This window comes from Luteibacter aegosomaticola, from assembly GCF_023078475.1.
GTDB classification, from domain to species: Bacteria; Pseudomonadota; Gammaproteobacteria; order Xanthomonadales; family Rhodanobacteraceae; genus Luteibacter; species Luteibacter aegosomaticola.
This window is the reverse complement of record NZ_CP095741.1, coordinates 4,372,501-4,595,777: the sequence shown is the minus strand read 5'-3', so window position 1 is coordinate 4,595,777 and position 223,277 is coordinate 4,372,501. Positions and strand designations below refer to the sequence as shown.

The window sequence follows — 223,277 nt, the reverse complement described above, 5'->3', positions numbered from 1 at the left end:
CATCACGTACTTCGGCCGCCTGCAAGGCATGCCGGAAGCAGACATCGCACGCCGCCGCGAGACGCTGATCGATGCCCTGGAAATGCGCGATATCGCTACGCGGCGCACCGAGGGCTTTTCACAGGGCCAGCGAGTGAAGACGGCGATCGCTCGCGCGCTGATCCACGACCCGCGCAACGTGCTGCTCGATGAGCCTACCAATGGCCTGGACGTGATGGCCACGCGCGCCATGCGTCGCTTCATGCGTGAGCTGAGGGCGGAAGGGCGCTGCGTGCTCTTCTCCAGCCACATCATGCAGGAGGTGGCTGCCTTGTGCGATCGCATCGTGGTCATCGCGCACGGCACCGTGGTCGCGGATGACACGCCAGCGGCTCTGCTGGAGCGTACCAGCGAATCGAGCCTCGAGGATGCCTTCGTGAAGATCATCGGCACCGACGAGGGCCTCGCCGCATGAACGCGTTTACCGCCGTCTACTGGAAGGAAGTGCGCGAGAACCTGCGCGATCGCCGCACGCTCGTCAATGCGCTGCTGACGGGCCCGCTGCTTGGGCCGGTGCTGTTCATCATGCTGATGAACGTCATGGTGAACCGCGAGCTGGCCCGTGCCGACCAGCCCATCCACGTGCCGGTCATCGGCGCGGAGCTGGCGCCTAACTTCATGAATGCGCTGCGCGGTGCGGGCATCGATGCCGATCCTGCCGTCAACGATCCTGAGCGGGCCGTGCACGACATGCGAGCCGATGTGGTGATCCGTATCGCGCCCGACTACGTGAAGGCCTGGAACAAGGGACAGTCGGTGCAGGTCGAGGTGATCTACGACTCCTCGCGCCGCGATGCGAATACCACCGTGGCGCGGGTGCGCGGGGTGGTCGAGAACTTCGCCCGGCGCGAAGGTGCCATGCGCCTGATCGCTCGCGGACTTTCGCCGTCGACGGCGTGGCCCGTGACCGTCGCCGATCGTGACCAGGCCACCTCGCAGTCGCGTTCCGCGCTGATGTTCTCGTTCCTGCCCTACTTCTTCGTGCTTACCGTTTTCATGGGCGGCATGTACCTCGCCATTGACCTGACCGCGGGCGAGCGCGAACGGCAGTCGCTGGAGCCGTTGTTCGTGAACCCGGTGGCTCGCTGGAAGATCCTCGCCGGGAAGCTGGCGGCGATCTGCACGTTCTCGCTCATCAGCCTGCTGCTGAGCGTGGCCGCATTCTCCACGGCGCCGCTGTTCATCCCGACGGAGAAACTGGGCATCGTGCTGGATCTGGGCTTCCGCTTCGGCTCGCAGGTGGTGCTGGTCATGCTGCCACTTATCGTTCTGCTGGCCGCCTTGCAGTCGCTCGTCTCGGCATTCGCCAAGAGCTACCGTGAAGCGCAGACGTACCTGTCGATCCTGATGCTCATCCCGATCCTGCCCAGTGCATTGCTGTCGGTGATCCCGGTGAAGCCCGAGGCATGGATGTATGCGGTGCCGCTGCTCGGACAGAACCTCGGCATCGTGCAGTTGCTGCGTGGCGATGGGATGACCGGGCAGGAGCTGGGGCTATGCCTTGCCGGTGGTTTCGCGGCGGCCGCCGTGGCGGTGTGGGCGACGGCCATGCTCTATCGCTCCGAGCGCCTCGCCATCTCAGCGTAGGAGCCCACCCTGTGGGCGACATCTTTCGCTATAACGCTACAGGCCCTGCTGCTCTTTCGCGAAAGATGTCGCCCACAGGGTGGGCTCCTACCGCGGGGCCGTGTGGGCGACGACGGGTTAGCGCCAGGTAACGTCCACGCCCACCAGGAACGTCCGCCCGGGTGCCGGCTCGAAATAGCGCCCGTTGCCGTCGTTGACGATGACCGAACCGATGACGTGGCGGTTCGCGAGGTTATCCACGCGGCCGAACGTGTTGACGCGCCAGGGGCCGTTATCGAACACGTAGCCGCCCGACAGGCCGAACAACGCGTAGCCCGGAGCCACGGCCGTGCCAAGGTCATTGGCGGTGGTCGCGCCCATGGCGTTCATATCGATGCCGGCTTGCACGCCGGTCTCCTGCCCGTACTTCAGCGCGGCATAGCCCATGGAGCGCGGGACGCCCGGAATGCGCGTGCCAGCATTCACCGGCGTATCGGGTGCGGCGCAGCCCGCCGAGACGCAGGTAAGGAACGGTGAGCGGAAGCTGGCCTGGAGATGCGTGTAGGACGCGATGAGATGCAGGTCGTCGGCAAGCGTGCCGTCGAACGAGGCCTCGATGCCCTGGCGGCGGGAGCGGGCGATGTTCTGGTACGTCGTACGGCCGCCCACATTGGTGGCCACGGCCAGCTCGTTATCGCTATCCGCACGGAACAATGCAACGCCCGCCTTGATCCGGTCGGTAGGCTGCAGCTTGATGCCGACTTCGGAATTGCGAGACTTCGATGGCTGCAGGTCGAACGCGAGGCCCGCGCCACCATCCGCGCGGTAGCCGATCTCCGAGAACGTCGGCGTTTCGAAGCCGCGCCCCCAGTTGGCGTAGACATGTGCCCACGAAGCCGCACGCCACAGCACGCCGAATACCGGCGTGGTGGCCGAATAGCGCTGCGAACCGCTGTCGTCTGGGTTGCCTGGCACGATGTAGCGGTCGTCCGAGTTGAAGTGCACGTTGCTATGACGCACGCCACCCATCAGCGTCCACGCATCGGCCACGCGCCACGTCGCCTGGGCGTACTGGTCGAAATCGAACACGCGGTCGATCTCGTCGCGGCGCAGGTCGCCGCGCACGCCGAGCTCGGAGCCGACGAAGTTGTTGTAGCCCTGGCGATGCTGGTGCTGGTTGTCGTACGCGACACCGGCCGCTAGCTCGAAGGGTCGGCCAAGCACTTCATCGCGCCAGGTCCAGCGGGCATCGCCGCCGCCGTAAGCATTGCCGAGATCGACCACGCCGCCGGAATTGCCGGGTTGCGCCTTCTGCGTCGCCACCGGGATGGAGAGGTACTGCGTCACCGTGCGCTGGCCGTAGTAGGTCATGACGCGCAGGCTGTTCGCATCGTCGATGCGCTGGTCGTAAATCAGGCCGGCCTGCTGCTGGTCGGCGGACTTACGCGTGTTGTACGTGTCGGCGACGCTGGCAACCTGACGCGGATCGGCATGGAACTGCGCCTTGGTCAGGCCCAGCGGATCCTGCGCGCCCGGGATATCCACGGCGTTGAGGACCAGGGTGAGCTTGCGGTCGTCGTCGATCTTCCAGCCGATCTTGGCGTTACCCGACTCGCGCCGTGCGGCGCTGTGGTCGCGATAGCCGCTGGTGCGGAAGTGGCTGAGGTCGACGTTGTAATCGACCGGACCTTCGACGCCGCGCGCATTCACCGACGAACGGAACACCCCATTGCTGCCGCCAGCGACGCCGAAGCGCACCTCGGGTGTCTCGGTGCCATCGGCGGTGAACAGCTGGATCACGCCACCGGACGCGTTGCCGTACAGCGCCGAAAACGGCCCGCGCAGCACTTCCACGCGTTCGGCCGAATCGAGGTTGAAGTGGGTTACCTGGCCCTGGCCATCGGGCATCGTGGCGGGGATGCCGTCGGTATAGAGACGGATGCCGCGGATACCGAACGTGGAACGCGCACCGAAACCGCGGATCGAGATCTGGGTGTCCTGCGCGTAGTTCTGCCGGTCACGCGCGGTGACGCCCGGAATGGACTGGAGCCGCTCGGACAGGTTCACGTCCAGCGTGCCGTCCGGTGGCGTCGCCACGGAATCGATCGCCGCGGGGATGTCGTACGGCGTCTGCTCGGTGCGGGTGGCGGTCACGACCACCGGGGTGAGCGGCTGGGCTTGCTGAGCGGCAGCGGTGCCGGACAGCGCAAAAAGGATGGCGCCCGTGAGGAGACGGGTCTTGGGGGGATACATGGGGATCTTCCCTGTGGGGAAACCCCATGATGCTGATCCTGCGTGACGGTGATCGCAAGGCACACGTGGTCGCAGGGGCGCCGTGCTAGCCTTCCCGGCCTGTCCCCCACGGTGGTCGTTGCCATGAAGAAGCTCCTCCTCGCAGGTCTAGTTGGTCTCTCCCTCCCGGCCGCCGCCATGGCGATGGACGCGGACCAGCCGGCCCAGGCGACCCCGCCGGCCAGCGCCAGCCAGGCCTCCGCAGCCCAGCTCGATGCCGCCATCGCCGGCAAGTGGCGCGATCCGAAGAACACGGCCCGCGATCAGTACCGCCATCCCAAGGAGATGCTGAGCTTCTTCGGCATCCGCCCCGACATGACCGTGATCGAGATCTGGCCTTCGGGCGGCTGGTTCACCGAGATCCTGGGGCCGTACCTCAACGCGCATGGCCACTACATCGGTGCCGTGCCGCCGGGCTCGAAGAGCAAGACGGCGCTCGAGAACAAGTTCAAGTTCGGTCCGCAGCAGTACTCGGCTGCCAAGCTGATCGAATTCGACAACAAGAAGCCGGTGCTCGGCCCGGATGGCTCGGCCGACATGGTCCTGACCTTCCGCAACGTGCATAACTGGGCGGCCGATGGCAGCGCCGAGACGATGTTCAAGGCCTTCTTCAAGGTGCTGAAGCCGGGCGGCGTGCTGGGCGTGGAAGATCACCGCGCGGACAAGGGCAAGACCCTCGACCAGGTGGTGAATACCGGCTACCTGCCGACCGAGTACGTGGTCAAGCTCGCGACCGATGCAGGCTTCAAGCTGGATGGCCAGAGCGAAGTGAACGCGAACCCGAAGGACAACCACGACCACCCGAAGGGCGTCTGGACCCTGCCGCCGACGTACGAACTGGGTGAGCAGGACAAGGCGAAGTACACGGCCATCGGTGAATCCGACCGCATGACCCTGCGTTTCGTGAAGCCCGCGAAGTAAGGTGCTGGTCGCCCTGAACAAACCCTTCGGGGTGCTCTGCCAGTTCACCGACGAAGCCGGCCGGCGCACGCTGGCCGACTTCGTACCGCAGAAAGGCGTCTACGCCGCTGGGCGCCTGGACCACGATAGCGAAGGACTGCTGCTGCTTACCGACGACGGCAAGCTGCAGCACCGCCTTGCCGATCCAAAGCACAAGCAGCCGAAGACGTACGTGGTGATGGTCGAAGGCACGCCGACTGAAGAAGCGCTGGAAAAGCTGCGCCGTGGCGTCGTGTTGAATGATGGGCCCACGTTGCCGGCACGCGCCGAACTGATCGACGAACCCGAGTGGCTGTGGCCGCGCGATCCGCCCGTGCGTTTTCGCAAGACGGTGCCGGATGCGTGGTTAAGGATTACCTTGAAAGAAGGCCGGAACCGCCAGGTGCGGCGCATGACGGCTGCCGTGGGCTTGCCGACACTGCGGCTGATTCGCGAGGCGGTTGGCGAGTATCGATTGGACGGCCTCGCTTCGGGCGAGACGCGCGTCCTTGAATCCGATCGCGCACAAGCGCGCTCCCACAAGGAGCCGCCCGGCAATCCAGGCCGACGACGCTAAACGTAGGAGCCCACCCTGTGGGCGACATCTTTCGCGATAACGCTACAGCCCTGATGTGCTTCCGCGAACGGCGTCGCTCACAGGGTGAGCTCCTACAGGGGGCTCGATGGCCCATGTAGGAGCGTGCTTGCACGCGATCCGCCGTCAGGCGGCTCTTACCACTCGGCGACCGACCCATCCGCATGGCGCCACAGCGGATTGCGCCAGTCCTGGACCTCGCGGCTGCGCTCGATGATCAGCTCTTCGTTCACATCGATACCGAGGCCCGGGCCGGTGAACGGCTGGGCGTAGCCGCCGTCGTCGAGCTTGAGCGCGTCCTTGTTGCGGACGTAGTCGAGCACCTCGCCGCCCTTGTTGTAGTGGATGCCCATGCTCTGTTCCTGCAGCGTGGCGTTCCAGCTGACGAAGTCGACGTGCAGGCACGCGGCCAGGGCGATTGGGCCCAGCGGGCAGTGCGGCGCGAGTGCCACGTCGTAGGCTTCAGCCATCGCCGCGATCTTCACGCACTCGGTGATGCCACCCGCATGCGAAAGATCCGGCTGCAGGATCGAAATACCACCACGCTCCAGCACCGCCTTGAACTCGAAGCGCGAATACATGCGCTCGCCCGCAGCAATCGGGATGGACGTGGCCGCGGCAATACGCGGGTAGTACTCGGCCTGCTCGGCCAGCACCGGCTCTTCGATGAAGAGGGGACGGTACGGTTCCAGTTCCTTCACCAGCACCTTGGCCATCGGCGCGGAAACGCGGCCGTGGAAATCGAGGCCAAACTCGATGCTGTTGCCGAAGGCTTCGCGGATCTCGGCGACCTTGGCCACCGCCGCATCGATGTGCTTGCTCGAGGCGATGATGCTCATCTCCTCGCAACCGTTCATCTTGAACGTATCGAAGCCGTGGGCCAGGCGTTCTTTCATCTGCGCGATGATGTCGGCCGGACGATCGCCGCCGACCCAGCAGTAGGTCTTCATGCGATCGCGGACGCGGCCACCGAGCAACTCGTAGACCGGTGCGTTGAGCACCTTGCCCTTGATATCCCATAGCGCCTGGTCGATGCCGGCCATGGCGCTCATGAAGACGGCGCCACCGCGATAGAAGCCGCCGCGATACATCTGCTGCCAGATGTCGTTGATCCGCGACGGATCCTTACCGATCACCATCTCGGAGAGTTCGTGCACCGCCGCTTCCACCGTGCGTGCACGGCCTTCGACGACGGGCTCGCCCCAGCCGACCACGCCTTCGTCGGTTTCCATTTTGAGGAACATCCAGCGGGGTGCGACGCGGTACGTGGTGATCTTGGTGACTTTCATGCTTTGGCCGGTTAGACGGATCGGTAGGCTTTGACGAAGGCTTCTGCCCGCTCGCGAGTACGCGACACCGGTTGGCCCGGCTTGTACAGATCGCCGCCGAGCCCCGCGCCGATACAACCCGCGTCGAGGAATTGTCCTACATTTTCCGGCGTCACGCCGCCCACCGCCAAAACGGGAATATCCGGGGGTAAAACGGCACGAATGGCCTTGATGTACGAGGGGCCGTAAACGCTGGCCGGGAACAGCTTCAGCGACTGGGCGCCGGCTTTCAGGGCGGTGAACGCCTCGCTCGGGGTGGTGAAGCCGATCGAGGTGTACATGCCCCGGGCCCGGCCCTGGCGGATCACCTCAGGGTCGGTATTGGGGGTGACCAGCAGGGTGCCGCCCAGGTCGGCGACGCGGTCCACGTCTTCCGGGGTGAGCACGGTGCCAGCCCCGACCAGGGCGCGGTCGCCCGCGGCTTCCACGGCCAGGGGGATGCTGCGCTGCCAGTCCGGCGAGTTCAGTGGTACTTCGATGGCATCGAAACCGGATTCGATCAGCGCCTCGACGTGGGCGACGACCTCATCGGGGGTGATGCCGCGGAGGATGGCGATAAGGGGGAGGGCAGTCGGCCAGGCCATGGGGTTACTCGTGGTAGAGCTGCGAACGACCGCCATCGATGCGGATGTCGGCGGCGTTGATATAGCGGGCTTCGTCGGAGGCGAGGAACAGCGCCGTATAGGCGATCTCCTCCGGCTCGCCGATCCGCTTGTTGGGCAGGATCTCGGTCTGCTTGCGGCGCTCGGCGACGGGATCCGCCGCGGCGGCAAAACCGGCCTCGGCGATGGCGGTGAGCACCAGGCCGGGCGAGATCGAGTTCACGCGGATGTTCTTCGCGGCGTACTCCAGGCCCAGGGCCTTGGTGAGGCCGATCAGGCCGTGCTTCGCCACCGGGTAGGGGAAGCAGTGCGGGATGATCTTGTGGCCGTGCACCGACGCGATATTGATGATGCTGCCATGACCCACCTTGAGCATGCCGGGCAGCACGGCCTTCGCGCAGTTCCACGCACCCTTGAGGTCGACCTCGAAGCAGCGGGTCCATTCCTCGTCGGTGAGCGAGAGCGGCTCGTTGAACACGTTGATACCGGCGTTGTTCACCAGTACGTCCGGTGCGCCGAAGCGTTCGGTGGCCGCATCGACCATGCGCTGGATCGCGGCGGGATCGGTGACGTCGGCCTGGAACAGCATGGCGTGCTCGGTGTTGAGCTCCTCAAGCGTCTTGCGCGCCTGGGCGTTGTCCTCAAGCACGTTGAGCACGACCGAGGCACCGTGGGCGGCAAACAGCTTCGCCGTGGCCGCGCCGATGCCCTGGGTGGCGCCGGTGACGATGGCGACCTTGCCCGCGAGGCGCGGCAGCGGGGTGGTACGCGGATCGGGTTTCACAGCGGTGCTCATGCAGCTACCTCTTGTCCGTAACGAGCTTCGGGGAGGCCGTGGCCGCGCGGCGGCGTGCCGATGAAGATGGCGCCGTTGCGCGGCTCCTCTTTCACGATGGCCTCGTCCAGGTACTTGGAAGCGGAGGTGATCACCATGCGATCCAGCGCGGGGCCGGCGAAGGTGACGCAGCTCGGCTGGCGGGCGGGCAGTTCGATGGTGGTGTCGATGCGCCCATCCGGGGTGTAACGCACCACGCGCGAGGCGCCCCATTCGGCGTTCCACAGGAAGCCATCGGCGTCGATGGTGGAACCATCTGGCTCCATGCCCTTGCGCAGCTCGGTGAACACACGGATCCGGTCCACTTCACCGCTGGCCGCGTCGTAATCGCAAGCCATGATCTGCGCGGTGGGCGAGTCCGTGAAATACATCGTGCCGCCGTCAGGGCTGAAGCAGATGCTGTTGGTGATCGCGGCCTTAGGCAGCGCCAGGCGGCTCAGCTGGCCGTCGTAGGTATAGCGCCAGAAGGAGGCGACCTTCTCCGGGCCGGCTTCATTGAGCGTGCCGAAGATGAGGTTGCCGCCACGGTCGCAGCGGCCATCGTTGGCGCGCGTGCCGAGAATCTCCGGCTCGATATCCTCGAGCACCCGCAGGGAGCCGTCGCGCGTGTCGTAGCGGGCGATCTGCTTCTCCATCGCGAGCAGCAGCACGCCCTTCTCGTGGGTGAGGGCGAAGCAGCACACGCGTGCCGGGAGCTTCGCCTCGCTCACATGGCCCGTGGCCGGGTCATAAGCGTACATGTGCGAGGTGGCGATGTCGGTCCAGCGCACCACGTTGGCGAGATCGTCCCAGATCACCCCTTCGGCATGCGCCTGGCGGTGTTCGGAGAGCGGTTTGAACGAGTCGGTCATTAGCGGGATTGCCTGCGGTTCTTGAGCTGGTCCACCAGCACGGCAATCAGCAGGATCGTGCCGCGGACGACGTACTGGTAGAAGGCGTCGATATTCAAAAGGCTCATGGCATTCTGCACAGTGCCCATGATGAGAACGCCAACGAGCACGCCGCTGATGGTCGCACGGCCGCCCATGAGGGAGACGCTACCCAGCACACACGCGGAGATCACATCCAGCTCGAAACCCTCGCCCGCGTTGGGCTGGCCGCTGGTCATGCGCGAGGCCAGGATGATGCCGGCAAGGGCTGCCACGGCGCCCTGGATCAGGAAGATGGCGATGCGCACGCGGTCCACGGAGACGCCTGCCAGTCGCGCGGCATCGGGGTTACCACCGATGGCGAGGGTGTTGCGGCCGTAGATGGTCTTGTTCAGCAGCACGCCGAACACCGCGAAGCAGGCCACGGTGATCCACACGGGCACTGGCAGGCCGAATAGTTCGAGCGCGCCGAGGGTGAAGAAGGCTTCGCTGGTGACGCCGACCGCCTGGCCCTGCGAGGTGATGAAGGCCAGACCGCGGACGATCTCCATGGTGGCCAGCGTGGTGATCAGCGCGTTGATCTTGAGCTTGGCGATGACCACGCCGTTGAAAGCACCGATGGCGGCGCCGGCGACGAGGCTGGCGGCGATGCCGAGCGTAACGCTGCCCGTGGCGTTCGCCACGATGGCACAGAGCACGCCGGAGAACGCCACCACCGAGCCGACCGACAGGTCGAAGTCGCGCGAGGCCAGGCAGAACATCATGGTGCAGGCCACCATGCCGATCTGTGACACGGAGAGCGCGAGGCCAACGATGTTGTCCCAGCTGAAGAAGTACTGCACCGTGAAGCTGAGCACGGCGAACAGCACGATGAAGATCAGGATCAGGCTGTAATCGTCCACGATCTGCCAGAGCAGGGCGCGGCGGCGGTCAGCCTGCGTCTCGCGGGCAGCCCCGATGGCGGCGGCGTTGGTCTCGGTCATGGCTTCAAGCATTCCTTAATGGGGTGGCGCTGGCGCCTTCGGGCAGCGCGGCGGCAAGGACGTTCTCCTCGCTCGCTTCGCCACGGTTGAACTGGGCGGTGATCCGCCCGCGGCACATGGTGATGACCCGGTCGGAGACGCCCAGGACCTCGGGCAGCTCGCTGGAGATCATCACCACGGCGACGCCGCGGCCGGCCAGTTCGTAGAGCACGTTGTAGATTTCGTTCTTCGCACCGACATCGATGCCGCGGGTGGGTTCGTCGACGATCAGCACGCGCAGGTCTTTCTCTGCCAGCCAGCGCGAGAGCACGGCTTTCTGCTGGTTGCCGCCCGAGAGCAGGCGGATTTCCTGGCGGCGGTTCGGGGTGCGGATGCGCAGGCGTTCGATGAAGGTATCCGCGATGCGGGCTTCGTTGCGATCGTTGACGAACAGCCCGGCCGTGAGGTGGTTACGGCGCGTGCTGATGTTGATGTTTTCGGCTACCGAGCGCACGCCGATGATGCCTTCTTCCTTGCGATCCTCCGGGCAGAACACGAGGCCCTTGCGGATCGCATCGCGAATGGTCGAGCCCTTGACCGGCTGGCCATCGACGCTCACCTCGCCACCCAGGCGACGGTCGGCACCGTAAATGACCCGCATCACTTCCGAACGGCCGGCACCGACGAGGCCGAAGAAGCCGACGATCTCGCCGGCGCGCACGTCGAAGCTGATGGGCTGCGGCACGGCGCGGCCGCTCACACCGTTCACAGCAAGACGCACCTTGCCGTGTTCGCGCGGCTTGTAGCCGAAGATGTCACCGATGTCGCGGCCGACCATGCGCTGCACGAGCGTGTCGCGGCTCACGCCTTCCAGCGTGTCGAAATCGGCGACCTTGCGGCCATCGCGGAAAATTGTCGCGGCATCGCACAGCTCGAAGATTTCATCGAGGCGATGCGAAATGTAGATCATGGCCTTGCCCTGCGCGCGCAGGTCGTTGACCAGGCGGAACAGCACTTCGGTCTCGCGATGGGATAGCGAACTGGTGGGCTCATCGAGGGCGAGGATCTTCGCGTCGCGGAGGATCGCTTTCACGATCTCCACCATCTGACGTTGGCCGATGGAGAGCGACTTCAGGCGGGCGCGCGGGTCGAGATCCACGCCGAGCGCATCCAGCCGCTCGCGCACCCAGGCCAGCGCCTTGCGCCGGTCGACCATGCCGAAACGCGTGGGCAGCCGGCCGAGCAGCAGGTTCTCCATGACGGAGAGTTCGGGTACGTACTGCAGCTCCTGGTGGATGACCGCGACGCCGGCGCCGATGGCGTCGGCGGCGCTGCGGAACTGCATCACCTGGCCATCGATGGCGACTTCGCCCTCGTCGGGGATGTACTCCCCGCCGAGGATCTTCATCATCGTGGACTTGCCCGCCCCGTTCTCGCCGAGCAGGCCGTGCACGCTACCGGCGCGCACGCTGAAGCCCACGTCGCCGAGCGCGCGCACGCCGGGGAAGGTCTTTCCGATATGCCGGAATTCCAGGCGTGGCGCGGTCGTCGCCATCATCATCAGAGCCCCATTTCCTTGCGCACTTCAGCCGCATTGGCCTTGGTGATCAGGCGGCCGGTGGTGAGGGTGAGCGGCGGCGGGGCCTTGTCGGTCTTGATCCACTCGTACATGTCGATCGAGGTCTCGTAGCCGTGGCGCTTCGGGCTGATCAACACGCTGCCGAAGAAGCCGGTGGCATCGGCCTTGGCGAACTCGTTGAGGGCCGACTTGCTGCCACCGATGCCGACGCCAATCATGTTGTCGGCGCGGAAACCACGGCCTTCAGCGGCGCGCACGGCGCCGAGCACGGCTTCATCGTTCAGGCCGAACGCGATCCAGTGCTTGTACTTCGGGTTCTGCGTGATCGCGATGTTGGCCGCATTGAAGGCGTTCTCGGTATCGGTCTTCGCCTGCGGGGCGTTGACGATGTTCGCCTTCGGGAAGCCTGCCGCGGTGAGGGCGGCGACGGCACCGTCGGCGCGATCCTTGGCGGTCGGGAGCTGGTCGTAGGAGATGCGCAGCGCGCCGGTTTCTTCCGGCTTCCAGCCGCGCTTCTTGATTTCGTCGGCAATGGCCTGGCCCACCTGCTCGCCGATCTTGCTGGCGGAGATGCCCATGTGCGGTACGGATTCAATCGGCTTGCCCGAGCCATCGACCAGGCGGTCGTCGACCGTCATGAGCTTGAGGTGGTTCATCTTCGCCTTGGCGACGATGGACGGGCCGAGCTTCACGTCGGGCGTACAGATGACAAAGCCCTGGGCGTGCTGCGACTTGAGGTTATCGATGGCGGTAAGCACCTGGCCGCCATCCGGCGCGCCGATCTTGACCAGGGTGAAGCCCTTTTCCTTAGCCGCCTGTTCGGCGTACTTCCACTCATCCTGGAACCAGGGTTCCTCGGGCTGCTTCACGACGAAGCCGATCTTGACCGGATCATCGGCGGCGAACGCTGGGCTGGCAGCAAAGGCCAGGGCCAGCGCAAGGGCTTTGAAACCCAGGGCGATCTTCATCTTCATGCGTTCCCTCCTCGAGTGTTTCGCTGATTAGCCGAGCAAGCCGCGGCGGCGGGCGATGGTGATCGCACCGTATCCGGCCAGGTCGCGTTGCTCGTCGTCGCCCAGCACCGTGACGGTGCCGGAAAAGAAATCGTCGCCTTCCACCAGGCGCGCGATGGCTTCGCGCAGGATGGGCTTGCCGCTCACCACGAAGCGCGTGCCCGGGCTCATCCGTATGGCGCTGGAGTTCTTCAGGGTGAGCAGGTCGGAGCCGAGCACCGCCCCCAGAAGGAAGTTGGCGCGCGCGTTCGCGTCGTACACCGCAAACTGGTCAAGGATGCGCACGCTGAAACACGCGCGGCCCAGGCCGATCTTGCGCGCGGACGCGGCGCCAGCCAGCAGCATCTCCGTATCAATCTTCTTCGCGAAACCTTCCTTGAGCGAGCCCGCCAGGATGGTGTCGTGCGAGATGACGTGCAGGAGTTCGCCGGCCAGCGTCGTGACGCAGCCTTCGATCCGCTGCTGGGCATCAATGCTTACGAACTTCGAATGCGAACCCGGCAAGACGATGACGGTGGGCTCGCTAAGGTTGAGGCGTTCGACGAGGGCGAAGGATTCGGTCTCCTCGCCGCGCATCATGTCCATGGCTTCGCAGTTATGCAGGCCGATGTGGTCCACCGCGTTGCGCACGCCAGGCACGAACCAGATGGGCTGGTGCCAGACGGTTTCCACGAGCGATTCGCGCATGGCTTTCGCCAGGTCATCGATGCCGGCGGCGGCAGGTACGTGCGGGATCTCGCACAGGCCGACGTTGGACGTGATCATTCCCGATGCCAGGACGCGGCTGATCTCGCTCTTGTCGAGGTCCGCCTCGGCGAGCGCAGTGGCGATCGTGTCGCGCACGGCTTCTTCGAGTTTGCGCGTATTGCCGGTGATGGCTGTATCGCGGACGCCGACCTGGGTGGCGGCTTGTCCGACGGGCTGGCCATCCCGCCACGCGGTGACGCGTGTGTTGGTGGTGCCGGTGTCGATGGTAAGGGTGTTCATCGAAGATCCGTTCGCTAGGCCACCCGGATTCTTGGCGGCGCCGGCCGGGGCAGGCAAACTAGAAATTCTTCGGGCTTACCCCAAATTTTTCTTGATGACTTCGCGATGAAGCGTTCGCTCCCCCTCAACGCCGTGCGTGTGTTCGAGCTTGCGGCGCAGCATTTGAGCTTTACCAAGGCCGGCGAGGAACTCTCGCTGACGGCCGCTGCGGTCAGTGCGCAAGTCAAATTGTTGGAGGCCTACCTCGGCACGCCTTTGTTTGTGCGAAGCAACAATAAGCTCGCACTCACGGCGGCGGGTGCGAATTATTTCCCGCGCATCCGGGATGCTTTTCGTGCGCTGCAACACGCCACGGACCAGGTGATGGGTGAGCGGAGCGCCTCGTTGAGGGTCGCCGTGCCGCCCACCTTCGGTACGAAGTGGCTCGTTCCGAGGCTATTTCGCTTCTTCACGAAGCATCCCGATATCGCGGTCGAGGTGGTCACGGATGGTGGCGATGCCGGATGGGATCTGGCGATCGATGACCGGATCGGTGAAGGGATGGAGTTGCTGGTGACCAGCGGGTACACCCCGGTCTGCGCGCCCCGCGTGGCCGAGGGCATCCGTGAGCCAGCCGACCTGTTCCAGCAGTTATTGCTCCACGAGCGCCCCGGCCGCCGGGCGGTGGCCATCGCCAGCTGGGATCAGTGGTTCGAGCAGGTGGGCGTGGAGCCCGGTGCGATCTCACGTGAGATGGGCTTCGGCGACGGCACCATGATGTTGCAGGCGGCCATCGAAGGGCAGGGCGTGGCCCTCGCACAGGACCTGTTGGTGGCTTACGACCTGGCGGCAGGGCGCCTGGCCGCACCGGTGCCCCTGGAGGTGCCGCTGCGCCACAGCTACTACGTAGCCGTTTCGCGCGAGGCCGCTTCAAGGGAAGAGACGGCCCTGTTCCGCGCGTGGCTCATGATGGAGCTGGCGAGCTAGGTGAGCTCGGCTGATTCATAGGGTTCGCGGACGCTCCGGCACCCGCGTGAACCTGTGTGGGGCGCACGGGCTGGCCGGCGGCGCTCTGCCGGCATCGGAAGCGAATCGAGCTCCTCGAGGCTGCAGGTTGAGATTCCTGCCCTTGTGGCGCCGGCCATGACGCTGCGATCGTTGCTGACGACGAGGTCGCACTGGTGGGCACGCCCGATCGCAATGATCTGGCGGTCTACCTTAATCTTCTGCCATGGCGCGTCCACGCCATCTCGCTTATCGCCCAGACTCCGGGCGGCACAGTCGAGGAGATGGAGCTCAACGGCGGACATGTAGTCGAACGCGCCCACGATGACCCACGGCTTCTCAATGATTGCGTTGATCGCGATGAGATCCGGCACCTTCGCCTGAACGAGATACTCCGCGACGGCGGGTGCCGGAATGACGATGCTTGAACGCATGGCCACGAGCCGATTTACAAAGCGCTGCGCGCGTTGTTTCAGATCTAGGTTCTTCCTGTTGCCCAGCCATGCGATGAGAAAATTGGCATCGACGAGAACAGATGTGCCGTTCATTCACAGCCCCTAATGTCTTTCCAGACGGCGATGGGGTCATCGAGGGCGTTCCAACCTTCGGCAGCTACGGAGGTGAGCAGATCGAGGGAATCAGCGAGGCTACTGTTCATGTCGAGGGCGATGAACGAGCGCACTTCACACTCGCCGTAGCACGGAAGCCAGCCGTCTTCGGTCCGCTCCCAATAGCCTTCGACCTGCATGCTGAGCATGCCTTCGTTGACGTGCCTTGTGATGTCGTGTGCAAGCGCGGGCTCACGCACACGCAGCTTCATGTCGCGGTGGCGGTAGTCGCGAACGTAAAGATACGAGCTGTCGCCAGTTTCATCCCGCTCGGTTATGAAGCCACGGACTTCGCTTTTCAGGCGAACGGGCGGCATGTACTCCGAAGCGCAGGTGCTTGGTGCAAGGTGGGCGGCCATGGTTCCTCCGTGTGCACGGGGATCGTGCTGGGGGAATTCTGGGCGCTTACGCAAGGTGCGCGCTGTAGGGGCTGGCGTGAATCCGTGTGGGCTTGGGCTGACGTGCGTGTAGGAATACGCGCGCGCCGCTACAGCCTACGGAGCTCAGTGCTCATCGTTGCGAAGGCGCGAGCTGAGGTTCTTCTGGCGGCGGTCGTGGTGCTCATGGGTTTCGCAGGCACGTTCGGCTTTCTTGCGTCGCCACCACACGATGCCGACGACGATCACGGCGGCGAGGAGCGCGAACCACAGGCCGGCCTGGCCGCGCCGGATCCACATGGCCAGCCAGGTGTGGTTATGGGCACCCAGGTAGCCCAGGTACACCCAGAGCGGCACGCTGATGGCGGCGGCCATGCCGTCGAGCAGCAGGAAGCGGAGGAAGCCCACGCGGTGGGTGGCGCCGGCGGTGATGAAGACGGCGGTGCGCATGCCGGGCAGGAAGCGGGCCACGAACATGAGCCGGTTGCCGTACTTCTCGAACTTTTCCTGGACCTTGGCGTAGCGCTCGGGGGTGAGCAGGCGGGCGACGAAGCGCCAGCGCATGATCCGGCCACCGAAGTGGCGTCCCAGCAGGAACATGGTCGAATCGCCCATCAGCACGCCGGCCATGCCCACGCCCACCATGGTGTGGACGTCGCCGTAGCCGAGGCCGGTGATGATGCCGCCGGCCACGAGGGTGATGTCTTCAGGCAGGGGCAGGCCCGCGCCGCACAGAATCAGGGCGAGGAAGACGGCGATGTAGCCGTTCCGCCCGAAGACGTCGACGAGGCTATTGAGCAGTTCCATCAGGCTTGGGCACGTCCGGTGAGGGCCGGGTCCTTCGGGGTACGAAGACCGGATGATCCCATGGATCGCAGGAGATCGCAGGTGCGGCGCATCATTCGGCTGGCGCCTTGCCCTGGGCGGCATGGTCCGCCAGGAGAACGCGAAGCTCGGCCTTCTCGGTGTCATCAAGGCTGCCGATGCGAGCGCTCAGGTCCTTGCGGCGCTCCGTGACGGCCTGGCGGTACATGCCCGCCAGCGCTCCCATGAATTCCTCGCGTTGCATATCCGCCTCGCCGATCACTTCGGCCTGCATCAGCTTCTGCAGGGAGGCGTATTCGGGGCGATCAAGAAAGTACTCAACCAGCACGGCAGGGCGGATATCCGGCCGGGAACGGATCACGTCGATCAGTTCAGCCAGCAGGTTCACGCCCGGGCGGTCGAGGCGCAGGAACGGGTAGGGCGGCTCGAGCTCAAGTGCCAGCGCGGGCTGGGCCAGCAACAAGGTGATTGCGCTGCGGACGAGGCTGCGCTGGGGGCCGCCCTGGGCGGGCCGGGCCGGGCGGGTAGGCGCCGCCTCGGGCTCGAAGGTGGCCCCGGCGCCGGTGCGTCGCTTCAACTCGTCCGCCATGAGATCGCGGAACGCGCCATCGGGCAGCTTCGCAATCAGCGGCCGGGCGCGCTCCGCCAGGCGGGCGCGGCCATCCAGCCGGGTGGTATCGACGTCGCGGGCCATTTCCTCGAAGAAGTATTCGGAGAGGGGCATCGATTCCTTCATCCGCTTCTCAAAGCCCTCCTTGCCCTCCTTGCGCACCAGGGTGTCCGGGTCCTCGCCATCGGGGAGGAACAGGAAGTGCGCCTGGCGGCCATCGCGCATGCGCGGCAGGATCGATTCCACCGCGCGCCAGGCGGCCTGGCGGCCGGCGCGGTCGCCGTCGAAGCAGAAATAGACATCGGGCGCGGCGCGGAACAGGACTTCAGCATGGTCCGGCGTGGTCGCCGTGCCCAGGGTTGCCACCGCGATAGGCAGGCCGGCCTGGTGCAGGGCGATGACATCCATATAGCCCTCGACCACCATGATGCGGCTAACCGTCTGGTTGGCCTGCTTCACCTGCCACAGGGCAAAGAGCTCGCGGCCCTTGTGGAAGAGGGGCGTTTCCGGGGAGTTGAGGTACTTCGGGCCCTGGTCGGAGGACAGGACGCGGCCGCCGAACGCGATGACGCGGCCGCGCCGGTCCAGGATCGGGAACATGACCCGCTCGCGGAAGCGGTCGTAGCGGTTGCCACGCTCGTTGCTGGCGACCATGCCCGCATCGTTGAGCAGCTTGCGGCGGTTGTCCGTGGTGCCGAGGGCCTTGAGGACGCCATCGAAGCCCGCCGGGGCCCAGCCGATGCGGAACCGCTTAAGGGTCTCTTCGTCCAGGCCGCGCTTGTCGACGTAGGCCTTGGCCTCGTCGCTCTGGCCTAGCTCCCGCTGGTAGAAGCTCGTGGCCTCGTCCAGCAGGGTGTACAGGTCGCTGCGGTCTTCCCGTGGCTTATCGTCGCGGCCGCCCTCGTAAGGCACCTTCATGCCTACGGACTGAGCCAGTTCCTCGATCGCGTCGGGGAATTCCAGCCGGTCGTAGTCCATCAGGAACTTGATGGCGCTGCCGTGGGCGCCACAGCCGAAGCAGTGGAAGAACTGCTTGGCCGGGCTCACGTAGAACGACGGCGAGCGCTCGTTATGGAACGGGCAGCACGCCGTCCACTCCCGGCCGGCCTTCTTCAGCGGCACGCGGCGTTCGATCACGTCGACGATGTCGACGCGAGTCAGGAGCTCGTCGATGAAGTTGTCGGGGATTCGGCCGCGCATCAGTCGCCTAGGATGCCACGCAACCGTTTCCGGGAGGAGCTTGACGAATCGATCAGAACGCCATTTTGAAGACGCCGACGACGGCCAGGATGGCGATGATGAACAGGATCAGGAAGATGGCGAAACAGACCTTGGCGATCGTGCCGGCGATGCCGGAGACCTTGGTGAAGCCAAGGGCGCCCGTGACCAGGGCGATGATGCCAAAGATGATGGCGTACTTAAGCATGGCGTTCCCCTCCAGAAAGAGCCGGAGGACGCTCCCCCTGCCGCGGCGGGAAGGATGCGGCGACCCATGTGGGCCGATTGTGAAGCCAACCGGTATCCGGTAGGAGCCCACCCTGTGGGCGACATCTTTCGCCCCACCGCCACAGGCCCTGTAGCGTTGTCGCGAACGGCGTCGCCCACAAGGTGGGCTCCTACGGGAGTTACATCAGCTTGGCTTTGACCTTGCCTGCCACAGCGCCCATGTCGGCGCGGCCGGCGGCCTTTTCCTTCACCAGGGCGACGACCTTGCCCATGTCGCGGGCCGAGCTGGCGCCGGATTCGGCCACGGCGGCGTCGATGAGGGCATCGAGCTCGGCGTCGGTCAGCTTGGTCGGGAGGTAGGCGTCGATGACGGTCATTTCGTAGCGCTCGACCGCAGCCAGATCCTCGCGGCCGGCCTTCTCGAACTGGTCGAGGGAGTCGCGGCGCTGCTTCTGCATCTTCTCGAGGACGGCCAGGACCTGGGCGTCGTCGAGTTCGATCCGTTCATCGACTTCACGCTGCTTGATCTGGGCCTGGACCAGGCGGATCACCGCCAGGCGGTCCTTCTCGCCGCCCTTCATGGCGGCCTTCATGTCGTCAGTGATCTTTGCCTTGAGGCTCATCGCTATTTCTCCAGAACGACGAAAAGCCGGCTCCACCTTTCGGCGGAGCCGGCTCGGGATTTCCGCCTGATTGCGGCGGCAGCGGGCGAACGCGCCAGCCGCGGGTCCAACACCGGCCCTACACAGGCCGGGTGGCAATCAGTACATGCGGGTCCGGCGCGTCGTGTCGCGAGACAGACGGCGCAGGTGGCGCTTCACAGCAGCAGCGCGCTTACGCTTACGCTCCTGGGTCGGCTTTTCGTAAAATTCGCGCTTGCGCGTTTCGGCCAGCACGCCAGCCTTTTCGCACGTACGCTTGAAGCGGCGGAGGGCAAGCTCAAACGGCTCATTCTCGCGGACTTTAACGCTCGGCATGGAAACTCCACTTGTTTAAACTGACCCGTCTATCCGGGTGAGCCGTGGATTATAACGTGATCGAAATGCAAATTTCAAAGCCTGTGTTAGGTGTCGAGACCTCCTGCGATGAAACCGGCGTGGCCCTGCTGCGCTGGGACCCGGAAAATCCGGGCCGCGGGCTGCTTTCCCACGCCCTTTTCAGCCAGATCGCCCTGCATGCCGAGTACGGCGGCGTGGTGCCGGAGCTGGCCAGCCGCGACCATGTCCGCAAGCTGCTTCCCCTTGTGCGCCAAGCCCTGAAGGACGCCGGACTCACCCCGGCCGACCTCGGCGGGGTGGCCTACACGGCCGGCCCGGGCCTCGTTGGCGCCCTTCTGGTCGGTGCCTCGGCCGCCCGCGCCATGGCCTGGGCCCTCGGCGTGCCGGCCATCGGCGTCCACCATATGGAAGGGCATCTGCTGGCGCCTCTTCTGGAAGAGGACCCGCCGGAACCGCCGTTCGTGGCCCTGCTGGTCTCCGGCGGCCACTCCATGCTGGTGGAGGTGAAGGCGATCGGTGAGTACCAGATCCTGGGCGATACCCTGGACGACGCTGCGGGCGAGGCCTTCGACAAGACCGCCAAGCTTATGGGCCTGCCGTACCCCGGTGGCCCGGCGCTGGCGAAGCTGGCGGAGCAGGGCGAGCCGGGCAAGTACCGCTTCTCCCGTCCCATGGTGGACAGACCGGGGCTCGATTTCAGCTTCTCCGGCCTGAAGACCCAGGTGCTCCTGGCCTGGCAGGCCTCAGATAAATCGGAGCAGACCCGGGCCGATATCGCCCGTGGCTTCGAAGAGGCGATCGTGGACACCCTGGCCATCAAATGTCGCCGGGCGCTGCAGGCCACCGGGACGAAGCGGCTGGTGATCGCCGGCGGCGTGGGCGCCAACAAGCGACTGCGTACCCAACTGGCCGAAGCCGGCGCCGCCGATGGCTTCCGCGTGTACTTCCCCCGCCTGCAGTTCTGCACCGACAACGGCGCCATGATCGCCCTGGCGGGCGCCATTCGCCTTGCGGCGGGCCAACAGCAGGACGAAACCATCCAGGTCTTCCCGCGCTGGAGCCTCGAAACCCTGCCCCCCGCAGCCTGACGGCCCCGCCGCTCGAAACCCTGTCCCCGCGGCCGTAGGAGCCCACCTTGTGGGCGACATCTTTCGCCGTACCGCCGCAGGCCCTGTGGCTCTTCCGCGAAAGATGTCGCCCACAGGGTGGGCTCCTACGAGGCGCAAGATGTCGCCCACAGGGTGGGCTCCTACGAGGCGCAAGATGTCGCCCACAGGGTGGGCTTCTACGATGTTCGTGGTGCCATCGGGTAACCTGTAGGGCCCTTCTTCACTTTTCGGGCCCCATGGACATCGTCTTCATCGAGGACCTGCGCATTGACGCGGTCATCGGCATCTACGACTGGGAACGCCGGATCCGGCAGACCCTTTCGTTCGACCTGGAGATGGCGTTCGATAACCGCCGCCCCGCGGCGACCGACGACATCAACGACACCCTGAACTACAAGTCGATTTCCAAGCGGCTGCAGGCGTATGTGGAATCCTCCAGCTTCGGCCTGGTCGAGACGCTCGCCGAGCGCTGCGCCGAGATCGTGCGTGAGGAATTCGGCGTGTCGTGGGTGCGCCTGAAACTCTCCAAGCCGGGTGCCGTACGTGGTGCCCGTGCCGTCGGCGTGCGCATCGAGCGCGGCACGCGGCCCGAATGATGCGTTACCCGGAGCTGTAACCCCCATGGACGACATGTTCACCATCATCGAGTTGAAGCGCGCAGGCGCCATCGCCGGCCTCTTCGTGGTGGCCTGGCTGGTGGGTTTGCTGGGCCGCGTGTTCCTGCACCGCGTGGTGCGCGTGGCGACACGGCATACCGCGTGGCGCTGGGACGATGCCCTCTATGAATTCGGCGCCTTCCGCTGGCTCGCGCGCATGTTGCCCGCCATCGTCGTGTACTACGGCATCGCGCTGTTCCTCGAGGTAAAGGACCAGGACAGCCTCGCCGGTTTCATTCGCGATGTCGCCGTGTGCTGGATGATCGTCTGCGTCATCGCCGCGATCGGCCGCTCGCTGATCGCGTTCGAATCGCTTTACAGCGCGACCCCGGCCGGCAAACGCTCCATCAAGGGCGTGGTGCAGCTGTTGCAACTGGTCCTGTGGATCGTGGCCGTGGTGATCGTCATTACGCGCCTTACCCATCAGAACGTGGCGTTGCTGCTGTCCGGCATCGGTGCCATGTCCGCCGTGTTGTTGTTGGTGTTCAAGGACACGATCCTCGGCTTCGTCGCCGGTATCCAGCTCAGCACCAACGACATGCTGCGCGTGGGTGACTGGATCACCATGTCCTCCGCAGGCGTGGATGGCGATGTCATCGATATCACCCTGCACACGGTGAAGGTGCGCAACTTCGATCGCACGATCGTTACCGTGCCGACGTGGCGCCTGATTTCCGACTCGTTCCAGAACTGGCGCGGCATGTCCGATTCGGGCGGTCGCCGAATTAAGCGCGAATTGTTCGTTGATGCGGCGTGCGTGCGCTTTCTTGAAGACGGCGAGCTCGAGCGGTTTGCGAAGATCCACCTGCTCGCTGCTTACCTGAAACAGAAGCGCGAGGATATCCAGCGCTGGAACGATGCGCTGGGCGAACCAGGCAAGCTACCGGCGAACCGTCGCCGCCAGACGAACATCGGTGCTTTCCGTGCCTATGCCGATGCCTATATCAAGGCGCATCCGGATGTGCACGATGCGATGACCCGCATGGTTCGCATGCGTGACCCCGGCCCGCAGGGCATTCCGCTCGAGGTCTATTGCTTCACCAACACCGTCGTGTGGCTGGAATACGAGCGGATCCAGGCCGACATCTTCGACCACCTCATCGCCATCCTCCCCGAGTTCGGCCTGCGTCCGTTCCAGCAGCCTTCGGGCGGCGATGTGCGCGAGGCGATCGGGGCGTTGCATGGCATCCCTGCACTGGAGGACTGAATGGGCCGTGCTTACCTGAGCCTCGGTTCGAATATCGACGCACCGCGCTGGCTGGCGGCGGCCGTGGCGGAATTGCGCGCCCGCTTTGGCGCGCTGGATATCTCGCCGGTGTACCGCAGCGCCGCCGTCGGCTTTGATGGCCCGGACTTCTTCAACCTTGCCGTGGCGCTGGATAGCGACCTCGGCCCGGAAGCGTTGAACGAGTGGCTCCACGCGTTGGAAGACCGCCACGGCCGCGTCCGTGGCGGCGACCGCTACGCCAACCGTACCCTGGACGTGGATATCGTCCTGTACGACGACCTGGTGATGAGCGGCGCAGGCAACCTCAAGCTCCCCCGTAGCGAACTCCGCCACGCCTTCGTGCTGAAGCCGATGGCCGACATCGCCCCCGACGTCCGCAACCCGGTCACCGGCCAGACCATGGCCGCCCTGTGGGCCGCCTTCCCCCAAGACAAAGAACCCCTCACCGCAGAGCCGATGCCCCTGTAGGAGCGCGCCTTGCGCGCGACATCTTTCGCCTCAACACAGCAGGTCCCGGGCTCTTACGCCAAACCCATCGCGCGCAACCGCGCTCCTGGAGGGGCGGTTCCGTTAGCCAGGACGGAACCGCCCCGCGGTGGCATTTGCCCCGCCCGGGGTGCTAAAACACCGCCACCGTTGCACACCAAGGGGTTCCAAAGGACATGGGCAAGTTCGCACGCAGTTGGGCGCTGATGAAATCGAGCGCCAACATCCTCCGCCAGGACAAGGAGCTGATGCTCTTTCCGCTCTTTGCGGGCTTGGCGTCGCTCGTGGTCATCGCCTCGTTCGCCTGGCCGGTGATCTCGCTGCTCCACGGCCACCGCACCGGCCTGGAAGATGGCGGCCGGCACGTCTCGCCGGTGTTCCTCGCCGTCTCGTTCCTGTTTTACTTCATCCAGTACGGTGTGGTGATCTTCTTCAACACCGCACTGGCATCCGCCGCCTTCATTCGCCTTGATGGCGGTAATCCCACGCTCAACGATGGCCTCAGCGCCGCGTGGAGCAAGCTGCCCGCGATCATCGGCTACGCGCTCATCTCGGCCACGGTCGGCATGATCCTGCGCGCCATCCAGGAGCGCGCCGGCTTCATCGGTCGCATCGTGGCCGGCCTGCTTGGCGTGGGCTGGACGGTCGCCACCTTCCTCGTCGTGCCGGTGCTCGCCGCGCAAAACGTCGGGCCGGTGGAAGCGGTGAAGGACAGCGCTTCGCTCGTGAAGCGCACCTGGGGCGAGAACATCATTGGTAACGCCGGCATCGGCGTCGTCGGCGGTCTTCTCACCTTTTGCGTCATGATCGTCAGCGCCATGCTTATCTTCGGCGCGTTCAGCACGGGCTCCGTTGCGTTGACGGTTGCCGTCGGCGTCGTCGCGGTCATCGCCATCGTGGCCTTGGGGCTCTTCCAGAACGCCATGCACGGCGTCTATGCCGCCGCCCTGTATCGCTACGCGCAATATGGTGACCCGGGCCAGGGCTTCGATCGCGCCCTGCTGGAAAGTGCGTTCCGCCAGAAGAAGTAACCGAAAAGGCCCGGCAATCGCCGGGCCTTTTTTATTGCGCTGTCGCCTGCTCTTTTTTGGCAGCGGTCGCGCCCTCGACAAGCACGTATTCACCTTTCGCGCCCCAATGCGGCGTCTTCTGGTCCAGCTTGAGGCAGGGGCGGCCACCGCATGAGGCGAGGCCGGCTCGTGCATAGGCCTCGATCGTTGCAGCGCCTATCTCGGCCTGCGCCGCTCGCGTGCGGGCGGCGTCATAAGCCTGGCTTTCGTGATGCAGCAACATGCCTCCTCCCGCGACAAGAAGAAGGACGGCACCCGCGATGCTCGCATAAGAAATCCAGACAAGCCTGCGTGTTTCCCGGGCGACCGCGCCAAGGCTGTTTTCAAGGTGGCGTGTCGTCTGCTGAAGGGACGACGACACCTCCAGGATGGATCGCGAATGCAGTTCAATCGACTCGGCGAGCGCGCTATCCACGGCGGCCCGGGCTGAAATGCCGACCTGGCGGACCGTCTCCCCGACCAGTTGGCCGACATTGCCCTGGAACGTGTAGGCCGTGTCGTTCAGGAGCTGCCCGGCATCGTGCTGCTCCTTGATCGCCGCGGTGGTCTGTTGCTTCAGCGTTTCCGCCAGGAGTGCCAGGCGCTTCGTTGTTTCAAAAAGCGGAGCGAGATCGGTATCCATTTTTCCCTTCGCATTTCATTTTTTGTGAGGCGGTCCACGCATGGATCAGGATAAGGCCTTGTCCCGGCGGGAGATACCTCGTAGTTTCTACGATCGGCAAGGAGATCGCCTGGAGGGTAAGTGCCTTGAGACCATACGCCTTGATCGTGGCTTTAGTGATGATGTCTTCCGGTTGCAATGGAGCAGAAATGAAACCTTCGTACCCAAGGAAAGCGGTTGATCCCGTTTCGGTCAAGCCGGCCGGATCGAATGAAGTATCGCTCCGGTACCACGTCTATCCCGAATCGAGTTACTACTCGGGTGGCGTCGATTACACGGTTGATGCCGGTGTACTGAAAGTCGTTATCGGCCGTTGCAAGGTCGGTAGTACGTGCGAATCGATGGCTAAAACCAATATTCCCCTGGATGACGAGTGGCAGGCGCAGGTGACGCTGCCGTACCACGGCGAGAAGATCGTCGTGGTGCACGCCGATGGCGACGAGCAGGTCTACCCGTAACCTCATTCAAGGAGAACGAGATGCCAGGACCTACTGGAGATGACAAGGTCGTACTGGGTATCCACACCAACGCGGAACCCAATACGAACGCGTGGAGCGTGGATACCGAGGGCCACGCGTGGATCTCGGTGACGCGCAACGGGACAACCCAGGCGTATGGCTTGTGGCCTAACGACCATCCGCGTTTCGCCAACGAAGCACAGCACCCCGAGACCAATATTCGGCAGGGTATCGAAAACCGGTTTCCCGCTACCGAAAGCCGGTACTACCAGCTCGATCAAAAGCAGGTAGCCGAACTCGACAAAGCCCTCGGCGAAAAGGTGACGTGGGGCTATCTCAACAATTGCTCGAACTGGGCGACGAATACGACGGAACGAGTCACCGGCGAGCATATCCACGCCCGTGACAATTACGGTATCCGTACACCCGGTGATCTGGCCAACGGCATCAAGGCGCTCGAGAAAGAGCACGCCACGGCGGTGAACCAGCCGACCCGTCACGTAGCAGAACCTTCCAGTTCGTTCGGTGGCAGGAACCCGCAACCGGCAGAGCAGGGCGCTGCGGCACCCGTGAAAACCGGTGATCCGGTCATGGATGCGTTGCTTGCCAATCCGGGTAATGCGGCGGCGGTCGATCAGGCGGGCAAACAGCTGGCGCAATCACCGGAGGGCCGGGCTTTCGCGGCTGAAGGCCAGCAACAACATGCGGCGCAGCAAGCGGCCCAGAAGCAGGCTGATCCTGGCCAGCAGCAGCAACAGCAGAATCAGCAGGCCCAGCAGCCAACCCAGCAGGGTCCTGCGCATCACCTGACGCGATGAAACGGGCGGGCGCCCTGGATCAGATATTCAACGCCCGCCCACCATCCACACGGACCACTTGTCCGGTCCGCCTGGCCTAGCGTGGATTGACCGGGAGGTACTGCCCCTTGTCGCCGGCCTTGGTGCCCTTGATGTCGACGTTGGCACAAAGCTGCCCGCCACAAAGCGTGACATCCGCCTTGTTGTACGCCTTAAGCAGCTCGGCGGAGAGCTGGTTCTGCTTGATCACATCCATGTAATGCGACGATAGCCATATGGCTGCGACGAGCAACAACGCGACGGCGCCACCCACTACGCCCACCACCTTCCACACCAGATGCCGATGGAGCTTCTCCATTCGCGTCATCTGGTCGGCGACCAGGCGGGTGGCCTCCATCGCTGAGCTCGAGGCATTCTGGAGGCGAAGCTCGTACTCGCCCACGGGGCGGTCGATACCTTCGCGGACGCGGTCGATGATCTGCAGCGGGATCTCGCGAAGGACGCCATCGGCCGAGCGCTGCACCGCCGTGGGTACGTGGCTGGTCAGGCCTTCCAACGCCTGCCATGTCTGATCCAGCCGCCGCTCGATCATCGAGCAACGCCGTTCGAACTGTTCCATCAAGAGCGCAGTGCTGCTGACCAGCGTCAGGATTTCCTTCTCTTCCATCGGTGTTCCTTTGTCAGCGGGTCATGCGCGGGCCGTGGGCCTGCTGCTGGGTCTGTTGCTGTTGTTGTTCGTTCTGTTGCTGATGAACCTGCGCGGCGCGTTGCTGCTCCGCGTGCTGTTCGATCTGGTTGGCCTGTTGCACGGCGTTCTGTTGCAACTGCTGGCCCGGCTGCATCTCGGCGAAAGCCTGCGTGTCCTGGCGGAATTTATTCCAGTCGCCATTGCGGGCGGCCTCGAGCATCTCGGTGATGCGGTCCTGCGTGGGGTTTGTAGGCAGGCCTTGTTTCATCGACGGCGCATGGATGCCGTTCGAGCGGGCAGCCTCGTTGAGTTCATCCCTGATGTTGCCGGTGGCCCTGGATTCGTGGCCGAACAAGGTCTCGTGCTTCCACGCGCCATCGGGACCGCGCTTATATTCATTGCCGTCCGAGGCCTCCAGAACATTCCTGGGCGCGTTGGCCGCCGCCACGGCCGCCGCTTCGGGCTTGCCGAAGCGCTCCCAGCCGTATTCCCGGTGCGCCTCGAGATAGCGTTCTGCAATCGCTAAAGGGCGATTGGCTCGGTTCTCTTCCGCGATCCTGGCGGAGGACTGGTCGAGCTCCTGCGTCCGCTGAGGAGAGGCAACGTCGGTCCGAGTCATCGGCAGGCCGTGTTCCATGTAGCCCGTTGTCACCTCACGGCGCCACGCCAGGGTGTTCGGATCGCGCTGCCATTTGGCTTCGCGAAGGCTCGGCGCATCCGTCGGCTTCGCTTCCACGGAGTAAGGATTGCGAGGTGTCGGCGGGTGGGCGAGGGCGAGCTGGACCTGGACGCCGGAGGCTTTGTAGTTGAGTTCGTTGGCGGTTTCGGGTGGCGCGGTGATGGTTTCTGTTTTGTACGCGGGCGCGCTGTAGCCGTGCCCCGGCACCGTGGGACCATTCGGATCGAGACGGGTCTCGCTGCGGGTCCAGCCGCGGTCGGGATTGGCTGGATCCATTTGCCAGCTTTGGCCCCGGCTGTCGTTCTGATGATATGTGCGGTAGTCGTCCACCTTGTTTGCGATCTTCTCGCCGGCGACCGCGCCCGCTATTGCTCCCACAGTGCCAGCCACAAGGGCACCGGGGCCAGTCTCCGCACCCGCAAGCGCAGCGGCCTGAGCACCCGCTACGGCACCGCCCCAACCGCCCAGATTCCTACCGGCAAAATGCACAACCTCGGACGTAGCACCGACCTGATTACCCGAGCGCTGGAGATTTGTCACACTGCGAGCGGTCACTGTCGCATCGAGTACGATAGCTGCTCTTCCAGCGACGTCCGTAGCGTGCAGCAGTCCACCGGATGGTGCGCGTCGCGTGAGAACGTCCCGGGAGAAGTCCGCATCCATCCCGGCGGCCTCAGGCGTAAGTGCCAACGCACCGCCCGAGCGAAGCGCCAACGTCCTGGTTTGCACGAGAGCCTGCCCATGCTCCACGGGTGTCCGATAGCTGACATCACCGACCGTGCGCGCATGGATTCGCGACCACTTGTCCGCCGTCGAGGTCATCTCCTCGATGGTCTGTCGAGCGAAGATCTCCCGCGGCTGGCCGAAGACGGTGTTGTTTGTTCCGTTGAAGCCGTAGGACAGGTCAACGCGACTTCGGAGGTGCCCCGTCGTTATAAGGCGATTCGAGTGGAGTGACGCCGCGCCCGCCATTTCGGCCTCGAGTGCGGAAAAGGTAACGGCCGACTTTCTGGCCGCCTCCAGCCCATCTCCTTCGGCGCCCGCAAGATGCTGACCATTGAAGGAGACGCGCGCCGCCTGACGAATGACGGGTAGTTCATGATTGGAGAAGCCTCGCCCCTCTGGTGCGCCGTCCACGAACCCGACGATCGGGCGTCCACTCAGGGCCGCCTGTCGGGCGAATTCAGGGCTGCCTGCGTTCCAAAGCATGTCGCTCACAGCATCTATCGGCTGTCCTCGCGGCCTGAAGCCTTCGCGGCTCAGCTCTACTGCAAGCTTATCGGCAACCAGTGCGAGCTCAGGACGCTTCCCTGCCTCGTTTGCGAATTGCCCCCACGAAGTATCGCCAATAAGCCCGGCCTGACCCCCGGACTCAGCGATGTATCGCCTCGCATTCTCATAGTTGGATATCCCGTGACCATCTTTGCCAGAGTACGCTACGTACGTGTTCCCATCTGGCAGCTTGGGCGGATGCACAGTTAGCTTGTCGTCAAGATAATCGGCGAAACTCGTCGTGGGTGTTGGCCCGGATCCTGGAGCTTCGAGATACCGAACAATTCGGTCGATCTCGGCCCGGTTGAGCGGCCGATCTTCGACGACATTCCATGCTCCTAACAATGTCGTTCGGAACGCTTCGGCATGAGAACTTCTCATGTTGTGTGATCCGGACGCGGATAGTCGGACTTCGAGAAGCGATGGCCGAGGACCAGGTAGCTCTCGAATGGGGCAGGGGCGGTCAGTTCTTCAGCCTGGGTAGAAAGTCCAAGTGCCTCGGCCTTCCCCGGGCTTAAGACGACAAACGTTTGCTGGTCATACAGCGTCTTTCCTCGACGGAGCATGTCGATGAGAGCGGACGCGAACGATCGCAGGAAGACCTCATCGCCAACGATGTAGCCCGAGGCAGCCTTTAGCGATAGGAGATGGGACACGTCATGGTCAGACTCCAGTGGGACTACGGTGTATAGGTCCCGCCCGATCTGAAAGTCGGATCCGCGAAGTCCGAAGTGATCGGACGTTTTCCCAGCCTCACAAAGAAACTGCGCCTCGAAATCCGTTGGACCATCTAAGGCCTCAAGACGAAACATCTTGCAATGGATGGGTGGTTCAAGCTTGCTCATTGGTACTGCTCGATTTGGTTGGCGTTGCCGGCGTCGTAAGGGATGTGCTTGCCGAAAAGAATCGACGCGGGGTGAAAGTCCTGGAGTTTGTCCGGATCCATGACGACTACGTCTCCGCCGAATCCCGCTGTGGAACGAAGGGCGACCGCATATCGAGCATCTATCCGGGCAACGGGGGTCCTTCGTGCGTGTGGGCGGACTTGAAAATCCGCTGATCGATAACCTTATCTTGGTCGAACGGTGAAGGAGCGGACTGATCGAAAGCTTGTGGGACGGTGACGAGGGTCCCTTTGGCCTCTCCACTAACTACAACGAACACCTTTTTTTCGAAGATTGCGCCGTCGCGTTCAAGCATGTCGAGGATTGAAGATGCGAAAGCGCGAAGGAATGCTTCATCATCCACTGCAAATCCGGCGGCAGATCTGAATCCGAGAATGCGGTGAGCTTGCGTCGTCGTATCGATGGCAACAACGGTATACAGACTGCTGTTTATCTGGAAATCTGAACCTCGGAGGCCGAAGTGCTCGGATGCAACGCCTGCGTGGCACGAAAACTGAAGATGAAAGTCTGTCGGGCCTTCAAGCGCCTCAAGCCGGAACAGGTTGCATTCTAGGGTGGGGTTTGGAATGGCCATTCCAGCTCCTTGGCTAGTTGCAATCATGGAAAGAGCAGCCTTTCGTGACGCTTCATTAATGGCGGGCGGCAGTGGTTGATCGATGTCGTTGATCACGATGCGATCTCATCAAGATAGGGTTGGGCAAGGACCCCGAGGGCATTTATGGCGAAACCCTGCTGTATATCCATGGGCCAGGTTCTGGAGATCTCCAGGTCGCGGCTGATGCTATCCGTCGCCGCAACCACTACAAGCTCTAAATTCGTGTAGATGGCCGTCGCTTTGCCGTATGTCTGAACCATACCCTCGGCGAGATACAGAGGCATCTCCTTTAGCGAAATGTCTGGAGCGAGGTGCGTGGCACACTCCATTGCCGATTCGAAGATCTTGTTTTGGTGAAAGATGAACGTCCATCTGACGCTTCTGTCTCGATGGATTTGAATGCGGCCATCGCATGAGAACCCATGGCGCCTGGAGCCCTTCCTTGCCCTGAACTCGAAACTTGCGTCGTCGGAGTCATCAGAGACAACAACACGGGGGCGGAAGATCTCAACGTCCCGTTCGATGTCAACCGACGTCAATGGTCGAGCTTCGAAATACATGCCTACTCCCTGGTAGCCCGAAGGCGCACATCCTATTCAAGAGCCAGTCGCCCCAATGAGGCCCAGCCGCGTGCCGCTACGATAGCCCACCGTCAGGGCCGTAGATACGCGAAAATTCTGAAAAATGCGGGAATCTCTAAGTTGTGACCGGCATCACGCCGCTCAGATATTCAACGCCCGCCCACCATCCACACGGACCACTTGTCCGGTCGTGTAGTGTGCATCCAGCATGAGCCAGCGGACGGCTTCCGCGACATCTTCCGGCTCGCCCTTTCGGGCGAGCGGCGTCTTGGCGATCAGCGCATCCGCCGCTTCCTCAGGCTTGCCTGATTCCGGCCAGAGAATGGCGCCTGGCGCGACGGCATTTACCCGCACTTCGGGTGCAAGCTCCTTGGCGAGCGATTGCGTGAGCATCGTGAGCGCCGCCTTTGCCATGACATACACCGTATGCCCGGCGAGCGGCCGCTCGGCGTAGATATCGACGATGTTGACGATCGCGCCTTTGCTCTCGCGTAGCGCGGGTGCCGCGGCTTGAGAAAGAAAGAAGGGTGCGCGCGCATTGGCGGCGAACAGGTCGTCCCACTGGGCCTGCGTCGTTTCACCGATGGGCGTGGGATAGAACGCCGACGCGTTATTCACGAGTCCGTTGAGCCGGCCGAAGACGGCGAGTACATCGCCGACGAGGTTCTCGGGTGTGGCGGGTTTCTCAAGTGCACCTGAGAAGAGCGCCACGCTGTCCGGCCGCTGTGCGTTGAGTTCCGCGGCGAGCGCTTCGGCGTCGTCGGCGGAGCTGCGGTAGTGAAGCGCGATGCTGCAGCCGGCGGCGTGCAGGCGGCGGCAGATAACGGCGCCGACGCGGCGGGCGCCGCCTGTGACGAGGATGACCGGTGGCGGGTTCATGGCTGGCTCCCTGGCTGGTGCGCGGGCAGCTTGCCGGAAAGCGGGGCGCGCGTCACGTTGTGGTTTTTTGAGTCGCTTTTTTGGTGGTGGGGCGGCGGGCTACTTTCTTCGCCGTTTTCTTTGTGGCCGATTTGGTGGTGGCCGCCTTTTTTGTTGCTGTTTTTCTTGGGGCGGGTTTTTGGGTGGTGGCGCGCTTGCGGGGGGCGGCCTTCTTCACCGCTTTGTTGGCCGGCGCTTTGGGCGCCGGATCGCGCGCGAGACGCGCTCCTACAGGGCGTGCGGTGGTATCCGCGGCCGCGTGGGTGCCAGAGGCATCTGCTTTTGGGCCGGAGGTTTTGGCGGGAGCATCGGTGGCCGCACCCTTGGATTTCTTCGCCGGCTTTTCGGGCGTGTCGTCGCCGTCGTCGACGCCATCGTCGATATGGACATCGCCGCTGAAGAGTTCGATGGCGGTTTTGGCGACCTGGCCGGTGTCGTAGTACGCGTAGGCGCCGACGCCGAGTGCGCCGACCACGGGTAGCCAGCGGGAGATGCCCTTGCCGACCGCGCGCTTGGTGACGCTGACGCCGATGCGGCCGGCGAGGCGTTGCAGCACGCTGGTGGCGGTGGTGCGGAAGACGAGGCGGTCGCCGACGCGGATGGCGATGTCGCGGAAGGCCTGGGCGGCGGTGTGGCGGAACAGGCACCACAGCATCTGCTCGCGGCCGAGCTTGGCAGTCTTGCCGTAGGCGGCGGCGATGTCGCTGACCAGCTGGCCCTGGATGCGCCAGATGGCGACCAGCTCCGGCAGGACGGTGAGCCAGCCGAGCGGGCCCGGGGGCAGGGCGAGGGAGCCGGCGGTGAGGGCGGCCTTGTTGGCGGCCGAGCTCGCCATCCGGCGGCATTCTTCCTCGACGCTGGCCTTGGCGGCCTTCGGCACTTCGCTTTCGGGGATGCGGCTGACGAACTCCAGGATCGCCTTGGCGACCGGGCTCTCGCCCCGGTCGATGCCCGAGGTCGGCACGATCTCTTTGGAAGGGGAGGCGGGGTCACGCTTCGCCATCGTCAACTCCTGTGTAAGGTGGGAGAAGGGTGAAGGGTGGATCGTGAAGGTGCCGCAAGCGTTGGCCGCTCCTCCGTGGGTGCGTGCTTGCGTGCGATGCACGGTTGCCGCGAGTCCCCGATCGCGCGCAAGCGCGCTCCTACAGGTGAGGTCGGACCCCTGCCCCGAAAGCTTGGGGAAAGGAACGGCCTTGAGACTGATGAAACGTTATAACATTTACGGCCCACGTCCCCCATGAAGCCTGTTCGCCTCGCCCTTGCCATTGCCCTGGCCCTTTCGGCCGCCCCCGCCTTCGCTGATGATGCGGCTCCCCCGCAAAAAGCTACGAATCTCAGCGAGGTGGATGTCACCGCCAAGCTCGACGAGGCGCGCAACAGCCTTTCGCCGGATACCGGCAGCAGCCAGTACGTCATGGATCGCCAGACGATCCAGGCGCTCCCGCTGGGCGATTCCACCCCACTGAACCAGGTGATCCTGCAGGCGCCGGGCGTGGTGCAGGACAGCTACGGCCAGCTGCATGTGCGCGGTGACCACGCGAACCTGCAGTACCGCGTGAATGGCGTGGTGATCCCGGAAAGTATCGGCGGCTTCGGCCAGACGCTCGACGCGCGCATGATCGAGAACGTGAAGCTGCTGACCGGCGCGCTGCCGGCGCAGTACGGCGATCGCACCGCGGCCGTGGTGGATATCACCACCCGCAGCCAGAAGCAGGATGGGATCGGCGGCAGCGTCGGCGTCACCGGCGGCCAGTTCGGTACGTTGAACCCGAACGCCACGTTGTTCGGCCGCGAAGGCAAGTGGAGCTTCTTCCTCACGGCCAACTATCTCGAGAACGATGTCGGTATCGAAAACCCGACCTCGAGCCGCAAGGCGATCCACGACCACACCAACCAGGTGAAGACCTTTGGTGACCTGTCGTACCTGATCAACGACGACACCCGCCTGAGCTTCATGTTCGGCGCGACGAACAACCGCTTCGAGATCCCGAATAACCCGGGCCAGGATCCGCAGTTCGGTTACCTCGACGTGACCAACTTCGACTCCGCGCAGCTCAACGAGCGCCAGCAGGAAAAGACGCGCTTCGGCGTGCTGAGCCTGCAGGGCAAGCTGGGTGAGACCGCGTACCAGGTGTCGGCCGGCCAGCGTTACAGCGGCCTCGATTTCACCCCGGATGACATCGGCGACCTGATGTTCAACGGCGTGGCTTCCGACGTGCGCCGTTCCAACCGCGCCGACACGCTGCAGGCGGATTTCTCCACGCCGCTGGGTGATAGCCATACGCTGCGTTACGGCATCTACGGTTCGTTCGAGCGCGCCAATGCGACGAACAACTCGCTGGTGTTCCCGACGGATGACGACGGCAACCAGGCATCGACCACGCCGCTGAACATCCTCGACACCAGCCGCATCCTCGCCCGCACCTACGCGGCGTACCTGCAGGACGAGTGGAGCATCGGTTCGCAGTGGACCGTGAACTACGGCCTGCGTGCCGACAAGTTCAACGCGTTCAAGCCGGAAAGCCAGCTGAGCCCGCGCCTGGGCGTGGTGTACCAGCCGACCGACAGCACGACGATCCACGCGGGTTACTCGCGCTACTTCACGCCGCCGGCGACGGAATCGATCACGCCGACGTCGATCGCGAAGTTTAACAACACGACCAATGCGCTGCCGGACAACGGCAACGACCTGCCGCTGGCCGAGCGCTCGAGCTACTACGATGTGGGTATCTCGCAGAAGTTCGGCGATGCGTGGACGGTGGGCCTCGATAGCTACCGCCGCAACGTGCAGCGCCTGCAGGATGAAGGCCAGTTCGGCGCGGCCGTGGTCTACTCCACGTTCAACTACGACCAGGGCAAGATCAAGGGCGACGAGCTGACCGTGAACTACGACGGTGGCGCGCTCACGGCGTACTTCAACTTCTCGTACAACCGCGCGGTCGGCAAGCGCGTGATCACCAGTCAGTACAACTTCAGCCCGGATGACCTGGCGTACATCTACGACCATTACATCCACCTTGACCACGACCAGAAGTACACCTCGTCGGGCGGCATCAGCTACGCCTTCAACGAGGGCACGAAGGTGGGTGCGGATTACCTGTTCGGCTCGGGCCTGCGTAGCGACGGTATCGTCCCGAACGGTGACCATCTGCCGGCGTACTTCCAGCTCAACCTGAGCGTGTCGCAGGATCTGCACCTGACCCCGATCGGCACGACCCATGCGCAGCTGGCCCTGGTCAACGCGCTGGATCGCACGTACGAGATCCGCGACGGTTCGGGTATCGGCGTGGGCGCCCCGCAGTTCGGTCCCCGCCGCGGCGTGTTCCTGTCCCTCCAGCAGGATTTCTAAGCGCTTACGCGGGCATACCCGATAGAGCTCCAGGCGTGCGCGGCGGCACGCCTGGGGCGTCGGGCGGCGAGACGACTTGCCCATCGATAATGTGCACATGCCGTTGAGCGCGCGCCGCTAGCGACGCATCGTGGGTCACCATGATGATGGTTGCGCCTTCCTTGTGAATATCGCCGAGCAGGCCCATCACGCTGTGTGCCATGTCGGTATCGAGGTTGCCAGTCGGCTCATCCGCAAGGATGAGCCGTGGTGATCCTGCCAGGGCCCGCGCTATCGCCACGCGCTGTTGCTGTCCGCCGGACAGCTGCGACGGAAAATGGCGTTTGCGCGATGACAGACCCACACGCTCCAAGGCGTTTTCGATCCGTGCCGCGCGCTCCGGAGCCTTCATGCCGCGATAGCGGAGCGGCACATCGATGTTATCGAACACGCAAAGGTCGGGGATCAGGTTGAACGCCTGGAAAATGAAACCGACTTTCTCGTTGCGAATGACCGAGCGCGCATCATCGTCGAGATCGCGCACGTTAATCCCGTCAATGACGTAATCGCCGCTTGTGAAAGACTCGAGCAGGCCGGCAACCGTAAGGAACGTACTCTTCCCCGACCCGGACGGCCCCGTGACGGCGACAAACTCGCCTTCGGCAACGTCGATGTCGAATGCGCGAAGCGCTGTCGTTTCCACCGATGCCGTCCGATAGACCTTGCCTAAATTGTGCATCCTGAGCATATCGCGAGCCTCCGGTAATCGCCTTGCATACATAACGCAAAGCGCTTGTCGGTGCCATGACGCTCGTATCTGTTGCCGTTTATGTGTGAGCGCATCCGCATTTCCTTGTAGGTGATAACCTACACATAAGTGGCGTTGAACTGCACCACCAAGCATATTCAATGGGTTGCGATACCTTCAGCGGCCCCGCGCGTCAACGAATGTTTGATGACAACGAAAACACACGGTTGACAGCTTCAATCGGCGAGGCGTATTTCTCTAAGCTCGGGTGATGGATGCCGTCGCGGTGGGGAGAACGCCACGATGCTTTTGCCCAGGGACAGGGAGATCACGTGTTCGCCTATTATCTCGCGCTCGCGATTCGTAGCTTTCGCCGCAACATCGGCATGACTGTGCTCATGGTGCTCACCGTCGCCTTCGGGGTGGCTGCTTCCATGACGACGTACGCCGTGTTTCGCGCCGTATCCGGTGATCCGATACCCTGGAAGTCGGGCTCCCTGTTCGTGCCGCAACTCGATACGTGGGGCCCGGACCAGCGCGGTGCCCGCACTGAGCCACCGGTAGCTCTGGACTACCGCACTGCGACCGACCTGCTCAGGGATGCCCGTGGCGACGCCCAGGCGGCTATGTACAAGATCTCGCCCGCGGTGTCTTCAGCGACCGCAGGCACGCATCCCGCCAATGTCGATGGCCACGCGGTGTCTTCGGATTTCTTCGGCATGTTCGATGTGCCCTTTCAGGACGGAGCCGGTTGGAGCCGCGAGGACGATGCGCGGCATGCCAACGTGGCCGTCATAAGTGCACGGCTTGCTGGCAAGCTCTTCCGTGGGGAGAGCGCGATAGGCCGGGAAATCGGCATGGACGGGCGGTCTTATCGCGTCGTCGGCGTTACGCGGCCGTGGAATCCCCAGCCGCGATTTTACGATGTGGTGAATACCGGGGGATTCTCGACGGCAAGCGAGGATATCTTCGTCCCCTTCGCCACCGCGATCGATGCCGGAATAATGAATACCGGCAACACCGATTGCGTGAAAAGCCCCGAAGACTCCGGGATCCGCGGCCTCGTCGGTTCGAACTGTGCGTGGTTGAGCTACATGGTGCTACTGACCGACCACGCGCGTGAGGATGCCTATCGGCAATACCTCCAGGGATATGCCGCGCAGCTGCAGGCGAGCGGCGCAATCGCATGGCAACCCGCGGTGCGCCTGCAGGATCTTCCCCACTGGCTCGATGCGCGCCATGTCGTTCCACCGGATACCGGCGTTTCGTTGCTTGTCGCCATGGGCCTGCTCCTGGTTTGCCTGGTGAATACGGCAGGCCTTCTGTTGGCCAAGTTCCAGCGGCGTGGCGCGGAGATCGGCGTCCGTCGCGCGATAGGCGCCTCACGCAAGGATATCTACGCGCAGTTCCTTATCGAATCGGGCATGGTGGGTGCCGCGGGTGGGATCGCCGGGCTGTTGCTCACGTTCGCTGGCGTGGCGTGTGTGCACGCTTTGCTCCCGCCGGAGATAGCGTCACTGGCACGTTTCGATGGCAGCCTGCTCCTTGCCACGATCGTTCTGGCCATCGTGTCCACGGTCGCCGCAGGTGCCTATCCGACCTTCCGGGCGACCCTCGTCCAGCCCACCCTTCAGTTGAAGTCGACATGAAGAATCCTTCCGTGCACCCGCTTATTTCGGCGCTCGCGAAGCACAAGGCCGGCGTCGTCCTGATCGTGCTGCAGGTGGCGATCACGCTGGCGATCGTGTGCAATGCCGTCTTCATCATCGGCACGCGCATGGATCGGGTAACGCGCCCCACGGGCATCGCGGAGGACGATCTGTTCGTGGTGACCCAACAGTGGTCGGGTGTCGATACGAGCAAGGCGGATGCGATCAATGTGCTGGATGCCATGCAGCGCGAAGATCTCGCGGCTATCCGCGGGTTACCCGATGTGCTCTCCGCGACGCCGATGAATTCCCTCCCGTTGATGAACTCCGCGGCGTGGAACGGCGGCCTGGGCCTGGCCCCATCGCAACCCGAGCCGTCGGCGCGCGTCAGTTACTACTTCACCGATGAGACGGCCCTGGCGACGCTAGGCATCCAGCTCAGTGCGGGCAGGCAGTTTGCCGCGCCGGACGTGGGGCACGTCGCCATGGGCGATCCCGCGACGCCGCCGGCCATCATCGTGACGGATGCCGTGGCCGGCAAACTCTTCCCAGCCGGGGATGCGCTTGGTAAGCCCGTGTACCTCGACGGTGCAGGGGCGCCTAGCACCATCGTGGGGGTGATTCCGCGCTTGCAGACACCGGGAACCAACGAATTCAGTTCCAGCTTCGCCTATAACGCGATACTGGTACCTTCACGCATCAATGCGACCTTCTCCCGGTATGTCATAAGGGCACGCCCCGGCAGGCTCGCCGCGGCATTGCACGCCGTACCCGACACGCTGTACCACACGAACGCCGCGCGTGTCATCGCGGATGACGGCATCCAGACGTTCCACGATATACGCCAGCAGGCTTATCGAGCCGATGTCGGCATGGCGGCGCTGATGGGAGGTGTATCGCTCATCCTCCTCGTGGTGACCGCTACAGGCATTTTTGCGCTCACCAGTTTCTGGGTCGAACAGCGCAAACGCCAGATAGGGATCCGCCGTGCGCTTGGGGCGCGGCGACGTGACATCCTGCGCTATTTCCAGATCGAGAACCTGCTGATCGTCTCCGCAGGCGCGACGCTTGGTCTTGTGATGGCGGTGGCGTTGAACATGGCACTGATCGCGCGTTACGAAATGGCACGCCTGCCTATCTCGTATGCGTTGCTCGGGTTGGTTGTCGTCGTCGTACTTAGCCAGGTTTCAACGTGGGTTCCTGCGCGCAAGGCATCGCGCGTCGATCCCGCGATAGCCATCAGGGACGCCTGATGGCGCGCGCCCGAGGGCGCGCAGGGGAAAACGAAAGAGTATCCACCTCGCGCCACTAGCAGCGGCGCGCCCACGGTAGCCAGCGTTGATTCCAGCGACATGGGAGGTTGTGATGGTTTCGAGTACCGATATTCTGGCCAGGTCCCCACTGGACCGCATTCCGATCAGGTTGATTGATGGTAGTTCGGTGCCGTCGAAGGCCAGCCTGTCGTTCAAGCCGTCGCGCTTTAACGTGCAGGCCACGACCAGCGAAGGATGGCTCCTGCTTTGGAATACCTACAGCGGATCGATGAATGCCTTTCGTCCCGAGCAACACGACGCGGTACGGGACCTGATCAGCCAGAAGACCACGGCGAGCGACGCATCGAAGATCGCGCGTTACCTGGCTGAACGCGGCTTCCTCGTTCCTGCGGCGGCTGACGAACTCAGGCGTGTGCAGATGGCGTTCGGTTCGGACATCCACAGAACGGACAGGCTTGAGTTCATTCTCCTCGCCTCGGAGGATTGCAACTTCCGCTGTACGTACTGTTACGAAGATTTCCGCCGCGGCACGATGCAGCCCGACGTGCGGGAAGGTATCAAGAACCTGGTGAGGTCGCGCCTGGGTTCCCTGCGGGAACTAAGCGTTTCATGGTTTGGTGGCGAGCCCCTCTACGGCATGGATGCGATAGACGACCTCGGGCCCTTCTTTGCCGAAGTGGCTGCCGAAGCGGGCCTGCGTTACGACACCCACATGACGACCAATGGCTATCTTCTTACCGAAGAGGTGGCCGACAAGTTGCTCGCCTGGAAGATCAATGACTTCCAGATCACCCTCGACGGGCTGCCTGATGACCACGATCGTCATCGTGGCGGCCGCGATGGCAGCGGCACGTTCCAGGTGATCTTCGATAACCTGTGCACCCTGGCGGCGCGGAATGACCATTTCACTGTCGTGATCCGGGTCAACTTTGACCAGCAGAATGCGCCGGGTCTCGAGCGCTTCCTGCTGATGCTTGAGGAGCGGTTCGCCCACGATGACCGCTTCATCCTTGCATTCCATGCGGTCGGCCAGTGGGGCGGTGCCAATGACGCGAACCTGGCGGTATGCGGTACGGATGAATCGTACGCGGTGCGCAAAAAGCTGACGGCCGCCGCGCGGAAGCTTGGGCTCCACGTCACGGGAGGGTGGCGGCCAGGGCTCGGCGCCGGTGAGGAGGTGTGCTATGCCGCGCGTCCCTACAACTTCATCGTGGGCGCCCACGGTGACCTTATGAAGTGCACGATCGACCTGGACAAGGCCGATCACAACATGGTCGGGAAGATCCGGCCGGATGGCACGCTTGATCTCGATACCGACAAGATGGCCCTATGGACGGAGCCAGCGTTCGAGCGCGATACCGGCTGCCAGGGCTGCCACATGCTCGCGGCTTGCCAGGGCGTGCACTGTCCGAAGATCCGCATTGATTCCGGCGAGCGACCGTGCCCGGGTATCCGGAGGACGGCGAAGCAGGAAATGGTCGCTTTCTTCGAAGCCTCCCGGCCAGCCGTGGCGGGTAGTGATGGGCCGCAAGCGGCGGCCGTTGCGGAGCTCGTACCGTGAGCGCGTCTTCGCTCAGCGCGTGGTTAGGTTCGGATGCCATCGAGCCGGAGGCTATGAAGCAGCGGCTGGAGGCGTTGTCTGACGAGGAGCTCTGCCACTACGGGCTTCGCGCCTATCGGATGAACCTCCTGGCGCTCCTGGGCGGTAGGCGAAGCACGGCGGAAATCATGCGTCTTGCGCGCGAGGCGGCATTGAGCAAACTTTGGCTCGGCTGGCTGTACCACCATCACACGCTGCCCAGGCTGACATCAGAGGCGCGGCCGCCGGCCGTCACTGGCCTCCCTTTGCAGACCATCCGCGATATGCAGGCTGCGGGTCGCGGGATCGTGGTCGTTACCTTTCACCTTGGCCACATGCGGCAGCTACCTTCCGACCTCGCTCACGCAGGGATAGAGGTGCTGGTGCCCCTTGCCGCGGATGCCTTCGGCAACTACGAGTCCGCGCGCCAGGCCAACCCCGAAGCCGCGCTTTGGAAGCACTTCAGGCACGTATGCGTGGAGGTGCGGGGCGGAGCCCTGGTGCTGGCGCGTGGCCTTGCGCGTGGGGCTTGCGTGGTTTCCACGATCGATGGAAACACGGGCATTGATGGGCCGCGCGGCAGTGATCGCCGGCAAGCGGTTGGCATGCTCGATACCGACGTAAAGGTGAAGAATGGCCTGATCGCGATGGCAGCTCGTTTCGGGGCGGCTATCCTCCCGGTGGTTGCCGTCACGCGTGATGGCAGGCCCACCTGCCAGTGCCTGCCCTTGCTTGATCCCGGTCGCCCCCTGCAGGGCGATGCCGCCGCTGCCTTCGTGCAGGCGACCACAGCACATGTATACGCCTGGTTTGGCGAAGTTCTTCTCGAGTCTGCTGGGGAGTGGTGCGGCGGCGACCTCTTTCACCAGTGGCGCCTGCCGCGCCGGCAGCCCGAGCGCCCGGCGGTCGACGTGGAGGACGACCTGGTCCATGCCCTCGGCCGAGGAGACGGCTTGGCCCTCGATGCATCGCGCGTGATGGAACTGCCGGGTAATGGAGAACGGATCCTCGTCGATGTGCAGTCCACACGCTGCTACCGATTCGCCCAGGACGACGATGCCTTCATGGAGCAGATCACTGGCCCCGTGGGCATCGACCAGGCATGGCTTGATGGATGTGATGGCGCACGACGCGAAAAGGCCTTGAAGCTTCTGCGCATGCTCGCCAGCCGCCATGCCGTCATTCCCGTCCGGTCGGGTGCCCTGGCCTGATCGGCCTTGAACATGGGAATTGCCACCTGTCGATGTACCGGGTGGTGGTCGTTGCTTGTCGAGTACATCACGCGCGCGGCGGGGGAGGCCTGCTGCGTTGAATGCTCAACCAACAGAGGAAACGTATCGTGTCCAACACCATCGAGACGAAGGAAGAATCGTTGCTCATCGACGAGTTCGAAATCATCGAGCTGGAAGACCGCCTTGAGCTCTCCGATCGTTGTAACGGCCGTTGCAACGGCAAGAGCAGCTCGCCGTCCGCGTAATTCCATTCACTGACAAGGAGATCACCATGAGCAACAACATCGAAGCAAAGGACGAGACCCTGTTGATCGACGAGTTCGAAATCATCGAACTGGAGGATCGTCTCGAACTGGCGGACCGCTGCAACGGCCGCTGTGATAAGAGCAAGGCGCAGTAAAGCGCGCCTGCTTGCCGAACGTGCCCCGCCGGTGCGAGCTGGCGGGGCACCCGGGTACGCCATGACATGAGCGATGCGATGACACTTATCGTCAACCCCCTGCTCGAGGTATCGGATTTCGATTCCGATGCCAGCCGGCCGATGAAGTTGTGCGTGCTGCCCCGCGCAGACGGGGAGGGTGATGTACGCTTTGCGGTCCCCGCCGACTACCTGGCATTGGCCGGTAGTTTCGACGGCGAACGGACCATCGTCGAGGCGATCGACGTGTACCGCGCGCAGCAGGATACGCCGCGCGACGTGGAATGGTTGCGTAAACTCATTGAGCAATCGCTGCTGCCCAGCGGCATTCTTGTTGGCCCTGGCCAGGATCCTGCAAGGGCGGCGACCAGTGCCCAATCGACCCGATCCTTCCTGCATATCAAGTTGCCCATCATCAAGGCTTCGGTGGTCGCGCCCGTGGCGCGCCGGCTCTCATTCCTGTTTCGCGGGCAGGCCATGCTCGCCGGCCTGCTGATGTTCGTCGCCATGCACGTCTATGTGTATGCATTCCTCCTCAAGGGTAGCCAGTTCGATTTCAACCAGCTCGACATCACCAGCATCCTGCTGTTGATGCTCATCTCGACACTCGCCACGCTATGCCATGAGTTCGGCCACGCCAGCGCCGCGTCGCATTTCGGCTGTCGCGACATGACCATAGGTTGGGGGGTTTACCTCGTCTACACGGTACTGTGGACCAATGTCTCCGATGCGTGGAAGCTGCCCCGGCGTCAACGCGCCATCATTGATATCGGCGGCGTCTACTTCGAATCGTTTTTCCTGGCCGCGCTGGTGGCGGCTTACCTCGCGACCCACCATCCGCTGTTCCTGTTCGGGTTCGTCTTCGTCGATCTTTCCATCGCGAATACCTTCAATCCGTTCCTACGCATGGATGGCTACTGGCTCGTCAGTGACCTGTTCGGGATCGTCAACCTGCGCAAGCAGCAGGAAGCGTGGTGGCAGGAGCTGGCAGCCCGGGTGCGTGGTGCGCGTGGGCCGACGCGTACGACATTGAGCCGCCGTGCGCGTTGGGTGCTTTCCCTGTACACGGTGGCTGGCACCCTGTTCATCGCGTTCGTGCTCAAGACCATGTTCCAGGTGGTCGTGCTTAACGTGTTGCGCAACCTGCCGGCATTCGTTGACGAGCATGTGCGCGTGATCAGTACGACGCCATCGGCCCTCAATGTGGCCCATGCCTTCCTCGAGACAGGTTGGCGATTGCTGGTCATCGTCGGTGCCACCATGACCTTCTGGAATATCGGAAGGGGCCTGCTGAGGGCCTTGCGCCGGCTCACCGCTCCTCAGGACATGCCGGGTAGGGTGGCTTGAGATGACGCTGGATGCGCTGGGCGCCGCCGCGCCATCAGAACCCACCGAACCGACGCCCCGGCTGATCGTTCAGGCGCGCGGCCTGATGATCGAAGCCCAGGGCGAGCTACACGTGCTGATCGTGGATACGACGTCAGGGCGGCGTGCCCGCATTGGCCGCGGTGCTTACCAGTTGCTATGCCGTTTCGCCGAGCCCACCACCCTGGAGGCCGGCACCACGGGCGATGCCGATGGCAGGTGGGCGCGGGGCGTGCGGGCTTTGCTCGAGCGTGGGCTCCTTGTGGATGCCGCGAATCCCCCCGTACATGCCGTGGCGCCACGACGGGCCGTGCCGCTGCGCTTCTGCCATGCACCGGCCGCAGCTCCCGGCGATGAGCCGGATATCACCGTGCTGGGCGTCCCGTACGACCTCGGCGGCACGGGTAACCACCGTGATGCCCCCTCTCTGATACGGACGAAGTCGCAAGACTATGTGTATCTGGTGGATTTCGATTCGCGGTTGCCATTGGGTTGGCATGACGGAGCGGCAGGGCATCGGATCATGGCTGGAGTAAGCCTGTGCGACGCGGGCGACGTGCCCGTGCATTTCGGCGAAGAACAAGCGGAGACGATGGACCGCATTGGCGCGGCGCTTGCGACCCTGCCTGGAGTGGCCTCGCTTCCCGTCATCCTTGGTGGCGATGCCACATCCACATACGCCGCCGCGCGGCACGCGGCGCTGTCGGGGCCACTGAGCGTCGTACGTATCGCAGCCCATCCCGCGGGAGTGGTTCCGGATGACGAACTGGTATGTGTCGAGAACCTCGATCGCCAGCTCGCACGCCTTGGCGGGGTGCGTAGGGTACAGACCCTGCAGGGCCTGCCCGCGCGCGGAGCACTTCCCAGCGGCAACGTCTTCCTGGCACTCGACCTCGGTGCCCTGGATCTTGCCGTACCCCGACAAGGCCGGGGACTAACCATCGACGAGACAGACGCGTTGGTGGCGGCCGTTGCGGTATCCGGCCGGCTCGTGGGGATGAACGTCACGGGGCTGGACATGGACCGCCCCGAGGCTCCCCTCGCAGCGGTTGCCGCATGCCACGTGATCCTGCGTGCCATGCACCGCGCGGTGGCCTCGCGGAGGCGCGCATGAGCGCAGCGACCCTCTTTGGCTGGCCCATCCACGGGGAAGCCTTGTCCAGGAGCGATAGCTTTCGCGTGCTCGGCGTGCCGTCGGATCACGGCAACGGCGTTTCCCGCGGCGCCGCACTCGCGCCTGCCGCCATCCGTCGTGCATCGCACGGCCTGGCCACCCGGCGGCAGGTGGGCTGCGATGGTGGAGACGTCCTCGTCCCCGCCGGCCTCTCCGTGGGCAGCCTGGTCGAACGCGTTTACGAGGCTGTCACCGGTTGCCTCGATGACGGACACCGTCCGTTGTTGATCGGCGGCGATCATTCCCTGACCTTCGCACCCATCGACGCCCTGCAGCAGCGGCACCCGATGGGCGTGGTGTGGTTCGATGCGCACACCGATTTCAGCCCTTGGCAGGGCACGCGCGGGCACAGCCACAAGCAGGTCCTGCGCCGCGTGGAAGCACTGCCTGGCGTGCAACGCATCGTGCAGGTGGGCTACCGCGGCTTTACCGCGGACGACGAGACCTGCCTCGGGAGCAAAGCGCACGTGATCCCGGCCGTCGAAGCGGCGACGATGCACCTGCCCGCTTTGCTGCGGCTCATGGATGCCCAGCTGCCGTGGTACGTATCGGTAGACATCGATGTCGTCGAACCGTTCGAGGCGCCGGGTACCAGCGCGCCGGTGCCTGGTGGCCTCACGCCTGCACGCCTCATTGAACTTGTCACGGCGATCGCCCGGCACCGAAGGGTTTGCGGAGCGGACGTCGTCGAGGTTAACCCCCGTTTGGATGTGGGCGGCATGACATCGGCCATCGCCGCAACCGTGCTCCACGCCGTGGCGGACACCGCCGAACACTCATCCGCCCGCGCCTAACGAAGGAAGCACGGCCATGGAAGCGAAAGAGATCCCTGTTTGTTCCGCTGCCACGTTCCAGGAACTGATCGAGCGGGATTTCACCGTTCTGGCCTCTACGCCTTTCATCATCAAAGGTTATGTAGAACAGTGGCCGGCCTGGACGCGCTGGCGTGACCACGGGCTGTTGCGCGAGCGTTTTGGTCACCTTCCCGTCACCGCCGGAGCGCCGCAGTTCACGACGCACCGAGATACCCGGATGTGCCAGGTGCGCACCGATTTCGCGACCTATCTGGACTACGTCGCCGACCCCGCCGCTATCGATGAGCTTTTTGCCGGGCGTTGGACGCGCGGTGATTCAACCCTGCTGAAAGAGCTCGGCTTGCCGCTCTACTGTGGCAACCTCCAGCTTGTCCGGCATGCGCGTGACGCCGTGTTCGATGAGATCTCGCCTTCGGTTCCACCCGGCCTGGGCTGCCTGAATGATGAGATCCCTTACTACTATCAGTCAGGCAACCACGTGTGGCTCTACGTCAGCCTGCGTGGCGCGTTGACGCCCCTGCACCAGGATAACAACGCGGTCATCGCGTACCTTGGCCAGCTGCAGGGTGAGAAGGAGGCGATCCTTTATTCGCCCACCGACAGGGCGCATTTTTACTCTGCTGGGGTTGGTTACCTGGACCCGCTCAACCCGGACGACGTCGATTTTCCCACCTGGCGAAAGGCCACGCCCTGGCGAGGGCGCCTGGGGCCGGGCGACCTGTTGATATGGGGGCCGAACTGGGCACACCACGTGGTGACGCTATCCGACTCGATCACGGTAAGCCACGACATGGTTAGCATGCTCAACCTGGCCGAGTACGCCGGATCGGCAGACTGGCGCGGCGAATTGGGTCATTTCGCGCGAAAGCACGCCGACCTCGTGCGTGCGCGCACCCAGGATAAACGACTCCACGCACTGCTTGATGATGGCGAGCTGGATGACATCGGCCAGAGCCTGATGGCGGTTGTACTCGCCAACGCCCTCAAGGGCGACCTGTCGGCGCGTTCGCGCGCGACGAAGCAGGCATTGCTGGATGCCCTCGACGCACAGGCGGTGGCGTGAGTGAGCAGTAGCGCGAACAGTGCACCCCCTGGGCACGCCGACGTGGATGCCGGGGACTACCTCGTCCTTGCACCGGGGTTCGTGGTGGAGTCGCTTGACGACAGGCAGGTTACGATCTGCCTGCAAGGCGTAGGCACGCGCCTGCGCCTACCCAAAGCGTTGCACGCCGCACTCATGCGGTTCATGCGGCCCTCCCTGCTGGCTGCCGTGGCGGAGCCGCTGGGCTCGGCCGCCTGGCGTGCCCTGGACCAACTGCGTGCACGCGGCTTTCTGGTTCCACCGGGGACACCGCCTGTCGCGCGATTGCTGACAGACCCGCCAGTCCGGCTGTTCGACGGCCCCGCCGCGAAGCTCGTCGCCAGCGAAGCGGATATCGTTGTCGTCGGGTTTCCCTGGGATTTTGGCGATCCCGCCGCCGCGGGCGCGAGACGCGGGCCGCTGGCCCTGCGCGAGACATCCCTGCAGTTGCTTTACAGCGTGGACCCCATCACCGGGCGCGCGGCGGGCTGGTTCGATGCCGATGAACGCCGTCCGATCCTGCAAGGCGTCGCGATCGCCGATGCCGGCGATGTGCTTGTCCGCCATGGCGAGCCGGCCAGGCATGTGTTCGAGCGTGGGCGCGAGGCGTGGCGCATCCTGACCAGCGGCGGTGCCACGGGCATCGTGCTGGGCGGCGATAGCAGCGCCGCTTTCGTCCCCATCAGCGCGTGCGCAGGGCCTGGCGAGGTCGATGTCATACGCGTGTGCACGGGTGGCGGCAAGACCGCGCAAGGCGATGCGCTGCCAACGGCCAACACGCTCGCTTCGCATGCACTTGCCCTGTCCGGTGTACGGCATTACTACGACCTCGTACCAGCGGGGCGACCCGAACAACGGCCATGGCCCGGCGCAGGCCGGTATCGCCAGGTGACGCCCCAGGGTGGTGACGCTTCGTGGCTGGATGAGGCGGATGTGCCGGTTCACCTTGGCATCGACATGGCGGCGCTGGCATCGGCGACATCGACGGGTTTCGATTATCGGACAGTGCGCGCCATCGTAACCAGTGTTGCCCGCAACCGGCGGGTCATCTCGATCGATGTGTGCGGCTTGAATCCGGCGCACCCGTGCTGGGGCGCGCTCGCGATGACCGCGCTCCACCTCCTTGTCGCGGCGGTATCAGCTGCCAGGGGTTCTTCATGACGATCCCGCCCTCGCATCCAACGACGCTCTTTGGCTGGCCGCGAGACGCGCGCCAGGGAGGGGGCGCGGCGGTTGCCGTCGTAGGCGTACCATCCGACTACGGCAACGCGTACGTATCGGGTGGCCGCCAGGGGCCGGCCGCTATACGTGGCGCCAGCCTCGGCCTGGACGTGCCGATGGATGCCGGCACCGACCATGGCGATATCGTCGTCGACGATGGCGTGGACTGGCCAGGCATCGTGGCGCGAACGCAGGATGCCGTTCTCACGCGTCATCTCGCCGGGGATATTCCGCTGGTCATCGGCGGCGACCACGCCGTGTCTTATGGTGCGATCGCGGCCATCGCCTCGCGCACACCGATCGACATCGTGTGGTTCGACGCGCATACCGATTTTTGCCCGTGGGACGTCGGACTTCCGCACAACCACAAGCAGGTACTTCGCCGCGTAGCGACAGTACCCGGGGTGGATCGGATCCTCGTCGTGGGGCATCGGGGCATGACGTACTTCGACGAGTCCACCCAGGATCCGCGTCTGGACGTCGTCCCGGTGGACGGTGGCATTGCGGGCCTCCCGCACGCGTGGTTGCGGCCGGGCGCGCCTGTCTATGTGTCGGTCGACATCGATGCGCTCGATCCCAACATCGCTCCCGGCACGGGCCACCCGGTTCCCGGCGGCCTGACGATCGCCGATGTGGTGGGGTGCATCCAGGTTATCGCCGCGCAGCGGCAGATCGTGGGGTTCGACCTGACCGAGGTGAACCCCCTGCTTGATCACGATGGCATGACCGCGCGTGCGGCTGCCACCATCCTCGCCCACGTCACCGTGCTCGTTGCCGCGCAGGCGCGCGCCGGTGGCGATCCGTTTTTGCACCGTTGCCAGGGAGCTTACGCATGAAGGCCCGTGCCATTCCCGTGATCGACGTCGCTGAGTTTGCCCGGTTGTATCGCGAAAACCCGAGGGTTCTCCATGACAGCCCGTGGATCATCAGTGGCTACATACAAGACTGGCCGAGCTACGCGGCGTGGCAGGACCTCGGCGTGTTGAGGGAACGTTTTGGCCACATAGGCGCGTTCGCGAAAGCACCCAACTTCGTCACGCATCGTAGCGCCAGTCTTGTGAGCGTCGAGACCGATTTCGCCCGTTACCTCGATTACATCGAGCAGCCGGACCGCGCCAGGGAGCTCTACGAAGGGCGCTGGCTCGAGGGATCGTACGAGGCCTTCGCTGCGCAGGACCTTCCCTTGTACTGCGGCACTTTGCGCTTCGTACACCGCGCAGACGATCCGACCTTCGCGGAAGTATTTCCGCTCGTCCCTGCACCGCTGCAACCGGTTAACCATGCGCTTCCCTATTACTACTCGCTGTTCAACCACCTGTGGCTGCTGGTAAGCCTGCCCGGCGCATTGACGCCGCTGCATGTGGATAACAACGGCACCATCGCCATGATCGCCCAGCTACGAGGGCGCAAGCGTGCGACGCTCTATGCCCCTCGTGACCTGGCGCATGTCTACCAGGCAGGTATCGGTTTCATGGATCCAGAGGCGCCCGACGACACTGAATTTCCGACGTGGCGAGAGGCCACCCCCTGGCATGCCGAGCTCTTGCCGGGGCAGGTGCTCTACGTAGGGACGGAATGGGCCCACCATGTACGCACACTCGAGACATCGGTCTCGGTCAGCTTCGATTTCGTCGACGAGAGCAACCTTGCGGACTACGCCATATCCCCGGACTGGGCAACCGTGCTCGGCCAGCGAGTGAAGGCCCGCCCCGACACGTTCCTGCAGAAGCTTTCGAGCCACCTTCGGAGCACGGATATCGCGACGCTACCCCCGGTGGAACTCGGGCGGAAAGTCATGCGGGCGGTACTCGCATCGTCGCTGGCGACGGATGGTGATGGTCAGCTAGCGGCCGTCCGCGCATCGTATCTTCGCCATCTCGATGACCTGGCCATGCGGGGGGCAGCATGATCGAGCAAACTGTTTTGCTTGTAGCGGGCGCGGAACCAGTGAAAGTACCGGCGACACGCCGGCTGATTGTCATCAAGCCTTCAGGCGCCGCGCCGACCGTCGAGGCCGAGGGCGATATGGAAGCCATCCACGCCGATGAGATGACGCTTGGCGGTGTACTGGCGGCCCTCGACCAGGCCGGTGTGCGCCAACTGATCACCCGCGTGGCCTGCATGGATGAGCAATATGTGCTGCTGGCGGCGAAGATCCGCGAAGCGCTAGGGTTGCCGGGGCAATCATTCATGAGCGCGCGCGCGTTCCGCAACAAGCTGTTCATGAAGGAATATCTTCGTACGGCAGGGACGTTCAAGCTGCCCGCTTTCTGGTCGCCCCTTCAGCGGCGTGCACAGGAGGAAGTGTTTTCCCCGGACGGGATCGTGTCCATCGTTCGCAAGCCGTTGTTGGGCTCGGGTGGTATCGAGGTACGTATCTTCCCGGATATCGCAAGCGTTGACGCGGTCGCACAGGATGAAATGCTTGAGGCATTCATCGACCTTCCGATGCTTCACGTCGACGGATTGGTCGTGGATGGCGAGGTCAGCTTCTTCGCTGTATCGCGCTACCTCAATTTCTGCCTCTCGTTTACCGAGTTCACCTACGTTGGTAGTGAGTTCTCCCATGACGCGGCGCTCAACCGGCGCGTGGAAGCGGCAATGCGCGAAGTATTCCGTTTGCTGCCCGCATTCCAGGACGGCGCCTTCCATCTGGAGATGTTTTATTCCGAGACCGAACTCTATTTCTGCGAGATAGCCAGCCGTCCTGGCGGCATCGGCATCGTGGCGGCCATCGAGGCGGCCTACGGGATCAACCTGTACCAGGCTTCTTACGCGGCGCAATGCGGCGCGGCACCGGCCCCTCCCGCGATCCGACTCGCGGAGACCTCGTGGCTGCTTGTGCCCCATGGGGTCCCGCTGTCAGTGGACCAGGCCTATATCCGTACGCTTCCGTGGATCGTCGAGTGCTTTGTCGATGATGCTGGCGAACGAAGCCAGAGTAGCCATTGCGCGGACGGCCAGTTCAAGGCGGTGTTGCGTGGTGACACGCTTTCCCAGGTTGCCGAGAGACGCGAAGCCCTGCTTGCAGCCATTGGATATTCCCACCAGACGGAGCGGATGACGCATGAATACAGCTATCAGTGATCGCCCCAGGCTTCTCGCGGCATCAGGTCGGTCGCTTGGTGAGATCGACGACGATACGGTCTGGAGTGACCTTGCGCGGCATGGTGCCGTGCTCTTTCGGGGGTTCGGAGTCGACGCGGACGCATTCCATGCCTACGCGTCCCGCTTCAGCCGTGGCTTCCTGCTCTCACCCTTCGGTGACAGGAAGCCTGCCAGCGACCGCAACGAGCTGCAGACCGTCACCGTTGGCCAGGCCGCCCTCGATCTGCACTTCGAGTACGGAAACAGCCCGTTGCGGCCCGACCTTCTCTGGTTCTACTGCCGCCGCGCCCCGCGCGAGGGCACCGGCGGGGAAACGTTGGTAGCCGATGGTGCGGCCATTCTTGAAAAGCTGTCGCCCGAAGCGCGTGCCATCCTGGCGCGGCGTCGCATCCGCTTCCGCAACTACGTTCCGCCGGAAGCGTTCGATGCGATCCTCACGGGAAATTCCGTGGTGCATGCGTTGCTCGGTGGCGACGTGGAGCCTGCCCTGGCTAGCCGCGGCGTCAGTATCACGGAGCGTAGCGATCGCCGTGTCGTCTTTGAGTTCGCCGTGGAGGCCCTGACCCCCGTGCACGACTCGGGGCAGCAGGCGGTTAGCCAGAACGTGTTCACCCAAGCCTATAAGCGCCCCGATCATGAGGACGCCGAAGGATCCTTCAGTACCCAGGTGACCTGGGAGGACGGCAGCGAGATTGATGCGGGCTTGTTAGATGAGCTTCGGTTGGCCGCCCGGTCCATCACGCGTGGCATACGTTGGCAAACCGGCGATTTCGTTCTGATCGACAACTACCGTGTGCTGCATGGCAGGAACCAGACCAGCGACCCGGAGCGCGATCTGGTGATGCTCTGCTCGTTCAGCACACGCTTCGATGCGGGGGCGGCGCCCATAGCCTGACGAGTGGCCGGGTCGGGGGGCTGGTATCCTAGGCGGCATGAACGATCGCCTCCCCGAACCCGGCGCCGACGAGCGCGCGCACTCCGACCACCTCACCGGTCTCCTCCGCGAAGAGATCGCTGCGCACGGCCCCATGCCGTTCTCGCGCTTCATGGAGCGCTGCCTGTACACGCCGGGGCTCGGCTATTACAGCGCCGGCAAGGCCAAGTTCGGTGCGAAAGGTGATTTCGTCACGGCTCCCGAACTGGGCACCCTGTTCGCCCGCTGCGTGGTCCGCGCCTTCGAACCCGTGCTTGCCTCGCTCGGCCCGGATGCCGATTTCCTCGAGATCGGCGGCGGCAGCGGCGCCTTCGCTGAAGTAGCCCTGCGTGCCCTCGATGCGGCCGGCAAGTTGCCGCGCCGCTACATGATCCTCGAACCGAGCGCCGACCTGCGCGACCGTCAGCGCACGCGCCTGCACGCGAACCTGCCGCCCGAGGTGGCGCAGCGTGCGGTGTGGCTCGATGCACCGCTGGAAGAGCCGTGGGATGGCGTGCTCTTCGCCAACGAAGTGATCGATGCGCTCCCGACCACGCGCTTCACCACGCGCGATGGCGAGGTGTACGAGGAATACGTGGTGCTGGATGGCGACGGGCGCTTCATGCGCACCGACCGTCCGGCCGATGTGCTGGTGAATGGCGCCGTCCGTCACCTCGAGCGCGACCTGGGCCGCGAGTTCGAAGCCGGCTACCGCACCGAGGTGCTGCCGCAGCTGCCGTACTGGATCCAGGCGGTGGCGGGCACCCTGCGCAAGGGCGCCATGATCTTCGCGGATTACGGCTACGTGCGTAGCGAGTTCTACATGCCCGAGCGCACCGACGGCACGCTGCGCGCCTTCTATCGCCACCGCGCGCATGGCGACGCGTTCTTCCTGCCGGGCCTGCAGGACCTCACCGCCTCGGTGGACTTCACCGCACTGGCGGAAGCGGGCAACAGCGCAGGGTTCGGCGTGGCGGCATACATGCCGCAGGCGCAGTTCCTCATCGCTGCCGGCATGCAGGAGTTCTTTGAAGAAGACTACCTGGCCCTTACCGACGAAGCCGCCCGTTACCGCCTGGCGCAGGAAGTGAAGAAGCTCACACTGCCCGACCAGATGGGCGAGCGCTTCCAGGTAATGATGTTCGCGAAGGAAATCGACGAGGCCGCGCTGCCCGAAGGCGTGATGTCCGCCGACCAGGGCGCCCGTCTCTAAACGAACGCCTTTGTAGGAGCGCGCTCCTACAGGGGCTTCGAAACGCTGGCGATGGCTGCGGCTTGCGCTTTTTTCATCGCCTCGCCAATGGCGGGGCCTTGCAGGCCCTGGTCGGTGAAGGGTTTTGACGTGATCGCCGCCGCGGCCTCGCGGCAGGCGCGCAGGTAGTCCGCCTGCGGGTAGGCATCGTGTTCGTGGTGCAGGCGGCCGCGCTTGTCGGCGAGGCAGGCGAGCAGGAAGGTCTCCAGCCGCTCCGGGCGGCGTAGCGCGCCCAGGGCTTCGAGCAGGCGCAGCACCGTCGTCGGCTTCAGCTCGAAGGCCTGGTGCGCATTGAGGTGGTGCCTGCACACCATTTCCGCCATGAAGGCGTAGTCCGAAGGCACCTTGAGGCGCGCTGACATTGCCTGCACCGGTTCGATGCCGCGCTGCTCGTGCATGATGTGCCGTGGCAAGACATCTGCCGGCGTGAGGGCCTTGCCGAGGTCGTGGGTGAGGGCGCAGTAGCCGACCAGCGCATCGCCTGGCGCGATCGTCGCCGCGGCGCGCAGCACCATTTCAATATGGATGCCGGTATCCACCTCGGGATGGAATTCGGCCCGCTGCGGTACGCCATACAGCGCATCCACTTCGGGGAACAGCACGCGCAACGCGCCGCAGTCGCGCAGTACGCGAACGAACACATCTGGCATCGGCTCGGCGAGCGCCTTGCGCGTTTCCGCCCAGACACGTTCGGGTACCAGATGATCCACTTCCCCTTCTTCGACCATGCGCTGCATGAGCGCCATGGTTTCATCGGCCACGCGGAAGCCGAGCGGCGCGTAACGTGCGGCGAAGCGTGCGACGCGCAATACGCGCACCGGATCTTCCACGAACGCAGAAGAGACATGCCGAAGCAGACGCGCCTCGATATCCGCCACACCGCCGTACGGATCGACCAGCCGTCCATCGTCGTGCTGCGCGATGGCATTGATGGTGAGGTCGCGCCGTTCCAGATCCTGCTCGACCGTGACGGTCGGTTCCGCGTGGAAGGCGAACCCGTGGTAGCCGCGGCCGGTTTTCCGTTCGGTGCGGGCCAGCGCGTATTCCTCCTTGCTATCGCCGTGGAGGAATACCGGGAAATCCTTGCCGACCGCGCGGTAACCCTTCGCCAGCATCTGCTCCGGCGTGGCGCCTACGACCACCCAGTCGCGATCGACGACCGGGCGGCCGAGCAGTTGGTCACGGACAGCGCCGCCGACGAGGTAGATCTCCATGGGTGCCTTGCGTTCGTGGAATCAGGGGCGACGGCGGCTGCGGGCCTCATCGAGGCGGCGCTGGCGTGCCGGCGGGCCCAGCAGGCGTGGGAGCCATGCCGAGAGCGATTGGGGCACGATACCGAGCCGGGCGAGGCCGTCAACCGTGCCGACGGAATCCGTGCGAAGGGTGAGGAAGTTATCCGGGGTGAACGGCTTTCCGGGGGCGAACTGGGCCACCGCGGCCTGCAGCCGGCCCAGCGCATCGGGCATGGGCAGGATGGCGCGCCGCCGCCCCCGCGTGTCGCGGATCGCGCGCACCAGGTCCACCAGTCGCCACACCTCCGGCCCGTACAGCTCGAAGGTCTGCAGCAGCGACTCGGCAGGATTGGCGACGCAACGTGCGATCGCCTCGACCACATCGCCCACGTAGACCGGCGTGATCTTCGCGTTGGGGCGAGGCAACGGCATGGCCGGCGCGACGCGGAGCAGCGTGTCGAAACGTGTGACCAGGCCATCGCCCGGGCCGAACAGCGTGCTCGGTTCGTACAGGGTCCAGTCGAGCGTGGAGCCCTTCACCAGCGCTTCCGCTTGGCCCCGAGTGCGCAGGTACTTCGATGCGCCCTGGCCGGCCTTCAGCGAGCTCATCTGGTGCAGGCGATGCACACTGGTGTCCCGGCATGCCTCGATGACCGAGCGCGTCAGCTGCACGTGCACGCGGTCGAACGTATTGCGGCCGCCCTCGTTCAATATCCCGACGAGGTTGATCACCGCATCGGCGCCAGCGAAGTGCTTGCGCAGTGCGGCCGGGTCGTGGACGTCGGCCGACAGCAGGGTCACGTTACGGCCCATGCTCGCGTGGCGGTGTGCCTGGCGATTGCGCGTGAGCAGGCGTATGTCATGGCCATCAGCGGCCAGGCGCGGCACCAGCGCCGTACCGACGAACCCGGTGCCGCCAAGCATCACGATGCGCTGGGGATTCATGGCGGCTGCCTCCTGTGGGTTATGGCTGGGAATCCTTCGGATCCTGTGCCGCTGGTGCCGACGAGGCGGCGGCTGGTGCGGGCTCAAGCGCCGCCGGTGCGCTCTGCGGCGCGGGCTTCGCGATCGCAGGCGCCGGGCAGGTCACCTGCTTACGCACGGCGCCCGGCGACGGGAGCGCGTAGGACGAGCCGATGCGCGTCATCCGCGAGCTAAGCGGCAGGGCATTGCCGTTGAGGCGCCAGTCGTAGATCACCGCGAACGCCATCACCCGCGCCACGTACTCGCGGGTTTCCTTGAACGGGATGCTGGCGACGAAAAGATCGGGATCCAGCGTGCCGCGCGCTTCCACCCATTGGTCGACCTTGTACGGGCCGGCGTTGTAGGCCGCGCTGGCAAGCCACGGGGCGCCATTGAAGCGCTGCGCCATCTCCGCGAGGTAGCGCGTGCCCAGCACGATGTTGGTGGATGGGTCGTACAGGCTCTCGCCGCCTGCCCAACTGAGGCCGTTGTGTTTTGCCACGTTGGCAGCCGTGCCAGGCAGCAGCTGCATGAGGCCACGTGCATCGGCGCCGGAGCGCGCATCGCTCATCCACGCACTCTCCGCGCGGATGATCGCGTAGGCCCACGGGGCTTCGATGCCGGCCTGCGAGGCCTGCTCGACCACGCCATCCTGGCGCGCGAGCGGGAAACGCTGCTCGTAGAGGCGCAGGGCATCGCCCGACGAAAGGGTGAACACCGCGCGGTCGTACCAGCCCTTGCGGAAGGCGAGGTCGGCGGCGAGGCGCTGCGTGTCGGCATCGCGCCCGTTGAGCGTGGCCGTCCATTCGCGGCGCGCCAGCTTCTGCAGGCCGACGGCGTAGAGTTCGAACGCGCGATCGAGACCGGGCTCGGCGAGCAGTTGTGCCTCACGCGCATCGTCGGTCGCCATGCTCGACGGGCAGATGGCATACGAGGTGTTGAGCTTGTCGGCGGCGAGGAAGCCGAAGTACGTGGCTTCCTGCGACACAGGGCGCAGCAACGCGGCGGCTTCACTCTGGCGACCCAGGTGCGCGAGGACCACGGCGCGGAAGTAGCGCCACTCGCCGTCGTCCTTCTGCGCGGTGCCGAGGGCATCCAGTGCGGCGAGCGCGGCCGTCCAGTCCTGTCGTGCGAGGGCCACGCGTACACGCCACTCGCGGGTCGCGTCGGTCTGCGCGCCCGGCGGCAGCGCAGCGAGGCGATCCAGCGCGGTCTCGTCGAAATCCGTGGCATGGAACAGGGCGATCGCATTGAGGATCGCGCCGCGCTGCTGCTCGGTGAGCGCAAAGCGCGAACCAAGCTGCGACCACGCGCTATCGGCGGCGGCGGACTGCTTGCGGGCGAGCCGCTGCAGCGCCAGCGTCACGGCCTGCCGGTTACGCGGCGAATCGGGCCAGGTCGCGGCATCGCGTGCCGCGTTGGCGGGGTCGTTCAGGGCCTGGCCCAGGTGCTGCCCAGCCTCCGTATCGGAAGGCGAGAGCCACGCGGCCAGCGATGCGACGGTGCCACCTTTGCCTGCGTTGGCGGCCACATCGATGCGCGCCCAGAGGCGGTCGTTGGTCAGCAGGCCCTGGTCATGGGCCGCGGCGATCACCGGATCGCAGCTGTTCGGCAGGCTGGCCTTGCGCCACAGGTCGGCCATGTCGGTTTCGAACACCAGCTTCTCGCCGCGTGCGAGCTTGGCCTGCAGGTTGAAGCAGGTCAGCGAGTCGCCCAGGCCCGGCTGGTACATGGCGGTGAATGACGCCCAGTCCTTGCGCCGTGCCAGTTCCCCCAGGAAATCGCGGCGCAGGTCGGCGGCGGGGATCATCCCCGGGTAGCGGCGCAGGTAATCCTGCACGCGGATGCTATCCAGCGTGCGCAGGTCGTGTTCCAGCGCGGCCTGCTCGATGTACGGGTAGATCGAGTACTTCTCCAGACCGGTGGCCTGGGCGCGCCATGCATCGCCACCCTGTTGCGCGGCGGTGGCATAGGCCTGCCTGAACTGCGTGCGCTGGGCCTCGGTGCCCTCGGCAAGGGCACCATGGGTCGCGCCAAGGGTGCAGGCGGCGAGGACAAGGCCGGCCAGGCGGCGGAACGCGTGGGCCATCGGGATTCCTTCACGTAGACGTCCCCATCATTGTAAGGGAAGGACGTGCGCAAGCCGGATGAACGGATGAACGCGCCCACCATCGCGTGGAAGCGCCCCGGCGGCTAAGCTTGCGGGGTTTTCCCGCGCTCATCTGGAACGGCATGCCGCCCCAAACCGCCCTAGCGCGATTCGCGCGCCCGCTCGCCTGGATCGTCCTTATCGCCGCCGCCGTGTTCGGCGCCGGCTACTGGTACCTCCTGGGCCGCCCCGTGGCCTTGCCGGATTCACCTACGGCAAAGATCGCGTGCGTGTCCTATGCGCCGTTCCGCCTCAAGGGCGAGACGCCGTTCGATGTGCACGCCTTTATCCCGCCCGAGCGCATCGAAGCCGACCTGCAGGCGCTTTCCCAGCGCTTCGATTGCGTGCGCACGTATTCGATGGGCCAGGGACTGGGCGCGGTGCCGGATATCGCCGGCCGCTACGGCATGAAGGTGCTGATGGGCATCTGGCTGGGCCGCGACCCGGTCGCGAACGAGCGCGAAATCGAACTGGGTATCGCCGCGGCCAAGCGCGACCACGCCAGCCTGCGGGGCATCGTCGTGGGTAACGAGGTGATGCTGCGTGGAGAACTTTCTGAAAAAGCGCTCGCCGCCTACATCCAGCGCGTGAACGATGCCACCGACGTACCGGTGACCTACGCCGACGTCTGGGAATTCTGGGAGAGGCACCCGGCGCTGGCGAAGGCCACGGATTACCTCACCATCCACATCCTGCCGTACTGGGAAGATGAGCCGGTCGCGCCCGAAAAGGCGGTTCGCCACGTGGCTGATGTGTACCAGCACATGAAGGCGCAGTTTCCCGGCAAGCAGATCATGATCGGCGAGACCGGCTGGCCCAGCCAGGGCCGCACGCGCCGCGATGCCAGCGCTAGCCTGGTCAACGAAGCCCGTTACATCCGCGAGTTCCTCAACTACGCGGCAACGGTCGACATGCCGTACAACGTGATCGAAGCGTTCGACCAGCCGTGGAAGCGTGATCTCGAAGGCACCGTCGGTGGCTATTGGGGCATCTTCGATGTGGACGCGAAGCCCAAGTTCGCGATGACGGGCCCGATCGTCGAAGAGCCGCGCTGGACATGGGCCCTCGCCGCAGGTGGCGTGGGCACGCTGCTGTTCCTCGCCGTCGGCGCCGTGCGCCGCCGCTGGCATGGTGCGCCCGGCTGGTTCGCCCTGGCGCTTGCCGGGTTTGCCTCGGGCACGGCGTTGGCTGCACACGCGCGGCTGCTGTTGTTCTCGTGCCGCAACACGCTGGAGTGGGGCACGGGAATCGTGATTGGCGCCATCGCGCTGTTCACCGCGTTGTCGCTGGCGCGCGCGGTGGCTTCGCGACTGGCGTCACCGGTGAACCCTGCGGCGGTCGCGCCGCGCCCGGCGGAGCGCCGCCGCCTCGGTATCACTTACTCGGATGCGTTCACGCCCCAGCGCTTCTTCTGGATGTTCGTGCTGGCGCTCTACGCCATCCTCATGGTGTTCAACGGCCGCTACCGCGATTTCCCGATCGGCCTGTTCGCGCTGCCGTGCATCGGGTTCTTCCTGCTCTCGCTGCTGCGTACGCGCGAAGACGTGCTGATGCCGCTCGTCGAGGAGCGTCTGCTGGCCATCCTCATCGCTGGGTTGGGCGTAGCGGTGGTCGTGCAGGAGCTCGGCGCGAATCTCGTGTCGTGGGGCTGGATGGTGCTGGGCTTTGCGCTGGCGTTGCCGGTGCTGAGCGCGTGGCGGCGGGCATCCCGCAGGTAGGAGCCCACCCTGTGGGCGACGCCGTTCGTACAAACGCCACAGGGTCTTGTCGGTTCACCGCGAAAAGATGTCGCCCACAGGGTGGGCTCCTACGGTGATCAGGCGGTGATCGGCGAGACGTCTTGTTGCCGGTCGTACTGCACGCGGACCAGGCGGAGCACGCCGATCAGCAACGCGAGCGCACCGCCTTCATAGCAATACAGCTGCAGCGCGAGCACGCCGATGCACGCCGCGAGCGTGGCGATGCCGACGCTACGCCAGAACAGCGCCACCAGGGCCGCCACGATGGCCGCATACCCATAGCCGTACGAGAGGAAGCCCTGCACGACCAGCTCGCGGGTGCTGCACCACCAGAGTTTCGTGCTGCCTTCGCAGGCGTGCTGCATGTGCTGCGGCTCGATGAACTGGAAGCGCAGCAGCGCGGCCGCGACGGCGGCGATGACGATGATGGCCCAGGGCAGGGCGGCGCGCAGGCTCGGTTTCATGGAGCGGTTTACCTCTAAGGCGTCGCGCCGGCCGCGCTGGCCAGGCTATGCGGGAGCCGGATTTCGGCGGCGAGCGGCAGATGATCGGAGAACGCACGGGGCAATGTCCACGTGCGGTCGAGCTGGATATCGGCCGAGGTCAGGATGTGGTCCAGCGCGCGCCGCGGCTTCCAGCTGGGGAAGGTGGGCGTCAGGATCTTCGGCGGCTGCAGCGAGGTCTTGTCGAACAGCAGGCGCATTTCCGGGCTGGACGGCTCGGTGTTCAGATCGCCCATGAGCACGGCGTGCGGGTAGGGCGCGAGCAGCTCCGCGATGAAGGCGAGCTGGCCCAGGCGGGCGGCCGCGCCGAGCGAAAGGTGCGCGATGACCACGACGAGGCCTTCCGTGCCATGCCCAAAGCGCACGAACAGCGCGCCACGGCCCTTGATCCGGCCCGGTAGCGGGTAGTCGATGACTTCGGTGGGCTCGATGCGGCTGAGCAGGCCGTTGGCCGAATGCGCGACGCGCACCATCGGCCGGTTCGGCTGGTGGCTCCAGAAGGGCATGCCGGCCGCTTCCGCGATGTAGCGGGTCTGGTTGAGGAAGCCCGAGCGCAGGCTGCCCGCGTCGGCTTCCTGCAGGCCCACCACGTCGAATTCGTGCAGCAATTCGGCCAGCGAATCGAGATTCGCGAGTTTCGAGGGGCCCGGCAGCACGGCGTTGACGCTGCGGGTGAAGTAGTCGCTGTACCGCTGCACGCTGGCGCCGGCGAGGATGTTGCAGCTCAGGAGGCGCAGGGTGCGCTCGGCAGCGGGCGTTGCGTTGGGGGCGCGGTTCATGGGGATAGGGGGCTACTCATGCGGCCACAGGGGCCAGAGGATGCCCCCCGCCGCGTGAACGGGGGGCATCCGTCGGGGGCAGCTTACTTGCCGCCGTTGAGTTCGCGATTGACCAGGAACTTCGCCGTTGCGTTCAGCTCGTCGAAGGTCTTGATCTGGTTGCTGCGGTATTTACCGTTCACCACGATCGTCGGGGTGCCGTCGATGCCCCAGCCCTGGAACAGCTTCACATCGGCCAGGATCTGGTTCTTCACCTCGTCGCTCTTGGCAGCAGCCACGAACTTGGCTGCGTCGACCGCGTAGTGCTGGTGATACCAGTCGCCCAGCTCTTCGATGGTGGCCAGCGGGTAATGGTCGGTATGGATCGCCTTGAACAGCGCGGCGTGCGCTTCCGGCGAAACATTGAGCTTCTTGGCGGCGTAGTAGGCCTGCGCGTACGGCAGCCACGCGTCGTTGAACGCGGCCGGCACGGCGTGGAAGGTCACGCCTTTCGGCAGTTCCTTCTGCAGCTGTTCCACGTACGGTTCGTAGTGGGCGCAATGGATGCAGCCGTACGAGAACACCTCGACCACTTCCACCTTGTCCTTCGGCGCGTAGCGGCCGGGGGTGGTGGTGGCTACATATTCCTGGCCCTCGGTGGGCGTGGTGGCGGCGGCTGCCGTGGCGGCCGCCGCCGGCTCGCCGGCAGGTGCGCCGCTGCCATTGCCGCCGGCCGAGCAGGCCGTGGCCATGGCGAGGCCGAGGAACAGGAAGGGAAGACGCTTGATCATCGAAATCTCCGTATTGAGGAACGCGGGTTACTTGCCCGCGGCCTCCTTGCTGATGAGCCACTGGACGAGTTCCACCGACTGGGCGTAACCGCCGGCGCTGTTCGGGGTGAGGCGGTACTTGCCGTTCACCACGATGGTCGGCGTGCTATCGACCTCGTAGGCGCGAATCAGTTCATCGGCGCGCTTCATCTTGGTGTTGATGGTGAAGGAGTTGGCGGTGGCGGCGAATTCGTCGGCCTTCACACCGAACTTGGCGTAGAACTTGGCGACGTCGTTGATCGTCGGCCAGGCCGATTCCGGCTTGGGCTTGTTGGTCTGCTGGTCGATGATGCCCAGCTCGCCGCTCTTGAAGACGGCGTCGAACATTGCATCGTGGCTCTTCTTGTCCACGCCGAAGGCCTGCGCGGTGAGGTAGGCGCGCTGCAGCAGCGGCCAGTTCTCATCCGGGCGGAACGAAGCGGGGGTGTAGGTCATGACCGTGCCGCGGGGCAGGGCCTTGGCCAGGTCGTCGACCACGCCGTGGTACTGGAAGCAGGCCGGGCAGCCGTAGGAGAACACCTCGGTGACCTCGATCTTGCCCGGGCTGCTGGTCGGCTGGGCCGGATCGATGCGGAAGTAATGCTTGCCTTCGACCCACTTGCCTTCATCGACGAAGGGCTTCGGGGCGGGGCGGGTGTCATTGGCGTCGTCGGCCGGGGCCGCAGCCGGTGCTGCCGCTGTCGCGTCGGTGGCGGCGGGCGTGGCAGCTGCCGTGCCCGAAGCCGCCGGGGTCGCAGGCGCGGTGGCCGGTGCGGTCGCTGCGGGCGCCGGGGCCGGCGTGGCAGCCGGGGTGGCGTCGTTGTTACCACCGCCGCAGGCGGCAAGGCCGATCAGGGCGGCGCAGAGCAGGGGAAGGCGCAGTCGCATCGTGGGTCCTTTTCTTGCGTTCTTAAAAAAGCGAACGGGCCCGAAGGCCCGTTCGATTCCGTCAACTTTAACGCCTTCACGGGCCCGCGGGTGCGGCCTGCGTCGGTTCGTTACTGTGCAGGCCCTCGATGTAGCTGGCCACTGCGGCGATGTCCTTGTCATCGAGCTTCTGCGCGATGGGCATCATGATCTTCGTATGCGGATCGGTCGAGGGCTCGGTCGATGCCTTCCAGGCCTTGAGCCGTGCCTCAACATACTGGCTGTGCTGGCTGGTGAGGCGCGGGTAGTGGGCGCCCGGGTTACCGGCGCCCGACGGGCCGTGGCAAGCCATGCACGCCGGGATGCCGCGGGCCGTGTCGCCCTGGCGGTAGAGGGTCTCGCCCTGCTCGACGAGGGCCTGGTCGGCCACGCCCGGGAGCGGCTTCTGGGTCGCGAAGTAGGCGCCGATGTCGTGCATGTCCTGCTCGGACAGCGAGCTGGCGAAGCCCAGCATGATCGGATTCACGCGCTTGCCCGATTTGAACTCTTCCAGCTGCGCGGCGATGTATTGCTCGCTCTGGCCGGCCAGCCGCGGGTACTGCGCATCGGTGGAGTTGCCATCGATGCCGTGGCAGGCACCGCAGGCGGCAGCCTTGCCCTGGCCCGCCGTGGCTTCGCCCGGCTTGGCCGTGCCGGCGGGGGATGCGTTGGCGGCCACCGTCGGGGTCTCGGCCTTGGGCATGCCGGGCGTAGCGGTATCGGTCGCGGGGTTGGCCCCGGCCTTCGCGGTGGAGGCGGCGGGTGCGGGCGCGGCGGTAGCCGGCTTGGCAGGAGTAGCGGTCTGAGCGGCCACGGTGCTCATAACGAGCATCGCGGTAATGGCAGCGGCGGCGTGCCGAAACGTCATGGGTTTCTCCACAAAGGGTTACTTCCGGACCGGGCGCGTTCCCCCCGCGCCTCATTCAAACGATTATGAATGGCTGGTTGAGATTCGGTCAAACCGGCCGTCGCGGGCGGCGTGGCGCCACATCGCATACACTGCCGGGCCTCCGTTTTCGCTGCCCCATGGGCAAGCCAGGTCCCATGACGTCGAATATCCTCAATGGCGCGCGCTTCAACCTTGCCGCCAACGAAATTACCCAGCTGCCGTATGACACGGGCGCCGAAGTGGCATTCGCAGGCCGTTCGAACGCCGGCAAGTCCAGTGCGCTGAACGCCCTGACGGGTCACAACGCCCTGGCCCGCACCTCGAAGACGCCGGGCCGCACCCAGCTCATGGTGGTGTTCGACCTGCCGCCGCTAAAGCGCGAAGGCGAAGAGCCGCTGACGGCACGCCTGGTCGACCTGCCGGGTTACGGCTATGCCAAGGTGCCCGATGCCATGCGCGCGCACTGGCGCCGCGAGATCGATGCTTACCTGAAGATGCGCCGCAGCCTGCGCGGCATCGTGCTTATCGTGGATATCCGCCATGAGCTGAAGGATTTCGACCGCACCATGATCGAGTTCTGCGCCGATACCGACCTGCCGTGCCACGTGCTGATGACCAAGGCCGACAAGGTCTCGCGTGGTGAGGGTTCCAAGGCGCTGGAGGCGTTGCGCAAGCAGTTCCGCGAGAACAAGGTCCCGGGCACGGTGCAGATGTTCTCGTCGCTCGCGAAGACCGGCGTGGATGAGGCGCGGGCCCGCGTCATCGAGCTGCTGCACACGCCGCGCGCGCACGAGCTCTAACCGCGTAGGAGCCCACCCTGTGGGCGACAGCTTTTCGCGAGGGTATTCAAGGTATTCGAAGCTTTCTGAAGCCCTGTGGCGTTTTCGCGAACGGCGTCGCCCACAGGGTGGGCTCCTACGCGATCTGGTTAGCCCAGGGTTTTCATGAAGGCTGCGCAGAGCGCTTCCATGCCGCGCTTGTCCTCGTCGTCGAAGCGGCCGACCAGCGGGCTATCCACGTCCCACACGCCGAACAGGCTGCCATCGGCGCGGAACAGCGGCACGACCACTTCCGAGTTGGAGGCCGCATCGCAGGCGATGTGGCCGTCGAAGGCGTGCACGTCGTGCACGAGCTGGGTCTGGCCCGTCTGCGCGGCCGTGCCACACACGCCACGGCCGAGCGCGATGCGGATGCAGGCCGGCTTGCCCTGGAACGGGCCGACGACCAGTTCATCGCCATCGAACAGATAGAACCCGGCCCAGTTCAGGTCGGGCAGCACGTCGTACACCAGCGCCGCGAAATTGGCGGCATTGGCGATCATATTGGGCTCGCCGTGCATGAGGCCCCCGGCCTGCTCCACCAGGTCGGCGTAGAGGGTGGCCTTGTCGTCGGTGGCGATGGCGCGGGCTTCGTACATGGCAGGTCCTGCATTCAACGGGGGATCGAAGCCGTGTATGGTGCCACGTCCCCGCTTCCGCAAGGCTGCCATCCCATGCCGCGACACCTCTTCGTGGCCGGTACCGACACCGGCATCGGCAAGACCCATGGCGCCCAGGCGCTGGTCCACGCCTTCCGCCAGGCCGGGGAGAGGGTGGCCGGCATGAAGCCCGTCGCCAGCGGCTCGGGCCGCACCCGGGAGGGCCTGCGCAACCAGGATGCCCTGGACCTGCAGGCCGCCAGCAACCCGCCTCCGCCGTACGCGCTGGTGAATCCGCTGGCCCTGGAGGAGGCGGTGTCGCCCCATCTGGCGGCCGCCCGCGAGGGCGTGGCGATGGGCTGGGAACCCCTCGATGCGGCGTTCGCTACCCTCGGCCAGGATTACGACCGGGTGGTGGTGGAGGGCGTCGGCGGCTGGATGGTCCCGCTTTCCGAGACGATGTCCGCCGAGCAGATCCCGCAGCGCTGGGACCTCCCGGTGGTGATGGTGGTCGGCATTCGCCTGGGCTGCATCAGCCATGCTCGCCTGACCGCGCGGGCGATCCAAGCTGACGGCTGCCGCCTCGCCGGGTGGATCGCCAACCTCGTCGAACCGGACATGCTGCTGCGCGACGAGAACGTCGAGACCCTGCGCCGTCTGCTCCCAGCTCCGTGCCTGGGGGTGCTGCCGTTCCGCGTTGGGCCGGCCGACGCCGCCATGTTGTTGGACCTTTCACCGCTGGGCTGACGGGCTCTTCACGGCGCCGGACTTAAACGGATACCCATGACGACGTACTTTCTTTCGGTAAAAGACATGGCGAAGGCGAAGGGTCCGGACCCGGAGCTCTCCTTCGAAGGCATTGGCCCGGAAAAGCTGGCGGCGGATATCGCCGACGCGATGCGCAGCGACAGCCTGTTCCAGCGCTGGCGCGCCAAACAGCCCGAACCGGACGAGGTGGATCCCAGCCTGGGTGCCACCGATCCCGGCGCCACGGCCACGGGCGAGCTCTCCGCCGGCGACCGCCACGACGTGAAGCTCACCACCAGCCTGCCCATGCGCCTGGTGAAGCACCGCCTCAACCTGCTCATCGGCAACAGCTGGGAACTGCGCGACACCCAATAGCCCCCCGTAGGAGCCCACCCTGTGGGCGACGCCGTTCGCGAAAGAGCAACAGGATCTGTGGCGTGTTCGCGAAAGATGTCGCCCACAGGGTGGGCTCCTACCGTGCATCGCAACAATCTTTCCGGGACCTGTGGCGGTTGTCCCCGGTGTGCCGCCACCGCTAGAGTCCTCGCTTTCGAACACGCCAGGGGACCGCCTGTCCATGAAGGTACGCACGCTCGTGATCGCCACCTCGATCGCCCTCACCACTGCCTGCTCGCAGTCCAACGACGCCGACAAGGCCGCCGCCCCGGCCCCCGCCAGCACCGCGCCCGCACCTGCGGCCGCCGGTACCGCCGCTGCCGCCCCTGTCGCCCACGAGAACCCGCTGCTCACCGCGAGTACGCTGCCGTTCCAGGCGCCGCCGTTCGACAAGATCACCGATGCCGATTTCCAGCCAGCGATCGAAGAAGGCATGAAGCAGGAGCTGGCCGAAGTCGACGCCATCGCCAATTCGGCCGATGAACCGACCTTCGACAACACCGTTGTCGCCCTCGAAAAGTCCGGCGTGCTGCTCACCCGCGCGCAGATGGTCTTTGGCGCGCTCACCGGCGCGAACACCAACGACACCCTGCAGAAGGTGGAAGAGGACGAAGCGCCGAAGCTCGCCGAGCACAGCGACGCCATCTACCTCAACGACAAGCTCTTCAAGCGCATCGAGACGCTCTACAACAAGCGCGATTCGCTGAACCTCGATCCCGAGTCGAAGCGCCTGCTCGAAGTGAAGTATCAGGATTTCGTGCACGCCGGCGCCAAGCTCTCCGAAGCGGACAAGACCCGCCTGAAGGAGATCAACAAGGAAGAATCGACGCTCAGCACGCAGTTCACCAACAAGCTGCTCGCTGCGACGAAGGCCGCCGCGCTGGTGGTCGACGACAAGGCCGCGCTCGATGGCCTGTCGGATGCCGACATCGCTGCCGCGGCGGATGCCGCGAAGGGTCGTGGCCTGGAAGGCAAGTACGTCTTCCCGCTGCAGAACACCACGCAGCAGCCAGAGCTGCAGCCGATGAACGATCGCGCCACGCGCGAGAAGCTGTTCAAGGCATCGTGGGAACGCGCCGAGCATAACGACGCCAACGACACGCGTGACACCGCCGCGCGCATCGCGCAGCTGCGCGCCGAGCGCGCCAAGCTGCTGGGCTTCAAGAACTACGCTGCGTGGAAGCTCGACGACCAGATGGCGAAGACGCCGGAAGCCGCCGAAAAGTTCATGGAGCGCCTGGTGCCGGCCGCCGTCGCGCGCGCCAAGTCCGAGTCGAAGGACATCCAGGATGTGATCGACCAGGAGAAGGGTGGCTTCCAGGTACAGGCCTGGGATTGGGACCACTACGCCGAGAAGGTGCGCAAGGCGAAGTACGACCTGGACGAGTCGCAGGTCCGCCCGTACTTCGAGCTGGATAACGTGCTGCAGAATGGCGTGTTCTATGCCGCCAACCAGCTCTACGGCATCACCTTCAAGGAGCGCAAGGATATCCCGGTGTACCAGCCGGATGTCCGCGTGTTCGAAGTGTTCGACAAGGACGGCACCTCGCTGGCGCTGTTCTATTGCGACTACTTCAAGCGTGATAACAAGAACGGCGGCGCCTGGATGGACAATCTGGTGGGCCAGTCCCACCTGATGGGCACCAAGCCGGTCGTGTTCAACGTGGCCAACTTCACCAAGCCGGTGGCGGGCCAGCCGGCGCTGCTGTCGTGGGATGACGTGACCACCATGTTCCACGAGTTCGGCCACGCGCTGCATGGCATGTTCTCGAACGCGAAGTACCCGTCGCTGTCGGGTGCGAACACCGCACGCGACTTCGTCGAGTTCCCGTCGCAGTTCAACGAGCAGTGGGCATCGGATCCGAAGGTGTTCGCCAACTTCGCCAAGAACTATAAGACTGGCGAGCCGATGCCGGCCGAGCTGGTCGCGAAGATCAAGAAGGCGTCGAGCTTCAACCAGGGCTATGCGATGAGCGAGCTCATCTCAGCCGCACTGCTCGACATGCAGTGGCACATGCTGCCGGCCGACGCGCCGAAGCAGGACGTGGACAAGTTCGAAGCCGACGCGCTGAAGAAGGTGGGCTTCACCCTGCCGCAGGTGCCGCCGCGCTACCGCTCCAGCTACTTCCAGCACATCTGGGGTAACGGCTACGCTGCGGGTTACTACGCGTACCTGTGGACCCAGATGCTCGATTCCGACGCGTTCGAGTGGTTCAAGGAGCACGGCGGCCTGACCCGCGAAAACGGTCAGATCTTCCGCGACAAGATCCTTTCGCGCGGCAACACCGAAGAGCTCGGCAAGCTCTACCGCGATTTCCGCGGCAAGGAGCCGAGCATCGAGCCGATGCTTAAGGATCGTGGCCTGAAGTAAGCCCCCGAGAAGGGCCCCGAAAGGGGCCCTTTTTCATTGCGCGTAATCCCCTCAAGGCTCAAGGGTGATGCGCTCGATACACAGTGTGCCACCGCGCCACACGATGCCCTGCAACTCATTGAGCTGCGTGGCCTCGTAAGGCAGGTCGGTCCAGAAGCCCTTGTCATCGGGCATGCGCATCTCTAGCTGCTTGCCGTAGGTGGCGTGCCAGGCTTCCTTGAAGGTGCCGTGCGTCAGGAAGCCGACATGGGCATCGGCGCCAAGGCTGCCGACGCCGAGGCGGACGGATACCTTGCCGTAAGCGTGGCGAAACAGGATCAGGCAATCGTTCTCACGGCCTTTGATGCCCGTGAGGAACTGATGCCTGCCGTCTGCGGTGCTGCTGATGACGAGGCCTGTTTTTCCGGTGAAGATCACCAGTTCCTCGAACGTTTCAGCCGAACCGGCTGGAATGTTGTGGAAGGCAGCCCGTGCGAAATCCACCGTGACCGCATGCGGGCCCAGCCGTCGCGGCTCGATGTGATCAAGCATCTCGGGATGATCGGCGAGAAGCCGGGGGCATGGTTTCGGCAGGGTCCTGCACGAAACGGAAGGGAAACCAACTTTCAGGGATGCGTGCGCGGTACCGGGCGACATCATGTCGCTGTCCTCCAGCTAGGGTGGACGCCGGGTACCGGCCGGCGAGGTTGTTCTTACAGACTCGACCGGCCGGTGCGCGACTGCAATATAACTTTCGTTGTAGTCCTCGCATCGGCCAGAAACGAGCATCCTCCCGGAGAAACGTGAGCATGCCTTCGCGCGTGCCAGATCGGCCTATCGATTTACGCGATTGCCATGGATGAAAACAAAGTAAGCCGCGCCCCCGATGGGCGCGGCCTGTGGCTGGTTCCGCTGGTGAGGCGTTACTCACCGATCGTCAGCAACGAAGCTTTACCACTCGTTGCCATGTCGTCCTGATGCGGAGCAACGCAATGTTCTGGTTAGCTCTCGTATTGGATCCCGGTAAGTGTGAGTGCTGCGGGTTGCTTCCCAAAAATGACAACGATCACGGGACTGGGCGTGAAACCAGGCCCCATGGACTCTTTGGTTACCGGAATATTCGCTGACTCCCCTCCGGGAATGACAAACTCCACTAGTGTCATGCTGCCGCCATTGACGACCGAAATAGTGACGGCATACCGGTCGTTATTCTTATAGGTAAAAACGGCTCCCTTTACAGGGAAGCCAAAGTTAAAAATCACCCCGCCGTCTTCCTGGCAGATAAGGAGTACGGCTGGGGACCCACCGTCTTCGCCAATGATCGCGGTTGTGTTCGCGGCTTGCGTCGCGATTTTTGGCGATGCATCGTCGAGAAAGCCTCCATTGAAGAATGCGTGACCGATGGGAAGCTTGCTGAAGTCGACCTTCTTGAATCCGGGCAATGTGGCCGACTTGTGCCCGTGAGGCGCGGGCGTAGCGAGGTGGCAAAGGCTGGCGTTTAGCATGGCGTGACTCCTTTCAGCGTGATGAAAGTTATTTTTTGTCGCGTGCTGGCGACGGCACAAAAATAACTGTTCACCGATCGCTCCGCTTCTGGACGCAAACAAGGCGAATTCCCTGGAGATCAGACACTGAGCCTCATTCCTGCTGTATTTGCTTATCGATTGAGCGATTGTCCCACCAGTCCTTCAGTTTCCGGTAGGCAAAAAACCGCGCATCCAGAGGGTCGTCAGCAACGTAGCGTTGCCATCCGCCACCGCGGTGCTGATCGTGATCGTCCGCGGTACTGGGCGAGAACATGTCATTGTCGTCCAGCATGGATGAACGCCGAGGTCCCCCCCGCGAAGCAATTAGGTGGCTGGATCAGCCCGTCGTGTGCTTCCTATACCGTATATAAAGCCGCCTTATAAAGTACAGCACGTGTCCGCTGAATCCCTTGTTCTGCGCATGAAGCATTTATTGTTCTTGTCGTAATGCGTCTTCAACTGGTTGTCCCGCGGATCGATCATCTCCCGCAGCGAAGCAACGCCCACCTGACTCAGCGTGTGGCTGTGGCTCAGGTGCTCAGATAGATCGCCCCAGCTTTCTTCCCATTTGTGGTTGAGATGCACGATGAAGTTTACGCGGCGATGCCATCGCTCGCTGATAGAACGGACCGAACAGCATGTCGTCGAAGCCGGCAAGCTCGCCCAGTCACGCCAGTAAGGCCGGCGTCTGGGTGACCTGATCGAGGCCGGCATAAGCCGGGCCGATCCTGTGCGTGGGCGAAAAAAAACCGCGCCCCCGAAGGAGCGCGGTTGGGTGCCATCCCGAAGGGCGATTACTCGCCGATCGTCAGCAACGAAGCGTTACCGCCCGCCGCCGTGGTGTTGATCGTGAGCGTGCGCTCACCCGCGAAGCGGAGCAGGTAGTGCGGGCCGCCGGCCTTGGGGCCGGTGCCGCTGAGGCCTTCGCCGCCAAACGGCTGCACGCCGACCACCGCACCGATCTGGTTGCGGTTGACGTAGCAGTTGCCGACCTTCGCGCGCGACGAGATGTACTCGATCGTGTCGTCGATACGGCTGTGAATGCCGAGGGTGAGGCCGAAGCCGGTGGCGTTGATCTGCTCGACCACCTTGGCCAGGTCGGAACCCTTCCAGCGGATGACGTGCAGCACCGGGCCGAAGATTTCGCGGGTCAGCGTTTCGAGCGACGGGATTTCGTAGGCGCGCGGCGCGAAGAACGTGCCGTTGACCGTGCCTTCCGGCAGCACGACTTCACCGATCTTCTTCGCTTCACGATCCATGCGTGCAGCATGGTCGACGAGGATCTGGCGGGCGTCTTCGTCGATCACCGGACCGACGTCGGTCGAGAGCAGGCCGGGGTCGCCGACCTTCAGCTCGGCCATGGCGCCGGCGAGCATGCCGATCACCTTGTCGGCGATGTCTTCCTGCACGAACAGGATGCGCGCGGCGGAGCAACGCTGGCCGGCCGACTGGAACGCCGAGTTGATCACGTCCTTCACGATCTGCTCGGGCAGCGCCGAGGAGTCGGCGATCATCGCGTTCTGGCCGCCGGTCTCGGCGATCAGTGCGGCAATCGGAGCGTTACGGGCGGCGAGGGCGCGGTTGATTGCCCAGGCGGTGTCGGTCGAGCCGGTGAAGGCCACGCCAGCCACGCGCGGGTCGCGGGTGAGGGCGGCACCGACGGTCGCGCCGTCGCCCGGCAGGAACTGCAGCACATCCGCCGGCACGCCGGCAGCGTGCAGCAGCTTCACCGCGGCGTAGCCGATGAGCGAGGTCTGCTCGGCCGGCTTGGCGATCACGGCGTTACCGGCGGCAAGGGCAGCAGCGACCTGACCCAGGAAGATGGCCAGCGGGAAGTTCCACGGGCTGATGCAGACGAACACGCCGCGGCCGTTGAGGAACAGCTGGTTGCTCTCGCCGGTGGGACCCGGGAGCTGTTCCGGCTGGCCGAACAGGCGGCGGGCCATCGTGGCGTAGTAGCGCAGGAAGTCGGCCGCTTCGCGGATTTCCGCGATGGCGTCAGGCAGGCTCTTGCCGGCTTCACGTACGCACATGGCGATGAACTCGGCGCGGTTGTGCTCGAGCTGCTCAGCGGCGTGCTCGAGGATCGCGGCGCGGCTGGCGGCCGGCAGGCGGTCCCAGCCCGGCTGGGCGGCGACACCGGCGCGCAGCGCCTGGTCCACGAGGCCTTCCGAGGCGTTTTCGACGGTGCCGATGATGCGGCGGCGATCCGACGGGTCGGTCACTTCGACCTTGCTGCCACCGGTGGCGCCACCGGCGACGAGCGGCGCGGCCGTCCACGGGCCCGAGTGGCGGTTGACGGCGTCGGCGAGCTCGTTGAGCTCGTTGTCGTTTGCGAAGTTCATGCCCATGGAGTTCTTCCGGAGTTCGCCGTACAGATTGACCGGCAGGGGAATGCGGGGGTGGGGGATGGAGGCGAAGGCGCGCACGGTTTCGCACGGGTCGGCGACGAGGTCGCGGACCGGCACGGATTCATCCACCACACGATTGACGAAGCTGGTGTTGGCGCCGTTCTCGAGCAGGCGGCGGACCAGGTAGGGCAGCAGGTCTTCATGCGTACCGACGGGGGCGTAGACGCGGCAGGGGACGTTGAGCTTGTCCTTGCCGATCACTTCCGCGTACAGGTCGGCGCCCATGCCGTGCAGGCGCTGGTTCTCGTACGGACGGCCCTTGGCGATATGGTTGATCGCCGCGATGGTGTGCGCGTTATGCGTCGCGAACTGCGGGTAGACCAGGTCGCTACCGGCATTGAACAGACGGTGCGCGCAGGCGAGGTAGCTGACGTCGGTGTTCGGCTTACGCGTGTAGACCGGGTAGCCGCTCAGGCCGTTTTCCTGCGAACGCTTGATCTCGGCATCCCAGTAGGCGCCCTTCACCAGACGCACGAACCAGCGGCGGCCGGTGGCGCGGGCCTTTTCGACCACCCAGTCGATCACGAACGGTGCGCGCTTCTGGTAGGCCTGGATCACGATGCCGAGGCCGTTCCAGCCTTCCAGCGACGGGTGCGCGAAGACATCGCCGATGATGTCGAGCGAAAGCTCGAGGCGATCGGTTTCTTCCGCATCCACCGAGAGGGCGATGCCGTTCTTGTAGGCCAGCTGCGAGAGCTCGAGCAGCTTGGCGCCCAGCTCCACGCGGGCGCGGGCACGGTTGCCCACTTCGTAGCGCGGGTGCAGGGCCGAGAGCTTCACCGAGATCGACGGCGCTTCGACGTTGCTCTTGAACGGGCCGCGGGCACCGAGCGCGTTGATCGCGTCGCGGTAATCCTGCTGGTAACGCTCGGCTGTAGCCTGGGTGAGCGCCGATTCGCCGAGCATGTCGTACGAATAGCGGTACACCGAGTGTTCCTTCTCCTCGGAGCGGTCCAGGGCTTCCTTGATCGTGCGTCCCATCACGAACTGGTGGCCCATGATCCGCATGGCCTGGCGCACGGCGAGGCGCACGACCGGCTCACCCGCGCGGCCGACGAGGCGGCGCAGGGCGGAGGTGAAGTCGTGGCGGGTTTCTTCCGCCAGGTTCACGAGGTGGCCGGTGAGCATCAGGCCCCAGGTGGAGGCGTTGACGAACACGGACTCGCTCTGGCCCAGGTGCTTCTTCCAGTCGGCATCGCCCAGCTTGTCGCGGATGAGCTTGTCGGCCGTGGCCTTGTCAGGGATGCGGAGCAGGGCTTCGGCCACGCACATGAGCAGCACGCCTTCCTCGGAGGAGAGGTCGTACTGGCGCATGAAGGACTCGACGGCGCTCTGGTCCTTGGCGCGGGCGCGCACACGGGTGACCAGGCCGGCGGCCACGTCGATGACGTGCTCACGCTCGGTGGGCGGAAGGGTGGCCTGGGCCAGGAGGTCGTTGACGGCCTCCGTTTCGTCGCGCAGCCAGGCGGCTGTGATGCGCGCGCGCGCCGGCTCGGCACCGGCGGGGAGTTCGGGACTGAGGATGGACGGATTCACGGGGACGGGTGGGGTTGGGGAAGACCGCCTATTGTAGGGGAGGCCGGGCCACCGTGCGTGTTGCTGTGCGGCAGGTGCCCGGCATCCTCCTGTGCCCGTAAATGCCCCGGCCTAGTGGCTCATGGCGGGGGTGTGGGCGGCCTGCTGTTGTGTCTGGGCTTTTGCCTGGCTTTCCTGCTGGCTTTGCTGGAACTGCTGCATGGCCTGAGGCCACTGGGCCGCGCTCTGCTCCATGGGCGTGTTGGCGGTGGCGGTGGGCACGCTGGTCCGCTGGTCGAAAAGGTGGTCGGTACGTCCTGGGGGCGTCTGGACCGCCCAAAGGGTTTCCCCGCCCTTGCCCAGGGCGACCTGGTCGATGCGGTTCAGGCCGTCGGCCCGGGCCTGGACCGTCAGGGCGGAGGCGACCTGGTCGCTGTGCTGGTCGGGCGTACGGCCCATGCTGCGGTCGAGCTGGTGAACCTTCTCACGGGTTTGCAGGTAGAACGCGTGGTCCGGATGGTTCGGGTCATCCAGCCGCGCTGGCGGCAGGGGTGCCGCCGGCACCGGCTTCGCCGACTCGGGAGCCGGGGCGGCATGGGTCTGCCGTTGCGTCGCGTTGAGCTCGTCGCGCACGTTGCCTTCGGCTGCGTTGCGCCCGTAGAGCATGCCGGGCGTGCTCCACTGGCCATCGGCGGCTTGGGTGTAAGCGTGACCGTCGGAGGCGCGCACCGTCCGCTCGGCCTCCTTCAAGGTCTTGCTCACCGTATCGGGCATGGGGCCGAGCTTGTCCCACCCGCGCTCTTGATACATCGCCTGGTAGGCCGCGGCCACGCCCTGCGGTGAATGCATCCGGTTTTGCGCGATCGTCTGCTCGGCCGCCTTGTCGAGTTCTGTGGCGCGGGATGGTGAGGCCGTTTCGGTTTGCCGGATCACCGCACGATCAACGACATCGGTGACGACCTCGCGCGTCCACGCGTGCGTTCGCGGATCGCGCGACCAGGGCTCGGCCTGCACGCGCGCGGGATCCTGCGCGCTGGCAGGCTGTTTGTAGGGATCGGGCAACTCCCCGGGCTGCGCCATGCGTAGCTCGGTCGCCCGCCCCGAGGCCTGGTAATCGAGCCGGTTCTGCAACGCCGCTTCGGCAATCGGCGGCTTGACGTTCGGCAGCGGCGGAAGATCGGACACCCAGCCCTGCTCGGGCTTCTCCGGGTCATAGCGCCAGGGCAGGCCTTGTGGATCGCGTTGGTGGTAAATCCGATAGTTGTCGACCGCATCGGCGATCTTGTCACCACCGATACCACCGGCGATCGCACCCACCGTACCGGTCACGAACGCACCGGGGCCGGTCTCGATGCCGGCCGCCGCGCCGATGCCACCAACGACCACCGCGCCGGTAGCCATGCCCAGCGTGCGCGTGCCGAAGTGCAGCACGCCCGACTGGGCGCCTGTCACGTTTTCCTGTTGCAGCAAGTCACGCGCCTGGAGGCTCGTATGCGCGGCGTCGTAGGCCATGGTGGCGACGCCAGCAGCACCGAGTCCTTTCATAGCCAGCCCACGCGCCGCCGTGTTGTAGCCCCGCTCGGCGTGCACGGCGTTTTCGGTGAGGCTTTTGACGACGTGGAGGCTTTCGCGTTCTTGCAGCAGCGGGGCGCGCGCGTCGGCGGGGACCTTGGTGTGTTCCGGCAGGTTCTTGGCGAGGTCGTCATGCCAGCTGAGCTGCTGGCGATACTGGTCGCGAACCTCGCGGGTGTGCCGCAAACTGGTCAGCGGCTGCTCGCGCGCTTCGGTCAGCGCGTCGCCCGCACGGCGTGCATCGGTGCGGCTGTCGTAGAGTTCCTGGCCCTGGCGGTTGAAGATACGGATGGGGGCATCGGTCTGTGCCTGAACCTTATCGAGGCTTGAAGGAAGTCCGCGGTAGACGTGCTCGCGTACTTCCGCAGGTACATAGCGGCCAAAGCCATTGCGATCGAGTCCTTGCGTGAAGCGACTATCGACGCCCGCCTCGCTCTGCAGACGATGCGTGGCCACAGCACGAATCTCTACCTCGTAGCCGTTTGCTTGCAGGTTCCGAATCATGCCAACGGCGGCATCGCCGTTGCCGAGCGTGGTGTCGATAATTAGGTTTTTCTTTTGGGAGATTGCGGCGTCGCGCAACTCTGACGCCCACTGGCTCGCATCGGGGTGAGTCTGAGTCGGCCAGGTGTACGGATGCTCAGCCCTGAAACGCGTGGCTCCGGGATGGTAGTCTCGCAGCTCATCGGGATCCACCTTGACGACATCGCGGCGAAGATCAGTTGTAGCCTGACTTGCAAGGCCGCCCTTACCAGCACCTGGCTGACCCGCAAGGATGATCGCCTTGGGCTGCACATGCGACGTAGCTTCCGGGATTCCGCTTCTGGGAACAATTCGCTCAGCAAAAATGCGTTCGTGCGTGATTGGATCGAGCTGGTGTCCTTCGTCCCTGATGTGGCTGCTCATCGCAGGGCCCCCCGGTTCTCCTCGAAGTATCTCTCGATCTCTCTAAGATCTTTCATCCCATGTCCGCTGGACCTCGCGTACCCGGTTGCGCTCTCTCTTCTTTCCGCCTGTGCGATGGCAGCTGCATCTCCAGTCGCGATGGCTGCGCGGAGTCTGTCTTGTGCATCACAAAAGAATCCCGAAAGACCATCTTCGAGCGCCCAAATTGCAACTTCGAAAGGTGGCTCCGAATGAACTGGCTTCAACACGACATCATTTAATGCGAGTTGCAGCTTCTCCAGGAGATCCGGGTAATCACCAAGGTACTCTTTTATGAGTTGCGGAATAGGCGGCGGAGGAAGGGGGCTAAGCGGCCACATGCAGCTGTCCTTGTCTGAGGTTGTTTTCGGATCGTACCTGTTCTGCAGGATCGCTGCCGTGAGCTAGCATGCGCAACGCTTGTAGCTAGCTCACCCGGCGCGACGCGACGGTGCTACTCATCACAGCACTTGCCGATTTTCCTCAAAATATTGCCTGAGCTCTCTGAGATCCCGCATCCCGTAGCCGCTTGATCCCGCATACCCTACCGCGATCTCTTTCTTTTCGGCCCGGGTAATCGCCATGGCGTCGCCAGCATCTCTGGCTGCATGGAGCTCGGCTTGCGCATCGATATAGAAGGTTTCGAGACTGTCTTTTAGCGCCCAGATCGCGACTTCAAACGGGGGCGTGGCCAGTGATGGCTTGAGCACAACGTCATTCAGACCTTGCTGAAGCCGTTCAAGAAGATCTGGATATTCGTCCAGATACTCTTTTATCCGTTGAGGAAGAGGCGGCTGGGGGAGAGGGCTAAGAGGCCACATGCAGCTGTCCTTGGCTGATGTTGATGTCGGATCGTACTTGTACTGACTGTCACGCTCGGATGATTGCCTTGGGCTGCACTTGCATTTTCGCAATGAGTGCCTCGTCCACTGGCGCGACCTGCTCTGCAATACCATGCGCACGCGTGATGGGATCGAGGTGGCCTTCGTCGCCGTTCATCGGGCTGCTCGTCGCAGTGCCCTTCGGTTCTCCTCGAAGTACTGATGAAGGTCGTCGAGATCTTGCATCCCGTAAGCACTGGATCTGGCAAGACTCGCGGCCTTCCGTTTCTTCTCGGCTTGCGCGGCGGCCAGCGCATCGCCAGCGGCCTCAGCTTTGCGGAGTTCACCCTGCGCGTCGCCCATGATGCCCCCAAGGCCGTCCTTAAGCGTCCAGATCGCAACTTCGAACGGGGGTATCGAAAGCGCCGGCTTGAGTACGACGTTGTTTAAAGCGAGCTGCAACTCTTCGAGCAAGTCAGGGTAGTCGCTCAAGTGTTCTGTGACGCCCTGCGGCATGGGCGGCGGGGGGAGGTGGTTCAGCGGCCACATACAGATGTCCTTGTCCGAAGTTGCTCTCGGATCGTATCTGTTTCGCGTAGCTCCGGGTCGTTACCCGAGAATTTCATGATGCGTTGCGGCATGAGTAGGGGTGAGGTGGCGTAGCGGCCGCTTACAGCCCCCGCCACGCCGGGTGCCCCATGCCCTGTCATTGGGGCCCCTATTGCCCGTGGGCGGCCCACCTGCGACATCGCGCCCCTTCCCAACCTTGCTGCATAGGTGCCTCCGCCCTATCATCGGTCTGTTCCAGGCACGCCGGATTTCCATGTTCGTGCTTCGACCGACCGTCGCGGGTCACCCGCGCGTGGTATGGCTTAAGCCTAACCGCGCCTTGGACCAGCGCGGCCTGAGTCGGCTGATCATCGGGCTTTCGGCGTTGGCCCTGGCGACCGCGGCGTTTGGCGCGTGGCAGGGGAACGTCTTCGCCCCCCTGTTTGCGCTGATCGAGGCGTTCGTCGTGGGGTTCGCGCTTGGCGCGGCCTGGCGGGCCGGCGACAGGGGTGAACGCATTGCCATTGGCCCGGATACGCTGGAGGTGCGGCACCTGCCGGGTCGACGGGTGTCTCGTTTCCAGACATATTGGGTACGCATCGGGCTGGCACCGGGGGATGGTCGCCAGCGGCTCTTGATTACATCGCACGGTAACGAGCTCGAAATCGGCGCCTTCCTTGGGGAAGAGGAGAGGGCCGAGGTGAAAGGGAAACTCATGGTGCTGCTGTCCGAAGCAAGGGATCAGCCGCGCAGGTAGGTTCAACAAAGGTGCAAACATGACATCTGGCGGCATCGGACGACGATTGGTTTCGGCGTGGACGGCAGGCGTGGTACTAGCCCTTTCGGGCGGGGCGGCAATGGCCAACCCGGAACCCGACCAGCTCAACATGACCAAGGGTGCCGCGGAATGGTCCCCTTATGGCATGCACATGGTGGCGCTGTGGGTCTGCGTCGTCATCGGCATCGTGGTGTTTGGCGCCATGTTCGTGGCGATGTTCCGCTTCCGTAAATCGCGCGGCGCCGTCGCCGAGAAATGGACCCACAGCACCAAGCTCGAGATCGTCTGGACGGTCATCCCCGTCATCATCCTGATCTTCCTGGCCAAGCTCGCCACGGGCGGCCTCACCACGTTCGCCGACACCACGAACTCGGAAATGACCATCAAGGTCACCGGGTACCAGTGGAAGTGGCGCTACGACTACGTGGAATACAAGGGCAAGCCGGTCGACCGCGTGGGCTTCATGTCCAAGCTGGAAGAAAGCTCCGACCGCACCCGCCAGCTCCGCTCCAACCTCGACCCGGAGAAGATCCAGGTCGACGGTTACAAGACCTACCTGCTCGACGTCGACAAGCCGCTCGTCGTCCCGGTAGGCGTCAAGATCCGCTTCATCATCGTCGGCGGCGACGTCATCCACTCGTGGTGGGTGCCGGCGCTGGGCTGGAAGATGGACGCGATCCCGGGTATCGCCAACGCGGCGTGGACGAAGCTCAAGGAGCCTGGCGTGTATCGCGGCCAGTGCGCCGAGCTTTGCGGCCAGGACCACGGCTTCATGCCCATCGTGGTGAAGGCCGTGCCCAAGGCTGAATTCGAACAGTGGCTGGCCACCCAGCAGGACGAGGCGAAGGTGCAGCAGGCTGCGCAGACCGCCCAGGCCAATCCCGCCACGGCCCCGCAGGGCTGATCCCGTACAAGTCTTAGGTAGAGGTGCAAGGCCCATGGCGAACGCAGCCACCCACGACCACCACGATCATCATGATCACCACGCGCCGCAGGGATTCTTCCAGCGCTGGGTGATGTCCACGAACCACAAGGATATCGGCACCCTTTACCTGGTGTTCGCCCTGCTGATGTTCTTCATCGGCGGCGCCTTCGCGATGGTGATCCGCGCGGAGCTGTTCAAGCCGGGCATGCAGCTCGTGCAGCCGTATTTCTTCAATGAAATGACGACGATGCACGCGCTGGTCATGATCTTCGGCGCCATCATGCCCTCGTTCGTGGGCCTGGCGAACTGGATGATCCCGCTCATGGTCGGCGCGCCGGACATGGCCCTGCCGCGCATGAACAACCTCTCGTTCTGGATCATGCCGTTCGCGTTCCTGCTGCTGCTCAGCACGCTGTTCATGCCGGGCGGTGGTCCTGCCGGTGGCTGGACGATGTACCCGCCGCTTTCACTGCAGGGCGAATCGATCGCCTACGTGGTGTTCGCGGTGCATCTGATGGGTATCAGCTCGATCATGGGCGCGATCAACATCATCGCCACCATTCTCAACATGCGCGCCCCGGGCATGGATCTGCTGAAGATGCCGGTGTTCGTGTGGAGCTGGCTGATCACGGCGTTCCTGCTGATCGCGGTGATGCCGGTGCTGGCGGGCGCGGTGACGATGCTGCTCACCGACAAGTACTTCCACACCAACTTCTTCAATGCCGCCGGCGGCGGCGACCCGGTGCTCTACCAGCACATCTTCTGGTTCTTCGGGCACCCCGAGGTGTACATCATGATCCTGCCGGCGTTCGGGATCATCTCGGAGATCATCCCCACCTTCGCCCGCAAGCCGATCTTCGGCTACAAGGCCATGGTGTTCGCGATTGCTTCCATCGCGTTCCTCTCGTTCATCGTCTGGGCCCACCACATGTTCGCCGTGGGCCTGCCGATGGGTGCGGAGATCTTCTTCATGTACGCCACCATGCTCATCGCCGTGCCGACGGGCGTGAAGGTGTTCAACTGGGTAAGCACGATGTGGGGCGGCTCGATGACGTTCGAGACGCCGATGCTGTTCTCCATCGCGTTCGTCATCCTGTTCACCATCGGCGGCTTCTCCGGCCTGATGCTGGCGCTGGCCCCGGCCGACTTCCAGTACCACGATACCTATTTCGTGGTGGCGCACTTCCACTACGTGCTGGTGACCGGTGCGGCATTCTCGATCATGGCAGCCGCGTACTACTGGCTGCCGAAGTGGTCGGGCCACATGTATAGCGAGACGTGGGGCAAGATCCATTTCTGGTCCAGCGTCATCTCGGTGAACGTGCTCTTCTTCCCGCAGCACTTCCTGGGGCTGGCCGGCATGCCGCGCCGTATTCCCGATTACAACGTGGCCTTCGCCAACTTCAACATGATCAGCTCGATCGGCGGCTTCTGGTTCGGCGCCTCGCAGCTGATCTTCCTGGGCGTGATCGTGCACTGCGTGTGGTTCTCGAAGAAGAAAGCCGCAGACCGCTCTTGGGAAGGCGCGAAGGGCCTGGAGTGGACGGTGCCGTCGCCGGCTCCGCACCACACCTTCGACGTGCCGCCGGTCATCCATGACGATGAGCTGGCCCACGGCAACACGGATCACTGATGATGAATGCCATGGTCGACAACGGCACTGATGAGCGGCGCAAGCGCGCCCGCCGCACCGCGTGGATCGCGGGCTGCGTGGCGCTCGGCATCTTCGTCCTGTCGATCGTGCAGATGTTGAAGCTGTAACGGCCAACAAGCGACTTCCACGGGAAACCAGCATGGGTCACCAGCAACAAGACGCTTATTTCGTACCGAGCAAGAGCCAGTGGCCCATCGTGGCCGCGGTCTCGATGTTCGTCACCGTGTTCGGTGCCGCGCACTGGTTGAATGCGGAGCCGGGGGATTCCGGCTTCGGCAAGATCGTGTTCATGGTCGGCGTGCTGATGATCTTCGGCATGTTCTTCGGCTGGTTCCGCTCGGTCATCCACGAATCGATGGCCGGCAGCTACAACAGCCAGGTGGACCGATCGTTCCGCATGGGCATGATGTGGTTCATCTTCTCCGAGGTGATGTTCTTCGGGGCGTTCTTCGGCGCGCTGTTCTACGCTCGCATCTTCTCCGTGCCCTGGCTCGGCGGTGAAGGCCACGGTGTGCTGACCCACCAGTTCGTGTGGGATAACTACAGCGCAGCCTGGGGTGCATCGGGCGGCGGTGGCCCGGACAAGATCGGTGGCAACTTCCACACCATCGCGGCCTGGGGCCTGCCCCTGCTGAATACGTTGATCCTGCTCTCGTCGGGCGTGACCATCACCATTGCGCACCATGCGCTAAAGGCGGGTCACCGCAAGGCGTTGCTCATCGGCCTCGGCTTCACCGTGCTGCTGGGCGCGACCTTCCTGTTCTGCCAGGCGCACGAATACGCCGAAGCGTACGAACACTTCAACCTGACCCTGGGCAGCGGCGTCTACGGCGCCACGTTCTTCATGCTCACCGGCTTCCACGGCATGCACGTGACCCTGGGCACGATCATGCTGGCGATCATCTGGATCCGCTGCGCCAAGGGCCACTTCACGAAGGACGACCACTTCGGCTTCGAGGCCGTGGCGTGGTACTGGCACTTCGTCGACGTGGTCTGGCTGGCGTTGTTCCTGTTTGTCTATGTGCTCTGAGATGCTGAAACCCGCCGCGAGGCGGGTTTCTTTTATCCACGCGTGCCTTGCAGTCGGCATGGCTTTCGCATTGAACGCCGCTCATGCGGCCACCGTGCCGGTCGTCGTTGCAGATGGTGCGCTTGCCGAGCTACGCGCAGCACGTGGCGCGGGGGTTGCCGATGAATGCGCCGCCGCCCTGCATGACAGCGCGAGCGATATCGACGCCTTCGTGGGCCACGATGAACTTCTCGACGTGGCGATGGGCGTGGGCTTCACGTCCACCTATCCCGTGGCGTTACGCCACGACTCCGATGGCACGGTGCTGCGCCTCAACGATGGTGAGCGCACGCATGAGCGTTGGATAACGGCGGGCGAGGAGAAGGCCATCCGGGCGGCTCTGGCGGCCGTCGTCAGTGGCGAGCGCCGTGTCGTGCACGAAGGCATCATGGATGGCTCGTGCCAGCTGTTCATGTCGGGCGCGCGCGCGGATGCTTCGTGCGGGCGAGGATGCGGTGATCGACCATGGTGCGGATGCGATGGCTTTCTATGAGCGTCTTCTCGATCAGATCGTGCAGTCGGCGCCTCCGCACGCGAGCGGCGGGTCCTGATCCCGTGCGCTGACGCGTCGATCTAGCGCAGCGCATTTCCTACACATCGTCGTGGGCTTGGGCGACTGTGGCTCAACCCGCGCATCGGCGACCCTTTCCTGCCCGGCACATCGTGTGTCGCCAGGAGGGCTTGCCATGAACCAAACCATTGTCATGAGAGGTACGTCATTGACACATATGCGTCAATGGCGTATCTTCCCGCCATGATCTTCGTCGAGACGCCGCTGTTCACGCGGCGGGTTCGTGAGCTCCTCGACGATGACCAATACATCCGGCTTCAACACGCGCTTGCCGCCTACCCCGACGCAGGCGACCTCATCGAAGGTACCGGTGGGCTTCGCAAGGTACGGGTGGGTGCGAGTGGCCGCGGCAAACGCGGCGGCGCACGGGTCATCTACTATTACTTCGCGCAGCGGGCACGCATCGCCATGCTCCTGATTTATGCAAAGAACGAGCGAGATGATCTCAGCCCCGATCAACGCGCCACATTGCGAAAAATCGTCGAACACTGGAACCAACCACCATGACTACCTTTTTCGATGAACTGCTCGAAAGCGTCCAGCACATGGACGAAATTCACCGCGGCAAGCGCGCGCCCTCGCGTGAGTTCCGTGTGGATCCGGCCACCATCAAGGCCATTCGTGAGTCCACCGGGCTGTCGCAGCCCAATTTCGCCAAGGTGCTCGATGTGGATGTCGGCACCTTGCGCAACTGGGAGCAGGGGCGCCGGGAGCCGACGGGCCCGGCCCGGGCGTTGTTGCGGGCTATCCGCAACGATCCCCAGCACGTGATGGCCGCCCTGGTGGGGTGAGCTCGCCACAGACGGCAAGGGCATGGGACCGATTGCCGCACTTTGCCGCACCGCGCCTTGGTCGGCTGGGGGGCCGCGTTAGAATTGGCCTACGTCGTGCGGGTGTAGCCACCCCATGAAGATGCCCAGCGCCACCATGGCGATGAGCAACAGGGAGAGGCCGATACGGCGGGTGAGCGCCCAGACAGTGCGCTTGCTCTGGCCCTTGTCGGTCATCATGAAAAACAGCGCCTGGCCCAGGTTGAACAACACCACCAGGAGCAGGACCACCAGCGCGTACTTGTAGATGGTTTCCACGTGACCGTTCCGCTTCATTGCGACAATCCGAGTATAGCGGTGCGCACGCGGGGCTTTGCATGAGCTTTCTGCGCCGCCCGACGTGGTTCGCTGTCGCACTTACCGTGGCGGGCGTGCTCGTTTTCGTGCGCCTGGGTGTGTGGCAGCTGGACAGGGCGGCCGAGAAGGATGAACTGCTGCGGCGCTACGCCGCAGCCAGCGAGGCGCCGCTCGAGGATTTCGCCGGCGTGGCCGCCCAGCCCCCGGCCGAGCGCTACCCAAGGGTCGCCGTGACGGGGGCCTTCCTGCCTGGCCATCGCTACATCCTGGATGACCAGACCCGGGCCGGACAGGCCGGCGTCCACGTCTACGCCCCGTTCCAGCCCAACGGCGACAACCATGCCGTGCTGGTCGATCTCGGCTTCCTGCCGCGTGAGGCCGGTGCGCAGCCGCGCCTGCCGCCGGTGCCCGTCGCACCGATGACGGTGCATGGTCTTTACGTTCCGCCCCCGGGCGTTGGCGTTCGGCTGGGTGGCGACCGCCTGCCGGCGCAGAAGGGCGAGGACAAATCCGTGGTGTATGTGGACGTGGGCGAGATCGCCGCCGACCTGCACCACTCGCTGTATCCTCGCGTGCTTCTGCTCGATGCCGATCCGGCGACGATCTACGCGCGCGAGTGGACTCCGGCGGTGATGCCGCCAGCACGCCATCGCGCGTATGCCTTCCAGTGGTTCACCTTTGCGCTTGCCGCGGTGGTGATCTTCATCCTCCTTCATCGCAACAAGCGGCAGCGCCCGCGTAACGAGGCCCCATGAGCGAATCGCAAGCCACGCCCGCCCGCTCGGGCCGCCTGAAGCTGGTGCTGATCATGCTGGTGTTTCTCGCGCCCATCGTGGCGGCGGGCATCCTCACGCTCACCGGCTGGCAGCCGCAGGGCAAGGGCAATGGCCAGCCGATCCTGCCGCAGCGCTCGTTCGAGGGCGTGCAGGTGGATGTGGCGGGCAAGCCCTGGGCCTGGCGCGATAGCGAGCCGCGGCTCACGCTGGTCGTGCTGCCGGGGCCGAGCTGTGCTTCCGAATGCGTGAAGACCCTGGGCCTCGTGCGCAATGCCCGGATTGTCCTGAATCGCAATGCCGATCGCCTGCGCCTGCTGTATCTCGGCGTGGCGCCGGCTGGCGCGGATGCGCAGGCCGTCATGCCGGATTACACGATTGGCTCGGCGCCTGCCGATACGTTCGCCCCGTTCCGTCCGACCACCCCCGACAGCGTCGCGCTGGTGCTGGTCGAGTCCAACGCCACCGCACTTGCGTGGTACCCGGCGGGATTTGACCCGAACGGCCTGCGCAAGGATCTGCAGAAGGTGATCCGCTGATGTCTCCCCGCGCCGTGAAAGCCCTGCGCACCCTGGCCCTGCTGGCCGCGATTTTCGCGTTCTGCGTGGTGATGTTTGGCGCGTTCGTGCGCCTTTCGAACGCCGGCCTTTCGTGCCCGGACTGGCCCACCTGCTACGGCAAGGTGACCTGGCCGGGCCACGCGAACGATATTGCCCAGGCCAACCAGGCGTTCCCCGATCGCCCGTACGAAGACCACAAGGCCTGGCGTGAACAGGTACACCGCTTCCTCGCGGGTAGCCTCGGTGTGATGGTGCTGGCCATCGCGCTGATTGCCGCATGGCGCCGCAAGATGGCCGTCGTGGCCGTCATCGTGGCAGCTGTGTTCGCGGCCGTCGGCGTCGTGCTGTACATGCGTGGCGCGTACGTGGTGTCGTCGATACTGTCGGCGCTGGCCATTGCGCTGCCGCTCATCGCCGCCGCCGTGCTTGATCGTCCGGGTGCGTGGCGCGTCGGCGTCGCGGCTCTGGCCGTCATCATCTTCCAGGCCATGCTCGGCATGTGGACGGTGACCCTGCTGGTGAAGCCCATCGTGGTCACGGGCCATCTGCTGGGCGGCCTCGCCACCTTCGCGCTGCTCGCCTGGGCCGCGCTGCGCTGGTGGGGTGTGGGCGCGCGCGATGAGCGCTTCGCCGCCCTGCGGACGCCGGTCGCCATCGGTATCGTGGTGCTGGTGTGCCAGATCACCCTGGGCGGCTGGACCAGCACGAACTACGCGGCGCTCGCCTGCGGCACCGATTTCCCGAAGTGCCTGGGCCAGTGGTGGCCGCAGACCGATTTCCACGAGGCTTTCATCCTGTGGCGCGGCATTGGCGTGAACTACGAAGGCGGCGTGCTGGATATGGCCGCGCGTAGCGCGATCCAGATGGCCCACCGCATCGGTGCAGGTATCACCTTCCTTTACCTCGCTTGGCTTTCGCACAAGCTCGCCCGCGCCGGCCTGCGCAAGATCGGCATCGGCATCGCCGTGGTGCTGGTCGCCCAGGTGCTGCTCGGTGTCGGTAACGTGCACCTTGGCCTGCCGCTGCCGATGGCGACGGCGCACAATGGCGTGGCCGCGCTGTTGCTCTTTACCCTGCTCGCGGCGTTGGCCAGCACGCAACGCCTGCCGTCGGAGACGCCGTGACCAAGTTCAAGCAATACCTGGAACTGACCAAGCCGCGCGTCGTCGCGCTGCTGGTGTTCTGCGCGGTCATCGGCATGTTCCTGGCCGTGGATTCGGATGGGAACCGCGTGCTGCCCACCTGGCATGCTGGCATCTTTGGCACGCTGGGTATCTGGCTGGCGTCGGCTTCGGCGGCGGCGTTCAACCACCTGATCGATCAGCGCATCGACAAGATCATGGCGCGCACCTCGCACCGGCCGCTCGCCACAGGCGAGCTCACGCCGATGAAGGTGTTCGTGTTCGCGATGACGCTGGGCATCCTGTCGATGCTGGTGCTGGTGTTCCTCGTGAACATGCTCACCGCGGTGCTCACGTTCTTCTCGCTGATCGGCTACGCGGTGATCTACACCGCTTACCTGAAGCGTGCCACGCCGCAGAACATCGTGATCGGCGGTATCGCTGGCGCAGCGCCGCCCGTGCTGGGCTGGACGGCCGTCACGGGTTCGCTGCACCCGTACGCGCTGCAGCTGCTGCTCATCATCTTCGTGTGGACGCCGCCGCATTTCTGGGCGCTGGCGATCTTCCGCGTGGATGACTACTCGCGCGCCCAGGTGCCGATGCTGCCGGTGACCCATGGCGTGAAGTTCACCCGCTGGCACATCTTCTTCTACACCGTGCTGCTGTTCCTGGTGACGCTGCTGCCGTTCCTCACTGGCATGAACGGCCTCATCTACCTGTTCGGCGCCGTGGTGCTGGGCATCGGGTTCCTCTGGTACGCCGTGCGGCTGTTCACGTCCACCGACGACTTCTTCCCGATGAAGATGTTCAACTACTCCATCATCTACCTGATGGTGCTGTTCGCCTTCCTGCTGGCCGACCACTGGCTGGTGGAACCGATGGTGCACCTGCCGGTACGGTTCGACCCGATCGTCTGATCGGCGCCTCGCGATCCACAACATGGTAGGAGCCCACCCTGTGGGCGACGCCGTTCGCGAAAGACCCGCAGGGCCTGCGCGGCGGGGCGAAAGATGTCGCCCACAGGGTGGGCTCCTACAAGGGTTTCGTGGGTTTGCCGGACCAGTAGCCGGCGAGTAACGAGCCTGAAAGGTTGTGCCACACCGAGAACAGCGCCCCGGGCAGCGCGGCGAGGGGCGAGAAGTACAGCTTGCCGAGTGTCGCGGCCAGGCCGGAGTTCTGCATGCCGACTTCGATAGCCAGCGTGCGGCAGGTGCTTTCGTCGAAGCGGAACAGCTTGCCGCCCCAATAACCGCTGGCCAGGCCGATGGCGTTGTGCAGCACCACGGCGGCGAAGGTGACGAGGCCCACCGTGGCGATCGAAGCCTGGCTGCCGGCCACGACGATGCCGATCAGGATCAGCACGCACAGCATCGAGAAGAGCGGCAGGCCGGGTTCAATGCGCCGGACGAGCGAGCCCAGCGTGTGGTGGATGATGAGGCCCAGCCCGATCGGCAGCGCCACCAATTCCACGATGCTCACGAGCATGCCAAGCGTATCGGGCTTGATGCTGGTGTCGACGTAGAGGCTTGTCAGCAGCGGCGTGGCGACCACGCCTACGAGTGCCGAGACGGACGACAGCGTTACCGACAGCGCAACGTCACCCTTGGCCAGGTAGATGATCACGTTGGAAGCGGTGCCGCTCGCTACGCTTCCCACGAGCACCATGCCAGCCGCGAGGTCAGGCGGCATGCGGAACGCCTTCGCCAACAGCCACGCCGCCAGCGGCATCACGAGGTAGTGCAGGAACGTGCCGGCTAACACAGGCGCGGGACGCAGCAGTACGCGACGGAAATCACCAACACTCAACGTGACGCCCATGCCGAACATCACCAGCATCAGCAGCTGGCTGATCCATGGTGCGGCGGGCAGGAACACACCGGGCCGCGCATAGGCCAGCAGCGAGACGAGGACCGCCCACAGCGGGAACAGGCGCGTGATGTGCTTCAGCATCTCAGAACGCCGCGTGGACCCAGTTCGCCACCGCGTCCGGATGTTCCATGTGCAGGTGGTGGCCACCATCCATATGGGTGACGCGGATGTTGTCCACGCAATCGATGCGGACCTGGAGCCCGTCCGGTTCGAGATACGGCGGGTGGGGGTTGGCGAGCAGCAACGACGTCGGCGCGGCCAGCCCGAGCAACAGGGCCATCACCTGCGTTTCCGCCAGGCGCACAGCGGTGGGGCGCGAGAGGCGCGGATCGCTGCGCCAGCTGAAACCACCTTCCACGGCGTTGAGGCCACGCTCGACGATGTGCCGGCCGAGTGCTGGCGCGAGGCCGCTCGCGAGCGCACGTGCGTCCGCAGCGGATTCGATACTGGGGAAGACCCGCAGCGGGCGGTTGCCCGTGGTCTTTAGTGCCATGGCCTCGCGGAAACGATCGAGCGTGCGCGAGCCATCGTCACCGAGCGGGCCAAGACCTTCGATGAGAGCGAGGGCACGCACGCGTTCCGGCGCCGCCACCGCCAGCATCGTGGTCACGCCTGCACCCAGCGAATGCCCGAGCAGATGGAACCGGGGCAGGGCGAGTGCATCCGCCGCGGCAAGGACGGCCCGCACGTAGTCCACGTGCTGGTAGATGGTGGATTCGGGCAGGTGATCCGAATGCCCGTGGCCAGGCAGGTCCAGGGCGATCACATGGAACCGGTCGGCGAGTTTCGGTGCGAGCAACGCGAAGCTCGCCGCGTTATCGAGCCAGCCGTGCACCATAAGCAACGGCGCCGCATCCGGCTCACCCCATGCGAGACCGCCCAGCTCCATGCCGGGGATCGAAACCTTCAGCTCACGCACCGGCGCCTGCCTTTCGCGCGCGTTCGCGGGCGGCGGCCAGTTTCACCGCCTCGGCGGCGGGATCGTACGCAGGGTCGAATTCCGGCCAGCCCTGGGTGTGCTTCAGGACGAGATCGGCGAGCGCGGCCACGTGGTCGGGGGCGCTATTGAGGCAGGGGATGTAGTTCAGCGTCTCGCCGCCCGCTTCGCGGAAGAAATCGGCGTTCTGCATGGCGATCTCTTCCAGTGTCTCGAGGCAGTCGACGGCGAAGCCTGGGCTGATCACGTCGATGCGCTTGATACCCTTCGCGCCCAGCGCTTTCACCGTCTCATCGGTGTACGGGTGCAGCCAGCGTTCGCGCCCCACGCGAGACTGGAAGCTGAAAAGGGCTTCTTCCTCGGACAGGCCCAGCGCTTCGCGCAGCAGGCGCGCGGTGGCATGGCAATGGCAGTAATACGGATCGCCGGCCCGGGTGTAGCGCTCGGGGATGCCGTGGAAGCTCATCAGCAGCTTCTCGCCACGGCCGTTCGCTTCCCAGTGAGCCCGCACACTGGCGGCGAGGGCGGCGATATAGGCCGGATCGTCGTGGTAATCGTTGACCTGGCGCAGCTCGGGCGGCCAGCGCAGGCCCTTCACCGTATCGGCCACGGCGTCGAAGACGCTGCCGGTGCTGGTGCCGGAGTACTGGGGATAGAGCGGGAGCACCAGCAGACGGCGTACGCCTTCGCGTTGCAGCTTCGCCACGGTGTCGGCCACCGATGGCTTGCCGTAGCGCATGGCCAGCGCGACGGTGACCGGACCTGGCCGACGCCGGGCGAGCTCAGCGCCCAGCGATGCCGCCAGCGCCTCGCTGCCCACCCGCAGCGGCGAGCCCTCGGTGGTCCAGATCCGCTGGTAGGCATGGGCCGAGCGCTTGGGGCGGATTCTCAGGATCACGCCGTGCAGGATCAGCTTCCAGAGCAGGCGCGGGTACTCGATGACGCGCGGATCACCAAGGAATTCGGCGAGATACGGCCGGACGGCCGCCGCCGTGGGCGCGTCAGGTGTACCAAGGTTAACCAGGAGCACCGCTGCCTTCGCAGGAAGGTCATGGGAATGCTCGTTCAGGCCGGTATAGTTCGGGGTACCTGGCATCGGATTCGGTGTTCGCGGGGACCCATGCAGTCTGCCATACGCTGGTGCCTGCCTCCCGGAACACAGTGTCACGGATCCTGCCTAAAGCGTTCAAAAGGAGCCACCGATGACCCCACGCGTTTCCCTGCTTGCCCTCGGCCTTGCCGCACTGCTGCCCTCCATGGCTGCCCAGGCCGCCGATCCCCCGCGCAAGCAGGCCAGCGAGGCCGTGCGCGTCCTTGATGAAATGATGAATGACGCACCGGACAAGTCGATCCCGGGCGACCTGCTTAAGAATGCCTGCGCCGTGGCCATCATTCCGGGCATGGTCAAGGGCGGTTTCGTCTTCTCCGGCGCCAAGGGCGAGGGCGTGATCGCCGAGCGCCGCGACTGCACCGGCGAGTGGTCGAACCCCAACTTCATCTCCACGGCCGCCGCCGGCGTGGGCTTCCAGGCCGGCATCCAGTCGATCGACGTCATCCTGGTGTTCCGTACCCACAAGGGCGTCGACCAGATCATCGATGGCCAGTTCACCATGGGCGCCAGTGCCTCCGCGGCCGCTGGCCCGGTCGGCCGCTCGGCCATGGCTGCCACCAATGGCAAGATGAACGCGGAGATCTACACCTATTCCCGCGCCAAGGGCCTGTTTGCCGGTATCTCCCTCGATGGTTCCCGCATCAGCATCGATGATGATTCCAACGAGGAGATTTACGGCCCCGGCATCACGGCCCGCCGCATCTTCGAGGGCGGTGTGACGAATGTACCAAGCGAGGTGGTCTCATTCCGGGATAAACTTGAGGAGTACACTCAGAAGTGAGTCCCTCCCGGGCGGCGCCTGAACCAGGTGCCGCTCCCGTCCCAAACGGTGCCCCAGGGGGTGCCCCGAGGTTTCCATGAGCATTACCCATATCGTCCTCCTGCTGCTCGTCGTCGTGCTGATCTTTGGCACGAAGAAGCTGCGTAACATCGGCTCGGACCTGGGTGGCGCCATGCGCGACTTCAAGAAAGGCATGGATGGCGGCGACGAGGAAGAGCAGCGCCGCCGCGACGCCGAGAAGCTGCGCGCCGATAACACGGCCTCCTCCCAGGAAAATGTCCGGCGCGATAGCACCGAGACCCACGACCGCAACCCGTAAGCGGCGTTTCGCGCCATGATCGAGATCAGCTTCGGCAAACTGCTGCTGCTCGCGCTGGTGGCGCTTATCGTCATCGGCCCCGAGCGGCTGCCCCATGCCGCCCGCACGGCAGGCGCGCTGCTGCGCCGCGTGCGCAATGGCTGGGATAGCGTGAAATCCGAGGTGGAGCGCGAGATCCAGGCGGAAGAGATCAAGCGCACACTGCGCGAGACCGCCGAGAGCGCCCGCGCCGCCCAGGACGATGTGCAGAAGAACTTCCGCGATGCGGGCCAGGGCGTCAGCGGGGCGTTCCGCGATACCGAGGCCCAGGTACGCGATGCGTATAGCGAGGCCCAGTCCGCCCATGCGGGCCGCCGCGAGCCCGACCCGGAGCGCGACATGCTCCCGCTGAACCCGGGCGAGGCGCCCGGCCGGAACGAACCGCATGACCGCACCTGATCCATCGGCCGAAGACGAGCTCGAACAAGGCCTGTTCTCCCATCTAGTCGAACTCCGCAGCCGCCTCATGCGGGCCATCGTGGTCCTGCTGGTGGTGCTCCTCGCACTGGTACCGCTCGCCAACCACCTCTACGCGGAACTGGCCCGGCCCCTCGTCGAGAAGATGCCCAACGGCGCGCACCTCATCGCCACCGAGGTCGCCAGCCCGTTCGTCACCCCGCTGAAGCTCGCGTTCTTCGTGGCGCTGTTCATCAGCATGCCCATGATCCTGTACCAGCTGTGGGCGTTCATCAGCCCGGGCCTGTACCGGCATGAAAAGCGCCTGGCGCGGCCGCTGCTGGTGGCCTCGCTGGTGCTGTTCTATGCCGGGTGTGCCTTCGCGTACTTCGTGGTGATGCCGGCTGCCTTCAAATTCCTCAACGCCGTCACCCCCGATGGCGTGGAGATGATGACGGACATCACGCACTACCTCGATTTCGTCACCCTGATGTTCTTCGCCTTCGGCCTCTGCTTCGAGGTGCCGGTGGCCGTGGTCATCCTGGCCGCCATCGGCGTGGTCGATGCCGAGAAGCTCAGCAAGGGCCGTGGCTACGCCATCGTCGGCGCCTTTGCCATTTCCGCGTTCATCACACCGCCCGATCTGCTTTCCATGGTGATGCTCGCTGTGCCAATGTGCCTGCTCTACGAGCTGGGCCTGCTGGCGGTACGTTTCCTGCTGAAGGCCCCCGAACGGGAGTAAGTCATGGCCGGGAGTCGCGGCTGGCTGGCGGTAAAAGGTAAGGCCGGCGAGGCGGTACTCGCCGAACTGGACCTTGTCCGCACCGGCGAGACGGCCTCCCATGCCCAGCGCGGCCTCTTTATCGCGCTGCCCAGCGGCTGGTTCGTCGTCATCACCCGGTTTGGCTCCCCGTTGCTGACGGAAGATTCCCTGCTGCCCCTGTCGCGGGGCTGCACGGTGGTCGGCGTCCAATGGGACGAAAGCGAGATCAGCGTGGCCACGGCCTACGTGGACGGCAAACCAGCCTGGCATGTCGAGCACAACGGCGAAAGCGGCGTGCGCGTCCTCGTGACCAGCGGCGAACTGCCGCCCTCGTTCGATATCCTGCACGCCCGCTTCGAGACCGAGCAGGATGCGGCGGATATCACCGGCGAAGACGTCGATTGCTTCCACGCGCTGCCCGTCGAGCTGGCCGAAACCGTCACCGGGTTCGAGTACGAGCTGGGCGCCGGTGCCTATGGCGTAACGGCGTTTGAAGCATGGAAAGTCGGCCAGGAAGCCATTCCCCGCGCCGCATCCCGTCGGCTGCGCCGCCGCATGGCACGCTCCGCCCGCCCCTGGTGGAAATTTTGGTAGGAGCCCACCCTGTGGGCGACGCCGTTCGCGGTAACGCCACAGGGTCTGTGGCTCTTTCGCGAAAGATGTCGCCCACAGGGTGGGCTCCTACAGGGGTAGCGGGGTTTAGCGGTGGTTGAGTGCGAGGCCTTTCAGCACGTTCAGCGCCTGGGAGAGGGCGTAATCCTCGATCGCGAGCTTGCCGTCATCGTCGTTGGCGGTCTTCGCCTCGGTCGATGCTTTCTCGTTCGCGAGATGGTTCGGCAGGTCGGCTTCTGACCCGATCAGTGACGGCGCGGTATCGCTCTTGTTCACCGCGAGATCGGCGAGCGCGATATCCGGCTTGATGCCCTCGGCCTGGATCGAGGTGCCGTTCGGCGTGTAGTAGCGCGCCGTCGTGATCTTCACCGCGCTGTCCTGGTCGAGCGGCAACACCGTCTGCACGACGCCCTTGCCGAACGTACGGCGGCCCATGATCAGCGCGCGGTGGTTATCCTTCAGCGCGCCCGAGACGATTTCCGCCGCTGAGGCCGTGCCGTTATCGGCCAGGATCACCATGGGCGCGCCGTTGAGCAAATCGCCCGGGTGCGCGTCGAAATGCAGGTTCGCATCCGGCAGGCGGCCCTTGGTGGTCACGATGGTGCCGGAATCGAGGAAGGCATCGGCTACGCCCACCGCCGTGGTCAGCAGGCCACCCGGGTTGGAGCGCAGGTCGAGCACCGCGCCACGCGGCGCGCCGTTCTTCTTGATGTAATCGCCGAGCTTCTTCTCCAGGTCGGTCGCCGTATCTTCCTGGAACTGGCTCAGGCGGATGTAGACATAGCCCGGGTCGAGCTGGCGCACCTTCACCGAGGTGACATTGATGCGCTCACGGGTGAGCGGCATGTCGATCGGCTTGTCGGATTTCTCGTGCAGGATGGTGAGGACTACCTTCGAACCCGGGTCGCCGCGCAGCTTTTTGAACGCGTCGTCGATGTTTTCCTGGTCGACGACCATGCCGTCCACTTTCAGGATGGTGTCGCCTGGCTTGATGCCCGCACGGGATGCCGGTGTGTCGTCGATCGGCGACACGATCTTCAGCAGCCCATCGACCTGGAGCACCTCGATACCAAGGCCGCCGTACTGGCCGGTCGTGTCCTCGTCGAGTTCGTCCAGGCCTTCCTTGTCCAGGTACTCGCTGTGCGGATCGAGGTTCTGCAGCATGCCGCTGATGGCGGCCTTCATGATCTTCTTGTTGTCGAGCTTCTCGACGTACGCCTGCTGGATGATGTGGTACACCCGCGTGAAATTGCGGATGTCTTCCAGATCGACGGTATCATCGGCCTTGGCCGACACGGCGGCCGCCGTGGTGCTGGACGCGGCGGGCGCGTCGGGCTGCTTCACCGGCGCTTTCTTCTCCTGCGCCTGGGCGGGGAGCGCCAGCGCACCGGCGAGGGCCAGTGCAAGAGCGATGCGAAGGGGGTGCTGGCGCATGCCTTTCTCCGTGGTCAATGCTTTTTCGCTAGCCAGCCGCGCGCATCAATGGGTTTGCCACCCTGGCGCAGCTCGAAATACGCGCCGTTGTCGCCGGCCGGCGCCGCGGCGGTGCCGACGGCTTCGCCGGCCTCCACCATGTCGCCCACGCCGTGCAGCAGCGTTTCGTTGTTGCCGTACATGCTCATGAAGCCGTTGCCGTGGTTCACGATGATCATCATGCCGTAGCCGCGCAGGAAGTTGGCGAAGACCACGCGCCCGCGTGCCACCGCCTTCACCTCGCTGCCGCGCGGCGCCACGATGATCACGCCGTTGCCGAAGGCGTGGACCGGACCGTTGGCGGGCCAGGGCAGGTTGCCGCGCAGGTTGCCCAGCGCCGGGCCTGCCGGTACGCCCTTGGGCGCAGGCGCCGGTTCGGCCGCCTTCGCGGCATCGTCGATCACCTTCTGCAGCTTCGCCACCAGGGCGTTCATGTCTTGCTCGTTCTGCTTCAGGGCACCCATGCGCTGGGCCTGGTCCTTGTATTTCGCATCGGCCTGGGCCACCAGCTTCTGCTGCTCCGTACGCTGGCGTTCCAGGTCGCCGGCGCGCTTTTCGCGCTCGGCCTTCGTGGCCGCCAGCTTCTCCTGCTCGGCGGTAATCGCGTTTTCGACATCCTGCAGGCGGGAAAGATCCGCGAGCAGGCCCTTGATCCGCTCGAGCCGGTTTTCCTGGAAGTAGCGCGAGTAGGCGAGGGCGCGTGAAATCCGGTTGATGTCCTCGTCGCCGAGCAGCAACTGGAGGTCCGAGCCCCGGCCCAGGGTGTACGTCGCCCGGAGCAGGTCGCCCAGCGCGCCCTTGTGCTTCTCCAGCTCGGCCTGCATGCCGGCCCGCTGCTGGTTCAGCTGGTCCAGGTCGTGCTGGCGCTGGGCCAGCTCGCCATCGGTATTCCGGACGGCCTTGGCGGCCGCAGAGACTTCCTCGGCCTTTTTCGCCAGGCTGGCATTGGCGCTATCCCGGGTGTTGGCGGTATCCCGCTGATCCTTCGTGAGCGATTCGATCTGCTCGCGGACCCCCTGCAGCTTCTGCCGGGCCTCGTCCTGCTCCGCGCGCGCCTTGCCATCCTGGGCCGCATGGGCGGGCAGGGCGGGAATGAGGCTGGCGGCGGCAAGGGCTAGGATGAGGGCGTGAAGACGGAGGTATGGGCGCATCGCCCGATTATGACCCATCCCGATACCCCTCCGCCGTGACCGGGCGCCTGTAGGAGCGCGCTTGCGCGCGATCCGCCGGGCGACCGGACCCGCCCCGTGTAGGAGCGCGCTTGCGCGCGATTTCCCGGACGTCCGGGCCTGGGCGGGGAAGCCGCTCCGCCCTGCCGCTGATCGCGCGCAAGCGCGCTCCTACGGGGTCTGGTGGGGCATGAGACGTGAGGTTTTCGTTCGGACGTCCAAACGCCTTTGACGCAACGCGGCAAATGTGTGTACCTTCGGAGTCATGCCCTTCGCGTGCATGTGATGGTCGGCCGGTTCTCGGTCGCGGGGCCATGTGCACGCTTCTGTAGTCCCAGCACAACCGTATGCCACAGGAGGCGTTAGGTGAAGCAAGGCACACCGCGCCTATACGACGAGGCGTTTGAACACGATAGCTGCGGCTTCGGTATCGTCGCGCAGATCGATGGCCACGCGAGCGCGAAGCTCGTAAACACCGCTTTTGAAGCACTCGCGAAGCTTTCCCACCGCGGTGGCGTCAATGCCGACGGTATCAGCGGCGACGGTTGCGGCGTGCTTATCCGCCGCCCGGTCGAATGGCTGCGCGCGCTCGCGGGCGAGGCGGGTATCACCGTTTCCACGCAGTTCGCCGCCGGCGTCGTGTTCCTCGATAACGATACGCAAGCTCATGCGGTAGTTACACTTGAAACCGAACTTGCCGCCGCCGGGCTGCGCGTTGCCGGCTGGCGCGACGTCGCCGTCGACAAGAGTGCGTGCGGCCCGCTCGCCGCTTCGTCCATGCCCGTCGTGCGCCAGGTGTTCGTGGATGCGCCGGGCGACATGCCGCCGGCGAAGTTCGAAGCCGCCCTGTTCCGTGCGCGTCGCCGCGCCGAGCAGGCGTTGAAGGACGACAAACAGTTCTATGTGGTGTCGCTCTCCGGCGAAGTGGTGGGCTACAAGGCCATGGCCGCACCGGGCCACCTGCGCGATGTGTATCCCGACCTGAAGCATCCGGCGCTCGTCGCCGATGCGGTCGTCTTCCATCAGCGCTTCTCGACCAATACGTCGCCGAAGTGGCGCCTCGCCCAGCCCTTCCGTTTCCTCGCCCATAACGGTGAGATCAACACCATCCGCGCGAACCGGCGCTGGATGCAGGCGCGCGGCACGGTCATGCGTTCGGAGCACGTCGATCTTTCCGACATCGGCCCGCTGGTCACCCAGAACGGTTCCGATTCCGAGAGCCTGGATAACGCGCTCGAAGTGCTGCTCATGGGCGGCATGGATCTGCTCACCGCCATGCGCGTGCTCGTGCCGCCGGCGTACAGCGCCCGCGAGGATATCGACGAAGACCTCGCCGCGTTCTACGAGTATTACGCGCTGCACAGCGAACCGTGGGATGGCCCCGCCGGCCTCGTCATGTGCGATGGCCGTTACGCCGCCTGCACGCTCGACCGCAACGGCCTGCGCCCGGCGCGCTGGGCGCTGTCCGACGATAACCACCTCATCGTTGCGTCCGAAGCGGGCCTGTGGGATGTCCCGTCCTCGCGCATCGTCGCGAAGGGCCGCCTCGCCCCGGGCGAAATGATCGCGGTGGATTTCCGCGAGCACCGCCTGCTGCGCGATGCCGATATCGATGCGATCAATCGCGCACGCGCGCCGTTCCGCGAATGGCTGCGCGATGGCGTCACCTATCTCGAATCCGACCTGATCGATCCGAGCCTGGCCGCCGAGCCGCTGCCCGCCGAAGAACTGCGCCGCTACCAGAAGCTGTACGGTCTTTCCCGCGAGGAAAGCGAGTCGGTGCTGAAGATCATCGCCGAGACCGAAGCGGAAGCCACCGGTTCGATGGGCGACGACACGCCGATGGCCGTGCTCTCGCGCCAGGTGCGTCCGCTGTTCGATCGCTTCCGCCAGGCCTTCGCCCAGGTCACCAATCCGCCGATCGATCCGCTGCGCGAGCGGCTCGTCATGTCGCTGGTCACGCAGATCGGCCAGGAGCGGAACGTCTTCGACCTGGGCCCGGAAAACGCGAAGCAGATCCTGCTGAACTCGCCGATCCTCTCGCAGCGCAAGTTGCGCCAGATCCTGGCGACACCGGAATACGCGAATACGCCGCGCTTCGACCTGATGTACGGCGCGGACGAAACGCTCGAACAGGCCATCACGCGCATCTGCGACGACGTCGAAGCCGCCGTGCGCGGTGGCGTGGCCGTGGTGTTCCTCAGCGACCGCTACCCGCGCCGCGACCTGCTGCCGATCCATTCGCTGCTGGCGACTGGCGCCGTGCACGCACGCCTCGTCGAGACGGGCCTGCGATGTCAGTGCAACATCATGGTCGAGACGGCCACGCCGCGTGACCCGCACCAGTTCGCCTGCCTGATCGGCTTCGGCGCTACCGCGATTTATCCCTGGCTCGCCTACCAGAGCCTGTTCGACATGGGCCGCAGCGGCCACCTGCGCAAGGGCGAAGGCGCCCCGCGCGAGATCGGCCGCAACTACCGCCGCGGCATCCGCAAGGGCCTGCTGAAGATCCTGTCGAAGATGGGCATCTCCACCGTCGCCGGTTATCGTGGCGCCCAGCTTTTCGAAATCGTCGGCTTGTCGAAGGATGTGGTCGACCTGTGCTTCCCCGGTACGCCCTCGCGCGTGGGTGGCAGCACCTTCGCCGACCTGGAGCAGGAACAGCGCCTGCTGGCGGCGGAAGCGTGGGACGAAGCGCAGTCGCTGCGCGCCGGTGGCCTCTACAAGTACGTCCACGGTGGCGAATACCACATGTACAACCCCGACGTGATCGCCAGCCTGCAGGTGGCGGTGCGTACGGGTGACTGGAAGGATTACGAGAAGTACGCGCACTACGTGGATTCGCGGCCCGCTTCGGCGCTGCGCGATCTGCTCGTGCCGCGCGAAGGTACTGCCATTCCGCTGGATGAGGTGGAGCCGGCCGAAGACATCCTGAAGCGCTTTGACTCCGCGGGCATGTCGCTGGGCGCGTTGTCGCCGGAAGCGCACGAAGCCCTCGCTATCGCGATGAACCGCCTCGGCGCGCGCAGCAACTCCGGTGAAGGCGGTGAGGATCCCTCGCGCTACGGCACCGATCGCCAGTCGAAGATCAAGCAGGTGGCCTCGGGCCGCTTTGGCGTCACGCCGGCGTATCTCGTCAACGCCGAAGTGTTGCAGATCAAGATCGCCCAGGGCGCCAAGCCGGGCGAGGGCGGCCAGCTGCCGGGCCATAAGGTGGATGCGACCATCGCCCGCCTGCGTTATGCCAAGCCGGGTATCGGTCTTATCTCGCCGCCGCCGCACCACGATATCTATTCGATCGAAGACCTCGCCCAGCTGATCCACGACCTCAAGGAAGTGAACCCGCAGGCACTGGTTTCGGTGAAGCTCGTCTCGCACGCCGGCGTCGGTACGGTGGCCGCGGGTGTGGTGAAGGCGGGCGCCGATCTCATCACGGTGTCTGGCCACGATGGCGGTACGGGCGCGAGCCCGCTCACCTCGATCAAGTACGCCGGTACGCCGTGGGAGCTGGGCCTGGCGGAAACGCAGCAGACCCTGCGCCTGAACGACCTGCGTGGCCGCGTGCGCCTGCAGACCGATGGTGGCCTCAAGACCGGCCTCGACGTGATCAAGGCAGCGATGCTTGGCGCGGAAAGCTTCGGCTTCGGCACCGGCCCCATGGTCGCGCTGGGCTGCAAGTACCTGCGCATCTGCCACCTCAACAACTGCGCCACCGGCGTGGCGACGCAGCACCCGGTGTTGCGCCAGAAGCACTTCATCGGCCTGCCCGATATGGTGATGAACTACTTCCGCTTCATCGCGGAAGACGTGCGTCGCCACCTCGCACGTCTGGGCGTGCGTTCGCTCGCCGAGCTCATCGGCCAGTCCGGCCGCCTCGAGCAGCAGGGCGGCATCACCGCCGTGCAGGAGCGTCTCGATCTCTCCGCGCTCATCGCCGAAGACGGCATGGGCCAGAAGGTGGATTTCGCCTGCACACTCGCGCGCAATCCGATGCGTGATCCGGCGGCGCTGGCGTCGCGCATCTCCGCCGATGTCCGCCAGCTGGTGAACGATGGCCACGGCGGTACCTTCAGCTATCCCATCGTCAACACCGACCGCGCCATCGGCGCGCGCCTGTCGGGCGACATTGCCCGCCGCTGGGGCGATGCCGGTATGGCTGAACGTCCCATCCACCTGCATCTCGCCGGTGCGGCGGGACAGAGCCTGGGCGCGTGGAATGCGCCGGGCCTGCACATTGACCTGGTCGGTGAAGCGAACGACGGCGTGGGCAAGGGCATGGCCGGTGGCCGCCTGATCATTCGCCCGCCGGCAGATTCGCCGTTCAAGAGCCAGGATGCGTCGATCATCGGCAACACCTGCCTGTACGGCGCGACGGGTGGCGAGCTGTTTGCCGCGGGCCAGGCCGGCGAGCGTTTCGCCGTGCGTAACTCGGGCGCGCTCGCCGTGGTCGAAGGCGCGGGTGACCACTGCTGCGAATACATGACCGGCGGCGTCGTCGCCGTGCTCGGCCGTACCGGCCTGAACTTCGGCGCGGGTATGACCGGTGGCTTCGCCTACGTGCTCGATACCGAGCGCAACTTCGTCGATTGCTACAACCACGAACTCGTCGACATCGTGCGTATCTCGCACGAGGGCATGGAACATTACATGCAGCACCTCCGCCAGCTCATCGCCCGCCACGCCGAACTCACCGGCAGCGCCTGGGGCCGCCAGGTCCTTGGCGATTTCCGCGGCATGCTGCAGCGGTTCTGGCTGGTGAAACCGAAGGCAGCGAGTCTGGATGCCCTGGCCGAAGAACTGCGGAGTGCGGCATGAGCGCGAAGGATTTCCGTTTCCTCGAGATTCCGCGGCAGACCCCGCGTACCGTGCCCGTTGCGGTGCGCGTGCTCGGCTATGGCGAGATTTCCGGCGACTTCGCGTCGGATGAAGCCTCGTCGCAGTCGGGCCGTTGCATCGATTGCGGCAACCCGTACTGCGAACACGCCTGCCCGGTCCACAACTACATCCCGAACTGGCTGAAGCTGGTCCAGGACGGCCGCCTCTTCGAGGCCGCCACCCTGATGCACGAAACCAACCCGCTGCCGGAGATCTGCGGCCGCGTGTGCCCGCAGGATCGCCTGTGCGAAGGTGCGTGCACGCTCGAGCAGGGCGAGTTCGGCGCGGTCACGATTGGTAGCGTCGAGCGTTGGGTGACCGACGAAGCGTTCCGCCAGGGCTGGCGCCCGGATCTTTCGCGCGTGAAGGAAACCGGCGCGCGCGTTGCGATCGTTGGCGCGGGTCCTGCGGGCATGGCCTGTGCGGATCGCCTGCGTCGCGCGGGTATTGCCGCGGATGTCTTCGACAAGCAGCATGAAATCGGTGGTCTCCTGACCTTCGGCATTCCCCCGTTCAAGCTCGACAAGAACATCGTCCGCACGCGCCGCAGCGTGCTGGAAGGCATGGGCGTGCGTTTCCACCTCGGTGTGGAGATCGGCCGCGATATCGAATTCGATGAACTGCTCAACGATTACGATGCCGTGTTCGTTGGCACGGGCGCTTACACCTACGTCGATGGCCAGCTCGAAGGCCGCGAACTGGGTGGCGTGCACGATGCGCTGCCATTCCTCATTGCCAACACCGACCGCTTGCTGCGCGAGCAGGCGCCCGCGCCGGAATACGATCTGGCCGGCAAGCATGTCGTCGTGCTGGGTGGCGGCGATACCGGTATGGACTGCAACCGCACGGCGATCCGCCTGGGCGCCGCATCGGTCACCTGCGTATACCGTCGCGATGAACCCAGCATGCCGGGCTCGCGTCGCGAAGTGGGTTACAGCCGCGAAGAAGGCGTGCGCTTCCTGTTCCAGCGCCAGCCGGTGACGCTCGTGGGCGAGAACGGCAAGGTGAAGGCCGTGCGTGTCGTCGAGACGCAGCTGGTCGACGACGGCGATGGCCGGCCGCGTCCGCGCAATGTCGAAGGTAGCGAAACCGACCTGCGCGCGGATGTGGTGATCCAGGCCTTCGGCTTCCAGCCGAGCCCGCCCGACTGGTGCGACGCGTTCGGCATCGCGCGCGACCGCAGCGGCCGCATCATCACTGGCGCCGAAGGCAACCTGCCGCACCAGACCAGCCATGCGAAGATTTTTGCGGGTGGCGATAACGTGCGCGGCGCCGATCTCGTGGTGCGCGCGGTCTACGACGGCCGCGAAGCCGCCGCCTCGATCGTCCGCATGCTGGCCAGCAAGAAAGCGAACGCCACCGTCGCCGCCTGACCGACACCGCCCTTGTAGGAGCGCACTTGTGCGCGACATCTTTCGCGAAAGAGCCACAGGCCCTGCGGCGGTGAGGCGAAAGATGCCGTTTGTAGGAGCGCACTTGTGCGCGACATCTTTCGCGAAAGAACCACAGGGCCTGCGGCGGTGAGGCGAAAGATGTCGCGCGCAAGCGCGCTCCTACAAAAGCCTGCGCACCCGTCGTACAAGGCTGCGCGTTCGCCATACAAAGGCCTGCACACCCGCCTGGAGGAAAAGGCGCACAATAGGTGCATGCCCTCCACGGCGGTTTATCCCCTATGTGCCTGATCGCTTTCGCATGGCGCGCCCATCCGCGCTGGCGCCTTGTCCTGCTCGGCAACCGCGATGAATTCCATACCCGCCCCACGGCGCCGCTAGCGCACTGGGACGAAGCGCCGCAAATCGCGGCAGGCCGCGACCTCGAAGCCGGTGGTACCTGGGCGGGCGTCGCGCCGCATGGGCGCAGCAGCATCATCACCAACGTGCGTGACCTGAAGGCAGACCACGGCGGCATGTCGCGTGGCTTGCTGGTCGCTGATTACCTCGGCTCCAATCTTCCTGCGCCGGTGCATGCGCAAGAACTTATCGCCACGGCGAAGGACTATCGTCCGTTCAATTTACTGACGTTCGACCACGAGAGCGCGTACTACCTCGGTAACCATCCCGATGCGCGCTACCAGCCCGTGAGCGATGGCGTGCACGGTTTATCGAATGCCGACTTCAATGCGCCGTGGCCGAAGACCCGCGCGCTCGTCCATCGGCTCGAGGCATGGGTAGAAGAAGGGCGTGACGATACGGAATCCCTGTTCCGCATGCTCTCTGACCAGGGCCGCTGGCCCGACGACCTCCTGCCTGACACGGGCATCGGCATCGAGCGCGAGCGCTTCCTCTCCAGCGCCTTCATCGTCGGCGAGAACTACGGCACCCGCGCCAGCACGGTGATCCTCATCGGCCACGACGACGCCACCACCATCATCGAACGTCGCTTCGGCCCCAACGGCGTCCCCGAAGGCGAAACCCGCCTCGACCTGGCCCCCTGACCGATCCTTAGCGTGGCGGCAAAAGTCTTTCACCCGGGCAGCGGTTGATCCAAGCCGCCCGTACCCCGACGATGGTGGAATCCACTTTCCCACCGGGAGTCACCCATGAACATCGACCTTTCCAAGCGCAGCGCCATCGTCACGGGTTCCACCGCCGGCATCGGCCTTGCCATCGCCCAGGGCCTGGCCGGCGCGGGCGCCAGCGTGGTCGTTACCGGCCGTACCCAGGCCCGTGTCGACGCCGCCATCGCCGAGATCAAGAAGGCCGTACCGAACGCGAAGCTCTCCGGCGTGGCCGCCGACCTCGGCACGGCCGAAGGCGCCGCCGCCCTGATCAAGGCCGTGCCGAGCACGGACATCCTCGTGAACAACCTAGGCATCTTCGAGCCGAAGGGCTTCTTTGACATCACCGACGAGGAATGGAGCCGCTTCTTCGAAGTGAACGTGAACTCGGGCGTGCGCCTGTCGCGCCATTACGCCAAGGGCATGGCTGACCGCGGCTGGGGCCGCGTGCAGTTCATCTCCAGCGAATCGGCCCTGCAGATCCCGGCCGAGATGGTCCACTACGGCATGACCAAGACCGCCCAGCTCGCCGTCTCGCGCGGCCTGGCCGAGACCCTTACCGGCACCGGCGTCACCGTGAACTCCGTGCTCCCCGGCCCGACCCTGTCGGAAGGCGTGGGTGAGTTCTTCGGCAAGATCGCCAAGGACCAGGGCAAGTCGCTGGCTGAAGTCGAGAAGGACTTCATCAGCACCCACCGCCCGACCTCGCTGATCGAGCGTCTGCTCACGGTCGAAGAAGTCGCCAACATGTCGGTGTACCTCGCCTCCGAACAGGCCAGCGGCACCACCGGCGCAGCGGTACGCGTCGACGGCGGCGTCGCCCGCCAGGTCGTCTAACAGCGCAGCCCTTGTAGGAGCGCGCTTGCGCGCGATCGGATGCTTGCCGCAAGCCCCATCGCGCGCAAGCGCGCTCCTACAGATTTTCAGTCGACATCGCCGTCGACGTAGTACCAGCGGCCGTCTTCGCGCACGAAGCGGCTCACCTCATGCATCTTCTTCGCGCTGCCGCCGCCATAGCGCAGGCGGGCGATGAATTCGACCACGGCCGTGTCAGGCGTGGGGTTCTCGTGGCGCTTCACGGTAAGCCCTAGCCACGTAGGTGCCGGCGACTGGTTCGCCAGGTCGAGTGACGGCGGCCGCATCGACGGATGCCACGAGGCCAGCAGGTAGTCCTCAAGCCCCATCACGTACGCGCTATACCGCGAACGCATCAGCGCCTCAGCCGTGGGTGCCGGTTCGCCCGCATGCCAGCGGCCGCAGCACGCGGCGTAAGGCTTGCCGGTGCCGCAAGGGCAGGCCGTATCGGGAGTGGCCATGGCCGTGTCCTCTGGAAATCGGAAGGCGCCCATCCTAACGGGTCGTTGGCCGAATGCCGCCGCGCGTCAGGCGACCTGACCCGACACGATCAGCGCCGAAAGGTCATAGCCCATCGTGATGGCCGTGGCCTTCAGCCGCTCGAACGTCGCCTGGTCGAGCTGCGGTGTGCGGGAAAGGATCCACAGGTACTTCCGCCCCGGCTGGCCGACCATGGACCACTGGTAGTCGTCGTCGAGGGCGATCACCCAGTAATCAGCCCAGACGGGCGGCAGCCAGCGGAGCCAGGGCGGGACGAAGGTGACTTCGAGCTTGCCCCGGGCGAAGGCCTCAGGCCGCCGGGCGACGCCCTGGCTGGCGATCTCGCCGCCGTCGGTGCCGCAGCGGTTCTCCACGGTTACCGTGCCGTCGATCTGGGGCGCGTAGTGGGCGGTGACGTTCCCCGTGCACTTGCGCTGGAAGTACATGGGCAGGCGGGCGATCTCATGCCACGTGCCGGCATAGCGCTCCAGGTCGAGATCGGCCACGGCGGTGACGGGGGTGAGGGCGATGCCCGGGCTGGCCATGGCCCAATTCAGGGCCCCTAGAAGGTCGCGCATGGCGGGATTCCGTTAAAGCGAACGCACTACGATGCCGATGACGGGTGAATCCTCAGTAAATTGCGCCACCGGAACCGCTCCATGGACCCAGACGACACCCCAGCCAAACGCCCGCTCTTCACGCGGCTGCGCGAGCGATTGGTGTCGCCGGGAGCCGCCCATGTGGACCTGGAGGCCGGCATGATCGTGGCCACGCCGGGCGTTTTCCGGATGCGCGAGGTGCCGCTGGCCCGGGTGAGCCGGGTCGAGGCGGGCAACCGCGACACGGATACGTGGGACACGGTGTACCTAAGCTTCCACGTCGATGGCGAGGAGATCCTGGTGCTGTCCGAAGAGGACAAGGGCTTTGGCGAGCTGATCCGTGACCTGCGTGAGGTCTTCCCGGGCATTGAAGGCTGGGAATCGGCCGTGCCGTCGGTGAAGTTCCAGCTGACCTCGGTGGACCTGTGGCGCCGTGAGGTGCCTGAAGAGCCCGTGGCTGAAGACCCCGGGGCTGCCGAAGCCCCCGAGCCGCCCGAACCTCTGTAGGAGCGCGCTTGCCTCACCCTTGCCGCCTGCCGGCGGATCGCGTGCGAGCACGCTCCTACAGGAGCACGGCTATGGCTTGGCTGTTTGGGGCGAGGGTGATGGTCGTGGCATCGAAGACGGAATCGCCAGCGGCGATGGGCTGGCCATCGGCCGAGCCGCTTCCCTCGGCGACGTAGGCGACCTTCACGCCGTCGAAGACGCCGGGGCCCTGCAGCACTTCAAGGCGTGCCCGGGAAACACCCCGCCGCACCATCAGGTTGAAATCGCGCGTGGCGCCACCGGCGAGGCGCACATCGACCTTCGCCTCCCCCGGAAACGCGAACGGCGCCAGCGGCGTCGTCAGGCCGTGCTCGCGCTCACCATCGAGCCGCATGGTGAACCCGGCGCCTTCGAGCAGCACGATGGTCCGGTCGATATCGGGAAATACCGAGAACGGCGATGCGGTATCGACATCAGCGATGCTCACGCGCCACGCGAACGTCTCCATCGATGCACCCGGCGGCTCCACTGCCAGCTCTCGCGTGATGCCAAGGCCGTTCTTCCACGGCACGGCCTTCAGTTCATCGAAACGGACGATCTTCATGCGACGCGCTCGATCTCACGGGCAAAGGGCGGGAGCGCGCGCAGCATGCCGGTGCCGTAGCGCTTGGTGATGACGCGGCGATCAAGCAGCACGATGCGGCCGGTGTCGGTTTCGGTACGGATCAAACGACCGCAGTACTGGGTGAGAATGCGCGTGGCATCCGGCACGCTCACTTCGATAAACGGATTGCGGCCCCGCGATTCCAGCCACTCGGCGTAGGTCGCGCCGACGGGATCGGTGGGTACCGCAAACGGCAACTGCGTGACGACCACTGTTTCGCAAAGCTTACCCGGCAGGTCGAGGCCTTCGCCGAACGACGCCAGGCCGAAGATCGTGCTGCCCTTGCCGGCTTCGATATCCGCACAGTGCTCGGCAATCAGTTGCGCTTTCGCCAGCGAACCCTGCGCGCGAACGCGGCGCACGTGATCGATAGGCAACACCTGCAGTACGCGATCCAGCTTCGCACGCGACGTGAACAACACGAGGTTGCCCGCATCCCAGTCCAGGTTTTTCGCCAGCCAGCTCGCGACTTCGCGCGCGTGGCCTTCGCGATCATCCGGCAAGGTGTTGAACGCAGGCACCTCGAGCTTTGCCTGACGCTCCAGGTCGAACGGGGAGGGCAGGCTGATCGTCACCGCTTCATTCGGCAGGCCGACGGAATCCGCGAAGCCGCGGAAGTTGCCGCCCGCAGACAACGTCGCGGAGGTCATCACCACGGCGGAGGCGTTATCCCAAAGCACGTTGCGCAGCAGGCCGCCCGCGGAAACCGCCGACGCATGGCAGATCAGCTGCTGATCCGAACCCATGCTTACCCAGCGGGCAAGCGGCGGTCCGTTCTCGCGATCCTCGGTGGACCACGCGTACCAGGTGCGCACCTGCCGGTCGAGCCGTTCCAGCGCCATGCCCAGTTCGCGCGAAAGCGCTTCCTGCGTGGGGCCGCCCGCTTCCATCTCCACGACGGTGCGGCGCACGGTGCGCAACCAACGCTGTACGTCGCGCGTTACCGTGTGCAGGTGCGATGCATGGATCACCCAGTTCTCAGGCAACTGCCCGAGCGACGCGCGGAACACGGGTTCCAGCTCGCTGGACGACGGTGTCCACGAAAGACGAATCTCGCGCTCGATCTCTTCCAGCGCGTTCGACATTTCCAGCATCTTCTCGTCGCCGGTTTCCAGCGAGAGATTGCCGATGCTTTCCTTATCGGTGAGCGAATACGCGGCATGCACCTGGTTCTGCAGGCGGCCGATGCGGCGCACGGCGCTCGCAAGGTGCACGTCGGCCGCACCACGATCAATGGCCTTCGAGGGCACGTGGTGCGCCTCGTCGAAGATGTACAGGGTCTCTTCCGGCTTCGGCAGGATCACGCCGCCGAAGGTGTCTTCATCTCGCGGCATGGTCAGGTCGGCCAGGACCAGATCCTGGTTCGCCACCACGATATCGGCCTCGCCAATGGCGCGGCGCGCGAGGAAGAACGGGCATACGGCGAAGGCGTTGCACTTGCGGCCGGTGCAGCCACCCGCGCTCGTGGTGATCATGCCGCGGACGAGATCCGAGAGCGGTTCCGGGCTCGTATCGATATCGCCGTTCCACTCACGCGCTTCGAACGCCTTGCCGAGCTTCTCGATGGCCTTGGTGTCGCGTTCCGCCGGTGGCCGTGACCACAGGGCCACGTCCGCATCGAAATCGAAGCCGCCCTGGGCACTCGGTTCAGACCCGGCCATGCGCAGGTTGCGTGGGCACAGGTAGCGCGCACGGCCCTTGGCCAGCGCCACCTTCGCCTCGACGCCGCAGAGCTTCATGTACTGGGGGATATCGCGCTGGACGAGCTGCTCCTGCAGCGCCACCGTGGCCGTCGCGATCACCAGCTTCTTCTTCTGGGAACGGGCCACTTCGAGGCCACCAATCAGGTAGGCCATGGACTTACCGGTACCGGTGGGTGCTTCGATCACGGCCGCGCCCGCCGGCTCGGCCAGCGCCTTGGCGACCTCGGCGATCATCTTCAGCTGCGAGGGACGCCCGCGGAACCCCGCAAGGCCGTCCTTCAGGCGCGCATAGGCGGCGCGGATCGCGGCTTTGGTATCTTCGGTGAGCATAGCCCACCAAGGTTACCCTATCGGGGTCTCACCCCGTGCCTCAGCGTGCGTGAACCGCGGGACTCAGCGGTGCGCCCGCGATCATCCCGGCGACTACCCAGGTGTGTTCTTCCCAGGTCTTATCGGCGTGCTGGACGTGAATGGCTACCGGGCGGCCGAGGCTGTCGGAGAGGCCGGGTGCCAGGGCTTCCGCGGCGTGGATGGCCTCGGCTTGCGTGGGGTAGCGGGCGAGTATGTCGGCCGCGCCGCGGCGGACGATCCACGGTCCCTGTGTCGTTTCGCAGTGCGGAATGAACAACTGGGCGGAACTCGATGCCATGGGACCCTCGCGTGTGTCGGTGGGTACGGCTAACGGACGATTTTGATCCTACGCCTCCCCGGCTAAAAATCCATTAAGCCTTGTTCCGTAAGGGTTTACGGAGCAGTTCGGCCCGCCGGAAGCAGCTCGGTGCATGGGTATTGAGCAGGCCGGTGGCCTCCATCCAGGCGAACACGATGGTCGGCCCCACGAAGGTAAAGCCCCGCTTCTTCAGGGCCTTGGACACCTGTTCGGAGAGCGGGCTGTTCGGGGGTACCGGGCCGTCCCAGGCCAGCGGCTGGCCGCCGACGAAATCCCAGCAGAAGGTGGCGAAGTCCTCGCCCGCCTCGCGCATGGCCAGGTAGGCCTTCGCGTTGTTGATCGCCGCGCCGATCTTGCTCCGGGATCGGATGATGCCGGGGTCGGCCAGCAGCCGTTCCACGTCGCGCGGCCCGTAGGCCGCGACGACGTCCGGGTCGAAGCCTTCGAAGGCATGGCGGAACCCGTCGCGGCGGGCCAGGATGGTCCGCCACGAGAGCCCGGCCTGGAAGCCGTCGAGGATCAGCTTTTCCCACAGCTTGCGGCCGTCGCGCTCGGGCACGCCCCATTCGCGGTCGTGATAACCGCGCATGAGGTCATCGGATTCGCCCCAGGCGCAGCGCGTCAGGCCATCACTCACCCGGCGAAGCCGAGGTAATCCAGCTTGCCGACGCCGACGCCGTTGTGGCGGAGGATGTCGTACGCGGTGGTGATGTGGAAATAGAAGTTCGGCAGGGCGAACAGCATGAGGTATTCGTTCGCGCTGAACGTGCGCTCGTTCGGGCCGAACTTGCGCGTGATGCTGCGCGAGGCGCCTGCGTTGATGGTGTCGGCCGGTACCGATTCGATCCACTGCACGGTGCCATCGATGCGAGCGAGCAACTGGTCGATGGTGGTTTCGTTGTCTTCGAACGCGGGCGGCTGCACATCGGCCACGCGGGCCACGCCAAACTTGGCGGTATCGCTGGCGCGCTGCACCTGGCCGGCGAGGTTCAGCATATCGGGGGCCAGCCGCTGTTCCACCAGCGCATCGCCGCCGTGGGCTTTGGCTTTCCGCAGCAGGTCGGCAAGGACATGGAAACCGCGGACGTAGGCGGCAGCGGAGGCTTCGTGCAGCGAGATGCTCATGGGGTGGCTCCCTGGGTAATCCATCGATGGTGGGGCGGGCAGGGCGCCCCTTCAAGGCCCGTGCGCGACGCAATCCAAGGGACTACCATCACCGGCCAACCCCGCTACGAACGGTCCCCCATGTCCCCCATTGAACCGGCATCCGACGCGATCGTCGCGGTGCGCGGCCTGTCCAAGGCCTACAAGACGGGCTTCCAGGCGTTGAAGCGCGTCGATCTGGAAATCCGCCGCGGCGAAATCTTCGCGTTGCTCGGCCCCAATGGCGCCGGCAAGACCACCCTCATCAGCATCATCTGCGGCATCGTCACCGGTACCGACGGCAGCGTCAGCGTCGATGGCCACGATATCGTCCGCGACTATCGCGCGGCGCGCGGTCTCATCGGCCTGGTGCCGCAGGAATTGTCGACGGACGCATTCGAAACGGTGTGGGCCACGGTGACCTTCAGCCGCGGCCTGTTCGGCAAGGCGCCGAATCCCGTGTACCTCGAGCGGATCCTGCGCGAGCTTTCGCTGTGGGAGAAGAAGGATTCGAAGATCATGGCGTTGTCGGGCGGCATGAAACGCCGTGTGCTTATCGCCAAGGCGCTCGCGCACGAGCCGCGCGTACTGTTTCTCGATGAGCCCACCGCGGGCGTCGATGTCGAACTGCGCCATGACATGTGGCAGATGGTGCGCCGCCTGCGCGAATCGGGCGTCACCATCATCCTCACCACGCATTACATCGAAGAAGCCGAGGAAATGGCCGATCGCATCGGTGTCATCAACCACGGCGAACTGATTCTGGTGGAAGACAAGCGCACGCTGATGCAGAAGCTGGGCAAGAAGCAGCTGACGCTGTCGCTGCAGGCGCCGCTCGAGGCCGTGCCGTCCGGGCTGGAACACTGGCCGCTGGAACTGTCGAAGGATGGCCTGTGCCTCACCTACACCTTCGATACGCAATCGGATGACACCGGCATCGCCGAACTGCTGAAGAAGCTCGGTGCCCTGGGCATCGACTTCAAGGACCTGCATTCCAGCGAGAGCTCGCTGGAAGATATCTTCGTGAGCCTTGTCCGTGGAGGTGGCCTGTGAATATCCACGGCATTCGTGCCATTTATCGTTTCGAGATGGCCCGCACGTTCCGCACGCTCACCCAGAGCATCGCCTCGCCGGTGCTTTCAACGTCGCTGTACTTCATCGTGTTCGGTGCAGCGATCGGTTCGCGCATGGGCGCGATCGGTGGCGTGAGCTACGGCGCCTTCATCATCCCCGGTCTGATCATGCTTTCGTTGCTCAACGAGAGCATTTCCAATGCGTCGTTCGGTATCTACATGCCGAAGTGGTCGGGCACGATCTACGAGCTGCTTTCCGCGCCGGTGAACTACGTAGAGGTGGTGCTCGGTTACGTGGGTGCAGCGGCGACCAAGTCGATGATCCTGGGCCTGCTGATCCTCGCGACCTCGCGCATCTTCGTTGCGTACGAGATCCAGCACCCGTTCTGGATGCTTGCGTTCCTGCTGTTGACGGCGGTGACCTTCAGCCTGTTCGGTTTCATCATCGGCCTGTGGGCGGATGATTTCCAGAAACTGCAGGTGGTGCCGCTGATGGTGATCACGCCGCTGACCTTCCTGGGCGGCAGCTTCTATTCGATCAATATGCTGCCGCCGTTCTGGCAGAAGCTCACGCTGTTCAACCCGGTGGTGTACCTGGTGAACGGATTCCGCTGGAGCTTCTACGGGCAGGCCGATGTGAACGTGGTGGTCAGCGTCTCGGCCACCGTGGGCTTCATGCTGGTGTGCCTGGCCGTGGTCTGGTGGATCTTCCGTACCGGCTGGAAGCTCAAGAACTAACACCGCCTCCGCTTACCTGTAGGAGCCCACCCTGTGGGCGACGCCTTTCGTACAGCCGCCACAGGGTCTGCAGCTCTTCCGCGAAAGATGTCGCCCACAGGGTGGGCTCCTACGAGCGTTCTTACTCGTGCTTGCCGATGAAATCGGACTTGCCGAGCACTACACCCACGCCGCGCAGGATCGCGTAGGCAGTGGTGCAGTGGAAGTACACGTTGGGCAGCACGAACTGCAGCAGGTAGGGCTGGCCCTTGAACTGCATTTCGCCCGAGCGCATCTTCAGCACGATGTCGCGGTTCTCGCTGCCGTCGATCTGCTCCGGCTTGAAGCCGTTGAGCATGCCGATCACGTTGGCGATGCGTGCCTGCAGCTGCTCGAAGCTGGTTTCGTTGTCTTCCATCTTCGGCGCTTCTTCGCCGGCCAGGCGGAAGGCGGCGCCCTTGGCCATGTCGGTCGCGATCTGCACCTGGCGGATCAGCGGAAACATATCCGGGGTGATGCGGGTGTTCAGCAGCACCTCTTCGGCGATGTTGCGTTCCTTCGCGTGTTCGGCACCCTTCTTCAGCACGCCTGCGAGGTTCGTCAGGGCGCGGACGAGGACGGGGACGGTGGTCTGGTACATCGTGATGGACATGGACAGGCTCTTGGTGGGTAGGTCGGCCGGGCGGCCGGGGCGGCGCGTATTGTGCGCGTGCGTTGGCGGGCCGTCGACGGGGCGAGAAGCTACGATGGCGGCATGACCGAACCCGATGCGCCCCGGCCAAAGCCACGCCGCCCCCTGGAGATCCTCCGGGTGCGCCGGGCCGAGCAGCTGCTCGACCGCTTGTTCAAGGGCCTGCCGCTGGGCTCGCGCCTGCGCATGGGTACCTTCATGGCGTTCAAGGCGGTGGCCGCCTCGCTCTGCGCCTACGGCGTGGGCTACCTGGTGCACCCGGACGAAGCGTTTTGGGCCGCCATCAGCGCGGTCGCCATCACCCAACTCCACTATGGCGATACGCGTGGGGCGGGGCGGGACAGGGTGCTCGGCACCGTCTTCGGCGGCGCGGCGGGCCTGTTGGGGCTATGGGTCGGTGGCTCGGGCGATGTGCTGTCGTTCGCGCTGGCGCTCTCCCTGGTCACCATCGCCTGCTGGTCGGCGAACGCGGGTGCGGCGGCGAAGATCGGTGGCATCACCACCGCTATCGTGGTGCTCGTGCCGGCGGTGGGGCCGCGTTGGGAAGTGGCCGCGTGGCGGCTCGGCGAAGTGCTATGCGGTACCGCGTGCGCGCTCTTGGTAGGCTGGCTGGTCTCGCGGCTGGAACACCGCATCGAAGCCAGGGTTGAAGGGGAACAGGCGTGATCCGCAAACATTCCGAACACCACCGGCTCGACCGGTTGGGCTGGCTGCGTGCGGCCGTGCTCGGCGCGAACGACGGCATTCTTTCGACCGCGAGCCTGCTGGTGGGCGTGGCTTCGGCCGAGGCGGGCACGGGGAACGTGATGATCGCTGGCGTGGCCGGCCTGGTCGCGGGCGCCATGTCGATGGGGGCTGGTGAATACGTCTCCGTGAGCTCGCAGGCCGACAGCGAACGTGCCGAGCTGGCCGTGGAGCAGCGCGAGCTACGCGAAGACCCGCACGGGGAGCACAAGGAGCTCACCGAGATCTACGTGCACCGTGGCCTCGACCGCGAGCTGGCTCATCAGGTGGCCGATCAGCTCATGGCGCATAACGCGCTGGAAGCACATGCGCGCGATGAGCTGGGGTTGTCTTCGGCCACGGCGGCGCGGCCGTTGCAGGCGGCCGCCGCGTCGGCGGTTAGCTTCGCGGTGGGTGCGATCGTGCCGATCCTGGCGACGGCCGTGGCGCCGCAGCCGCACATGGCGACAGTGACCGTGGCGGTATCGCTGGTGGCACTCGCGGTGTTGGGGGCGACCTCGGCCCGGCTGGCTGGCGCGCCAATCTGGCGTGGGGTGTCGCGCATCCTGTTCTGGGGCGCCGCGGCAATGGCCCTGACGGCGGTAGTCGGCCGCTTGTTCGGCATCGCGACGTAGGAGCCCACCCTGTGGGCGACATCTTTCGCCATGTAGGAGCCCACCCTGTGGGCGACATCTTTCGCGGAAGAGCTGCAGACCCTGTGGCGGCTGTACGAAAGGCGTCGCCCACAGGGTGGGCTCCTACGGGGGCCGTGCCGGAGCTGGATAGACGGTCGCGCGAGGGGCCGTGCCGGAGGTGGATAGGCGACCGCGCGGGGGGCGTGCCGAAGGCGAATAGGTGGTCGCGCGGGGGCCGTGCCGGAGGTGGATAGCCGCCTGCGCGCCGAATCGCTTTACCCGGCTACGCAGCGATTTCGCCCGCCATTCTTTGCCGTGTACAGCGCCAGGTCGGCGCGTTCGAACACGGCCTGCGGTGTCTCGCCGGCGCGGAACTGGGCTACACCGATCGATGCCGTCACGCGCACCGGCTGGCGGCTGGCGTGGAAGGCGAGGTGCTGGATCTTGCCGCGCAGGCGTTCGCACACCTGCAGCGATTCGGCTTCGTCGGCGCCATCGAAGATCACGATGAATTCCTCGCCGCCATAGCGCGCCACGAAATCCACCGGCCGCACGTGCTTCAGCAGCGCCTGGCCGATCACGCGCAGCACCGCGTCGCCCGCGGTGTGGCCGTAGGTATCGTTGATGCTCTTGAAGTGATCGATATCGATCGCGGCGATCGAAAGCGGACGCGATGTGGTGAGCCAGCTTTCGTACGCGGCTTCGATCCGCTTCTCGTACGCCAGGCGGTTCGGCATGCCGATCATGGTGTCGGTCTGCGCGAGCTCATGTTCGCGCTCGAGCGAACGCTGCAAGGCGTTGCGCTCGGTCTCCAGCTGCTCCACGCGCTGGCGCATCTTCTCGGCGCGCTCGCGGTAGGCGGTAAGGCGTGCACCCTCGCGGCCGCGGAAATCACGGAAGCACGCCGCGATCGTTTCCAGGCTCTCGTTCACCCGCTCACGCAGTTCGTGCGCGTCTTCCGCTTCGAGGATCGCCTCGCTGAGCAAGCGCATCTCATGGGCCACGGAGGCATCCAGCGCCTGACCGTTCGATTCGCCGGTGGACTGGTCCGCGAGTTCGCGGGCCATGTACTGGGTCATCTCGTCCAGGCGGCCGGCCACGTGGCGCAGCACCGCCTGCAGCGCATCGATCTCGCGCTGCATGCCGATCCGCTGCTCGTTGATCAGGTCGGCCATGCGGTCGCTACAGGCGGCCAGGGCCACCAGGTCGCCCGCGTCGGTCACGTCGCGGCGCAGGTCGTTCGCCCGCTCGGTCAGCTTCGGCTGGACGACGATCCGGTCCACCAGGCGGTGCAGGGCGGCCTGTACGGACGAGCCGTATTCGGTGCGCTGCGGCCGGGTGATCGGGATGGCGCGCTCTTCCGGCGTCCGCAGCGGGCGGGTGGCCAGGCCTTCCAGCGCATCGCGCAGGCTGTTCGACAGGGTCTCGAGCACCATGGCGTCGGCCGAGCCGGCCGCAAGGGCGGCGCTCAGGCGTTCGATATGGGGATCGACCTGTTCATGTGAGCCGTGGGCGGCGCGGGTCAGGCTTGCGACCAATTGGCGAAGCACGGACTCGACGCCCCGCCACTGGGCTTCCTCGCGTGTAAGCCGTTCTACGGCCTCGCGGTATTTGCTTTCCCAGAGCTGGCTGTCCAAACGCACGCCCCAACCGTCGCGTGAAGTGGTTCAAGTACGTCGCGCATCATACGATGAAAGCTAGGAATTTCGATCTGCCTTATGGCGGAGTATGCGGCGGCGGCATCCATCGGGTAGCGCGGGCCGCCACCACCGCCCCAACGCCGATCAGCACGGCCGCCAGCAGGAAGGCGATGCCGGGCACGTGCACCGTTCGCTCGGGGGCGATGGAGAAGGCGAAGATCTGGGCAAAGAGGTACGGGCCGAAAATGCCCGCAAAGCTGCCCAGGCTCGTGATCGCCCCCTGCAGCCGGCCCTGCTGGTCGGCCGAAACACAGCGGGTCATGATCGATTGCATGGGCGGCCCGGACAGGCCCCACAGCGACATTAGGGGTATCCCGAGCAGGAAGACCCAGCCGGCGCCGGCCAGGCCCATCACGGCAAAGGCCAGGGTGCCGAACATCAGCCCGATGACCAGGATCTTCCGCTCACCGAAGCGCTGGGTGAGCCGCCCGGTCAGGAAGGCCTGGACCGAGCCGTCGCAGGCGCCGACCAGGGCCAGCACGAAGCCCACCGCCTGGGCACCCCAGTGGTAGCGGTAGTCGGCGTAGAGCACGAACGTGGTCTGGAGCACGTAGTGCGCCAGGTAGAACAGGAAGGTCACGATCGCCAGCCCGAACACCGTAGGGCTGCAGCGGAGCAGGCGCAGGGCGCCCAGCGGGTGGGCCGTATGCGGCTCGAACTTCGCCGTGCGCCGTTCCGGTGGCAGCGATTCGGGCAGGATGAAGAAGCCGTACATGAAGTTGGCGAGGGCCAGCCCGGCCGCGACCCAGAACGGCAGGCGCAGGTCGATGCCGCCCAGGAAGCCGCCCAGCGCCGGGCCGATGATGAAGCCGATGCCGAACGCGCCGCCGAGCACGCCGAACGCCCCCGCGCGCTTCTCCGGCGGGGTCACGTCGGCGATGTAGGCATTGGCGGTGGTGAAGCTGGCCGCCGTCATGCCGGAGATGATCCGGCCAACGAACAGCAGCCATAGCGACGGCGCCAGGGCCATCAAGACGAAATCGAGGCCGAGTCCCAGGTTCGACAGCAGGATGACGGGGCGGCGGCCGAAGCGATCGGACAGCGCGCCCTGCACCGGCGAAGAGAAGAACTGCACCGCCGCGAACACGGTGCCGAACACGCCCACCCACCACGCGGCGTTGCTCACGCCGCCGCCGGTCATCGTTTCGATCAGGTGCGGCAGCACCGGGATGATGATGCCGAACGCGAGGATGTCGATCAGGACGGTGATGAAAACGAACACGACCGCCGCGCGACGCACGGGCGTGGCGAGCGGCGTGTGCGTTGGCTCAGACATACCCGAGGGCCTTGAGGCGCGGTGCCACGATCGGCACGGTCAGCATGGTGCTGGCGACCGCCATCAGCAGGAGCGCGGTGAACGTCTCGCTGGTGATCATGTGCTTATCCAGCAGCACGTTGACGAAGATGATCATGATCAGCGCCTTGGTCTGCAGCAGCCAGCCGATGAGCCAGGCATCGCCCTTCTTCCAGCCGAGCAGCTTGCCCGCCACGCCCACGCCGGCCAGCTTGCCGATCACCGACGCCACCAGCAGCACCGCCGCGGCCACGAACACGGCCGTACCACCGATGTTCCAGTTGGTACGCAGGCCGGTCGAGAGGAAATAGATCGGCATGATCGTCAGCAGCACGTTGTGGCGCAGGCCGTCGAGCCGTTCGAGGTTGAACCAGTCGCGCTCCATGATGGCGCCGGCGAGGAACGCGCCGACCATGAAGTGCAGGCCGCACCAGTCGGCGCCGTACGCCACGGCCGCCAGCCAGATCAGGCTGACGTAGTAGCGGTCGGTTTCCTTCAAACGCTCCATCAGCGCGCGGAACCCCCACGACGCCACCGCGAAGATCGCGAGGAACGCGGCCTGGTGGCCGACGCGCTTCCAGTCGAGCAGCAGGATGGCGAGCACGGCCCAGATGGCGATGTCGTCCAGGCTCGCGTAGCGCAGCACGCGCTGGCCCAGCGGCGCACGCAGGATGTCGAGCTTCTCCATCAGCAGGATGAGGATGGGCAACGCGGTGACCGCGCAGGACATGCCGATGCCGAGCACGAACTGCCAGGTCTGGGTGCCTTCGCCGATCCAGCCCGTGCGCCATGCCAGCAGGCCGAGCGCCGCCAGACAGCCCGCCGCGAGCGGTACGCCGAGCGCGAGCGCGGCGGTGGTGCCGCATTCCTTGCGCTGGCGCCACACCTCGCGCAGATCCAGCTCGATGCCGGCGATCATGACGAACAACATGACAGCCCACCACGCGATGCCGTTCAGCGCGCCGATGACCGGCGGTGCGAACACCGTGGCGTAATAATCGGGAAACGCCTTGCCCAGTACCCCCGGGCCCAGCAGGATGCCGGTAAGGATCTGCACCACGACAAGCGGTGCCCAGTAGTCGGTGCGGAAGATCCGCCAGATCAGATAAGGCACGCCAAGGATGATCACCATGGCGATCAGGAACAGTTCCGTTGTACTCATTAAGCCCTCCCCTAAGTCGGGAGAGGGTAGCCGCTATTGTGGTGGCTGGGCTAGCTCGCGCGCGTTGAGGTAGCCGTCGTGGTTCGTATCCAGCTTGTGGAACTGGTGGATCAGGTTGCGCTGGAACTCATCCAGGTGGATCGGCCGCGCGCCGGGACGCATCGGACCGTCGTTCGCGTCGATGACGCCATCACCGTTGACGTCCATGCGCAGGAAGCCCTGGCTCATGTAGTGGACGTACTCCGCCTCGTCCACCTTGCCATCGCCATTGGTATCCATCCGCTGCAGGTATTCCTTCGGCGTACGCGGGAAATCCTGGGCGGAGGCCGTGGCCGCGAGGAGGGCGAGGGCGGCCAGGAGGCATCGGGAACGGAGGGTCATGGTGGCCTGTTTCGGGGTTTGTCGGTGGCGCCTTGGCGGCGTACTCTCGGAGAACTGCGTCCAGCCTGGAAACCATCCATGATCTACGAGAGCATCCTCGATACGATCGGCCGCACGCCGATCGTGCGCCTGCCCCGCATCGCACCTGCGCACGTCAGTCTGTACGCGAAGGTCGAATCCTTCAATCCCGGCGGGTCGGTCAAGGATCGCCTGGCGATCGCCGTGATCCTCGATGCCGAGCAGAAAGGCCTGCTCAAGCCCGGCGACACCGTCGTCGAGGCGACCTCCGGCAATACCGGCGTCGCGCTGGCCATGGTCTGTGCGGCCAAGGGCTACAAGTTCGTGGCCACGATGGCCGATTCGTTCTCGATCGAGCGGCGCAAGCTGATGCGTGCGTATGGCGCCAAGGTGATCCTCACCCCGGCGGCTGAGCGCGGCACCGGCATGGTCCGCAGGGCGGAAGAGCTCGCGGCGAAGCACGGCTGGTTCCTGCCGCGCCAGTTCCAGAATCCCGCCAACCCGGCCTACCACCGCAGCACTACGGCGGCCGAGATCCTCCAGGATTTCGCTGGCAAGCGCCTCGATGCCTTCGTCACCGGCTGGGGCACGGGTGGCACGCTCACCGGCGTGGGTGAGGTACTGAAGGTGGCCCGCCCCGAGGTGAAGATCATCGCCTGCGAGCCGGCTGCGGCCCCGCTGCTACAGGACAAGCCGTGGTCGCCGCACAAGATCCAGGGCTGGACCCCGGATTTCGTGCCCGATGTCCTGAACCGCAAGGTGTTCGACCAGGATCTCACCGTCGATGAGGTGCTCGCCCGCGACACCGCCCGCCGCCTCGCCGCTGAAGAAGGCCTGTTCGTCGGCGTCTCGGCCGGTGCCACGGTGGCCGCCGCCCTCGAATATGCGAAGAGCGCCGCGGAAGGCAGCGTCATCCTGGCCATGCTCCCCGACACCGGCGAACGCTACCTCTCCACCTTCCTCTTCGAAGGCGTCAACGAAGGCACCGACGAAGACTGGCTGGCCACGCTGTAACCCGGGGGATTCGGCCCGAAACGACGGCCGGACTCGCCTGCAACGGCGGCCGTCGTCCCGCCCGAACCGGCGGTTGTCGGGCCGATGGAAATGGCGGTTGTAGGAGCACGCTTGCGCGCGATCGGGTTCGCCACGAGCACCCGTCGCGCGCGAGCGTGCTGCTACAGGGCCCGGAAATCCTGAACCGGTGACGCGAAGCGAACATCATCAACGCACGATCATCACACCCGCGGCGGCACCTTGGGAGCCTCAGAACGCCCAAGGAGCCCTCCCATGTCCCTGTTCCGCAAGAGCCTCACCGCTGAACTCGGCGGTCGCGCCCAGCGTCTCGCCGGCACGATCACACACGACCGTGCCCTCGAGCTGAAGGGCGCCGCCCGCCAGTACGTGGGCCATGCCGGGCTGGCGGTGGTGGACCTCGGGGATGACGTGCGCGAACTCGTGGCCCGGGCGGAAAAGCGGGCGGCGGAACTGGCAGCGGCCACCGGCAAGCGAGCCAGCAAGCTCGCGTCCCGGACCGAAAAACGCGCCAGCAAGCTCGCCGCGCTGACGGGACATCAGGCCAGCGATCTTGCCGCGCACATCGGGCATCACGCCAGCGCCGTTGCCGCGCGCGTCGGGCATCAGGGCAGCGACGTTGCCTCGGATGCGGGTCAGCGCGTTTCAAAGGCCGCCGCGAGCGCGGCGCGCAAGGCCAGTAAAGCCGCATCGCGCGCCAGCAAGCAGGTGAAGAGCCATCCGCGTACCTCGCTAGCCGTAGGCGCGGGCATCGGTGTCGCCGCCCTCGCCGCCGCGTGGCTGCTCCGCCGCAGCAAGCAGAAGCAGCAGGCGCAGCTAGCCCACGACGAACACGACCCGACGCGCTACCGCGCTAGCAACGATGCCGGTGACGCGCTGGATGGTTCGGGCGAGGACAACCCGGTGCCGGGCGAAAGCCGTTTCTACTGACGCACGATTGTAGGAGCCCACCCTGTGGGCGACATCTTTCGCGAAAACGCCACAGGCCCTGTGGCGGTGGTACGAAAGGCGTCGCCCACAGGGTGGGCTCCTACTAGGCGACTTCGGCTCGGCGGCGTAGTACCGCCAGCGGCTGTGCCCACACCGCGCCCGGCCGGCGCTTGCTCGTCACCAGCGTGAGCTCGGATGGCTGGAACACGTTGACGTTGTGCGTGGCCGGCGTGGTCAGGATGTACTGCGCGCGGGTGCTCTTGAGGAACGCGCCGACCTTGTCGATGTTGAAGATATCGAGGTGGGCGAACGGCTCGTCGATGAACACGAAGCCGCCGGGGCGGTCTTCGTCGCGCATCAGGGCGACCAGGAGCAGCAGCGACTTCATCACCTGCTGGCCGCCGGAGGCTTCGCCGTCGTCCATGCCGATCCAGCCCTTTTTGTCGAACTCGAAGCGCACCTGGAGTGCGGCCGAGGCGAGGGAAAGATCGTCGTTGGCGAGCTCGGGGAGGTCGACGTCCACGCCGATGCCGGCCAGTTCGGCCAGCATCTTCAGGTTCCTGGCGTAGCGGCGCACCGTATTGCGCAACACATGGATATACGCGCCACGCGCTTCGTGGGTAATCCGGCCCGCACGTTCCAGATGCAGCCGGCGCTTCTCCAGATCCTGCTTCAGGCCATCATGGTCGGCGCCCAGCTTCTCGCGCAGGGCGAGCACGGTGGCGTCCTGTTCCCAGTGGCCTTCCTCGAGGCGCCGTTCCACACGGTCCATCTCACGACGCACGGCGGCCGGTGATTCAAAGCGCTCGCGTAGCGCCGCAATGGCGGCACGCGTGCGATGGGCCAGGGAGACATGCTTGCGCTTGGCGCGGAATGCCTTGAGGCGATCCACCTGTTCACCGCGCGACTGGTGGTACTGGCGCACGGTGTCGGCCAGCTGGTTCTGCACGCTGCGCTGTTCGCGCGCGCCGTTGTCGCGGCCGTTCGAGGTCTTCAGGCGCTTCTCGCGCACACTCTCGTAATACTGCTCGGCTGCGGCGTGGCTGTCGGCGGTGCGCTGCACATCTTCCTGCAAGCGCGGCTGCTGTTCGCGCGCCTCGTTGAATTCTTCCGCACGATCGGCGAGCTGGCTGCTGGCATTCGCACCGCGGAGGATGCTTTCGGCGTCGCCGGCCTGGGCCGAAGCGGTCTTGCGCTCATCGGCGATCGCACGCAGGCGGCCTTCGACCTCGCGCAGCTTCGCCTCACCATCGCGCAGCTGGCGCTCGCGGGCGGAGGCGCCGAAGTACATATCGTCCACGCCCAGATGGCGGCCGCCGCGGCGTTCGCGGAAGTAACCCTGCGGCGTGATCCAGTCCTGGTCGCGGCCGAGCTTCGAGCCTTCCGGCACGTCTTCCACGCGCTGGATGCGGTCGAGGTTGCGCAGCAGCCAGTCCGGCGCGGCGGCGGAGAACTCGACGACTTCGTGCAGCGAGCCGGCGACGGGCTTCTCGGCCGGCGCGCGGTCGGCGACCACGAAGTGCTTGTAGCGCATCGATTCGCCGAGCTTCCACGCCTTCTCGCGATCGCGCGGATCATCGAGCAGCACCACGTGGCGGTAACCGGCCAGGACGGCTTCGACAGCTGGCTGCCAGCGCGGCTGGGTGATCTCGACGATCTCGCTCAGCATGCTGTGGCGGATGCCGGCTTCGTCAAGCGCACGGCGGAAGCCGGCTTCGAATTCCGGCGTATAACGGCGGCCGCTGCGCCAGGCGGTGAGCTTGGTGGTCAGTGTCGACAGTTCCTGACGCAGGCCGGCCTCTTCGTTCTGCAGTGCATGCAGGCGGGCGCGTGCATCGCGGGCGATATCCGCAAGGCGCTCGTGATCCGCGCCGCTCTGTGCGGCCACCATCTCGCGCAGGCGGTTTTCCTGGCGGATGACGAGGTCGTTCTGTGCAAGGGCCGCGCGGGCGGCGTCGAGGCTCTTCTGCGTCGACTGGCGGACGATGTCGGCTTCGTTCTGCTCGCCGCGTAGCTGTTCGCCGTTGGCGTCCAGTTCGGCGAGCTGGCGGGTGAGCTCGGCATCACGCTGTTCGAGTTCGCTCACCTTGCGCTTCACACCGTTCAAGGCGGGGCGCGCACCACGCACGCTGGCGGCGAGATCGGCGTATTCGGTGCGCGGCAGCACTTCCGCCACGAGCGACACGCGTTCGTCCTTCAGCGCATTCCACTCCTGGTAGGAGCGGGCACGCGCTTCGGCTTCCTGCAGGCTCACGCCGATGAGCGAGAGCTGGTGTTCCAGGCCGTGCTGTTCGCGATCGGCCTCGGCTTGTTCATTGCGGGCACGCTGGTAATCGTCGAGCACGGCCTTGTCGCCGAATACGTCGAAGACGAGATCGAGCAGTGCCTTCGGCGGCAGCTGGCAGAGCTTGTCCGTGGCGCCCTGTTCGAGCGTGAGCACGCGGCGGATGGCCTGCGAGAGGCCGGCGCCTTCCAGGCGCACGCGATACTCGCGCAGGCCAAGGAAATCATTGCGCGCTTCGATGTCTTCGATGCTCACATCGCCGCCGACGACAGCGTACTGGCGCGTCCACTCGCCGCCCTTCTTCTGGATACGGCAGGCGAGCGTGACTTCGCGGTCCATCAGCGGAAAGAACGGACGCTCGCCGTTCGGCCCCGGGATGTTGCCCACGCGAGCGCGCAGCCACGCGAACGGCTTGCCGTTGTGGCGCAGGTAGCTCTTGTAATCGCGGTTGCCCGCGCAATCGATCGTGAGCAGGGTGCGCAAGGCGTCGAGCAGCGTGGTCTTGCCCGAGCCGTTCGGGCCCACCACCGTGACGATGTTGGTATCGAGCGGCAGGCTGAAACGCTGCCAGTAATCCCAGTGGACGACTTCGAGGCTACGGAAATCAAACATCGTCGGTGGCCCCGGCTTCGTTCTCGGTATCGGTGTCGGTATCGTCGAGCGGCTCGTCGTCGCTCGCGTCCGCTGCAGCGCGCGTGGCGCGCGACGAGGCATCGGCGAGCAGATCGCCCAGCGCGCCATCGAGGATGCGCCGTGCGGTGCGCTCGTAGTCGAACGCGAGATCGAGCAGCGGCCCTTCGGCCACTTCACCCTTGCGGCGGATGATGAAGCCGAGGCGGTTGAGCGTGCCCAGGTTGAAGTTCACGCGCGTCTTGCCGCCGAGCTTGTCGGCGAAGTCCGCCAGCAGGGTGCGTTCGGCGATCACCGGCGATACCGTCGGGTCGCGCGGGATGGGCTTTTCTTCGGCGAACATCTGCGCCTGCGAGGCGGCGGCGTCCACGTCCTGCCGTTCGATCTGGCGCTGGCGCTTCGGCAGCACGATAAGCGCCCAGATCACCACGAGCAGTGCGACGCCGTCGCGGTCGATCTGCATGGTGTTGCTGATCCAGCTATCGCTGCCACCGAACACCGCGCGCTCGCTCTTGCGGGCCACGGCCAGGCCGATATACGCGGCGTACGGGTGTTCACGCAGCTCCAGGCCGACTGCTTCGAGGCGGCGGTCCAGGTCTTCGCGGAAGGCCTCGTCGAGCAGCGCCTTGCGAGCCTGCGCGTCATCGCGCGGCAGCCAGCGTTGCGCGAGCAGGCGGGTCACCAGGCTGGCGGTTTCGTCATGCATCGGGGGTGTCCTTCGCGGCGGTGCGCGGGCGCAGGCGGCCGGCGCTCACAAGCGCGATCTGGGGCAGTTCGGGGTCGATCAACACGGGCTCGATTTCGAGGGCAAGCGGAAGGCGGGCGAGGTCGGCGGTGCCGCCCTCCAGCGCCGCGGATTCCGGATCGCCCAGCAGGCCGAGCAGGGAAAGACGGTAGGCGGATAGCGCGTAGTCGTGCCCGATCAACGTCTCGGCGAGTTCGCGCGGCGCGGCGATGGCCGCGAGCTCCGCATGCCAATCCTCGAGGAAGCGCAGGTCTTCGTCGCCCATCGGCAGGTCGGCGGTATCCGGTGGTTCTTCGGCGCCGGGCAGGGCGGTGATTTCCGCGGCCATGCGTTCGCGTTCGAGCAGCTCGTACTCCGCGACGTCCAGCGCGATCTGGTCGTGCAGGAAAGGCGCGGGCAGCGGCAGGGTGAGCTGGCCTTCCTCGAAGGCGGCGAGCGTCTCGATATCCTGCGCGCGCAGCCAGCCGACCAGGTCCGACGAGGACAGGCCGGTACGGCCCAGGTGCACGCGGTGCTGGTCGATCTTGTTGAGCTCGCGCTGGAACACGCCAGCCTGGCGGAGCAGGCCGCTTTGCGCGCGGCCCACGGCCTGGGCGAGGCGGTGCGCCGCGGGTTCGAGTTCTTCGGCCTCGGTGATCGCGGCGACGATCTCGGTGCCCTTCTCGACCCAGGTCCACACCGAATCCAGGCGATGCGCGGCACGGCGGATCCGGTGTTCCGAACCCGAGAGCACGGCGCGATCGAAGTCTTCCTTCAGCTCCGTCAAACGCGAGAGCAGGTGGCCCAGTTCGTCCGCGGAAACGCGACCGACGGCCTGGCCCGCGGCGAGCTGCGCCGTGAGATAGCCGAGGCCATCGTCATCGTCGTTCTCGAACTCGAGCATCGTGGCCAGCGCGCCGAGCGCCTTGCGGCCCAGTGGGCCCACGCGATAACGCAGCGTTTCCGTGTCGTAGACCAGGAGGTCGTGGTCCTTCAGGCGCTGGACGACGGTCTCGAGTTTGACCGGATCGACGAATGCGAGATGGTCGCGGATTTCCTGCGGGGTCCACTCGGTGGCGTGCGTGCGCGCACCGAGCGTGCGCAGTACGAGCAGGCGCAGGAGTACCTGCGCCTCGCTGCCGTGGAACAGCGCGGAGAACGTGCGCAGCAGGCTGCGCCCGCGCAACAGCGGGAAAACAGCGGGAAGGTCCTCGGCGACGACGCCGTCGCGGAAGAGATCCTGCAGGCGTTCGTCGTGGACGGTGGTGTCAGCTGGCCCGTTCAAGGTCAGCGACGGTCGACGCCAACGAAGCGGAGGAATTCGCCGCGTGTGCGCGGATCCTCGCGGAAGCTGCCGAGCATCTGGCTGGTGACCATCGACACGCCGCGCTTGTGCACGCCGCGGGTGGTCATGCATTCGTGGCTGGCATCGATCACCACGCCGACGCCACGCGGGCGCAAGGTGTCTTCGATGCAATGCGCGATCTGCGCGGTGAGCTTTTCCTGCACCTGGAAGCGGCGGGCAAAGCCATCGACCACGCGGGCGAGCTTGCTGATGCCGACGACGCGGTCGGTGGGCACGTAACCCACGTGGGCGCGGCCGATGATCGGGGCCATGTGGTGTTCGCAGTGGCTCTCGAACTCGATATCGCGCAGGACGATCATCTCGTCGTAGCCTTCCACTTCCCTGAAGGTGCGGCGCAGGTACTCGGCCGGATCCTCGTCATAGCCCTTGAACCAATCCGAGTAGGCCTTGACCACGCGCTTGGGCGTGTCGAGCAGGCCCTCGCGGGTCGGGTCTTCACCGGACCACAGCAGAAGGGTACGAACGGCCTCTTCGGCCTGCTCGCGGGTAACCGGACGGGACTTCGCGTCGTCGCTCATCAGGTGGATTCCTCAGGCAAGGTGCAATCGGCCATTGTAGCGCGGGGCGGGGGCTGTCGAGGCCCCTTGTAGGAGCGCGCTTGCGCGCGATCCCGGGTCGCCTCAATCCTCACCCTCGCCCTCAGGCTCTGCCTCTGCCTCGTCAGTCCCCGGCACCAGGTCCAGCAACTGCTGCGTCTCCTCGCCGCCCAGGGTCTCGACCCCGCGCAGTTTGCGCTCGATGGCCCGGGTACGGACCCCGGCGTTATCAATGCTGTTGCGCACGGTATCCAGCTGCTTGCGGGTCTTCTCCAGCACCGCGCCGAACTTGCCGAACTCGTTTTTCACCGCGCCCAGCACCTGCCAGACCTCCGACGAGCGCTTTTCGATCGCCAGCGTGCGGAAGCCCATCTGCAGGCTGTTCAGCAGGGCGGTGAGGGTCGTGGGCCCGGCCACGGTCACCCGGTGGTCGCGCTGGAGCTGGTCGGAGAGGCCCGGCCGGCGGATGACCTCGGCGTACAGGCCCTCGGTCGGCAGGAACAGGATCGCGAAATCGGTGGTATGCGGCGGGGCGACGTACTTGGTCCGGATCCGCTTGGCCTCCTCGCGCACGCGCAGTTCCAGCGCCTTGCCGGCGCTGAGCACGCCCTCGGCATCGGCGGCGTCCTGGGCATCGAGCAGGCGCTGGTAGTCCTCGATTGGGTATTTGGCGTCGATCGGCAGCCACACGGGGGTGCCGTCCTCGGCGCCGGGCAGGCGGATGGCGAATTCCACGCGCTCGGCGGAACCGGGCACGGTGGCGACGTTGGCGTCGTACTGCTCGGCCACCAGGATCTGCTCGAGCAGGGCGCCGAGCTGCACTTCGCCAAAGGTGCCGCGGGTCTTCACATTGGTGAGTACGCGCTTGAGGTCGCCCACGCCGGCGGCCAGCGCCTGCATCTCGCCGAGGCCGCGCTGCACGGCCTCCAGGCGCTCGGAGACGAGTTGGAACGACTGGCCCAGGCGGGTTTCCAGGGTGGACTGGAGCTTTTCATCCACCGTGGCGCGCATCTGCTCGAGCTTGGCGGCGTTGTCCTGCTGGATCGCGGCGAGGCGCGTTTCCAGCGTGCCGCGCATGTCGGCCATGCGCTTCTCGCTATCGGCGGTGAGAGCAGTGAAGCGCTGGTCGAGCAGTTCGCCGAAGTGCTTCAGGGTGAGCGCGGATTCCTCGCGGGTCTTGCGGGCGTCATCCTGCATGCCCTGGCGCAGCGTCTGCAGGCCCAGATCGGTGCGCTCGGTGAGCTGGTCCAGGCGGCGGCCAAAACCGTCGATGCGCTCGTGCTGATGGGTGGCAGCGGCCTGGAGCTGTTCCTGCACATGGCTGCGGAACTGGCCAAAGCTTTCGCCCAACTCGCTGCGGCCCGCACGCTGTTCGTCGCGCAGGACGCCTTCAAGGCGGCGGGTGTCATCGCGCAAGGCGTCGAGTTTCGTTGCACTGCCGGCGTCGCGTTTGCCACGCGAGAGCAACGCGAAAAGCAGACCAAGGCAAGCGAGGCCGACGAGCAGCAGCGCGATAAGAAGGAGGGTTTCCAGATTCATGCGGCGAGCTTAACCGTAGGAGCCCACCCTGTGGGCGACATCTTTCGCCAAGGCGCTACAGGCCCTGCGGCTCTGTCGCGAACGGCGTCGCCCACAGGGTGGGCTCCTACGAAGGCGGCGGCGCGGGGAGCGTGCCGCTGGGGTGTCTCAGATTTCGCGATTGCCGATGATGACGACGTCGGCGGGGCGTTTGGCGAACAGGCCGACGCACACGATGCCGGTGATCTGGTTGAGCTGGGCTTCGAGGGACACCGGGTCGCTGATGCGCCAGTTGTGTACGTCGATGATCCAGTTGCCGTTATCGGTGGTGACGCCATCGCGCCACACCGGCGTGCCGCCCATGGCGGTGATTTCGCGGGCCACGAGGCTGCGCGCCATCGGGATCACTTCGATCGGCAGCGGGAACTTGCCCAGTACCTCGACCTGCTTGGTAGCATCGATGATGCACACGAACTTGTCGGAGGCCGAAGCGACGATCTTTTCGCGGGTAAGCGCGGCACCGCCACCCTTGATCAGGCACTTGTTGCCGTCACACTCGTCGGCGCCATCGACGTACAGATCGAGACGGCCGGCGGCGTTGAGGTCCATCACATCGAAGCCGAGCTTGCGCAGGCGGTCGCTGGAGGCTTCGGAACTGGAAACGCAGGCTTTGATGTAGTCGCGGTACTGCGGCAGCTCATCGATGAAGAAATTCACCGTCGAGCCGGTACCGACGCCGATGATGCGGCCCTTCGGGCCATTGCCGACGTACTTGAACGCGGCAGTCTCGGCGGCGAGGCGCTTCTCGTTATCCTGGCTCATGCTTTTTCCAGCTTGAGGATCACATCCCAGTCGTGCTTGGCGACCGGCATCACGGAAAGACGGTTACCCTTGCGCACCAGCGGCATATCCGCCAGGTCATCAAGGTTCTTCATTTCATCGAGCGAGATGGTGCGCTTGAGCTTACGTTCGAACTTCACATCGACGAGCATCCAGCGCGGTTCTTCGCGCTTCGCTTTCTCGTCGTAGTACTTCGATTTCGGGTTGAACTGGCTCTCGTCCGGGTAGGCCGGCGAGGCCACGGTGGCGATGCCGACGATGCCGGGGACATCGGTGTTCGAGTGGTAGAAGAAGATCTTGTCACCGACCTTCATGCCATCGCGCATGAAGTTCCGCGCCTGGTAATTACGTACGCCATCCCACGGTTCGACGCCCTTGCGTTCCAGGTCATCGATGGAAAAAGCGTCCGGCTCGGACTTCATGAGCCAGTATTTCATTCAGCGCCACCCGTGCAATCGATCAGTTCTTTATCTGTCGCGATGTAATCGAGCTTGATATCCCATTCCGCGGTCTGGATGTCGTCCAGCTCCTGGAACGCATAGCCCACGCCGACCAGCAGCGGTTGTGCCGGGCGCTTCTGGTCGCGCAGGAACTCGAAGCTGCGATCGTAGTAGCCGCCGCCGAAACCCAGGCGGTTGCCCTTGCGGTCGAAACCCAGCAACGGCACCAGCACCAGGTCGAGCTTGTCGGCCTCGATGATGTGCTCCGAGGCCTTGGGCTCGGGGATACCCAGTTCGTTGGTGTCTACATCCTCGCCCGTGGTCCACGGGGCGAAGGTCAGGCGCTTCTTGCCGGCCGTCTTGGTGACGATGGGCAGATAGAAGGTCTGGCCACGCTCGGCCAGCGGCCCGATCGCCACGTTGAGCGGCAGTTCGCCGCCCGTGGCCCAGTAGCCGGCCACGTGCTTGTCGGTAAGGTATTCGGGGAGCTGTTCCAGCGAACGGCGCAGGCCTGCGGCCGCGGCAACGCGCTCGGCGGGCTTCAGCTCGCGGCGGCGCTGGACAAGATCGGCCCGCAGTTCACGTCTCTCGGGGAGCTTTGACATGGTCGTTCAGCCGAACGGCACGGTCCTGGGCGCCCGTGAGCCGCCACGCCCGGTGCCGCGGGCAAGGCGCTGACCGGCCCCAGGCGGGGCCGGCCGGCAAAAGAAAGAGGCGTTCTCCGCGATGCCGCTGCGCACCAAACGACCTTGATCCAAAGGATCAGGTGGGAGAGCCACACGGTCTCAAGGCTTTCCGTACGAAGGCGGACATGCGCAACAACCGTGTAAGGCCGACCCGGGGTCGTATGTAGGAACAAGGCAAATGTAAAGTGCGCTGGCGAGCACCGCAGGGAACGCCCGGCCGCTATTTTACCGATGCGTCGAGCAGACCATCAAGTTTTTTACGCAATGCGGCCAGGCCGTCGGTCAGGGACTGTTCCTGCGTATTGTGCTGCCCGCGCAAAGTAAGCAGCTCGTGGGCGATGCTCACGGCCGCCAGGACGGCGATGCGGTCGAAACCCGGCACTTTCGCGCTGGATTTGAGTTCACGCATCTTGTCATCCAGGAAGCGCGCGGCCGCTACCAGGCCCGCCCGCTCTTCCGGCGCGCAGGCGATGTGAAATTCACGGTCGAGGAGCCGCAGGGAGACGGGTTCGGAGGCGGAGGCATTCATGCTTGGATTCAACCCGTGTTCTCCAGCGCTTTCAGGCGCTGGATCATGGCTTCGACGCGGCTGCGGGCCTGCTCGTTGCGCGCCATCAGGCTCGCACGCTCATTCGCCAGTTGTTCCTGGCTGTGGCGCAGGCTGCGGTTCTCCTCCGTCAGGCGACGGACGGTATCGACGAGCCGGTCGAGCGTAGCGCTCAGGGCTTCCAATTCAGTCTTGAAGGCATCCGGGTTCGTCATGCGCGGACTATAACAGGGGTTCGTGGCTTGTCAGCAGGCCGTGAAGGGTAATTCGTCCACGTGACAGGTGGCCGGGTGGATTAGACTTAAAGGCGATCCTTGAGGAGTACCCGCCATGTCGGCCAACCAGACCGTTGACCCCGAAGATATCGCCGAACTGATCGGGCGCTGCAAGCTCAGTACCTCGGTGAGTGAATTCCATGGCTCGCTCGTGGGTTACATCAGTGCCGGCGGCACGTTTCCGGCCGATAACGTATTGGATGCGTTGAAGCTGGAACCCGATCCGGCGCCCAACGCCGACGAAAGCGCCATGCTGGTGCGTCTTCGCCACCAGACCGAAGAGTGGCTGGCCGATACCGACCTGAGCTTCATGCCGTGGGTGCCGGATGACGAATCGCCGCTGCATGAACGCGTCGAGGGGCTGGCCGACTGGACCCGCGGCTTCCTGGGCGGCTTCGGCCTGGGCGGTTCGCCCGAGGCGGCGAAGAAGCTGAGCGAAGATGCCCGCGAGATCCTCCGCGATATGGCCACCATCGCCTCCACCGAAGTCACGCTCGATGAAGACGTGGAAGGTGACGAGGATTCGCTGACCGAGCTCGAAGAATACGTGCGCGTGGGCGCGCTCACCTTGCATGCGGAAATGGCCCCGCGCCAGGCAGCGGCCAGCGATACCCTGCATTGATCACGGCGGCTGAATACGCCCGGCGCCGCCGGGAGTTGATGCGCATGGCTGGCGAGGATGCGGTACTGATCCTCGCCGCCGCGCCCGAGCGCATGCGCAATGCCGATGCGCCGTGGCCGTACCGCCAGGATTCCGATTTCCACTACCTCACGGGTTTCGACGAACCCGAAGCCGTCCTCGCGCTGCTGCCCGGTCGCGCGCACGGCGAGACGGTGCTCTTTTGCCGCGAACGCGACGCCGAGCGTGAACGCTGGGATGGCGAGCGCATGGGCACGGACCGCGCGGCGCGCGAGCTGAAGCTGGATGACGCGTTTCCGATCGATGACATCGACGACATCCTGCCCGGCATGATCGAGGGCCGGGCCCGCGTTTATTGCCATTTCGGCCAGGAACCCGATTTCGATGCCCGCCTGCTCGCCTGGATGCGCCGCCTGCGCACGGCGAGGGGGGGCGGGGTGGTCCCGAAAGACCTGGTGGCGCTCAGCCACCTCCTGCACGACCTGCGCTTGTTCAAATCAAAGGACGAGCTGGCTCTCATGCGCCGATCGGCCGAGGTGGCCGGCGCGGCGCACCTCGCCGCGATGGCGCTGGCAGCGCCGGGCGTGGCCGAGTACGAGATCGAAGGCGAGATCCTTCGCACCATCCGTGGCCGCGGCGCCGTGCCGGCTTTCCCGCCCACGATCGCCGCAGGCGCCAATGCCTGCATCATGCATTACCAGGCCAATCGCGCCACGCTGAAGGCCGGTGACCTGCTGCTCGTGGATGCCGGTGCCGAGGTGGACTGTTACGCCTCGGACATCACCCGGACCTACCCAGTCGATGGCCGCTTCAGCACCGAACAGCGCGCGCTTTACGACATCGTCCACGAAGCGCAGCTGGCCGCGATCGATGCGGTACGGCCCGGCCGTGCCTTCGCCGATTCGCATGACGCAGCCGTCCGCGTGATCGCGAGCGGGTTGTGCGCGCTGGGCCTGGTGAAGGGCAGCGTGGATCGGGTGATCGCCGAGGGTGCCTACAAACCGTATTTCCCGAGCAAGACCGGCCACTGGCTGGGGCTCGATGTGCACGACGTGGGCGATTACCGCATCGACGGCGAGCCGCGCGTGCTCGAAGAGGGCATGGTGCTGACGGTGGAGCCGGGTATCTACATCCCGCCCAACGACAAAAGCGTCGCCGAACGCTGGCGCGGCATCGGCATCCGTATCGAAGACGACATCGCCGTCACGAAAGGCGCCCCCGAAGTCATGACCGCCATGGTGCCGAAAGACCCCACGTCCTTCTGATACCCCGGGTTGTTGTAGGAGCCCACCCTGTGGGCGACATCTTTCGCAGAAGAGCTGCAGACCCTGTGGCGGCTGTACGAAAGGCGTCGCCCACAGGGTGGGCTCCTACCGAAAGGATGTCGCCCACAGGGTGGGCTCCTACAATAGCGGGTGGCCGTCCTTTTTCTGGTGCGCTTCATCATCCGCGTGCACTTCAAACCACATCGCGTTGAGGATGGCGAAGGCGCATGCGAGGCCTAAGCCGAGAATCCAGGCGAAATACCACATCGTTCGCTCCCCTTCAGTACATATGGTGCGATTTACGCACCTGTTCGAGGCTGACGCGGCCGCGCATCACGCGGAACACCCACGTCGTGTAAAGGATGATGATCGGCAGGAACACCGCCACCAGGCACATCATCAGGAACAGCGTGCCCTGGCTGGATGAGGCATCCCACACCGTGAGGCTCGAGCGCGGATCCACCGACGAGGGCATCAGGAACGGGAACAGCGCGAAGCCCGCCGAGGCGATGGTGCCCGCGACCGAGAGGCAACTGCTGAAGAAGCCGAGGAAACCTTGTCGTGCGACAAACAGCTGCACGCCCATGGCGCCGATGAAAGCCACGATAGGCGCCACCCAGAAGAACGGATGGGTGAGGTAACCCGAGAACCACGAGGCTCCCACCGCCACCTGTTTCGCCAGCGGATTGGACACGCTATCGGTCACCACCGGCCCCGCGACGGCGAAACCCGGGATGCCATAGGCCAGCCAGATACCTGCGAGCACGAACAGCACGAGGTAAGCGAGCGAGGTGATGCGAGCGATCCGTGCCGCACGCACGGCGATGGTTTCGTCGGCCTTCATCGCCGCCCACGACGCCCCGTGGGCAAGCAACATGCACAGGCTCACCAGCCCACAGAGCAGCGCAAACGGGCGGAATAGCTGGAAGAAGCTGCCATCCCAGGTCATACGTAGGTCGGCGTCGTAATGGAAGGGCAGGCCGAGGAACAGATTACCGAAGGCGACGCCGCAGACTGTCATCACGATGACGCCGGACGCCACCAGTCCGTAATCCCATACGCGCGTCCAGCGCGGGTCGTCGATCTTCTCGCGGAAGTTGAAACCCACCGGCCGGATGATGAACGCGGCGAGCAACACGAACATCGCCAGATACAGGCCGGAAAACGAAGCGGCGTAGAGCAGCGGCCATGCGGCGAACACCGCGCCGCCGCCCAGGATGAACCACACCTGGTTGCCTTCCCACGTGGGCTCGATGGTTTCCAGCAGCACGTGGCGTTCGTGTTCATCACGACCAAGCACGCGCAGCAGCGCGGCCACGCCGAAGTCGAAGCCATCCATGATCGCGAACGCGGCGAGCAACACGCCGATCAGGGCCCACCAGATGACGCGGAGTGTTTCGTAATCAAACATGGCGCGTGCTCCTTCAGGCCGTCTGGGCGGTAGTGGGCAAGGGCTCGGGCGAGGGCGGCCACATGCCCAGGCCATCCGGACCCTTCCGGGCGAACTTCACCATCAGGTAGCCATCGATCACGGCCAGCGTGGTGTAGAACAGCACGAAGCCGCCGAGTGAGATCCAGACCTGGCTGGGTGTGAGCGACGAAGCGCCCAGTGCCGTGGGCAAGACACCTTCGATCGCCCATGGCTGGCGGCCGTACTCGGCCACGATCCAGCCCAGTTCCGCGGCCACCCACGGCAGCGGCATGCTCCACAGCGCCACGCGAAGGAACCGCTTGCCTTCAAGCCGGCGCTTGCTGGCGCGCCAGAACGCATAAGCGAACAGGCCGATGAACCAGAAGCCACACGCCACCATCAGGCGGAACGACCAGAACAGCACGGGCACGTTGGGAATCGTGCTCTCGGCCGCGCGCTCGATATCCGCAGGCGTGGCCTTGCGTGGATCATCCATGAAGCGTTTCAGCAGCAGCGCGTATCCCATATCCTTATCGTGCGCCGCCAGGATCGTCCGGGCTTGCGCATCGTTCTTGTTCTCGCGGAGCACCAGCATCGCGTCGTAGGCCTTGATGCCATCGGCGATGCGCACGCGCGCATCGTCCAGCAGCGAGTCGATGCCCTGGATCGGCTCATCGATGGAGCGCGTGCCGATCAGGCCCATGACCCACGGCACGCGGATAGCGGCATGGGTTTCGCGTTTCGCCACGTCCGGGAAGCCGAACAGCGTGAACGACGCTGGTGCCGGTTCGGTTTCCCACATGGCCTCGATCGCGGCCATCTTCATCTTCTGGTTCTCGGAGATGGTGTAGCCCGATTCATCACCGAGCACGACGACGGACAGTGACGCGGCGAGGCCGAAGCTCGCGGCCACCGTCATGGAGCGTTTCGCGAAATCCACGTTGCGGCCGCGCAGCAGGTACCACGCGCTGATGGAAAGCACGAACATCGAGCCCATCGTGTAGCCGGCGCTTACCGTGTGCACGAATTTCGCCTGGGCCACGGGGTTGAAGATGACATCACTGAACTTCGTCACCTCCATGCGCATCGTCTCTGCGTTGAACGCGGCGCCGACCGGATTCTGCATCCAGGCATTCGCGATCAGGATCCATAGCGCCGAGAGCGAGGTGGCGAAAGCCATGAACCATGTGGCGATCAGGTGCTTCAGTGGCGAGGTGCGCTCCCAGCCGAAGAAGAACACGCCGACAAGCGTGGATTCCAGGAAGAAGGCCATCATGCCTTCGATCGCGAGCGGGGCGCCGAAGATATCGCCCACGTAGTGCGAGTAGTAGGCCCAGTTCGTGCCGAACTGGAATTCCATGGTGACGCCAGTGGCGACGCCCATGGCGAAGTTGATCCCGAACAGCACGCCCCAGAACTGGGTCATGCGTTTCCAGATTTCACGCCGGGTCATCACGTACACGCTCTCCATGATGGCGAGCATGAAGGCGAGGCCTAGCGTGAGCGGTACAAACAGGAAGTGATACAGCGCCGTCAGGGCGAATTGCATGCGCGACAGGCCGACGACTTCGGGGTCGACGATCATGGCTTGGTTTCCTGGGTGGATGCGGAAGCGGGGGCGAGCGCCCGGCTCACACCGGCGGGCGAGACATCCGCGCGCGGGAGGGGGCGGATGGCGACATACCAGATGAGCATCAGCACGGCGAGCTTGGCGACGACGATGAAGGCCAGTTCGAGGGCAAGCCTCGGTAGTGGCTTATCGCGCCAGCGTGGGCGCCTTTTGGGAACGTCGACATCCATGGGTGCGACTCCAGCGATGGCCTTTGGAACATCTGCGGGAAGCTTATGCCCGCGCGTTCGTGTGCGATCGATGGCCGATTGTCGCAGCGCCTCGACCGCGTACCCTTCGACTTCTTCCCCTGGCCCCGAGCATACGCCAGGTTTTCCATGGGTAAAGTGCGCCAGGACCGGGTCGGCGTCTTGCGTGGAACGGTGGTGGCGGTGGCAGGTGCCTTTGCGGCATGCGGCGATACGCCGCTAGGCGCGATCGCCGCTTATGCCTGAAACGTAGGAGCCCACCCTGTGGGCGACATCTTTCGCGAAAACGCCACAGACCCTGTGGCGGCTGTACGAAAGGCGTCGCCCACAGGGTGGGCTCCTACACGGGGGGTGCGGTTACGACAATGCCGCGAACGCGTCGCGCGTCATGTTCTCCGGCTCGCCGGTGGTGCAGACCACGTCGTCTTCGATGCGGATGCCGCCGTACTTGCGGAACGCGTCCACCTTGGCCCAGTTGATGTCGCTCGCGACCGGCTTGTCCTTCAGCTCGGCCAGCAGCATGTCGATGAAGTACAGGCCCGGCTCGATCGTGACGACCATGCCCGCTTCGAGGTTGCGGGTCAGGCGCAGGTACGGGTGGCCTTCCGGCTTGGCGATGGTGCCGCCGGCATCCGAGGCGTGGAAACCGGCCACGTCGTGCACCTGCATGCCGATGCCATGGCCGAGGCCGTGCGGGAAGAACGCCGACGACACGCCGGATTCCACAGCGCTTTCCGGGCTCATGCGGATGAAATCGTGTTCGCGCAACACAGCGGCGATCGCGTGGTGGGCGTGCACGTGCAGTTCCGGATAGTTCTGGCCGGCACGCACCTTTGCTACGAACGAACGCTCCGCGGCATCCATCGAATCGATGAGCGCCTGGAATTCACCGGCGTTCTTGCCCGCGTAGGTACGGGTGATATCGCTGGCGTAGCCCGATGCGCTGGCGCCGGCATCGATCAGGAACGAACGGCTTTCCGCCGGCGGTACGCGGCCGAAGTGCGTGTAATGCAGGATCGCCGCGTGCTCGTTGAGGCACACGATGCTCGCGTACGGCAGTTCCGCATCGGTCTGGCCGACGGCGGCAAGGTAGGCCTGGTGGATACCCAGTTCGCTGGCGCCTTCGCGGAAGGCCTTCTCGGCGGCGCGGTGGCCGCGCACGCCGCGGCGGCTGGCTTCACGCATCAGTTCCAGTTCGTACGGCGTCTTGTACGCGCGGTGGTAGTGCAGGTAATCGAGCACGGCCGACGGATTGTTCGGCTGCACATCGTTCACGCCGCAATACTGGTCACCGATGACGGCGCAGCGCGAGAGCATGGCCGGCAGCTCGGCCAGCGCATCGGCGGGCTTGCGCACGGTGACGATATCGAAGTGGTCCACCCAGTAACCGGTGGGGGCCTCGGGCACCACGTGCCAGTAATCGTGCGGCTGCAGGAAGACCAGCTTCGGCTTGTTGCCGGGGGTGTAAACCAGCCAGCTGCCCGGGGCATCGACCAGCGGCAGCCAGTGCTTGAAATGCGGGTTCACCGTGAACGGGTAGTCCAGGTCGTCCATGAACTTGGTGATGGGGCGGCCGGCCGGGACCACCAGATGGTCGAAGCCGCCGCGCGCCAGGGCGACATCGGTGCGTTCACGCAAGGTGGCGAGGTGCTGCGGATAAAGCGCAGCCAGCGCGTCGTTCATCAGGGATCTCCGGGGACGAGGGGTGGGGCAATCCCTAATGGTGCGCCTCCAGGCCGCCTGAGCCAACCCTGCGGGCGACATCCTTGCTCACCCTGTGCGCGACAGCTATGCCGTAGGAGCCCACCCTGTGGGCGACATCTTTCGCGGAAGAGCTGCAGACCCTGTGGCGGCTGTACGAAAGGCGTCGCCCACAGGGTGGGCTCCTACGGTTTAGGCGGCGGGGCGGGAATCGACAGCCGGTCAGGTGGAGGAGTAGACCACCGTGAAGTCGCTGGCCAGGTCACCGAGGCGCTGGCGGAGGGCCATCGCGGCGTGGTTGCCGGGGTCGGTGAAGGCGCGCAGGTGCACGCCGTGCAGGCTGATGGCGAAGTGCCCCACGGCGAAGTCGTGCTCGGGGGAGCGCCAGGTGGTGAGCGGCGTCCAGGCGGCGCAGTTCGGGCAGGCGACGAACGCGGAATCCGAGGCATCGGCCCACAACGACAGGGCTTCCTCGAGCGCATCGCTGCCCTCGTCGCCGGGTGAAAGTGGGGCAAGGCACTCCGGGCAGCGGATGGTGAAGCTGCCGTCGTAGCGGCAGAAGATGCCGTTCTCCCGGCCGCCGTCGATCATCTCCGCCGCCTGGCCTTCGAGACGCCAGCGGTGGCCACTGGCATGCAAGCCGATGGCGGTGATGCCGGTTTCTTCGATCAGGCGTGGGTCGAGCACGTCAAACACAGGCTCGAGGCCGGCGCTCGGCAACGGTGAGATCGTGCCGTCGCCGGCCAGCTTCAGGTACAGCGCGGTCGCGGCAGCGGCGGCATCGTCGCGCTCGAGTTCGGTATCGACAAGGAGGGTGGTGGGCGTGCTCATCGTGGCGATGGTGGCCCTTCGCGGCCCCTGGGGTAAAGCGTCCGCGATGGCCGCCGTTCAGTCGGCGGGTGGCCCGATCCATTCATCGATGGCGCGCACGTCATCCTCGCTAGCGGAAATGATCCGGTAGCCGGACCAGAACTGGCCCGCGGAGGCGGCCGGTTCGTGCCATTGCTCCTGGATGCCGATGACCACCGGGTGCTCGCGGTGTTGCGCGTCGGGCAGCTGGAAGGTCACCTGATGCACGGCCCCGGTGCGCGGCGCGCGCGTGCCGAGCAACATCATGCCGGTCGCGGAAAGGTTGCCCAGCTGGCCCATCACGACGTCGTTCATGACATCGACCACCGGCATGGGCGAGGCGGCGCGCTTGCGTGGCGCGCGGCGTTGTTCGAATTCGTTCTTCATGCGTGGCCTGCCATGCGTTCACTCAAGCGCTCGCGGCGCAACGCGCGTGCGACGGCCTGCCAAGCGCGGTCGATCAGCGGGACGCGTTCTTCGCGCCATTCGCGCACTTCGCCCGTCGAAACCAGCCTTGCCAGGCGGGTCAGGTCCATGTCGTCGCTGCGCGTGCCGCGCTGGTTCACGAAGAGGCAGCGTCCCGTGCCTGGCGAGAACCACGCGAGCTTGCGTCGCACGACCTCGCCATCGGGCTGGACGAACTCGAACCATGTGCCAAAGCGCAGGCTCGCGAAACCGTCGTAGATCGCGCGGGCGGCGGCATCCAGCGGCGTCGGTTCCACCGGGGCGACCGGCTCGCCGTGCGCGGTGCCTTCGCCCAGCCGCGGCCGTTGCTTCAGGCGCATCGCCACGTCGGTCGCGGTGGGCGTTTCGTCGTTCTGCCGTTCCTGCGCGGGTTCGAACAGGCCTGCGGCAACCTGCGCGGCCTCCGAGGGATGCATGCCCAGGTGTTCCAGACCGCGCTCCACTTCCTGGCGCAGCTTCAGCTTATCGGCCACCGGACGGCGGCCCAGCAACTGGTCGGTGACGCCGAGGCAATGCAGGTACGCCTCGCCGGTCTCGCCGCCACGCAGGATATGCAGCGCGAGCACATCGGCCCAGGTGCGTTCCAGCAGGATCCGCAGCACGCCGCGCGGCGCGCTGCCGGCGCCCATGCGTTCACCCATCACCTCGGCCGCACGCTGGCGAGCGCGCTCCAGCCGGTCGCGGCCTTCCATCGCTTCGATCTGGCGACGCTCGGCCACATGCGCCTTGCGCGAAAGCTGCGCGATCTGCGTTTCGATATCGGCACGCCAGGCCGGGTCGATCACCTGCGCCGCGCTCGCATCGACCACCAGCCGTTCCAGCCGATCGAGCAGCGCATTATCCGGTTCGCCTTCGGCGGGATCGAGCCAATGGTGCGCGGCTTCGCTCACCGTATTCAGCAGCTGCCGAGCCGGGTGTTCCGGCTGGTCGAAGAAGCCACGGTCGTTGACCGCGGCGCGCAGCATCGGCCACTGCAGGCCGCCGAGCACGCGCCGGCCGGCACTGGCCGCACCCATCTGCTGGCCCAGGTTCTGGAACAGCATGGCGGTGAGTTCGACCGTATCGCCCTGCTCGAGGGTGAGCTCGGCCTGCGGCGAGCCCGAGGGGCGTCCACGGTTGAGCTGGGTAAGCAATTCATCCCGCAGCGCGCCGGCGCTGCGGATCTCGCGCTGCGCGGCGTCGGTCACGTCGCTCACGTGGCCCTGAAGGGCCAGCAGCGCCGTCTGCAATTCGTCATCCGAAGCCAGGCGGCCCGGTGCGAAGCCCGCGCCACGGCCGGTCTGCGCGCGCTGCGACAGCAACTGGCGCAGGCTTTCCAGCACACCGATATTGCCCTCGGGCGCCGCGCCACCGGCGCCGGTACCCGTACCGCCGCCGCCCGTCGCGTTGCCCGCTTCACTGGCGCCCGGCTCGCCCGCGCGGGCACGGCGGTCACCGGTCGGGGCACTGCTGACGCGCACGTTTGGGTACACGCGGAACCCGGGCAGGATGCCGCGGGTGCGGTAATGCTCGTTGAGCGCGCCGTAGAAGGCTTCGCTGTGGCCCAGCACCCGGCTATCCACTGCCTGGAACAGGATCAGGCGGTGGGCCGGCACCAGCGGCATGTTGCCCATGGCCGCCTGCAGGGCCGCCGTCAGGGCACGCGGGCCGGCGGGCAATGCTTCGCCCTCCAGGGGCGGCGTGCCGGCGAGCACGGCCAGGCGGTAACCCAGTTCGAACAGGCTGCTGGCGCTGCGGGCTTCCGCGCGCGCGGCCATGCTCGACAAGGCGTCGCTCTGCTCCTGCTCTTCCGGATCGACCAGGCTCAGGTTGAGGCCACCGTACTCACTGGCCGAGGCGCGGTGTTCATCGAGCTCGCCGAGGTGGCGGAAACGCTCCGACAGGTGCTTGGCGAAGCGGTCACGGAACGCCGGGCCCTCGCGTTGGACGATGCCGCGGCTTTCGAAGCAATCCTGCTGCTCGAGGTGGTTCCGGCTGCTTTCGGCGACCGCGAACATGCGCTGGTCGAAATCGCGAAGGGCTTCGCGCAGGGGCATGTCCAGCCAGGTGAGGCACAGGGACAGACCCTGCTGCGCCTCGCGTTCGGCACGCGGCGATAGGGCGACAGGATGCGGTCCCGTCCGACCGAGCGGCGGCGTGCCTGGATTCATGGATGCGGCCCCTCCCCGGCCTTGGCCGCAAGTTTAGACGGCCGTCCGGGCACTGCGCCAGCAGGAACGTGAAGGGCATAAGACCTAGGCGAATGGTCTAGGTCTCTGTCACAGCCGAGACCGGCTCAGGCCATGAAGGCTTCGATGACGTCGTTGAGGAAGCGCTGGCCCAGGGCGGTGGTGCGCAGGGCGGTCGGGTCGTTGTCGATCCAGCCCTTGCGGCGGCACTCGGCCAATCCGGCGGCGATGGCCTCGGCCGGCAGGCCGGTGCGCTCGGTGAAGTCCGTCATGGGCACGCCATCGATGATGCGCAGGGCATTCAGCATGTACTCGAAGGGCAGGTCGTCCGCCGCCACGAGGTTGTCGCCGCCGATCCGCACCGGGCCGCCGGCTGCCGAAAGATAGGCAGCGGGCAGGCGGGTCTTCCAGCGCCGGCGCACCCCTTCCGGGCCGCTCACCTTGCCGTGGGCGCCCGCGCCGATTCCGAGGTAATCGCCGAAGCGCCAGTAGTTCAGGTTATGCGCGCAGCGCCGATCGGGCAGGGCATAGGCCGAGACCTCGTACTGGCCGTAGCCACCCGCGGCCAGCCGGTCCTGGCAGGCCTCCTGGATAGCCCATGCCGCGTCGTCATCGGGCAACGGTGGCGGGTTGGCCGCGAACGCCGTATTGGGTTCCAGGGTGAGCTGGTAATGCGAGATGTGGGTCGGGCGCAGGGCCATGGCCTTATCGACATCATCCAATGCGCCCGCCAGGTCTTGCTGGGGCAGGGCGTACATCAGGTCGATGTTGATGTTGTCGATGCCGGCATCCTGCGCCTGCTTCACCGCATCGGCGGCTTCATGCGCCGAATGGATGCGGCCGAGCCGGTGCAGCTTGTCGTTGTCGAAACTCTGCACGCCGAACGAAATGCGATTCACGCCCGCGGCCAGGTAACCATCGAACCGGCCGTGCTCCACCGTGCCGGGATTGGTCTCGAGCGTGATCTCCGCACCGTCCACGAAGGGCAGGCGTTCGCGTGCGCCTTCCAGGAAACGGCCGATCAGTTCGGGCGTGAACAGGCTGGGCGTGCCGCCGCCGAAGAACACCGTTTCGATCCGGCGGCCGGCGATGGCGGCGCCAAAGTCGCGCAGCTCCGCATCCATGTCCGCCAGCAACGTGTCCACGTACGCCGCGTATTCGGGCGTGCCGCGCACGCCATGCGAGTTGAAATCGCAGTACGGGCATTTGCGCACGCACCAGGGCATGTGCACGTACAGGGACAGCGGCGGCGACAGCATGCTCATGCGAGTTCGGCGAAGCGCGCCTTCAGGATCTCCAGCGCCTGGCCGCGGTGGCTCAGGCGGTTCTTCAGCGCCGGCTCGATCTCGGCCGCGCCCAGGTCGGAGCCGTGCGGCAGGAACAGCGGGTCGTACCCGAAGCCACCTTCACCACGCGGAGCTTCCAGGATCGTGCCGTGCCAGCGGGCTTCCGCAATGAGCGGTGCGGGATCTTCCGCGTGGCGCAGCAGCACGAGCACGGCGATGAAGTACGCACCGCGCTTGTCCATCGGCACGCCAGCGAGCTCGCGCAGCAGCTTCGCGTTGTTGGCAGCGCTGTCGCCATGCACGCCCGAATAGCGCGCGGCATAAAGACCCGGTGCGCCATCCAGCGCATCGACGCAGATGCCGGAATCATCGGCCAGCGCCGGCAGGCCAGTCGCGCGCGCGGCGTGGCGCGCCTTGATCAGTGCGTTCTCGACGAAGGTGAGGCCGGTTTCGTCGGCATCGGAGACACCCAGCGCCGTCTGCGGCACCAGCTCAACGCCGGTGCCGGCGAGCAGCTGCTCCAGCTCCACCACTTTGCCGGCGTTACCGGAGGCCAGGACGATGCGCATCAGAGGCCGCCTTCCGAGAAGGCCGGCGCGTAGTTCACCCGGCCCTTATAGCCTTCGAGCCCGGTAACCGTGAGCGGCAGCACCTGGAAGGCGTTACCGCCTTCGAAGGCATCGTGCAGGTCGTGCGCCGAGGCTTTGGAAAAGCCGAACTGCGCGTAGTACGCCGGGGAGCCCAGCACGAACACCGCGCGGGCATCGGCGACGAAGCAGGCACCAATGCCTTCCTCGATCAGGGCATGGCCCACGCCCTGGCGCTGGTGATCCGGGTGGACGGCGATCGGCGCCAGGCCGAGCGACTTGCCGTCATCACCGGTTTCGATGGTGAGCGGCGAGAACAGCACGTGGCCGATCACAGCCTCGTCGTCATCGACGGCCACCAGCGAGATGGTGGCGTGGCCGGCATCGACGAGGCGGCGCACGAGGTCGCCCTCGTTCGGCCGGCCGAAGGCGGCGTGGTGTACGGCGACGATGGCGTCGAGGTCGCTGGCGGTGGCGGCGCGGACCTCGGTCATGGCGTGGCCGCCAGGGCGGCGCGCTGCGCCAGCACCAGTTCGCCGATGCCCTTGGCACCCAGTTCGAGCATCGCGTTCATTTCTTCGCGGCGGAAGGCGTGGCCTTCGGCCGTGCCCTGCACTTCGATGAAACCGCCGCCATCGTTCATGACGACGTTCATGTCGGTATCGCAATCGGAATCTTCGGCGTAGTCCAGATCGAGCACCGGCACGCCCTTGTAGATGCCGACCGACACGGCCGCGATGGCGCCCATGATCGGGTCACGCTTGATCACGTTGCGCTTCAGCAGGGTGCCCACGGCATCGACCAGCGCCACGTAGGCGCCGGTGATGGCGGCGGTGCGGGTGCCGCCATCGGCCTGGATCACGTCGCAATCCAGAGTGATCACGCGCTCGCCCAGGGCGGCGCGGTCGACGCAGGCGCGGAGCGAGCGGCCGATCAGGCGCTGGATCTCCATCGTGCGGCCACCCTGGCCGCCACGCGCGGCTTCGCGCTGGTTACGGTCGGTGGTGGCACGGGGCAGCATGCCGTATTCGGCCGTGACCCAGCCCTCGCCCTTGCCACGCAGCCACGGCGGGGTGCGCTCTTCGATGGAGGCGGTGCAGAGCACCTTGGTATCGCCAAAGCTCACGAGGACGGAACCCTCGGCGTGGCGGGTGTAGTGGCGTTCGATGGTGACGGTACGCAGCTGGTCGGCGGCGCGGCCGCTCGGACGGGAGAAGGTCATGGGGGGCCTGGGTTGGGCGCGGGCGGTGGGTCAGTTTACCATTGCCTCCTTTCTTCACGCGCGAGCGAGCCCCCATGATCCGCAGCATGACCGCCTATGCCTCCGCCGAGAGCGCAGGCCCGTCCGGCACGCTCACCTGCGAGCTGCGCACCGTCAACCACCGCTACCTCGAGATCAGCCCCCGCCTGCCCGAGGACCTGCGCAGCTTCGAAAGCGCCCTGCGCGAGCGCATCGCCGCCCGCCTCTCGCGCGGCAAAGTGGACCTCACGGTGCGCCTGCGCAGCGAGCAGGGCAGCGCCGATGGCCTGCGGATCAACGGCGCCATGCTCTCGCGCCTTTCCGAGCTGGCGCTCGACCTGGAGCAGCGCTTCCCGCGGATGAACATCGAGTTCACCGAACTGCTGCGCTTCCCGGGCGTGCTCCAGCAACCCGAGGCCGACGCCGATGCCCTGCAGGCCGCGCTGCTCGACGTGCTCGACCGCGCCCTGGAAGCTCTTTCGGACACCCGCGGCCGTGAAGGCAGCAAGCTCGGCGAGATCCTGCGCGACCGCCTCGATGGCATCGAGAAGATCGTCACCGACGTCCGCGGCTGGCTCCCCGAGATCCGCACGGCGCTGCGCGCCCGCCTCGAAACCCGCCTTTCCGACGTCCGCCAGCCCGCCGAACCCGGCCGCCTCGAGCAGGAACTGGTGCTGCAGATCACCCGTATCGACGTGGATGAGGAACTCGACCGCCTTGCGACCCACATCAGCGAAGCCCGCCGCGTGCTGGCGCTGAAGGAACCCGTCGGCCGCCGCCTCGACTTCCTCATGCAGGAATTCAACCGCGAAGCGAACACGCTGGGCTCGAAGTCGGTGGATTCGCGTACGACCAATGCGGCCGTGGAGCTCAAGGTGCTGATTGAGCAGATGCGAGAGCAGGTGCAGAACATCGAGTAAGGACGATCATGGCGACGTCGCGCCTGCCGGGCCTGGATGTGTTGCGGGCCGCGGCGATCCTCGCCGTGCTCGGCACCCATGCCTGGGTCGCCGGTGGCATGGGGCCCGGCTTCGATTGGCTCGATAGCTACGGCTGGATGGGCGTGGACCTGTTCTTCGTCCTGAGCGGCTACCTGATCGGTCGGCCCTTCCTGGCCGCGCTGGCCCGCGGTGATCGCCCCAGCCTCCGCGATTTCTATCGGCAGCGTGCGTATCGCATCCTGCCGGCGTACATCGTCGTGCTCCTTTTGTACTTCCTGATCCCGGGCTTTCGCGAAGCCCCTGCGATCCAGCCGCCGTGGCAGTTCCTTACCTTCACCGTGAACCTGCTGATCGAGCCCGGCGTGCAGCACGCCTTCTCATCGGTGTGGTCGCTCTGTGTCGAAGAGCACTTCTACGTCGTATTCCCGTTGCTGGCGATCGCACTGGCACCGATCGCCACCGGGCGGCGCGTCCTGGGCCTGGCCATCGTCGTCATGCTCGCCGGTTGCGCGTGGCGTGCCTATGCGTGGCATGCATGGGCGCTACCGCCGACGCCTCGCGAACCGGTCTGGCACATGGACCCGGCGCGCTACATGCAGTGGGTCTACTACCCCAGCTACGCCAGGCTCGATGGCCTGCTCTGCGGTGTGCTGCTCGCAGCCATCCACGTATACCGCCCGGCGCTGTGGCAGCGCATCCAGGATCGCCCGCACGCGGTCGGCCTGATCGGCGTGGCCCTTGTCGGCATCAGCGTCGTGATGGTCGCGGACATCTTCACCTTCGTCGCGAGCGTTCCTGCCTTCCCGCTGCTGGCGATCGGCCTGGCCTGCATCGTCGCCAGCGCGACAAGCCCTCGCTCCCTGCTTGCCAGGGCGCACATCCCCGGCGCCCGCTGGGTCGCCGCGATCTCGTACAGCCTGTACCTGATTCACAAGGCGATGTTCAAACTCGTTTACACCCACCTGCCCGAGAGCCTCTTGCATCGGGGGCTGCTGACGTTTCTTTGTAGCGCGGTCGTGGCGGTGCTGGCTGGGGCGCTCTTGCACTATGCCGTCGAAAAGCCGTTCTTGAAGTTGAGAGAGGCGAGGCGGATGGCTCCGCGTCAATCCGTAGAAGCGGCGGCTTAGCGGATTAGCAGGGTTGTGCTGATCGAGCAGATGCGTGAGCAGGTGCAGAACATCGCGTAAGGCGTCATCGTGATGCCGCGATCGCCGCGCTGGATCCTCTCTTCAACTGCGAACCATTCGCATTTACAATGGCCGGCATGTCCGCCCGGCCTTATCCCTCTCCGGCTCCCAGCCACGTCGCGGCGCGGCGTATCTATGGCGAGCACCATCCCTGGCTGTTGCAGCGGCTGCATGCCCGCCTGCAACACCGGCAGGATGCCGAGGACCTCACGGCGGAAACCTTCGTCCAGCTGCTGGCGCAGCCCGATCTCGGCAGCATCCGGGAGCCACGGGCGTTCCTGACCACGCTCGCGCGGCGCCTGCTTTTCCACTTCTGGCGCCGTCGCGACCTGGAGCAGGCCTATCTCCAGGCCGTCCGGCAGATCGCCGACACGCACGCCATCGCGGCGGATGAGCAGGCCATGCTCACCGAGGCTCTCGTGCAGATCGACCGCGCGCTCGACGGCCTTTCAGCCACCGGCCGCAAGGCGTTCTTGCTGAGCCAGCTGGATGGCCTGACCTATGCGCAGATCGCCGCCCGGTTGAATATTTCCGTGATGACGGTGCGCCGCTATGTCGCGCGCGGCATCGCATGTTGTTGCGCGGCCAACCCGTGAAGTCGCATGACGCCACGACTCGTCAGGCGATCGACTGGGTCGTGCTGTTCGGTTCGGGCGACGCCACTGTCGCCGACCAGCAGCGCTTCGATGCGTGGGTGGCGATGGACCCGGGCCACCTTTCGGCGTGGGAGCGCGTCAGCCGCGCGTTGAACGACACGCTGGCGCCGCTACGCCCTGACAGCCGACACGGCGAGACCTCCGTGCAGGCGTTACGGCAGGCCCTGATCAAAGCCCCGTCGCGGCGGCGCTTCCTGCGGGGCAGCCTTGCCATCGCGGGCATCGGCGTGGGCGGCGGGCTGGTGCTGACGGCTAACCGCTGGATGGACGGCTGGGGCGCCTCACTCGCTACGGATACCGGCGAACGCCGCCGCTTCGCCTTGCCCGACGGAAGCTCGGTGTTGTTGAACGCCCGTTCGCGCGCCGTCCCCCATGTCACCGCCACCTCCCGTGCGCTCGACCTCGAGCGAGGTTCCGCCCTGGTCGATGCCACCTCGTGGCATGCGCCCTTCCTGGTGCGCAGCGCCGGCACCCGTGTCGTCAGCCACGGCGGCCAGTTCATGGTGCAGCTTGAGGACGCGCGCAGCCTGGTGGCCGCCATCCGGCAGCCCCTGGTGGCCACGGCGCCCAATGGCCATGCCATCACCCTGCAGCCGGGCTCCTCCGTATGGCTGGGGGAAGGAGGTGTCGATCCGGCGGACAACGATGCGAGCGCCCTCGCCGCCTGGCAGCGCGGCGTGCTTGAAGTGGGTAACCAGTCGCTCGGGCAGGTCATCGATGCGCTCCGCCCGTACCGCAGTGGTCTCGTTCGGGTGGATCCCCTCGCGGCGCGTCTGCGGGTGATGGGGCTCTTTCCCCTGGATGACACCGAGCGGGCCCTCGACATGCTGGCGGCGACGTTGCCTATCCGGGTCGAGCGCTATAGCCGCTGGCTCACCCTGGTGGAACCGCGCGACGAGAGCGCCACGGCCTGAACACTTTTGCGTGGCTCGTTACACATGGCTTGCGACGTACCTCTTGTTTCCTCTCCGCGAGCTCATCCATGCCACGATATCCACGCCGCCCGGCGCGCCTGCGCGCCCTGTCCTTTAGCGTTGCCCTGTGCCTTTCCTGCCGCCTGATGGCGCAGGACGCACCAGCGTATGACTTTGACCTGCCGGCCGCACCGCTCAGCACGAGCCTGATGCGCATCGCCAGCACCAGCGGGCATCTGCTCTCGGTCGATCCCGCTGTGCTGGAACACCGTCAGGCGGCGCCCGTCCATGGCCACTACTCCGGCGTAGCGGCCGCCGAAGCCGCGCTCGCTGGGAGCGGGCTGGCGCTGCAAACTACGGCCGATGGGGCCTGGACGGTCGGGCCGGCCGCCGCCGTGCCCAGTCATGCCGCGCCGCCGAAAGCACCTGCGCCGGGACCCGCGGCGCGCACCTCGACGCGCACGCTCGAGGGCATGCAGGTCTACGGAAGCTACGAATCGGGCTACGCGGCCAGCACGTCCCGCGCCGGCACGAAGACCGACGCCAGCCTGCTCGAAACACCCGAGGCCATTTCGGTGGTCACGCGTAGCCAGATGGATGCCCAGGGCGTGCAGAACGTGCCGCAGGCGCTGCGTTACGCGCCGGGCATCCTCACCGCCCAGCGTGGCTTCAGCCAGGATGGCGGTGGCCAGGAAGAGATGTACGTGCGTGGCTTCCTCGTCGATCAATACCTCGATGGCCTGCGCCTGCCCAGCCGTTCCGTCGCTTCGTACGGCGCATCCGCCGTCGATCCCTATGCGCTGGAACGCGTGGAACTGGTGCACGGCCCGGCCTCGGTTCTGTACGGGCAATCGAGCCCGGGTGGCCTGGTGAATCTCGTCAGCAAGACGCCCACGGATACACCGTTGCATGAGGTGGGTATCCAGACGGGTAGCTACGCACGCAAGCAGCTGCAATTCGATATGAGCGACGCCCTGTCGGACAGCGTGGATTACCGGCTCGTCGGCCTTGGCCGCAGCTCCAACACCCAGGTCGACCATGTGCAGGACAAGCGCGTCCTGCTCGCCCCCTCCGTGCGCTGGCGCGCTACTGACGCCACGGTGCTCACCGTGGTCGCCGGCTATCAGCACGATCCGGATGCGGGCTACTACAACACCTTGCCCTATGTCGGCACCGGCAAGCCCGCACCCTTCGGGCGCATCTCCAGCCATCTGGATCCGGGCGACCCGGATTTCGATGAGCACCGCCGCACCCAGTACTGGCTGGGCTACCGCCTGGAGCATGCGTTCAACGACAGCTGGAAGTTCGTCCAGAGCGCGCGTTACATGGATAACCGCGACACGTTGCAATCCGTGTTTGCCAACGGCTGGGCGTGGAATGACGGCAGCTTGGATAACCACACGCTCGGCCGCTACGCGCTTGCGATGCACGAGGCGACGCGCACGCTCACGGCGGATAACCAGCTCCAGGGGCACTTCGACACGGGGAGCGCCACCCACGAAGTCCTCGTCGGCGTCGACTACCAGCGCACGCTGTATCGCCAGGGCTATGGCTACAACTGGTTTGGCGTTCCGGGCCTGGACGTACTCGCCCCGGCGTATGGGGCAGCTATCGATGTCCCGGAGAACACCGCCGACCAGCACACGCGCCTTTCGCAGAGCGGCATCTATGCACAGGATCTGATTCGCTGGGGCCATTGGCGCGCTCTGGTGGCCGGGCGCGAGGATTGGGCGAAAGCCGATACGACCGATAGCATCGCCGGCACCGCGGTCGACCAGTCCAAGCACAAGTTCACCACCCATCTTGGCCTCACCTACGTCACGGACATCGGTCTCGCGCCGTACCTGAGCTATGCCACGTCGTTCCAGCCCCAGGCCACGGCGTCGCTGGAAGGGGGCGGTACCCCCGCACCCACGACGGGCAAGCAGTACGAACTGGGCGTGAAGTACCAGCCCGTGGGCAAGCAGAGCTTCATGAGCCTGGCGGCGTACCACCTGGTGCAGCAGAACGTGCTCACCACCGATCCGCTGACGCTCCTGCAATACGTGACGGGCGAAGTGCGTTCGCGTGGCATCGAAGCCGAGGCACACGCGCAGATCACGGACTCACTGGCCGTCATCGGCAGCTACACGTGGCTGCAGCAGCTCAACACGCGTACGCGTGAGCCGGACGAGCTGGACAAGCGGTCCATCGGCATTCCGCGCAACACCGCCGCCTTGTGGCTGGATTACCACTTCCAGGAAGGCGCGTTGCAAGGCCTTGGCGTGAGCCTCGGTGGCCGTTACGTGGGTGGCAGCTACGGCGATGCGGCCAATACCTTCACCACCCCGTCCTATGCCGTGCTGGATGCAGGCATGCGCTACGAGCGGCAGGGCTGGGACTATTCGCTCACGGTGTCCAACCTGAGCGATCGTCGCTACGTGGCTTCGTGCCTGTACTCGCAGAGTGCGTGCAACTTCGGATCACGCCGCAGCGTGCTCCTGGGCGCGAACTACCGCTGGTGAGCGCATGAGCCTCTCGGTACGCCGCTGGTCGGCCATCCACCGCTGGAGCAGTCTCGCGTGCACCGCGTTCCTGCTGCTGCTCTGTGTGACCGGCCTGCCGCTCATCTTCCATGATGAGATCGACGCATGGGTGTCGCCACACCACTATGCGCCGGTACCGGATGGCGTGAAGCCAGCCAGCCTGGACACGCTGGCCGCCGCGGCGCGCCACCTGTACCCGCGGGACGTTATCGCCTCCATGCAACTGGACGATGACGAACCGCAGGTGCTGGTCTGGATGGTGCCGTCGTTTGCCGCGATGAAGGCGGATTTCACCGTCATGCATGCGATTCGCTTCGATGCGCGAACCGGTGCGTTCCTTGAAGCGATGCCTTCGCGGGCCAGTGAGACGGGAACGTTCACCGGCCTGATGCTCGCCCTGCATACCTCGCTTATGCAGGGCGCGGCGGGCGAGTGGTTCCTGCTCGGCATGGGGTTGGTCTTCCTGCTTGCGCTGATCTCGGGCGTGGTGGTGTACGACCCTTTCATGAAGCGGCTTCGCTTCGGGGAAGTTCGCCATGACAAGGCGCGCCGTGTCCGTTGGCTGGATCGGCATAACCTGCTCGGCATCAGCACGCTCGCGTGGGCGTTCCTGGTGGGTTTGACCGGCGCGATGAACGAGCTCTCCACGCCGCTGTTCCAGTCGTGGCAGCAACACGATGTGATGCCCTTCCTCGCCACGCATGTGCCGCCGCCGGGCGAAGGCCGCGTGGCCATCGCGACGTTTCAGGATGCGTTGGAGAGCACGAAGCGAGTCGCGCCCGATGCGGCGATCCTGAGCATCGCTTTTCCGGGAAACCCCTTTGGAAGCCCTTATCACTACCTCGCATGGACGCAGGGCAACGAGCCGCTGACGTCGCATCTCCTCACGCCGGTGCTCATCGATGCGCATACCGGCAGCGTCGCGGCAATGCTCAGCATGCCCTGGTACCTGCGTACGCTTGAGATCGCCAGGCCGGTGCACTTTGGCGACTACGGTGGCATCGCCATGAAGGTGCTTTGGGCGGTGCTGGATATCGTCACCATCGTCGTTCTGGTTAGCGGCCTCTATCTGTGGCTCGCCAAGGGCCGCCGCCGTGCGGGTCGCGAACCTGGTTCTGCGCAGGAGGTTTCGACGTGAGCGGCCCTTCGATCTGGCGTATACCGGTGGTGTTGAACGTGGCGATCGTGTGCGGCCTGGCCTGGGCGTTGCTCGCGAACGGATGGCTGGCCAAAGCGCTCGCAACGGCCGTCACGGCCGTGCCGGTGGGGGTTGTGGTCTATCACGTGGCGAGCCGGGCTCGGCCTAGGCACAAGCGTCCCAGTTGAAAGGCTGCAGCATCTGGAGCGTCGGTACATCGATGTCCACCGACCGCCCTGCGAATGAAGATGTGCTACGTCATCTCACGTCAGCGTGCCATCGTGGTACGCCCCTCAAAGTAGCCGTCTTCAATAGCTGCTTACTTGCATTCGGATTGGCGAAATGTAGACTCCGCCTCCTGTGCAGGGATCACGCCATGTCAAAGTCCGCTCAAATAAAACTCCTGGCGATACTGGCTTTCAGCACTCCGTGCGCAGCAGCCGCGCAAGCCGGTTCTCGAGATTTGGTATCGCAGCAGGTGGCTATCAAGCTGCGCCCTTCGTATCAGAAATGCCTCGATGCTACGGGCGGCGTGACCCCCGATATGAAGAGCTGCATGAGTGCCGAGTTTGGATATCAGGACAAGCGACTGAACACGGCGTACAAGCGCCTGATGTCGTCCATGACGGCCGACGAAAAGACCGCGCTTCGTGCTGACGAGAGAGATTGGATCAAACATAAGGAATCGCAGTGCGTTCCAGATCCCGCCGGCGGCCAGGCTGAGGAGCTCGTCGCTTACGATTGTGCCGTGAATGAAACGGCCAGACGGGCGACCGCACTGGAAGGGCGGCTTCCGAAATAGAGGGGGCCTTGTGTGTCGTCAGACCTATGTGACCCTGGTCCTACGGCCGATACACTCCGGCTTACCTACCTTTGAGGAAGAACCCGATGGCGCGCGCTCCATTCTGGTCGATCGCTGCTCTGGCGGCATTCGTTGGCCTCGGTAGTGCCGTTGCGGCACCTTTGGATCAGGCGCCAAAGCCTGAAGCAGCTGCGCAGGAAGCGCTCGTGCGCACGGTCACCGCGCTGGACACCCAACTCTTTGGTACCTTCAACACCTGCGACCAGCCCGGCCAGCTGGATAAACATGCGGCCATGCTCGACCCGAACCTTGAGTTCTATCACGACAACGGCGGGGTGACCTGGACGCGGAAGGACTACGTCGAGCGCACCGGTCAGAACGTGTGCGGCCATTTCCGTCGCAAGCTGGTGCAAGGCAGTTTGCAGATTTATCCGGTCAAGGATTTCGGTGCTATCGAAGAAGGTGATCAGGACTTCTGCGACCTCAAGACCGACAAGTGCTTCGGCGCTGCGCACTTCATGATCCTGTGGCATCAGACACCGAACGGCTGGCTGGCTACGCGGGTCTTTAGTTATGGCCACCACGCGTTGTGAATGAGAAATAGAGACACTTCTGTCGTTGAAAGGATGATTAATCTCACCTAGATTCGATGGCGTGAGAACCTTCTCATGCACTGTAGGGATTTACCTACATTACGCGGGAATTCCCTGACTTACCGTCGTGGAACGCGCTCATACACTTTTGCGGGCCATCCCTGAAATCCTGGGTGGTTTTACCGAAGGAGAAGTATGAGCAGAAAGTTTGTTTTTGCGCGGCTCGCCGTGATGGCGTCGCTTGCGTTGCCTGGCATCACGTTCGCTGAGGATCGCCTCAGCGTTGCCATTGAACAGTCGCTCGATGACGCGAAGGCTGGTAGGCCTTACGTCACCGTTACCGTGACGAACGTGAGCGACGCGCCCGCCTGGTTCAATCGAGTCCATTCTCCATTTGACCTGGTTGAGGGGCATGCTGCGGGGAACTGGTTCCGGTTTGAGGGTGGGCGTGGCGCTGGTCCAGTATTCATCGGGCGACAGCAGCTCATTCGCGCGTTTTATCCGGAAGACTATGAGCGCCTCGATCCAGGTGCATCGCGATCGACGAGTTTGGATCTCAGCCCTGACTACAGGTTCCCAAATGACGGGACATACCTGGTGAGTACTGGAGTTGTCTCTTTCGACCACGTTCCCACGGATGAGGGCGATATCTCGGGCCGCCAATGGTTAAAGACGGACCTGATGGAGCTCCACGTCTCAACGGCATACGTTGGCTCATTCACGCCGCTGGCGGATAGTGTCATTCCTTGCACGGGAGAACAGGAAAAGGGTACGGGGCAGGCCTATGTGAAAGCGCTCAACATGACGAGCACCCGGGAGAGGCTTAACAAGCTTTCCTACTACTACGATCCCGTTGATCCGGATCAGCCGGACAAGCCGCCGCGAAAGCATATGAGGCGCGACGCGAAGTATGTCTATTGGCTCGGAGAATGGGATGACGACGCGCCGCAGCCTCCCGACGACGGCCACGAGGACACCGATAACGCCAAGGTCGACGCCACGGTGCACGCAACGCTCCTCCGGCTAAGAAGTGACCTCAAGATCGTTTGTGACCTTTGTCCGAAGTCTCACCCAGAAACCCGTGGGTGGGCCGATGGTGAGGGCATCGTGCACCTATGCCCTGCGAACTTTCGAGACCCAGTCATCGGCGGGATCAGTTCGCAGACGGCCACGCTGATCCACGAGGCGTCACACATCGTTGATGGCTATGGCCCGTCTACTGTGGATCTTCCTGGCGTGTATAGCCGCGAAACGGCCCACGCCTTGCCACGTCCCGAGGCCGTGAGAAGCGCCGCGAATTACGAATACTTCATCGCGAACACGCCCTTGGGGCTAGGTGCGGAAAATGCGGATATCGAGTAACTGATGTTGTCCGGGGTAGTACATAGGCTGCCCCGGATTTGGTCCGTGTTCGCTTTGTGGTATCCCGCGGCGCCCTCATTCCCTATGGATGCGCTTAACTATGGCCTCGTAGAGCGCATCTGCCAGATCCACCGGATCCGCAGCATCGGTCGCGAGATGCACCTCAGCACGCTCCGGCGCCTCGTAGGGCGAATCAATGCCAGTGAAATTCTTGATGTCGCCAGCCCGGGCCTTTTGGTAGAGGCCCTTCGGGTCGCGCAATTCGCACTCGCTGAGCGAGGCATCGACAAATACCTCGATGAACTCGCCCGCCTCGAAGCGCTCCCGGGCGAACTGGCGCTCGTTGCGGAACGGCGAGATGGCGCAGACCAGCACGATGAGCCCCGCGTCGGTCATGAGGTGCGCAACTTCCGCGAGGCGGCGGATGTTTTCCACGCGGGCTTCGGCGGTGAAGCCCAGGTCGCTGTTGAGGCCGTGGCGGACGTTGTCGCCGTCGAGCAGGTAGGTGTGGAAGCCTTCGTCGGCCAGACGGCGTTCGACCAGATTGGCGACGGTCGATTTGCCGGAGCCGGAGAGGCCGGTGAGCCACACGCATAGCGGGCGCTGCGACTTGGCGCTGGCGCGTCGCTGCTTGTCGACGTCGAGCTGCTGCCAATGGACGTTCGCTGACCGGCGCAGGCCGAAGTGGATCATGCCGCAGCCAACGGTGGCGTGGCTGGCGCGATCGATCAGGATGAAGCCGCCGAGCGTGCGGTTCTCCGAGAACGGTTCAAAGGCCACCGGCTCATCGGTCTCGACGTTGCAGTAGGCGATCTCGTTGAGTTCCACGCGAGTGGCGGCAAGGTGGGCCTGTGTCTCCGGGTCCACCTTGTGCTTGATGGTCGAGATGCGCGCGTTGACCGTCTTCGTGCCCAGTTTCAGCAGGTAGGTGCGATGGGGCAACAACGCATCGTCAGCCATCCAGACGATGTGGCAGGCGAGATGCGACGACACCTCGCACGGCGACGTAGCGGCAACGAGCACGTCGCCGCGGGTGATGTCGACCGGCTGGTCGAAGGTGAGGGTGATCGCTTGCCCGGCTTGTGCCACCGGTTGCTCAGTGCCCGCCACGAAGAGGCTGCTCACGCGAGCCGTCCGACGGCCGGGTGCCACGAGCAAGGTATCGCCCACGGCCACGCTGCCACTGGCGACGGTACCCGCATACCCGCGAAACCCATCATGCGGCCGGTTCACCCATTGCACTGGCATGCGGAACGGCCGGGCCGTGGCGGTCGGTTGTGGTACGTGCTCGAGCAAGCGAAGCAGGGGAGGGCCGAGGTACCAGGGCATGCGGGGCGACGACGCGCCTATGTTGTCGCCATCAACGGCCACGACGGGCAGCGCGTCCACCTGGCTGATGCCGACAGTCTCGGCAAAGGAGGTGTACTCCTCGACGATCCCGGCAAAACGCTCGGCCGAAAAATCGACCCGATCCATCTTGTTCACGGCCAGGATCACCTGGCGAATGCCCAGCAGGGCGCAGATCGCCGTGTGCCGACGCGTTTGCGCCAGCACGCCGTGCCGCGCATCGACCAGCACCACGGCAAGATCCGCCGTCGAGGCGCCGGTCGCCATGTTGCGCGTGTACTGCTCGTGCCCGGGGCAATCCGCGACGATGAAGTGGCGGATCGGCGTGTGGAAGTACCGGTAAGCGACATCGATGGTGATGCCTTGCTGCCGCTCGGCATCCAGCCCGTCGGTCAGCAGCGAGAAGTCGAGCTTGCCGTCCTGAGCGGTGCCGCGCACGCGGCTGTCGTGCGCCAGCGTAGCGAGCTGATCGTCGGGAATCATCCCCGCATCAAAGAGCAGCCGGCCGAGCAGCGTGCTCTTGCCATCATCCACGCTGCCACAGGTGATGAAACGAAGCGGCCCGTTCGTCATCAGAAGTAGCCTTCCTGCTTCTTGCGTTCCATGGAAGCGGCCGGATCGCGATCGATGACACGCCCCTGGCGCTCTGAGCGCCGCGAGGCCTGCATCTCCGCGATGATTTCGTCGAGCGTGGCCGCCATGGACTCAATCGCACCGGTGAGCGGATAGCAGCCAAGCGTGCGGAAGCGCACGTGGCGGGACGCCACCACCTCACCCTCGCGCAGTACGAAGCGCTCGTCATCCACCATGATCAGCGCGCCATCGCGCTCCACGACGGGGCGAGGCTTCGCGAAATACAGGGGGACCACCTCGAGTGCTTCACGGCGGATGTACTGCCACACATCCAGTTCAGTCCAGTTGGATAGCGGAAACACCCGGACGCTCGCGCCCGGATGGATATGCGTGTTGTAGAGGTTCCATAGCTCCGGCCGCTGCTGGCGCGGATCCCACCGGTGCTGGGCGGTGCGAAACGAGAACACGCGCTCTTTCGCCCGGGCGGCGTCCTCATCGCGGCGCGCTCCGCCCAGGGCGGCGTCGAATCCGTGCAGCTCAAGCGCCTGCTTCAGCGCCTGGGTTTTCATGATGTCCGTATGGACGGTGGCGCCATGGGTGAACGGCGACACGCCCTGGCGCAGGCCCTCGGGGTTCACGTGCACCAGCAGGCGGAGGTCGGCCGCGGCGGCCACCCGGTCGCGGAACGCGATCATCTCCGCGAACTTCCAGGTGGTGTCGACGTGCAGGAGGGGGATGGACGGTGCGGCGGGCGCGAACGCCTTGCGCATCAGGTGCAGGAGCACCGTGGAATCCTTGCCGATCGAGTAGAGCAGTACCGGTCGGCGGAACGTGGCGGCCACCTCCCGGATGACATGGATGCTCTCCGCCTCGAGGGCATCGAGGTGGGTGGATTCGGCACGTGCGGCGTTCGGCATGCGGAAAGGGCCCCTGGACGATCGATGGTAGCACCCGCGTGGTGCACCGCCGGACGTACACAATGTAGTCGTCTCACGTTGCTATGATCACCCCTGAAATACAGCGACATCGTCTTCGACGCCCGTGGCAGGGCGGGGCGGGTCCTGGGGGATCCGTTTTTGTCGCACGCTTATCCAACGCCGGCGAGAATGCCCGGCTTTCTGCTCGGCCTGCTCGCGCTGGGCCACTGTATGGCCTTCGCTGACCGCAGCTTGCCCGCCGTGGCCGCGCCGCTGCTCAAGGCCTCGCTGGGCCTTAGCGATACGCAGCTGGGCCTGCTCGATGGTCCGGCGTTCGTCGCCTTATATGTGGTGGGTATGCTCGCCAGCTGGCCGATGGCCCGTTCGCGGCATCGGCTGTACCTGGCGGCTGGCTGCATCGGCTCATGGGTGGCCGGGATGCTGTTGTTCGCCGTGGGCACCGAGATCGGTGTGTTGGTGGCGGGCCGCGCGCTCATGGGTTTGGGCCAGGCCGCGTATATCCCGTTGGCGCTGGGCCTGATCGTTGAACAAGCCGCGCCCCTGCAGCGCGGGCGCACGATGGCCGTGTTTACCGCCGCCTCCGTGGTCGGCCGCGGCGCGGCACTGCTCGCCGGTGGCGCGCTGCTCGCGATGCTGGTGCGTTGGGCCCCCGCGATGGCGCATACCCACTGGCGCCTGCTGTTCCTGCTCATGACAGGCCCGAACCTGGTGCTCATGCTTCTGCTGCTCACCTACCGCGAACCGCCGCAGTGGGCGCCCGCGGCGCCGCCGAAGCACTTCGCCGGCATCCTTGCGACCGTGCGCGAGCGCCCCGGGCTGGTGGCGGCCTATCTATGCGTGGCGGCGGCGAGCGTGCTGGTCACGCAGACCCTTGGCGCGTGGGCACCTTCGGTCCTGCAGCGCGAGCACGGCCTGTCGCCGGGCACGGCGGCGTTTACCTTCGGGGCCGCATTGCTGGTGGCGTCGCCACTCGGGCACTTTCTTGCCGGCACGCTGGTGGACCGGCGCAGCCCGCGCCTGACGCCGCTGGCGATCGCCGCCGGCGCCCTCGCGCTCGTGGTGCCGCTGATGCGCCTGCTGCCGGAGGCGTCGTCGGCCTTCGCCGCCTGCGGACTGCTGGCATTGGCTTCGCTGGCCGGTGGCACCGCCGCGGTCGCCGCACTGGCGGGCTTGCCGCAGATGCTCTCCGGCGCGGCGCGCGATGCCGGATTGCGCCTGTTCCTGGCTTTCGTCACCGTGGTGGGCGCCGGGCTCGGTCCGCTCATGGCGGGCGTGGTCAGCGACCAGCTGGGTGCGGGGGGTAGTGGCCTGTCGGAAGCCTTGTTCGATGTTTGTGCAGCAGCGGGTGCCGTGGGCATCGCCGCCGCCGCCGTCGCCTCGCGGAGCTGGCGGCGCGCCGTTGCCGGGGTGACGGGGTGAGCGACCTGTTCGCGTTCGATAGCGCCGGCATGACGTCCGACGATGCGTTCGCTGAGTATCGCCAACTTTATGCGTCCGGCTCCGACGTCGAACGCCTTGGCTCCCCCTTCTTCGCTCGTGTGCGTAGCTGGCGGCTCGATCGCTACCTGCTATTCGCCCGCGACTACGGTGGCGTGCGCCACCACCGCAGTACGCGAATCACCAGCGATGGCTTCGATCATTTCGTGTTGCACCATGTCGTCAGCGGCAAGCTCTCCGGTGGTCGCTTCGGTGAGCCCATGCCGGTGTTGCCGGGCGAGACGCTGGTGCTCGACACCCGCGAGCCCATGGAAAGCGGTGCGGCCTCCGTCGAGCTGATCACGGTGTCGCTCGCACGCGATGCGATGCTCGCGGCGGTCGGTGACGTGAGCGGCCTGCATGGCCACCGCATTTCCGCGCAGGACGGTGCGCTGTTTGGCTCGTTGCTGCGTGAGCTGGTTCGCCAGGCCTCGTATCTCGCGCCAGCCGCGCATGCCGCGATCACGCGCACCCTGGTCGACCTGATCTCGGTCGCGATCCGCCCCGCCGGTTCGGCGGCCCGTTCGGACTTCTACAGGCAGGAACACGTGCGCCGGGAGACCGTGCGCCGTGTGGTGGATACGCACGTGGGTGACGCGAGCCTCTCCGTGCAGGACATCCTCGCCGCCACCGGCATGTCGCGGGCCGCGTTGTACCGCCTGTTCGAACCGCAGGGCGGCGTCGCGCGTTTCATCCAGATGTGCCGTGTGGAGCAGTTGCGTCGGCGCCTCGACGATCGCGGGCTGGATGGCGTCCCGCTCGCCGAGCTGGCACCGCAGGTGGGCTTCTCCAGCGAAAGCCATGCGGGCCGCCTGTTCAAGCAGGCCTTCGGTATCTCACCCGGCGCGTACCGGGCCGCCAGCATCAGCGGCGCGCGGTCGTCTTCCGTCGAGATGATGGTCCGGCTGTGGGATAGCGCCCTCAGCGAACTGGCCTAAAGGCGGAAGGGCGCTCTGGTACGAGCGTCCCAACAATGGGACAGCCAGATATGTGCGGGCTCCTACCGGACCCGTAGCATCGCGTTTGCCCGAAAAAGTGATAACCACGTCACAAAATGGGGTGCTCAGTCTCACGCAGGGTTGAGCCACGGGCGGCGTCGCGCCTCTCGAGGGGAACGACGAATCGCCGGTTCACGAAGCACTTCGGATATGCAACGAACAACTCACTCTCCGCAGCATCCCCAGGCGCAGTACACGGTGCGCTGGGTCTTCGGCCAGCTCTCGGCGGCACGCCGCCAGGCCATCGTCGCGTTCTGGGTGCGCGAAGACGCCATCCAGTGTGCGGAAGAAGCATGGCGGCGCGCGTGGGAGGTGGCGTGCGTGCTGGAAGAAGCAGGCACGGGAGCGATCGCTGGTGTCTGCACGGTAGCCATCGGTTTCGACGAGACGCAGCGGAGCTTCGGCTTCGCCCGCATCTTTATCGGCAAGCGGCATCGCCACGCGGGCTTGGGTGTGCGGATGGGCCAGCGCATGATCGAAGGCTTCGAAGTGCTGGCGTATGAACCCGGTGCGCCGTACCGCCTGCTCGCGGGCATCGAGAACCCGAAGCTCGAAGCACGCGGTGGTCAACGCTTGCTGGCCAGCCTCGGCTTCACTGTGATCGGCAAGACCGCCGAAGGCGGCATGCTCGTAGAGCGCCTGCTCGCGAGCCATCCGGACCGCATCGAGGTCGCGTGATAACGGCCGCGGCACGATGCGGCATGTGCCCAAGGTCATGGCCGTCGACGTGTAGACGTCCATAAGGCCGAAAGTGTTACCCACGTCACTCCCTCGCATATCAGCCTAGTTTTCGCTGATGTGATGTGCGTGCGTGTAAGCCGCGTGTCATCGACTCCCATCAAATTAGATCGATCTAAACCGATGCGAGAGCGACCTGATGCGATTTGTTCGTATGCCGTCCCGTGCCCCGGGAAAGGCTTTGCTTGCCATGGCGATAGGCCTGGCACTGGCTACCCCGCATGCCCGGGCTGGCGACACGGATGCCGCGACGAACGCCGATACGGCGGCTGACGCTAACGCATCGAAGAAGAAGCCATCGAAGGACACGACCACGCTGGATGGCGTGAGCGTTGCCGCCACCACGGTGGTGAACGACAACGAGCTGGCGAAGAAAAAGAACGCCAGTGTCCTGGTCGACTCGATCGACCGCGACAGCATCCAGGTGCACGCGCAGGAGGATTCGGTGGCCCAGCGCCTGCTGCTGGCGCCGGGCGTCAGCGTCACGCGAGATGAAGACCAGCCGCGCTATATCACCGTGCGCGGTATCGAATCGAACCTCAACAGCACCACGCTCGATGGCATGACGATGGCCTCCGTGGGTGATGAGGGCGGCGGTGCCCGCTCGATCAACCTGCAGCTTATCCCCAGCGATATCGCCGACCGCATCGACGTCTACAAGACGTTCTCGGCCGAACAGAACCCGGACGGGATTGGCGGCGCGATCAACCTGGTAAGCAATAGCGCGTTCGATTTCGCAAAGAACTCGCTGCATATCGATGCCAACGTGAACCACCACGACCTCGAGAACGACAACGGCCACAACGCCCAGCCGAAGACCCGTTCCCTGTTCGGCGATGGCGTGAACGCGAAGTACTCCACCATCTTCGGCAGCAATGACGAGTTCGGCATCACCGTCTCCGCGCGCCACCAGGAATACAACGCGAACCAGAACAAGCTGTTCCAGACCACCCAGTACTTCTACAACGATGCGGGCGCGAACATCTCAGGACCCAACGCGGCCAGCGGCTGGAACGGCCTTGCCGCGCCCTACAACGTGGCGTATTACGCCGATAACCGCCGGATCAAGACGTACGGCGGCTCGGTGAAGCTCGAGTGGTGGCCGTCCAACGGCCCGCTGAAGGCTTCGCTCATGGCGTTTGGCTACGGCATGGAAGAGCAGCGCACGGAGAATGGCTATGAGTTCGATGCGGCCAAGTCGGTCGCGAACCAGACGGCCATCTCCGGCAGTACGCCCCTCCAGTCGCTCAATGTGATCTTCGGTAACAAGAACTGGGCGCGTAACAATCGTGGCCTCATTGGCAATGTCGAATGGCGCGAGGATGACTCGGTGCTGCGTTTCACGGCCGGCTACACCCGTGACCGGGTGAACGTCGACCAGGCCAACATGAAACTGACGGCTACGCCGAACGGCGACCCGACGATGAACTACGCCTCGGATAGCCGCGGCGAGATCTTCAACATGACCTCGCTGGCCGATCCGTCGATCATCACCAACTCGGTCTACAAGGTGAGCAGCGCCAACCAGCAGCAGACCCAGGCCACGGCCGGCCTTGGCGATGTGCGCCTGGACTTTGCCAAGAATATCGAGGCGGGCGCACAGGGCTTCGGCCTGGCTGCGGGCGCCGAATACAAGCTGATGAACGTCGCGACGGACTACACGCAGACGATCTACGGCACCGGCACCAACCTCAGCAACACCGTGTACAACCCGGGCTGGAACTATCCCAAGGCGCAGTACGCCTTGCCGTTCTTCGACCTGCCTTCGTTCCTGGCCAACGGTGGTTGGTCCACCTTGCCTGTGAACCAGGCCTCGTCGCTGTACAACAGCCTGGCTTCGGACTTTGGCTACAAGGAGAAGGTGAAGGACGCCTACCTCTCCCTACACTACGCCACGCCCATCGTCGAAGCCGTGCTCGGCGTGCGTTACGACGACACCACGTATGTGGCGGATACGCCGCAGATCAACAACGGCGTGGTCGCCGGCCGGGCCAAGAGCGATGGCAGCTACCACTACCCACTGCCGTCGCTGAACGTGACCACCCATGTCACCGATGACACCAACGTGCGCGTCAGCCTGAGCCGGACCATTGGCCGCCCGGTGCCGTCGAACATCGCGCAGGCCGAGGTCGAAACCTGCGGTGATGATGCCGAGTGCACCATCTCGCGCGGCAACCCGGCGTTGAAGCCCGAGAAGTCCTTCAACATGGACGCCTCGATCGAGCACTACTTCAACGATGGCAAGGCCTACGCCTCGCTTGCCTGGTTCAAGAAGAACATCCAGTCCGACATCGTCAGCGTCAGCGAAGAGTCGACCGATGCGCTGGGCCAGCTCGTCACGATCGTCACGCCCGAGAACGTCGACAAGTCGCAGGTTCAGGGTGTGGAGTTCTCTTTCGTGAGCCGCGACATGGATGTGTGGGGCCAGCGCTTCGATGCCATGTTCAACGCCACCCATATGGACGGCAAGATGCAGTACTCGAGCGCCAGCGGCACGCGCACGATCTACCAGCTGCTCAACCAGCCGCGGAATATCGCGAACCTGGGCCTGACCTGGCAGGTGCCGGCGCTGCGCAGCCGCCTCACCGTCACCGAGAACTTCACCGACCGCTACCTGATTACCATCGGCGCCAGTCCGTGGCAGGATCGTGGCTTCCGCCAGCGCTACGTGACGGATGCCTCGTGGGATACGACCTTCGACGACCACTGGTCGGCCTCGCTGAGCGCCGCCAACCTGTTCGGCAAGGATCAGTACGAGACCCTGGGCGACCACTACCAGTACATGCGCAACCTGAATAACTACGGCCGCACGTACTATCTCCACGTGAAGTACGACCTCAACTGACAAGGCGCCGCATGAAGATCTCGTCCCAACGTGCCCGTGGCCTCGCCACCGCTATCGCCGTGGCGCTCATCGTCGTCGCTGGCCCCGCCCTTGGCTGGGGCCACCGCGGCCACGCGGTGATTGACCGTACCGCCGTCGAAAGCCTGCCTTCGGATGGCCCGGTGTTCCTGCGCAACTACCTCAGCCTGATCGAGGATTCTTCCACGCTCCCCGATGACTGGCGCGATGACGCCACGCCGTTCTCGAAGATGGAAGAAGACCCGAACCATGGCTGGTTCCAGGAACAGTTTGCCTTCATGCATCCGATCCCGCGCTCGCGCTTCGAGTTCATCATCGCGCTGGACAAGGAGCAGCAGCGGCTGGCGGCGAAACATGATCCGGCGGCCGTGAAGACCAACGTGCGCTGGACCGGGACGTTGCCGTACGCGCTCGTCGAAGTGTATGGGCACCTGGTCACCGGCTTCCGTTCGTACCGCGAGCGCCAGGCGCACGGGGAAAGCACGGCCAACATCGAAACCGCGTGCGCGATGTACGTGGCGTGGATGGGCCACTACGTGGGCGATGGCGCGCAGCCGCTGCACGTCACGATCCACCACAACGGCTGGGAAGGCCCGGATCCGAAGGACTACACCCGTGACCCGAAGATCCACGGCCGCATGGAGAGTGGTTTCGTCGATGGCATTGGCCTGAGCGATAAGGACCTCCTGCCCAAGGTGCCCGCCGTGAACCCGCTGGATGGCGATGTCTTCGACGCCGTGCTGGCCTACCTCTCGAAGTCCGGCGAAAGCGTGGAAAAGGTCTACCAGCTCGACAAGCGCGGCGCCTGGCTTGATCCGAAAGACACCGAAGCACGCGAGCTGATTTACCAGCGCACGGCGGCTGGCGCGGCGATGTTGCGCGATCTTGTCTACCGCGCATGGAAGGAAAGTGCGTTGCCGCGCGTGCCGCACGTGCCTGGTCCCACCGATAGCGCCAACCCGGCTTACAACCCGGAGACCGGCTCCGCGCCCGCTGACCGTTCGCCCAAGGTCGGCTGACGGGGCGCGCCGCGCCGATGGAAGAGCGCGGCGAGGCCACCCAGCAAGAGCCCGAGTGCCACCACGCCACCCCAGCCAAACCGGCTCATCAGCCAGCCGCTAACGACCGTGCCGACCGCGCCGCCAAGGAAGGTGGCGGTCATGTAGAGGCTGTTGATCCGGCCTTGCGCCTTCGGGTCCACGGCGAAGGCGCGGGTCTGGTTCGAGACCAGGCCGGCCTGCACGCCGACGTCGAGCACGATGACGCCGATGACGAGCAGGGCGAGCGAAGCGTTCGCGCCCGCAAGCAGGATATAAGCGAGCGTGACGGTGCCAATGCTCAGGCCGACCACGTAACGCGTGCCCTTGCGATCCGAGATACGTCCGCCGAGTGACGCAGCGAAGGCGCCGGCCGCACCGATGATCCCGAAGCCACCCGCCCACGCACTGCCGAGGTGCCATGGCCCGTTCGCTAGCAGCGCGGCCAGGTTTACCCAGAACGCGTTGAAGCACGCCCAGAGCAAGGCCTGCACGAGCATCGATTCGCGGATGGGCCGGTTATCGCGCATCAGCGGCCATAGCGAAGTGAGCAGGCGGCCATAGGAGAGGTTCGTCGAGGGCACGCCCTTCGGCAGCATGGAGAGCGCGACGATGCCCGAAGGCACCATCAATGCGGCTTCCACGCCATACACCGCACGCCAGCCGTAGGCCTGGCCGACCGCACCGGCGATGGTGCGGCCGACGAGGATCCCGACCATGATCCCGCTCACCACCGTGCCGACGTTGCGGCCGCGCTCGCTCGGTGGCGACATGGCGCCGGCGAACGGCACGAGTTGCTGCGGCACGCAGCTGACCATGCCGATGCCGAACGACACCGCGGCCAGCGCCCAGATGTCCGGGACGAACAACGCCACGATATCGAGCAGGAAGGCGGCAACAATCTGCGCCATCACCAGCATGCGCCGGTCGTAGCGATCGCCCAGCGGGAGGAGCAGGGCCAGGCCAGTGGAGAAACCCAGCAACGCCGCGCCGGCGACGAGGTCGACCGCCGTCAGGCTGGCATGGAAGCCACCCGCGATCAGCGGCAGGATCGGCTGCACGCAATACAGGTTGGTGATCACCGCACCGGCGACCACCGCCATCATGAAAATCTTCAGCCTCACGGCACGCTCCTGGAAGGGGATGCCGGGGAAGATAGGGATGGGCGCTGGGCAAGAGAATCTGGCAGGATCGGGAAGCATTCTTCCAGAAAGTGGTAGACCGACCGTGAACCAGCTCGAATCCATGGCCATCCTGGTCGCGGTGGCCGATACCGGCAGCCTCTCGGCCGCCGCCCGCCAGCTGGGCGTGCCGCTGGCGACGGTAAGCCGCAAGGTGGCCGCGCTCGAAGCCCACCTGCATACCCGCCTGCTCCTGCGCACCACCCGCCAGCTTTCGCTGACCGAGGCGGGGGCCTCCTATGTCGCCGCGTGCCGGCGGATCCTGGAGGACGTCGGTGAAGCCGAGCGCGCGGCGAAGGGTGAGTACGCCGCGCCCCGCGGGGAAATCGTCGTCACCGCGCCCGTGGTCTTCGGCCGCCTGCATGTGGTGCCGGTCGTGGCGGCCTTCCTCGCCCAGTACCCGGAAATCGGCGTGAACCTCGTGCTCACCGACCGCATCGTCCACCTGATGGATGAGCAGGTCGACGCGGCGATCCGCATTGGCGAATTGCCGGATAGCAACCTCATGGCGATGGGCGTCGGCAACGTGCGGCGCGTGGTCTGCGGCAGCGCGCACTATCTCGACACGCACGGCACACCCCAGGCACCGCATGACCTCGCCAGGCACGAGTGCATCAGTTTCGAAGTGCTGGAATCGCAGCGGGCCTGGGTGTTCGGCGAAGGCAAGCAGCAGGTCGCGGTGCCGGTACCGTCGCGGCTCACGGTGAATACCGCCGAGGCCGCGATCGATGCGGCCCTGCTGGGTGTCGGCCTCGTGCGTGTGCTTTCCTATCAGGTCGCGGGGGCATTGCAGGCCGGCACGTTGCAGCGCGTGCTCGAACGCTACGAGGCCGCACCGCTGCCGATCCACCTGGTCCACCGCGGGCAGGCGCCACTGCCGTTGAAGCTGCGCGCCTTCCTGGATTTCGCCGCGCCACGCCTGCGCACGCGCTTGCCTGCTGGCACTTGACCGCCACGCGCCCTGACGGGCTAGGATCGATGATCCGTCAGGGGTTACTGAAGATGTCTGGATTCCACCGCACCGCGCTGGCCGTGGTTGTCGCCTCGCTCATCGCGACGGGCGTGCATGCCGCCGACGCCGAACAGGCCCGCTGGCAACGCGAAGCCGCCGCCACCTCGATCACCCGCGACGACTGGGGCATCGCCCATGTGCACGGCAAGACCGATGCCGATGCGGTCTTCGGCATGGCCTACGCGCAGGCTGAGGACGACTTCAACCGGGTCGAAACGAATTACCTTGTATCGCTGGGCCGCCTGGCCGAGGTCGAAGGCGAATCGGCAATCTGGAAAGACCTGCGGCAAAAGCTCTTCATCGACGATACGCAGCTGAAGGCCATGTACGCGCGCAGCCCGTCGTGGCTGAAGGCGCTGATGGAAAGCTGGGCCGATGGTCTGAACTTCTACCTCGCCAGCCACCCGGACGTGCACCCGCGTGTCATCACCCATTTCGAGCCGTGGATGGCGCTGAGCTTCTCGGAAGGCAGCATTGGCGGCGACATCGAGCGCGTATCGACGAAGGATCTGCAGGCGTTCTACGGTAAGGATCCGGTGGGCGCGCTCGCGCAGGTCACGCCGCCGTCGAGCTGGTGGGAGCCTACGGGTTCCAATGGCATCGCCATCGCACCGAAGCTCACCGCCGATGGCCACGCGCTGTTGCTCATCAACCCGCACACCTCGTTCTTCTTCCGCTCCGAACTGCAGATGTCGAGCGACCAGGGCCTGGACGCGTACGGGGCGGTGACCTGGGGCCAGTTCTTCATCTACCAGGGCTTCAACAAGCACATCGGCTGGATGCATACGTCCTCTGGTATCGACGTGGTGGACGAGTTCGCCGAAACCATCGTGAAGCAGGGCGACAAGCTCACCTACCGCTATGGAAAGGCGACTCGGCCGGTGAGCACGCGCGAGATCGTGGTGAAAGTGAAAGGGCAGGGCGATCGCCACTTCACGACTTACGCGACGCACCACGGCCCGATCGTGCGCACGCAGGGCGATAAGTGGATCGCCTTCGCGCTGATGAACAAGCCGCTGGACGCTTTGCAGCAGAGCTGGCTGCGTACGAAGGCGAACGACTATGCGGCGTACATGAAGGTCGCCGAGCTGAAGGCGAACTCCTCGAACAACACCATCTACGCGGACGACAAGGGCAATATCGCGTACCTGCATCCGCAGTTCATCCCGAAACGCGATGATCGCTTCGACTACACGAAGCCGGTGGACGGGAGCGATCCGGCCACGGACTGGCAAACGCTGCTCCCGCTCGACAAAGCGCCGCGCCTGTTCAACCCGAATACGGGCTGGATCTTCAACACCAACGACTGGCCGTACTCCGCGGCCGGCCCGGATAGCCCGAAGCAGGCGGATTTCCCGAAATACATGGATTCCGTGGGCGAAAACCCCCGTGGCATCCACGCCACGCGCGTGCTCACCGGGCAGAAGGATTTCACCCAGGCGTCGTTGCTCGCCGCCGCGTTCGACTCGTATCTCCCTGCCTTCGAACGTCAGTTGCCCGTGCTTATCAGGGACTACGACGCGCTACCCGACAGCGACCCGCTCAAGGAAAAGCTGCGTGGCCCTGTCGGCCTGCTGCGCGCGTGGGACTACCGCTGGGGCATCGCTTCCATGCCGACCACGCTTGCCGTGTTCTGGGGCGACACCCTCTGGGACAAGGTCAGCAAGGACGATACCCAGGAAGGCCTGAGCATCTACGACGTGATGGCCGAGAAGGCCGGACCGCAGGCGCGCCTGCAGGCGCTTGCCGATGCCGTGGACCGTCTGGAGAGGGACTTTGGTAGCTGGGGTGTGCCGTGGGGCGAGGTCAACCGCTACCAGCGCAACGATGCCGCGATCGCGCAGGTGTTCGACGATGCGAAGCCGAGCCTCCCGGTGCCGTTCACCTCATCGCGCTGGGGTTCGCTCGCCTCGTTCGGCGCGCACCGCTGGCCGGGCACGAAGCGTTACTACGGCACCAGTGGCAACAGCTTTGTCGCCGTCGTGGAGTTTGGGCCGAAGGTGAGCGCACGTGCCATCACGGCGGGCGGTGAAAGCGGTAACCCCGCATCGAAACACTTCAACGACGAAGCCGAGCGCTACACCACCGGCAACCTGCGCAAGGTGTACTTCTGGCCCGACGACCTGAAGGGCCACGTGGAACGCGAATACCACCCGGGTGACAAGGACCCCATGCCATGAAGAAGACCCTGCTTGCCCTTGCCATGGGCCTCGCGCTGAGCGTGGCCGCGCATGCCGACGATATGCCGAAGCCCGCCGACCACCCGGTACTGCTCAAGGCCGATCGGGTGTTCGATGCGCGCGACGAACAGGTGCACAGTGGCTGGGTAGTGCTCGTACAGGGCGACAAGATCGCCGCTGTAGGCCCGGAGAACCAGGTGGCCGCGCCGGCGGGCACCGAGACGCTCACGTTTCCGGGCATGACGCTGCTGCCGGGCCTGATCGATGCCCACTCGCACATCTTCCTGCACCCGTACAACGAGACGCTCTGGAACGACCAGGTGCTGAAGGAGACGCTCGCGTTCCGCACCGTGGAAGCGGTGAAACATGCGCGCGATACATTGATGTCGGGCTACACGGCTCTGCGCGACCTCGGCACGGAAGGCGCCGGCTACGCTGACGTGGACGTGCAGAAGGCCATTGACAAGGGGCTCATCCCCGGTCCGCACCTGTTCGTCGCCACGCGTGCCACGGTCGCCGCGCATTGCTATGGACCGGGACCGCTTGGCTTCCGCGACGACATGGATCTGCCGCAGGGTGCGATCCCCGTGAGCGGCGTGGCGCAAATGACTGATGCCGTGCGCGACCAGGCCGCGCACGGCGCCGACTGGATCAAGCTGTATGCGGATTACCACTGCGGCAAGGCCAAGGGCTCATCGCCCACGCTGACCCAGGACGAATTGAATGTGGCCGTGGAGGTCGCGCATTCGCTGAACCTGCCGGTGGCCGTGCACTCGAGCACGGCCGAAGGCATGCGCCGCTCGGTGATGGCAGGCGTCGATACCATCGAACACGGCTACGACGGCACACCCGAAGTCTTTGCGTTGATGAAGAAGCACAACGTGGCCTACATGCCGACGCTGGAGGCCAGTGCCGCGTACGCCGAATACTTCGGCGGCTGGAAGCCGGGCGCCGCGCCGACCGAGTCGATGCAGACCTCCGCGACGGCGTTCAAGCGGGCGCTGGCCGCCGGCGTCACCATCGGTGCGGGTAGTGACGTGGGCGTCTTCCCCCACGGCACGAATTACAAAGAACTGGAGTGGATGGTCCGCGACGGCATGACGCCGGTCAAAGCCCTGCTCGCCGCGACGGCGGTAGATGCGAAAGTCCTTCGCCAGCAAGACCACATCGGCCAGCTCAAAGCCGGCCTGGATGCCGACATCATCGCCGTGCCAGGCGATCCCACGAAGGATATCTCGGTGCTGTCGAACGTCCCCTTCGTGATGAAAGGCGGCGCCATCTACAAGAAACCCTAGCGCGCTGCTGCAAGGACGGTGTTAGCAGGTCGGTGGGTTACGGCATACTGCTTCGTACAAGGAAAGGGGGAAGGAACCATGAGCGAGACGAACGAGTGGTGGCTCGGGCGCGGGTCGGCGCCAGCCGGGCCGTATGCCGAGACGCAGATCCTGGCATGGCTGGCGGATGGCACGGCCACGCCGGACGACCTGGCATGGCGTGAAGGCATGCCCGAATGGCGATCGTTGCGTGAGCTGTTTCCCGAGGCGGCGGCATCAGCGCCGCCGTTTTCAGCACCACCAACGGCACAGACGGCCGACCTGGCCATACCCCCGCCGACCGGTCCACACTGGCTCTGGCTCGTGCTGATCACCGTGGTGACCTTTGGCATCGGGATGTGGATCTGGTCCTTCGTCCAGGCCAGTTGGGTGAAACGCATCGACCCGCGCAACCGTTCGGGTGGCTGGCTGCTGGCGGCTATCGGATGCATCGCGGTGGACTTCTTCCTGCGGTTGCCCATGACCATGGCAAATGCCCCTTCGGGAACGACCCACGTGTTGGGGCTTCTGACCATCGCGATCAAACTGAGCCAGCTCGTGTTCTTCTACATCGCCGTGTTCTCGATGTCGGAATCGATGCGCCGCGTGCTGCCGAAACACGACCTGAGTCCGGAGATCGGCGGGATCACCCTGTTCTTTTTCAGCACGTTCTACCTGCAGGCGCAGATGAACTGGGTGGATCGCGCCCTGCAAGGGGGCAGTCGCGAGAGCGATGTATCGAAGCTCGCGGTGTGGGCCGTCGGTGTGCCGTTGACCGTGGCCAGCTTCCTTGTTCTGGTAGCGCTCCATGCCATCCACGTCTAGCCGGGCTAAAGGCTGTTGTAGGAGCGCGCAAGCGCGCTCCTACAAGAGCTGGTTTTATGCCAGTTTGGCGCCGGTTTGTTGTTCGCTCAGTTCCCACAGTGCATCGGCGGCATCGGGGTCGATCGCGTAGCGGAGCACGCCGTGCATGTGGCGCAGGTCCTCCGCGGCAACCGTGGCGTCGTCGAGGATGGGCGCTACGTCGCTGTCTTCCAGATACAGGCCGCCCTTGCCGTTGAGCTTGGTTGAGGTGGCGGCCCATACACTGGTCGCCGCGCCTTGCGCCACGCTTTTCATGCCGCGTTCGATATCGACCACCGGTTTGCCCTCGTCGTCGATCGCACCGAAGTTGCGCATGTCTTCAATGCTCATGTATCGGGCGAGGTCGGTGACGATCGCACCCGGGTGCAGCGAGAATGCGCGGATGCCATCGGCCTTGCCACGCGCATCCACGCCCATGGCGAACAGGATATTCGCGGTCTTCGATTGCCCGTAGCTGAGCCACGGATCGTAGTCGCGACGCTCGAAATGCGGATCGTCGAACACGACCGGTGAGTAGCGATGGCCGCGTGACGATACCGAAACCACCCGCGCGCCGTTAGCACGACGCAGCGCCGGCCACAGGCGCACGGTGAGCTGGTAGTGGCCCAGGTGGTTGGTGGCGAACTGGCGTTCATAGCCGCGTGCATCACGCTCGAGCGGGCAGGCCATCACGCCGGCGTTGTTGATGAGGAAGTGCAGCGGTTCGCCACGGCCGACGACGGTGGCGGCAAATGCATCGATCGAGGCCGGGTCGGCCAGGTCCATGGGCAACACTTCGATACCGGCTTCGCCATCGAGCGCCTGGCGGGCTTTGGCCATATCGCGAGCCGGCACGATGACGCGGGCACCGGCATTGCGCAGCGTACGCGCCGTTTCCAGGCCGAGCCCGGCGTAGCCCCCGGTGACGACGGCGGTCTTGCCGGTGAGGTCATGGCCGGCGATCACGTCGGCGGCGGTGCTGGCGGCGTTGAATCCTGAGGGGAGGGGGGACTGCATGGGAGGCTCCTGAGTGGGTGCCTTACCAAGATAGGGGCGCCCTCCCGGACGATGAATGCTTGAAAGTACGTCATGCATGCGCAATCGTACGGGTATGGCCGATGACCCGATTACCTCGATCCTGCGCCTCGCCGAGTTCGAATCGGTGATGTCCGGCGGCTTTACCGCGGGCGGCGACTGGGCTGTGCGCTTCCCGCCGCCCGACAAGCTGAAGTTCTTTGCCGTGGCGCGTGGGCACGTTGTCATGCGTATCGATGGCGAACCGCAGGACATCCACATGGACGAAGGCGATGTCATTCTCGTGGCCGCGCCGCTTTCGTTCGTGTTGGCGAGCGATCCGGATCTTCCGGCACGCCATGCGAGCGAGTTCGAATGGCACGGACCCAGCCGTCTCGTTGCTTTCAACGAAGGTACCGAGACCCTGCAAATCGGTGGCCACGTGAGGGTGCATCCCGCGTACGAGGCCATGCTTCTGGCCGCGTTACCGCGATGGATTTACATCAAGGGCGACACCACCGAAGCGACGACCATGCGCTGGCTGATCGACCAGATGGTGAAGGAAAGCAGCGGTGCTCTCCCGGGCGCGGGTCTTGCACAGGCTCAGCTCGCGCACCTGTTGTTCGTGCAGATCCTGCGTGCGCATATGGCCAGCGGCGACCTGCTGCCGCCCGGCTGGTTGCGCGCCGTGGCTGATCCACGCCTGGCGCCGGTGCTCAAACGCGTCCACGCCGAACCTGGCCGCGACTGGCGTCTGGACGAGATGGCCCGCCTGGCCGCCATGTCGCGCACGGTCTTCGCCGAGCACTTCCGAAAGGTCTCAGGTACGGCCCCGCTCACCTACCTGACCGAGTGGCGCATGCGCCTCGCCTGCCAGGCCCTCCAGCGTGGCAGCGTACCGGTGGCAACGCTGGCTCGTGACCTGGGCTACGGTTCCGAGAGTGCCTTCAGCCATGCGTTCAAGCGTGTCGTCGGTGTCTCTCCCGCGCGTTACACGCCGTCCGCCGCCGCGCCACTCTTAGCGTGACGCACGCCGTACGGCTTCGGCATACTCGCGCTTGCAGACACGCCGGCGAGGAACAGGGGCATGGTGGACACGAACAAGATCTGGGTCGGCCGTAACGGCGAACGCTTTGGCCCGTACGACGAGGCCACGCTGCGTGCGTGGATCGCGGAAGGGAAGGTGGAAGCCACTGCGCTGGGCTGGCGCGAAGGCATGGCCGACTGGCAGCCGCTGCATGTGTTGCTGGGTATCGCCGTGCCGCCGCCGCTGGCCGGTGCGCCGTTTGGCGACATGGCTGCGGGGCATCGCAACGAACTCACGCCGCCGCCGGACTTCCACTGGGCCGGGCTGTTCGTCATCGACCTGTTCGTTGGTGGCCTGCTCGGCCTCGTCTGGCAGTTCATCCAGGCGTCGTGGATCAAGAAGATCGACCCCTCGAGCCGGGCCATGCTGTGGCTGGTGATTTCGTTGTGCATCCTGCCGGTGGCCTGGTTCCTGATGCTTGGCGTGGTGCTGAACCACTCGACTGAAGGGGCGCCCGATGCCGGTGCGATCGCGGGGGCCATGGCCTATGTGGGCATGGTGTTCCTGATGGCGCTCGCCTCCATCGTTCTGCGGTTTATCGCTTTCTTCTCCATGGCCCGGTCCATGCGTGAAAAGCTGCCTGCCTACGGACTTGTGCCGGACATTGGCAACATCACCCTGTTCTTCTTCTCCGTGTACTACCTGCAGGGGCAGATGAGTTGGGTGGCGCGCTGGCGGACCACCGGACGGGACACCCCGCCTGCGCCAAAGGCGGTTTTCTGGTGGCTCGTGCTGGGCTGGATCGGCCTGTGCATGATGTTCGCCCTCCTGGTCGGCCTGGCCATGTTCGGCCACGCGAACTAAGGCCACCCGCTACGCAAGCCCCCGCCAGCCGGGGGCTTTTTGGCCGCGAAAGCCCAGCGCAAGGCCGTCCGGCCACGATTCCGGCTACAATCCCGCTTTGCGTTTCGGGAAAGAGCCATGACCCCCCAACGAGATTCCCGCGGATGAGCGACGGCACCCTGTTCGTGGTGGCCGCCCCCTCGGGTGCGGGCAAGTCCACGCTGGTCAATGCGCTGCTCGAGCGCGAACCGCAGATCTCCCTGTCCATCTCGCACACGACGCGCCCGCCGCGCGTGGGCGAACAGTACGGCCGCCACTACTTCTTCGTGGAGCGGCCCGATTTCGAGCGCGAAATCGCCGATGGCATCTTCCTGGAGCACGCCGAGGTCCACGGCAATCTCTACGGCACCTCGCGCACCGTGGTGGAGGAAAAGCTCACCACCGGCGCCGACGTGCTGCTCGAGATCGACTGGCAGGGTGCCCGCCAGGTCCGCAAGGGCAAGTCCGATTGCGTCAGCGTGTTCATCCTGCCGCCTTCGCGCGTGGAACTTGAACGCCGCCTGCGTGGTCGAGGTTCAGACGCCCCGGACGTCATCGAACGCCGCCTGTTCAACTCCCGCGAGGAGATCGCGCACGCGCACGAGTTCGACTACATCATCGTCAACGATCGTTTCGAGGATGCGTTGGCCGACCTGCAGTCGATCGTCCGTGCCGTCCGCCTCCGCGCGAAGTGGGCGGCGAAACGCCACGAGGCACTGATCGAGGAACTGCTCGCCCCATGACCGACGACGCCATCGTCCGCGTACGCGGCCTCACCACGGTGCTCAATGGCAAGACCATCTTCGACGCGCTGGATCTCGATATCCCGCGCGGCAAGGTCACGGCCATCATGGGCCCCAGCGGTACCGGTAAAACCACGCTGCTGAAACACATCACCGGGCAGATGCGCGGCGATGCCGGCACGGTGGAAGTGGACGGCGAGAACGTGCCCCAGCTCTCGCGCGAAAAGCTCTTCGAGCTGCGCGAGCGCATCGGCTACCTGTTCCAGAACTCCGCGCTGCTCACCGATTTCGATGTGTTCGAGAACGTGGCCTTCCCGCTGCGCCAGCACACGAAGCTGCCGGAAGAACTCATCCGCAACATCGTGCTGAACAAGCTGCAGGCCGTCGGCCTGCGCGGTGCCGCACGGCTCATGCCCACCGAACTCTCGGGCGGCATGGCCCGCCGCGTGGCCCTGGCCCGTGCCATCGTGTTCGACCCGGCGCTCATCCTGTACGACGAACCGTTCGTCGGCCTGGACCCGATCGCGCTGAACCAGGTGCTGCTGCTCATCCGCACGCTCAACGAGACCCTCGGCATCACCAGCATCCTGGTGGCGCATGAGCTGGCCGCGGTGCAGAAGGTGGCCGACCACGTGTTCCTTATCGCCAACGGCAAGGTCGTCGCGCAGGGCGCGCCGAACGAGCTGGTCAACGATGGCTCGCCGTGGACGGCGCAGTTCTTCGGCGGCCAGGCCGATGGCCCCGTTCCGTTCCAGTACCCGGCAGGCGATTACGCCACGGCGCTGGGTTTCCCAGGAGGCAAGGCATGACAGCCAGGGAAGATAATGTCGTGACCCGCAGCCTGGCGCAGATCGGCGCCAGCGGCCTGTTCCTGCTCACGATCCTCGCCGCGATCCCGCGCAGCCTGAAGCATGGCCGCGAGACCATCCGGCAGATCTGGTTCGTGGGCGCGATGAGCCTCACCATCGTCATGACCTGCGGCCTGTTCGTCGGCATGGTGCTGGGCCTGCAGCTTTACGACGTGCTCTCGATCTTCGGTGGCACCTCCGCCACGGGTACCGTCGTGGCTATCGCGATCTACCGCGAGCTCGGCCCGGTGGTCACCGCACTGCTGTTCGCTGGCCGCGCGGGTACCTCGATCACGGCCGAAATCGGCCTCATGCGCGCTACCGACCAGCTCGACGCGATGGAAATGATGGCGGTCGACCCGATCGCCTATGTCGTCGCGCCGCGCTTCCTGGCTGGCGTCATCGCGCTGCCGTTGCTTGGCGTGGTGTTCTGTGCCATGGGCGTGTTCGGCGGCCACCTGGTCGGCGTCACCTGGCTGGGCATCGATAACGGCACGTTCTGGTCGAACATGACCGCGGCGGTCGATGTCCACAAGGACATCATCAATGGCGTGCTGCTCAAGTCCTTTGCCTTCGGCATCGTGGTCTCGCTGATCGCGGTGTTCCAGGGCTACACCACTCCGCCCACCAGCGAAGGCGTCGCGTACGCCACCACGCGCACGGTGGTCGCCTCGTCCATTGCCATCCTGGCGCTGGACTTCGTCCTTACCTCGTTCCTGATCTGAAGGCACGGAGGCCCGCCATGAACACCACCCTTTTCGCATCTACCTCGAGGATCGTGCCGTGACCCAGAGACGTTCCTATGCCGTCGGCACCGGCCTGTTCATCGTGCTTGGTTTCGCCGCGCTGGCCTACCTGGCCACCCAGACCACGTCCGTCGCCAACCAGCACGGCGGTTCCACGTACAACGTGGAAACCCGCTTCGCCAATGTCGGCCAGCTGAAGGTCCGTGCCCCGGTGAAGGTCGCCGGCGTGCGCGTCGGCTCCGTGTCGGCTATCGAGCTCGTCCCGGGCAAGGAAGAAGCCAAGGTCACCCTGGCCATCGACGATGCCCAGAAGGACATCCCGGACGATTCCGTGGCCACGATCTACACCAGCGGCCTGCTGGGCGACCAGTACATCGGCCTGCAGTTCGGCCACTCGAAGAACCCGGTGAAGGAGGGCGGTGAGCTCGCCTTTACCCGCCCGGCCCAGCAGCTCGAGGAGATGCTCGGCAAGTTCTTCGGCGGCGGCAGCGCCCCGGATCGCCTGGGTGGGACCTTCCATGTGACGGGCGATTTCACCAACATCGGCGGCCTCCAGGCTGGCGCGGCGGTGAAAATGGCCGGTGTGCCGATCGGCAGCGTGGAATCCGTGGTGGTCAAACCGGGTGCGGTCGAGGCCACGGTGACCCTTGCGATCGACAAGCGCTACTCCCAGATACCTGATGACTCGGCCGCTGCGGTGTTCACAAGCGGTTTGATCGGTAGCCAGTATGTTGCGATCCAGCCCGGCGGGTCGCCGGAATACCTGGCGGATGGCGATCAGCTCGTGCTGACGCAGTCCGCGCTGCAGCTGGAAGACCTGATCGGCAAGTTCCTTGTGAACGGCTCGCCGAGTTCAAACAACGGCAACGCCCAGGGCAATGGCCAGGGCGGCGCCCAACCCGATAACGCCGGCAAGAAGTAAGCCGGGCCAGGAGATACCTGCATGTTGCGTCAGCTTTCCCTCGCCATCGCCCTTGCCGTCGGCACGGTCGCGGCCGCCCCCGTGTTCGCCCAGGATGCCGCCCCGGCGGCTGCCACCCAGGGCCAGTCGCCCCAGCAGGTCGTCCAGCAGATCTCCGATGACCTTTCCAAGGCCATCGAAGGCCACCAGGCTGAGTTGAAGAACGACAAGGAAAAGCTGATCGCCGTTATCGACGACACCTTCCTGCCGCACTTCGATATCGATTACGCGTCCATCCTCGTGCTGGGCCAGAACGCCACCAAGGCTTCGCCGCAGCAGCGCGAGCGCTTTGCGAAGGCGTTCTACAACTCGATCACCCACCGCTATGCGGAAGGCCTGCTCAACTACACCCGCGGCCGCGTGAAGGTGCTCCCGTTCTCGGGCGACCTGAACAACAAGCGCACCGTGGTGCGTACCCAGGTCATGCTGGATGACGGCAAGTCGGTGTCGGTCGACTATGCGTTCCGCAAGAGCGCGAGCGGCGACTGGAAGGCGTATGACGTGATCATCGAGGGTATCTCGTACATCACGAACTACCGCAACCAGGTCGATGCCGAGATCAAGAAGGAAGGCCTGGACAAGCTCACGGCCGATCTGGAGCAGAAGGGCTCGGCGGCTATCGACGAGATGAAGAAGGACACCGGCGGCGGCCAGGCGGCCGGCGGCAAGTGATCCAGTCGGCGTCGTATCAGCTGGCCGACGCACCGGAGGCCCTCGCGGTCTCCGGTGCGTTGACGTTCGCGACGGCGGCGTCGGCGCTGGAGGCGGGCCGCGCGGCGCTCGAGCGCGGCAACCAGTCGACGCTGGACCTGTCCGGCGTGACCCAGGCCGATAGCGCAGGCCTGGCCACGGTGTTGGCGTTGTTGGCGCACGCGCGCCAGAAAGGCCGCGACCTGAAGGTCACCAACGTCCCCCAAGGCCTCGAAGCCCTGGCCCGCGTCTCGGGCGTCAGCTCGCTGATCTAACCCGCCGTTGTAGGAGCGCGCTTGCGCGCGATGCCCTGCGCGAAAAACCCGGCCACGTTGCCGGGTTTTTTGTGGCTGCCCGATAAGGCTCGCCTTCGGCATCGCGTTGGGCTGGCTCGGCCTTTGGCCATCGCGGTAGCGCTCGGACGTCTCCGGGAAGAGCCCTCGGCGCCCACCCTCGCTGCTCAGACAGGTCCTCGTCGTTCGAAAGGGATGCCCCTCCGGGGCCATGTATTTGATTGGCCTACGGCCGCGAACCGGTCGCCGGGCGGGGGTTTGAAACTCGCCATCCTGGCTCGGTTTCAAACGAGCGGCCATCCATGGCCGCTCCCGCCTTCGGCGGCTGTTCCCGCCCGTCGCCCTCGCCTGCGAAACTCGCCTCGAGGGTGGGCGCCGAGGACTCTCCGAGTCACTGAGGTTTCGTGAGAGGAGAGCCGGCAACGGGGCCGTCGCGGCCGGCCTTATCGCCCGAGGTTCAAACGCACCGACGTGCCCGCGACGTTCCTGTAGGAGCCCACCCTGTGGGCGACGCCGTTCGCGGCAAACTCCGGATCTTGCGGCGTTTGGCCCCTGATCGATCATGCCGTGCGACAGGGCCTGAGCACTGAGGCGAAAGATGTCGCCCACAGGGTGGGCTCCTACGGGCGGGTGTTTCGGCTGTTTGTCAGGTGCGGGACGCCGCCAGGTCAGGCGTGCTGGCGGCGGTGGCTTTCGCACCGAGCAACCTCAGTGTGTCCGAGAGTCCTTGGCGCCCACCCTCGAGGCGAGTTGTCGGAGACGAGGTGGGCGGACGGGAACAGCCGCCGCAGGCGGGGCCGGCCATGGATGGCCGGTCGTTTGAAACCGAGCCAGGGAAGGCGAGTTTCAAACCCCCGTCCGCGCGCCGGTTCGCGGCCGTAGGCCAATCAAATACATGGCCCCGGAGGGGCATCCCCTTCGAACGTTGGAGACTTGTCTGAGCAGCGAGGGTGGGCGCCAAGGGCTCTTTCCGGAAACGTCCGAGCGCTAAGGCGATGGCGAAGCCGAGCTCCGCGAAGCCGAAGGCGAGCCCTATCGAGCCGCCAAAAACAAAAAAGCCCGGCCGGAGCCGGGCTTTTCGAGGGGGTCAGTCCGGGTTCTGCCCGTTCTGCTTCTCCCAGGAATGCTGCTCCTTCAGGAGCTCATCCGGGTCGAAATCCTTGCTATCGCCCACGCCCTGCATCTTCTCGATCACATCCTCCGGCGGATTACCGTCGTAGATCTGATAGAGACGCTGCTGGCGATACGCATCACGCATGAACACATACGGATCGTAAGCCGACGCCAGGAAGCTCTCCGCATCGATCGCACGCGCACGCAACGTCACCAGGTACAGCGCCGACGGCACGTAGTACTCACCATGGTGGAAATCGTGGTTACGCGACAGATAGCTCAGCGGATCGAAGAAATAGCTATCCACCGGCAGCTTCCAGACATCGCGGACCGTGGTCGGGCCCACGAAGGGCAGGACCAGGTACTCGCCCTCAGGCACGCCCCAACGAGCCAGGGTCACGCCAAAGTCGCTGTCGTACAGCGGCATGCCCAGCATGCTCGCCGGATCCTTGAAGCCCAGGAAACCGATGCCCAGGTTCACGATAAAGCGGCCCGTGGTCACCGCCGCCTGGCCCGGACGGCCCTGGAGCAGCTGGTTACCAATGGTGATCGGCAGGCGGATATTGGTATAGAAATCGCTCACCGCCGTGCGCACGCCCGGGGTGGTGACATTGCGGTAGCCCACGGCCACCGGGCGGATGATCGCCTTGTCCAGCTTGTCGTTGAACGCATAAACCTTGCGGTTCATGTGCTCGTTCGGGTCGTCCGTACGGGGCGGCGCCACATGGCAGGCGGCCAGCAGGGCCACGGCCGCCAGGCCGAGGGCATGGCGAACCAGCCGTTTGAAGTTGATCTTGGGGTCCATCGGGGTGACTCTGGGGGTGGGGCGATACTTTAGTGTACCGCTTGGTTTTATTATTTGCACTAACGCCCGTCCTGCCTGGCCCTAACCCGTCATGATACCCCCCACCCCAATGGACAGCCAATGGGCCGGGCCGCTAAACTGCACGGTCATAAGTGTCTTTGTTGTCAAGGATTTGAAATGGCCCGTATTACTGTCGAAGACTGCCTCGAGGTAGTCGACAACCGCTTTGAGCTCGTGCTCATGGCGACCAAGCGTGCTCGCCAGCTGTCCAAGGGCGCTGAACCGACCCTCGATCCGGGCAGCGACAAGCCGACCGTGGTCGCGCTGCGCGAGATCGCCGATCGTCGCGTCAACGAGCAGATGATCGAAGAGATCGACAAGGCCGCCCGCGAGCGCGCCGAGCGTGAAGCCCTCGAGTGGGCCGCCACGGAAGTGGACGACGACCTCTCGAAGGGCGGAGATGACTGATGACGTCGGGTCCCTGTCGACCCTGCGTTCATCTGCTCACTGCGCACGTTGTTGAAGCGCGGCTCCTGAGGCCGCGCGTGGGAGGCCAGGCCGCCTGATTCCAGGCGCGAGGCATCCCATGGAAGTCATCCCTGCGAAAAAACTGACCGACGTCTCCGACGACACTCCGGTGCCCGCCTATGTGCAGGCGCTGGAAGAGCGCGTGGGTGCGTACCTGCCGAAAGAACAGGTGCTGCGTATCCGCCGTGCCTTCCTGGTGGGTGCGCTCGCGCACGAAGGCCAGACGCGTAAATCCGGCGAGCCGTACATCACGCACCCGGTCGCGGTCGCGCAGGTGCTTGCCGAGCTTGGCCTGGATGCCGAGACCATCATCGCCGCGATCCTCCACGATACGCTCGAGGACACCCAGCTCAGCCGCGAGGAGCTCGCCGGCGCGTTCGGTGAAACCGTGGCCGAGCTGGTCGATGGCGTCACCAAGCTCGACAAGATGCGTTTCTCCAGCCGTGCGGAAGCGGATGCCGAAAGCTTCCGCAAAATGCTGCTGGCCATGGCGCGCGACCTGCGTGTCATCCTCATCAAGCTTTCCGACCGCCTGCACAACATGCGCACGCTCGGGGCGAAGGATGGTTCTTCCCGCCGCCGCATCGCGCGCGAAACGCTGGAGATCTACGCGCCGATCGCGCAGCGCCTGGGCATGAACAAGTTCAAGGCGGAGCTGCAGGATCTCGGCTTCAAGGCCCTGTATCCCGACCGCCACCGGATCATCGGCGAGCGCATCCGCGCCGCGCTGGGCAACCGCCGCGAAGCCATGGCCAAGATCGAGATGGCGCTCGAGGGCCGTCTTGCCGCGGATAAGATCCCCGGCCGTGCGGTGAGCCGGATCAAGAGCCCGTGGAGCATCTATTCGAAGATGCGCAACGAACATAAGTCGTTCGCGCAGCTCATGGATGTCTACGGCTTCCGCGTCGTCACCGATACGGCCATGCATTGCTACATGGCGCTGGGCGCCGTGCACGGCCTGTACAAGCCGGTGGACGCGCGCTTCAAGGATTTCATCGCCATTCCCAAGGGCAATGGCTACCAGTCGTTGCATACCGTGCTGCTCGGGCCGTTCGGCGCCCCCATCGAGATCCAGATCCGTACCTCGGAGATGGAATCGGTGGCCGAGCGCGGTGTCGCTGCGCACTGGGCGTACAAGACCGATTCGGGTCCGGCGAACAACGCGCAGCTCCGTGCGCGCGAGTGGATTTCGGCGCTGGCCGATAGCCAGGCCAGCACGCCGTCGGCCGCCGAGTTCCTGGAAAACGTCAAGATCGACCTGTTCCCGGACGAGGTCTATCTGTTCACGCCGCGCGGGGATATTTTCTCGTTGCCGCGCAACGCCACCGCGCTGGATTTCGCGTACGCCGTGCATACCGACGTGGGCGACCATGCCGTGGCCGCGCGCGTCGACAAGAAGCTCGTGCCGTTGCGTACCCGCCTGGTCTCCGGCCAGGTGGTCGAGGTGATCACCGCGCCTTCCGCCGTGCCGAACCCGGCGTGGCTGGAAGCGGTGGTCACGGGCAAGGCGCGTACGGCGATCCGCCAGTACCTGAAGCACCTGCAGCACGAGGATGCGGTCGATTTCGGCCACCGCATGCTCGATCGCGCGCTCGATGCCCGTGGCCTCAGTCTCGATGCCATCCCGCCGGCCGTGCTCGATCGCTTCCTCGACGAAGCCAAGTTCAAGCGTCTCGAAGAACTGCTGTCCGAGATTGCGCTGGGCAATCGTTTCGCGGACCAGGTCGCCAACCAGCTCGTCGGCGTCATGGGCCCGCGCGAGTCGCAGCCAGAGGCCACGGTCGAGCATTCGGTCGAGAAGATCCGCATCAGCGGCGCCGAGCGTGGCGTGCTCAGCTTCGGTAACTGCTGCCACCCGCTGCCTGGCGACGAGATCATCGGTTTCCTGTCGTCGGGCAAGGGCATCGTCGTGCATCGGGTGGAATGCCCGAACGTGGCGGAGTTCCGCAAGACGCCGGAACGCATCGTCGCCATCGAGTGGGATCGCGATGTCAGCGGCGACTACCGTGCCGAGCTGCGTATCGAAGTGCTCAACCGCCCGGGCGTCCTTGCGACGGTCGCCGCGGCGATCGCCGATGCGGGCTCGAACATCGAGAACGTCGAATACATCGAGCGCGACAGCACGGCAGCCACGCTGCTCTTCGCCATCGAGGTAAAGGGCCGCAAGCACCTGGCCGACGTGATGCGCCGCGTCCGCCGCACCGGCGTCGTCAGCGGCGTCTACCGCCACCCCCTCTGACCCACGCGCCGACATCCCCCCGCTCCTCGTAGGAGCCCACCCTGTGGGCGACGCCGTTCGCGACAGACCTCGGATCTTGCAGCGTCTGGCTCTTGATCGATCGTCTTGTAGGAGCCCACCCTGTGGGCGACATCTTTCGCCTCGACGCTACAGGCCCTGTGGCGCTATCGCGAACGGCGTCGCCCACAGGGTGGGCTCCTACCGGTATCGCGAAAGATGTCGCCCACAGGGTGGGCTCCTACTAGACTCTCTGGATTACATAGAGAGGATCGCGCATGACCCGCAGCATTATTGCTACCGACAAGGCGCCGGCGGCCATCGGCCCGTATTCGCAGGGCGTCCGTGCTGGCAACACCGTGTATTTCTCGGGCCAGATTCCGCTCGACCCGGCCACCGGCAACCTCGTGGAAGGCGATATCACCGCGCAGACGCGCCGCGTGTTCGATAACCTCACGGCCGTGGCCGAAGCCGCGGGCGGCAAGCTGTCGGATATCGTCCGCGTCGGCATCTACGTGACCGATCTTGGTAACTTTGCCGCCGTGAACGCGGTGATGGCCGAGTACTTCCAGCAGCCGTACCCGGCGCGTTCCACCATCGAGGTCTCGGGCTTGCCGAAGGCCGCCCAGGTGGAAGTGGACGCGATCCTCGTCCTGCCGTAACCGCAAGGCCGCCGCCATTCCCGTGGCCCGTAGCACTCGCACACCATCCGTCGCGCCACCCGCGGCGGATCCCGGTCGCGCGCCGCTGACCACGCTTGGCGGCGTGGGGCCGGCGCTGGCCGAGACGCTGGCGAAGCTCGGCCTGCGCCAGGTGCAGGACCTCTGGTTCCACCTGCCGCTACGCTACGAAGACCGCACCACGGTGGTTCCCATCGGCGAGTTGCGCCCCGGTACGCACGTGCAGGTGGAAGGCACCGTGGATTTCGTCGAGCGCGGGTTTCGTTTTCGCCCGCAGCTCAAGGTCATCATCAGCGATGAATCCGGGCGTGCATTGCTGCTGCGCTTCTTCCACTTCCGTAAATCGCAGGTGGATCAGCTGCAGAAAGGCACGCGCCTGCTCTGCTTCGGCGAGGTGCGCCAGGGGCCGCAAGGCCTGGAGATGGTGCACCCGCAATACCAGCGCCTCGAGAGCGACGACGCGGTGGTGGTCGACGAGCGCCTGACGCCGGTTTACCCGACCACCGAAGGCCTTGGCCCGCGCCGCCTCGCCAGTGTGATCGCGAAGGCGCTGCACCACCTGCCCGGCGATGACCGGCTGGAACTGATACCGGAAGAGGTTGGCCGTCCGCTCGGGCTCACATCGCTGCGCGATGCGTTGCTCTACGTGCACCGCCCACCGCCGGATGTCGATCTTCGCCAGCTCGAAGAGGGTGGCCACCCGGCGCAGAAGCGCCTGGCATTCGAAGAATTGCTGACCCAGCACCTCACGCTGCGGCGCATGCGTGCGGCGGTGAAGAAGCGCAAGGCGCCTGCGCTGAAGAGTGCCGGTACGTTGCGTGAGCGCATGCTTGAAGCGCTGCCCTTCGCGCTGACGAAAGCACAGGCGCGCGTGGCGGCTGAAGTCGGGCGCGATCTGACCCGCGCACACCCCATGCTCCGCCTCGTCCAGGGCGATGTCGGCAGCGGTAAGACGGTGGTGGCGGCGCTGGCCGCGCTGACCGCGGTGGAAGCCGGTTTCCAGGTCGCGCTCGTCGCGCCGACGGAACTGCTCGCGGAGCAGCACCTGCGCAACTTCCGCGCCTGGCTCGAGCCACTGGGCCTCCACGTGGAATGGCTGGCGGGCAAGGTGCAGGGCAGGGCGCGCAAGAGCGCGCTTGCGCACGCGGCGGAAGGCACGGCGCACGTGGTGGTCGGCACGCACGCCTTGATGCAGGAAGGCGTCGTGTTCCAGAACCTCGGCCTGGTTATCGTCGACGAGCAGCACCGCTTTGGCGTGCACCAGCGACTGGCTCTGCGCGACAAGGGCGCCAGTGGTGAGCTTATTCCGCACCAGCTCGTGCTCACCGCCACGCCGATCCCGCGCACGCTCGCGATGAGCGCCTACGCGGACCTCGATGTCTCGTCCATCGATGAATTGCCGCCGGGCCGCACGCCGGTACAGACCGTGGCGCTTTCCAACGAGCGTCGCTACGACGTTATGGAGCGCATCCATGGGGCCTGCATGGAAGGGCGTCAGGTGTACTGGGTGTGCACACTGATCGAAGAGAACGAGCAGATGAACGCGCAGGCGGCTGAAGTGGCCCATGCGGAGCTCGCTGCTGGCTTGCCGGACCTCAACGTCGGCCTGATCCACGGGCGCATGAAGCCCAAGGAAAAGCAGGCGGTGATGGATGCGTTCAAGGCCGGCGAGATCGCCGTGCTGGTCGCGACCACCGTGATCGAGGTGGGCGTGGATGTGCCCAACGCCAGCCTCATGGTGATCGAGAACAGCGAGCGGCTTGGCCTGGCCCAGTTGCATCAGTTGCGTGGGCGCGTGGGGCGTGGCTCCATCGCGTCGACCTGCGTGCTGCTGTACCAGACGCCGCTATCGCGGCTGGCGAAGGAGCGCCTGCAGGTGATGCGCGAAACCAACGATGGGTTCCGCATTGCCGAGAAGGATCTGGAATTGCGCGGCCCGGGCGAAGTGCTCGGCACGCGGCAGACCGGCCAGTTGCAGTTCCGCATCGCCGACCTCACGCGCGATGCGCACCTCATGCCGGATGTGCAGCGCGTGGCCGAGGCGATGATGCGCGACCATGCGGCACGCTGCGAGCAGCTCATCGCCCGCTGGGTCGGCGACGCCGCCCGCTACGTCGACGCCTGACCGATCACGGTAGGAGCCCACCCTGCGGGCGACATCTTTCGCGACACCGGTAGGTAGGAGCCCACCCTGTGGGCGACGCCGTTCGCGATAGCGCCACAGGGCCAGTGGCGTCGAGGCGAAAGATGTCGCCCACAGGGTGGGCTCCTACGATGTGGGGCCCGCGCCCAGGTGTTGGCGGACTTGCGTGGCGATGCGTTCGGTTTCGCGCAGCACCGGTTGGGTCGGTGGTGTGTCGGCGTCGATCGCGTGCAGGCGGCGGGTGGAGCGGAGCTCGGCGTGGAAGCGTTCCAGCTTCGCCGGCAGCGGGGCGGCGACCAGCGTGTGTACCGGCCGGCCCGTGGCGCAGGCTTCGGAAAGCATGTTCACCGAATCCGGCGTGACCACGAGCCGGTCGGCCCAGCCGAGCACGCCGGGGTAGGGGTTCGGATCCTCATCACCCGGTGCCCACAGGAAACCGGGCACATCGTGGAGCGCCGCGCGCACCATGGGCAGCACGGCGGTTGGGGTACGCCGCGATGCCACGGCCATCACCGAGCCACCTTCGCGCGCCTGCCGCCGCTTCACGGCCTCGAGCAGGGCGGCCAGTTCGCTCGCATCGTACGCCGCACCATGCCGCGCACCGCCCAGCAGCAGGCCGACGCGGGGGCCGGGCAGGTCGCCGAAGGGGGCGAAGGCATCACGGGCGTCGGCCAGCCAGGTGTCGTCGATCGGATTGAGCGAGCCCAGCGGGGTAAGCACGTTGTCGCCATGCAACTGGTCGTGCTTTGGCGCGACCACGAGATCCCAATGGTCGGGTGCGATGCGCGGGTCGAGGATCTGCACGGCGAGCGTGCGGCCGCCGGACCAGTCACGTACCTGGCGGGTCGCCCAGGCCGCGGCACGGCCGCACCCGATCACCAGCGCGGGCCACGGGGCTTCGAGCCGGGCGTGGCGCCGTGACAACGCCAGGCGGCCGCCGGGAAGGAGCCGTGGGGCGAACCAGGCCCACGGTGCACGCAGTTCGACTGAGAATTCCCGTATGGACGGGGTCAAGGCTTCGGCCAGGGCGAGGGCCTGCCGGCGGTTACCGGCGGCGCCATCCGTGATCACCCAGCATGAACCCGGAGGAAGGGCCGTGGCACTCACGGGGTCCCCTCACGCCGGATTGTTGTCGATTTCGACACAGTTCGTTCCTGCCAGACCGGTCCACGAGGCAGGCTGTGCCCCTTACACTGTTGGAATGCCGGCACGACCGGCGCCCGTTCACTGTACAAGGAATCCCATGAGCGCTCCGCTGTCCGATGCAACGCTTGACCAGTTGTTCCGCCACGCCCGCACCTTCAACGCCTGGCAGGACAAGGAAGTAACCGATGCACAGCTCAAGGAGCTCTACGATCTGGTGAAGATGGGCCCCACGTCGGCCAACTCCTCGCCGATGCGCGTGGTGTTCATCAAGTCGCAGGACGCCAAGGCCCGCCTGAAGCCGTTCCTTTCCGAGAACAATGCCGGCAAGACCATGAGCGCCCCGGTCACGGCCATCGTCGCCACGGACTTCGCCTTCTACGACCACCTGCCGAAGCTGTTCCCGCACGCCCCGGCGCGTGACTGGTTCGTCGGCAACGATGCGCTGGTGGAGGCCACCGGCTTCCGCAACAGCTCGCTCCAGGGTGCCTACCTGATCATGGCGGCCCGCTCGCTCGGCCTCGACTGCGGTCCCATGTCGGGCTACGACCAGGCTGGCCTGGATGCCGAGTTCTTCGCCGGCACGCACATCAAGTCGAACTTCCTGGTGAACATCGGCTACGGCGATGCCAACACCAACCTGTTCGGCCGCCTGCCGCGTTTCGATTTCGACGAAGTCGCCCAGATCCTCTGACCTTTTCCCGCGGTGACCTCGTGGTCCCGCTGTCCACTGGCAGTACCCACCCCACTGCAGGAGTTTTACCGATGCGCGCTCTCCGTTACGTTGCCCTTGCGGGCCTGCTCGCCGCCGCTGGCGCCGCCAACGCTGCCCCGGTCACCTACAAGCTCGACCCGGGCCACACCATGGTCCTGTTCAGCTGGAACCACTTCGGCTTCTCGAACCCCACCGCCAACCTCGGCCAGGTCGATGGCACGCTCGTTTACGACGAAGCCGCCCCGACCAAGTCGACCGTTGAAGTGACCCTGCCGCTCTCCGGCCTCGACACCTTCGTGCCGAAGCTCGACGAGCACCTGAAGTCGGCCGACTTCCTCGACGCCGCCAAGTACCCGACCGTGACCTTCAAGAGCACCAAGGTCACCGCCGCGGGCAAGGGCAAGCTGAAGGTCACCGGTGACCTGACCGTGCACGGCGTGACCAAGCCGGTCACCCTCGACGCCACCCTGAACAAGGTCGGCCCGCACCCGATGATGAAGGTGCAGACCGTCGGCTTCGACGCCACCGCCACGATCAAGCGTTCCGACTTCGGCGTGGGCGCCTACGTCCCGAACGTCTCGGACGAGATCAAGATCCACATCACCACCGAAGCGCACGACGCCTCGGCAAAATAAGCCGCACCGCGGCTTATTTGTAGGAGCGTACCCTGTGCGCGACGCCTCTCGCGACAGGCCACCCGATCCTGTGGCCTTGACGCGAAAGATGTCGCCCACAGGGTGGGCTCCTACCTGTGTGTCCAAAGGGCCCGCGCGAGCGGGCCCTTTTTGCTACCATCGCGTTTATCCCCGGTTTCAACGCATCGCCCGGAGTTTCACATGCACCCGAATCCCGCGGCTGCGCCGCTCATCCCGGCGAATGCCGAAAACCGCTACGAAGTGACCCGCCACGATCTTCCGCTGTCGTGCCCGATGCCGGGCATGTTCCTGTGGAACTCGCACCCCAAGGTGTACCTGCCCATCGAAGACGAGGGCGGCACCTCCAAGTGCTCGTATTGTGGTGCCACCTACGTACTGAAAGACTGACCGGCCCGGGCGGGCTCGCTGCATGCATCGCCCGCCAATCCTTCACAACCGGACCGCGCCATGGCCACCGTCTTCCCAGCCCGGACGATGACCGTTGTACAACTCGTACCCGCCCTTCATTCGGGCGGTGCCGAGCGCTCGACCCTCGAAATCGCCAAAGCCCTCGTCGAGGCCGGCCACCGTTCCATCGTGGTCTCGGCCGGCGGCCGCCTCGTGGCGCAGCTCGAAGCCGAGGGTAGCGAGCACATCACCCTGGCCATCGGCCACAAGTCGCTGCGCACGCTGTTCACCGTGGGCAAGCTGCGGCGCATCCTGCGCCAGGTGAAACCCGATATCGTCCACGCCCGTTCGCGCCTCCCGGCGTGGGTCGGCTGGTGGGCCATGAAGCGGGTGAAGCCGCGCCCGCATTTCGTCACCACCGTGCACGGCCTCAACAGCCCGGGGCACTACAGCAGCATCCTGCTGCGTGGCGAACGGGTCATCGTGGTGTCGCAGACGCTGCGTGATTACGTGCTGCGCCATTACCCCGACGATATTTCCAGCGCGCGCATCTCGGTGGTGCCGCGCGGCGTCGATACCGAGGCCTTCCCCTACGGCTACCGCCCGGACGATTCCTGGCAGCGCGCGTTCTTCGAGGAATACCCGCAGCTGGAAGGTGCGCCCCTGCTCACCCTGCCTGGCCGCGGTACGCGCCTTAAGGGCCACGCCGACGCGATCGAGCTGATCGCCGACCTGCAGAGCCGCGCCATCGATGCGCGCCTGCTGCTCATGGGGGCCGACGAGCCGGGCCGCGAAGCCTACGTGGCCGAGCTGCGTGCGCTTATCCGCGAGCGCGGGCTCGAGGCCAAGGTGGTCATTTCGCCGCCGCGTTCCGATATCCGCGATGTCTACGCCATGTCCAACCTCGTGCTGCAGCTATCGCAGCGGCCCGAGTCGTTCGGGCGCACGGTGGTCGAAGCCCTGGCCATGTGCCGGCCCGTGCTGGGCTATGCCCACGGCGGCGTGGGCGAACTGCTCGCCGAGCTCTACCCCGCGGGCCGCGTACCGCTGAACGATCGCGAGCGGCTGGTGGAGCGCGCGGCGGAACTGCTCCGTTTCGCACCGCCCATCCCGCCGCCGCGCAGCTACCGCCTGGTCGATATGCAGGCCGCGACGCTCGCGCTGTATGCCGAGGTGGTGGAAGGCGTACCCGTCGCGTGAGCACCCCGGGCATCAAGGCAGCCCTGCGCGCCGGGCTGCGCTCACCGCTGTTGCCGGTATGGCTGGTGCCTGCGTTGTTGCCGTTCGGGCGCAGCGCCGAGCTCGGCGTGTTCCTGGCCCTGGTCGGCGCCATCCTGTTGCTGGTGCGCGAACCGCAAGCCCTGCGCCATCACCCGGGAGCGAAACTGTTCCTGTGGTTGTTCGCGGCGTATGCCGGCGCCGCCCTCATCTCGGCGGTCGATGCCGTCGCGCCCGGCAAGAGCTGGGGCACGCTGGCCGGCATCCTGCGCTTTGCACCGCTTGGCGTGTACACCTGCTTCGCCATGCGCCGGCCTGGCAAGGTGCGTGCGCTGTACATCGCAACCGCCGCGGTCGTTGCTATCTGGGTGCTGGATGCGTGGGTGCAGGCGTTCACCGGGATCGGGCTCGCCGGCCACTCCAACGCGGAGCGGCTCTCCGGCATCTTCGGTAGCGATAACCTGAAGCTGGGTCCCGCGCTGTCCGCCTGCGCCCCGTTCCTGCTGTGGAGCGTGCGCGAGCGCTGGGGTCGTTGGGCGCTGGTCGGCGCTTACCTTGCCACCCTCGGCCCCGTGCTGCTCTCCGGTTCGCGCGCGTCCTGGATTTGCTACGGGCTGGTCGGCCTCGCCTTCCTGTGGCGCGAAGCCGGTAGCTTCAAGCGTTTCGTCGCCGCCTGCGCCGCCGCGGGCGTGGTCGTGGTCGCTGCCGGGCTGCTGGCCTGGCAGGTTTCGCCGCGGTTCCGCGAACGCATCGCGCATACCTTGCCGGCCTTGAATGGCACCTCCCAGGGCCTGGATACCGCGCTGACCGGCCGCCTGGATATCTGGAAAACCTCGCTGCGACTGTACGAGGGCAACCCGGTGAATGGCGTCGGCGTGCGCGGGTTCCGCGTGGCCTATCCCACCTATGCCGCTCCCGGCGACCACTTCCTCACGATCGAGAAGTGCGGGGAGGGCGAGGGTGCCTGCCATGCCCACCAGGTGGTGCTGGAGGTGGCGACTGAAACCGGCACGATCGGCTTGCTGGCCTGGCTCGCGGCTACGGTGTTCGCCGTGCGCACCTGGTGGCGCGCTGGTGCCGAGGCGCGCCGCCGGGCGTTCCCGCCGACCGTGGCGTTGTTCGTGATCTTCTTTCCGTTGAATACCCACATGGCCTTCTACTCAGCGTGGTGGGGCCTGCTCGCCGCCTGGCTGTTTGCCGTGTGGTGTGCGGCGTTGTTCGCCGACCTGCCCGATGCGGAACCACGGCATGGCGGGTGAGCGGCTCTCGGTCGTCGTCACCACCTTCAATAACGCCGACACCCTCGGTGAGTGCCTGGCCTCGGTCGCGTTCGCCGATGACATCGTGGTGCTGGATTCCGGTTCCACCGATGCTACCCGGCTGATCGCCGAGCGCGCGGGTGCACGCGTCCACGAACAGCCTTTCGCTGGCTACAGCGCGCAGAAGCAGGCGGCGATCGACCTGGCGCGGTATCGCTGGGTATTGCTGCTGGATTCCGATGAGGCCGTACCAGCCGAAGCGGCCGAGCGGATCCGTTCCGCGCTGGTCGATCCGTCGGTGGCTGGTTACGAGTTGCTACGCCGCGAATGGGTGTTCTGGCGCTGGCAACCGGCGCGGGCACGGCTGAACCATTACGTCCGCCTGTTCGATCGTGAGCGTGCGCGCATGAGCGGGCACGAGGTACACGAGAGCGTCGTGGTCGATGGGCCGGTGCGCCGGCTCGATGCCATCATCGATCACCACGGTGAACGGGATATCGAAGGCCGGGTCGACAAGGCAAACCGCTATTCATCGCTGCAGGTGCGCGACCGGCATACGCGCGAACCGCGGGCATTGCGCCTGCGCATGGTGGCGTATCCGATGGTCGCTTTCGCCCGCTACTACTTCTGGCGTGGGCACTGGCGTGGCGGCTGGGCCGGCTTCATCGCCGCCCGCGTGCACGCGTTCTATGCGTTCCTGAAGTACGCCAAGCTCTACGAGCGGCGCATCTCACGCCGCCGCGGCGAGCACGGGCCGGTGGAAGCCGAACGGCACGACAATTAGCTCGCAGGCTTCCTGGCGCAGCGCTTCACGGCGGCGGAATTCGCTGCGGCGCTTGCTCTCCACCTCGGATTCAAGCCGCACCGGTTCGCGCGGCGGCAGGCGGTAGAAGCCGTAGTCGCCCAGTTCACCGCCGGCCTCGAGCCAGAAGCCGTCGTAATCGGCCTTCACCTTGTTGGCGATGCCGCCGAACACGTGGCGGTCGTTGCCCACGCCCAGTACTTCTTCGATGCCATATGCGCTGGCGATCGAACGCACCATCGAGAGCAGTAGGTTCTTCGGGCGCAGGCCGTGGCATTGCTTCGTCAGTTCGCGCACGGCCTCGCGGCCTGCGTTGTTCGCGGCGCCCTGCAGGCAGCCGATGACGATGGTGCGGCCACCGTTGATGATCGAGAACTGCGCGTACGAAAGCTGAAGGCCCGAGGCATCGGTAAGCGAGATGCTGAGTTCGCCCTCGCGCCCGCGGCGGATCGGCGCTTTCAACAGCAGCGACAGCTCGCTGCCGTCGCGCAGCGGCAGCTTGCCGGCCAGCACCTGTCGCTCGCGGTAAAGCATGTGGAACAGCTCGCGCGGAAAGCGAGACAGGGCGAAATCGTAATGCGCGCGGACGGCCTGCAGACGCTGCTCGGTGCTCCACGCTTTGCTGATGTAACGGTGCTGGTAGCGCTCGATCAGCACGGCATCCACTTCGCTAATACCTGCCATGGCCGGTGTTTCCAGGAAGGCCAGCCATGCATCGTGTTCGCGCCAGCGCTTGAACGAACGGCCGCAATACGTCAGCACGGCGCCGAGCGCGTGCGAGCGGGTGCTATGCCAACCGGCGCGGCCGCGCAACGAGCGCGCGAAGCGAAACAGGGACTGCATGGGGAGGGTCCGTCTCGTGGGGGAACGACGGACGTTTTACACCGTTAATTTTTCGCCTGACTTTCGTGAGAAGAAACGATTTAGCGGCCGTTGCCGCGTAGAAAGTTTCGGGAAAGCCCCACGAAAGCCCGAGCCGCTTTTTTTGTAGGAGCCCACCCTGTGGGCGACATCTTTCGCGAAAGCATCACAGGGCCTGTGGCGTTTGTACGAAAGGCGTCGCCCACAGGGTGGGCTCCTACGGATCAATAGATCTTTGGCTCACCCGGCGGGCGTGTCTTGAAACGCTTATGCACCCAAAGGTATTGCTCAGGTGCCTCGCGAACCATCGCTTCGATCTCGCCGTTGACGCGTTCGGTATCGGCTGCGGCATCCGCCGAGGGGAAGTCTTCCATCGGTGCACCCAGGCGCATGACGTAACCCGAATCGTCCGGCAGGCGGCGGTGATGGAACGGAATGACCACCGCGTTCGACATGCGCGCGAGGTGATGCGTGGCCGTGATGGTCGCCGCGCGTACGCCGAAGAACCGGGCGAACACGTTGTCCTTGCTGCGCATGTCCTGATCGGGGGCGTACCACAGCGTGCCGCCCGCCTTCAGGTACTTCACCGTGCCGCGGATATCGTCCTTCTCGAACATGGCGGCCGCGTAGTGCAGGCGCGAACGGAGCACGGCGAACTCGAAGACGTCCGAATCCATGCGCCGGTACATGCCGGCGATGCGGATGCGCTGAGAGACCAGCCGAGCACACAACTCGAGATGGGAGAAGTGTCCGCCGACGAGCAATACGCCGCGGCCCGAAGCGCGCGCGGCTTCCAGGTGCTCGAGGCCGTCGATCGTGACGGGGACGTTGGCGATGGCCTTGTCCGAACCCATCCAGCCCAGGGCGAACTCGGCCAGCATCATGCCGACGTCGCAGAGGTTGGCTCGGACCAGGGCCTTCTGTTCCTCCGCGGAGAGCTCCGGGAAGCACAAGGCGATGTTGGTGGCCGCGATGCGCCGGCGCTCCTTGTTCAGGTGCAGTGCCAGCCGGCCGGTGAGCCGGCCCAGGCCCATCAAGGCGCGAAAGGGCAGGTGGGCGATCAGCCAGATCACGCCCACGCCCAGCCATCCCGCCCAGTTACGGGGCATCAGGAGGGCACGGGTAAGGGTGGGGCGGGGCATTCCGGGCATGGCCGGCCATTGTAGCGGACTGGGGCGGCTATACTGCCCGGCCTACCGCCACCAACGGGTATAGCGTGCTGCTGCGCCTGCTCTACAACCTGGCCATGTACCTGTTCACGCCGCTGGTGATGGTGCGCCTGATGGCGCGCGGCATGCGTTACGGGGATTACCACGTGCGCTGGCGCGAGCGCTTCGGCAGTTTCAGGGAACCCCGGCTGGCCGGCTGCCTCTGGGTCCATGCCGTCTCCGTCGGCGAGGTGAACGCCGCCGAGCCGCTGGTCAAGGCGTTGATGGAAGCCTACCCGCGCGCACCCATGCTGGTGACCACCGTGACCCCGACGGGCTCGGAGCGGGTCCGCCAGCTCTTCGGCGATTCGGTTCACAGCGTCTACCTGCCCTACGACCTGCCGTTCGCCGTGAAGCGCTTCCTGCGTAACACCCGGCCGCGGCTCGCGGTGATCGTCGAAACCGAGATCTGGCCCAACCTGTATTTTGCGTGCCGGCGCCACGGTATCCCGCTGCTCATCGCCAACGCCCGCCTTTCCGAGCGGTCGCTCAAGGGCTATGCGCGGATGAGCTCGCTGGTGCGCCGCGCGCTGCGTTGCGTGAGCCACATCGCCGCGCAGTCGCGGACCGATGCGGCGCGCTACCGTTTGCTCGGTGCCGAGCCGAGCCAGCTCACCGTGTGCGGCAACCTCAAGTTCGACATGCCCGTGCCCAGCGCGGCGCTCGAAGCCGGCACGGCCATGCGCGAGGCGTGGGGCGCGGGGCGCCCGGTGTGGATCGCGGCGAGTACGCACGAAGGCGAGGAAATGTGCGTGTTCGAAGCGCACACCGAGGTGATGCGCCGCCTGCCCGATGCCTTGCTGCTGATTGCTCCCCGCCATCCGGAGCGCTTCAAGGCGGTCGAAGCCTCCGTGCGCAGCCTGGGCTTCAACGTGGCGACGCGCAGCGCTGACAAGGTGCCCGGCCAGGCCACGCAATGCTTCGTCATCGACTCCATGGGCGAGTTGCTGCGCTTCTTCGCCGCGTCCGACGTCGCGTTTGTCGGCGGCAGCCTGGTATCGATCGGCGGCCACAACGTGCTCGAGCCGGCGGCGCTCAGCAAGCCGGTGCTGGTGGGGCCGTATACCTACAACTTCGAAGAGATCACCCAGGCGCTGCTCGATGAGCATGGTGGGCAGCGTGTGCAGGATGGCTCCGAACTCGGTACCGAGGTGCTGGCGCTGCTGCGCGATGAACCGCGGCGCGCGGAGATGGGCCAGGCGGCCCGCCGGGTATTCGAAAGCGAACGCGGCTCGGTTGGTAAGGTGATGAAGCTCGTGGATACCTTGCTTCAGGAATGAACCGTCGCATGGCGTCGCGCCTCGTGATCGGTTCATTCGCTGGTGCGAATGCGTGTTTTGAGCGGCTAGCGCCGCCTTAGGCTGGGGGTTTGTTGGGGTCGGGGGCGGTCAGGGCCTTGCGGCCGCCAGTCGCGGACCTTCGGACCGGGCCGTATGCACCTCTTTCGCGGACACCGTGACGTCACGCGGCCCTCCGCTCATGTCGGCCGCAAGGCCCTGACCGTCCCCGAGTCCACACGTCTCGTTGCGTGTTGCGCAAGCCAGTACACCGAAACGCCGCATTCTGTAGGAGTCCGCCGTGTGCGCCGTCCTGCGCGTGACTCCCAGCCGCGTGAGCGTTGCTACATGTACATAGCTCCAAGTCGCAGGCTCTCCCGCCATGAACCTCATCGCTGGGTGCGCGGGTGGGCAAGCCCTGGGGGCCGACATGAGCGGAGGGCCGCCGAACGCTTCGATTATCGCGAAAGCGGCGCCTACGGCCCGGTCCGCAGGTCCGCGACTGGCGGCCCCCAGGGCTTGCCCACCTGCGGCTTCCTCAATCTAACAAGGACGAGGCGGCGAACGTCGCTTAAGACATGCATTCGCTTCAGCGAATGAACCGATCACCGAGTGCGACGCGGGAACAAAAAAAACGGCCCCAAGAGGGGCCGTTTTTTTATTGCAACTGCCACTGCGGCTGCGGGGGTTACTGCAGCAGCGAGTTCACCGCTTCGAGATCCTTCACGTCCACCGTGCCGGCGGTCTGCTTCAGCAGCAGCTTGTCGAGCACGAACTGGTGGCGGGCCTGCGAGTAATCGCTGAGTGCCGAGGTGAGGTTCTGCTGGGCGATCAGCACGTCGACGATGGTGCGGGTACCGACTTCGAAACCGGCCTGCGTTGCATCGCGTGCGCTTTCCGCGGACTCCACGGCGGCCTTGGTCGCTTCCACCTTGCTGATGCCGGCGACGACCGAGCGGTAGTAGTTCAGCGTATCGCGCACGACCTGGCGGCGGGTGGATTCCAGCGAATCCTGGGCCGAGTCGCGCTGGTAGATGCTCTGGCGAACGCGCGACTGCGTGGCACCGCCGGAGAAGATCGGCACGTTCAGCGTGAGGCCCACCGAGGTGGAACCGCGGCCGTTAGCGGCGGCAGTCGTGCCGGTGCCAGCGCCGACGTTCTGGTTCCAGGCCGTGCTCTTGCTGTAACCCAGCGTGGCATCGATCGTCGGCAGGTGACCCGCGCGGGCCGACGAGATGCTGTGCTCGGCGGAATCCACGTTGTACTGCGCGGCGATGATGGTCGGGTTGGTCTTCACGGCTTCCGAGACCCATGCCTGCGCATCGTTCGGCGACGGTGCATCCATCGGCAGCTGCTCGCGCAGCTTCTTCAGGTTGTCCGCCGGCTTGCCGGTGATCTGCGTCAGCGCTTCGCGCGAATCGGCGAGGGTGTTTTCCGCGGTGATGACCTGGGCCACGGCCGTATCGTGCTGGGCCTTGGCGTCCTGGACGTCGGTGATCGCGGACAGGCCCACGTCGAAACGCTGCTGTGCCTGTTCCAGCTGGCGGGCGAGCGCCTGCTCGTTGGCCTTCTGGAAGGTGAGGGCGTCGTCGTTGGTCAGCACCTGGAAGTAGGCGGTGGCCACGCGGGTGGAGAGCTGCTGCAGGGCCGCCTCGTAGGTAGCGTTCTGCGAATCCGCCGACGAGCGTGCCGCCTTCAGGTCCGCGTACTTGCTGAAGTCCACCACGCTCTGGCTCACCGTCGCGCCGAGCTGGCGCGTACGGCTGTGGCCGACGTCGCCAGTGACGCCGATGGGGTTGTTATTGTTGTCGTAGAGCGTCTCGTGGACAGGGCCGTTCGGGTCGGTCTGGGTGAGGCTCAGCTGTGCGCTGACCTGGGGCAGCAGCAGCGCACGGGCCTGGGTCACGCCCTCACCGGTGGCGAGGCGGGTGGAATCGGCCTGCGACAGCACCGGGTCGTTAGCCCGGGCCTGGCGGTAAGCGTCAAGCAGGTCTTCGGCATGGCTCGCGAAGGGTGCCGCCGCCAGTGCCAGCGCAACGGTAAGGAGCTTCAAGCGCATGGGTTCGCCTCGTGGGTAATGGGGAAAGCTTTGAAAGGGTTCAGAGCACGAAGCGCTTCACCGGCGCGGCATGCGCCAGGTAGGGAAGGTCCGTTTCAAACAACGATTCCTCGCGGTAGCGGCCTTCACCCTCGTGGGTGAGCAGGACCGCCGTCTGCGCCGGCGAATCGCCGCGCACCACGAACATACGGCCACCCGGCTTGAGCCAGCGGACGAACTTCTCGGGTACAGCGTGCACCGCGCCCGTGACAACGACGACGTCGAAAACGCCAGCCGGCGTGTAGCCGTTGACGGCTTCGCCCACGGCGAGCGTGGCATTGCTGACGCCGGCGGCCGCGAGGCGCTGGCGTGCGGCGTCGACGAAATCGGCGTGCATGTCGATGCTGGTGACCTTGCCGGCCAGGTGGGCGAGGCAGGCGGTGAGGTAGCCCGAGCCGGTGCCGATTTCCAGGACCTCATCGGTCTTGTTCAGCGCCACGGCCTGGAGCAGGCGGCCCTCGATCACCGGCTTCATCATGACTTCGTCATGGCCCAGCGGCAGGTTCAGGTCGGCAAAGGCGACATTGCGGTGGGCCGGAGCCACGAAATCTTCGCGGCGGATGGTCTTGAGGGTCTCGAGTACGGAGTACTCAAGCACTTCCCAGGGGCGAACCTGGTTCTCGACCATGTTCTGGCGGGCCTGCTCGAAATTCATCGCCATGGTGTTCAATCCCGTACGAAAAGCTGAAAAGAGTCGGATGGAGAAGCGGTTATGGGCCGTTTTCCCCGATAGGCAAAGGCTGCGGTCCCGCTGCGCCCCGGCTAAGTGCCGGAAGTCACCGGGCGGGGCTGACGGAAGTCACCCCCGGGCAGGCCCCACGCCGGCTGAACGGCCGGTAGGCGGGAATCCTGGCAACCATGGAAGCCGCACGCGGGCGGCCCCACCTATTCTAAGGTAGGACGGCGGCTCCGCTCGTGTTCCAGCTTGCTATCGTGTGAAAAAGATGCACAGCCCGCTGGAAATAACTAAACCGCTGCGTATAATAAAGTCATAATTTTTGTTTGTGAAGGTGCAGCCATGAACGCCAGCCCGAAAATGAAGACCCAGGGCCCGGGGCGTCCGAAGGACATGGAGAAGCGCGCGGCCATCCTCGATGCCGCCAAGGCGCTCTTCACCCAGGGCGGTTTCGCCGGCACCAGCATGGATGCCGTCGCGGCTTCGGCCGGTGTGTCCAAGCTCACCGTCTACAGCCATTTCGGCGACAAGGACAACCTCTTCCGCGAGGTGATCCGCGCCCACGTGCAGGAGCGCCTGCCGGACGACCTGTTCGATTTCAGCCCTGGCGCCGATATCCGCGCCACGCTGGATAACATCGCCAGCCGCTATGCGCAGATGGAAACGAACATCGAGTCCGTCGGCACGTTCCGCGCCATCCTTTCCGACTGCCAGGCCGGCGGTAATCCCCGCTTTGGCCGTCTGGTGTGGGAAGAGGGCCCGGTGCGCATGCACAAGCTGATGAGCCGCCTGGTGAGCGATGCCGTGGAACGCGGCCAGCTCGAGGTCAGCGACATCAGCCGCGCCACCACCCAGTTCCTGGCCCTGCTCAAGGGCGATCTCCTCATCCGCCGCCTGTTCGGCTGCGAGGACTGCGCCGTGCAGTTCGCCGAGGAAGTGAAGACCAACGCGCTCGCCGCGGTCGAGATGTTCATGCGGGCCTACGCGCCCCGCGGCTGAGCCGCACTCGCGTTCCGCCCCGCTTCGTGCTTGAATCGGCCCCGAAGCGGGGGTGCCGGCGCGTTGCGCAGGCTGAGAGAGTCCCTTTGAACCTGATCCGGTCAGTACCGGCGTAGGAAGCTTTGTCCACGGGAGCCGTGCGCCTTGTTGCGCGCCCGGCCGCCCGTGGCGGTGCGTCCGCTTCTCCCTCCCTCAGAGCCGAGAAGCCGATGAACGCCATCTCCCCCGAACTCGCCCGCGCCGCCCGCGAGCTTTCCGCTGCCGTCACCACGCCCCTGCCTGGCTCACGCAAGATCCATGTGGCCGGTAGCCGGCCGGATATCCGCGTGCCCATGCGCGAGATCGTCCAGGCCCAGACCCCCACGCTGTTCGGTGGCGAAGAGAACCCGCCGCTGGTGGTTTACGACACCTCGGGCCCGTATACCGACCCGGCGCATGCCGTGGACCTGGCCGCCGGCCTGCCGCCGCTGCGTGCCCCGTGGATCGCCGCCCGCGGCGACGTGGTCCGGCTGGATGGGCTGTCCTCCGCGTTCGGCCGCGCCCGCGCCGACGACGCCCGCCTCGACGCCATCCGCTTCCCGGCCCCTCGGACCCCGCTGCGGGCCATGCGCGGGGCCAACGTCACCCAGATGCATTACGCCCGCCGGGGCATCGTCACGCCGGAAATGGAGTTCATCGCCCTGCGCGAGAACCTCGCCCCTACCTTCATCCGCGATGAGGTGGCCCGCGGCCGCGCGATCATCCCGTCGAACATCAACCACCCCGAAGCCGAGCCAATGATCATTGGCCGGCACTTCCTCACCAAGGTGAACGCGAACATCGGCAACAGCGCGGTGAGCTCGGGTATCGCCGAGGAGGTGGAGAAGCTGGTGTGGGCTACGCGCTGGGGCGCGGACACCATCATGGATCTCTCCACCGGCAAACATATCCACGAGACGCGCGAGTGGATCCTGCGTAACTCGCCGGTGCCCGTCGGTACCGTGCCGATCTACCAGGCGCTGGAAAAGGTCGGTGGCGTCGCCGAAGAGCTCACGTGGGACGTGTTCCGCGATACGTTGATCGAACAGGCGGAGCAGGGCGTGGATTACTTCACGATCCACGCCGGCGTGCTGCTGCGTTACGTGCCGCTCACCGCCGGCCGCGTGACCGGCATCGTCTCGCGCGGCGGCTCGATCATGGCCAAGTGGTGCCTGTCGCATCACCGCGAGAATTTCCTCTACACGCACTTCGAGGAGATCTGCGAGATCATGAAGGCGTACGACGTCGCCTTCAGCCTGGGTGACGGCCTGCGCCCGGGCTCCATCGCCGACGCGAACGATGCCGCGCAGTTCGGTGAACTCGATACGCTCGGCGAGCTCACCAAGGTGGCGTGGAAGCACGATGTGCAGTGCATGGTGGAAGGGCCGGGCCACGTGCCGATGCATCTCATCCGCGAGAACATGGACCGCCAGCTGGCCGTGTGCCACGAGGCACCGTTCTACACGCTGGGGCCGCTCACCACGGATATCGCGCCCGGCTACGACCACATCACCAGCGCCATCGGCGCGGCAATGATCGGCTGGTTCGGCACGGCGATGCTTTGCTACGTGACGCCCAAGGAACACCTGGGCCTGCCCGATCGCCAGGACGTGCGCGACGGCATGATCGCCTACAAGATCGCCGCGCACGCGGCCGACCTGGCCAAGGGCCACCCGGGTGCGCAGCGTCGCGATAACGCCTTGTCGAAGGCGCGTTTTGAATTCCGCTGGGAGGATCAGTTCAACCTCGGACTCGATCCGGAAAAAGCCCGTGCCATGCACGATGAGACGATGCCGAAAGACGCGCACAAGAGCGCGCATTTCTGTTCCATGTGCGGGCCGAAGTTCTGCTCGATGAAGATCACCCAGGATGTTCGCGATTACGCCGCCGGGATGGATGCGAAGGCGCTGGAATTCCGCGAACAAGGTGGGGAGGTTTACGGCAAGGCCTGACCGGCAGCGCCGCCCGGCGATCTGGTCGGCTGCGCTGCGATCTGGCCGGCTACGCCGCGATCCGGCCGGCTGCGCTGCGATCTGGCCGGCTACGCCGGATCGCACGTAGGAGCCCACCCTGTGGGCGACATCTTTCGCCTCACCGCTGCGGGCCCTGTGGCTCTTTCGCGAACGGCGTCGCCCACAGGGTGGGCTCCTACAGCGTCCTTGGTGGTGGGTTCACCGGTGCCGCGCCGTTATCTTCACCCGGTTTTTTCAACGCCGGCCCTACCGTCGACCGCCTAACCCAACTCCCGTATGGAGCACAGGCCATGGCCAGCGCAAAACCCTTTGTGAGCGATATTGAGAACATCCGTAAGCGTGCCCGCCAGCACATCGACAACGGAGCCGTCACCGCCGGCTACCGCGCGGACCGCGAAACGGTGATCAAACTGCTCAACGAAGCGCTCGCCACCGAGATCGTCTGCGTGCTCCGCTACAAGTATCACTACTACATGGCACCGGGCATTCATTCGCAAAGCGTGAAGGCCGAATTCCTGGAGCACGCTACGCAGGAACAGGAGCACGCCGATCGCATCGCCGAGCGCATCACCCAGCTCGACGGCACCCCCAATTTCAACCCGGAAGGCCTGCTTTCCCGCAGCCACGCGGATTACGTCGAAGGCGTGGACCTGGTCGACATGATCAAGGAAGACCTCGTCGCCGAACGCATCGCGATCGATAGCTACCGCGAGATCGTTTCGTACATCGGCGATGACGATCCGACCACGCGGCGGATCATGGAAGACATCCTGGCGCAGGAAGAAGAGCACGCCGAGGACATGGCCACGCTGCTGGAAAACCTGGGCAAGAAGGGCGAGCCCGCGGCACCCTCGAAGCATTGATTAGGTAAGCTTGGGGCATCGCTCGCTACGGAGAAGGATCATCATGAACGCGACCGCCGCCCCGTCGCCCGCGCCGCGCAGGCGCCGCCGCCCGCTCAGCCTGGCGATCGCCCTGCCGATCGCGCTGCTGGTATTGCTGGTGCTGTTCTTCATGTGGTGGTGGGACAAGGAGCCGGAGCAGTTCGATCCGGTCCAGGTCACCACCGCGCATATGAAGGAGATTGGCCGCCCGATGAGCACCGGCGCGGTCACCACCTACACGCTGATCCGCTCGGTCGATACCCTGATGGACAAGCGCGGCGGCTACCTCAGCAACGACAGGCTGCCGCCGGGCGCCTTCATGGATAACCTCCCCAATTGGGAGTTCGGTTCGCTCACGGCCTCGCGCGACCTCGCCCGTGCCCTGCGCAACGATTTCAGCCGCTCGCAGACGCAGTCGGTGGAAGACAAGGCGCTGGGCGAGGCGGATCCGCTGCTCAATAGCCCGAATGATCGCTGGCTGTTCCCAAGCTCGGAATCCCAGTACGCCAAGGCCGTGGACGACCTGGGCGATTACCTGGGGCGGCTAAGCGATACGGAAGATGGCAACGCCCACTTCTACGCGCGTGCCGATAACCTGGCTGACTACCTGCAGACGGTATCGGCGCGGCTGGGCTCACTGTCCCAGCGGCTATCCGCGAGCGTGGGCCAGCTGCGGGTCGACGCGGCGCCAAATGCCGATGTCAGCGGCAGTGCGGCACCGTCGAAGGCGGTGTACGTCAAGACGCCCTGGAACAAGATCGACGATAACTTCTATGAGGCCCGCGGTTACACGTGGACCCTGCTCGAACAGCTCAAGGCGATCCGCCAGGATTTCGGCCCGATCCTGCGCAGCAAGAACGCGGACGCGAGCTTGCAGCAGGTGATCCGCGAGCTCGAAGAGTCGCAGAAGTCGCTGGGCAGCCCCGTGGTGCTCAACGGATCGCCGTTCGGCTTCTTCGCCAACCACTCGCTGGTGATGGCGAACTACATCTCGCGCGCCAACGCCGCCATCATCGACCTGCGCACCCTGCTGGGCCGCGGCTAAAAAAAAGCCCGCCAAAAGGCGGGCTTCCTGACGCTGGCGATATCTTTCGCCTCACCGCTAAAAACCCCGCGGCTCTTCCGCGAACGGCGTCGTGTAGGAGCCCACCCTGTGGGCGACATCTTTCGCCTCACCGCCAAAGACCCTGTGGCTCTTTCGCGAACGGCGTCGCTCACAGGGTGAGCTCCTACAGCAGCGGGTCCGTCGTATTGACCGACCTGTCGTATCGACCAGCGGCTGTCTTACTTCGAGGCCTTGTAGCGCTCGATGCCGGCGATGATTTCAGACTTCGCCTCGTCGGCGCCGACCCAGCCATCGACCTTGACCCACTTGCCCTTCTCGAGATCCTTGTAGTGCTCGAAGAAGTGGCCGATGCGCTCGAGCCAGTGGCCCGACACCTGCTTGATATCGCGGATGTGGCCGTAGCCAGCGAACACCTTCTCGACCGGGACCACGACCAGCTTCTCATCGGCGCCGGCTTCGTCCGACATCTTGAGCATGCCGACCGGGTGGCAGCGGATGACCGAGCCCGGCACCAGCGACAGGGGCAGGATCACCAGGGCGTCGAGCGGATCGCCGTCGCCACCCAGGGTGCCCGGCACGTAGCCGTAGTTGCACGGGTAGCGCATCGGGGTGGAGAGGATGCGGTCGACGAAGATCGCGCCGCTGTCCTTGTCCACTTCGTACTTGACCGGCTCGGCGTCCTTGGGGATTTCGATGATGACGTTGATTTCGTCCGGCACATTCTTGCCGGCGGGGACGAGGTGCAGGCCCATGGGCGTTCCTTGATGCAGTTGGGTTATTGGAGCAGCCCACAAGGATACAAGAACGCGGGGGGAGGGGGTGCGGGCCCGCCCCCGAGGCCGTTCAGGGACCGGTAGGAGCCCACCCTGTGGGCGACGCCTTTCGCGGTGAGGCCACAGGGCCTGTGGCGGTGGGGCGAAAGATGTCGCCCACAGGGTGGGCTCCTACCTTGGTCTCGCCACAGGGCCTGTGGCGGTGGGGCGAAAGATGTCGCCCACAGGGTGGGCTCCTACCGGGGTAGGCCTCGGGGCCTTATTTCAGGTGGTCCCACAGGTAGATATAGGCCAGGGCGCTCATGAAGGCGGCCTGCTTGTTGTCCGCCGCGGCGCCGTGGCCGCCTTCGATGTTCTCGTAGAAGCTGGCATCGAAGCCCATGGCCTGCATGCGGGCGGCCATCTTGCGGGCGTGCACCGGGCCCACGCGGTCATCCCGGGTGGAAGTGGTGAACAGCACGGCCGGGTAGTGGGTGCCCTTGTGCAGGTTGTGGTACGGGGAGAAGGTCTGGATGTACTTCCACTCCGCCGGCTTGTCCGGGTCGCCGTACTCAGCCATCCACGAGGCGCCGGCCGACATGTGCGGGTAGCGCTTCATGTCCAGCAGGGCCACCTGACTCACCACCGCCCCGTAGAGCTGGGGGTACTTGGTCAGCATGTTGCCGGCCAGCAGGCCGCCGTTGCTGCCGCCCATCATGCCCATGTGCTTCGGGGTGGTGATCTTGCGATCGATCAGGTCCTGCGAGACCGCCGCGAAATCCTCGTAGGCGCGCGGGCGGTTGGCCTTCAGCGCCGCCTGGTGCCAGCGCGGGCCGTACTCGCCGCCGCCGCGGATATTGGCGATGACGTAGACGCCGCCCTTCTCCAGCCACGAGCGGCCCGGCCCTGCCAGGTACGCCGGCTGCAGCGAAATCTCGAAGCCGCCGTAACCGTAGACCAGGGTGGGGTTGTTGCCATCGGCCTTCATGGCCTTCGGGGCGATCTCGAAGTACGGCACCTTGGTGCCATCCTTCGAGGTGGCGAAGTGCTGGGTCACCACGAACTTCGAGGCATCGAAGAAGGTAGGCGTGTGCTTCAGCGCTTCCTGGCCTTCCTTGCCCAGCACGCCGTGGTACAGCGTGGTCGGCTGGAGGAAGCCAGAGACAGTGAGGAAGTAGTCATCGCCCTCATCGGCATCGATGCCACTGGCGGCCATGGTCGAAAGCGCCGGTGCGCCGCCGAGCGATTCGCTCTTCCACGGGCCGTTCGCGGCGGGCGTGAGCACCTGGATCTGGCTCACCACGTCGCGCATGAGATTCAGGATGAGGTGGTTCTTCGTCCACGAATGGCTGGCGAGCGAGGTGTGCGCATCCGGTGCGAACAGCACGGTGATGTCGCGCTTGCCCGCCATGTAGTCGTCAAACTTCGTGACCAGCAGCGAACCCGAGGGGTACGTGGTGCCGCCCACCTTCCAGTCGGTGCGCGGTTCGATCAGCAGCCACTCGCGCTCGACATCGGTCTCGGCATCGTTCGGGACATCGATCTTGGTGAGCTTGCCGTCCTTGCCGCGGACGAAGGTTTCGCTGCTGTAGAACTCCAGCGCACGCTGCACGAACTCGCGCTCGAAGCCGGGCGTGAGGTCGCGGTAGGCGGAGATCGACATGTCGGTCTTCTTGCCTTCGTACACCGTGGTGGCGGAGGCGAGCGGCGTGCCGCGCTTCCATTCCTTCACGATGCGCGGGTAGCTCGAATCGGTCATCGAGCCGGCGCCGAAATCGGTGGCGACGAAGAGATGATCCTTATCGATCCAGGCGACCTGGCTCTTGGCTTCCGGCAGGCTGAAGCCGTCTTTGACGAACGTCTTCGTCTGCAGATCGAATTCGCGGATCACGTCGGCATCGGCGCCGCCGCGCGACAGCGAGACCAGGCACAGGCGATCGTCGGGCTTCAGGCAGCTGACGCCGTGCCACACCCAGTTTTCCTTCTCGGCCGCGGAGAGGGCGTCGAGATCGATCACGGTTTCCCAGGCGGGCTTGTCCTTGCGGTACTCAGCCAGCGTGGTGCGGCGCCAGAGACCCTTCGGGTTCGCCTTGTCGCGCCACAGGTTGTAGAAGTGATCCCCAATCTTGTTGACCATCGGGATCTTCGCATCGGAATCCAGCATCTCGAGGATGCGGGCGTCCAGGGTCTTGAACTCCTGCGATTCGGCGTACTTCGCCACCGTCTTCGCGTTTTCGTCCTTCACCCATGCGAGCGGCTTCGCGCCGTCGATGTCATCAAGCCAGAGGTTTTCGTCATCGCCAGCGGCCTGGGCGGCCGGGGCGGCGGGGGTCTTGGTCGGTTCGTTAGCCTGGGTCATGCCACTGAAGGTAAGGGCGATGGCCAGCGCAATCCAGCGTCTGTGCATGGGTGGGTGTCCTTGGGGCGAATAAGCTCCCCGGGACCATACCCCAGCGGGGCCACCCTCCGGCCCATGACCTCTTACCTATGCGCTCCCCCGGTAGGAGCCCACCCTGTGGGCGACGCCGTTCGGGTAGGAGCCCACCCTGTGGGCGACGCCGTTCGCGGAAGAGCCACAGGGTCCTGCGGCGTTATCGCGAAAGATGTCGACCACAGGGTGGGCTCCTACCGGGGCCGGCTTACAGCAACGGGATCAACAACAACGCCACGATGTTGATGATCTTGATCAGCGGATTCACCGCAGGGCCGGCGGTGTCCTTGTACGGATCACCCACGGTATCGCCGGTGACCGCGGCCTTGTGCGCGTCGGAACCCTTGCCGCCGAAGTGGCCATCCTCGATGTACTTCTTCGCGTTATCCCACGCGCCACCGCCGGTGGTCATGGAAATGGCCACGAACAGGCCGGTGACGATGGTGCCGATCAGCACGCCGCCCAGCGCCTGCGCGCCGGCTTCGGGGCCGCCGAGCCATTTGAAGCCGAAGATGACGACCACCGGCACGAGCACAGGGAGCAGCGACGGCACCAGCATCTCGCGGATCGCCGAGCGGGTGAGCAGGTCCACGGCGCGCGAGTAATCCGGCTTCGTGGTCCCTTCCATGATGCCCTTGATCTCACGGAACTGGCGGCGGACTTCTTCCACGACGGCGCCCGCTGCGCGGCCCACCGCCTCCATCGCCATGGCGGCGAAGAGATAGGGGATCAGGCCGCCGATGAGCAGGCCGATGATCACGTAGTGGTTGGAAAGATCGAAGCGCACCTCCGCACCGCCGAAGTGGACGCTGAGGTTGTGCGTGTAGTCGGCGAACAGCACGAGCGCCGCGAGGCCGGCCGAGCCGATGGCATAGCCCTTGGTCACGGCCTTGGTGGTGTTGCCCACCGCATCCAGCGGATCGGTGACGCCGCGGACCTCGGCCGGGAGTTCGGCCATCTCGGCGATGCCGCCGGCGTTATCGGTCACCGGGCCGTAGGCGTCGAGGGCCACCACCATGCCGGTCATGCTGAGCATGGCCGTGGCGCTGATCGCGATGCCGTACAGGCCGGCGAGCGCAAACGAGCCCCAGATCGCCGCGCACACCGCCAGCACCGGCAGCGCCGTCGATTTCATCGACACGCCCAGCCCCGCGATGATGTTGGTGGCGTGGCCGGTGGTCGACGCCTGCGCTACATGGCGTACCGGTTTGTATTCGGTGGCCGTGTAGTACTCGGTGATCACCACCATGGCGCCGGTAAGCACCAGGCCGATGAGGGCGCAGCCATACAGCCGGCCCGTGCCGAAGGCGCTGTTCGCCATCAGCTGGTCGGTGATCGGCCAGAACGCGATGGCCGCGAGCAGGGCCGAGACGAACACGCCGGCGTACAGCGCATTCATGATCTTGCCGCCGCGGGTTTTCACGAAGAACGTGCCGATAACCGAAGCGACGATGGAGGCACCGCCGAGCACGAGCGGGTAGAGGATGCCGTTCGGCCCCACCTCGGTCGCGAGCACGCCGCCCAGCAGCATCGTGGCGATCAGCGTGACCGCGTAGGTTTCGAAGAGGTCGGCGGCCATGCCGGCGCAGTCGCCGACGTTGTCGCCCACGTTATCGGCGATGACCGCGGGGTTGCGCGGATCGTCCTCGGGGATGCCCGCTTCCACCTTGCCGACCAGGTCGGCGCCGACGTCAGCACCCTTGGTGAAGATGCCGCCGCCGAGGCGGGCGAAGATCGAGATGAGCGAGGAACCGAACGCCAGGCCGACGAGTGCGTGCAGGACATGGCCGCGTTCATAGCCCAGGTGGGTGAGCACGCCGTAGTAGCCCGCCACGCCGAGCAGGCCAAGGCCTACGACGAGCATGCCGGTGACTGCTCCGCCGCGGAACGCTACCGCGAGGGCAGAAGAAAGGCCGCTCCTGGCGGCCTCGGCGGTACGCACGTTGGCACGAACCGATACGTTCATGCCGATGTAGCCGGCCGCTCCCGAGAGCAGCGCCCCCAGCGCGAAGCCGATGGCCGTACCCCAATCGAGGCATATGCCTATAAGAAGGAAGAGGACGATGCCGACGACACCGATGGTCGCGTACTGGCGGTTGAGGTAGGCACGTGCGCCTTCCTGGATGGCGGCAGCGATTTCTTGCATGCGGGAATTGCCTGGCGAACGTGCCAGGACCCAGCTGACCGAAAACGCGCCGTACAGAATCGCAACGACCGCACATCCCAGCGCGATCCATAAACCGTACTGTTGCAGCATCGAAGCCTCCCCGAATTGTGGGAGCCCATGAAGGGCTCACCCCGAGTATAGGCAGGGGAGGCGCGGAAACATGTTGTGCGCTGCGCAAGGCACCGCCCATAAACGGTAGGAGCCCACCCTGTGGGCGACGCCGTTCGCGTAGGAGCCCACCCTGTGGGCGACGCCGTTCGCGGAAGAGCCACAGGGCCTGCGGCGTTTTGGCGAAAGATGTCGCCCACAGGGTGGGCTCCTACGGGGGGCGTCCTTGCCCCAAACGTGCCTTAGTGCTGGAGCACGATGTCGGTGATGATGCCGGTGGCGACGGCGACGAGCAGGAACTGGCCGTCATCGTCATCGCGCACCCAGTGGTAACCACGCGGCGGCTCGCGCAGGCGGCGGGTGCGCCAATCATCGACTACAACGACGCGGCCGTCGTAACGGTGGCCGCGCTGCCAGTCGTGGCGCATGTGGCCCGGGGGCGGGCCGCGGTCATCGTGATGGTCATAGCGGGCGTCATAGTGATGATCGTCGCGATGGTCATCACGGTGATCGTCGCGATGGTCGCGGTCGTCATGGTGGTCGTCGTGTCCCGGCGGGGGCGGCGGGTCCCAGGCGAACGCGGGAGCGATGCTGCCGGCAGCGACGAGGCAGAAAGCGAGTTTGCCAAGCATCTTCATGGTGTGTCTCCGGATTTAGCGGGTGGCGATGTCGAAGATGACGCCGGTCGCGATGGCGACAAGCAGGAAACTGTTGTCCTCACGGACCCAGTGGTAGCCACGCGGCGGCGGGCGCAGGCGGTAGCTGCCGTAGTCGTACACCACCACGTTGCGGCCGTAGTAACGGTGGCCGCGTTCCCAATGGCCGTAGTAACGCGGCGGCGGGGGCGGCGGGCGGTGGTAGTACGACGGGCCGTGGTAATAGCCGTGGCCGTAATAGCGCGGCGGGGGCGGCGGCGGGCGATGGCCGTGCCAGCCGTTGTCGTGGTGCCAGTCGCCGCGGCCACGGTTGTCGTAGCCGTGGTGGTCGCGGTCGCGGTCGTGGCCACGGTCGTGGTCATGGTCCGGAGCCGCCACGGCGGCCGTGGTGGCGGCAAGCGCCAGGGCAGCAAGGGCAGTACGCAGCAGGGTTTTCATCACGGCTTTCTCTCAGGTGACGATCCGCAGGTGGGACCGACGATTCGCATCCTAGGAATGCGAACCTGAACGAAAGAACGTGTTTTTGAAAGACTCGCGAAAGTAATTAAGTGACGCGACAGCTATTGAACCGCCGCGTTCAGTAAATCGATCCGGGCCGGAACTCAAGTGTCAGATTTTCCGGGCTTTCCGGCAGGAAGAGCTCCGAGCGCCGTTCAGCTGAGCGGGCGAGGATCGCGCCCCCGCGAACGACCAGCAGGCGGTTGGCCTTCAGGCGAATCGCCTCGTAGGTGTCGCCGGCCTGGAGCAGCACGAAGTCCGCACGATGCCCCGGCGCGATTCCGTAGCCTTCGAGGCCTAGCACCCGCGCCGCGTTGGTCGTTACGGCATCGAAGCACTGTGCGACACCGGCGGTCGAGGTCATCTGCGCCACGTGCAAGCCCATGTGCGCCACCTCGAGCATGTCGCCCGAGCCCATGCCGTACCAGGGGTCCATCACGCAATCGTGGCCGAAGGCGACGTTGACCCCGGCGGCGAGCAGCTCCGGCACGCGGGTCATGCCACGGCGCTTCGGGTAGGTATCGTGGCGGCCCTGCAGCGTGATGTTAATCAGCGGATTCGCGATGGCGTGCACGCCGGCTTCCGCGATCAGCGGTAGCAGCTTCGAGACGTAGTAGTTATCCATGGAGTGCATGGACGTGAGATGCGAACCGGTGACACGGCCCTGCAAGCCGGTACGCACGGTTTCCGCCGCCAGCGTCTCGATGTGCCGCGACCACGGGTCGTCGGACTCATCGCAATGCATGTCCACGCGCAGGCCGCGCTCGGCAGCGAGTTCGCACAACCAGCGGATCGACTCGGCCCCGTCGGCCATGGTGCGTTCGAAATGCGGGATGCCGCCGACCACGTCGACACCCATGTCCAGTGCGCGAACCAGGTTCGCCTTCGCCGTCTTCGAACGTAGCAGGCCATCCTGCGGAAAGGCCACCAGTTCCAGATGCAGGTACGGGGCGACCTTACGCTTCACTTCCAGCAACGCTTCCGTCGCCAGCAGGCGGTCATCGCACACATCCACGTGGCTGCGGATCGAGAGCAGGCCTTGCGCCACGGCCATGTCGCAATAGGCGAGGGCACGCTTCACGAGGGCTTCGTGGGTGAGCTCCGGCTTCAGCTCGCCCCACAGTGCAATGCCCTCAAGCAGGGTGCCCGAGGCATTGAGCCGCGGCAGGCCCAGCGAAAGCGTGGCATCCATATGGAAATGCGCATCGACGAACGGCGGCGCCACCAGCCGCCCCTGCGCATCGATCTCCTCCACGCCCTTCGCGGGCAGCGCCGGCTGGATCGCCGCGAACCGCCCAGCTTCGATCCCGATATCGACATCCTTGCGGCCGTCGGGAAGATTGGCGTGGCGAATAATCAGGTCCATGGCGCGCTCCAGGTATCGACCCCCGATGATACGTCACCCGGGTCTTCACGCGGTTTGGGGGCGGACGAGGCACCATAGGCATCCCCATGAAGATCTCTGAGAAACTCGCCATCCTGGCCGATGCCGCCAAGTACGATGCCTCGTGCTCGTCGAGTGGCGGGAAGGGTCGTAACTCGCTCGGTACCGGGGGCATTGGCTCCACCGAAGGCATGGGTATCTGCCATGCGTATGCGCCGGATGGGCGTTGCATTTCGCTGCTGAAGATCCTGCTCACCAACTTCTGCGTGTATGACTGCGCGTACTGCGTGAATCGGCGCAGCAGCAACGTGCCGCGCGCCCGCTTCACCGCGGAAGAGGTGGTGAACCTCACGCTTGAGTTCTACCGGCGCAATTACATCGAGGGCCTGTTTCTTTCGTCGGGCATCATCCAGTCACCCGACTACACCATGGAACAGCTGGTCCGCGTGGCGCGTTCGCTACGCGTCGACCACAAGTTCGGCGGCTACATCCACCTGAAGACGATCCCCGACGCCTCACCCGAGCTAATCGATGCGGCGGGCCGCTGGGCAGACCGCCTCAGCATCAACGTGGAAATGCCCACCGAAGGCGGCCTGAAAACACTGGCGCCGGAGAAGCATCTCGGCGATATCCGCAGCGCCATGGGCCGCCTGCGCCTGTCGATCGACGAGGCAAAGGCCGAGAAGAAGGCGCCGAAGTTCGCGCCGGCGGGGCAGAGCACCCAGATGATCGTCGGTGCCGACGCCGCGAGCGATCGCGATGTGCTCACCGCCAGCACCAACCTCTATACGAACTACCGCCTGCGCCGCGTCTACTACTCCGCTTTCAGCCCGATCCCGGATGCCTCGAAGATCCTGCCGCTGAAGCCGCCGCCGCTGGTGCGCGAGCACCGCCTCTACCAGGCCGACTGGCTGATGCGTTTCTACGGCTTCCGCGCCGATGAAATCGCGCCGCCGGGTGACGACGGCATGCTCTCGCTCGAGGTGGATCCGAAGCTGGCCTGGGCGCTGCGCCACCGCGAGCAGTTCCCGGTGGACGTGAACAAGGCCTCGCGCGACATGCTCCTGCGCGTGCCGGGCCTCGGCGTAAAGACCGTGGACAAGATGATCGCCATGCGCGGCCATCGCCGCATCCGCTATGACGATCTCATCCGCCTGCGCGTGCCGGTGAAGAAGGTCGCGCCCTTCGTCGAGACCGTGGACCACCGCCCGCGCGGCGACCACGAAAGCACGGCCTTGCATCGCGACCTGCGCGAGCCGATGCCTACGCAGCCTGATCTGTTCGGCTGATGCTGCGCGTTTCGCTGGATGATCCGTCCGACCTGGGCGAGTGGCGCGGCAAGGCACGTGCGCTGTTGTTGGCTGGCGTGGAGCCCATCGACGTCGAGTGGGGCGGCGGCTTGTTCGGTGGCGACGATGCGATACCGCCGCCGCGCGAAGGCACACCGCCCAACGTGCCCCGCGATTTCCTCAACCTGGCGAACACCGTGCTGGCGCATAGCGATCCGCGCCGACACGCGGTGCTCTATCGCATGCTGTGGCGGCTGGCCCACGGCGAAAAGGGCTTGCTGGCCATCGCGACCGACGACGATGTGAGCTGGGCCCACACCTGCGTAAAGCAGGTGAACCGCGACATGCACAAGATGAAGGCCTTCGTGCGCTTCCGCGAGGTGGCGGTGGACGAAGGCACGGTGTACGTCGCCTGGTTCGAGCCCGAGCACGATATCGTCACCCGCGTGGCACCGTTCTTCGTGCGTCGCTTCACCGGCATGCGCTGGTCGCTGCTCACGCCGTCGCGCACCGCGCACTGGGATGGCGAAAAGCTGTCCTTCGGCGCGGGGGCGAGCCGTGCCGATGCACCGAGCGGCGATGCCCTCGAAGACCTATGGCGCACGTACTACAGCAGCATCTTCAACCCGGCGCGCCTGAAGGTCGACGCGATGAAGCGCGAGATGCCGGTGAAATACTGGAAGAATTTGCCGGAGGCCTCGCTGATTCCCGAACTGGTCCGCGATGCGCTGCCGCGCATGCAGGCGATGGTGGCGCGCGATGCGACGGTGCCGAAGAAGAAGTTCGCGCCATGGCAGAAGGCCGGGACGGCCGTGCCCGCAGGCAGCCTCGCCGAGTTACGCCAGCAGGCGAAGGATTGCCGAGCCTGCGAACTGTGGCGACCCGCCACGCAGACGGTCTTCGGCGAAGGCCCCGACGACGCGCGCATCGTGGTGATCGGCGAACAGCCGGGCGATCAGGAAGACCTCGCCGGGAAGCCCTTCATCGGACCCGCCGGGAAGTTGTTCGACCAGGCGCTCGCGGATGCCGGCGTGCCCCGCGCCGCGCTGTATGTCACCAACACCGTCAAACACTTCAAGTTCGAACCGCGCGGTAAGCGCCGCTTGCATAAGCGTGCCAATGCGGAAGAGCAGGCCGCGTGCCGGCCGTGGCTCGCGGCGGAAATCGACCGGATCCAGCCGGACGCGCTGGTGTGCCTCGGCGCCATGGCGGCGCAGGCGATCTTCGGCAGCGCGTTCCGCCTCATGGAGCAGCGCGGCCAATGGTTCACCCTGGCCGATGGGCGTAAAGCCATGGCGACCGTGCACCCCTCGTATCTGCTACGCCTGCCCGCGCAGGAAGACCGCGACGAAGCGTATGCCGCCTTCGTCCACGACATTCGATTGATAGGGAGCCTGCCGCCCACGTAGGAGCCCACCCTGTGGGCGACGCCGTTCGCGAAAGAGCCACAGGGCCTGTGGCGTTGTCGCGAAAGATGTCGCCCACAGGGTGGGCTCCTACAACGGCGGGGGCGTTGGTTAGGCTGGGACGAATTTTTTCAGTTTCTTCGGCACGGCGGTGTTCTTCAGCGTGACGTATTGCGGCAGGCCATCCTCGCCATACGGCGGCGGGGCTTCGCCGAGGATCAGCGGGGCGAGGTAACGCCGCGCGGCCGCCGTGATGCCGAACCCATCTTTCGAGATGAAGTTCTTCGGCATCTTCTTTTCCTGGTTGGCGATCTTGTCCAGCGGCGCCGCTTCGATCTTCCACTTATAGGGTTCGTCGGAGGTGCGCACGATCACCGGCATCACCGCGTTGAGCCCATCGGCAGCGTACTCCACGGCCTTCTTGCCCACGGCATAGGCCTGCTCCACATCCACCTTCGCCGCGATATGCCGCGCGGAGCGCTGCAGGTAATCGGGCAGGGCCCAGTGATATTTGTAGCCGAGCTTCTCTTTCACCAGCGCGGCGAGCACCGGGGCGGCACCGCCCAGCTGGGCATGGCCGAAGGCATCGCGCGCGCCGGTTTCAGCAGACTCGGCGAGGAACTTGCCATCGGAACCCTTCACGCCCTCGGAAACCACGACGGTGCAGTAGCCCACCTTCTCCACCGTGGCCTTGACCTTGGCCAGGAACGCCGCCGGGTCGAAGACGTTCTCGGGGAACAGGATGATCTGCGGCGGATCGCCCGCCTTGCTGCCGGCGAGGCCTGCGGCCGCGGCGATCCACCCGGCGTGGCGGCCCATCACCTCGATGATGAACACCTTGGTCGAGGTATCCATCATGGACGCGACATCGAGGCTCGCCTCGCGCACGGCGATCGCCGTGTACTTCGCCACCGAGCCGAAACCCGGGCAGTTGTCGGTGACGACCAGGTCGTTATCGATCGTCTTGGGCACGCCGATGCAGTTCACCTCGTAGCCCAGCGCGTGGCCGATCTTCGAGACCTTGTTGGCCGTATCGGCCGAATCGTTGCCACCGTTGTAGAGGAAGGTGCGGATATCGTGCGCCTTGAACACCGCGATCAGCCGCTCGTACTCGGCCCGGTTCTCCTCGAGCGACTTCAGCTTGTAGCGGCACGAACCAAAGGCGCCACCCGGGGTGTGCTTCAGCCCGGCGATGTTCGCCTTGGCTTCCTTGGTGGTGTCGATCAGCTCCTCGCGGAGGGCGCCGAGGATGCCGTTGCGGGCGGCGTATACCGGGATGCCCTTGTCGCGGGCGGTCTCGATGACCCCGGCGGCGGTGGCGTTGATGACGGCGGAGACACCGCCCGACTGGGCGTAGAGGAGCTTGCCGGCGGCCATGCTGCGGTTCCTTCTGGTGCGGTCGAGGCCCCTACGGTAACCCGTCCGGCGTGGCCGTGGCTTGAAGGCGGCCCCTGCGGCGCACTGCCACGCCCATGTAACAGCCGTTTGACGGGGTGGCGCCCCTGCCGTTACCGTGAGAGCCATTTTATTGTGCCCGGCGGCGGGGTTAGCCCGGCCAGCCCGGTAAACTGGAGCATCAATGCGATTCGTGCTTTTCGGCGCCCCCGGTTCGGGTAAGGGCACCCAGGCGGCCCGCCTCAAGCAGGACTACGGTATCCCGCACATCTCGACGGGCGACCTGCTCCGTGGCGAGATCAAGGAAGGGACCGAGCTCGGCAAGAAGGCCAAGGCCCTGATGGATGCCGGCCACCTGCTGCCGGACGACATCATGCTCGGCATCATCGAGCACCGCCTGGCCCAGGCCGACGCCAAGCCCGGCTTCATCCTCGATGGCTACCCGCGCAACCTGGCCCAGGCCGACGCGCTGGATAGCGTGCTCGCCAAGATCGGCCAGCCGCTCGATGTGGTCATCAAGCTCGAAGTGCCGTTCGATGCCATCGTCGCCCGTTGCGAAGTGCGTTTCGAAGCCGAACACCGCCCGGACGACGAGCCGGAAACGGTCAAGAAGCGCCTGGGCATCTACGCCGACCAGACCGCTCCGGTCGCCGAGTTCTACGCCAAGCGCGGCAAGCTCAAGATCGTCGACGGCGTCGGCGACCTCGACGACGTCACGGCGCGCATCAAGGCGGCCCTGAACGACGCCAGCGCGGCCAGCGCCTGATCCCGTCCCAGCACACGCCGGCGCCCCGCGCGCCGGCCGCGAGCCTGTAAGCATGCGCGTCCATATCCTCGGCATCGGCGGTACCTTCATGGGCGGCGTGGCCGCGCTCGGTCGCGAACTCGGCCTGCAGGTCGAAGGCTCCGACGCCAACGTTTACCCGCCCATGAGCACCCAGCTCGAAGCCCTCGGCATCGAGCTGATGCAGGGCTATACGGCTGAGCACCTCCAGCCGGCGCCGGACCTCGTCGTGGTCGGCAACGCCATGACCCGCGGCAACCCGGCCGTGGAGTACATGCTCAACGAAGGCCTGCGCTACATCTCCGGCCCGCAGTGGCTCGGCGAAACCCTGCTCGGTGGGCGCGAGGTACTCGCCGTGGCCGGTACGCACGGCAAGACCACGACCACCAGCCTGCTCGCGCACCTGCTCGACCAGGCCGGCATGGATCCGGGCTTCCTGATCGGTGGCGTGCCCGGCAACTTCGATGTCTCGGCCCGTCGCGGCAGCGGCAAGCCCTTCGTCATCGAGGCGGATGAGTACGACTCGGCGTTCTTCGACAAGCGTTCGAAGTTCGTCCACTACCGCCCGCGCATCGCCATCCTCAACAACCTGGAATACGACCACGCGGATATCTTCCCCGACGTGGCCGCCATCCAGCGCCAGTTCCACCACCTCGTGCGCACGGTGCCCGGCAACGGCCGGCTCATCGTCAACGCCGAAGATCCGTATCTGGCCGAAGTGCTGGCGATGGGCGCGTGGACGCCGGTGGAAACCTTCGGTATCGATACGGGCGACTGGCGTGCGGAACTCATCGCCGCCGATGGCTCGCACTTCCGGGTGAGCCGCCAGGGTGTGGTGCTCGGCGAGATCCGCTGGAACTCGCTGGGCCGGCACAACGTGATGAACGCGCTGGGTGCGCTCGCTGCGGCCACGGCCGCCGGCGCCGACCCGGTGGCCTTGCTACCTGCGTTTGCCAGCTTCGCCAATGCTCGCCGGCGCATGGAAGTCATCGGCGAAGCACGCGGTGTCACCGTGTACGACGACTTCGCTCACCACCCCACGGCCATCGCCACCACGCTCGCGGGTCTGCGCGCGAAGGTCGGCAAGGCTCGCATCCTGGTCGCGCTCGAGCCACGCTCGAACAGCATGCGCCTCGGTGCGCACGCCGATGCGCTGGCGCCGTCGCTGCAGGATGCCGATGGCGTGGTGTTCCTGCACCGCCCGGAACTGGCATGGGATGCCGGCAAGGTCACCGGCGCATTGTCGGGTCGCGGCACCGCCGTGCCGACGGTGGAAGCCCTGGTCGAATCACTCGCCGCGCAGGCGGGTGAGGGCGACCACGTGGTGTTCATGTCGAACGGCGGCTTCGAAGGTGCGCCACGGCGCTTCTTCGACGCGCTGCGCGCGGGTTAGACTGGCGGGCATGGCTGCGACCACGCCCGCTCTCGATCTCCCCCTGTTCCCTCTGGCGAACGTCCTTTTCCCGGGCGGCCATCTCCCGTTGCGCATTTTCGAACCGCGCTACATCGACCTGGTGCGCGAATGCGCGCGGACAGGCAGGGGCTTTGGGGTGTGCCTCATCCTCGAGGGCCGCGAAGCCGGGCAGCCGGCGATCCCGGCCGCCGTGGGCACGCTCGCGACCATCACCGATTTCCATACCCGCGAAGACGGCCTGCTCGGCATCGTCGCGGAGGGTGGCCAGCGCTTCCGTGTCACCCGCACACGCGTGCGTTCCGATGGCCAGGTGCGTGGCGACATCGCGCCGTGGGAACCGGAGACTGTCGTGCCGGTGCCGGCGGAGTTCGGCTTGCTCACCACCATCCTCGAACGGCTCGCCGACCAGATGGGCCCGCCGTGGCGCCAGGATGTCGCCGGTCGCGCGGATGACGCCAGCTGGGTGGGCTTCCGCCTGTGCGAGCTGTTGCCGCTCGACCCGAACGAATGCCAGCACATGCTCGAACTGGATGATCCGATCCAGCGGCTCGCCGAATTGCGTGACATCCTCCCGCGCTTCCAGCGCGCCTGAGTAAGCCCCTCATGACATCGCTCGCCGGGAAGACCTTGTTCATCACCGGTGCCTCGCGCGGCATCGGCCTCGCGATCGGCCTGCGCGCCGCGCGCGATGGCGCCAACGTGGTGATCGCCGCGAAGAGCGGCGTGCCCAATCCGAAGCTGCCCGGCACTATCCACACCGCCGCCGCCGAGATCGAAGCAGCCGGTGGCAAGGCGTTACCGCTCAAGGTGGATATCCGCGAAGAGGCGGAAGTGCGCATGGCGGCAGCGACAGCGGCCGAGCGCTTCGGCGGCATCGATATCGTGGTGAACAACGCCAGCGCGATCTGGCTGGCGGGTACCGAAGACACGCCGATGAAGCGCTTCGACCTGATGCACCAGGTGAATACGCGCGGCACCTTCCTCGTGACGCAGGCCTGCCTGCCGTTCCTGAAAGAGGCGGACAACCCGCACGTGCTCATGCTCTCACCGCCGCCGAGCATCGACCCGCACTGGTACGCACCGCACGTGGCTTACACCATCGCCAAGTTCGGCATGAGCCAGTGCGTCCTGGGCATGGCGCCGGAGTTCGCGCCGATGGGCGTGGCGGTCAACGCGTTGTGGCCGAAAACCGTCATCGCCACGGCCGCCATCGCCATGATCGATGGCGTGCGTGCCGAAAACTGCCGTACCCCCGAGATCGTGGCCGATGCGGCCCACGCGATCCTCACCCGTCCCGCGCGGGCGACCACCGGTCACTTCTTCATCGACGAAGCCGTTTTGCGTGAAGAAGGTGTGACGAACTTCGATCACTACGCCGTCACCCCGGGCCAGCCTCTACTACCGGACTTGTTTCTCTAGCAAGCGCGAACGCCCGCCCAAACCGCTTTGTGAGCTAGCCCGTTTGGTGTATGGCCGGTTTTTGCATGCCGGGGTAACGTCAGTTCGTCGCCCCTGGCATGACATGACAGAAGGGCGGTGTGGGGCTTGCCGGCCTGCAGGGGGTGCCGGCGGCGGGTCCAAGGGTGAACCCGCTACAGCCGGCAGCAGGCCACTGAACGGTTTGAGGAGCAGGCATGTCACGCGGGGAATCGACGGGGCGTTGCGTCGTCTGGGTTGGAAGGCCGAGCGTTGAAGAACATTTCGGACTGATACGGGCCGGCTGGCGCACCTTGGTGGCCGATCCGGCACGGCTGGACACGCACTTGCCCGAATGCGGGGACACGGCGATCGCCGTGGTCGACCTGCGCGCAAGCGCCCAGGCGGCCGTGCGCGTGTTGCAGGAACTGCGCGACAGCCATCCGGGCCTGGCCTGGATCGGGCTGACCGGCCAGCGGACGCCGGCCAACGATCCGTCCATCCAGCACGTGCTGCCGCAGGCCTTCGAGTTGATCGACGGCGCCTCCTCGCTGCAGGCGCTGCGCCAGGCGCTGCAACGCGTGCCTGCCGAAGGCATCCCGGTCTTTGATGACGACCAGCCCAGCGTCATGACCGGCAGCAGCCCGGCGATCCGCGGGCTGTCTCAGAATATTCGTAAGTTCGCTCCCGTCGAGCTGCCGCTGCTGATCACCGGCGAGACGGGTACGGGCAAGGAAATGGCCGCCCGGGCGCTGCACCAGCTCTCCGGCCGTCGCGACAAACCGTTCGCCGCGATCAACTGCGGCGCACTGCCGGCCAACCTCGTCCAGTCCGAACTGTTCGGCCACGAGCGCGGTTCGTTCACCGGCGCCACGGCGCGGCGTATCGGCCACTTCGAGTCCGCCGACGGCGGCACCGTCTTCCTCGACGAAATCGGCGACCTGCCGCTCGATGCCCAGACCAACCTGCTGCGCGTACTGCAGGAAGGCACCATCGAGCGCATCGGCAGCTGCCAGTCCATCAAGGTGAACGTGCGCGTGCTTGCGGCCACCCACGTGGATCTGGAAAAAGCCGTGGCCCAGGGTCGCTTCCGCGAGGATCTGTTCTACCGCCTCAACGTGCTGCGCCTGCGCATGCCGCCCCTGCGCGAACGCAATGGCGATATCGAGCTGCTGGCGCAGTACTTCCTGGATACGTTCCGCGAGAGCTACGGCACCCGCGCGCGGGCGTTCAGCACGGCGGCGCGCAAGGCCATGAACGCTTTTGCTTGGCCGGGCAATGTCCGTGAACTGATGAACCGAGTACAGCGCGCGGCCGTCATCGCCGACGATGCGCTGATCACGCCCGACGACCTGGAACTCAATGCCGACCTGCCGGGGCTCGATCGTGACAGCCTGGGCAGCGCGCGCACCTCGGCCGAGCGCGAGGCCATCGTGGATTGCCTGCGGGCGAGCGCGTTCAACATCAGCGAGTGCGCCCGCCGGCTGAGGGTGTCGCGCGTCACGGTGTATCGCCTCTGCAAGAAGCACCAGCTGGCCCTCGATCAGTTGCGCTGACGGGTTCCCCGGGCGGAAAAGAAAACTCCCGGCCCTCTGGGGGGTCGGGAGTTCCCATTCGTCGTCCGGCTTGGCAGGGTCGTCGGGCGAGCGAACACCACGGCTCCGGGAGCCTCCCCTGGTAAGCAGCAAGCCGCATGCCACCCGGCGCCCGCCTTGATTCGCAAGGAATTTTCCTTTCGCGGGCATTTCTTTGGCGTTCATCCGCTGTAGCGTTCTGTAACAGGCCGTTACATCGGCGGAACAGCCGTTGTCGCCGGGGCCCGCGCCTTATACGATGGGTATCCCGTGGCGCTTTCCTCGCCGCCCGGGCATCGGATCGATGTCGGACCGCAGAACGTACCGTGCGATTCCATCCGTTCCTGTTTGGGGCCAGGCGCTGCGGCCGGGCCCGGGAGTCGTTTTCATGTCGTCGCATCCTGTCGAACCCTCCGATCTCATCGGCCTGGGCAAGCGCTATTGGCTATCCGTGTACCGCCCCCGTGATGTCGTGCTCGACCACGGCAAGGGCGCCCGTGTGTGGGATACCGAAGGCCGCGACTATCTCGATTTCGGTGCGGGCATTGCCGTGAATGCCCTGGGCCACCAGGAGCCCGAACTCGTCGAAGCGCTGGTCGCACAGGCGCACAAGCTGTGGCACGCAAGCAACGTGTTCTGGACCGAGCCGCCGCTGCGTCTTGCCGAAGAACTGATCGAACACGCGCCGTTCGCCGAGCGTGTCTTCCTGTGCAACTCCGGTACCGAAGCCAACGAAGCCGCGATCAAGCTCGTGCGCAAATGGGCTGCCGGCCAGGGCCGCGCGCCGGAAGACCGCGTCATCATCACCTTCTACGGCTCGTTCCACGGCCGCACGCTGGCGTCGGTCACCGCGACCGCGCAGCCGAAGTACCAGGAAGGCTACGAGCCGCTGCCGGGTGGCTTCCGCTACGTGGCGTTCAACGATGAAGCCGCGCTGGAAGAAGCCTTCGCCAAGGGCGGCGTCGCCGCGGTGATGATCGAGCCGGTGCAGGGCGAAGGCGGTGTCACGCCGGCCGCGCCGGGCTTCCTGAAGAAGATCCGCGAGCTGTGCGATGCGCACAACGCGCTCATGGTGCTCGATGAAATCCAGTGCGGCATGGGCCGTACCGGCACGCTGTTCGCGCACACGCACGACCACGTCACGCCGGATATCGTCACGCTGGCCAAGGCGCTCGGCGCCGGTTTCCCGATCGGCGCCATGCTGGTCGGCAAGTCGGTTTCCGAAGTGATGCAGTTCGGCGCACATGGCACCACGTTTGGCGGCAACCCGATGGCGGCCGCCGTCGCTCGCGTGGCGTTGAAGAAGATCGCCTCGCCGGCGGTGCTGCTCAACGTGGAGCGCCAGGCCAACGACATCCGCAAGGGTCTCGAGAAGCTCAACCACGAATTCCATCTGTTCTCGGAAATCCGTGGCCGCGGCCTCATGATCGGCGCGGCGCTCGACGGCGCCTACAAGGGCCGCGCAGGTGAAGTGCTCGACATCGCCGCCGCCCACGGCCTGCTCATCCTGCAGGCCGGCCCGGACGTGCTGCGTATTGTCCCGCCACTCAACATCACGGATGAAGAGACGGCGGCAGGCCTCGAACGCCTGCACGCGGCGCTGGCGGAGTTCGCCAGCCGCGAAGCCAAGGTGGCCTGAAAACAAAACGCCCGGCCTGGCCGGGCGTTTTTTTGTACCGTCACTGGCCCCGGCGGTTGTAGGAGCGAGCTTGCTCGCGATGGATCAAAGCGAACCCGATAAGGATCAATAGGGACATGGCAAGGAGCAAGAAGGCTACGGCTTTCACACGGCTGACTGGCGCCGCCGTTATTTCGCTGGTGCTGGGTATGGGGATGGTTGGCGCGCAAGGCGTTGATTCCCCGCCACCGGCATATACATGGGATCAGGTACTTACACTTATTCAAACGCCGTCGGGCCCGCTTGATCAGGTGACCGTCGAGAAAGTGCTCGGCATCCGTATGACCAGAGGCACGCAGCGGGCGTCGGACAACTACGTCGCGGGGTTCTCAGAACCTCGATATGGGAAGCTGCGTATCTCGGTCGCGTTGGATTATTACCCGGTCCAGAAAGCGGGTGGCGTCGCGTCGCACCACAGTGCCTTGGAAATCTATCTCCCGCGCTCGACCTGCATCACGCCGGAGCAACTCGATAGCGATTTTAGCCAGCGAGGCATTGAGGTACGAGGCACGAAGGACCTCTCTGCGCATACCCTCCAGTATTCCGTGAACGGACGCCGAATAATTAACGTGATCTCGCCCGGGGGGAGTCCGAGCGACGTTCGACCTCGCTTGCCTCACGCTGGCGGTTCAACCGAGCCCACCTTCAAGCGATGCGTGATGTCGTTGCGAGTCGACGAAAGCGATTAGTCCTTATCGACGGTCTCCTGGATCAGCTGAGCGTCGCGAACACGGCATCGGCCGTGGCAATCGTTTCATCGATGATCGCATCGCTGTGCGCGCTGGACACAAAGCCCGCTTCGAACGCCGACGGCGCCAGGTACACGCCACGCTCCAGCATCCCGTGGAAGAACGCGTTGAACGACGCGACGTCCGCCGCCGTGGCCTGCGCATACGTTTCCACGGTTTCACCGGTGAAGAACAGGCCGAACATCGCGCCCACGCGGGTCGTGCTGAAGGGAATGCCGTGCTTCTTCGCCGCAGCGGCAATACCGTCGGTGAGCTTCGCGGTGCGCTTCGCCAGATCCTCGTAGAAGCCCGGCATCTGGATCAGTTCCAGCATCGCCAGGCCCGCGGCCATCGCCACCGGGTTACCCGAGAGCGTGCCGGCCTGGTACACCGGGCCGGCCGGGGCCACCTGTTCCATCAGGTCACGGCGACCGCCATACGCACCCACGGGCATGCCACCACCGATCACCTTGCCGAAGCAGGTGAGGTCGGGCGTGATGCCGTAATGCGCCTGCGCACCGCCGAGGGCCACGCGGAAGCCGGTCATCACTTCGTCGAAGATCAGCAGCGCGCCGTGGGCGGTGCACAGTTCGCGCAGCGCCTCGAGATAGCCTTCCTTCGGCGGAATGCAGTTCATGTTGCCGGCGACGGGCTCGATGATCAGGCCGGCGATATCGGCGCCGTGCTCGGCGAACAACGCGTGCGCGGCGTTGATATCGTTGTATGGGAGCGTGAGCGTGAGATCGGCCGCGGCCTTGGGCACGCCCGGCGAGGTCGGTACGCCAAACGTCAGCGCGCCCGAACCCGCCTTCACCAGGAAGCTGTCGCCGTGGCCGTGGTAGCAGCCTTCGAACTTCACGATCTTGTTGCGGCCGGTGGCGCCACGGGCCAGGCGGATCGCCGACATCGTCGCCTCGGTGCCCGAGTTCACCATGCGCACCATGTCGATCGACGGCACCAGCTTCACGATGGTCTCGGCCATCGTCACTTCGGCGGGGGAGGGCGTGCCGAAGCTCAGGCCATTCTGCGCGGCAGCGACCACCGCATCGCGCACCGCGGGGTGGTTATGGCCCACGATCATCGGGCCCCACGAGCCCACGTAATCGATATAACGCTTGCCTTCCACGTCCCACAGGTACGGGCCATCGGCGCGCGCGGTGAAGAACGGCTCGCCACCCACCGACTTGAAGGCGCGGACGGGGGAATTCACGCCGCCGGGCATCAGCTGGCGGGCGCGGGCGAAGAGTTCGTGGTTCGTGGTCATTGAATGATTCCGGGGCGAGCATCGAAAAGGTCGGCGAAGCGGCGCGTGGCGGCCTGGATATCGGGTGCGGCGAAGATCGCCGAGACCACCGCGATGAAATCCGCGCCTGCGTCGATCACCGAACGTGCATTGTCGGGCGTGAGGCCGCCGATAGCCACGACCGGGACGCCCAGCTGGCTGGCCTGCGTCAATACGTCGTGGGTGGTGACCGGGGCGTGCGGCTTGGTGGTCGAGGGGTACATGGCGCCGAAGCCCAGGTAATCCGCGCCCTCGTCGCGCATCTGCTTCGCCCGCTCCAGGGAGCCGTAGCAGGAGGTGCCGATGATGGCATCCGGGCCGAGGATGGCGCGCGCCTCCGCGATCGACACGTCCTGGACGCCGAGATGCACGCCGGCGGCACCGCAGGCCTGCGCCAGGGCCACGTCGTCATTGATGATCAGCGGAACATCGTGGCGGGCGCACAGGGTCGCCAGTTCGGCGGCTTCCCGGGCCCGGCGCGCGGCGTCGGTGGTCTTGTCGCGGTACTGCAGGAGACGGGCGCCGCCGGCCAGCGCGGCCTCGACGGCCGCGAACAGGTCATCGCGCGGGCCGTCGGTGATCGCATAGACGCCCTTGCCGCTCAGGCGGGCTCGGAGGAGGGTGCTCATAAGTATCCTTCGCGTGGGGGTAGGGCGCCGCGCTATCGCGGTAACGCCGGGGGTGCCAGAATGTGGGACTTACCAGTGAACCAGTACGACACGCTATGAGCAACTCGACCGAAACCACCCTGCGTAAATGGATGTGCGTTGTCTGCGGCTTCATCTACGACGAAGCGCTCGGCCTGCCCGAAGAAGACATCGCCCCGGGCACCCGCTGGGAAGACATCCCCGACACCTGGACCTGCCCCGACTGCGGCGTGACCAAGGACGACTTCGAAATGGTCGAAATGGACTAAAGCCCCGATCGTGTACGAGCGCGCTCGCGCGCGATCCCCGGGGCCTAGGCCCCGGGGCCAGCTCGCCGCAAGGCAGCAGGAAGGAATGCCCCCGCCATCCTTCCGCCACATCCCGCCACCCCCATGGCAGAAAAGCTTGCTTCCATAACCCTCAAGGCCCGAGCACGCGGCCGACCAGAGGAGGAAGCCGCCATGCAGCAATTCATTCCCTTCGAAGACCAGTGGGACGAACTGTCCGCCCTTGTGCCGTACCCGGCTGGCCCGGATGGCGTCACACCCCTTCCCTTGCCGG

The 223,277-nt window shown here is 65.4% G+C and carries 218 protein-coding genes, 1 other RNA gene and 1 riboswitch (2 of these 220 only partly in view); of the genes, 116 read left to right on the top strand and 103 right to left on the bottom strand.

Annotated features, from left to right (window positions below; genetic code table 11):
* Positions 1-454: the 3' portion of an ABC transporter ATP-binding protein gene (locus L2Y96_RS20680; RefSeq protein ID WP_247330044.1), read on the top strand. 281 nt of this gene lie to the left of the window's left edge; 454 of the gene's 735 nt are visible here — the last part of the coding sequence; its start codon lies beyond the left edge, outside the window; its stop codon occupies positions 452-454.
* Positions 451-1,626: an ABC transporter permease gene (locus L2Y96_RS20675; protein WP_247330043.1), complete on the top strand. Its 1,176-nt coding sequence runs from the start codon at positions 451-453 to the stop codon at positions 1,624-1,626. Before L2Y96_RS20680 ends, L2Y96_RS20675 begins: the two co-directional genes overlap by 4 nt.
* Positions 1,627-1,743: 117 nt before the next feature.
* Here L2Y96_RS20675 and L2Y96_RS20670 read toward each other — a convergent pair whose 3' ends face one another.
* Entirely contained in the window at positions 1,744-3,858 is a 2,115-nt protein-coding gene (locus L2Y96_RS20670; protein WP_247330041.1) for a TonB-dependent receptor family protein, read from the bottom strand.
* Between the two features lie 123 nt (positions 3,859-3,981).
* Here L2Y96_RS20670 and L2Y96_RS20665 point away from each other — a divergent pair, with 123 nt between their 5' ends.
* Positions 3,982-4,818 (top strand): class I SAM-dependent methyltransferase, encoded by an 837-nt coding sequence (locus tag L2Y96_RS20665; RefSeq protein ID WP_247330039.1) that lies wholly within the window; start codon positions 3,982-3,984, stop codon positions 4,816-4,818.
* Between the two features lies 1 nt (position 4,819).
* Positions 4,820-5,413, top strand: coding sequence for an rRNA large subunit pseudouridine synthase E (locus L2Y96_RS20660; RefSeq protein ID WP_247330037.1), 594 nt, complete (start codon positions 4,820-4,822; stop codon positions 5,411-5,413).
* Positions 5,414-5,568: 155 nt separating this feature from the next.
* Here L2Y96_RS20660 and dgoD read toward each other — a convergent pair whose 3' ends face one another.
* From dgoD to L2Y96_RS20620, 8 genes are read right to left on the bottom strand one after another with little or no spacing between them, the layout of a single operon-like run.
* On the bottom strand, positions 5,569-6,720 hold the full coding sequence (gene dgoD / locus L2Y96_RS20655; protein ID WP_247330035.1) for a galactonate dehydratase: 1,152 nt from the start codon (positions 6,718-6,720) through the stop codon (positions 5,569-5,571).
* An 11-nt stretch (positions 6,721-6,731) separates the two neighbouring features.
* The gene (locus tag L2Y96_RS20650; RefSeq protein WP_425492463.1) at positions 6,732-7,379 is read right to left on the bottom strand and encodes a 2-dehydro-3-deoxy-6-phosphogalactonate aldolase; all 648 of its coding nucleotides are present in this window, start codon (positions 7,377-7,379) and stop codon (positions 6,732-6,734) included.
* Positions 7,348-8,157: an SDR family oxidoreductase gene (locus tag L2Y96_RS20645; protein WP_247330031.1), complete on the bottom strand. Its 810-nt coding sequence runs from the start codon at positions 8,155-8,157 to the stop codon at positions 7,348-7,350. The genes L2Y96_RS20650 and L2Y96_RS20645 overlap by 32 nt, the downstream gene beginning before the upstream one ends.
* Positions 8,154-9,047: an SMP-30/gluconolactonase/LRE family protein gene (locus L2Y96_RS20640; protein WP_247330030.1), complete on the bottom strand. Its 894-nt coding sequence runs from the start codon at positions 9,045-9,047 to the stop codon at positions 8,154-8,156. The genes L2Y96_RS20645 and L2Y96_RS20640 overlap by 4 nt, the downstream gene beginning before the upstream one ends.
* On the bottom strand, positions 9,047-10,048 hold the full coding sequence (gene araH, locus L2Y96_RS20635; protein ID WP_283248855.1) for an L-arabinose ABC transporter permease AraH: 1,002 nt from the start codon (positions 10,046-10,048) through the stop codon (positions 9,047-9,049). The genes L2Y96_RS20640 and araH overlap by 1 nt, the downstream gene beginning before the upstream one ends.
* 4 nt (positions 10,049-10,052) lie before the next feature.
* The gene (gene araG, locus L2Y96_RS20630; protein WP_247330029.1) at positions 10,053-11,588 is read right to left on the bottom strand and encodes an L-arabinose ABC transporter ATP-binding protein AraG; all 1,536 of its coding nucleotides are present in this window, start codon (positions 11,586-11,588) and stop codon (positions 10,053-10,055) included.
* Positions 11,588-12,580 (bottom strand): arabinose ABC transporter substrate-binding protein, encoded by a 993-nt coding sequence (locus tag L2Y96_RS20625; RefSeq protein ID WP_247330028.1) that lies wholly within the window; start codon positions 12,578-12,580, stop codon positions 11,588-11,590. Before L2Y96_RS20625 ends, araG begins: the two co-directional genes overlap by 1 nt.
* Before the next feature lie 27 nt (positions 12,581-12,607).
* Positions 12,608-13,606: a 2-dehydro-3-deoxygalactonokinase gene (locus tag L2Y96_RS20620; RefSeq protein WP_247330027.1), complete on the bottom strand. Its 999-nt coding sequence runs from the start codon at positions 13,604-13,606 to the stop codon at positions 12,608-12,610.
* A gap of 105 nt (positions 13,607-13,711) precedes the next feature.
* On the opposite strand from L2Y96_RS20620, the gene L2Y96_RS20615 reads away from it, so the two are divergent.
* Positions 13,712-14,572, top strand: a complete 861-nt coding sequence (locus tag L2Y96_RS20615; RefSeq protein ID WP_247330026.1) for a LysR substrate-binding domain-containing protein — start codon at positions 13,712-13,714, stop codon at positions 14,570-14,572.
* Here L2Y96_RS20615 and L2Y96_RS20610 read toward each other — a convergent pair.
* The 7 genes from L2Y96_RS20610 to rpsU all read right to left on the bottom strand — a co-directional run bounded on the left by L2Y96_RS20610 (position 14,569) and on the right by rpsU (position 19,433).
* Entirely contained in the window at positions 14,569-15,138 is a 570-nt protein-coding gene (locus tag L2Y96_RS20610) for a hypothetical protein (protein WP_247330025.1), read from the bottom strand. The genes L2Y96_RS20615 and L2Y96_RS20610 overlap by 4 nt on opposite strands.
* Positions 15,135-15,557, bottom strand: a complete 423-nt coding sequence (locus L2Y96_RS20605) for a hypothetical protein (RefSeq protein WP_247330024.1) — start codon at positions 15,555-15,557, stop codon at positions 15,135-15,137. Before L2Y96_RS20605 ends, L2Y96_RS20610 begins: the two co-directional genes overlap by 4 nt.
* Before the next feature lie 144 nt (positions 15,558-15,701).
* Entirely contained in the window at positions 15,702-16,382 is a 681-nt protein-coding gene (locus L2Y96_RS20600) for a DedA family protein (protein ID WP_247330023.1), read from the bottom strand.
* A 91-nt stretch (positions 16,383-16,473) separates the two neighbouring features.
* Complete coding sequence (gene dnaG / locus L2Y96_RS20595; RefSeq protein ID WP_247330022.1) at positions 16,474-18,210, bottom strand: DNA primase; 1,737 nt, start codon at positions 18,208-18,210, stop codon at positions 16,474-16,476.
* 52 nt (positions 18,211-18,262) lie between these two features.
* Positions 18,263-18,436 carry a DUF1328 family protein gene (locus L2Y96_RS20590; RefSeq protein WP_247330020.1) on the bottom strand — a complete coding sequence of 58 codons (174 nt, stop codon included), beginning with the start codon at positions 18,434-18,436 and terminating at the stop codon, positions 18,263-18,265.
* Positions 18,437-18,635: 199 nt separating this feature from the next.
* On the bottom strand, positions 18,636-19,079 hold the full coding sequence (locus tag L2Y96_RS20585) for a GatB/YqeY domain-containing protein (RefSeq protein ID WP_247330018.1): 444 nt from the start codon (positions 19,077-19,079) through the stop codon (positions 18,636-18,638).
* Between the two features lie 138 nt (positions 19,080-19,217).
* Positions 19,218-19,433 (bottom strand): 30S ribosomal protein S21, encoded by a 216-nt coding sequence (gene rpsU / locus L2Y96_RS20580; protein ID WP_029213735.1) that lies wholly within the window; start codon positions 19,431-19,433, stop codon positions 19,218-19,220.
* Positions 19,434-19,498: 65 nt separating this feature from the next.
* Here rpsU and tsaD point away from each other — a divergent pair, with 65 nt between their 5' ends.
* The 5 genes from tsaD (at position 19,499) to L2Y96_RS20555 (ending at position 23,964) form a co-directional block, all read left to right on the top strand.
* Complete coding sequence (tsaD, locus tag L2Y96_RS20575; RefSeq protein WP_247330016.1) at positions 19,499-20,542, top strand: tRNA (adenosine(37)-N6)-threonylcarbamoyltransferase complex transferase subunit TsaD; 1,044 nt, start codon at positions 19,499-19,501, stop codon at positions 20,540-20,542.
* 257 nt (positions 20,543-20,799) lie between these two features.
* Complete coding sequence (gene folB, locus L2Y96_RS20570; protein WP_247330013.1) at positions 20,800-21,159, top strand: dihydroneopterin aldolase; 360 nt, start codon at positions 20,800-20,802, stop codon at positions 21,157-21,159.
* Between the two features lie 25 nt (positions 21,160-21,184).
* On the top strand, positions 21,185-22,426 hold the full coding sequence (locus L2Y96_RS20565; RefSeq protein WP_247330010.1) for a mechanosensitive ion channel family protein: 1,242 nt from the start codon (positions 21,185-21,187) through the stop codon (positions 22,424-22,426).
* Entirely contained in the window at positions 22,427-22,915 is a 489-nt protein-coding gene (gene folK, locus L2Y96_RS20560; RefSeq protein ID WP_247330007.1) for a 2-amino-4-hydroxy-6-hydroxymethyldihydropteridine diphosphokinase, read from the top strand.
* Positions 22,916-23,109: 194 nt separating this feature from the next.
* Entirely contained in the window at positions 23,110-23,964 is an 855-nt protein-coding gene (locus tag L2Y96_RS20555; RefSeq protein WP_247330004.1) for a DUF6159 family protein, read from the top strand.
* Between the two features lie 31 nt (positions 23,965-23,995).
* Here L2Y96_RS20555 and L2Y96_RS20550 read toward each other — a convergent pair whose 3' ends face one another.
* On the bottom strand, positions 23,996-24,625 hold the full coding sequence (locus L2Y96_RS20550) for a hypothetical protein (RefSeq protein WP_247330002.1): 630 nt from the start codon (positions 24,623-24,625) through the stop codon (positions 23,996-23,998).
* Positions 24,626-24,813: 188 nt separating this feature from the next.
* Here L2Y96_RS20550 and L2Y96_RS20545 point away from each other — a divergent pair, with 188 nt between their 5' ends.
* Together L2Y96_RS20545 and L2Y96_RS20540 are read left to right on the top strand one after the other, a co-directional pair.
* On the top strand, positions 24,814-25,122 hold the full coding sequence (locus tag L2Y96_RS20545; protein ID WP_247329999.1) for a hypothetical protein: 309 nt from the start codon (positions 24,814-24,816) through the stop codon (positions 25,120-25,122).
* Positions 25,123-25,142: 20 nt separating this feature from the next.
* The gene (locus tag L2Y96_RS20540) at positions 25,143-25,940 is read left to right on the top strand and encodes a hypothetical protein (RefSeq protein WP_247329996.1); all 798 of its coding nucleotides are present in this window, start codon (positions 25,143-25,145) and stop codon (positions 25,938-25,940) included.
* 76 nt (positions 25,941-26,016) lie between these two features.
* Here L2Y96_RS20540 and L2Y96_RS20535 read toward each other — a convergent pair whose 3' ends face one another.
* From L2Y96_RS20535 to L2Y96_RS20505, 7 genes are all read right to left on the bottom strand, one after another.
* Positions 26,017-26,586, bottom strand: a complete 570-nt coding sequence (locus tag L2Y96_RS20535; protein WP_247329995.1) for a relaxation protein — start codon at positions 26,584-26,586, stop codon at positions 26,017-26,019.
* A gap of 13 nt (positions 26,587-26,599) precedes the next feature.
* Complete coding sequence (locus L2Y96_RS20530; protein ID WP_247329993.1) at positions 26,600-28,504, bottom strand: hypothetical protein; 1,905 nt, start codon at positions 28,502-28,504, stop codon at positions 26,600-26,602.
* Between the two features lie 431 nt (positions 28,505-28,935).
* Positions 28,936-29,403 (bottom strand): hypothetical protein, encoded by a 468-nt coding sequence (locus tag L2Y96_RS20525; RefSeq protein ID WP_247329991.1) that lies wholly within the window; start codon positions 29,401-29,403, stop codon positions 28,936-28,938.
* A 160-nt stretch (positions 29,404-29,563) separates the two neighbouring features.
* Complete coding sequence (locus L2Y96_RS20520) at positions 29,564-30,133, bottom strand: hypothetical protein (RefSeq protein ID WP_247329989.1); 570 nt, start codon at positions 30,131-30,133, stop codon at positions 29,564-29,566.
* Complete coding sequence (locus L2Y96_RS20515; protein WP_247329987.1) at positions 30,130-30,618, bottom strand: hypothetical protein; 489 nt, start codon at positions 30,616-30,618, stop codon at positions 30,130-30,132. Before L2Y96_RS20515 ends, L2Y96_RS20520 begins: the two co-directional genes overlap by 4 nt.
* 162 nt (positions 30,619-30,780) lie before the next feature.
* The gene (locus L2Y96_RS20510) at positions 30,781-31,518 is read right to left on the bottom strand and encodes a pteridine reductase (protein WP_247329985.1); all 738 of its coding nucleotides are present in this window, start codon (positions 31,516-31,518) and stop codon (positions 30,781-30,783) included.
* Between the two features lie 52 nt (positions 31,519-31,570).
* A complete protein-coding gene (locus L2Y96_RS20505) occupies positions 31,571-32,560 on the bottom strand; it encodes a hypothetical protein (RefSeq protein WP_247329984.1) in 990 nt (329 codons plus the stop codon).
* A gap of 234 nt (positions 32,561-32,794) precedes the next feature.
* Between L2Y96_RS20505 and L2Y96_RS20500 the strand changes: the two genes are divergently transcribed.
* Positions 32,795-34,906 carry a TonB-dependent receptor gene (locus L2Y96_RS20500; protein ID WP_247329982.1) on the top strand — a complete coding sequence of 704 codons (2,112 nt, stop codon included), beginning with the start codon at positions 32,795-32,797 and terminating at the stop codon, positions 34,904-34,906.
* Positions 34,907-34,910: 4 nt separating this feature from the next.
* Here the strand turns inward: L2Y96_RS20500 and L2Y96_RS20495 are convergent, their stop codons facing one another.
* Positions 34,911-35,633 carry an ABC transporter ATP-binding protein gene (locus L2Y96_RS20495; RefSeq protein WP_247329980.1) on the bottom strand — a complete coding sequence of 241 codons (723 nt, stop codon included), beginning with the start codon at positions 35,631-35,633 and terminating at the stop codon, positions 34,911-34,913.
* A 332-nt stretch (positions 35,634-35,965) separates the two neighbouring features.
* Here L2Y96_RS20495 and L2Y96_RS20490 point away from each other — a divergent pair, with 332 nt between their 5' ends.
* From L2Y96_RS20490 to L2Y96_RS20420, 16 genes are all read left to right on the top strand, one after another.
* Positions 35,966-37,282: an ABC transporter permease gene (locus tag L2Y96_RS20490; protein WP_247329977.1), complete on the top strand. Its 1,317-nt coding sequence runs from the start codon at positions 35,966-35,968 to the stop codon at positions 37,280-37,282.
* The gene (locus L2Y96_RS20485) at positions 37,279-38,535 is read left to right on the top strand and encodes an ABC transporter permease (protein WP_247329974.1); all 1,257 of its coding nucleotides are present in this window, start codon (positions 37,279-37,281) and stop codon (positions 38,533-38,535) included. Before L2Y96_RS20490 ends, L2Y96_RS20485 begins: the two co-directional genes overlap by 4 nt.
* 187 nt (positions 38,536-38,722) lie before the next feature.
* Positions 38,723-40,117 carry a radical SAM/SPASM domain-containing protein gene (locus L2Y96_RS20480; protein ID WP_247329971.1) on the top strand — a complete coding sequence of 465 codons (1,395 nt, stop codon included), beginning with the start codon at positions 38,723-38,725 and terminating at the stop codon, positions 40,115-40,117.
* The gene (locus tag L2Y96_RS20475; protein ID WP_247329968.1) at positions 40,114-41,346 is read left to right on the top strand and encodes a lysophospholipid acyltransferase family protein; all 1,233 of its coding nucleotides are present in this window, start codon (positions 40,114-40,116) and stop codon (positions 41,344-41,346) included. The genes L2Y96_RS20480 and L2Y96_RS20475 overlap by 4 nt, the downstream gene beginning before the upstream one ends.
* Positions 41,347-41,474: 128 nt before the next feature.
* Complete coding sequence (locus L2Y96_RS20470) at positions 41,475-41,612, top strand: hypothetical protein (protein WP_247329966.1); 138 nt, start codon at positions 41,475-41,477, stop codon at positions 41,610-41,612.
* A gap of 26 nt (positions 41,613-41,638) precedes the next feature.
* Positions 41,639-41,767, top strand: coding sequence for a hypothetical protein (locus L2Y96_RS22945; protein WP_256452195.1), 129 nt, complete (start codon positions 41,639-41,641; stop codon positions 41,765-41,767).
* A gap of 78 nt (positions 41,768-41,845) precedes the next feature.
* Positions 41,846-43,132 carry a hypothetical protein gene (locus L2Y96_RS20465; RefSeq protein ID WP_247329964.1) on the top strand — a complete coding sequence of 429 codons (1,287 nt, stop codon included), beginning with the start codon at positions 41,846-41,848 and terminating at the stop codon, positions 43,130-43,132.
* Position 43,133: 1 nt separating this feature from the next.
* Positions 43,134-44,264: an arginase family protein gene (locus tag L2Y96_RS20460; protein WP_247329962.1), complete on the top strand. Its 1,131-nt coding sequence runs from the start codon at positions 43,134-43,136 to the stop codon at positions 44,262-44,264.
* Positions 44,261-45,118 (top strand): arginase family protein, encoded by an 858-nt coding sequence (locus L2Y96_RS20455; protein WP_247329960.1) that lies wholly within the window; start codon positions 44,261-44,263, stop codon positions 45,116-45,118. The genes L2Y96_RS20460 and L2Y96_RS20455 overlap by 4 nt, the downstream gene beginning before the upstream one ends.
* Positions 45,119-45,134: 16 nt before the next feature.
* On the top strand, positions 45,135-46,202 hold the full coding sequence (locus L2Y96_RS20450; RefSeq protein WP_247329958.1) for a cupin-like domain-containing protein: 1,068 nt from the start codon (positions 45,135-45,137) through the stop codon (positions 46,200-46,202).
* Complete coding sequence (locus tag L2Y96_RS20445; protein WP_247329956.1) at positions 46,203-47,381, top strand: arginase family protein; 1,179 nt, start codon at positions 46,203-46,205, stop codon at positions 47,379-47,381.
* Complete coding sequence (locus L2Y96_RS20440; RefSeq protein WP_247329954.1) at positions 47,378-48,277, top strand: arginase family protein; 900 nt, start codon at positions 47,378-47,380, stop codon at positions 48,275-48,277. The genes L2Y96_RS20445 and L2Y96_RS20440 overlap by 4 nt, the downstream gene beginning before the upstream one ends.
* Complete coding sequence (locus tag L2Y96_RS20435; RefSeq protein ID WP_247329952.1) at positions 48,274-49,350, top strand: cupin-like domain-containing protein; 1,077 nt, start codon at positions 48,274-48,276, stop codon at positions 49,348-49,350. The genes L2Y96_RS20440 and L2Y96_RS20435 overlap by 4 nt, the downstream gene beginning before the upstream one ends.
* On the top strand, positions 49,347-50,528 hold the full coding sequence (locus tag L2Y96_RS20430; protein ID WP_247329950.1) for an ATP-grasp domain-containing protein: 1,182 nt from the start codon (positions 49,347-49,349) through the stop codon (positions 50,526-50,528). The genes L2Y96_RS20435 and L2Y96_RS20430 overlap by 4 nt, the downstream gene beginning before the upstream one ends.
* Entirely contained in the window at positions 50,509-51,444 is a 936-nt protein-coding gene (locus L2Y96_RS20425) for a TauD/TfdA family dioxygenase (RefSeq protein WP_247329948.1), read from the top strand. Before L2Y96_RS20430 ends, L2Y96_RS20425 begins: the two co-directional genes overlap by 20 nt.
* Positions 51,445-51,481: 37 nt before the next feature.
* A complete protein-coding gene (locus tag L2Y96_RS20420; RefSeq protein ID WP_247329947.1) occupies positions 51,482-52,675 on the top strand; it encodes a class I SAM-dependent methyltransferase in 1,194 nt (397 codons plus the stop codon).
* 26 nt (positions 52,676-52,701) lie between these two features.
* On the opposite strand, the gene L2Y96_RS20415 is transcribed toward L2Y96_RS20420, so the two are convergent.
* The 3 genes from L2Y96_RS20415 to L2Y96_RS20405 are packed head-to-tail and all read right to left on the bottom strand — an operon-like array spanning position 52,702 to position 56,998.
* Complete coding sequence (locus tag L2Y96_RS20415) at positions 52,702-53,928, bottom strand: multifunctional CCA addition/repair protein (RefSeq protein ID WP_247329944.1); 1,227 nt, start codon at positions 53,926-53,928, stop codon at positions 52,702-52,704.
* A gap of 21 nt (positions 53,929-53,949) precedes the next feature.
* Complete coding sequence (locus L2Y96_RS20410) at positions 53,950-54,891, bottom strand: complex I NDUFA9 subunit family protein (protein ID WP_247329941.1); 942 nt, start codon at positions 54,889-54,891, stop codon at positions 53,950-53,952.
* 19 nt (positions 54,892-54,910) lie between these two features.
* On the bottom strand, positions 54,911-56,998 hold the full coding sequence (locus L2Y96_RS20405; RefSeq protein WP_247329938.1) for a transglycosylase SLT domain-containing protein: 2,088 nt from the start codon (positions 56,996-56,998) through the stop codon (positions 54,911-54,913).
* Positions 56,999-57,141: 143 nt separating this feature from the next.
* On the opposite strand from L2Y96_RS20405, the gene L2Y96_RS20400 reads away from it, so the two are divergent.
* Positions 57,142-58,776 (top strand): glycoside hydrolase family 17 protein, encoded by a 1,635-nt coding sequence (locus L2Y96_RS20400; RefSeq protein ID WP_247329935.1) that lies wholly within the window; start codon positions 57,142-57,144, stop codon positions 58,774-58,776.
* A gap of 98 nt (positions 58,777-58,874) precedes the next feature.
* Here the strand turns inward: L2Y96_RS20400 and L2Y96_RS20395 are convergent, their stop codons facing one another.
* From L2Y96_RS20395 to L2Y96_RS20375, 5 genes are all read right to left on the bottom strand, one after another.
* On the bottom strand, positions 58,875-59,261 hold the full coding sequence (locus L2Y96_RS20395; protein WP_247329934.1) for a hypothetical protein: 387 nt from the start codon (positions 59,259-59,261) through the stop codon (positions 58,875-58,877).
* A 14-nt stretch (positions 59,262-59,275) separates the two neighbouring features.
* Positions 59,276-60,079: an endonuclease/exonuclease/phosphatase family protein gene (locus L2Y96_RS20390; RefSeq protein WP_247329931.1), complete on the bottom strand. Its 804-nt coding sequence runs from the start codon at positions 60,077-60,079 to the stop codon at positions 59,276-59,278.
* A gap of 83 nt (positions 60,080-60,162) precedes the next feature.
* On the bottom strand, positions 60,163-60,849 hold the full coding sequence (locus L2Y96_RS20385; protein WP_247329929.1) for a thiol:disulfide interchange protein DsbA/DsbL: 687 nt from the start codon (positions 60,847-60,849) through the stop codon (positions 60,163-60,165).
* A gap of 27 nt (positions 60,850-60,876) precedes the next feature.
* A complete protein-coding gene (locus L2Y96_RS20380; protein WP_247329927.1) occupies positions 60,877-61,755 on the bottom strand; it encodes a thiol:disulfide interchange protein DsbA/DsbL in 879 nt (292 codons plus the stop codon).
* A 76-nt stretch (positions 61,756-61,831) separates the two neighbouring features.
* The gene (locus L2Y96_RS20375; RefSeq protein WP_247329926.1) at positions 61,832-62,641 is read right to left on the bottom strand and encodes a c-type cytochrome; all 810 of its coding nucleotides are present in this window, start codon (positions 62,639-62,641) and stop codon (positions 61,832-61,834) included.
* 176 nt (positions 62,642-62,817) lie between these two features.
* Here L2Y96_RS20375 and yihA point away from each other — a divergent pair, with 176 nt between their 5' ends.
* Positions 62,818-63,462 carry a ribosome biogenesis GTP-binding protein YihA/YsxC gene (yihA, locus tag L2Y96_RS20370; RefSeq protein WP_247329925.1) on the top strand — a complete coding sequence of 215 codons (645 nt, stop codon included), beginning with the start codon at positions 62,818-62,820 and terminating at the stop codon, positions 63,460-63,462.
* 128 nt (positions 63,463-63,590) lie between these two features.
* Here yihA and L2Y96_RS20365 read toward each other — a convergent pair whose 3' ends face one another.
* A complete protein-coding gene (locus L2Y96_RS20365) occupies positions 63,591-64,079 on the bottom strand; it encodes a GAF domain-containing protein (protein WP_247329923.1) in 489 nt (162 codons plus the stop codon).
* Positions 64,080-64,154: 75 nt separating this feature from the next.
* Between L2Y96_RS20365 and bioD the strand changes: the two genes are divergently transcribed.
* The 3 genes from bioD to dcp all read left to right on the top strand — a co-directional run bounded on the left by bioD (position 64,155) and on the right by dcp (position 67,593).
* Positions 64,155-64,826, top strand: a complete 672-nt coding sequence (gene bioD, locus L2Y96_RS20360) for a dethiobiotin synthase (RefSeq protein WP_247329921.1) — start codon at positions 64,155-64,157, stop codon at positions 64,824-64,826.
* Between the two features lie 36 nt (positions 64,827-64,862).
* Positions 64,863-65,201 (top strand): hypothetical protein, encoded by a 339-nt coding sequence (locus L2Y96_RS20355; protein ID WP_247329919.1) that lies wholly within the window; start codon positions 64,863-64,865, stop codon positions 65,199-65,201.
* A gap of 202 nt (positions 65,202-65,403) precedes the next feature.
* Positions 65,404-67,593, top strand: a complete 2,190-nt coding sequence (gene dcp, locus L2Y96_RS20350; RefSeq protein WP_247329917.1) for a peptidyl-dipeptidase Dcp — start codon at positions 65,404-65,406, stop codon at positions 67,591-67,593.
* A gap of 51 nt (positions 67,594-67,644) precedes the next feature.
* On the opposite strand, the gene L2Y96_RS20345 is transcribed toward dcp, so the two are convergent.
* The 9 genes from L2Y96_RS20345 to L2Y96_RS20310 form a co-directional block, all read right to left on the bottom strand.
* Entirely contained in the window at positions 67,645-68,124 is a 480-nt protein-coding gene (locus L2Y96_RS20345; RefSeq protein ID WP_247329915.1) for a hypothetical protein, read from the bottom strand.
* A 449-nt stretch (positions 68,125-68,573) separates the two neighbouring features.
* Entirely contained in the window at positions 68,574-69,077 is a 504-nt protein-coding gene (locus L2Y96_RS20340; RefSeq protein WP_247329912.1) for a hypothetical protein, read from the bottom strand.
* A gap of 133 nt (positions 69,078-69,210) precedes the next feature.
* Positions 69,211-69,390: a hypothetical protein gene (locus tag L2Y96_RS20335; RefSeq protein WP_247329909.1), complete on the bottom strand. Its 180-nt coding sequence runs from the start codon at positions 69,388-69,390 to the stop codon at positions 69,211-69,213.
* 502 nt (positions 69,391-69,892) lie between these two features.
* The gene (gene putA / locus L2Y96_RS20330) at positions 69,893-73,045 is read right to left on the bottom strand and encodes a bifunctional proline dehydrogenase/L-glutamate gamma-semialdehyde dehydrogenase PutA (protein WP_247329907.1); all 3,153 of its coding nucleotides are present in this window, start codon (positions 73,043-73,045) and stop codon (positions 69,893-69,895) included.
* A 111-nt stretch (positions 73,046-73,156) separates the two neighbouring features.
* Complete coding sequence (locus tag L2Y96_RS20325) at positions 73,157-75,502, bottom strand: zeta toxin family protein (protein ID WP_247329904.1); 2,346 nt, start codon at positions 75,500-75,502, stop codon at positions 73,157-73,159.
* Complete coding sequence (locus L2Y96_RS20320; RefSeq protein WP_247329902.1) at positions 75,499-75,861, bottom strand: hypothetical protein; 363 nt, start codon at positions 75,859-75,861, stop codon at positions 75,499-75,501. The genes L2Y96_RS20325 and L2Y96_RS20320 overlap by 4 nt, the downstream gene beginning before the upstream one ends.
* 120 nt (positions 75,862-75,981) lie before the next feature.
* Complete coding sequence (locus L2Y96_RS20315) at positions 75,982-76,341, bottom strand: hypothetical protein (protein WP_247329899.1); 360 nt, start codon at positions 76,339-76,341, stop codon at positions 75,982-75,984.
* Between the two features lie 49 nt (positions 76,342-76,390).
* Entirely contained in the window at positions 76,391-76,519 is a 129-nt protein-coding gene (locus L2Y96_RS22940) for a hypothetical protein (RefSeq protein ID WP_256452194.1), read from the bottom strand.
* Entirely contained in the window at positions 76,516-76,890 is a 375-nt protein-coding gene (locus L2Y96_RS20310; protein ID WP_247329896.1) for a hypothetical protein, read from the bottom strand. The genes L2Y96_RS22940 and L2Y96_RS20310 overlap by 4 nt, the downstream gene beginning before the upstream one ends.
* Positions 76,891-77,164: 274 nt before the next feature.
* Between L2Y96_RS20310 and L2Y96_RS20305 the strand changes: the two genes are divergently transcribed.
* The 8 genes from L2Y96_RS20305 to nadS all read left to right on the top strand — a co-directional run bounded on the left by L2Y96_RS20305 (position 77,165) and on the right by nadS (position 82,678).
* Positions 77,165-77,647: a DUF2244 domain-containing protein gene (locus L2Y96_RS20305; RefSeq protein WP_247329894.1), complete on the top strand. Its 483-nt coding sequence runs from the start codon at positions 77,165-77,167 to the stop codon at positions 77,645-77,647.
* A 100-nt stretch (positions 77,648-77,747) separates the two neighbouring features.
* The gene (gene coxB / locus L2Y96_RS20300; protein WP_484497398.1) at positions 77,748-78,572 is read left to right on the top strand and encodes a cytochrome c oxidase subunit II; all 825 of its coding nucleotides are present in this window, start codon (positions 77,748-77,750) and stop codon (positions 78,570-78,572) included.
* Between the two features lie 34 nt (positions 78,573-78,606).
* Complete coding sequence (gene ctaD / locus L2Y96_RS20295) at positions 78,607-80,226, top strand: cytochrome c oxidase subunit I (protein ID WP_247329888.1); 1,620 nt, start codon at positions 78,607-78,609, stop codon at positions 80,224-80,226.
* Complete coding sequence (locus L2Y96_RS22935) at positions 80,226-80,354, top strand: hypothetical protein (RefSeq protein ID WP_256452193.1); 129 nt, start codon at positions 80,226-80,228, stop codon at positions 80,352-80,354. The genes ctaD and L2Y96_RS22935 overlap by 1 nt, the downstream gene beginning before the upstream one ends.
* Positions 80,355-80,386: 32 nt before the next feature.
* Positions 80,387-81,277, top strand: a complete 891-nt coding sequence (locus L2Y96_RS20290; RefSeq protein WP_247329885.1) for a cytochrome c oxidase subunit 3 — start codon at positions 80,387-80,389, stop codon at positions 81,275-81,277.
* Between the two features lie 58 nt (positions 81,278-81,335).
* A complete protein-coding gene (locus L2Y96_RS20285; RefSeq protein WP_247329883.1) occupies positions 81,336-81,809 on the top strand; it encodes a hypothetical protein in 474 nt (157 codons plus the stop codon).
* 261 nt (positions 81,810-82,070) lie between these two features.
* A complete protein-coding gene (locus L2Y96_RS20280; RefSeq protein ID WP_247329881.1) occupies positions 82,071-82,394 on the top strand; it encodes a type II toxin-antitoxin system RelE/ParE family toxin in 324 nt (107 codons plus the stop codon).
* The gene (gene nadS / locus L2Y96_RS20275) at positions 82,391-82,678 is read left to right on the top strand and encodes a NadS family protein (protein WP_247329879.1); all 288 of its coding nucleotides are present in this window, start codon (positions 82,391-82,393) and stop codon (positions 82,676-82,678) included. Before L2Y96_RS20280 ends, nadS begins: the two co-directional genes overlap by 4 nt.
* 78 nt (positions 82,679-82,756) lie before the next feature.
* On the opposite strand, the gene L2Y96_RS20270 is transcribed toward nadS, so the two are convergent.
* Positions 82,757-82,993 carry a twin transmembrane helix small protein gene (locus L2Y96_RS20270; protein ID WP_211352661.1) on the bottom strand — a complete coding sequence of 79 codons (237 nt, stop codon included), beginning with the start codon at positions 82,991-82,993 and terminating at the stop codon, positions 82,757-82,759.
* 41 nt (positions 82,994-83,034) lie between these two features.
* On the opposite strand from L2Y96_RS20270, the gene L2Y96_RS20265 reads away from it, so the two are divergent.
* Genes L2Y96_RS20265 through cyoE form a run of 4 tightly spaced genes read left to right on the top strand, consistent with a single transcriptional unit; the run spans position 83,035 to position 86,385 of the window.
* Positions 83,035-83,769: an SURF1 family protein gene (locus tag L2Y96_RS20265; protein ID WP_247329878.1), complete on the top strand. Its 735-nt coding sequence runs from the start codon at positions 83,035-83,037 to the stop codon at positions 83,767-83,769.
* A complete protein-coding gene (locus L2Y96_RS20260; protein ID WP_247329876.1) occupies positions 83,766-84,326 on the top strand; it encodes a hypothetical protein in 561 nt (186 codons plus the stop codon). The genes L2Y96_RS20265 and L2Y96_RS20260 overlap by 4 nt, the downstream gene beginning before the upstream one ends.
* Positions 84,326-85,471 (top strand): COX15/CtaA family protein, encoded by a 1,146-nt coding sequence (locus L2Y96_RS20255; RefSeq protein ID WP_247329874.1) that lies wholly within the window; start codon positions 84,326-84,328, stop codon positions 85,469-85,471. The genes L2Y96_RS20260 and L2Y96_RS20255 overlap by 1 nt, the downstream gene beginning before the upstream one ends.
* Positions 85,468-86,385, top strand: a complete 918-nt coding sequence (cyoE, locus tag L2Y96_RS20250; RefSeq protein WP_247329872.1) for a heme o synthase — start codon at positions 85,468-85,470, stop codon at positions 86,383-86,385. The genes L2Y96_RS20255 and cyoE overlap by 4 nt, the downstream gene beginning before the upstream one ends.
* A 115-nt stretch (positions 86,386-86,500) precedes the next feature.
* On the opposite strand, the gene panS is transcribed toward cyoE, so the two are convergent.
* Genes panS through hemH form a run of 3 tightly spaced genes read right to left on the bottom strand, consistent with a single transcriptional unit; the run spans position 86,501 to position 89,370 of the window.
* Positions 86,501-87,418, bottom strand: coding sequence for a ketopantoate/pantoate/pantothenate transporter PanS (gene panS / locus L2Y96_RS20245; protein ID WP_247329870.1), 918 nt, complete (start codon positions 87,416-87,418; stop codon positions 86,501-86,503).
* A gap of 1 nt (position 87,419) precedes the next feature.
* Entirely contained in the window at positions 87,420-88,256 is an 837-nt protein-coding gene (locus L2Y96_RS20240) for an alpha/beta fold hydrolase (RefSeq protein WP_247329868.1), read from the bottom strand.
* Positions 88,249-89,370, bottom strand: a complete 1,122-nt coding sequence (gene hemH, locus L2Y96_RS20235) for a ferrochelatase (protein WP_247329866.1) — start codon at positions 89,368-89,370, stop codon at positions 88,249-88,251. The genes L2Y96_RS20240 and hemH overlap by 8 nt, the downstream gene beginning before the upstream one ends.
* A gap of 106 nt (positions 89,371-89,476) precedes the next feature.
* On the opposite strand from hemH, the gene L2Y96_RS20230 reads away from it, so the two are divergent.
* The 5 genes from L2Y96_RS20230 to L2Y96_RS20210 all read left to right on the top strand — a co-directional run bounded on the left by L2Y96_RS20230 (position 89,477) and on the right by L2Y96_RS20210 (position 92,277).
* A complete protein-coding gene (locus L2Y96_RS20230) occupies positions 89,477-90,166 on the top strand; it encodes a lipid-binding SYLF domain-containing protein (RefSeq protein WP_247329864.1) in 690 nt (229 codons plus the stop codon).
* Positions 90,167-90,242: 76 nt separating this feature from the next.
* Positions 90,243-90,485 carry a twin-arginine translocase TatA/TatE family subunit gene (tatA, locus tag L2Y96_RS20225; RefSeq protein WP_247329861.1) on the top strand — a complete coding sequence of 81 codons (243 nt, stop codon included), beginning with the start codon at positions 90,243-90,245 and terminating at the stop codon, positions 90,483-90,485.
* 15 nt (positions 90,486-90,500) lie between these two features.
* Positions 90,501-90,923, top strand: coding sequence for a Sec-independent protein translocase protein TatB (gene tatB, locus L2Y96_RS20220; RefSeq protein WP_247329858.1), 423 nt, complete (start codon positions 90,501-90,503; stop codon positions 90,921-90,923).
* Positions 90,910-91,662, top strand: coding sequence for a twin-arginine translocase subunit TatC (tatC, locus tag L2Y96_RS20215; protein WP_247329855.1), 753 nt, complete (start codon positions 90,910-90,912; stop codon positions 91,660-91,662). Before tatB ends, tatC begins: the two co-directional genes overlap by 14 nt.
* A 3-nt stretch (positions 91,663-91,665) precedes the next feature.
* Positions 91,666-92,277 carry a hypothetical protein gene (locus L2Y96_RS20210; protein WP_247329852.1) on the top strand — a complete coding sequence of 204 codons (612 nt, stop codon included), beginning with the start codon at positions 91,666-91,668 and terminating at the stop codon, positions 92,275-92,277.
* A 105-nt stretch (positions 92,278-92,382) separates the two neighbouring features.
* On the opposite strand, the gene L2Y96_RS20205 is transcribed toward L2Y96_RS20210, so the two are convergent.
* Both L2Y96_RS20205 and L2Y96_RS20200 read right to left on the bottom strand, forming a co-directional pair.
* Positions 92,383-93,729 (bottom strand): S41 family peptidase, encoded by a 1,347-nt coding sequence (locus L2Y96_RS20205; RefSeq protein ID WP_247329850.1) that lies wholly within the window; start codon positions 93,727-93,729, stop codon positions 92,383-92,385.
* 14 nt (positions 93,730-93,743) lie between these two features.
* Complete coding sequence (locus L2Y96_RS20200; RefSeq protein ID WP_247329847.1) at positions 93,744-94,919, bottom strand: murein hydrolase activator EnvC family protein; 1,176 nt, start codon at positions 94,917-94,919, stop codon at positions 93,744-93,746.
* A 384-nt stretch (positions 94,920-95,303) separates the two neighbouring features.
* Here L2Y96_RS20200 and gltB point away from each other — a divergent pair, with 384 nt between their 5' ends.
* From gltB to L2Y96_RS20180, 4 genes are all read left to right on the top strand, one after another.
* The gene (gene gltB, locus L2Y96_RS20195) at positions 95,304-99,752 is read left to right on the top strand and encodes a glutamate synthase large subunit (protein WP_247329845.1); all 4,449 of its coding nucleotides are present in this window, start codon (positions 95,304-95,306) and stop codon (positions 99,750-99,752) included.
* Entirely contained in the window at positions 99,749-101,185 is a 1,437-nt protein-coding gene (locus tag L2Y96_RS20190) for an FAD-dependent oxidoreductase (protein WP_247329843.1), read from the top strand. Before gltB ends, L2Y96_RS20190 begins: the two co-directional genes overlap by 4 nt.
* A 299-nt stretch (positions 101,186-101,484) precedes the next feature.
* Complete coding sequence (locus L2Y96_RS20185; protein WP_247337162.1) at positions 101,485-102,246, top strand: NRDE family protein; 762 nt, start codon at positions 101,485-101,487, stop codon at positions 102,244-102,246.
* A gap of 105 nt (positions 102,247-102,351) precedes the next feature.
* Entirely contained in the window at positions 102,352-103,146 is a 795-nt protein-coding gene (locus L2Y96_RS20180; protein ID WP_247329842.1) for an SDR family NAD(P)-dependent oxidoreductase, read from the top strand.
* An 86-nt stretch (positions 103,147-103,232) separates the two neighbouring features.
* Here the strand turns inward: L2Y96_RS20180 and L2Y96_RS20175 are convergent, their stop codons facing one another.
* Both L2Y96_RS20175 and L2Y96_RS20170 read right to left on the bottom strand, forming a co-directional pair.
* Positions 103,233-103,625, bottom strand: a complete 393-nt coding sequence (locus L2Y96_RS20175; RefSeq protein ID WP_247329840.1) for a YchJ family protein — start codon at positions 103,623-103,625, stop codon at positions 103,233-103,235.
* A gap of 66 nt (positions 103,626-103,691) precedes the next feature.
* Positions 103,692-104,222: a lipocalin family protein gene (locus L2Y96_RS20170; protein WP_247329837.1), complete on the bottom strand. Its 531-nt coding sequence runs from the start codon at positions 104,220-104,222 to the stop codon at positions 103,692-103,694.
* An 81-nt stretch (positions 104,223-104,303) separates the two neighbouring features.
* On the opposite strand from L2Y96_RS20170, the gene L2Y96_RS20165 reads away from it, so the two are divergent.
* Entirely contained in the window at positions 104,304-104,750 is a 447-nt protein-coding gene (locus L2Y96_RS20165) for a hypothetical protein (RefSeq protein WP_247329835.1), read from the top strand.
* A 55-nt stretch (positions 104,751-104,805) separates the two neighbouring features.
* On the opposite strand, the gene L2Y96_RS20160 is transcribed toward L2Y96_RS20165, so the two are convergent.
* From L2Y96_RS20160 to L2Y96_RS20140, 5 genes are all read right to left on the bottom strand, one after another.
* Positions 104,806-105,333, bottom strand: a complete 528-nt coding sequence (locus tag L2Y96_RS20160; protein ID WP_247329834.1) for a HutD/Ves family protein — start codon at positions 105,331-105,333, stop codon at positions 104,806-104,808.
* Positions 105,330-107,426 (bottom strand): ATP-dependent DNA helicase DinG, encoded by a 2,097-nt coding sequence (gene dinG / locus L2Y96_RS20155; protein WP_247329832.1) that lies wholly within the window; start codon positions 107,424-107,426, stop codon positions 105,330-105,332. Before dinG ends, L2Y96_RS20160 begins: the two co-directional genes overlap by 4 nt.
* Positions 107,427-107,466: 40 nt before the next feature.
* On the bottom strand, positions 107,467-107,745 hold the full coding sequence (locus tag L2Y96_RS20150) for a DUF2188 domain-containing protein (RefSeq protein ID WP_247329830.1): 279 nt from the start codon (positions 107,743-107,745) through the stop codon (positions 107,467-107,469).
* 73 nt (positions 107,746-107,818) lie between these two features.
* Positions 107,819-108,403, bottom strand: coding sequence for a DNA-3-methyladenine glycosylase I (locus L2Y96_RS20145; RefSeq protein ID WP_283248854.1), 585 nt, complete (start codon positions 108,401-108,403; stop codon positions 107,819-107,821).
* On the bottom strand, positions 108,400-108,891 hold the full coding sequence (locus L2Y96_RS20140) for a DUF1993 domain-containing protein (RefSeq protein WP_247329827.1): 492 nt from the start codon (positions 108,889-108,891) through the stop codon (positions 108,400-108,402). Before L2Y96_RS20140 ends, L2Y96_RS20145 begins: the two co-directional genes overlap by 4 nt.
* Positions 108,892-109,011: 120 nt before the next feature.
* On the opposite strand from L2Y96_RS20140, the gene L2Y96_RS20135 reads away from it, so the two are divergent.
* Positions 109,012-109,962: an ABC transporter ATP-binding protein gene (locus L2Y96_RS20135; protein WP_247329824.1), complete on the top strand. Its 951-nt coding sequence runs from the start codon at positions 109,012-109,014 to the stop codon at positions 109,960-109,962.
* On the top strand, positions 109,959-110,720 hold the full coding sequence (locus L2Y96_RS20130) for an ABC transporter permease (RefSeq protein WP_247329821.1): 762 nt from the start codon (positions 109,959-109,961) through the stop codon (positions 110,718-110,720). Before L2Y96_RS20135 ends, L2Y96_RS20130 begins: the two co-directional genes overlap by 4 nt.
* Positions 110,721-110,841: 121 nt before the next feature.
* Here the strand turns inward: L2Y96_RS20130 and L2Y96_RS20125 are convergent, their stop codons facing one another.
* Complete coding sequence (locus tag L2Y96_RS20125) at positions 110,842-111,351, bottom strand: DUF1993 domain-containing protein (RefSeq protein ID WP_247329818.1); 510 nt, start codon at positions 111,349-111,351, stop codon at positions 110,842-110,844.
* A gap of 102 nt (positions 111,352-111,453) precedes the next feature.
* On the opposite strand from L2Y96_RS20125, the gene L2Y96_RS20120 reads away from it, so the two are divergent.
* Together L2Y96_RS20120 and L2Y96_RS20115 are read left to right on the top strand one after the other, a co-directional pair.
* Positions 111,454-112,056, top strand: coding sequence for an FUSC family protein (locus tag L2Y96_RS20120; protein ID WP_247329816.1), 603 nt, complete (start codon positions 111,454-111,456; stop codon positions 112,054-112,056).
* Entirely contained in the window at positions 112,053-112,748 is a 696-nt protein-coding gene (locus tag L2Y96_RS20115; protein WP_425492457.1) for a VIT1/CCC1 transporter family protein, read from the top strand. Before L2Y96_RS20120 ends, L2Y96_RS20115 begins: the two co-directional genes overlap by 4 nt.
* 275 nt (positions 112,749-113,023) lie before the next feature.
* Here the strand turns inward: L2Y96_RS20115 and L2Y96_RS20110 are convergent, their stop codons facing one another.
* The 4 genes from L2Y96_RS20110 to L2Y96_RS20095 all read right to left on the bottom strand — a co-directional run bounded on the left by L2Y96_RS20110 (position 113,024) and on the right by L2Y96_RS20095 (position 117,285).
* Positions 113,024-114,391: a GGDEF domain-containing protein gene (locus tag L2Y96_RS20110; protein WP_247329813.1), complete on the bottom strand. Its 1,368-nt coding sequence runs from the start codon at positions 114,389-114,391 to the stop codon at positions 113,024-113,026.
* A gap of 73 nt (positions 114,392-114,464) precedes the next feature.
* Positions 114,465-115,724, bottom strand: coding sequence for a TCR/Tet family MFS transporter (locus tag L2Y96_RS20105; protein WP_247329810.1), 1,260 nt, complete (start codon positions 115,722-115,724; stop codon positions 114,465-114,467).
* A complete protein-coding gene (locus L2Y96_RS20100) occupies positions 115,717-116,904 on the bottom strand; it encodes a cation:proton antiporter (protein ID WP_247329807.1) in 1,188 nt (395 codons plus the stop codon). Before L2Y96_RS20100 ends, L2Y96_RS20105 begins: the two co-directional genes overlap by 8 nt.
* 33 nt (positions 116,905-116,937) lie before the next feature.
* Positions 116,938-117,285 (bottom strand): EF-hand domain-containing protein, encoded by a 348-nt coding sequence (locus L2Y96_RS20095; protein WP_247329805.1) that lies wholly within the window; start codon positions 117,283-117,285, stop codon positions 116,938-116,940.
* Positions 117,286-117,363: 78 nt separating this feature from the next.
* On the opposite strand from L2Y96_RS20095, the gene cysK reads away from it, so the two are divergent.
* Positions 117,364-118,317 carry a cysteine synthase A gene (gene cysK, locus L2Y96_RS20090; RefSeq protein WP_247329802.1) on the top strand — a complete coding sequence of 318 codons (954 nt, stop codon included), beginning with the start codon at positions 117,364-117,366 and terminating at the stop codon, positions 118,315-118,317.
* Between the two features lie 273 nt (positions 118,318-118,590).
* The gene (locus L2Y96_RS20085) at positions 118,591-119,265 is read left to right on the top strand and encodes a hypothetical protein (protein ID WP_247329799.1); all 675 of its coding nucleotides are present in this window, start codon (positions 118,591-118,593) and stop codon (positions 119,263-119,265) included.
* A 103-nt stretch (positions 119,266-119,368) separates the two neighbouring features.
* On the opposite strand, the gene L2Y96_RS20080 is transcribed toward L2Y96_RS20085, so the two are convergent.
* From L2Y96_RS20080 to L2Y96_RS20030, 11 genes are all read right to left on the bottom strand, one after another.
* Positions 119,369-122,161: an AAA family ATPase gene (locus L2Y96_RS20080; RefSeq protein WP_247329797.1), complete on the bottom strand. Its 2,793-nt coding sequence runs from the start codon at positions 122,159-122,161 to the stop codon at positions 119,369-119,371.
* Positions 122,154-122,885 carry a hypothetical protein gene (locus L2Y96_RS20075; RefSeq protein ID WP_247329795.1) on the bottom strand — a complete coding sequence of 244 codons (732 nt, stop codon included), beginning with the start codon at positions 122,883-122,885 and terminating at the stop codon, positions 122,154-122,156. The genes L2Y96_RS20080 and L2Y96_RS20075 overlap by 8 nt, the downstream gene beginning before the upstream one ends.
* The gene (locus tag L2Y96_RS20070) at positions 122,878-124,188 is read right to left on the bottom strand and encodes a hypothetical protein (RefSeq protein ID WP_247329793.1); all 1,311 of its coding nucleotides are present in this window, start codon (positions 124,186-124,188) and stop codon (positions 122,878-122,880) included. Before L2Y96_RS20070 ends, L2Y96_RS20075 begins: the two co-directional genes overlap by 8 nt.
* Before the next feature lie 2 nt (positions 124,189-124,190).
* Positions 124,191-124,787 carry a GTP cyclohydrolase I FolE gene (folE, locus tag L2Y96_RS20065; protein WP_247329792.1) on the bottom strand — a complete coding sequence of 199 codons (597 nt, stop codon included), beginning with the start codon at positions 124,785-124,787 and terminating at the stop codon, positions 124,191-124,193.
* Positions 124,788-124,889: 102 nt separating this feature from the next.
* A complete protein-coding gene (locus L2Y96_RS20060) occupies positions 124,890-126,344 on the bottom strand; it encodes a DNA recombination protein RmuC (protein WP_247329790.1) in 1,455 nt (484 codons plus the stop codon).
* A 147-nt stretch (positions 126,345-126,491) separates the two neighbouring features.
* The gene (rpiA, locus tag L2Y96_RS20055; RefSeq protein ID WP_247329788.1) at positions 126,492-127,145 is read right to left on the bottom strand and encodes a ribose-5-phosphate isomerase RpiA; all 654 of its coding nucleotides are present in this window, start codon (positions 127,143-127,145) and stop codon (positions 126,492-126,494) included.
* Positions 127,142-127,600 (bottom strand): EVE domain-containing protein, encoded by a 459-nt coding sequence (locus tag L2Y96_RS20050; protein ID WP_247329787.1) that lies wholly within the window; start codon positions 127,598-127,600, stop codon positions 127,142-127,144. Before L2Y96_RS20050 ends, rpiA begins: the two co-directional genes overlap by 4 nt.
* Positions 127,597-128,208, bottom strand: a complete 612-nt coding sequence (locus L2Y96_RS20045) for a 5-formyltetrahydrofolate cyclo-ligase (RefSeq protein WP_247329785.1) — start codon at positions 128,206-128,208, stop codon at positions 127,597-127,599. The genes L2Y96_RS20050 and L2Y96_RS20045 overlap by 4 nt, the downstream gene beginning before the upstream one ends.
* Positions 128,209-128,317: 109 nt before the next feature.
* Positions 128,318-128,501: non-coding RNA, 6S RNA (ssrS, locus tag L2Y96_RS20040), on the bottom strand.
* 8 nt (positions 128,502-128,509) lie between these two features.
* Positions 128,510-128,818, bottom strand: a complete 309-nt coding sequence (locus L2Y96_RS20035) for a cell division protein ZapA (RefSeq protein WP_247329783.1) — start codon at positions 128,816-128,818, stop codon at positions 128,510-128,512.
* 8 nt (positions 128,819-128,826) lie between these two features.
* A complete protein-coding gene (locus L2Y96_RS20030) occupies positions 128,827-129,051 on the bottom strand; it encodes a TIGR02449 family protein (protein ID WP_247329781.1) in 225 nt (74 codons plus the stop codon).
* A gap of 115 nt (positions 129,052-129,166) precedes the next feature.
* On the opposite strand from L2Y96_RS20030, the gene L2Y96_RS20025 reads away from it, so the two are divergent.
* Positions 129,167-129,733 carry a UPF0149 family protein gene (locus tag L2Y96_RS20025; RefSeq protein ID WP_247329778.1) on the top strand — a complete coding sequence of 189 codons (567 nt, stop codon included), beginning with the start codon at positions 129,167-129,169 and terminating at the stop codon, positions 129,731-129,733.
* Between the two features lie 44 nt (positions 129,734-129,777).
* The gene (locus tag L2Y96_RS20020) at positions 129,778-131,016 is read left to right on the top strand and encodes an aminopeptidase P N-terminal domain-containing protein (RefSeq protein ID WP_343218425.1); all 1,239 of its coding nucleotides are present in this window, start codon (positions 129,778-129,780) and stop codon (positions 131,014-131,016) included.
* Positions 131,017-131,154: 138 nt separating this feature from the next.
* On the opposite strand, the gene cydX is transcribed toward L2Y96_RS20020, so the two are convergent.
* The 12 genes from cydX to rph form a co-directional block, all read right to left on the bottom strand.
* On the bottom strand, positions 131,155-131,283 hold the full coding sequence (cydX, locus tag L2Y96_RS20015) for a cytochrome bd-I oxidase subunit CydX (RefSeq protein WP_247329773.1): 129 nt from the start codon (positions 131,281-131,283) through the stop codon (positions 131,155-131,157).
* 13 nt (positions 131,284-131,296) lie between these two features.
* On the bottom strand, positions 131,297-132,427 hold the full coding sequence (gene cydB / locus L2Y96_RS20010; RefSeq protein WP_247329771.1) for a cytochrome d ubiquinol oxidase subunit II: 1,131 nt from the start codon (positions 132,425-132,427) through the stop codon (positions 131,297-131,299).
* 13 nt (positions 132,428-132,440) lie between these two features.
* Positions 132,441-134,009: a cytochrome ubiquinol oxidase subunit I gene (locus tag L2Y96_RS20005; RefSeq protein ID WP_247337154.1), complete on the bottom strand. Its 1,569-nt coding sequence runs from the start codon at positions 134,007-134,009 to the stop codon at positions 132,441-132,443.
* Positions 134,009-134,227 carry a cytochrome oxidase putative small subunit CydP gene (cydP, locus tag L2Y96_RS20000; protein ID WP_247329768.1) on the bottom strand — a complete coding sequence of 73 codons (219 nt, stop codon included), beginning with the start codon at positions 134,225-134,227 and terminating at the stop codon, positions 134,009-134,011. Before cydP ends, L2Y96_RS20005 begins: the two co-directional genes overlap by 1 nt.
* A gap of 375 nt (positions 134,228-134,602) precedes the next feature.
* On the bottom strand, positions 134,603-135,928 hold the full coding sequence (pepQ, locus tag L2Y96_RS19995; RefSeq protein ID WP_247329766.1) for a Xaa-Pro dipeptidase: 1,326 nt from the start codon (positions 135,926-135,928) through the stop codon (positions 134,603-134,605).
* Positions 135,929-136,168: 240 nt separating this feature from the next.
* Complete coding sequence (locus L2Y96_RS19990) at positions 136,169-136,777, bottom strand: hypothetical protein (protein ID WP_247329764.1); 609 nt, start codon at positions 136,775-136,777, stop codon at positions 136,169-136,171.
* A 57-nt stretch (positions 136,778-136,834) separates the two neighbouring features.
* Complete coding sequence (locus L2Y96_RS19985; protein WP_247329762.1) at positions 136,835-137,182, bottom strand: PilZ domain-containing protein; 348 nt, start codon at positions 137,180-137,182, stop codon at positions 136,835-136,837.
* The gene (locus L2Y96_RS19980) at positions 137,179-139,410 is read right to left on the bottom strand and encodes a DUF1631 family protein (RefSeq protein ID WP_247329760.1); all 2,232 of its coding nucleotides are present in this window, start codon (positions 139,408-139,410) and stop codon (positions 137,179-137,181) included. Before L2Y96_RS19980 ends, L2Y96_RS19985 begins: the two co-directional genes overlap by 4 nt.
* 125 nt (positions 139,411-139,535) lie before the next feature.
* Positions 139,536-140,693, bottom strand: a complete 1,158-nt coding sequence (gene hemW / locus L2Y96_RS19975) for a radical SAM family heme chaperone HemW (protein ID WP_247329758.1) — start codon at positions 140,691-140,693, stop codon at positions 139,536-139,538.
* Positions 140,690-141,283, bottom strand: coding sequence for an RdgB/HAM1 family non-canonical purine NTP pyrophosphatase (rdgB, locus tag L2Y96_RS19970; protein WP_247329756.1), 594 nt, complete (start codon positions 141,281-141,283; stop codon positions 140,690-140,692). The genes hemW and rdgB overlap by 4 nt, the downstream gene beginning before the upstream one ends.
* The gene (locus L2Y96_RS19965; RefSeq protein ID WP_247329754.1) at positions 141,283-141,795 is read right to left on the bottom strand and encodes a GNAT family N-acetyltransferase; all 513 of its coding nucleotides are present in this window, start codon (positions 141,793-141,795) and stop codon (positions 141,283-141,285) included. Before L2Y96_RS19965 ends, rdgB begins: the two co-directional genes overlap by 1 nt.
* Positions 141,792-142,523, bottom strand: coding sequence for a ribonuclease PH (rph, locus tag L2Y96_RS19960; protein WP_247329752.1), 732 nt, complete (start codon positions 142,521-142,523; stop codon positions 141,792-141,794). Before rph ends, L2Y96_RS19965 begins: the two co-directional genes overlap by 4 nt.
* A 74-nt stretch (positions 142,524-142,597) precedes the next feature.
* Here rph and L2Y96_RS19955 point away from each other — a divergent pair, with 74 nt between their 5' ends.
* From L2Y96_RS19955 to L2Y96_RS19915, 9 genes are all read left to right on the top strand, one after another.
* Entirely contained in the window at positions 142,598-143,461 is an 864-nt protein-coding gene (locus tag L2Y96_RS19955) for a YicC/YloC family endoribonuclease (protein ID WP_247329750.1), read from the top strand.
* A gap of 8 nt (positions 143,462-143,469) precedes the next feature.
* Positions 143,470-144,609 (top strand): acyltransferase family protein, encoded by a 1,140-nt coding sequence (locus tag L2Y96_RS19950; protein WP_247329746.1) that lies wholly within the window; start codon positions 143,470-143,472, stop codon positions 144,607-144,609.
* A 128-nt stretch (positions 144,610-144,737) separates the two neighbouring features.
* Positions 144,738-145,265, top strand: a complete 528-nt coding sequence (locus L2Y96_RS19945) for a sigma-70 family RNA polymerase sigma factor (RefSeq protein ID WP_247329744.1) — start codon at positions 144,738-144,740, stop codon at positions 145,263-145,265.
* Positions 145,262-146,239 (top strand): FecR family protein, encoded by a 978-nt coding sequence (locus L2Y96_RS19940; protein WP_247329743.1) that lies wholly within the window; start codon positions 145,262-145,264, stop codon positions 146,237-146,239. Before L2Y96_RS19945 ends, L2Y96_RS19940 begins: the two co-directional genes overlap by 4 nt.
* Before the next feature lie 68 nt (positions 146,240-146,307).
* Positions 146,308-148,743: a TonB-dependent siderophore receptor gene (locus L2Y96_RS19935; protein WP_247329740.1), complete on the top strand. Its 2,436-nt coding sequence runs from the start codon at positions 146,308-146,310 to the stop codon at positions 148,741-148,743.
* 4 nt (positions 148,744-148,747) lie between these two features.
* On the top strand, positions 148,748-149,902 hold the full coding sequence (locus L2Y96_RS19930) for a PepSY-associated TM helix domain-containing protein (protein WP_247329739.1): 1,155 nt from the start codon (positions 148,748-148,750) through the stop codon (positions 149,900-149,902).
* 376 nt (positions 149,903-150,278) lie between these two features.
* Positions 150,279-150,704 (top strand): lysozyme inhibitor LprI family protein, encoded by a 426-nt coding sequence (locus tag L2Y96_RS19925; protein ID WP_247329737.1) that lies wholly within the window; start codon positions 150,279-150,281, stop codon positions 150,702-150,704.
* 86 nt (positions 150,705-150,790) lie between these two features.
* Complete coding sequence (locus tag L2Y96_RS19920; protein WP_247329735.1) at positions 150,791-151,297, top strand: nuclear transport factor 2 family protein; 507 nt, start codon at positions 150,791-150,793, stop codon at positions 151,295-151,297.
* A 195-nt stretch (positions 151,298-151,492) separates the two neighbouring features.
* A complete protein-coding gene (locus tag L2Y96_RS19915) occupies positions 151,493-152,659 on the top strand; it encodes a M35 family metallo-endopeptidase (protein WP_247329733.1) in 1,167 nt (388 codons plus the stop codon).
* Between the two features lie 75 nt (positions 152,660-152,734).
* Here L2Y96_RS19915 and cysC read toward each other — a convergent pair whose 3' ends face one another.
* The gene (cysC, locus tag L2Y96_RS19910; RefSeq protein ID WP_247329731.1) at positions 152,735-154,579 is read right to left on the bottom strand and encodes an adenylyl-sulfate kinase; all 1,845 of its coding nucleotides are present in this window, start codon (positions 154,577-154,579) and stop codon (positions 152,735-152,737) included.
* On the bottom strand, positions 154,579-155,496 hold the full coding sequence (cysD, locus tag L2Y96_RS19905; RefSeq protein WP_247329729.1) for a sulfate adenylyltransferase subunit CysD: 918 nt from the start codon (positions 155,494-155,496) through the stop codon (positions 154,579-154,581). The genes cysC and cysD overlap by 1 nt, the downstream gene beginning before the upstream one ends.
* 189 nt (positions 155,497-155,685) lie before the next feature.
* Between cysD and L2Y96_RS19900 the strand changes: the two genes are divergently transcribed.
* The 5 genes from L2Y96_RS19900 (at position 155,686) to L2Y96_RS19880 (ending at position 162,611) form a co-directional block, all read left to right on the top strand.
* A complete protein-coding gene (locus L2Y96_RS19900) occupies positions 155,686-156,936 on the top strand; it encodes an MFS transporter (RefSeq protein ID WP_247329727.1) in 1,251 nt (416 codons plus the stop codon).
* Positions 156,933-157,931, top strand: a complete 999-nt coding sequence (locus L2Y96_RS19895) for a helix-turn-helix transcriptional regulator (RefSeq protein WP_247329725.1) — start codon at positions 156,933-156,935, stop codon at positions 157,929-157,931. The genes L2Y96_RS19900 and L2Y96_RS19895 overlap by 4 nt, the downstream gene beginning before the upstream one ends.
* Before the next feature lie 210 nt (positions 157,932-158,141).
* Entirely contained in the window at positions 158,142-158,669 is a 528-nt protein-coding gene (locus tag L2Y96_RS19890; RefSeq protein ID WP_247329722.1) for a hypothetical protein, read from the top strand.
* 250 nt (positions 158,670-158,919) lie between these two features.
* On the top strand, positions 158,920-161,574 hold the full coding sequence (locus tag L2Y96_RS19885) for a TonB-dependent receptor (RefSeq protein ID WP_247329718.1): 2,655 nt from the start codon (positions 158,920-158,922) through the stop codon (positions 161,572-161,574).
* A gap of 11 nt (positions 161,575-161,585) precedes the next feature.
* On the top strand, positions 161,586-162,611 hold the full coding sequence (locus tag L2Y96_RS19880) for a phospholipase C/P1 nuclease family protein (RefSeq protein WP_247329716.1): 1,026 nt from the start codon (positions 161,586-161,588) through the stop codon (positions 162,609-162,611).
* Here L2Y96_RS19880 and L2Y96_RS19875 read toward each other — a convergent pair.
* Complete coding sequence (locus tag L2Y96_RS19875) at positions 162,557-163,753, bottom strand: MFS transporter (RefSeq protein WP_247329713.1); 1,197 nt, start codon at positions 163,751-163,753, stop codon at positions 162,557-162,559. The two genes, L2Y96_RS19880 and L2Y96_RS19875, sit on opposite strands and share 55 nt — an antisense overlap.
* A gap of 103 nt (positions 163,754-163,856) precedes the next feature.
* Here L2Y96_RS19875 and L2Y96_RS19870 point away from each other — a divergent pair, with 103 nt between their 5' ends.
* From L2Y96_RS19870 to L2Y96_RS19855, 4 genes are all read left to right on the top strand, one after another.
* A complete protein-coding gene (locus L2Y96_RS19870; protein ID WP_247329710.1) occupies positions 163,857-164,759 on the top strand; it encodes a LysR family transcriptional regulator in 903 nt (300 codons plus the stop codon).
* A 53-nt stretch (positions 164,760-164,812) separates the two neighbouring features.
* Entirely contained in the window at positions 164,813-167,002 is a 2,190-nt protein-coding gene (locus tag L2Y96_RS19865; RefSeq protein ID WP_247329708.1) for a penicillin acylase family protein, read from the top strand.
* Positions 166,999-168,297 carry an amidohydrolase family protein gene (locus L2Y96_RS19860; protein WP_247329705.1) on the top strand — a complete coding sequence of 433 codons (1,299 nt, stop codon included), beginning with the start codon at positions 166,999-167,001 and terminating at the stop codon, positions 168,295-168,297. The genes L2Y96_RS19865 and L2Y96_RS19860 overlap by 4 nt, the downstream gene beginning before the upstream one ends.
* Positions 168,298-168,375: 78 nt before the next feature.
* On the top strand, positions 168,376-169,140 hold the full coding sequence (locus tag L2Y96_RS19855; protein ID WP_247329702.1) for a DUF4339 domain-containing protein: 765 nt from the start codon (positions 168,376-168,378) through the stop codon (positions 169,138-169,140).
* A 54-nt stretch (positions 169,141-169,194) separates the two neighbouring features.
* Here L2Y96_RS19855 and L2Y96_RS19850 read toward each other — a convergent pair whose 3' ends face one another.
* Positions 169,195-170,175 (bottom strand): oxidoreductase, encoded by a 981-nt coding sequence (locus tag L2Y96_RS19850; RefSeq protein WP_247329699.1) that lies wholly within the window; start codon positions 170,173-170,175, stop codon positions 169,195-169,197.
* 76 nt (positions 170,176-170,251) lie between these two features.
* Here L2Y96_RS19850 and L2Y96_RS19845 point away from each other — a divergent pair, with 76 nt between their 5' ends.
* The 8 genes from L2Y96_RS19845 (at position 170,252) to L2Y96_RS19810 (ending at position 176,344) form a co-directional block, all read left to right on the top strand.
* Positions 170,252-171,199: an AraC family transcriptional regulator gene (locus L2Y96_RS19845; protein ID WP_247329696.1), complete on the top strand. Its 948-nt coding sequence runs from the start codon at positions 170,252-170,254 to the stop codon at positions 171,197-171,199.
* A 60-nt stretch (positions 171,200-171,259) separates the two neighbouring features.
* Complete coding sequence (locus tag L2Y96_RS19840; protein ID WP_247329693.1) at positions 171,260-172,063, top strand: DUF4339 domain-containing protein; 804 nt, start codon at positions 171,260-171,262, stop codon at positions 172,061-172,063.
* A gap of 143 nt (positions 172,064-172,206) precedes the next feature.
* On the top strand, positions 172,207-172,824 hold the full coding sequence (gmk, locus tag L2Y96_RS19835; protein ID WP_247329691.1) for a guanylate kinase: 618 nt from the start codon (positions 172,207-172,209) through the stop codon (positions 172,822-172,824).
* On the top strand, positions 172,821-173,633 hold the full coding sequence (locus L2Y96_RS19830) for an ABC transporter ATP-binding protein (protein WP_247329689.1): 813 nt from the start codon (positions 172,821-172,823) through the stop codon (positions 173,631-173,633). The genes gmk and L2Y96_RS19830 overlap by 4 nt, the downstream gene beginning before the upstream one ends.
* Positions 173,630-174,397, top strand: a complete 768-nt coding sequence (gene mlaE / locus L2Y96_RS19825) for a lipid asymmetry maintenance ABC transporter permease subunit MlaE (RefSeq protein WP_247329686.1) — start codon at positions 173,630-173,632, stop codon at positions 174,395-174,397. Before L2Y96_RS19830 ends, mlaE begins: the two co-directional genes overlap by 4 nt.
* 58 nt (positions 174,398-174,455) lie before the next feature.
* Complete coding sequence (gene mlaD / locus L2Y96_RS19820; protein ID WP_247329683.1) at positions 174,456-175,340, top strand: outer membrane lipid asymmetry maintenance protein MlaD; 885 nt, start codon at positions 174,456-174,458, stop codon at positions 175,338-175,340.
* A gap of 21 nt (positions 175,341-175,361) precedes the next feature.
* Positions 175,362-176,051, top strand: a complete 690-nt coding sequence (locus L2Y96_RS19815; protein ID WP_247329681.1) for an MlaC/ttg2D family ABC transporter substrate-binding protein — start codon at positions 175,362-175,364, stop codon at positions 176,049-176,051.
* The gene (locus tag L2Y96_RS19810) at positions 176,048-176,344 is read left to right on the top strand and encodes an STAS domain-containing protein (RefSeq protein ID WP_247329679.1); all 297 of its coding nucleotides are present in this window, start codon (positions 176,048-176,050) and stop codon (positions 176,342-176,344) included. The genes L2Y96_RS19815 and L2Y96_RS19810 overlap by 4 nt, the downstream gene beginning before the upstream one ends.
* A 1,105-nt stretch (positions 176,345-177,449) precedes the next feature.
* Here L2Y96_RS19810 and L2Y96_RS19805 read toward each other — a convergent pair.
* Positions 177,450-178,280, bottom strand: coding sequence for an MlaA family lipoprotein (locus tag L2Y96_RS19805; protein ID WP_247329677.1), 831 nt, complete (start codon positions 178,278-178,280; stop codon positions 177,450-177,452).
* A 177-nt stretch (positions 178,281-178,457) separates the two neighbouring features.
* On the opposite strand from L2Y96_RS19805, the gene rpoZ reads away from it, so the two are divergent.
* The 4 genes from rpoZ (at position 178,458) to recG (ending at position 183,849) form a co-directional block, all read left to right on the top strand.
* The gene (gene rpoZ, locus L2Y96_RS19800) at positions 178,458-178,748 is read left to right on the top strand and encodes a DNA-directed RNA polymerase subunit omega (protein ID WP_247329676.1); all 291 of its coding nucleotides are present in this window, start codon (positions 178,458-178,460) and stop codon (positions 178,746-178,748) included.
* A gap of 118 nt (positions 178,749-178,866) precedes the next feature.
* On the top strand, positions 178,867-181,047 hold the full coding sequence (locus L2Y96_RS19795) for a RelA/SpoT family protein (RefSeq protein ID WP_247329674.1): 2,181 nt from the start codon (positions 178,867-178,869) through the stop codon (positions 181,045-181,047).
* A 275-nt stretch (positions 181,048-181,322) separates the two neighbouring features.
* A complete protein-coding gene (locus L2Y96_RS19790; RefSeq protein WP_247329672.1) occupies positions 181,323-181,706 on the top strand; it encodes a RidA family protein in 384 nt (127 codons plus the stop codon).
* Positions 181,707-181,728: 22 nt separating this feature from the next.
* A complete protein-coding gene (gene recG / locus L2Y96_RS19785; protein ID WP_425492455.1) occupies positions 181,729-183,849 on the top strand; it encodes an ATP-dependent DNA helicase RecG in 2,121 nt (706 codons plus the stop codon).
* Between the two features lie 144 nt (positions 183,850-183,993).
* Here recG and L2Y96_RS19780 read toward each other — a convergent pair whose 3' ends face one another.
* Positions 183,994-184,974: a mitochondrial fission ELM1 family protein gene (locus L2Y96_RS19780; RefSeq protein WP_247329670.1), complete on the bottom strand. Its 981-nt coding sequence runs from the start codon at positions 184,972-184,974 to the stop codon at positions 183,994-183,996.
* Positions 184,975-185,110: 136 nt separating this feature from the next.
* On the opposite strand from L2Y96_RS19780, the gene L2Y96_RS19775 reads away from it, so the two are divergent.
* From L2Y96_RS19775 to L2Y96_RS19750, 6 genes are all read left to right on the top strand, one after another.
* Positions 185,111-185,704, top strand: coding sequence for a malonic semialdehyde reductase (locus tag L2Y96_RS19775; protein WP_247329668.1), 594 nt, complete (start codon positions 185,111-185,113; stop codon positions 185,702-185,704).
* A 71-nt stretch (positions 185,705-185,775) separates the two neighbouring features.
* Complete coding sequence (locus L2Y96_RS19770) at positions 185,776-186,360, top strand: YceI family protein (RefSeq protein WP_247329666.1); 585 nt, start codon at positions 185,776-185,778, stop codon at positions 186,358-186,360.
* A gap of 201 nt (positions 186,361-186,561) precedes the next feature.
* Positions 186,562-186,768, top strand: a complete 207-nt coding sequence (locus L2Y96_RS19765) for a zinc-finger domain-containing protein (RefSeq protein ID WP_247329664.1) — start codon at positions 186,562-186,564, stop codon at positions 186,766-186,768.
* Between the two features lie 60 nt (positions 186,769-186,828).
* The gene (locus tag L2Y96_RS19760) at positions 186,829-187,968 is read left to right on the top strand and encodes a glycosyltransferase (RefSeq protein WP_247329661.1); all 1,140 of its coding nucleotides are present in this window, start codon (positions 186,829-186,831) and stop codon (positions 187,966-187,968) included.
* Positions 187,965-189,245 (top strand): O-antigen ligase family protein, encoded by a 1,281-nt coding sequence (locus L2Y96_RS19755; RefSeq protein ID WP_247329659.1) that lies wholly within the window; start codon positions 187,965-187,967, stop codon positions 189,243-189,245. Before L2Y96_RS19760 ends, L2Y96_RS19755 begins: the two co-directional genes overlap by 4 nt.
* On the top strand, positions 189,235-190,029 hold the full coding sequence (locus tag L2Y96_RS19750) for a glycosyltransferase family 2 protein (RefSeq protein ID WP_247329656.1): 795 nt from the start codon (positions 189,235-189,237) through the stop codon (positions 190,027-190,029). The genes L2Y96_RS19755 and L2Y96_RS19750 overlap by 11 nt, the downstream gene beginning before the upstream one ends.
* On the opposite strand, the gene L2Y96_RS19745 is transcribed toward L2Y96_RS19750, so the two are convergent.
* Together L2Y96_RS19745 and lpxL are read right to left on the bottom strand one after the other, a co-directional pair.
* Positions 189,976-190,890, bottom strand: a complete 915-nt coding sequence (locus L2Y96_RS19745; protein ID WP_247329653.1) for a VirK/YbjX family protein — start codon at positions 190,888-190,890, stop codon at positions 189,976-189,978. The two genes, L2Y96_RS19750 and L2Y96_RS19745, sit on opposite strands and share 54 nt — an antisense overlap.
* A gap of 242 nt (positions 190,891-191,132) precedes the next feature.
* On the bottom strand, positions 191,133-192,050 hold the full coding sequence (gene lpxL, locus L2Y96_RS19740; RefSeq protein WP_247329650.1) for an LpxL/LpxP family Kdo(2)-lipid IV(A) lauroyl/palmitoleoyl acyltransferase: 918 nt from the start codon (positions 192,048-192,050) through the stop codon (positions 191,133-191,135).
* Between the two features lie 80 nt (positions 192,051-192,130).
* Between lpxL and waaA the strand changes: the two genes are divergently transcribed.
* Complete coding sequence (gene waaA, locus L2Y96_RS19735) at positions 192,131-193,396, top strand: lipid IV(A) 3-deoxy-D-manno-octulosonic acid transferase (protein ID WP_247337149.1); 1,266 nt, start codon at positions 192,131-192,133, stop codon at positions 193,394-193,396.
* A gap of 685 nt (positions 193,397-194,081) precedes the next feature.
* On the opposite strand, the gene L2Y96_RS19730 is transcribed toward waaA, so the two are convergent.
* The gene (locus tag L2Y96_RS19730; protein WP_247329647.1) at positions 194,082-195,452 is read right to left on the bottom strand and encodes a TolC family outer membrane protein; all 1,371 of its coding nucleotides are present in this window, start codon (positions 195,450-195,452) and stop codon (positions 194,082-194,084) included.
* Positions 195,453-195,492: 40 nt separating this feature from the next.
* Positions 195,493-196,152 (bottom strand): protein-L-isoaspartate O-methyltransferase family protein, encoded by a 660-nt coding sequence (locus tag L2Y96_RS19725; RefSeq protein WP_247329644.1) that lies wholly within the window; start codon positions 196,150-196,152, stop codon positions 195,493-195,495.
* A gap of 357 nt (positions 196,153-196,509) precedes the next feature.
* On the opposite strand from L2Y96_RS19725, the gene L2Y96_RS19720 reads away from it, so the two are divergent.
* The 4 genes from L2Y96_RS19720 to L2Y96_RS19705 all read left to right on the top strand — a co-directional run bounded on the left by L2Y96_RS19720 (position 196,510) and on the right by L2Y96_RS19705 (position 201,086).
* A complete protein-coding gene (locus tag L2Y96_RS19720) occupies positions 196,510-197,166 on the top strand; it encodes a TetR/AcrR family transcriptional regulator (protein ID WP_247329642.1) in 657 nt (218 codons plus the stop codon).
* 38 nt (positions 197,167-197,204) lie between these two features.
* A riboswitch (TPP riboswitch) is annotated at positions 197,205-197,302 on the top strand.
* A gap of 73 nt (positions 197,303-197,375) precedes the next feature.
* Positions 197,376-199,136 carry a phosphomethylpyrimidine synthase ThiC gene (gene thiC / locus L2Y96_RS19715; RefSeq protein WP_247329640.1) on the top strand — a complete coding sequence of 587 codons (1,761 nt, stop codon included), beginning with the start codon at positions 197,376-197,378 and terminating at the stop codon, positions 199,134-199,136.
* A 311-nt stretch (positions 199,137-199,447) separates the two neighbouring features.
* A complete protein-coding gene (locus L2Y96_RS19710; RefSeq protein WP_247329639.1) occupies positions 199,448-200,020 on the top strand; it encodes a ferritin-like domain-containing protein in 573 nt (190 codons plus the stop codon).
* A gap of 43 nt (positions 200,021-200,063) precedes the next feature.
* Positions 200,064-201,086, top strand: coding sequence for a DUF2333 family protein (locus tag L2Y96_RS19705; protein WP_247329637.1), 1,023 nt, complete (start codon positions 200,064-200,066; stop codon positions 201,084-201,086).
* 239 nt (positions 201,087-201,325) lie between these two features.
* On the opposite strand, the gene ppa is transcribed toward L2Y96_RS19705, so the two are convergent.
* The 6 genes from ppa to L2Y96_RS19675 form a co-directional block, all read right to left on the bottom strand.
* On the bottom strand, positions 201,326-201,859 hold the full coding sequence (gene ppa / locus L2Y96_RS19700) for an inorganic diphosphatase (protein ID WP_247329635.1): 534 nt from the start codon (positions 201,857-201,859) through the stop codon (positions 201,326-201,328).
* 280 nt (positions 201,860-202,139) lie between these two features.
* Entirely contained in the window at positions 202,140-204,266 is a 2,127-nt protein-coding gene (locus tag L2Y96_RS19695; protein WP_247329633.1) for a prolyl oligopeptidase family serine peptidase, read from the bottom strand.
* 232 nt (positions 204,267-204,498) lie between these two features.
* On the bottom strand, positions 204,499-206,547 hold the full coding sequence (locus L2Y96_RS19690) for a sodium-translocating pyrophosphatase (protein ID WP_247329631.1): 2,049 nt from the start codon (positions 206,545-206,547) through the stop codon (positions 204,499-204,501).
* Positions 206,548-206,807: 260 nt separating this feature from the next.
* The gene (locus tag L2Y96_RS19685) at positions 206,808-207,203 is read right to left on the bottom strand and encodes an RcnB family protein (RefSeq protein ID WP_247329629.1); all 396 of its coding nucleotides are present in this window, start codon (positions 207,201-207,203) and stop codon (positions 206,808-206,810) included.
* Positions 207,204-207,218: 15 nt separating this feature from the next.
* Entirely contained in the window at positions 207,219-207,659 is a 441-nt protein-coding gene (locus L2Y96_RS19680; protein ID WP_247329627.1) for an RcnB family protein, read from the bottom strand.
* Positions 207,660-207,798: 139 nt separating this feature from the next.
* A complete protein-coding gene (locus L2Y96_RS19675; RefSeq protein WP_247329626.1) occupies positions 207,799-209,085 on the bottom strand; it encodes an amidohydrolase family protein in 1,287 nt (428 codons plus the stop codon).
* Between the two features lie 86 nt (positions 209,086-209,171).
* Here L2Y96_RS19675 and L2Y96_RS19670 point away from each other — a divergent pair, with 86 nt between their 5' ends.
* Positions 209,172-210,392 carry a putative DNA modification/repair radical SAM protein gene (locus L2Y96_RS19670; protein ID WP_425492454.1) on the top strand — a complete coding sequence of 407 codons (1,221 nt, stop codon included), beginning with the start codon at positions 209,172-209,174 and terminating at the stop codon, positions 210,390-210,392.
* A complete protein-coding gene (locus L2Y96_RS19665) occupies positions 210,392-211,801 on the top strand; it encodes a UdgX family uracil-DNA binding protein (protein ID WP_247329623.1) in 1,410 nt (469 codons plus the stop codon). The genes L2Y96_RS19670 and L2Y96_RS19665 overlap by 1 nt, the downstream gene beginning before the upstream one ends.
* Positions 211,802-211,909: 108 nt before the next feature.
* On the opposite strand, the gene L2Y96_RS19660 is transcribed toward L2Y96_RS19665, so the two are convergent.
* On the bottom strand, positions 211,910-213,175 hold the full coding sequence (locus L2Y96_RS19660) for a 6-phosphofructokinase (protein WP_247329620.1): 1,266 nt from the start codon (positions 213,173-213,175) through the stop codon (positions 211,910-211,912).
* Between the two features lie 202 nt (positions 213,176-213,377).
* On the opposite strand from L2Y96_RS19660, the gene L2Y96_RS19655 reads away from it, so the two are divergent.
* The 7 genes from L2Y96_RS19655 (at position 213,378) to L2Y96_RS19625 (ending at position 220,748) form a co-directional block, all read left to right on the top strand.
* On the top strand, positions 213,378-213,959 hold the full coding sequence (locus L2Y96_RS19655) for an adenylate kinase (RefSeq protein WP_247329617.1): 582 nt from the start codon (positions 213,378-213,380) through the stop codon (positions 213,957-213,959).
* Positions 213,960-214,011: 52 nt separating this feature from the next.
* Entirely contained in the window at positions 214,012-215,370 is a 1,359-nt protein-coding gene (gene mpl, locus L2Y96_RS19650) for a UDP-N-acetylmuramate:L-alanyl-gamma-D-glutamyl-meso-diaminopimelate ligase (RefSeq protein WP_247329614.1), read from the top strand.
* Positions 215,371-215,380: 10 nt separating this feature from the next.
* Positions 215,381-215,983: an LON peptidase substrate-binding domain-containing protein gene (locus L2Y96_RS19645; protein ID WP_247329611.1), complete on the top strand. Its 603-nt coding sequence runs from the start codon at positions 215,381-215,383 to the stop codon at positions 215,981-215,983.
* An 11-nt stretch (positions 215,984-215,994) separates the two neighbouring features.
* Entirely contained in the window at positions 215,995-216,810 is an 816-nt protein-coding gene (locus L2Y96_RS19640; protein ID WP_247329608.1) for an SDR family oxidoreductase, read from the top strand.
* Between the two features lie 215 nt (positions 216,811-217,025).
* Positions 217,026-218,363 carry a sigma-54 interaction domain-containing protein gene (locus tag L2Y96_RS19635; protein WP_425492453.1) on the top strand — a complete coding sequence of 446 codons (1,338 nt, stop codon included), beginning with the start codon at positions 217,026-217,028 and terminating at the stop codon, positions 218,361-218,363.
* 406 nt (positions 218,364-218,769) lie between these two features.
* On the top strand, positions 218,770-220,020 hold the full coding sequence (locus L2Y96_RS19630; RefSeq protein WP_247329602.1) for an acetylornithine/succinylornithine family transaminase: 1,251 nt from the start codon (positions 218,770-218,772) through the stop codon (positions 220,018-220,020).
* A 116-nt stretch (positions 220,021-220,136) separates the two neighbouring features.
* On the top strand, positions 220,137-220,748 hold the full coding sequence (locus L2Y96_RS19625) for a hypothetical protein (RefSeq protein ID WP_247329600.1): 612 nt from the start codon (positions 220,137-220,139) through the stop codon (positions 220,746-220,748).
* A gap of 22 nt (positions 220,749-220,770) precedes the next feature.
* Here L2Y96_RS19625 and hemL read toward each other — a convergent pair whose 3' ends face one another.
* Together hemL and thiE are read right to left on the bottom strand one after the other, a co-directional pair.
* Positions 220,771-222,051: a glutamate-1-semialdehyde 2,1-aminomutase gene (gene hemL / locus L2Y96_RS19620; RefSeq protein WP_247329596.1), complete on the bottom strand. Its 1,281-nt coding sequence runs from the start codon at positions 222,049-222,051 to the stop codon at positions 220,771-220,773.
* Entirely contained in the window at positions 222,048-222,698 is a 651-nt protein-coding gene (gene thiE, locus L2Y96_RS19615) for a thiamine phosphate synthase (RefSeq protein ID WP_247329594.1), read from the bottom strand. Before thiE ends, hemL begins: the two co-directional genes overlap by 4 nt.
* Positions 222,699-222,793: 95 nt before the next feature.
* Between thiE and L2Y96_RS19610 the strand changes: the two genes are divergently transcribed.
* A complete protein-coding gene (locus tag L2Y96_RS19610) occupies positions 222,794-222,985 on the top strand; it encodes a rubredoxin (RefSeq protein WP_247329592.1) in 192 nt (63 codons plus the stop codon).
* Positions 222,986-223,177: 192 nt separating this feature from the next.
* Positions 223,178-223,277, top strand: partial view of a hypothetical protein gene (locus tag L2Y96_RS19605; RefSeq protein ID WP_247329590.1) — the 5' portion only. 80 nt of this gene lie beyond the right edge of the window; only the first 100 of its 180 coding nucleotides appear in the window; the start codon lies at positions 223,178-223,180; its stop codon lies off the right edge, out of view.

What these genes read in the sequence shown, in the direction of transcription:
- L2Y96_RS20675 (WP_247330043.1), top strand. Translation starts at nt 451, where the DNA reads ATGAACGCGTTTACCGCCGTCTACTGGAAGGAAGTGCGCGAGAACCTG.
- L2Y96_RS20670 (WP_247330041.1), bottom strand. Translation starts at nt 3,858, where the DNA reads ATGTATCCCCCCAAGACCCGTCTCCTCACGGGCGCCATCCTTTTTGCG.
- L2Y96_RS20665 (WP_247330039.1), top strand. Translation starts at nt 3,982, where the DNA reads ATGAAGAAGCTCCTCCTCGCAGGTCTAGTTGGTCTCTCCCTCCCGGCC.
- dgoD (WP_247330035.1), bottom strand. Translation starts at nt 6,720, where the DNA reads ATGAAAGTCACCAAGATCACCACGTACCGCGTCGCACCCCGCTGGATG.
- L2Y96_RS20650 (WP_425492463.1), bottom strand. Translation starts at nt 7,379, where the DNA reads ATGGCGGTCGTTCGCAGCTCTACCACGAGTAACCCCATGGCCTGGCCG.
- L2Y96_RS20645 (WP_247330031.1), bottom strand. Translation starts at nt 8,157, where the DNA reads ATGAGCACCGCTGTGAAACCCGATCCGCGTACCACCCCGCTGCCGCGC.
- L2Y96_RS20640 (WP_247330030.1), bottom strand. Translation starts at nt 9,047, where the DNA reads ATGACCGACTCGTTCAAACCGCTCTCCGAACACCGCCAGGCGCATGCC.
- araH (WP_283248855.1), bottom strand. Translation starts at nt 10,048, where the DNA reads ATGACCGAGACCAACGCCGCCGCCATCGGGGCTGCCCGCGAGACGCAG.
- araG (WP_247330029.1), bottom strand. Translation starts at nt 11,588, where the DNA reads ATGATGATGGCGACGACCGCGCCACGCCTGGAATTCCGGCATATCGGA.
- L2Y96_RS20625 (WP_247330028.1), bottom strand. Translation starts at nt 12,580, where the DNA reads ATGAAGATGAAGATCGCCCTGGGTTTCAAAGCCCTTGCGCTGGCCCTG.
- L2Y96_RS20620 (WP_247330027.1), bottom strand. Translation starts at nt 13,606, where the DNA reads ATGAACACCCTTACCATCGACACCGGCACCACCAACACACGCGTCACC.
- L2Y96_RS20615 (WP_247330026.1), top strand. Translation starts at nt 13,712, where the DNA reads ATGAAGCGTTCGCTCCCCCTCAACGCCGTGCGTGTGTTCGAGCTTGCG.
- L2Y96_RS20610 (WP_247330025.1), bottom strand. Translation starts at nt 15,138, where the DNA reads ATGAACGGCACATCTGTTCTCGTCGATGCCAATTTTCTCATCGCATGG.
- L2Y96_RS20605 (WP_247330024.1), bottom strand. Translation starts at nt 15,557, where the DNA reads ATGGCCGCCCACCTTGCACCAAGCACCTGCGCTTCGGAGTACATGCCG.
- L2Y96_RS20600 (WP_247330023.1), bottom strand. Translation starts at nt 16,382, where the DNA reads ATGGAACTGCTCAATAGCCTCGTCGACGTCTTCGGGCGGAACGGCTAC.
- dnaG (WP_247330022.1), bottom strand. Translation starts at nt 18,210, where the DNA reads ATGCGCGGCCGAATCCCCGACAACTTCATCGACGAGCTCCTGACTCGC.
- L2Y96_RS20590 (WP_247330020.1), bottom strand. Translation starts at nt 18,436, where the DNA reads ATGCTTAAGTACGCCATCATCTTTGGCATCATCGCCCTGGTCACGGGC.
- L2Y96_RS20585 (WP_247330018.1), bottom strand. Translation starts at nt 19,079, where the DNA reads ATGAGCCTCAAGGCAAAGATCACTGACGACATGAAGGCCGCCATGAAG.
- rpsU (WP_029213735.1), bottom strand. Translation starts at nt 19,433, where the DNA reads ATGCCGAGCGTTAAAGTCCGCGAGAATGAGCCGTTTGAGCTTGCCCTC.
- tsaD (WP_247330016.1), top strand. Translation starts at nt 19,499, where the DNA reads ATGCAAATTTCAAAGCCTGTGTTAGGTGTCGAGACCTCCTGCGATGAA.
- folB (WP_247330013.1), top strand. Translation starts at nt 20,800, where the DNA reads ATGGACATCGTCTTCATCGAGGACCTGCGCATTGACGCGGTCATCGGC.
- L2Y96_RS20565 (WP_247330010.1), top strand. Translation starts at nt 21,185, where the DNA reads ATGGACGACATGTTCACCATCATCGAGTTGAAGCGCGCAGGCGCCATC.
- folK (WP_247330007.1), top strand. Translation starts at nt 22,427, where the DNA reads ATGGGCCGTGCTTACCTGAGCCTCGGTTCGAATATCGACGCACCGCGC.
- L2Y96_RS20555 (WP_247330004.1), top strand. Translation starts at nt 23,110, where the DNA reads ATGGGCAAGTTCGCACGCAGTTGGGCGCTGATGAAATCGAGCGCCAAC.
- L2Y96_RS20550 (WP_247330002.1), bottom strand. Translation starts at nt 24,625, where the DNA reads ATGGATACCGATCTCGCTCCGCTTTTTGAAACAACGAAGCGCCTGGCA.
- L2Y96_RS20545 (WP_247329999.1), top strand. Translation starts at nt 24,814, where the DNA reads ATGAAACCTTCGTACCCAAGGAAAGCGGTTGATCCCGTTTCGGTCAAG.
- L2Y96_RS20540 (WP_247329996.1), top strand. Translation starts at nt 25,143, where the DNA reads ATGCCAGGACCTACTGGAGATGACAAGGTCGTACTGGGTATCCACACC.
- L2Y96_RS20535 (WP_247329995.1), bottom strand. Translation starts at nt 26,586, where the DNA reads ATGGAAGAGAAGGAAATCCTGACGCTGGTCAGCAGCACTGCGCTCTTG.
- L2Y96_RS20525 (WP_247329991.1), bottom strand. Translation starts at nt 29,403, where the DNA reads ATGAGCAAGCTTGAACCACCCATCCATTGCAAGATGTTTCGTCTTGAG.
- L2Y96_RS20515 (WP_247329987.1), bottom strand. Translation starts at nt 30,618, where the DNA reads ATGTATTTCGAAGCTCGACCATTGACGTCGGTTGACATCGAACGGGAC.
- L2Y96_RS20510 (WP_247329985.1), bottom strand. Translation starts at nt 31,518, where the DNA reads ATGAACCCGCCACCGGTCATCCTCGTCACAGGCGGCGCCCGCCGCGTC.
- L2Y96_RS20505 (WP_247329984.1), bottom strand. Translation starts at nt 32,560, where the DNA reads ATGGCGAAGCGTGACCCCGCCTCCCCTTCCAAAGAGATCGTGCCGACC.
- L2Y96_RS20500 (WP_247329982.1), top strand. Translation starts at nt 32,795, where the DNA reads ATGAAGCCTGTTCGCCTCGCCCTTGCCATTGCCCTGGCCCTTTCGGCC.
- L2Y96_RS20495 (WP_247329980.1), bottom strand. Translation starts at nt 35,633, where the DNA reads ATGCTCAGGATGCACAATTTAGGCAAGGTCTATCGGACGGCATCGGTG.
- L2Y96_RS20485 (WP_247329974.1), top strand. Translation starts at nt 37,279, where the DNA reads ATGAAGAATCCTTCCGTGCACCCGCTTATTTCGGCGCTCGCGAAGCAC.
- L2Y96_RS22945 (WP_256452195.1), top strand. Translation starts at nt 41,639, where the DNA reads ATGAGCAACAACATCGAAGCAAAGGACGAGACCCTGTTGATCGACGAG.
- L2Y96_RS20465 (WP_247329964.1), top strand. Translation starts at nt 41,846, where the DNA reads ATGACACTTATCGTCAACCCCCTGCTCGAGGTATCGGATTTCGATTCC.
- L2Y96_RS20460 (WP_247329962.1), top strand. Translation starts at nt 43,134, where the DNA reads ATGACGCTGGATGCGCTGGGCGCCGCCGCGCCATCAGAACCCACCGAA.
- L2Y96_RS20455 (WP_247329960.1), top strand. Translation starts at nt 44,261, where the DNA reads ATGAGCGCAGCGACCCTCTTTGGCTGGCCCATCCACGGGGAAGCCTTG.
- L2Y96_RS20450 (WP_247329958.1), top strand. Translation starts at nt 45,135, where the DNA reads ATGGAAGCGAAAGAGATCCCTGTTTGTTCCGCTGCCACGTTCCAGGAA.
- L2Y96_RS20440 (WP_247329954.1), top strand. Translation starts at nt 47,378, where the DNA reads ATGACGATCCCGCCCTCGCATCCAACGACGCTCTTTGGCTGGCCGCGA.
- L2Y96_RS20435 (WP_247329952.1), top strand. Translation starts at nt 48,274, where the DNA reads ATGAAGGCCCGTGCCATTCCCGTGATCGACGTCGCTGAGTTTGCCCGG.
- L2Y96_RS20430 (WP_247329950.1), top strand. Translation starts at nt 49,347, where the DNA reads ATGATCGAGCAAACTGTTTTGCTTGTAGCGGGCGCGGAACCAGTGAAA.
- L2Y96_RS20425 (WP_247329948.1), top strand. Translation starts at nt 50,509, where the DNA reads ATGAATACAGCTATCAGTGATCGCCCCAGGCTTCTCGCGGCATCAGGT.
- L2Y96_RS20420 (WP_247329947.1), top strand. Translation starts at nt 51,482, where the DNA reads ATGAACGATCGCCTCCCCGAACCCGGCGCCGACGAGCGCGCGCACTCC.
- L2Y96_RS20415 (WP_247329944.1), bottom strand. Translation starts at nt 53,928, where the DNA reads ATGGAGATCTACCTCGTCGGCGGCGCTGTCCGTGACCAACTGCTCGGC.
- L2Y96_RS20410 (WP_247329941.1), bottom strand. Translation starts at nt 54,891, where the DNA reads ATGAATCCCCAGCGCATCGTGATGCTTGGCGGCACCGGGTTCGTCGGT.
- L2Y96_RS20405 (WP_247329938.1), bottom strand. Translation starts at nt 56,998, where the DNA reads ATGGCCCACGCGTTCCGCCGCCTGGCCGGCCTTGTCCTCGCCGCCTGC.
- L2Y96_RS20400 (WP_247329935.1), top strand. Translation starts at nt 57,142, where the DNA reads ATGCCGCCCCAAACCGCCCTAGCGCGATTCGCGCGCCCGCTCGCCTGG.
- L2Y96_RS20395 (WP_247329934.1), bottom strand. Translation starts at nt 59,261, where the DNA reads ATGAAACCGAGCCTGCGCGCCGCCCTGCCCTGGGCCATCATCGTCATC.
- L2Y96_RS20390 (WP_247329931.1), bottom strand. Translation starts at nt 60,079, where the DNA reads ATGAACCGCGCCCCCAACGCAACGCCCGCTGCCGAGCGCACCCTGCGC.
- L2Y96_RS20385 (WP_247329929.1), bottom strand. Translation starts at nt 60,849, where the DNA reads ATGATCAAGCGTCTTCCCTTCCTGTTCCTCGGCCTCGCCATGGCCACG.
- L2Y96_RS20380 (WP_247329927.1), bottom strand. Translation starts at nt 61,755, where the DNA reads ATGCGACTGCGCCTTCCCCTGCTCTGCGCCGCCCTGATCGGCCTTGCC.
- L2Y96_RS20375 (WP_247329926.1), bottom strand. Translation starts at nt 62,641, where the DNA reads ATGACGTTTCGGCACGCCGCCGCTGCCATTACCGCGATGCTCGTTATG.
- yihA (WP_247329925.1), top strand. Translation starts at nt 62,818, where the DNA reads ATGACGTCGAATATCCTCAATGGCGCGCGCTTCAACCTTGCCGCCAAC.
- L2Y96_RS20365 (WP_247329923.1), bottom strand. Translation starts at nt 64,079, where the DNA reads ATGTACGAAGCCCGCGCCATCGCCACCGACGACAAGGCCACCCTCTAC.
- bioD (WP_247329921.1), top strand. Translation starts at nt 64,155, where the DNA reads ATGCCGCGACACCTCTTCGTGGCCGGTACCGACACCGGCATCGGCAAG.
- L2Y96_RS20355 (WP_247329919.1), top strand. Translation starts at nt 64,863, where the DNA reads ATGACGACGTACTTTCTTTCGGTAAAAGACATGGCGAAGGCGAAGGGT.
- dcp (WP_247329917.1), top strand. Translation starts at nt 65,404, where the DNA reads ATGAAGGTACGCACGCTCGTGATCGCCACCTCGATCGCCCTCACCACT.
- L2Y96_RS20345 (WP_247329915.1), bottom strand. Translation starts at nt 68,124, where the DNA reads ATGCTTGATCACATCGAGCCGCGACGGCTGGGCCCGCATGCGGTCACG.
- L2Y96_RS20340 (WP_247329912.1), bottom strand. Translation starts at nt 69,077, where the DNA reads ATGCTAAACGCCAGCCTTTGCCACCTCGCTACGCCCGCGCCTCACGGG.
- L2Y96_RS20335 (WP_247329909.1), bottom strand. Translation starts at nt 69,390, where the DNA reads ATGCTGGACGACAATGACATGTTCTCGCCCAGTACCGCGGACGATCAC.
- L2Y96_RS20325 (WP_247329904.1), bottom strand. Translation starts at nt 75,502, where the DNA reads ATGAGCAGCCACATCAGGGACGAAGGACACCAGCTCGATCCAATCACG.
- L2Y96_RS20320 (WP_247329902.1), bottom strand. Translation starts at nt 75,861, where the DNA reads ATGTGGCCGCTTAGCCCCCTTCCTCCGCCGCCTATTCCGCAACTCATA.
- L2Y96_RS20315 (WP_247329899.1), bottom strand. Translation starts at nt 76,341, where the DNA reads ATGTGGCCTCTTAGCCCTCTCCCCCAGCCGCCTCTTCCTCAACGGATA.
- L2Y96_RS22940 (WP_256452194.1), bottom strand. Translation starts at nt 76,519, where the DNA reads ATGAACGGCGACGAAGGCCACCTCGATCCCATCACGCGTGCGCATGGT.
- L2Y96_RS20310 (WP_247329896.1), bottom strand. Translation starts at nt 76,890, where the DNA reads ATGTGGCCGCTGAACCACCTCCCCCCGCCGCCCATGCCGCAGGGCGTC.
- L2Y96_RS20305 (WP_247329894.1), top strand. Translation starts at nt 77,165, where the DNA reads ATGTTCGTGCTTCGACCGACCGTCGCGGGTCACCCGCGCGTGGTATGG.
- coxB (WP_484497398.1), top strand. Translation starts at nt 77,748, where the DNA reads ATGGCCAACCCGGAACCCGACCAGCTCAACATGACCAAGGGTGCCGCG.
- ctaD (WP_247329888.1), top strand. Translation starts at nt 78,607, where the DNA reads ATGGCGAACGCAGCCACCCACGACCACCACGATCATCATGATCACCAC.
- L2Y96_RS22935 (WP_256452193.1), top strand. Translation starts at nt 80,226, where the DNA reads ATGATGAATGCCATGGTCGACAACGGCACTGATGAGCGGCGCAAGCGC.
- L2Y96_RS20290 (WP_247329885.1), top strand. Translation starts at nt 80,387, where the DNA reads ATGGGTCACCAGCAACAAGACGCTTATTTCGTACCGAGCAAGAGCCAG.
- L2Y96_RS20285 (WP_247329883.1), top strand. Translation starts at nt 81,336, where the DNA reads ATGGCTTTCGCATTGAACGCCGCTCATGCGGCCACCGTGCCGGTCGTC.
- L2Y96_RS20280 (WP_247329881.1), top strand. Translation starts at nt 82,071, where the DNA reads ATGATCTTCGTCGAGACGCCGCTGTTCACGCGGCGGGTTCGTGAGCTC.
- nadS (WP_247329879.1), top strand. Translation starts at nt 82,391, where the DNA reads ATGACTACCTTTTTCGATGAACTGCTCGAAAGCGTCCAGCACATGGAC.
- L2Y96_RS20270 (WP_211352661.1), bottom strand. Translation starts at nt 82,993, where the DNA reads ATGAAGCGGAACGGTCACGTGGAAACCATCTACAAGTACGCGCTGGTG.
- L2Y96_RS20265 (WP_247329878.1), top strand. Translation starts at nt 83,035, where the DNA reads ATGAGCTTTCTGCGCCGCCCGACGTGGTTCGCTGTCGCACTTACCGTG.
- L2Y96_RS20260 (WP_247329876.1), top strand. Translation starts at nt 83,766, where the DNA reads ATGAGCGAATCGCAAGCCACGCCCGCCCGCTCGGGCCGCCTGAAGCTG.
- L2Y96_RS20255 (WP_247329874.1), top strand. Translation starts at nt 84,326, where the DNA reads ATGTCTCCCCGCGCCGTGAAAGCCCTGCGCACCCTGGCCCTGCTGGCC.
- panS (WP_247329870.1), bottom strand. Translation starts at nt 87,418, where the DNA reads ATGCTGAAGCACATCACGCGCCTGTTCCCGCTGTGGGCGGTCCTCGTC.
- hemH (WP_247329866.1), bottom strand. Translation starts at nt 89,370, where the DNA reads ATGCCAGGTACCCCGAACTATACCGGCCTGAACGAGCATTCCCATGAC.
- L2Y96_RS20230 (WP_247329864.1), top strand. Translation starts at nt 89,477, where the DNA reads ATGACCCCACGCGTTTCCCTGCTTGCCCTCGGCCTTGCCGCACTGCTG.
- tatA (WP_247329861.1), top strand. Translation starts at nt 90,243, where the DNA reads ATGAGCATTACCCATATCGTCCTCCTGCTGCTCGTCGTCGTGCTGATC.
- tatB (WP_247329858.1), top strand. Translation starts at nt 90,501, where the DNA reads ATGATCGAGATCAGCTTCGGCAAACTGCTGCTGCTCGCGCTGGTGGCG.
- tatC (WP_247329855.1), top strand. Translation starts at nt 90,910, where the DNA reads ATGACCGCACCTGATCCATCGGCCGAAGACGAGCTCGAACAAGGCCTG.
- L2Y96_RS20210 (WP_247329852.1), top strand. Translation starts at nt 91,666, where the DNA reads ATGGCCGGGAGTCGCGGCTGGCTGGCGGTAAAAGGTAAGGCCGGCGAG.
- L2Y96_RS20205 (WP_247329850.1), bottom strand. Translation starts at nt 93,729, where the DNA reads ATGCGCCAGCACCCCCTTCGCATCGCTCTTGCACTGGCCCTCGCCGGT.
- L2Y96_RS20200 (WP_247329847.1), bottom strand. Translation starts at nt 94,919, where the DNA reads ATGCGCCCATACCTCCGTCTTCACGCCCTCATCCTAGCCCTTGCCGCC.
- L2Y96_RS20190 (WP_247329843.1), top strand. Translation starts at nt 99,749, where the DNA reads ATGAGCGCGAAGGATTTCCGTTTCCTCGAGATTCCGCGGCAGACCCCG.
- L2Y96_RS20185 (WP_247337162.1), top strand. Translation starts at nt 101,485, where the DNA reads ATGTGCCTGATCGCTTTCGCATGGCGCGCCCATCCGCGCTGGCGCCTT.
- L2Y96_RS20180 (WP_247329842.1), top strand. Translation starts at nt 102,352, where the DNA reads ATGAACATCGACCTTTCCAAGCGCAGCGCCATCGTCACGGGTTCCACC.
- L2Y96_RS20175 (WP_247329840.1), bottom strand. Translation starts at nt 103,625, where the DNA reads ATGGCCACTCCCGATACGGCCTGCCCTTGCGGCACCGGCAAGCCTTAC.
- L2Y96_RS20170 (WP_247329837.1), bottom strand. Translation starts at nt 104,222, where the DNA reads ATGCGCGACCTTCTAGGGGCCCTGAATTGGGCCATGGCCAGCCCGGGC.
- L2Y96_RS20165 (WP_247329835.1), top strand. Translation starts at nt 104,304, where the DNA reads ATGGACCCAGACGACACCCCAGCCAAACGCCCGCTCTTCACGCGGCTG.
- L2Y96_RS20160 (WP_247329834.1), bottom strand. Translation starts at nt 105,333, where the DNA reads ATGAAGATCGTCCGTTTCGATGAACTGAAGGCCGTGCCGTGGAAGAAC.
- dinG (WP_247329832.1), bottom strand. Translation starts at nt 107,426, where the DNA reads ATGCTCACCGAAGATACCAAAGCCGCGATCCGCGCCGCCTATGCGCGC.
- L2Y96_RS20150 (WP_247329830.1), bottom strand. Translation starts at nt 107,745, where the DNA reads ATGGCATCGAGTTCCGCCCAGTTGTTCATTCCGCACTGCGAAACGACA.
- L2Y96_RS20140 (WP_247329827.1), bottom strand. Translation starts at nt 108,891, where the DNA reads ATGAGCATCTCGCTGCACGAAGCCTCCGCTGCCGCCTACGTCCGCGGT.
- L2Y96_RS20135 (WP_247329824.1), top strand. Translation starts at nt 109,012, where the DNA reads ATGTCCCCCATTGAACCGGCATCCGACGCGATCGTCGCGGTGCGCGGC.
- L2Y96_RS20125 (WP_247329818.1), bottom strand. Translation starts at nt 111,351, where the DNA reads ATGTCCATCACGATGTACCAGACCACCGTCCCCGTCCTCGTCCGCGCC.
- L2Y96_RS20120 (WP_247329816.1), top strand. Translation starts at nt 111,454, where the DNA reads ATGACCGAACCCGATGCGCCCCGGCCAAAGCCACGCCGCCCCCTGGAG.
- L2Y96_RS20105 (WP_247329810.1), bottom strand. Translation starts at nt 115,724, where the DNA reads ATGTCTGAGCCAACGCACACGCCGCTCGCCACGCCCGTGCGTCGCGCG.
- L2Y96_RS20100 (WP_247329807.1), bottom strand. Translation starts at nt 116,904, where the DNA reads ATGAGTACAACGGAACTGTTCCTGATCGCCATGGTGATCATCCTTGGC.
- L2Y96_RS20095 (WP_247329805.1), bottom strand. Translation starts at nt 117,285, where the DNA reads ATGACCCTCCGTTCCCGATGCCTCCTGGCCGCCCTCGCCCTCCTCGCG.
- cysK (WP_247329802.1), top strand. Translation starts at nt 117,364, where the DNA reads ATGATCTACGAGAGCATCCTCGATACGATCGGCCGCACGCCGATCGTG.
- L2Y96_RS20085 (WP_247329799.1), top strand. Translation starts at nt 118,591, where the DNA reads ATGTCCCTGTTCCGCAAGAGCCTCACCGCTGAACTCGGCGGTCGCGCC.
- L2Y96_RS20080 (WP_247329797.1), bottom strand. Translation starts at nt 122,161, where the DNA reads ATGTTTGATTTCCGTAGCCTCGAAGTCGTCCACTGGGATTACTGGCAG.
- L2Y96_RS20075 (WP_247329795.1), bottom strand. Translation starts at nt 122,885, where the DNA reads ATGCATGACGAAACCGCCAGCCTGGTGACCCGCCTGCTCGCGCAACGC.
- folE (WP_247329792.1), bottom strand. Translation starts at nt 124,787, where the DNA reads ATGAGCGACGACGCGAAGTCCCGTCCGGTTACCCGCGAGCAGGCCGAA.
- L2Y96_RS20060 (WP_247329790.1), bottom strand. Translation starts at nt 126,344, where the DNA reads ATGAATCTGGAAACCCTCCTTCTTATCGCGCTGCTGCTCGTCGGCCTC.
- rpiA (WP_247329788.1), bottom strand. Translation starts at nt 127,145, where the DNA reads ATGAGCCAGGATAACGAGAAGCGCCTCGCCGCCGAGACTGCCGCGTTC.
- L2Y96_RS20050 (WP_247329787.1), bottom strand. Translation starts at nt 127,600, where the DNA reads ATGAAATACTGGCTCATGAAGTCCGAGCCGGACGCTTTTTCCATCGAT.
- L2Y96_RS20045 (WP_247329785.1), bottom strand. Translation starts at nt 128,208, where the DNA reads ATGTCAAAGCTCCCCGAGAGACGTGAACTGCGGGCCGATCTTGTCCAG.
- L2Y96_RS20035 (WP_247329783.1), bottom strand. Translation starts at nt 128,818, where the DNA reads ATGAATGCCTCCGCCTCCGAACCCGTCTCCCTGCGGCTCCTCGACCGT.
- L2Y96_RS20030 (WP_247329781.1), bottom strand. Translation starts at nt 129,051, where the DNA reads ATGACGAACCCGGATGCCTTCAAGACTGAATTGGAAGCCCTGAGCGCT.
- L2Y96_RS20025 (WP_247329778.1), top strand. Translation starts at nt 129,167, where the DNA reads ATGTCGGCCAACCAGACCGTTGACCCCGAAGATATCGCCGAACTGATC.
- L2Y96_RS20020 (WP_343218425.1), top strand. Translation starts at nt 129,778, where the DNA reads ATGGCTGGCGAGGATGCGGTACTGATCCTCGCCGCCGCGCCCGAGCGC.
- cydX (WP_247329773.1), bottom strand. Translation starts at nt 131,283, where the DNA reads ATGTGGTATTTCGCCTGGATTCTCGGCTTAGGCCTCGCATGCGCCTTC.
- cydB (WP_247329771.1), bottom strand. Translation starts at nt 132,427, where the DNA reads ATGTTTGATTACGAAACACTCCGCGTCATCTGGTGGGCCCTGATCGGC.
- cydP (WP_247329768.1), bottom strand. Translation starts at nt 134,227, where the DNA reads ATGGATGTCGACGTTCCCAAAAGGCGCCCACGCTGGCGCGATAAGCCA.
- pepQ (WP_247329766.1), bottom strand. Translation starts at nt 135,928, where the DNA reads ATGAACGACGCGCTGGCTGCGCTTTATCCGCAGCACCTCGCCACCTTG.
- L2Y96_RS19990 (WP_247329764.1), bottom strand. Translation starts at nt 136,777, where the DNA reads ATGAGCACGCCCACCACCCTCCTTGTCGATACCGAACTCGAGCGCGAC.
- L2Y96_RS19985 (WP_247329762.1), bottom strand. Translation starts at nt 137,182, where the DNA reads ATGAAGAACGAATTCGAACAACGCCGCGCGCCACGCAAGCGCGCCGCC.
- L2Y96_RS19980 (WP_247329760.1), bottom strand. Translation starts at nt 139,410, where the DNA reads ATGAATCCAGGCACGCCGCCGCTCGGTCGGACGGGACCGCATCCTGTC.
- hemW (WP_247329758.1), bottom strand. Translation starts at nt 140,693, where the DNA reads ATGAGCATGCTGTCGCCGCCGCTGTCCCTGTACGTGCACATGCCCTGG.
- rdgB (WP_247329756.1), bottom strand. Translation starts at nt 141,283, where the DNA reads ATGCGCATCGTCCTGGCCTCCGGTAACGCCGGCAAAGTGGTGGAGCTG.
- L2Y96_RS19965 (WP_247329754.1), bottom strand. Translation starts at nt 141,795, where the DNA reads ATGACCGAGGTCCGCGCCGCCACCGCCAGCGACCTCGACGCCATCGTC.
- rph (WP_247329752.1), bottom strand. Translation starts at nt 142,523, where the DNA reads ATGACCTTCTCCCGTCCGAGCGGCCGCGCCGCCGACCAGCTGCGTACC.
- L2Y96_RS19955 (WP_247329750.1), top strand. Translation starts at nt 142,598, where the DNA reads ATGATCCGCAGCATGACCGCCTATGCCTCCGCCGAGAGCGCAGGCCCG.
- L2Y96_RS19950 (WP_247329746.1), top strand. Translation starts at nt 143,470, where the DNA reads ATGGCGACGTCGCGCCTGCCGGGCCTGGATGTGTTGCGGGCCGCGGCG.
- L2Y96_RS19945 (WP_247329744.1), top strand. Translation starts at nt 144,738, where the DNA reads ATGGCCGGCATGTCCGCCCGGCCTTATCCCTCTCCGGCTCCCAGCCAC.
- L2Y96_RS19935 (WP_247329740.1), top strand. Translation starts at nt 146,308, where the DNA reads ATGCCACGATATCCACGCCGCCCGGCGCGCCTGCGCGCCCTGTCCTTT.
- L2Y96_RS19930 (WP_247329739.1), top strand. Translation starts at nt 148,748, where the DNA reads ATGAGCCTCTCGGTACGCCGCTGGTCGGCCATCCACCGCTGGAGCAGT.
- L2Y96_RS19925 (WP_247329737.1), top strand. Translation starts at nt 150,279, where the DNA reads ATGTCAAAGTCCGCTCAAATAAAACTCCTGGCGATACTGGCTTTCAGC.
- L2Y96_RS19920 (WP_247329735.1), top strand. Translation starts at nt 150,791, where the DNA reads ATGGCGCGCGCTCCATTCTGGTCGATCGCTGCTCTGGCGGCATTCGTT.
- L2Y96_RS19915 (WP_247329733.1), top strand. Translation starts at nt 151,493, where the DNA reads ATGAGCAGAAAGTTTGTTTTTGCGCGGCTCGCCGTGATGGCGTCGCTT.
- cysC (WP_247329731.1), bottom strand. Translation starts at nt 154,579, where the DNA reads ATGACGAACGGGCCGCTTCGTTTCATCACCTGTGGCAGCGTGGATGAT.
- cysD (WP_247329729.1), bottom strand. Translation starts at nt 155,496, where the DNA reads ATGCCGAACGCCGCACGTGCCGAATCCACCCACCTCGATGCCCTCGAG.
- L2Y96_RS19900 (WP_247329727.1), top strand. Translation starts at nt 155,686, where the DNA reads ATGCCCGGCTTTCTGCTCGGCCTGCTCGCGCTGGGCCACTGTATGGCC.
- L2Y96_RS19890 (WP_247329722.1), top strand. Translation starts at nt 158,142, where the DNA reads ATGCAACGAACAACTCACTCTCCGCAGCATCCCCAGGCGCAGTACACG.
- L2Y96_RS19885 (WP_247329718.1), top strand. Translation starts at nt 158,920, where the DNA reads ATGGCGATAGGCCTGGCACTGGCTACCCCGCATGCCCGGGCTGGCGAC.
- L2Y96_RS19880 (WP_247329716.1), top strand. Translation starts at nt 161,586, where the DNA reads ATGAAGATCTCGTCCCAACGTGCCCGTGGCCTCGCCACCGCTATCGCC.
- L2Y96_RS19865 (WP_247329708.1), top strand. Translation starts at nt 164,813, where the DNA reads ATGTCTGGATTCCACCGCACCGCGCTGGCCGTGGTTGTCGCCTCGCTC.
- L2Y96_RS19860 (WP_247329705.1), top strand. Translation starts at nt 166,999, where the DNA reads ATGAAGAAGACCCTGCTTGCCCTTGCCATGGGCCTCGCGCTGAGCGTG.
- L2Y96_RS19855 (WP_247329702.1), top strand. Translation starts at nt 168,376, where the DNA reads ATGAGCGAGACGAACGAGTGGTGGCTCGGGCGCGGGTCGGCGCCAGCC.
- L2Y96_RS19850 (WP_247329699.1), bottom strand. Translation starts at nt 170,175, where the DNA reads ATGCAGTCCCCCCTCCCCTCAGGATTCAACGCCGCCAGCACCGCCGCC.
- L2Y96_RS19845 (WP_247329696.1), top strand. Translation starts at nt 170,252, where the DNA reads ATGCGCAATCGTACGGGTATGGCCGATGACCCGATTACCTCGATCCTG.
- L2Y96_RS19840 (WP_247329693.1), top strand. Translation starts at nt 171,260, where the DNA reads ATGGTGGACACGAACAAGATCTGGGTCGGCCGTAACGGCGAACGCTTT.
- gmk (WP_247329691.1), top strand. Translation starts at nt 172,207, where the DNA reads ATGAGCGACGGCACCCTGTTCGTGGTGGCCGCCCCCTCGGGTGCGGGC.
- L2Y96_RS19830 (WP_247329689.1), top strand. Translation starts at nt 172,821, where the DNA reads ATGACCGACGACGCCATCGTCCGCGTACGCGGCCTCACCACGGTGCTC.
- mlaE (WP_247329686.1), top strand. Translation starts at nt 173,630, where the DNA reads ATGACAGCCAGGGAAGATAATGTCGTGACCCGCAGCCTGGCGCAGATC.
- L2Y96_RS19815 (WP_247329681.1), top strand. Translation starts at nt 175,362, where the DNA reads ATGTTGCGTCAGCTTTCCCTCGCCATCGCCCTTGCCGTCGGCACGGTC.
- L2Y96_RS19805 (WP_247329677.1), bottom strand. Translation starts at nt 178,280, where the DNA reads ATGGACCCCAAGATCAACTTCAAACGGCTGGTTCGCCATGCCCTCGGC.
- rpoZ (WP_247329676.1), top strand. Translation starts at nt 178,458, where the DNA reads ATGGCCCGTATTACTGTCGAAGACTGCCTCGAGGTAGTCGACAACCGC.
- L2Y96_RS19795 (WP_247329674.1), top strand. Translation starts at nt 178,867, where the DNA reads ATGGAAGTCATCCCTGCGAAAAAACTGACCGACGTCTCCGACGACACT.
- L2Y96_RS19790 (WP_247329672.1), top strand. Translation starts at nt 181,323, where the DNA reads ATGACCCGCAGCATTATTGCTACCGACAAGGCGCCGGCGGCCATCGGC.
- L2Y96_RS19775 (WP_247329668.1), top strand. Translation starts at nt 185,111, where the DNA reads ATGAGCGCTCCGCTGTCCGATGCAACGCTTGACCAGTTGTTCCGCCAC.
- L2Y96_RS19770 (WP_247329666.1), top strand. Translation starts at nt 185,776, where the DNA reads ATGCGCGCTCTCCGTTACGTTGCCCTTGCGGGCCTGCTCGCCGCCGCT.
- L2Y96_RS19765 (WP_247329664.1), top strand. Translation starts at nt 186,562, where the DNA reads ATGCACCCGAATCCCGCGGCTGCGCCGCTCATCCCGGCGAATGCCGAA.
- L2Y96_RS19760 (WP_247329661.1), top strand. Translation starts at nt 186,829, where the DNA reads ATGGCCACCGTCTTCCCAGCCCGGACGATGACCGTTGTACAACTCGTA.
- L2Y96_RS19750 (WP_247329656.1), top strand. Translation starts at nt 189,235, where the DNA reads ATGGCGGGTGAGCGGCTCTCGGTCGTCGTCACCACCTTCAATAACGCC.
- L2Y96_RS19745 (WP_247329653.1), bottom strand. Translation starts at nt 190,890, where the DNA reads ATGCAGTCCCTGTTTCGCTTCGCGCGCTCGTTGCGCGGCCGCGCCGGT.
- lpxL (WP_247329650.1), bottom strand. Translation starts at nt 192,050, where the DNA reads ATGCCCCGCCCCACCCTTACCCGTGCCCTCCTGATGCCCCGTAACTGG.
- L2Y96_RS19730 (WP_247329647.1), bottom strand. Translation starts at nt 195,452, where the DNA reads ATGCGCTTGAAGCTCCTTACCGTTGCGCTGGCACTGGCGGCGGCACCC.
- L2Y96_RS19725 (WP_247329644.1), bottom strand. Translation starts at nt 196,152, where the DNA reads ATGGCGATGAATTTCGAGCAGGCCCGCCAGAACATGGTCGAGAACCAG.
- L2Y96_RS19720 (WP_247329642.1), top strand. Translation starts at nt 196,510, where the DNA reads ATGAACGCCAGCCCGAAAATGAAGACCCAGGGCCCGGGGCGTCCGAAG.
- thiC (WP_247329640.1), top strand. Translation starts at nt 197,376, where the DNA reads ATGAACGCCATCTCCCCCGAACTCGCCCGCGCCGCCCGCGAGCTTTCC.
- L2Y96_RS19710 (WP_247329639.1), top strand. Translation starts at nt 199,448, where the DNA reads ATGGCCAGCGCAAAACCCTTTGTGAGCGATATTGAGAACATCCGTAAG.
- L2Y96_RS19705 (WP_247329637.1), top strand. Translation starts at nt 200,064, where the DNA reads ATGAACGCGACCGCCGCCCCGTCGCCCGCGCCGCGCAGGCGCCGCCGC.
- ppa (WP_247329635.1), bottom strand. Translation starts at nt 201,859, where the DNA reads ATGGGCCTGCACCTCGTCCCCGCCGGCAAGAATGTGCCGGACGAAATC.
- L2Y96_RS19695 (WP_247329633.1), bottom strand. Translation starts at nt 204,266, where the DNA reads ATGCACAGACGCTGGATTGCGCTGGCCATCGCCCTTACCTTCAGTGGC.
- L2Y96_RS19690 (WP_247329631.1), bottom strand. Translation starts at nt 206,547, where the DNA reads ATGCTGCAACAGTACGGTTTATGGATCGCGCTGGGATGTGCGGTCGTT.
- L2Y96_RS19685 (WP_247329629.1), bottom strand. Translation starts at nt 207,203, where the DNA reads ATGAAGATGCTTGGCAAACTCGCTTTCTGCCTCGTCGCTGCCGGCAGC.
- L2Y96_RS19680 (WP_247329627.1), bottom strand. Translation starts at nt 207,659, where the DNA reads ATGAAAACCCTGCTGCGTACTGCCCTTGCTGCCCTGGCGCTTGCCGCC.
- L2Y96_RS19675 (WP_247329626.1), bottom strand. Translation starts at nt 209,085, where the DNA reads ATGGACCTGATTATTCGCCACGCCAATCTTCCCGACGGCCGCAAGGAT.
- L2Y96_RS19670 (WP_425492454.1), top strand. Translation starts at nt 209,172, where the DNA reads ATGAAGATCTCTGAGAAACTCGCCATCCTGGCCGATGCCGCCAAGTAC.
- L2Y96_RS19665 (WP_247329623.1), top strand. Translation starts at nt 210,392, where the DNA reads ATGCTGCGCGTTTCGCTGGATGATCCGTCCGACCTGGGCGAGTGGCGC.
- L2Y96_RS19660 (WP_247329620.1), bottom strand. Translation starts at nt 213,175, where the DNA reads ATGGCCGCCGGCAAGCTCCTCTACGCCCAGTCGGGCGGTGTCTCCGCC.
- L2Y96_RS19655 (WP_247329617.1), top strand. Translation starts at nt 213,378, where the DNA reads ATGCGATTCGTGCTTTTCGGCGCCCCCGGTTCGGGTAAGGGCACCCAG.
- mpl (WP_247329614.1), top strand. Translation starts at nt 214,012, where the DNA reads ATGCGCGTCCATATCCTCGGCATCGGCGGTACCTTCATGGGCGGCGTG.
- L2Y96_RS19645 (WP_247329611.1), top strand. Translation starts at nt 215,381, where the DNA reads ATGGCTGCGACCACGCCCGCTCTCGATCTCCCCCTGTTCCCTCTGGCG.
- L2Y96_RS19640 (WP_247329608.1), top strand. Translation starts at nt 215,995, where the DNA reads ATGACATCGCTCGCCGGGAAGACCTTGTTCATCACCGGTGCCTCGCGC.
- L2Y96_RS19635 (WP_425492453.1), top strand. Translation starts at nt 217,026, where the DNA reads ATGTCACGCGGGGAATCGACGGGGCGTTGCGTCGTCTGGGTTGGAAGG.
- L2Y96_RS19630 (WP_247329602.1), top strand. Translation starts at nt 218,770, where the DNA reads ATGTCGTCGCATCCTGTCGAACCCTCCGATCTCATCGGCCTGGGCAAG.
- L2Y96_RS19625 (WP_247329600.1), top strand. Translation starts at nt 220,137, where the DNA reads ATGGCAAGGAGCAAGAAGGCTACGGCTTTCACACGGCTGACTGGCGCC.
- hemL (WP_247329596.1), bottom strand. Translation starts at nt 222,051, where the DNA reads ATGACCACGAACCACGAACTCTTCGCCCGCGCCCGCCAGCTGATGCCC.
- thiE (WP_247329594.1), bottom strand. Translation starts at nt 222,698, where the DNA reads ATGAGCACCCTCCTCCGAGCCCGCCTGAGCGGCAAGGGCGTCTATGCG.
- L2Y96_RS19610 (WP_247329592.1), top strand. Translation starts at nt 222,794, where the DNA reads ATGAGCAACTCGACCGAAACCACCCTGCGTAAATGGATGTGCGTTGTC.